This window comes from Rickettsia endosymbiont of Urophora cardui (genome assembly GCF_964030725.1).
In the GTDB taxonomy this organism is placed as follows: domain Bacteria; phylum Pseudomonadota; class Alphaproteobacteria; order Rickettsiales; family Rickettsiaceae; genus Rickettsia.
In genome coordinates this window covers 752,843-983,528 of record NZ_CAXIPY010000006.1, presented here as the reverse complement: position 1 = coordinate 983,528, position 230,686 = coordinate 752,843, and the positions used below count along the sequence as shown (strand labels likewise).

The window sequence follows — 230,686 nt, the reverse complement described above, 5'->3', positions numbered from 1 at the left end:
ACTTTCCGGTGATATCATCTGATCATTTACATATTTTAGTATCGATACCTCCTAGTATAGCAGTAAGTGAATTTGTACAAAGAGCGAAAGGTAGGACTTCACGTAGAATACAACAAGAATTTCCTGAATTAAAGAAGAGATATTGGGGGAAGCATTTTTGGGGAAGAGGTTATTTTGTCTATCCGCCAAAAACACTTCAAATCCTGATCATTTGTAATGGGATAGAGTTTTGACAACAAATTGCTAAGATTTTCAATAAAAATTAATAAGTTATGTTAATTTTTACTGATACATTTCTGTGTTGGTCTAATTTTGATATGGAGCTATTGTTAACGATTTTTTATCGTTCATCTAGTTTTTGCATGATGATATTTTTGATTTATGTGGAGTTAGACACGATTTGTAAATGATTTGCAATGCATCGTAAATTCAAACCAATAGCAGAGATTATTGGATTGATAATATCTCCTATCATACCTTTCAAGAAGTTTCTACCCATCCGACCATATTGCTTTAAGTGACCTATTATTGGTTCTATGGCACTGCGTCTCTTGATCATAGACTTGTCCTCTTGTAACAACTTCTTCCGCGTTTTTGGGGTATATACCTTACTCTTCTCCTTTACATTGCTACCACTATACCCAAGATCAACAAATGATTTCTTTATCTTGATTCCAGTGACACTCTCTACTGCTTCAAAGCTCTGATGCAATGTATGACCATCATAAGGATTATTATGAAACGATTTTGCGGATAAAACAAAATTTCTACGACCACTTACTACTACCGCTACTTTATTGCCAAACTCATATGGCTTGTTGCGTTTTCCCTTTCCTATACACTCTACTTCAGGGGCATGAAAACTATATAATACTTTGTTATCTTCTTTATATTGCTTTTTAGCTTCTCTTTTTAAAACAGATTGGTTATGTATAGCTAACACGGAAATGTTTCTACCACAGATTAGGAAAAACTTAGGCATTGATCAATAATTTTACGTAAACAGTTTTTAAAGTTAGTCCAGCAATGTTTAATAGGATTTAGATCTGGTGAATATGTGAGTAAATACAAAAACTATGGTAAAAACCTTTCCGCGTTAGCTATATTTGTTTTATTTTTTGCAATACTTCTTGATTTTTGAGAGACAAGTTTAATTGCTTATTTTTGATCTCACGCTCACATACTCTAATCAAACGACCCAGTAATATTTTTAAATGCTTCATTATTTTCCAACGCTTCTTGGCTTTACTATGTTCTTTATATTTCCATAGCTTTACTATATCGCGTTTATAGGTTCTAGCGTATGTTTCATTCAAATGTATACCCAAACTGTTGCAAAGCTTTACTATGCTAAGCCTAGCTTTATCCATTAAATAAACATCGTGTGGGTGTTTGATATTCTTAATTTGTACAGTCGTATCAGCGATGATTAATTCCAAATCTTTTTTTTTAATTGTGTTAGTTTTTATCCCAACCCTGATCAACTCCGATAATATCTCATTATATCCAGCTTCACCTAATACACTACGAAACCGTCGTATACTAGTTTCCGAGATAGCTATGTCTTTTTCTATATATTCCCACCCGCAGAAATACTGCCAATACATATTCTCTTTTAGCTCTTCCTCTGATAATGAATCTGAAAAATTATACATTGCTTGTAGCATCGTTATGCCAAGCATCACTCTATGACATTTTCTATTTCTACCAAATTTCTTAATACAAACATTTTTTGATAACCACTCTTCGAGCCTAGACCAATTTATTAATTCTCTTAATTTATATAGCTTATTATTTGGGTTTAATTCTTCTTTTAATTTATAACCAAACAGTTTCCCTTGTTCTTGCGATTTGATAATGTTGTCTATTGGCATTGACTGAAATCCATAAGGTTTATGACCATATTTTATCATTTTCTTACGGATTGTTGTATTACTTCTTGTCTTAAAACCATATTATCTATAAGGCTTGTAGAGTTTTGGCGGACGGACTATTTTAGTACAACAAGTGGTCATATTACAGATGAAGTAATTAATGAGTCAGGAGTTTCGCACTTAGCAAAAAGTATGTTAATCTAGAGAAAAATAGTTTTAGATAAAAATGACAAGAACAAAATGTAGCAAGGACTTATATAAATCATTTTTACAAGCAAGTAGTGTCAGATATACTAGCAAGGCATTATCTGAAGTGAGTCCAGTAGATCTATCTCACGATAGTGCAAGTCGATGGTTAAAGAGTAAGGATTTTCGTCCTAGCGAAATCTATAAGGAAGTGTCAAAATATATAGATTGGGAAGCACCGTGTTTATTAGTGGGGGATGACACCTTATTATCAAAGCAATACAGTCAGAAGATTGAGCTTGTACGTTATCAATATTCTGGAGCTGTACATGATGTTATACCTGGTATAGGAATGGTAAACTTACTACATTACAATACTAAAATTGCTCAATCTACTCCCGTAGATTATAGAATATATGATAAAGACACTGATGGTAAAACAAAGAATGAGCATTTTTGTGATATGCTTACTTTAGCTAAAGAAAGAGGTCTCAATCCTGATGCCATAGTCATGGATGCTTGGTATAGCGGGTTGGAGAATTTAAAACATATACGTAATTTAGGCTGGCTATGGGTTACCACCCTAAGGAAAAATAGAAAAGTTAATCATAATGTTAGCTTGGAAAGTTTAGAGATACCCGATGAGGGGCTAAAAATTCACCTACGTGGATACGGTTGGGTTACGGTATTTAAGTTTGTGGCAAAGAATGGTCGCATTGATTACATAACAACGAACTTGGAAAATCCCACACGTGAGCAAATAGAGAAAATTGTTAAGGCACGTTGGTCTATAGAGGTTTATCATCGAGAATTAAAACAAACTTGTGGTATTGAACGCTGTCAGGCACGCACGGGCCGAGCTCAAAGAAATCATATTTGCCTTGCAGTATTTGCCTGGCTTGATATGAATAAAAGGAGGATAAATGAAAACATTACTTTATATCAACAAACTTGGGAAGTTATAAAAACATCAATTCAAAACAATATCAGATGGCTTTTAACTGATTCGCAACTTTGCTAAGTGCGAAACTCCTGTGAGTATATAAATAACCATACAGAAGCTCATAAACCAACTGCTATTTCTAACATTAGATTGGAATAAGCTTTAGCTTAAATTCTAAGGCACTTCCAGTGCCTACCATCAACCTACCGGCTCTCAGCCGGTAGTGGTTGAGATTAGATGATTCAATAGAAGAGAAGCCTTATACGGATGAAAATGAGATAGTAGCATGGCATCACTCTCATGCTAAAGGAAAGCATGTCAAAGGAATAAACATTTTATCGTGCTTAGTTTCGTATGGTGATGTAGTTTTTCCATTTTGGTACGAAATTATTCATAAAGATGTTAGTTTTTCTGATATTGATACACGCAAAGTAAAGCGTAAATCTAGCATGAGCAAAAACCAACATTTTCGCAATCTCATAAAACAATCAACAGAGAACAAAGTGTTGTTTGAGTACATTTTAGCCGACAATTGGTTTGGTTCTAAAGAGAATATGGAATTCATAGAGTTACTTGGTAAAAAGTTTATTATTGGTATTAAATCCAATAGAATTGTTGCATTATCAGGTAAAGATAAAAAAATTGGTCAGTTTCAACAAATCTCATCATTAGATATGCAGGATGGAGAATCAAAGAAGGTATGGTTGAAAGGCGTATCTTTTGAAGTATTACTAATCAAAAAAGTTTTCATAAACGAAGACGGATCGACTGGTACTCTATACCTTGCTTCTAATGATACAGAAAATGATACTGCCTATTTATATCAAATCTATCAAAAACGATGGAGAATTGAGGAATATCACAAATCTATCAAAGAAAATGCAAGCTTGGCAAAATCTCCAACCAAGAAGATGCGATCTCAAGCAAACCATATATTTGCTTCAATTGTAGCATTTTGTAAGTTAGAAATTATAAAGTCCGTCCGCCAAAACTCTACAAGCCTTATAGATAATATGGTTTTAAGACAAGAAGTAATACAACAATCCGTAAGAAAATGATAAAATATGGTCATAAACCTTATGGATTTCAGTCAATGCCAATAGACAACATTATCAAATCGCAAGAACAAGGGAAACTGTTTGGTTATAAATTAAAAGAAGAATTAAACCCAAATAATAAGCTATATAAATTAAGAGAATTAATAAATTGGTCTAGGCTCGAAGAGTGGTTATCAAAAAATGTTTGTATTAAGAAATTTGGTAGAAATAGAAAATGTCATAGAGTGATGCTTGGCATAACGATGCTACAAGCAATGTATAATTTTTCAGATTCATTATCAGAGGAAGAGCTAAAAGAGAATATGTATTGGCAGTATTTCTGCGGGTGGGAATATATAGAAAAAGACATAGCTATCTCGGAAACTAGTATACGACGGTTTCGTAGTGTATTAGGTGAAGCTGGATATAATGAGATATTATCGGAGTTGATCAGGGTTGGGATAAAAACTAACACAATTAAAAAAAAAGATTTGGAATTAATCATCGCTGATACGACTGTACAAATTAAGAATATCAAACACCCACACGATGTTTATTTAATGGATAAAGCTAGGCTTAGCATAGTAAAGCTTTGCAACAGTTTGGGTATACATTTGAATGAAACATACGCTAGAACCTATAAACGCGATATAGTAAAGCTATGGAAATATAAAGAACATAGTAAAGCCAAGAAGCGTTGGAAAATAATGAAGCATTTAAAAATATTACTGGGTCGTTTGATTAGAGTATGTGAGCGTGAGATCAAAAATAAGCAATTAAACTTGTCTCTCAAAAATCAAGAAGTATTGCAAAAAATAAAACAAATACATAACCAATCTGTTTTAAAAAGAGAAGCTAAAAAGCAATATAAAGAAGATAACAAAGTATTATATAGTTTTCATGCCCCTGAAGTATAGCTAACACGGAAATGTTTCTACCACAGATTAGGAAAAACTTAGGCATTGATCAATAATTTTACGTAAACAGTTTTTAAAGTTAGTCCAGCAATGTTTAATAGGATTGAGATCTGGTGAATATGTGAGTAAATACAAAAACTATGGTAAAAACCTTTCCGCGTTAGCTATAGAGTGTATAGGAAAGGGAAAACGCAACAAGCCATATGAGTTTGGCAATAAAGTAGCGGTAGTAGTAAGTGGTCGTAGAAATTTTGTTTTATCCGCAAAATCGTTTCATAATAATCCTTATGATGGTCATACATTGCATCAGAGCTTTGAAGCAGTAGAGAGTGTCACTGGAATCAAGATAAAGAAATCATTTGTTGATCTTGGGTATAGTGGTAGCAATGTAAAGGAGAAGAGTAAGGTATATACCCCAAAAACGCGGAAGAAGTTGTTACAAGAGGACAAGTCTATGATCAAGAGACGCAGTGCCATAGAACCAATAATAGGTCACTTAAAGCAATATGGTCGGATGGGTAGAAACTTCTTGAAAGGTATGATAGGAGATATTATCAATCCAATAATCTCTGCTATTGGTTTGAATTTACGATGCATTGCAAATCATTTACAAATCGTGTCTAACTCCACATAAATCAAAAATATCATCATGCAAAAACTAGATGAACGATAAAAAATCGTTAACAATAGCTCCATATCAAAATTAGACCAACACAGAAATGTATCAGTAAAAATTAACATAACTTATTAATTTTTATTGAAAATCTTAGCAATTTGTTGTCAAAACTCTATCCCATTACAAATGATCAGGATTTGAAGTGTTTTTGGCGGATAGACTATAAAGGTTGCGACTGCGGCTCTGTCTCATCAATTGTGTAAATTTCGTGAACCATTAAATTCTACCATCAAATTTGATCATAAAATGAGCCATAGCTTCATTCCAATTGGGGATAGGCATAGACCATTTTTTGGTAATATAATCAATTGTCAGATATAAAACTTTAAATACTGCGTCATCATTTGGAAAGATGCGTTTATTCTTAGTAACTTTTCTCAATTGGCTATTCAGCGATTCTATCGCATTTGTAGTGTAAATAATCTTACGAATCTCCTTTGGATATTGCAAGAAAATTATCAAATTATCCCAATTATTATACCAAGATTTAGCTATATGCGGATATTGCTTACTCCATTTTTGATCAAATGACTCAAGAGCTAATTCTGCTTCTTTTTCAGTAGCAGAAGTATAGATTAGTTTCAAATCCGCTGCTAATTGCTTTCTATCTTTATATGATACATATTTGAGGCTATTCCTGATCTGATGGACAATACAAATTTGATGTTCAGTTTTCGGATATACTGATGCAATAGCATCAGACATACCAGTTAGATTATCACTACAAGCAATTAAGATATCTTTTACTCCTCGATTCTTCATTTCAGTAAAATTACCAAGCCAAAATTTAGCTCCTTCATTCTCACTTATCCATAAGCCTAAAATATCCTTTCTGCCAGATAAATCTATTCCTAAAGCTACATATACTGATTTATTAATAATAAGTTTAGCTTGTCTTACTTTCACTACTAAACAGTCAAAATATACTATAGGGTATACTGACTCAAGAGGTCTACTCTGCCAAATCTTGACCTCATCTATTACTTCATCTGTAATCCTGCTGATTAGGCTCTCACTGATCTCAGCTCCATATAATTCTTGCAATTGTGTTTTAATATCAGACACACTCATACCCTTCGCATATAAGGATATTATCTTTTGGTCTAAGCCATCTATTCTTGTTTGTTTCTTTGAGACTATTATAGGTTCAAATTTACCTTGTCTGTCTCTTGGAACATTTATCTCTATAGTACCATTCTCACTAATCAGATTCTTACTAAAACTACCATTCCTCGCATTCTCAGTTTCAGCTCTATCATACTTGCTATAACCTAAATGTTCTGACATCTCAGCATGCAGTGCTCGCTCTAAAATACCCTTGGTTAATTCCTTAATTAATCCATTCTGACTTAGTACTGTTTTTAAATCTACTCCGCCTTCTATCAGCAAATCTATTGCTTCATTTATTTTTTTATTCTTCTCTATTTGCATTTCTGTTACCTATATTTTTAATTACTTCTAATATAGGCTCAACAAAAATTTACACAATCATTGCAAAAGACTCGCGACTGCAACCAATCATTTTGCCATTAAATATAAATTGCTAGTAGCGGCGAATATAGCATCTATGAATGAATTGGCAAATTTGCGTCAAAATAACTCGTTTGCGTAAGGTGAGTAACTTATTGCGGAAACACACTCCTTCATTTTTTTGTCCAATTTTTTCATGTATGGACCTCCTGTAGAATGCAAGAAAAAAATAACATCAATAATAAAAACAAACAAATGCAGTCATGTATCCGGCTTATAGCTGATAAATCAACCTAATTTATTCTACAGCCCTGATGGAATTCGCTGGCTTACAAACTATATACTTATCAGTCCATCGGCTTCTAAAAGAGCCACTGAAAAACGCAGTTTTTTTGTAAGCTAAGGTTTGTCTTATTTACCATCAATATTAATTATCTCAAGCATATTTCGGGTTGGAATCTCTTACATATTGTTTTGCTTTTACCTATTCATTATATAAATCACCATTTATTTTACTTATAAGTGCTATGCTACACACTCTTTAGCTACAAACTTTACTCTCTACATAATCATCTCCTGATCTTAGTACAGCAAACACCACTCTTGCCAACTTATTAGCTATGGCAACTGTCGTTTTATTATGGCTACTTCGCTCAGATAAATTAAACATCCATTTCGTAAATTGGCTAAAATCTTTTTTAGATTTCTGTTCTTCCGATGTAAATCTTATCTTGGCATTTAGTACAGCTCTAGCCCCTTGAATTAATAAAGTGCGTAAGTATACATCACCTCGCTTGCTAATTCCCAGCAGCTTATCCTTCCCACCACTTGAATGTTGTCTTGGCACTAATCCTAGCCATGCCGATAATTGCCTGCCATTCTCAAAACTTGTAGCATTACCTATTGATGCTATTAAAGCAGTAGCAGTAATTAAACCAAGACCAGGTATAGCTCTTAATCGTTGATATTGAGTTAGGTTACTTGCTATCATTGTTAATCGTTTTTCTATCTCTTTTATTTTTCTGTTATTATCTAAGAATTCTTCTTTTAGTTCACTAAATGTTTGATAACTTAACTGGCTTAATTTCCCTGCATCTAAAATCTCAATTAATTTTGTGATAACCTTATTAATGCCTTGAGGAACAATAAAACCAAACTCATGTAGTAGCCCCCTAATTTCATTAGCAAGTGCTGTACGATTTTTTACCAATCTCTCTCTTACCCTATGTATTGATAAAATTTCTTGTTGCTCTATAGTTTTAATTGCAACAAATCTCATATTAGGTCTTGTCACGGCTTCACATATCGCTTCAGCATCTGCTTGATCATTTTTATTAGTTTTAACATATGGTTTGACAAATTGCGGTGCCATTAGTTTTACTTCATGCCCTAATTTAGTTATTTCTCTTGCCCAATAACTAGAACCACCACAAGCTTCCATCCCTACTAAACATTGTGGTAAATTAGCCATAAATGTCAAAACCTGATCTCTCATCAATTTTTTCTTTAATACTGTCTTGCCATTTTTATCTACACCATGAATTTGAAAAATTCTTTTTGCAATATCTATACCAATTGTAGTAACCTCCATATGGACCTCCTTAATTGTTGTTTTAATATGTTAAATATTAACCCTAGAAGATTAGCAACTGCTTTTCATTCTCTATATCAGGAGGTCCATACCATTAGTCCATTATAAACATGGTGTATTTATCCAGTCGCTATACATCATTAATTTGACTAAATCTACATTCTAAACAAGTTGATTCCAAGCGTAACAAGCCATAGTGACGATATCTTCATATACACCATGTTAATTATTACAATTGGTATAAGAAATTAGCTGTTGAAAAGAATAATGAAATCTTGTATCTTGAATATGTATCTGACAGTCAAAATTTAACTGACAATCAGGTGCGAAATTTATAGTGTCTGTAAGATCAAATCTTGACTTCTACATTAATGTTACCTTCTGGTGTACAGACAATTTTAGTGCGTATAATATCTTACCCAATCAAAAGCACATTGTTGGCAAAATATACACTCAGCGTATTGAAAGAGAGAATTTAACTCTGCGTAATAGGCTAAAAGATTAAATCGTAAAACACTAGGTTACTCAAAATATCCTGAAATGCATGACAAAGTTATCGGAACATTTATTGAGAGACAATACTATATTTAATGGTGCATCAATAAATTGAATACACGACCCAATTCAACAGAAGCCATAATATGCCGGAATATATTAGACACGATGAGGGTACATTTGTATCTCTGACAAAACAACAAAAGGAAGCTATAGGGTTACTTTCTATTGGTACTTTCTTAGAGTATTTTGATCTTATGCTCTATGTGCATATGGCAGTACTTCTTAATGAATTGTTTTTTCCAAAAACTAATGATATAACCACTGCCTCATTCTTATCTGCTGCTGCATTTTGTTCTGCTTATGTTTTAAGACCTTTTGGAGCATTAATTTTTGGTTGGTTAGGAGATAATATAGGACGCAAAACAACTGTCATTATTACAACTTTTTTAATGTCCATCTCTTGTATGGTTGTGGCCAATTTACCAACTTATGATCAAATTGGTATAAAAGCTATTATTATAGTTACTATATGTAGAATGATACAAGGTATTTCGTCTATGGGTGAAAGAGTGGGAGCTGGAATCTATATTAGCGAAATGACAAAACCTCCTATACAATATGCAGCTGTAACAATGATAGGATTTTTGTCTGCATTAGGTGGCACTTTTGCCTTATTTATTGCTTCTTTAGTAACTTCTTATGGTTTTAATTGGCGTCTTGCTTTTTGGATTGGTGCAGGTGTAGCAATAATAGGTTTTTTTGCAAGAACAGCATTACGTGAAACACCAGAATTTGCCAACGCAAGATACTACCTCCAAAATGTTTATTCTAGTACTAACCATCATAATCCTATTCTTAGTACTAATCCTTTAATCCAAACAAAAATTCAAAAATCAACTATTATTGCTAATTTCTTTAGTTCATGTGGTGGATCTATAAGCTTATATTTTTCTTATATATACTGTGCTAACATTCTCAAGTATTCTCTTAATTATAACTCATCACAAGTTATTCATCATAATTTTATTGTTTCCATGATTGGCCTAGCTTGTTACTTTATACAAGTATATTTAAGTTATATAATATATCCATTAAAAATTCTTAAAGTAAAATTAACAATATTCTCGATATCAGTATTTGCTTTTCCGTATTTACTAAATCATATCACTTCTTCCACATCATTATTCTTTGTACAGTTAATATCTCTAGTATTTAGTCCTTCACAAACTCCAGCTATGCCAATATTTTTTAAACATTTTCCTATTTTTAAACGTTTTACTTATGTTAGCATGACTTATGCCATATCACATACCTGTATGTAGTCCGTCCGCCAAAACTCTACAAGCCTTATAGATAATATGGTTTTAAGACAAGAAGTAATACAACAATCCGTAAGAAAATGATAAAATATGGTCATAAACCTTATGGATTTCAGTCAATGCCAATAGACAACATTATCAAATCGCAAGAACAAGGGAAACTGTTTGGTTATAAATTAAAAGAAGAATTAAACCCAAATAATAAGCTATATAAATTAAGAGAATTAATAAATTGGTCTAGGCTCGAAGAGTGGTTATCAAAAAATGTTTGTATTAAGAAATTTGGTAGAAATAGAAAATGTCATAGAGTGATGCTTGGCATAACGATGCTACAAGCAATGTATAATTTTTCAGATTCATTATCAGAGGAAGAGCTAAAAGAGAATATGTATTGGCAGTATTTCTGCGGGTGGGAATATATAGAAAAAGACATAGCTATCTCGGAAACTAGTATACGACGGTTTCGTAGTGTATTAGGTGAAGCTGGATATAATGAGATATTATCGGAGTTGATCAGGGTTGGGATAAAAACTAACACAATTAAAAAAAAAGATTTGGAATTAATCATCGCTGATACGACTGTACAAATTAAGAATATCAAACACCCACACGATGTTTATTTAATGGATAAAGCTAGGCTTAGCATAGTAAAGCTTTGCAACAGTTTGGGTATACATTTGAATGAAACATACGCTAGAACCTATAAACGCGATATAGTAAAGCTATGGAAATATAAAGAACATAGTAAAGCCAAGAAGCGTTGGAAAATAATGAAGCATTTAAAAATATTACTGGGTCGTTTGATTAGAGTATGTGAGCGTGAGATCAAAAATAAGCAATTAAACTTGTCTCTCAAAAATCAAGAAGTATTGCAAAAAATAAAACAAATACATAACCAATCTGTTTTAAAAAGAGAAGCTAAAAAGCAATATAAAGAAGATAACAAAGTATTATATAGTTTTCATGCCCCTGAAGTAGAGTGTATAGGAAAGGGAAAACGCAACAAGCCATATGAGTTTGGCAATAAAGTAGCGGTAGTAGTAAGTGGTCGTAGAAATTTTGTTTTATCCGCAAAATCGTTTCATAATAATCCTTATGATGGTCATACATTGCATCAGAGCTTTGAAGCAGTAGAGAGTGTCACTGGAATCAAGATAAAGAAATCATTTGTTGATCTTGGGTATAGTGGTAGCAATGTAAAGGAGAAGAGTAAGGTATATACCCCAAAAACGCGGAAGAAGTTGTTACAAGAGGACAAGTCTATGATCAAGAGACGCAGTGCCATAGAACCAATAATAGGTCACTTAAAGCAATATGGTCGGATGGGTAGAAACTTCTTGAAAGGTATGATAGGAGATATTATCAATCCAATAATCTCTGCTATTGGTTTGAATTTACGATGCATTGCAAATCATTTACAAATCGTGTCTAACTCCACATAAATCAAAAATATCATCATGCAAAAACTAGATGAACGATAAAAAATCGTTAACAATAGCTCCATATCAAAATTAGACCAACACAGAAATGTATCAGTAAAAATTAACATAACTTATTAATTTTTATTGAAAATCTTAGCAATTTGTTGTCAAAACTCTATCCCATTACAAATGATCAGGATTTGAAGTGTTTTTGGCGGATAGACTATGTAGTCCGTCCGCCAAAACTCTACAAGCCTTATAGATAATATGGTTTTAAGACAAGAAGTAATACAACAATCCGTAAGAAAATGATAAAATATGGTCATAAACCTTATGGATTTCAGTCAATGCCAATAGACAACATTATCAAATCGCAAGAACAAGGGAAACTGTTTGGTTATAAATTAAAAGAAGAATTAAACCCAAATAATAAGCTATATAAATTAAGAGAATTAATAAATTGGTCTAGGCTCGAAGAGTGGTTATCAAAAAATGTTTGTATTAAGAAATTTGGTAGAAATAGAAAATGTCATAGAGTGATGCTTGGCATAACGATGCTACAAGCAATGTATAATTTTTCAGATTCATTATCAGAGGAAGAGCTAAAAGAGAATATGTATTGGCAGTATTTCTGCGGGTGGGAATATATAGAAAAAGACATAGCTATCTCGGAAACTAGTATACGACGGTTTCGTAGTGTATTAGGTGAAGCTGGATATAATGAGATATTATCGGAGTTGATCAGGGTTGGGATAAAAACTAACACAATTAAAAAAAAAGATTTGGAATTAATCATCGCTGATACGACTGTACAAATTAAGAATATCAAACACCCACACGATGTTTATTTAATGGATAAAGCTAGGCTTAGCATAGTAAAGCTTTGCAACAGTTTGGGTATACATTTGAATGAAACATACGCTAGAACCTATAAACGCGATATAGTAAAGCTATGGAAATATAAAGAACATAGTAAAGCCAAGAAGCGTTGGAAAATAATGAAGCATTTAAAAATATTACTGGGTCGTTTGATTAGAGTATGTGAGCGTGAGATCAAAAATAAGCAATTAAACTTGTCTCTCAAAAATCAAGAAGTATTGCAAAAAATAAAACAAATACATAACCAATCTGTTTTAAAAAGAGAAGCTAAAAAGCAATATAAAGAAGATAACAAAGTATTATATAGTTTTCATGCCCCTGAAGTAGAGTGTATAGGAAAGGGAAAACGCAACAAGCCATATGAGTTTGGCAATAAAGTAGCGGTAGTAGTAAGTGGTCGTAGAAATTTTGTTTTATCCGCAAAATCGTTTCATAATAATCCTTATGATGGTCATACATTGCATCAGAGCTTTGAAGCAGTAGAGAGTGTCACTGGAATCAAGATAAAGAAATCATTTGTTGATCTTGGGTATAGTGGTAGCAATGTAAAGGAGAAGAGTAAGGTATATACCCCAAAAACGCGGAAGAAGTTGTTACAAGAGGACAAGTCTATGATCAAGAGACGCAGTGCCATAGAACCAATAATAGGTCACTTAAAGCAATATGGTCGGATGGGTAGAAACTTCTTGAAAGGTATGATAGGAGATATTATCAATCCAATAATCTCTGCTATTGGTTTGAATTTACGATGCATTGCAAATCATTTACAAATCGTGTCTAACTCCACATAAATCAAAAATATCATCATGCAAAAACTAGATGAACGATAAAAAATCGTTAACAATAGCTCCATATCAAAATTAGACCAACACAGAAATGTATCAGTAAAAATTAACATAACTTATTAATTTTTATTGAAAATCTTAGCAATTTGTTGTCAAAACTCTATCCCATTACAAATGATCAGGATTTGAAGTGTTTTTGGCGGATAGACTATGTACTTAATAACCTCTTTTGGTATGGCGTATTTCATAAGATCTTTTAGTCATTATGGTTTATTATTTATAATGATTCCTCTTATTATAGGATATACCTTCAGCCTAAATCATTTTGAAAAGTTAGAAAAGGAAGCTGGAAACTATCCAAATTAAATAATACATAACGATCTAATAAATAATTGTCAATCTTGATGTTATAGCTAACGCGGAAAGGTTTTTACCATAGTTTTTGTATTTACTCACATATTCACCAGATCTAAATCCTATTAAACATTGCTGGACTAACTTTAAAAACTGTTTACGTAAAATTATTGATCAATGCCTAAGTTTTTCCTAATCTGTGGTAGAAACATTTCCGTGTTAGCTATATTAGCACATTTTGTTAAAAGACTGAATTTTATGTCTGCTAGTTCTAAATAACTAGATAATATTAGGAAATGTTCTATAGTTTCTTCTACAATTTTCTTAGCTTTTTCAGGAGATTTAGCACCTATTGTTTGTATATTATGTAATCTATCAAAGAGTTTTATTAACAGTACATCATGTTTCTTTTCTTTGTATAACAGCTCTACCATTTCAGCAGCACTAATCTTTACTCCATCCTCCTTAATTCTTGTTAGATCCATAACCTGATTTGCTACTTTCCAGCCAAATTCTTCAGCTACTTTCTCCTTTGTAAGTTCTGTATCTTCTATAGTATCATGCAATATAGACGTTACTATCACATCTGTTCTAAATAAGTAATCTGATATAATATACGCTACCTCTATCGGATGTGAGTAAAATGGTTCTCCTGATTGACGCATTTGACTTCCATGATATTTCCGGGCGTAATAGATTGCTTTCTTTACTTCTAAAACATCTACCGGAGGTACTTTTACTATGCTATTTAAATATATTACTTTATCTAGTAATCTCTTAGCATAAATACAATCTCCAAAATCTTTTTCCCAATTTTTAAACTCTTCCATAAAATACTTACTTAAATTATTTAGTTCTATCGCATCTATGTTAGCAACGGAAGTAAAATGATACAGAGCAACGGATAAAAATTGATACAGTATTAAAATAGTATCTTCTGGATAAGGAGGTAATGAATAATGATAATACTGGAGCAAATAATGGAAATAAAAATATTGGATAAACATGGTAAAAGGGAAAGTTCTATAATTAATTAAGCCAGATATAATCAATTTTTAATCTCTCAGGGTTTAATTCCCCGAAGCTCTGCTTCGTGATATCATAAGAAACAACTAAAACTTTTTTAGATACCTCGTAGCTCTGCTGCGAGGAGCATCATTTGAATCAGTATTTAATATACTAAAAAATAGAATGAACCTAGAGCATACAAGCCATAGATCTCCTGTTAATTTCTTGGTGCATATTCTAGCTTGTGTTACTTCTTATGCTATCACTAAATCTCGTATAAAACTTGATGCTTTAGCTCCAGAACAACTTCTCTTATCCTAAATTGGCGTTATTACCCAAAACTTATCAATATCAGGGTTATAATATACTAGACTCACTACTCCTATACCGGTAGTAACTCCACCTGTAGCTCCACTGTACTGAGTTCTTGCCACCTCTATTTTCTTCGTATTCCTTTTATTTAACACCGTATCATCAAATATTGTATATCCATTAGATGCAAAAACAACATCATTCTTAATGTGTTCCCATAATAAAGAAGGGGTATATTTTTCATCTCCTAAAAATCTATTAATAACATCATGGCTACATTTCTTCGCATGTTCAGCGTAGTAGGTTAAACTATAATTCTTTTGGCTAACTGTTAAAAATTGACAATAATCTGTCCTATGAATTGGTATTGCTTGCAATCTTATCCTCTTTGACGTGTTTGATTATGTTTACAATAATTTATCACTTTTTTACTCATAGCGTAAGTTTTGCAGTTAAAGCTTTTTGGATAGATACCTCGTAGCTCTACTGCGAGGAGCATCATTTAAAAATTACTTGCAATATTAAATCTTGTATCTTAGTATTGTCTTTAGTAAACAACTATAAGATACTTAAGGGCACTTAAGTAAGAAGACTAATATGCCGTATTAAATCTTAGGGCTATGTAACCCTGTAGTTGAGATCAAACAATTAGTCTTCACATACTCATTAAAGATCGGACGGTATTCTTAGGTCTTGAAATTAATCAATGAACCTGTATTTACAAGGTTGATCTTTGGGTATTCTACTTATTATTAACATAGAAGGTCAAATATGAGTAGCATTATTTTGGGTATAGATATTTCTAAAGCAACATTTGACGTAGCTTTATTAAATGATAATAAAATCAAAACCAAAAAGTTTAATAATACTGCAAAAGGCTTTGCTGCACTAAAACAATGGTTAGAAAAAAAGGGAATAGATACTGCTCACGCTTGTATGGAATCAACAGGTGGTTACGAAGTTAGGTTAGCTCAATATCTTTATGATAATACATTTAAAGTTAGTGTCGTAAATCCAGCTCGCATCAAGGGCTTTGCAATGAGCAAGCTTTCAAGAGTTAAAACTGACAAATCTGATTGTGAATTGATAGCTTCTTTTTGCAAGGCTATGCAACCTGATCTTTGGCAACCAACCCCTATACATATTAAAGAATTACAACAATGGGTAAGACGCTTGGATAGTTTGATTGCTAATAAAAATCAAGAAAATAATAGATTGAGCGGAGCAAGTAAAGCAGTTGCCATTAACATTATGATTCATATTGAATTTCTGGATAAGCAAATTAAGGAAGTAGAAGAACTTATCTCTAATCATATTAAAGGACACAAAGACTTACATGATAAAAGTAAACTTCTTGATTCAATCCCTGGTATAGGAGAAAAAACAATAGGAGTGATACTTGCTTTTCTTGTTGTAGAAAATTTTAATTCTGCAAAACAACTAGCTGCGTTTGTTGGTCTTAACCCAAAGCCAAAACAATCAGGCACTTCTGTCCATGGAATAGGAAAAATATCAAAAACAGGAGATGCTAATTTACGTAAAGCTTTTTATATGCCTGCCATAGTTGCTATAAAACATAATCCGATTATTAAGGATTTTAGTCAACGTTTGAGCAATGTTGGAAAATCTAAAATGGTTATAGTGATTGCTGCTATGCGTAAGTTGCTTCACATAATTTATGGTGTTCTTAATAACAAAACATCTTTTAGTGCAAATATAAAAACCCTGTAAAATAAAATTGAGGTAAAATAATGAAAAAGTTGTTGACACTCAAGACGGTATCTCAACTATTACAAGTAATATTACCTGAACTCACTGCCATATATCCTCTAGCCCAAAAATGATTACCCCAAAATTGTTTCCTTAAATGAGCAAATTCTTGCAATAATATTCTTGAGCTACTCCCTTTTAGATATTGTACAAGCTTACTTAAAGCCACTTGAGGACGGTATGAAATAAATATATGAACATGATCACAAGATACTTTACCTGAAATTATATATGCTTCATGTTCCATGCAAATTTGTCTTAATAAATCCCTGACTCTCTCAGCTACTTTTCCTACCAATGCTCTTTTTCTATACTTTGGTATCCATATAATACGTACTTTTAAATCATACTGGCTATGACTATTTTTTCTATAACTTCTCATATCTTTTTATAAATTCGTTGCTAAAGCAACTTCATTATATCTTCCCTTCGCCTGAAGGCGAGGGATTTTTTATCCCCGTAGGGGGGCATTAAAATTACCTATAAAAAAGAAGTAACTATGGACAGTAAAATCGAATAAAAATTTATTTTTAAATATTTAAATATTATTCGAGAATTACTGATGACATGTACAAATAACCAAGTAGGTATTTTAATGCAAAAGATCAAAAAATATAATCAGATAATTTCTGCTGCAAAAGCAGGTATGAGTGTAAAAACGGCACGTAAGTATTTACGTATTAGATAGTGGACTAATGGTATGGACCTCCTGATATAGAGAATGAAAAGCAGTTGCTAATCTTCTAGGGTTAATATTTAACATATTAAAACAACAATTAAGGAGGTCCATATGGAGGTTACTACAATTGGTATAGATATTGCAAAAAGAATTTTTCAAATTCATGGTGTAGATAAAAATGGCAAGACAGTATTAAAGAAAAAATTGATGAGAGATCAGGTTTTGACATTTATGGCTAATTTACCACAATGTTTAGTAGGGATGGAAGCTTGTGGTGGTTCTAGTTATTGGGCAAGAGAAATAACTAAATTAGGGCATGAAGTAAAACTAATGGCACCGCAATTTGTCAAACCATATGTTAAAACTAATAAAAATGATCAAGCAGATGCTGAAGCGATATGTGAAGCCGTGACAAGACCTAATATGAGATTTGTTGCAATTAAAACTATAGAGCAACAAGAAATTTTATCAATACATAGGGTAAGAGAGAGATTGGTAAAAAATCGTACAGCACTTGCTAATGAAATTAGGGGGCTACTACATGAGTTTGGTTTTATTGTTCCTCAAGGCATTAATAAGGTTATCACAAAATTAATTGAGATTTTAGATGCAGGGAAATTAAGCCAGTTAAGTTATCAAACATTTAGTGAACTAAAAGAAGAATTCTTAGATAATAACAGAAAAATAAAAGAGATAGAAAAACGATTAACAATGATAGCAAGTAACCTAACTCAATATCAACGATTAAGAGCTATACCTGGTCTTGGTTTAATTACTGCTACTGCTTTAATAGCATCAATAGGTAATGCTACAAGTTTTGAGAATGGCAGGCAATTATCGGCATGGCTAGGATTAGTGCCAAGACAACATTCAAGTGGTGGGAAGGATAAGCTGCTGGGAATTAGCAAGCGAGGTGATGTATACTTACGCACTTTATTAATTCAAGGGGCTAGAGCTGTACTAAATGCCAAGATAAGATTTACATCGGAAGAACAGAAATCTAAAAAAGATTTTAGCCAATTTACGAAATGGATGTTTAATTTATCTGAGCGAAGTAGCCATAATAAAACGACAGTTGCCATAGCTAATAAGTTGGCAAGAGTGGTGTTTGCTGTACTAAGATCAGGAGATGATTATGTAGAGAGTAAAGTTTGTAGCTAAAGAGTGTGTAGCATAGCACTTATAAGTAAAATAAATGGTGATTTATATAATGAATAGGTAAAAGCAAAACAATATGTAAGAGATTCCAACCCGAAATATGCTTGAGATAATTAATATTGATGGTAAATAAGACAAACCTTAGCTTACAAAAAAACTGCGTTTTTCAGTGGCTCTTTTAGAAGCCGATGGACTGATAAGTATATAGTTTGTAAGCCAGCGAATTCCATCAGGGCTGTAGAATAAATTAGGTTGATTTATCAGCTATAAGCCGGATACATGACTGCATTTGTTTGTTTTTATTATTGATGTTATTTTTTTCTTGCATTCTACAGGAGGTCCATACATGAAAAATCAAGACAAAAAAATGAGTAGTATGTTTTCCTAATTTTTCGATTATCAGGCAGCAATTTGCTGATAATTTTGCATATAATTCAGATATACATTCATAGGCTTTTTATAACCAATACTTGAATGAAATCTGTGATAATTATATTTATTCAGATAATGATCAATCCCATCTTTTAACTCTTTAACATTGTTAAAATCATTAATAAAGATACAATTATATTTTAAAGTTCTAAAAAACCTTTCTATTACTATATTATCAATACTTCTACCTTTGCCATTCATTGAAATTTGGATATCATGCTCCTTGAGAATATTTATGTGGTCATAACTGGTATATTGGCTACCTTGATCACTATTAAATATCTGTGGAGCGTTATACTTACTGAGAGCTTGTTTCAAGACATCAGTTACAAGAGATGCATCCATAGAATTTGACAGTTTATAGCTCAATATGGCCTTGCTATGCCAATCTATAATAGCTGCCATATACATAAAGCCACCATTAGTTCTAATGTAAGTAATGTCACCACTCCAAACCTCATTCACATTAGGCACATACACTTGCTTTGTTGAGCCAGATTTAGTCCAATATTGATCAAGTAAGTAGCTATAGATCTTATGCTCACTATCGTTTCGAGAAGTAGATTTTTTCTTATGTGGGTAAATAGCTTCTATACCCATCATCCTCATATATTTCAGTACTCGATCTTTACCGACAATAAAACCATCTTCTAGTAACTGTTGATGAATATAGCGATAACCAAATTCAGGATTATCTGTATATATTTCATCTATTCTATTTAAAATACTTAATTTATTTATACTCATCTCCTTGGATTTATAGTAGGCTGTAGATCGACTAATCTTTAATAGTTCACACTGTCTTGATTTTGAGAGTTGATTTAGCTTGGAGTGTACAAGACTCTTTTTATTTGATAAATCCAAGCTTTTGAGCTTTCCCACGGCCCAGTCCCTCTCAACTGTGATTCTACCAAGAGCTTTAGCAAGTTCATCATTTTGCTCTTGTAAATGATTTATTTGTTCTTGATATTCACTCAAAACTTTAGCTGGTTCAAAAGCTAATGCCGCATTACCTAAAAACTGTTTTTTCCAATTTTGAATTGTTTTAACACTTATTGCATATTTTGAAGCTAACTGACCAAGTGTCGACTCCTCTTTTATTAATTCTAATACTATCCCCGTTTTTTCTGAAGCACTGAAAATTTTTACTTTATTTTTCTTCATCTTTCCTCTTAAGTTTATTGCTATTTATTCTAACTTATTGCGGAAACACACTCCTTCATTTTTTTGTCCAATTTTTTCAGTCCATTATATATGGTAAATTCCAGTATTAATTAAGCCAGATTTATATTTTCTTCCCATACCTCATTGGGTGTTTTATAACCGAGCACTTTTCTTGGTAAATTATTTAAAAAATCCTCAATTTCTTGTAATTGCTTTATTGTTAATTTTTTTATATCTAAAGATTTAGAGTATACTCTGTGCACCATTGAGTTAATCTTCTCTATCAATGGTTTTTGCCATGGAGAATAAGGATTGCAAAAATATACTTTTCGTTCAGATTTTGGCAATAGTTGTTCATGATTGGTAAATTCTTTGCCATTATCTAACGTTATGCTTTTGATTATATGCGACAATTGTTTAAGTTTTTTATTCATGTTACCAATCACATCTTGTGTTCTTTTTGAACGGTTTAAAGTGAGAAACACTTTTTGTGTTCTGATATCCACAAGAGCGCCTATATTACGACTTTGATTACCTTTGTTAAAAGTTAAATCACCTTCTAAATGACCTATTGCTGCTATCTTTCTATTTATCTCTGGTCTTTCAGTAATGGAAACTCGATTTGGTATTGTAATTCTTTTGTTTCTGATTCTTGTACCATGATGCAACCTATTTTTCCTTTTTCTTGCTAAAGATAAATATAATTTTTGCCTTTGTGCTATAGGAGATGTATAAATAAACTGGTATATACTCTCTGTAGAAATATTGACAGTATCTCGTGATAGTTTACGTCTACCTGAAATTATATCTGGTGAAATACCCTGTGTTAACTGCTTTATTATTTCTGCTCGTAAATTATTATCAATATCTAATTTTCTTTTTCTCTTACCTTGCCTTAAACTGCAAGCAAGTGTGTTAGCCCTATCTGGTCTATAATTATGGGTAAATTCCAGTATTAATTAAGCCAGATTTATATTTTCTTCCCATACCTCATTGGGTGTTTTATAACCGAGCACTTTTCTTGGTAAATTATTTAAAAAATCCTCAATTTCTTGTAATTGCTTTATTGTTAATTTTTTTATATCTAAAGATTTAGAGTATACTCTGTGCACCATTGAGTTAATCTTCTCTATCAATGGTTTTTGCCATGGAGAATAAGGATTGCAAAAATATACTTTTCGTTCAGATTTTGGCAATAGTTGTTCATGATTGGTAAATTCTTTGCCATTATCTAACGTTATGCTTTTGATTATATGTGACAATTGTTTAAGTTTTTTATTCATGTTACCAATCACATCTTGTGTTCTTTTTGAACGGTTTAAAGTGAGAAACACTTTTTGTGTTCTGATATCCACAAGAGCGCCTATATTACGACTTTGATTACCTTTGTTAAAAGTTAAATCACCTTCTAAATGACCTATTGCTGCTATCTTTCTATTTATCTCTGGTCTTTCAGTAATGGAAACTCGATTTGGTATTGTAATTCTTTTGTTTCTGATTCTTGTACCATGATGCAACCTATTTTTCCTTTTTCTTGCTAAAGATAAATATAATTTTTGCCTTTGTGCTATAGGAGATGTATAAATAAACTGGTATATACTCTCTGTAGAAATATTGACAGTATCTCGTGATAGTTTACGTCTACCTGAAATTATATCTGGTGAAATACCCTGTGTTAACTGCTTTATTATTTCTGCTCGTAAATTATTATCAATATCTAATTTTCTTTTTCTCTTACCTTGCCTTAAACTGCAAGCAAGTGTGTTAGCCCTATCTGGTCTATAATTATGCCTCATTCTCTTGAGTTCATAACATATAGTGCTTTTATCACGGCCAATCTTTGTCCCTATATATCGCGAGCTATAACCACTCTTATTCATTTCGTATATTTTAAATCTTTCATCTATCGTTAAATGAGCCATGATATATCTATATTTAAATGATGCTCCTCGCAGCAGAGCTACGAGGTATCTAAAAAAGTTTTAGTTGTTTCTTATGATATCACGAAGCAGAGCTTTGGGGAATTAAACCCTGAGAGATTAAAAATTGATTATATCTGGCTTAATTAATTATAGAACTTTCCACCAAATGTAATTTTAGACCAAAAAACCAACTTTTTGTTGTTTTACCCAAAGCAGCAATACCGGCAAAGACTTTATTACGAGAGATTCTTTTTCGATGACAAACCTCTAAAGATGTGGCGTCAATATAAGAAACTCCCGTAGATTGAGCTGCCTGCATATACCATTCAAGTAATAAAACTAAATAACACAGAACTCTTGGTTTTAGAGCTATAAAACGAGTATATGATGGAAGAGTTACAAAGTCTGATTTATATAATTGTAGATAGGACATATAAAAATATTTAAAGTTTTTACAAGGTGATTGATGGTATAAAAGCACTATTGTTAACAGCTCAGAATAGCTTATTTCAGGCTTTCTTGTAGGGTTTTTATTAATTAATGGTAGAAATGATTTATTAATCCACTGCTCGCTAATTTTACAAAAATCATCGACAAAACAAAATAATGCAGTAATATCTTTCTTCATGGGGATACTCTTGTTTTTTTGCTAAAAATTATATAGAGTACCTTCTATCCCTTGTAAATACTTACTTCCAAACCTAGATTAATCCAGAATTCAGGTTAGTGATAGCATAAGAAGTAACACAAGCTAGAATATGCACCAAGAAATTAACAGGAGATCTATGCCTTGTATGCTCTAGGTTCATTCTATTTTTTAGTATATTAAATACTGATTCAATTAATGATCGTTTACGTAACATAGCTTTATCTTCTAATTCTAGTAAATAATTCTTCATATCCTTGCGAATATTAGTTATCATTCTTAAATTTCTAGAATAGAGTTTAAACCATAACTCTTTACAAATATATGCTTTATCACCAAATACCTTACCTGTTATCTTCTGAGTTATAGATTCAAGAACAGATAAATCAGCTCTATTTGCTTTTGTTATTTTAACAGCTATAATCTCTGCTTTATGATTAAATATAACCATGATAAATTCAACACCATTGAAATTTTCCCAATAAAAAAGTATAGAAATAGAACTCAACAACAAACTCAATATTATAATACAAATTCCACTTCTTTAGCACCTTCTTTAACACCGAATTATACTCCTAAAAATAAAGCACATATACGATACCAATAGTCAAAAATTATTGTATTAGATTATTTTAAACTTTGAGCATAAAGCAATAGATTTAAACTCTTGCTATTTCCATTATCTGATTTGTCAAAACTTCAGTTTATAGTAAAAATATCGCACCACAAAAAGAAATTTTTATATTTTGATAAAATAGATTTGAAAACTATAAACTATTAGTAGTTATATTTTAATATGGTTAAATTTATTTAGGATATTTATTATGGGTATAATACAAGATATAACAAACATATTTAAAACAAAACCTAAAAAGGAGCAAGATAAAGCAGCTGTAGATAGACGAGAAAAACAAGATGCTCTACATAAGGCTTTTAGTGATATTCAACAACAGAGATTACATGGCATAATTTCCACACTTAAGGAACTATCAACGAATGAAGAAATAAAAGCTAATTTAAAGCAAACTAGACATTATAAAGAATTTGAAGAAAAAGTAACTGATATTATTGAAACTTACAACAGGAAATTAGATCATATAGATCCTAGTATAAAAGAATCTCAAAAATTAACTGTTGTGCCTATAGTAGAAGCAAAGCTAAAAGAACTAGATAAATGGTGTGAAGAACCTACAAAAACAGATAAAACTCTTATTTGGAAAAATATTGCTAATGTTATAAAGCACAGTTTAAAAGCTATCAAAAATATAGGTAATAAAGGATATACTGACGAAATTGAGAAAATGCGTTATTATATGAAAGCAGTAAAAAATGCTAAACAAAATACCAAAGAAGCTAAAGAAGAAGTACGAGGTGCTACCAAACCTTTAACAGCTAAATCTACAACAAAAAAACTTCTAGAAAGTAAGCTCCAACCTAAAAAAACTAAGTCTAAAAGCAAAACTAAACTGTATTAGTTGACATTTGATCTTACATTTAATAAAAATGATGCTCCTCGCAGCAGAGCTACGAGGTATCTAAAAAAGTTTTAGTTGTTTCTTATGATATCACGAAGCAGAGCTTCGGGGAATTAAACCCTGAGAGATTAAAAATACAGATAAAAAAATGGAAGGTCACAATGCACTTAAATCAAAAAATAATAAAGCCAAAATTAGGTTTACTAGAATTAGCTAAGAGTCTTGGTAGTATATCATCAGCATGTAAAGCGATGGGATATAGTAGAGATAGTTATTACAGATTTAAAGAACTATATGAAACAGGAGGTGAAGAAGCGTTGTATGAAATTAGTCGCAGGAAGCCAATAATAGCGAATAGAGTTGATCCAGCGATAGAGAAGGCAGTAATGGATATGGCAATAGAATATCCAGCATATGGTCAGATGCGAGTATCAAATGAGCTTAAGAAGAGCGGTATACTTAGGAGTAAGATCAATTTGGCTACGTAATGATTTAAACTGAAGTTTTGACAAAAAGATAGCCAAACTTATAAGTTATGATATAAATACGCTCAAATACAAAAGACCTGAATTCTGGATTAGCTAATTTTGAGATATAGCAGGTTTGTTAGGTTTCATACAGGGTAAATTCCAGTATTAATCTCTCAGGGTTTAATTCCCCGAAGCTCTGCTTCGTGATATCATAAGAAACAACTAAAACTTTTTTAGATACCTCGTAGCTCTGCTGCGAGGAGCATCATTAATCTCAGCTACTCTTCCTGCTTCATCTAAAGGTGGATAGCTATACTCTTCTAATTTCGTTACAGACTCATCAAACATTCTTGCTATTTTCAGCTCAACCAGTTTTTTTACAAAAATTTTGTGCTTGGAGGAGTTAAAATTTGATGGGCAGAATATGTAAAGAGGTTTGCCGCTTGAAGCTGCTTCGCTGCACATTGATATAGAATCGGCTGTAGAGATTATATATTTAGCACTTGCAAGCATAGCGATATATGGGTTAAATCCTGTATCAGTAGTGGGGTCATAAATAATTGTCGAAGCCGGCATGTTATTTTTAATAATTGATTTTACTGTGTCAGGTGTTCGTCTGCTAAAACTAATGAAAAAAGGAATTTTGTGATTATCATATATTCTTTTTAATAATGAAGAAAAATGAATAGCTTCTTTTTCGGTAAAATTAAATTTTTTATTATTCCCGCCAATTATTATGGCAATAAATTCTTTAAGCTTAGGGTAGTGTTTTTGTAGTTCTGCCTCTGCTGTGGCAAATTTAGCAGTTACGTTATTGATAGCTCCGTTTATTGGGATGATGTTGTCATTGCGAGGAAATGCATAGCATTGACGAAGCAATCTAGTGAAAAAGTCCTGAGATTGCCACAGCCACTTCGTGGCTTCGCAATGACGTTGATCATGATAAGGCAAGATCACAGCTTCAAACGCTTTATAAGATAAATTAGGTTGCATTATTTGAATCAGTTTAATTTTTTTTTCCAAATTCTTTTTTAAATAAAATGCTAAAGCTGCCGTTCTTCTTCCAGCAGTAATAATTATATCAGGTAGAGGCTTATCTAAAATATCCCGTAATATCTCTTTTTTTATATGCACAGGATAATATTTAAGTAAAAAGTTTGGCAGCTTAGCTAAGCAATTATATTCAAGTCTAATGACTGTATATTCTTCTGCTAATTTTTCAGCAAGTGCGATTGCTTGGTGGTTATTTCCTGTTCTACTATCTGTAAACACCCAGATCATAAATATTCCTTTAAAGATAATGTTAGTAAGTCACTGAAGTTTTGACAAAATCCTTTCCATAAGGAGAAATGTATTCCAATTTTTTTATACTTTTTTAGTAATAACAAAATTTATTTATTCTATTTGGGTACATAATGTATCAAAAACTGTAGCAATTTTGTCTACTGAAGTTTTGACAAAAAATTTTTATTAAAAAAAGTGGCGAGTGTATCAATCTATAATTTGTATTATATATCAAATAATTTACTTTAAATTGTAGAAATATCGCTTTTAAGCTGATAAAAGCACTAAATATTTAACTTTAAATATAAATTTTTACTTTAGTCAGCAAAATTAGAATTTTTGTCAAAACTTCAGTTATTTGGATCATTTGTTTGAAATTTATCCATCAATAATTTTGACTTCCCAAATTTAAAAAAATGCTCAATATCAAACCTTTGTCTATAGTATTCATATACTTCTTTACCACTGATTTTATCTTTTTGTTGACCAGAAACACATAACCATAAATCTCTGTTATATTTCCCATTTCCTGATGCATCTAACACCTTAACCTGAATAAAATTTAGCGGTTTATCAGACATGATATGCTGTTTCTTACCCTTGATTAGATAATTCTTAAATAGTGAAATACTAATTGATATGTTACCATTTTTTGTAGCTTTTACTACAGTTTCTTCTGTATCTGGAATCAGTAAATTATCAGAACTACTACAAGAAATCTTAGCTCCATAAAATCTTTTACGCCCTCTTGTTTTTTGCTTCTCTGTATATATTTTGTAAATACTGCGATTAATCCCTGTTGGGTTAAATTCCCCGTGGCTTGCCACGATTATTTGGCGGGTTATTGTCACCGTATTTGCTTCATTGTGCAGCGGGTGAATGAAAGATAGAGCGCTATAACCTGCATCACCTACTGTTATATTTAGAGCCTTTTGTGGTATTTGCTTAACAATTTTTATTATTTGTTTGCTACCTTTGCTATACTTATTCTCATCTGATTTTACTCTATTTATAACCTGCATTCTGGATTAATCTAGGTTTGGAAGTAAGTATTTACAAGGGATAGAAGATACTCTATATAATTTTTAGCAAAAAAACAAGAGTATCCCCATGAAGAAAGATATTACTGCATTATTTTGTTTTGTCGATGATTTTTGTAAAATTAGCGAGCAGTGGATTAATCTCTCAGGGTTTAATTCCCCGAAGCTCTGCTTCGTGATATCATAAGAAACCACTAAAACTTTTTTAGATACCTCGTAGCTCTGCTGCGAGGAGCATCATTCACCAAATGTAATTTTAGACCAAAAAACCAACTTTTTGTTGTTTTACCCAAAGCAGCAATACCGGCAAAGACTTTATTACGAGAGATTCTTTTTCGATGACAAACCTCTAAAGATGTGGCGTCAATATAAGAAACTCCCGTAGATTGAGCTGCCTGCATATACCATTCAAGTAATAAAACTAAATAACTCAGAACTCTTGGTTTTAGAGCTATAAAACGAGTATATGATGGAAGAGTTACAAAGTCTGATTTATATAATTGTAGATAGGACATATAAAAATATTTAAAGTTTTTACAAGGTGATTGATGGTATAAAAGGGTAAATTCCAGTATTAATTAAGCCAGATTTATATTTTCTTCCCATACCTCATTGGGTGTTTTATAACCGAGCACTTTTCTTGGTAAATTATTTAAAAAATCCTCAATTTCTTGTAATTGCTTTATTGTTAATTTTTTTATATCTAAAGATTTAGAGTATACTCTGTGCACCATTGAGTTAATCTTCTCTATCAATGGTTTTTGCCATGGAGAATAAGGATTGCAAAAATATACTTTTCGTTCAGATTTTGGCAATAGTTGTTCATGATTGGTAAATTCTTTGCCATTATCTAACGTTATGCTTTTGATTATATGCGACAATTGTTTAAGTTTTTTATTCATGTTACCAATCACATCTTGTGTTCTTTTTGAACGGTTTAAAGTGAGAAACACTTTTTGTGTTCTGATATCCACAAGAGCGCCTATATTACGACTTTGATTACCTTTGTTAAAAGTTAAATCACCTTCTAAATGACCTATTGCTGCTATCTTTCTATTTATCTCTGGTCTTTCAGTAATGGAAACTCGATTTGGTATTGTAATTCTTTTGTTTCTGATTCTTGTACCATGATGCAACCTATTTTTCCTTTTTCTTGCTAAAGATAAATATAATTTTTGCCTTTGTGCTATAGGAGATGTATAAATAAACTGGTATATACTCTCTGTAGAAATATTGACAGTATCTCGTGATAGTTTACGTCTACCTGAAATTATATCTGGTGAAATACCCTGTGTTAACTGCTTTATTATTTCTGCTCGTAAATTATTATCAATATCTAATTTTCTTTTTCTCTTACCTTGCCTTAAACTGCAAGCAAGTGTGTTAGCCCTATCTGGTCTATAATTATGCCTCATTCTCTTGAGTTCATAACATATAGTGCTTTTATCACGGCCAATCTTTGTCCCTATATATCGCGAGCTATAACCACTCTTATTCATTTCGTATATTTTAAATCTTTCATCTATCGTTAAATGAGCCATGATATATCTATATTTAAATGATGCTCCTCGCAGCAGAGCTACGAGGTATCTAAAAAAGTTTTAGTTGTTTCTTATGATATCACGAAGCAGAGCTTCGGGGAATTAAACCCTGAGAGATTAAAAATTGATTATATCTGGCTTAATTAATTATAGAACTTTCCCTAATTTTGGTTTTATTATTTTTTGATTTAAGTTCATTCTTTATCTCCATTTAATAATTAATTTATTTTACTAAATGTAAGATATAATCTTGTATCTTAGTATTGTCTTTAGTAAACAACTATAAGATACTTAAGGGCACTTAAGTAAGAAGACTAATATGCCGTATTAAATCTTAGGGCTATGTAACCCTGTAGTTGAGATCAAACAATTAGTCTTCACATACTCATTAAAGATCGGACGGTATTCTTAGGTCTTGAAATTAATCAATGAACCTGTATTTACAAGGTTGATCTTTGGGTATTCTACTTATTATTAACATAGAAGGTCAAATATGAGTAGCATTATTTTGGGTATAGATATTTCTAAAGCAACATTTGACGTAGCTTTATTAAATGATAATAAAATCAAAACCAAAAAGTTTAATAATACTGCAAAAGGCTTTGCTGCACTAAAACAATGGTTAGAAAAAAAGGGAATAGATACTGCTCACGCTTGTATGGAATCAACAGGTGGTTACGAAGTTAGGTTAGCTCAATATCTTTATGATAATACATTTAAAGTTAGTGTCGTAAATCCAGCTCGCATCAAGGGCTTTGCAATGAGCAAGCTTTCAAGAGTTAAAACTGACAAATCTGATTGTGAATTGATAGCTTCTTTTTGCAAGGCTATGCAACCTGATCTTTGGCAACCAACCCCTATACATATTAAAGAATTACAACAATGGGTAAGACGCTTGGATAGTTTGATTGCTAATAAAAATCAAGAAAATAATAGATTGAGCGGAGCAAGTAAAGCAGTTGCCATTAACATTATGATTCATATTGAATTTCTGGATAAGCAAATTAAGGAAGTAGAAGAACTTATCTCTAATCATATTAAAGGACACAAAGACTTACATGATAAAAGTAAACTTCTTGATTCAATCCCTGGTATAGGAGAAAAAACAATAGGAGTGATACTTGCTTTTCTTGTTGTAGAAAATTTTAATTCTGCAAAACAACTAGCTGCGTTTGTTGGTCTTAACCCAAAGCCAAAACAATCAGGCACTTCTGTCCATGGAATAGGAAAAATATCAAAAACAGGAGATGCTAATTTACGTAAAGCTTTTTATATGCCTGCCATAGTTGCTATAAAACATAATCCGATTATTAAGGATTTTAGTCAACGTTTGAGCAATGTTGGAAAATCTAAAATGGTTATAGTGATTGCTGCTATGCGTAAGTTGCTTCACATAATTTATGGTGTTCTTAATAACAAAACATCTTTTAGTGCAAATATAAAAACCCTGTAAAATAAAATTGAGGTAAAATAATGAAAAAGTTGTTGACACTCAAGACGGTATCTCAACTATTACAAGTAATATTACCTGAACTCACTGCCATATATCCTCTAGCCCAAAAATGATTACCCCAAAATTGTTTCCTTAAATGAGCAAATTCTTGCAATAATATTCTTGAGCTACTCCCTTTTAGATATTGTACAAGCTTACTTAAAGCCACTTGAGGACGGTATGAAATAAATATATGAACATGATCACAAGATACTTTACCTGAAATTATATATGCTTCATGTTCCATGCAAATTTGTCTTAATAAATCCCTGACTCTCTCAGCTACTTTTCCTACCAATGCTCTTTTTCTATACTTTGGTATCCATATAATACGTACTTTTAAATCATACTGGCTATGACTATTTTTTCTATAACTTCTCATATCTTTTTATAAATTCGTTGCTAAAGCAACTTCATTATATCTTCCCTTCGCCTGAAGGCTAGGGATTTTTTATCCCCGTAGGGGGGCATTAAAATTACCTATAAAAAAGAAGTAACTATGGACAGTAAAATCGAATAAAAATTTATTTTTAAATATTTAAATATTATTCGAGAATTACTGATGACATGTACAAATAACCAAGTAGGTATTTTAATGCAAAAGATCAAAAAATATAATCAGATAATTTCTGCTGCAAAAGCAGGTATGAGTGTAAAAACGGCACGTAAGTATTTACGTATTAGATAGTGGACTAATGGTATGGACCTCCTGATATAGAGAATGAAAAGCAGTTGCTAATCTTCTAGGGTTAATATTTAACATATTAAAACAACAATTAAGGAGGTCCATATGGAGGTTACTACAATTGGTATAGATATTGCAAAAAGAATTTTTCAAATTCATGGTGTAGATAAAAATGGCAAGACAGTATTAAAGAAAAAATTGATGAGAGATCAGGTTTTGACATTTATGGCTAATTTACCACAATGTTTAGTAGGGATGGAAGCTTGTGGTGGTTCTAGTTATTGGGCAAGAGAAATAACTAAATTAGGGCATGAAGTAAAACTAATGGCACCGCAATTTGTCAAACCATATGTTAAAACTAATAAAAATGATCAAGCAGATGCTGAAGCGATATGTGAAGCCGTGACAAGACCTAATATGAGATTTGTTGCAATTAAAACTATAGAGCAACAAGAAATTTTATCAATACCAGGAGTTTCGCACTTAGCAAAGTTGCGAATCAGTTAAAAGCCATCTGATATTGTTTTGAATTGATGTTTTTATAACTTCCCAAGTTTGTTGATATAAAGTAATGTTTTCATTTATCCTCCTTTTATTCATATCAAGCCAGGCAAATACTGCAAGGCAAATATGATTTCTTTGACTCGGCCCGTGCGTGCCTGACAGCGTTCAATACCACAAGTTTGTTTTAATTCTCGATGATAAACCTCTATAGACCAACGTGCCTTAACAATTTTCTCTATTTGCTCACGTGTGGGATTTTCCAAGTTCGTTGTTATGTAATCAATGCGACCATTCTTTGCCACAAACTTAAATACCGTAACCCAACCGTATCCACGTAGGTGAATTTTTAGCCCCTCATCGGGTATCTCTAAACTTTCCAAGCTAACATTATGATTAACTTTTCTATTTTTCCTTAGGGTGGTAACCCATAGCCAGCCTAAATTACGTATATGTTTTAAATTCTCCAACCCGCTATACCAAGCATCCATGACTATGGCATCAGGATTGAGACCTCTTTCTTTAGCTAAAGTAAGCATATCACAAAAATGCTCATTCTTTGTTTTACCATCAGTGTCTTTATCATATATTCTATAATCTACGGGAGTAGATTGAGCAATTTTAGTATTGTAATGTAGTAAGTTTACCATTCCTATACCAGGTATAACATCATGTACAGCTCCAGAATATTGATAACGTACAAGCTCAATCTTCTGACTGTATTGCTTTGATAATAAGGTGTCATCCCCCACTAATAAACACGGTGCTTCCCAATCTATATATTTTGACACTTCCTTATAGATTTCGCTAGGACGAAAATCCTTACTCTTTAACCATCGACTTGCACTATCGTGAGATAGATCTACTGGACTCACTTCAGATAATGCCTTGCTAGTATATCTGACACTACTTGCTTGTAAAAATGATTTATATAAGTCCTTGCTACATTTTGTTCTTGTCATTTTTATCTAAAACTATTTTTCTCTAGATTAACATACTTTTTGCTAAGTGCGAAACTCCTGAATACATAGGGTAAGAGAGAGATTGGTAAAAAATCGTACAGCACTTGCTAATGAAATTAGGGGGCTACTACATGAGTTTGGTTTTATTGTTCCTCAAGGCATTAATAAGGTTATCACAAAATTAATTGAGATTTTAGATGCAGGGAAATTAAGCCAGTTAAGTTATCAAACATTTAGTGAACTAAAAGAAGAATTCTTAGATAATAACAGAAAAATAAAAGAGATAGAAAAACGATTAACAATGATAGCAAGTAACCTAACTCAATATCAACGATTAAGAGCTATACCTGGTCTTGGTTTAATTACTGCTACTGCTTTAATAGCATCAATAGGTAATGCTACAAGTTTTGAGAATGGCAGGCAATTATCGGCATGGCTAGGATTAGTGCCAAGACAACATTCAAGTGGTGGGAAGGATAAGCTGCTGGGAATTAGCAAGCGAGGTGATGTATACTTACGCACTTTATTAATTCAAGGGGCTAGAGCTGTACTAAATGCCAAGATAAGATTTACATCGGAAGAACAGAAATCTAAAAAAGATTTTAGCCAATTTACGAAATGGATGTTTAATTTATCTGAGCGAAGTAGCCATAATAAAACGACAGTTGCCATAGCTAATAAGTTGGCAAGAGTGGTGTTTGCTGTACTAAGATCAGGAGATGATTATGTAGAGAGTAAAGTTTGTAGCTAAAGAGTGTGTAGCATAGCACTTATAAGTAAAATAAATGGTGATTTATATAATGAATAGGTAAAAGCAAAACAATATGTAAGAGATTCCAACCCGAAATATGCTTGAGATAATTAATATTGATGGTAAATAAGACAAACCTTAGCTTACAAAAAAACTGCGTTTTTCAGTGGCTCTTTTAGAAGCCGATGGACTGATAAGTATATAGTTTGTAAGCCAGCGAATTCCATCAGGGCTGTAGAATAAATTAGGTTGATTTATCAGCTATAAGCCGGATACATGACTGCATTTGTTTGTTTTTATTATTGATGTTATTTTTTTCTTGCATTCTACAGGAGGTCCATACATGAAAAATCAAGACAAAAAAATGAGTAGTATGTTTTCCTAATTTTTCGATTATCAGGCAGCAATTTGCTGATAATTTTGCATATAATTCAGATATACATTCATAGGCTTTTTATAACCAATACTTGAATGAAATCTGTGATAATTATATTTATTCAGATAATGATCAATCCCATCTTTTAACTCTTTAACATTGTTAAAATCATTAATAAAGATACAATTATATTTTAAAGTTCTAAAAAACCTTTCTATTACTATATTATCAATACTTCTACCTTTGCCATTCATTGAAATTTGGATATCATGCTCCTTGAGAATATTTATGTGGTCATAACTGGTATATTGGCTACCTTGATCACTATTAAATATCTGTGGAGCGTTATACTTACTGAGAGCTTGTTTCAAGACATCAGTTACAAGAGATGCATCCATAGAATTTGACAGTTTATAGCTCAATATGGCCTTGCTATGCCAATCTATAATAGCTGCCATATACATAAAGCCACCATTAGTTCTAATGTAAGTAATGTCACCACTCCAAACCTCATTCACATTAGGCACATACACTTGCTTTGTTGAGCCAGATTTAGTCCAATATTGATCAAGTAAGTAGCTATAGATCTTATGCTCACTATCGTTTCGAGAAGTAGATTTTTTCTTATGTGGGTAAATAGCTTCTATACCCATCATCCTCATATATTTCAGTACTCGATCTTTACCGACAATAAAACCATCTTCTAGTAACTGTTGATGAATATAGCGATAACCAAATTCAGGATTATCTGTATATATTTCATCTATTCTATTTAAAATACTTAATTTATTTATACTCATCTCCTTGGATTTATAGTAGGCTGTAGATCGACTAATCTTTAATAGTTCACACTGTCTTGATTTTGAGAGTTGATTTAGCTTGGAGTGTACAAGACTCTTTTTATTTGATAAATCCAAGCTTTTGAGCTTTCCCACGGCCCAGTCCCTCTCAACTGTGATTCTACCAAGAGCTTTAGCAAGTTCATCATTTTGCTCTTGTAAATGATTTATTTGTTCTTGATATTCACTCAAAACTTTAGCTGGTTCAAAAGCTAATGCCGCATTACCTAAAAACTGTTTTTTCCAATTTTGAATTGTTTTAACACTTATTGCATATTTTGAAGCTAACTGACCAAGTGTCGACTCCTCTTTTATTAATTCTAATACTATCCCCGTTTTTTCTGAAGCACTGAAAATTTTTACTTTATTTTTCTTCATCTTTCCTCTTAAGTTTATTGCTATTTATTCTAACTTATTGCGGAAACACACTCCTTCATTTTTTTGTCCAATTTTTTCATGTATGGACCTCCTGTAGAATGCAAGAAAAAAATAACATCAATAATAAAAACAAACAAATGCAGTCATGTATCCGGCTTATAGCTGATAAATCAACCTAATTTATTCTACAGCCCTGATGGAATTCGCTGGCTTACAAACTATATACTTATCAGTCCATCGGCTTCTAAAAGAGCCACTGAAAAACGCAGTTTTTTTGTAAGCTAAGGTTTGTCTTATTTACCATCAATATTAATTATCTCAAGCATATTTCGGGTTGGAATCTCTTACATATTGTTTTGCTTTTACCTATTCATTATATAAATCACCATTTATTTTACTTATAAGTGCTATGCTACACACTCTTTAGCTACAAACTTTACTCTCTACATAATCATCTCCTGATCTTAGTACAGCAAACACCACTCTTGCCAACTTATTAGCTATGGCAACTGTCGTTTTATTATGGCTACTTCGCTCAGATAAATTAAACATCCATTTCGTAAATTGGCTAAAATCTTTTTTAGATTTCTGTTCTTCCGATGTAAATCTTATCTTGGCATTTAGTACAGCTCTAGCCCCTTGAATTAATAAAGTGCGTAAGTATACATCACCTCGCTTGCTAATTCCCAGCAGCTTATCCTTCCCACCACTTGAATGTTGTCTTGGCACTAATCCTAGCCATGCCGATAATTGCCTGCCATTCTCAAAACTTGTAGCATTACCTATTGATGCTATTAAAGCAGTAGCAGTAATTAAACCAAGACCAGGTATAGCTCTTAATCGTTGATATTGAGTTAGGTTACTTGCTATCATTGTTAATCGTTTTTCTATCTCTTTTATTTTTCTGTTATTATCTAAGAATTCTTCTTTTAGTTCACTAAATGTTTGATAACTTAACTGGCTTAATTTCCCTGCATCTAAAATCTCAATTAATTTTGTGATAACCTTATTAATGCCTTGAGGAACAATAAAACCAAACTCATGTAGTAGCCCCCTAATTTCATTAGCAAGTGCTGTACGATTTTTTACCAATCTCTCTCTTACCCTATGTATTGATAAAATTTCTTGTTGCTCTATAGTTTTAATTGCAACAAATCTCATATTAGGTCTTGTCACGGCTTCACATATCGCTTCAGCATCTGCTTGATCATTTTTATTAGTTTTAACATATGGTTTGACAAATTGCGGTGCCATTAGTTTTACTTCATGCCCTAATTTAGTTATTTCTCTTGCCCAATAACTAGAACCACCACAAGCTTCCATCCCTACTAAACATTGTGGTAAATTAGCCATAAATGTCAAAACCTGATCTCTCATCAATTTTTTCTTTAATACTGTCTTGCCATTTTTATCTACACCATGAATTTGAAAAATTCTTTTTGCAATATCTATACCAATTGTAGTAACCTCCATATGGACCTCCTTAATTGTTGTTTTAATATGTTAAATATTAACCCTAGAAGATTAGCAACTGCTTTTCATTCTCTATATCAGGAGGTCCATACCATTAGTCCATTATATGTTTGTTCAGTAAAAATTAATCAACCAATACTGTCTGAATATGATCAATTACATTGCTTTAAAACAATGGAGGTTGCATGAGTAAACAGATAATAACTCCGCAACCGCTAAATAATTTACTCAAGAACCTTTGCTTACCTACTTTTGCATCGTGCTATAAATCAGTTGCAGAAAGCTTTGAGCAAGAAAAGAAAACATATATAGATTATCTACAGGAGTTAGCCATACGTGAGTTAGAACATAGACAACAACAACGTATTGCCAGATTGCTGAAGCAAGCAAAACTCTCTCGAGATAAGTTATTAAGCAACTTTGATATTAAGCGTATCCCAGGATTATCGCCAACTAAGATCCAATATCTTGCACAAGGAGAATTTATGGATCGCTATGAAAATATACTTATTTTTGGTAATCCTGGCACTGGCCAAAGTCATCTTAGTATAGGTTTAGCACGTGAGTGGTGTCTTGCTGGTAGACGTGTATTATATACAACAGCAGCTAATTTGGTTCAACAATTACTAGAAGCAAAGCTTAGTTTAAAACTTAAGCAAATTATTAAAAAATTCGATTATTTTGAAATATTGATAATTGATGATATATCATATGTACCATATAATCGTGAAGAAACTGATGTTTTATTTACCTTATTAGCTGAACGTTATGAAATGCGTAGTGTATTAATTACTAGCAATTTAGTTTTTGCAAAATGGAATACTATTTTTAAAGATGAAATGACTACGTCAGCAGTTATTGACAGATTGGTTCACCATTCTTCAATTCTTGAACTCAATACTGAAAGTTATAGAATCGCTACAGCTAAAGGCAAAAAATTAACTATAAAATCGGAGGATAATAATGTAACACTTTAGACAATATTTTTTACTCAAAAATGGGTAATTTTAATATTCGTCATGGGTAATTCTAATGTTCGTTCATCAAAAGTATAAAAAAATTGGAATACATTTCTCCTTATGGAAAGGATTTTGTCAAAACTTCAGTATTTAGTAAGTGGGAGAAAAGTGCTTGATTTGCGATATGGAAAGTTCTATAATTAATTAAGCCAGATATAATCAATTTTTAATCTCTCAGGGTTTAATTCCCCGAAGCTCTGCTTCGTGATATCATAAGAAACAACTAAAACTTTTTTAGATACCTCGTAGCTCTGCTGCGAGGAGCATCATTTAAATATAGATATATCATGGCTCATTTAACGATAGATGAAAGATTTAAAATATACGAAATGAATAAGAGTGGTTATAGCTCGCGATATATAGGGACAAAGATTGGCCGTGATAAAAGCACTATATGTTATGAACTCAAGAGAATGAGGCATAATTATAGACCAGATAGGGCTAACACACTTGCTTGCAGTTTAAGGCAAGGTAAGAGAAAAAGAAAATTAGATATTGATAATAATTTACGAGCAGAAATAATAAAGCAGTTAACACAGGGTATTTCACCAGATATAATTTCAGGTAGACGTAAACTATCACGAGATACTGTCAATATTTCTACAGAGAGTATATACCAGTTTATTTATACATCTCCTATAGCACAAAGGCAAAAATTATATTTATCTTTAGCAAGAAAAAGGAAAAATAGGTTGCATCATGGTACAAGAATCAGAAACAAAAGAATTACAATACCAAATCGAGTTTCCATTACTGAAAGACCAGAGATAAATAGAAAGATAGCAGCAATAGGTCATTTAGAAGGTGATTTAACTTTTAACAAAGGTAATCAAAGTCGTAATATAGGCGCTCTTGTGGATATCAGAACACAAAAAGTGTTTCTCACTTTAAACCGTTCAAAAAGAACACAAGATGTGATTGGTAACATGAATAAAAAACTTAAACAATTGTCGCATATAATCAAAAGCATAACGTTAGATAATGGCAAAGAATTTACCAATCATGAACAACTATTGCCAAAATCTGAACGAAAAGTATATTTTTGCAATCCTTATTCTCCATGGCAAAAACCATTGATAGAGAAGATTAACTCAATGGTGCACAGAGTATACTCTAAATCTTTAGATATAAAAAAATTAACAATAAAGCAATTACAAGAAATTGAGGATTTTTTAAATAATTTACCAAGAAAAGTGCTCGGTTATAAAACACCCAATGAGGTATGGGAAGAAAATATAAATCTGGCTTAATTAATACTGGAATTTACCATGTTATGAACTCAAGAGAATGAGGCATAATTATAGACCAGATAGGGCTAACACACTTGCTTGCAGTTTAAGGCAAGGTAAGAGAAAAAGAAAATTAGATATTGATAATAATTTACGAGCAGAAATAATAAAGCAGTTAACACAGGGTATTTCACCAGATATAATTTCAGGTAGACGTAAACTATCACGAGATACTGTCAATATTTCTACAGAGAGTATATACCAGTTTATTTATACATCTCCTATAGCACAAAGGCAAAAATTATATTTATCTTTAGCAAGAAAAAGGAAAAATAGGTTGCATCATGGTACAAGAATCAGAAACAAAAGAATTACAATACCAAATCGAGTTTCCATTACTGAAAGACCAGAGATAAATAGAAAGATAGCAGCAATAGGTCATTTAGAAGGTGATTTAACTTTTAACAAAGGTAATCAAAGTCGTAATATAGGCGCTCTTGTGGATATCAGAACACAAAAAGTGTTTCTCACTTTAAACCGTTCAAAAAGAACACAAGATGTGATTGGTAACATGAATAAAAAACTTAAACAATTGTCGCATATAATCAAAAGCATAACGTTAGATAATGGCAAAGAATTTACCAATCATGAACAACTATTGCCAAAATCTGAACGAAAAGTATATTTTTGCAATCCTTATTCTCCATGGCAAAAACCATTGATAGAGAAGATTAACTCAATGGTGCACAGAGTATACTCTAAATCTTTAGATATAAAAAAATTAACAATAAAGCAATTACAAGAAATTGAGGATTTTTTAAATAATTTACCAAGAAAAGTGCTCGGTTATAAAACACCCAATGAGGTATGGGAAGAAAATATAAATCTGGCTTAATTAATACTGGAATTTACCTATAATGAATATAATTAAAGAGGACTTGCATAAAGCCGATATAGAGAACAAGATATTTATGCGTCTTAAAGAACCTTACTCTGTTCTTAAAAAAATGCAAAGAAAAGAGGTGGCGGTCCATGAATTGAAAGATTTAATTGCATGCAGAATTATTGTTAAGTCTAAGGATCAATGCTATAACACTCTTGATATAATAAAGGATTCCCCGCATCTATCATTATTGCATACCAAAGATTATATTTGTAGACCGAAAAATAATGGTTATCAATCTATTCATAGTATAATGCAGCTTCAATACTCTAAACGTAACTTCGAAATACAAATAAGAAGCGAAGAAATGGATAGAGATGCCGAACTTGGTAGAGCAGCCCATCTAAATTATAAAGCAGAACAAGATAAGCATTTGAAAAAAGTTTTTGATATTGCTAATGATACAATATTATATAGAGCTAGACAAATGGTAGAAAGTTTTAAAGGTCTAGAAGAGCAAATTATAGAATATGAAAAAGAAATTATGCGTGTTTGGCATACTAGATATGATGAAATGCTAAAATGGGAAAGTGGGGCTAAGTTATTAATATTTAGCCAAGAATAAATCTGAAGTTTTGACAAAAAATTTTTATTAAAAAAAGTGGCGAGTGTATCAATCTATAATTTGTATTATATATCAAATAATTTACTTTAAATTGTAGAAATATCGCTTTTAAGCTGATAAAAGCACTAAATATTTAACTTTAAATATAAATTTTTACTTTAGTCAGAAAAATTAGAATTTTTGTCAAAACTTCAGTTAATGATGCTCCTCGCAGCAGAGCTACGAGGTATCTAAAAAAGTTTTAGTTGTTTCTTATGATATCACGAAGCAGAGCTTCGGGGAATTAAACCCTGAGAGATTAAAACAACAATTAAGGAGGTCCATATGGAGGTTACTACAATTGGTATAGATATTGCAAAAAGAATTTTTCAAATTCATGGTGTAGATAAAAATGGCAAGACAGTATTAAAGAAAAAATTGATGAGAGATCAGGTTTTGACATTTATGGCTAATTTACCACAATGTTTAGTAGGGATGGAAGCTTGTGGTGGTTCTAGTTATTGGGCAAGAGAAATAACTAAATTAGGGCATGAAGTAAAACTAATGGCACCGCAATTTGTCAAACCATATGTTAAAACTAATAAAAATGATCAAGCAGATGCTGAAGCGATATGTGAAGCCGTGACAAGACCTAATATGAGATTTGTTGCAATTAAAACTATAGAGCAACAAGAAATTTTATCAATACATAGGGTAAGAGAGAGATTGGTAAAAAATCGTACAGCACTTGCTAATGAAATTAGGGGGCTACTACATGAGTTTGGTTTTATTGTTCCTCAAGGCATTAATAAGGTTATCACAAAATTAATTGAGATTTTAGATGCAGGGAAATTAAGCCAGTTAAGTTATCAAACATTTAGTGAACTAAAAGAAGAATTCTTAGATAATAACAGAAAAATAAAAGAGATAGAAAAACGATTAACAATGATAGCAAGTAACCTAACTCAATATCAACGATTAAGAGCTATACCTGGTCTTGGTTTAATTACTGCTACTGCTTTAATAGCATCAATAGGTAATGCTACAAGTTTTGAGAATGGCAGGCAATTATCGGCATGGCTAGGATTAGTGCCAAGACAACATTCAAGTGGTGGGAAGGATAAGCTGCTGGGAATTAGCAAGCGAGGTGATGTATACTTACGCACTTTATTAATTCAAGGGGCTAGAGCTGTACTAAATGCCAAGATAAGATTTACATCGGAAGAACAGAAATCTAAAAAAGATTTTAGCCAATTTACGAAATGGATGTTTAATTTATCTGAGCGAAGTAGCCATAATAAAACGACAGTTGCCATAGCTAATAAGTTGGCAAGAGTGGTGTTTGCTGTACTAAGATCAGGAGATGATTATGTAGAGAGTAAAGTTTGTAGCTAAAGAGTGTGTAGCATAGCACTTATAAGTAAAATAAATGGTGATTTATATAATGAATAGGTAAAAGCAAAACAATATGTAAGAGATTCCAACCCGAAATATGCTTGAGATAATTAATATTGATGGTAAATAAGACAAACCTTAGCTTACAAAAAAACTGCGTTTTTCAGTGGCTCTTTTAGAAGCCGATGGACTGATAAGTATATAGTTTGTAAGCCAGCGAATTCCATCAGGGCTGTAGAATAAATTAGGTTGATTTATCAGCTATAAGCCGGATACATGACTGCATTTGTTTGTTTTTATTATTGATGTTATTTTTTTCTTGCATTCTACAGGAGGTCCATACATGAAAAAATTGGACAAAAAAATGAAGGAGTGTGTTTCCGCAATAAGTTAGAATAAATAGCAATAAACTTAAGAGGAAAGATGAAGAAAAATAAAGTAAAAATTTTCAGTGCTTCAGAAAAAACGGGGATAGTATTAGAATTAATAAAAGAGGAGTCGACACTTGGTCAGTTAGCTTCAAAATATGCAATAAGTGTTAAAACAATTCAAAATTGGAAAAAACAGTTTTTAGGTAATGCGGCATTAGCTTTTGAACCAGCTAAAGTTTTGAGTGAATATCAAGAACAAATAAATCATTTACAAGAGCAAAATGATGAACTTGCTAAAGCTCTTGGTAGAATGGTAAATTCCAGTATTAATTAAGCCAGATTTATATTTTCTTCCCATACCTCATTGGGTGTTTTATAACCGAGCACTTTTCTTGGTAAATTATTTAAAAAATCCTCAATTTCTTGTAATTGCTTTATTGTTAATTTTTTTATATCTAAAGATTTAGAGTATACTCTGTGCACCATTGAGTTAATCTTCTCTATCAATGGTTTTTGCCATGGAGAATAAGGATTGCAAAAATATACTTTTCGTTCAGATTTTGGCAATAGTTGTTCATGATTGGTAAATTCTTTGCCATTATCTAACGTTATGCTTTTGATTATATGCGACAATTGTTTAAGTTTTTTATTCATGTTACCAATCACATCTTGTGTTCTTTTTGAACGGTTTAAAGTGAGAAACACTTTTTGTGTTCTGATATCCACAAGAGCGCCTATATTACGACTTTGATTACCTTTGTTAAAAGTTAAATCACCTTCTAAATGACCTATTGCTGCTATCTTTCTATTTATCTCTGGTCTTTCAGTAATGGAAACTCGATTTGGTATTGTAATTCTTTTGTTTCTGATTCTTGTACCATGATGCAACCTATTTTTCCTTTTTCTTGCTAAAGATAAATATAATTTTTGCCTTTGTGCTATAGGAGATGTATAAATAAACTGGTATATACTCTCTGTAGAAATATTGACAGTATCTCGTGATAGTTTACGTCTACCTGAAATTATATCTGGTGAAATACCCTGTGTTAACTGCTTTATTATTTCTGCTCGTAAATTATTATCAATATCTAATTTTCTTTTTCTCTTACCTTGCCTTAAACTGCAAGCAAGTGTGTGAGCCCTATCTGGTCTATAATTATGCCTCATTCTCTTGAGTTCATAACATATAGTGCTTTTATCACGGCCAATCTTTGTCCCTATATATCGCGAGCTATAACCACTCTTATTCATTTCGTATATTTTAAATCTTTCATCTATCGTTAAATGAGCCATGATATATCTATATTTAATGATGCTCCTCGCAGCAGAGCTACGAGGTATCTAAAAAAGTTTTAGTTGTTTCTTATGATATCACGAAGCAGAGCTTCGGGGAATTAAACCCTGAGAGATTAAAAATTGATTATATCTGGCTTAATTAATTATAGAACTTTCCCTCCTTATGGAAAGGATTTTGTCAAAACTTCAGTTTTATTAACTTAGAGTTATTGTTATGCAGATAAAAGTACTTATAAATACTCCTACATCTCAGTATATATATGAGATACTTTTATAATGGAAAAAGACAATTTACAATATACTACTACTAGCTTTTATTAGCTCTTTGAATAGAATTAGGTCTATGCCATTATCATTGACATATTCAGGATGCCACTGTACGCCGATAAGAAATTTATGGTTTGTTGATTCTATTGCTTCTATAATACCGTCTTCTGCTTTTGCTGATATAATAAGATTATTACCAATTTGTTTAATGGCTTGATGGTGAGTTGAGTTAACCATTGTGCTCAGCTTATTATTTGCCATTTTAGCAAGCTTAGTATTTGGCTTTATACTAATTGCATGCGAGACTATATTTTTAGGATGAGGCTGTGTATGGTTTATGATTATAGGCTGTTTTGTCTCTTCAATATAATCTGGAATATGCTTAATAAGAGTGCCGCCTAGAACAACATTTATTAGTTGCATTCCTCGGCATATTCCTAAAACAGGTATATTTTTTTCTAACGATTTCTTTAAAATTAATATTTCAAAATTATCACGCTCTTCATTAGAAATTACTACATCTTCAGCATATTCAGGCTCATAAAATTTAGGGTGTATATCTTCATCACCGCCAGGTAATATAACACCATCAATAAAATCCATGAGATGATCTATTGTTTCAGCTTGGTATGGCAGTAACATAGGGACGCCGCCAGCTTCAATTATTGCATCGGTATAATTCTTACGTAATGCATACCAAGGAAAGGCGGCATAAGTATATTTTTCACAATTTTGAGCTAAATCAGGAGTAATTCCTATTATAGGTTTTCTATTCATGTTTTTCATATAGCAATAATAAAATTAAGTTTCTGATCATGTAATTCAACAGGAAAGTTATCTATAACTTGTTTTTTTAAACAAACACCGACAGTTAATATATCTTTATTATTATTTAGGTATCGATCAAAATGTCCTTTACCGTAACCAAGTCTATAGCCATCTTTACTAAATGCCAGACCTGGAACAATTATCAATTCTGGTTTATAGAAATCATTATTTATCGGTTCTAAAGTTTTAAAACTCCCTAAAACTAATTCATCATTATAATTATAAGCACAATATTTTATTTCATGATGAATATTTAATATTTCAAGGAGGTTAATTTCATATTTTAGTGGATAATATATTCCCACATGCTTTACTTTTAACTGTTTTAATCACATAAAAAGTGATAAATCTAATAAATGCTTCACTACCTTTAAGAGTAGTTCCATTTTGATGAACTACTTTTAAATCTAGTAATTTTTTCCCAATAGAGGCTTGTATTTTTGAAGATTCTAGGTAAGAAAAATAAAATCCTGAAATAATAAAAAATAAAGCAATTTCTATTATAGTGTCTTTTACAAATGCTATAGTCAATGATAGCAATATTCCAATTATAATTTTATCAATCAGGAAAACAAAAAATCTTCTGAGAATCATAAATTATTCCTCAATATGCGGTGGTGTTTCAAATGTATGAAATGGAGGAGGGGAGGTAAGTGTCCACTCAAGCGTATCAGCTCCATCACCCCAAGGGTTATTTAGACAGTCTTTGCCATATTTCAACGTATAGAAAACGATAAACACGAAATATAAAGCAGCTGCCATAGAAATCCCTGCCCCTATCGATGAAACCATATTCCAACCGGCAAAAGCTGCAGGGTAGTCTGGTATTCTTCTTGGCATACCTGCAAGCCCTAAGAAATGTTGCGGAAAGAAAGTTAGATTAACACCGACAAAAGTAATCCAGAAATGGATTTTGCCTAAGATCTCAGGATATTGCTTGCCTGATATTTTACCGAACCAATAGTAAAAGCCAGCAAATGCCGTAAATAAAGCACCGAGCGACATCGTATAATGGAAATGTGCCACAACATAATATGTATCGTGTAGAACTCTATCAAGTGCCGAGTTTGATAAGATTATGCCAGTTACACCACCAATCGTGAATAATATAATAAATCCTATAGAGAATAGCATAGGTGTTGGGAAAGTAATTGAACCACCCCACATAGTTGCGATCCAGCTAAATATTTTGATACCTGTTGGAATTGCGATAATCATTGTGCCGGCAGTGAAATATATAAGTGCGTTGTAAGAAAGTCCAACTGTAAACATATGGTGAGCCCATACAATAAACCCGACAAAGCCGATTATTACCATAGCTCCGACCATGCCTTGATAGCCAAATATTGGTTTACGTGAGAAAGTAGAGATAACTTGGCTTACAATACCAAAACCTGGAAGTATTACGATATATACTTCAGGGTGACCAAAAAACCAAAATAAGTGCTGAAATAATACTGGATCACCACCACCATCAGTTTTAAAGAAAGTAGTACCGAAATTACGATCGGTAAGTAACATAGTAATAGCTCCGCCAAGCACTGGCATAGCTAAAATTATCAAGAATGCAGTAACTAAAATAGACCAGACAAATAATGGCATTTTGAATAGTCCCATCCCGGGTGCTCTCATATTAAAGATAGTAACGATTAAGTTGATTGAGCCAAGTATTGATGAAAGTCCTGTTAAATGCAGACTGAAAATAGCCATATCAACCGCTGCTCCTGGATGTCCGCTTATACTACTTAAAGGAGGGTAGAGCGTCCAGCCTGTTCCTGGTCCGCCATCAACAAAAGCTGACCCCATAAGTAGGATGAAAGCTGGAACTAGCAGCCAGAAACTGATATTGTTGAGGCGTGGGAATGCCATATCGGGAGCACCTATTAGTAAAGGTACAAAGTAATTACCGAAACCACCGAACAAAGCCGGCATAATCATGAAAAACACCATAATCACCGCATGGGCAGTAATCAGCACATTATATAGCTGGAAATCATGATTTAGGAAAGTACCACCTGGCATTGCAAGTTCTAGCCTAAACAGCAGCGAAAACAACCCGCCGACAATTCCGGCAAATATGGCAAATATGATATACATAATGCCGATATCCTTGTGATTAGTAGAAAACAGCCACCTCTTCCAGCCGTGCGGAGTGTGATGGTCATCGTGGTTTAAATCCTCAGTAGTTATATCCATAATTATTATTCTGTTTGTGTTAATTTTTATATTTATTTTTTAAGTTAGTTACCATGATTCATTACCTAGGGCATCATCACTATTTAGTATTTCTTGATGCTTGTTAGAATCAGTTATATCATTTAATAGCTTATTCAATTTAGATATTTTTGTATCAACAATTTTTTGAGTGTGAATTTCCATAAAATTTTTAAATGTAATTATTTGTCATTTTGGCTTTGTTGCATGGCTTTGATGTCATTCCCGCGTAGGCGGGAATCCAGTAACTAAAAGTTTTAAAAACGATAAATTTTTAAAGCTAAAAGCTCGATTTATCTCGCTTTACTCTGGATTCCCGCCTACGCGGGAATGACATAATAAGGTGTTTTTCGATCCATACAACAAAGCCGGACAAGCTACGGTATGACATCAGGATAAAAACATAATTAATCTCTCAGGGTTTAATTCCCCGAAGCTCTGCTTCGTGATATCATATAGCTAACGCGAAAAGGTTTTTACCATAGTTTTTGTATTTACTCACATATTCACCAGATCTAAATCCGGTAAATTCCAGTATTAATCTCTCAGGGTTTAATTCCCCGAAGCTCTGCTTCGTGATATCATAAGAAACAACTAAAACTTTTTTAGATACCTCGTAGCTCTGCTGCGAGGAGCATCATTTAGCTGCCAATTTTGAATTCTCACCATTTGTGGCGACTTTATTCTTACTCGCAATCCAATTATCAAAATCCTCTTTGCTTACTACCTCTATAGCAATCGGCATGAAGCCGTGATTAATGCCGCAAAGCTCGGAACACTGCCCGTAATATACACCTTTTTTAGCGACTCTTGTCCATGTTTCATTTACTCTTCCTGGTACGGCATCTATTTTAAAACCAAGAGACGGAACAGCAAAGCTATGTATTACGTCACCGGCTGTAATTAAAAATCTAACTGTAGCATTCTCGGGTATTACTATTCTATTATCAACATCTAATAATCTTTTTTGGTCAGGTTTTAGATTTTCATCTGAGATCATAACACTATCAAATTCTATATCATTATGATCAGGATATATATAATGCCAATACCATTGGTAGCCTACTACCTTAATAGTTAAATCCGCTTCCGGTATTTTCTCGGCATGACGCAATATTCTAAAAGATGGCACGGCAATAATCACTAAAATTATTATAGGTATTACAGTCCAAATTATTTCTATCAAAATATTATGCGAAAATTTTGCCGGTACTGGATTATTTCTTGCGTTAAATTTAATACATACAAAAACTAATAATCCTGCAACAAACAAAACTATAGCAGTAGAGATATAAAGTAAGAAATCGTGGAATTTATGCAACTCTTCCATAATCGGGCTTGCAGGTGGCTGAAATCCCATTTGCCAAGGCCAAGGCTCAGAAGCAAAGCAAAAGCTACTAAATAAAACTAAGCCAATTAAAGTAATAACATTCTTCATAAAGTACATAATACAAGTTATTTTTATATTAATATAAATGGATATGTATTTTAATTAAAGCAAAAATCGATAAATAAAATAAATTTTATATGCTATTAATAAAAATTTTTTGTCAAAACTTCAGTTTAAATAAAACGATTTAAAACTAAATTATTTTATAATTTTTTATTGTAATTTGTATTTATATAGTTCATATTAATAATAACGAAACCAAGATAACTTCTAAGTAATAATGAAAAACGACACGCTATCTTACGATTTTGATGATGTATTATTAGTGCCTTATCTTAGTGCACGATTCAAAAAAGTTCTTAGCTCTGTTTCCCTATTACTATTTATAGCATTAGTGATGTTTGTATCATTTGCGGTTAATGACTATGTAAATGATACCTTATCTATAACATTAGTACATCCTGAAGCTGAAGAAATTCAAGAAGCAATTTCATTTAAAGAAGTAACAGTTAAGAAAGGTGATACTATAAATTCTATTCTGAGTGGTCAAAATATCCCAAGAAATGATATAGAAAAAATATTAAGCTTAATAAAAGAAAATAAATTATTGCCATCGCTTAAAATAGGGCAGCAAATTACTTTTGAATATGAAACAAAAATTACCGAAAATGATGATGAGGATTTAACTTCTGAAACAGTATTTCTTAATAAGATTATTTTAGCTATAGATAAACTTAAGACTATTGAAATAATAAGAGAGAATGATAATTTTAAAATTACAGAAATTATCGTGCCTTTAACAAAAACAGTGGCTAAGTCATCGGTAAATATTGAGTCAAACTTTATGTCTGCTCTTAAGAAGCTTGGTTTGTCAAACAATAATATAATAGAGCTGATTAATGCTTATGCTTATCAAATTGATTTTCAGCGTCAAATAAAAATTGGTGATACTGCGACTGTTATAACAGAAAAATACGTAACGGAAGATGGTAAATTTTCTCATCACGGTAAGATTTTATATGTCTCGTTAAATCTTTCAGGAAAAGAATATAATATTTATCGTTATTCACATGATAATAATGTAAATAATCATGCATTTTTTTCTGAAGATGGTAAAAGTGTAAAAAGAAGTTTGCTTAGAACTCCTTTAAAAGTTATAAAAGTTTCTTCACAATATGGTATTAGGAAGCACCCTGTACTTGGTTATACCAAAATGCATAAAGGGGTTGATTTTGCAGCACCGACTGGAACACCTATATATTCGGCGGGTAATGGTGTTATTACTGAAATAGGTTGGAAATCAGGTTATGGGAAATTTATCCAGATAAAACATAGCGGTACATTATCTACTGCCTATGCTCACGCATCAAATTTTGCTAAAGGCTTAAAAGTAGGAAGCCTAGTAAAACAAGGTGATATCATAGCATATGTCGGAAGTACTGGTAGAGCTACGGGACCGCATTTACATTATGAAGTTAAAATTGATGGTAAACATGTTAATCCTATGTCCGTTAAAACAACACCAGGTGTAGAATTAAGCGGAAAAAAATTAGAAAAATTCAAGCAGTTTAAGAAAGAAGTTAAAACCTTGAATGTTAAGCTTGATAAAGATTTGCAGGCTAATAAAGTAGCTGAAGTTTCGGTGTAATGTGTTAGGCGTGTGTCATTTCGTGGTAGTTGTCATTGCGAGGAGCATAGCGACGAAGCAATTTCAGGAGTTATATTCTATTTCATGAGATTGCCACGTCGATGCTATGCATCTCCTCGCAATGATGCCCTCCTTTGTTCCCTTATAAAAATCCCTAAATAATTATGATTCTATCATTTAAAAAACTATATCTAACATTTGCTCGTAGTAGCCGTATTATAATAACATTAGTGATTATTGATCAATTGACTAAATGGTGGTTTATCAATAATCTAAGATGGAAGCCTGGCTTGACCTTAAAGGTCACTTATTTTTTAAATATGGTTTATACTTGGAATTATGGCATTAGCTTTGGTTTAATGCGTGATTATTACCAATATAGTAATATTGTGTTTTTAATAACAAATACGATTATTGTTTGTTATTTATATTATTTAATGATGAGTTCTAAAACCATAGGAGGTTTTGCTGGTTATAGCTTTGTACTTGGTGGTGCTATCGGTAATTTAATTGATAGATCCTTTCGAGGAGCAGTTTTTGATTTTATACATTTCCATTATCAAGATTATAGCTTTCCAGTATTTAATCTAGCTGACTGTTTTATTACACTTGGAGTAATTATCTTAGTAGAAGATTATTATAGTGCTAAAAAAAATATTGAAGAAAAAGCTAAAGAGAATTATGATAAAGCCCAAATTGAGGCTATGGCTGAAAAGATTCGTAATGCTCCACAAGGCGATAACGATAAAATATAATCTAAATAATCTATAAGGTATTAAAGTGAGAAAAGTTTTTTTATTATTTACTGTTTTATTAATTACTTCTGCATGTAATAAAAAATTAAAAGAAACTGTAGGGATATCAACAGCTGGTCCTAATGAGTATCAAGTTCAGCGTAGTAAGGCTTTAGAAGTACCGCCTCATTATTATTTACCTGTTCCAACTCACAATCAAGCAGTTTATAATAATGTTAATGATCAGGTCAACCTTAATGAGGGTGAGCAAGCATTGATGCAGGACATTAAATAGGTATACTCGTTTTATTTGAAAAATTGGCTACGTCGTCTTGTAAGTCCTCCGGTCCTCACGTATTAAGTATACGCGTTGGTCCTCGGCTTACAGCCTCCTTGTTCTTTTCCAAATAAAACTTCGTCTACCGTTTCTTCATTAAAATACATTCAAGCTGCAAAATTAACTCATGACTATTCATAAAATACAAAATATAGGTGTTGTTGGGCTTGGTAAAACCGGTATTTCGGTTTATGAAGAGCTGCAAAGCAAATGCAATATAATTGTATATGATGATCTAGAAGTAAATAGGAATAAGTTTGAGGAATTATTCAGTAAAAATTATATTATTCCTATATCTGATATAAAATGGCAAAATTTAGATAAAATTGTATTAAGTCCTGGGATTCCTCTAACACACGAGATAGTCAAAATCGCAAAAAATTTTAATATCCCGATCACTTCCGACATAGATTTATTTTTCGAAAAATCTAAAGATTTAAACCTCCTAGCTGTGACCGGTACAAACGGCAAAAGTACTACCACCGCTTTAATTAGTCATATCTTAAGTGATAATGGTTTAGATTATCCGGTAGCTGGTAATATCGGCGTTCCAGTTTTGCAAGCTAAAGCAAGTAAGGATGGATATGTGCTTGAGTTATCTTCCTTTCAGCTAGATTTAGTGAAAACTTTTGCTGCTAAAATAGCAGTGCTTCTTAATATTACTTCTGATCATTTAGATAGGCATGAAAATATGGAAGGTTATATTACAGCAAAATCTAAAATTTTTGATCGAATGGATAAAGATAGTTACGGGATAATTAATATTGATAATGATTATTGCCATGAAATTTTTACAAATCTACAGCAAAAACATCATATTAAATTAATCCCTTTTTCAGTGACTAAAATTCTTGAAAAAGGTATATCAATAGTTCATGATATAATTACCGATAATTTCTTTGAGCATATTAGTTTTAAACTAATATCTAATAAGAGTCTGCAAGGAATTCATAACCGCGAGAATATTGCAGCAAGCTATGCAGTTGCTAGAATAATAGGTCTTGAGCCTGTAAAAATTATCGAATCTATAAGTAGTTTTCAAGGACTGCCGCATAGGATGCAATATCTAGGCAATATAGATGGTATAAATTTCTATAATGATAGTAAAGCAACGAATGCTATAGCTGCCGTGCAATCAATTAAAGCTCTTGATAATATTTATTGGCTTGCGGGCGGTATTGCTAAAGAGGGTGGTATTGAGGAAATAAAACCTTATTTTAGTAAAATCAAAAAAGCTTATTTTTATGGGCAAGCTAAAGAAATGTTTGCAAATACTGCTAAAGATATAATAGATTTTGTTATATGTGATGATCTTAAACGGGCTTTTGAACTTGCTTATAAAGATGCTTGCAAGGATAACGAGAAAGAAAAGAATATTTTACTTGCACCTTGTTGCAGTTCATACGATCAGTTTAAAAATTTTGAAGAACGTGGTGAATTGTTTGTTAGATTGTATAATACTCTTATTTGTGCCTATGACAAAAATGCCTTATTAATTCCCCGAAGCTCTGCTTCGTGATATCATAAGAAACAACTAAAACTTTTTTAGATACCTCGTAGCTCTGCTGCGAGGAGCATCATTAGCTTGTGATCTTAAAAGAACTATTTAAAAATTAAAAAAGAGGTTTTTTATGTTAGGATGTATTCAGCATTTTTTACGATTGAGAGTAGTAATACAAAAAATGATAAATCAATAAAAGGGAAAATAAAAAATGATGAAGCAATAGTAGACACATTCTTAAACATGAGTCTAGAAAGTATAGAAAAGACTTTCCAAAAGCCTTTCTCTTCTAGTACGCATGTAGAAAAAAAAGTAAATGTTGATGAAAATGATAACGGTATTTTTGCAACATTTTATAATACGGCAGTAAAATATGTATTGGATTTAGTAGCTCCAGTAGTACAATCGGTAGTACAATATGCTCGTGATTATATTGAAGGTGATTATAACAAATATACTCAAGATCGTAGTGTGCAAGGATGTTATAAACAAAATCATGTGTAATAGTTGAGATTATATCTTACATTTAGTAAAATAAATTAATTATTAAATGGAGATAAAGAATGAACTTAAATCAAAAAATAATAAAACCAAAATTAGGTTTACTTGAATTAGCTAAGAGCCTTGGTAGTATATCATCAGCATGTAAAGCGATGGGATATAGTAGAGATAGTTATTACAGATTTAAAGAACTGTATGAAACTGGTGGCGAAGAAGCGTTGTATGAAATTAGTCGAAGAAAGCCAATAATAGCGAATAGAGTTGATCCTGCTGTAGAGAAAGCAGTACTAGATATGGCAATAGAATATCCAGCATATGGTCAGCTAAGAGTATCAAATGAGCTTAAAAAGACAGGTGTACTTGTATCACCTGGGGGAGTAAGATCAATTTGGTTACGTAATGATTTAAACAACATCAGTAAAAGACTTAAAGCATTAGAAGCAAAAATGGCTCAAGATGGTATTGTGCTTACTGAGGCACAATTACAAGTGCTAGAGAAGCGTCGTAATGAAAAAGAAGCTCATGGAGAAATTGAGACACAGCATCCAGGGTATCTAGGATGCCAAGATACATATTATGTAGGCAACTTTAAGGGTATAGGTAAGGTTTATTCTCAGGTATTTATTGATAGCTACAGCAGAGTAGCTGATGTTAAACTATATACTGATAAAACAGCTTTAACTGCTGCTGATATGCTTAATGACCGAGTGTTACCATGGTATGAGACTCAAGGGATACCAATACTTCGTATTCTGACAGATCGTGGGTCAGAATATAAGGGGAATATAGAGCATCATGCTTTTGAATTATTTCTAAGTATCGAAGGTATAGAGCATACTACTACTAAAGCATATTCTCCTCAAACAAACGGTATGTGTGAGCGTTTTAATAAAACCATGAAACAAGAATTCTTTGATACAGCTATGCGGAAAAAGATTTATACAGCTCTTGATGACCTACAATTAGATCTTGATATCTGGCTAGAGTATTTCAATAATGAAAGACCTCATTCTGGTAAATATTGTTATGGAAAAACTCCTATGCAAACTTTTAAGGATAGTAAGAAATTAGCTGTTGAAAAGAATAATGAAATCTTGTATCTTGAATATGTATCTGACAGTCAAAATTTAACTGACAATCAGGGGCAAAATTTATAGTGTCTGTAAGATCAAATCTTAACTTCTACAAATCATGACTCTGAAAACTATTATGCTGAATTGACAGGCACTACAATAATTCCTATGCACAATAACTAAATTGTTCTACAAAAGCATTGTTTTATGCGGATACCTAATCGTCATTGCGAGGATAGGTCTCGATAATCTTATGAAAATGTCTTATAAGATTGCTGAATCGCTATGTTCTTGGCAATGACGTTTTATTATTTAACTGGATTACTCCGTAATTTTCTAGTAATGATGTTAAAACCTGAAGTTTTGACAAAAAATTTTTATTAAAAAAAGTGGCGAGTGTATCAATCTATAATTTGTATTATATATCAAATAATTTACTTTCAATTGTAGAAATATCGCTTTTAAGCTGATAAAAGCACTAAATATTTAACTTTAAATATAAATTTTTACTTTAGTCAGAAAAATTAGAATTTTTGTCAAAATTTCAGTAAAACTGATCGATGCAACAGCATAAATAGAAATTACATAACTACAATATGAATAACGAAATATCAAATAATTTTATAAAATTATGGTGGCGTAGTACCGATCGCCAAATAGTTATTTCTTTAGTTATTTTATTTGCTTTTAGCTTGATGCTTGTGACTACTTCAGGTTCAGCAGTAGCAAGTAGAATAGGGCTTGAAGAAAATTATTTTGCATCTAGACAAGTATTTTATTTAACAGCTGCCTCAGTTCTTATATTGTTATTTTCATGCTTTAATAAGAAATTGTTAAAGCGTTTTGCCATATTGGGTTTTATAGCTAGTGTAATTTTATTGATCGCTGTTAAATTCTTTGGTTACGAAGTGAAAGGAGCAACTAGGTGGATTAATATTGCTGGCTTATCTATTCAGCCGTCAGAGTTTATTAAGCCATTTTTTGCTGTCGTTACGGGCTGGATATTATCGTTAAAATTTAATGATGATTTCCCAAGCTTTACAGTTTGCTCTATACTGTATTTTATTGTTGCTATTCTCTTAATCATTCAACCGGATTTTGGAATGCTTGTTATGATTACGGCAGTTTTTGGTATTCAGCTTTTTATTGCTGGTATGCCGATATTTTGGATTGTTCTAGCGGATTTTTTAGGAATGATAGGAGTAACTATTGCATATTTTTGGTTACCGCACGTTACGCAAAGGATTAACTCATTCTTAGATCCTGATAGTAGTGAGAATTATCAAGTTAGCAAGTCTCTGAAAGCTTTTGAGCATGGTGGTTTATATGGTAAAGGACCAGGTGAGGGGGCAGTAAAGCAGGTATTACCTGATTCACATACTGATTTTATTTTTGCCGTTGCTGGAGAAGAATTTGGGGCTATTATTTGCCTTATTGTTATAGGTATATTTGCGTTTATAGTGCTTAGAAGTCTTGCTAAGCTATTAAATGAGCAGGATAAATTTGTCCAATTTGCTGCTAGCGGTATTATTGCCCAATTAGGGCTTCAGGCAATAATTAATATGGGTGTGACTTTGCATTTATTGCCTACTAAGGGTATGACGTTGCCTTTTATTAGCTATGGTGGCTCTTCAACGCTTGCAATCGCTATAGCTACCGGTATGCTTCTTGGCTTTACTAAATACCGAACGCCGCTTGATTCGTACAAGATAAATAAAATAGAAATATGAAAAAAATAGTTTTAGTGGCAGGTGGAACAGGCGGTCATTTTTTTCCAGCAGTTGCTTTAGGGGAGGAGTTAATAAAAAGAAAATATGAAGTTCATTTTATTACTGATTTAAGGTGTGAGAAGTATATAAATCATGATGCAGGATTAATTTTTCATGTTATAGATTTAAAACGACCAAAAAATATTTTATTATTCTTGCCGTTATTATCGCTTGCTATTTTTAAAGCTATTAAATTGTTATTTAGCCTTTCTCCCTCGGCTGTAGTAGGATTTGGTGGTTATCCGGTTGTTGCTTCAATGTTTGCAGCAATTTTTCTAAAAGTGCCGATTGTAATTCATGAGCAGAATTCTTATCTTGGAAAGGTTAATAAATTTTTTGCAAATTTTGCTAAGAAAATAGTAATTTCTTATAAAAATACTAAAAACTTGCCTGTAGTTGTAAAGAATAGAACAGTAGTTACTGGCGGGATAGTTAGAAAGAATATTAGAGGCTTGGATTCGGTGGTCAAGCGACGGAATGACAAAGACCGTACCTTTAAAATTTTTATCTTTGGCGGCAGTCAAGGAGCTAAATTATTTTCAGAGTTAATACCTGAAAGCATCAAAGCTTTAATGCAAAAGCAGCCAAATCTTAAACTGCATATAACTCAGCAAGCAGCACTTGACGATCAAGTAAAAATAAAAAATATATACTCAAATTTAAATATTAATTACGAATTAGCTGAATTTTTTGATAATATGGCAAATCAGTATAAAAATACTGATTTAGTAATTTCAAGAGCAGGAGCATCTACTATAGAAGAGCTAACTTATATAGGGTTGCCAGCAATTTTTATTCCACTGCCAAGTGCTGCCAATAATCACCAATATCATAATGCAAAATTATTAGAGGATGAAAAATGTGGTTGGTGTATGAAGCAAGATGATATATCAAGCGAAAAATTAGCTGAGAAAATATTCGAGCTAATAAGTAATCCGAAGATATTAGAAAATACCTCGAAAAATCTATTAAAAAGAAGAAAAGAGGGGCATAAGTTGCTAAGTAACCTAATAGAAGAGCTAATTTAAACAATATAAGCTCTTTATTCTTGCAAGTTTGATTATTATGTGGCATTAATCATAATAGACTTTTTCATATGGCTTGTTTTTAAAGATAATTTGTCAAGTTATATAAATAAATCTAATTGAAGTTTTGGAATAATATATGTTGAAAAAAATTATAATATTATTTTTAGGTGTTTTTGTACTATCGGGTTGTACTGATAGCTTTAGAGGTTACTTCCAAAAATCCGCAAATAATAGGTTAGTTGATAGTAAAGGGTTTAAAGGTGGTAAAAGAAAACCTTTATATAATAATAAATATATTAGTTTAGCTAAAAAGAATATAGTTGAAGATAATCTTGACGATCCAGAGGATGACGATGATGATTATGATAATCCTTTAAGAGGGGAGCAAATTGATCCCGTCAAAAGAAATCGTGAGATATATCTTAAAATGATTAGACGAGATATGGAAAAATATAAAGCTGAATCAGGTGAATCTTCAGACGATGATGATATGACTTTAAGTAAAGCTAATAAAAAAGTTAGAAAGGATAATACCGATAAAGAAAGAAAAATGCAAGAAGAGCTAGACCAGATAAAGGCAATGCTAAGAGAAACTAAGCGTGATATATCAAAATATACTTGCCCAAATGCAACAACAAATCAAAATTATGTGCCTCCAGTTTCAAACTATGAACCTGTAGCACCAGTTAAAAATAATAAACCTTATAATAATAACTCTAAGGTAAAGCAAAAATTTATCCGTGAGGATGATGATTATAGTAGCAACGCTTGCTCTATTTAACTTTTCATCTCTGTCACCTCGTGGTGGCATTGCCTGCGTGGATAAGTTTTTCCGTCATTGCGAGAAGAAACTGAAAGTTTCGACGAAGCAATTTTAGGGTTCTTAGTACTATTGCATGAGATTGCCACGCTCATTTCATTCGCTCGCAATGATGGACAAGATCTCTATTTCACAAATACTAAATCACTATTTGATGAATCTTTAGAGCTATATTTATAATCTAGATATGAAAATTCTTTAAGTAATTCAGGGGAGTTGATTAGGTTATTGGCCATAACATTTACCATATTTCCACGAGCTTTTTTAGTCTATCCGCCAAAAACACTTCAAATCCTGATCATTTGTAATGGGATAGAGTTTGGCTCTGTCTCATCAATTGTGTAAATTTCGTGAACCATTAAATTCTACCATCAAATTTGATCATAAAATGAGCCATAGCTTCATTCCAATTGGGGATAGGCATAGACCATTTTTTGGTAATATAATCAATTGTCAGATATAAAACCTTAAATACTGCGTCATCATTTGGAAAGATGCGTTTATTCTTAGTAACTTTTCTCAATTGGCTATTCAGCGATTCTATCGCATTTGTAGTGTAAATAATCTTACGAATCTCCTTTGGATATTGCAAGAAAATTATCAAATTATCCCAATTATTATACCAAGATTTAGCTATATGCGGATATTGCTTACTCCATTTTTGATCAAATGACTCAAGAGCTAATTCTGCTTCTTTTTCAGTAGCAGAAGTATAGATTAGTTTCAAATCCGCTGCTAATTGCTTTCTATCTTTATATGATACATATTTGAGGCTATTCCTGATCTGATGGACAATACAAATTTGATGTTCAGTTTTCGGATATACTGATGCAATAGCATCAGACATACCAGTTAGATTATCACTACAAGCAATTAAGATATCTTTTACTCCTCGATTCTTCATTTCAGTAAAATTACCAAGCCAAAATTTAGCTCCTTCATTCTCACTTATCCATAAGCCTAAAATATCCTTTCTGCCAGATAAATCTATTCCTAAAGCTACATATACTGATTTATTAATCTCTCAGGGTTTAATTCCCCGAAGCTCTGCTTCGTGATATCATAAGAAAACAACTAAAACTTTTTTAGATACCTCGTAGCTCTGCTGCGAGGAGCATCATTCCATTCTGACTTAGTACTGTTTTTAAATCTACTCCGCCTTCTATCAGCAAATCTATTGCTTCATTTATTTTTTTATTCTTCTCTATTTGCATTTCTGTTACCTATATTTTTAATTACCAGGAGTTTCGCACTTAGCAAATAATATGCTAATCTAGAGAAAAATAGTTTTAGATAAAAATGACAAGATCAAAATGTAGCAAAGATTTATATAAATCATTCTTACAAGCAAGTAGTGTAAGATATACTAGCAAAGCATTATCTGAAGTAAGTCCATTAGATCTATCGCACGATAGTGCAAGTCGATGGTTAAAGAGTAAGGATTTTCGCCCTAGCGAAATCTATAGCAAAGTGTCAAAATATATTGATCTGGAAGATCCTTGTTTATTAGTGGGAGATGACACCTTATTGTCAAAGCAATACAGTAAGAGGATCGAGCTTGTAAATTATCAATATTCTGGGGCTGTACATGATGTTATACCTGGTATAGGAATGGTAAACTTACTGCATTACAATACTCAAATTGATCAATCTACTCCTGTAGATTATAGAATATATGATAAAGAAACTGATGGTAAAACAAAGAACGAGCATTTTCGTGATATGCTTACTTTAGCTAAAGAAAGAGGTATCAAGCCTGATGCTATAGTTATGGATGCTTGGTATAGTGGTTTGGATAATTTAAAACATATACGTAATTTAGGTTGGATATGGGTTACCAACCTAAGAAAAAATAGAAAAGTTAATCGTAATGTTAGCTTGGAAACTTTAGAGATTCCCGATGAAGGGCTAAAAATTCACCTACGTGGATACGGTTGGGTTACGGTATTTAAGTTTGTGGCAAAAAATGGTCGCATTGATTACATAACAACTAATTTAGAGAATCCTACACGTGAGCAAATAGAGAAAATTGTTAAGGCGCGTTGGTCTATAGAAGTTTATCATCGAGAATTGAAACAAACTTGTGGTATTGAATGCTGTCAGGCACGCACGGGTCGAGCTCAAAGAAATCATATTTGCCTTGCTGTATTGGCCTGGCTTGATATGAACAAAAGGAGGATAAATGAAAACATTACTTTATATCAACAAACTTGGGAAGTTATAAAAACATCAATTCAGAACAACATTAAATGGCTTCTAACTAATACACAATTTTGCTAAGTGCGAAACTCCTGATTACTTCTAATATAGGCTCAACAAAAATTTACACAATCATTGCAAAAGACTCTTTCTTCCCATACCTCATTGGGTGTTTTATAACCGAGCACTTTTCTTGGTAAATTATTTAAAAAATCCTCAATTTCTTGTAATTGCTTTATTGTTAATTTTTTTATATCTAAAGATTTAGAGTATACTCTGTGCACCATTGAGTTAATCTTCTCTATCAATGGTTTTTGCCATGGAGAATAAGGATTGCAAAAATATACTTTTCGTTCAGATTTTGGCAATAGTTGTTCATGATTGGTAAATTCTTTGCCATTATCTAGTCCGTCCGCCAAAACTCTACAAGCCTTATAGATAATATGGTTTTAAGACAAGAAGTAATACAACAATCCGTAAGAAAATGATAAAATATGGTCATAAACCTTATGGATTTCAGTCAATGCCAATAGACAACATTATCAAATCGCAAGAACAAGGGAAACTGTTTGGTTATAAATTAAAAGAAGAATTAAACCCAAATAATAAGCTATATAAATTAAGAGAATTAATAAATTGGTCTAGGCTCGAAGAGTGGTTATCAAAAAATGTTTGTATTAAGAAATTTGGTAGAAATAGAAAATGTCATAGAGTGATGCTTGGCATAACGATGCTACAAGCAATGTATAATTTTTCAGATTCATTATCAGAGGAAGAGCTAAAAGAGAATATGTATTGGCAGTATTTCTGCGGGTGGGAATATATAGAAAAAGACATAGCTATCTCGGAAACTAGTATACGACGGTTTCGTAGTGTATTAGGTGAAGCTGGATATAATGAGATATTATCGGAGTTGATCAGGGTTGGGATAAAAACTAACACAATTAAAAAAAAAGATTTGGAATTAATCATCGCTGATACGACTGTACAAATTAAGAATATCAAACACCCACACGATGTTTATTTAATGGATAAAGCTAGGCTTAGCATAGTAAAGCTTTGCAACAGTTTGGGTATACATTTGAATGAAACATACGCTAGAACCTATAAACGCGATATAGTAAAGCTATGGAAATATAAAGAACATAGTAAAGCCAAGAAGCGTTGGAAAATAATGAAGCATTTAAAAATATTACTGGGTCGTTTGATTAGAGTATGTGAGCGTGAGATCAAAAATAAGCAATTAAACTTGTCTCTCAAAAATCAAGAAGTATTGCAAAAAATAAAACAAATACATAACCAATCTGTTTTAAAAAGAGAAGCTAAAAACTGAAGTTTTGACAAAATCCTTTCCATAAGGAGAAATGTATTCCAATTTTTTTATACTTTTTTAGTAATAACAAAATTTATTTATTCTATTTGGGTACATAATGTGTCAAAAACTGTAGCAATTTTGTCTAATATTGCTGGTTTATACTTACTAATATTATTTGGTAATTCTAGCTTTTTATTAAATGAGGTTTTGGTAATTTGGTTACTTCCATCAAAACTTGATTTTATTGTAATTTCCAACTTACCGTGTTTATTACTTTTGCGTATTACTGGTGCAAATGGTTTGACCTGATGATTATTTCTAATATTTCTATGATCTGGTATCCCTCTGGATATAGACTTTTCTAATATTTCTTCAAGGGCAATTTGTGGCATAGATCTATAAACTTCACTTGGAGACAACATATTGCTATTGATTTTTTTATCCCATGCCCTTACTTTTCTTGCCTTAACTGAAGATTGTGCATGATACAATATGTTGTACGCTAGCATTACGAATAACATATAATCCTCATCTTTATTTGGATCATTCGTTTGAAATTTATCCATCAATAATTTTGACTTACCAAATTTAAAAAAATGCTCAATATCAAACCTTTGTCTATAGTATTCATATACTTCTTTACCACTGATTTTATCTTTTTGTTGGCCAGAAACACATAACCATAAATCTCTGTTATATTTCCTATTTCCTGATGCATCTAACACCTTAACCTGAATAAAATTCAGCGGTTTATCAGACATGATATGCTGTTTCTTGCCCTTGATTAGATAATTCTTAAATAGTGAAATACTAATTGATATGTCACCATTTTTTGTAGCCTTTACTACAGTTTCTTCTGTATCTGGAATCAGTAAATTATCAGAACTACTACAAGAAATCTTAGCTCCATAAGATCTTTTACGACCTCTTGTTTTTTGCTCCTCTATATATATTTTGTAAATACTGCGATTAATTCTTTGGCGGGTTATTGTTACCGTATTTGCTTCATTGTGCAGCGGGTGAATGAAAGATAGAGCGCTATAACCTGCATCACCTACTGTTATATTTAGAGCCTTTTGTGGTATTTGCTTAACAATTTTCATTATTTGTTTGCTACCTTTGCTATACTTATTCTCATCTGATTTTACTCTATTTATAGATATTGGTACAGACCATTTAGGCTGAGCACCGATGCAAACTACACTATATTCATAACCCGCAACTGGTCGGTTATTAGCATTCTGTCTAATATATGTACGATCAATTGCTTTCTTGGAATCTTTCTTGCTACTCACTGTAGTATCTATTTGCAGTAAGTTTTTACCCTCATTAATCAGTTTACTTATTAAGTATTTTTCTATATCTTCTCGAGTCTTAAAACGTTGCTCATCTCTTATATTTAATGATTCATCACGAGCACAGTAAAAATTCTCTATAGCTCTGTATACACTTGACCAACTACGCTGAAAATATTTATTAGTTGTTAATTCAACAACAGATCTTGCTTTAACGCTATCATTAGTTACTAGTGATAGTATTAATTCTAAAACCACATCTTGATTATAGGGGAAAATTTTTTATTTCTTGCAACATTTCTTGCATAATCATACACACTAAAAACCATTTTGTATTTGAGCGTATTTATATCATACTTTATAAGTTTGGTTATCTTTTTGTCAAAACTTCAGTAAAAAGCAATATAAAGAAGATAACAAAGTATTATATAGTTTTCATGCCCCTGAAGTAGAGTGTATAGGAAAGGGAAAACGCAACAAGCCATATGAGTTTGGCAATAAAGTAGCGGTAGTAGTAAGTGGTCGTAGAAATTTTGTTTTATCCGCAAAATCGTTTCATAATAATCCTTATGATGGTCATACATTGCATCAGAGCTTTGAAGCAGTAGAGAGTGTCACTGGAATCAAGATAAAGAAATCATTTGTTGATCTTGGGTATAGTGGTAGCAATGTAAAGGAGAAGAGTAAGGTATATACCCCAAAAACGCGGAAGAAGTTGTTACAAGAGGACAAGTCTATGATCAAGAGACGCAGTGCCATAGAACCAATAATAGGTCACTTAAAGCAATATGGTCGGATGGGTAGAAACTTCTTGAAAGGTATGATAGGAGATATTATCAATCCAATAATCTCTGCTATTGGTTTGAATTTACGATGCATTGCAAATCATTTACAAATCGTGTCTAACTCCACATAAATCAAAAATATCATCATGCAAAAACTAGATGAACGATAAAAAATCGTTAACAATAGCTCCATATCAAAATTAGACCAACACAGAAATGTATCAGTAAAAATTAACATAACTTATTAATTTTTATTGAAAATCTTAGCAATTTGTTGTCAAAACTCTATCCCATTACAAATGATCGGCTCTGTCTCATCAATTGTGTAAATTTCGTGAACCATTAAATTCTACCATCAAATTTGATCATAAAATGAGCCATAGCTTCATTCCAATTGGGGATAGGCATAGACCATTTTTTGGTAATATAATCAATTGTCAGATATAAAACTTTAAATACTGCGTCATCATTTGGAAAGATGCGTTTATTCTTAGTAACTTTTCTCAATTGGCTATTCAGCGATTCTATCGCATTTGTAGTGTAAATAATCTTACGAATCTCCTTTGGATATTGCAAGAAAATTATCAAATTATCCCAATTATTATAACAAGATTTAGCTATATGCGGATATTGCTTACTCCATTTTTGATCAAATGACTCAAGAGCTAATTCTGCTTCTTTTTCAGTAGCAGAAGTATAGATTAGTTTCAAATCCGCTGCTAATTGCTTTCTATCTTTATATGATACATATTTGAGGCTATTCCTGATCTGATGGACAATACAAATTTGATGTTCAGTTTTCGGATATACTGATGCAATAGCATCAGACATACCAGTTAGATTATCACTACAAGCAATTAAGATATCTTTTACTCCTCGATTCTTCATTTCAGTAAAATTACCAAGCCAAAATTTAGCTCCTTCATTCTCACTTATCCATAAGCCTAAAATATCCTTTCTGCCAGATAAATCTATTCCTAAAGCTACATATACTGATTTATTAATAATAAGTTTATCTTGTCTTACTTTCACTACTAAACAGTCAAAATATACTATAGGGTATAATGATTCAAGAGGGCTACTCTGCCAAATCTTGACCTCATCTATTACTTCATCTGTAATCCTGCTGATTAGGCTCTCACTGATCTCAGCTCCATATAATTCTTGCAATTGTGTTTTAATATCAGACACACTCATACCCTTCGCATATAAGGATATTATCTTTTGGTCTAAGCCATCTATTCTTGTTTGTTTCTTTGAGACTATTATAGGTTCAAATTTACCTTGTCTGTCTCTTGGAACATTTATCTCTATAGTACCATTCTCACTAATCAGATTCTTACTAAAACTACCATTCCTCGCATTCTCAGTTTCAGCTCTATCATACTTGCTATAACCTAAATGTTCTGACATCTCAGCATGCAGTGCTCGCTCTAAAATACCCTTGCAGGAGTTTCGCACTTAGCAAAATTGTGTATTAGTTAGAAGCCATTTAATGTTGTTCTGAATTGATGTTTTTATAACTTCCCAAGTTTGTTGATATAAAGTAATGTTTTCATTTATCCTCCTTTTGTTCATATCAAGCCAGGCCAATACAGCAAGGCAAATATGATTTCTTTGAGCTCGACCCGTGCGTGCCTGACAGCATTCAATACCACAAGTTTGTTTCAATTCTCGATGATAAACTTCTATAGACCAACGCGCCTTAACAATTTTCTCTATTTGCTCACGTGTAGGATTCTCTAAATTAGTTGTTATGTAATCAATGCGACCATTTTTTGCCACAAACTTAAATACCGTAACCCAACCGTATCCACGTAGGTGAATTTTTAGCCCTTCATCGGGAATCTCTAAAGTTTCCAAGCTAACATTACGATTAACTTTTCTATTTTTTCTTAGGTTGGTAACCCATATCCAACCTAAATTACGTATATGTTTTAAATTATCCAAACCACTATACCAAGCATCCATAACTATAGCATCAGGCTTGATACCTCTTTCTTTAGCTAGTCCGTCCGCCAAAACTCTAAAAGCCTTATAGGCAATAGGGTTTTAAGGCAAAAATGCATAGTAAAATCCATAAGAAAATGAAAGGTTTTATATCAAAAGCTTATGGAAATACAAAAAAATGACAATAAAAAAATGAATGCATTTTGGGAAATAGTGTGGTTTTTAATACAAAAATTTAAAATCAGCCCTCAAAATTAGAGTAATTTGCTCTAAAATCGCACTATTTTTGGAAATTAGTGACACAAGTGATATTTTTTAGAGTTTTGGCGGAGGGACTAGCTAAAGTAAGCATATCACAAAAATGCTCGTTCTTTGTTTTACCATCAGTTTCTTTATCATATATTCTATAATCTACAGGAGTAGATTGATCAATTTGAGTATTGTAATGCAGTAAGTTTACCATTCCTATACCAGGTATAACATCATGTACAGCCCCAGAATATTGATAATTTACAAGCTCGATCCTCTTACTGTATTGCTTTGACAATAAGGTGTCATCTCCCACTAATAAACAAGGATCTTCCAGATCAATATATTTTGACACTTTGCTATAGATTTCGCTAGGGCGAAAATCCTTACTCTTTAACCATCGACTTGCACTATCGTGCGATAGATCTAATGGACTTACTTCAGATAATGCTTTGCTAGTATATCTTACACTACTTGCTTGTAAGAATGATTTATATAAATCTTTGCTACATTTTGATCTTGTCATTTTTATCTAAAACTATTTTTCTCTAGATTAGCATATTATTTGCTAAGTGCGAAACTCCTGCCTTGGTTAATTCCTTAATTAATCCATTCTGACTTAGTACTGTTTTTAAATCTACTCCGCCTTCTATCAGCAAATCTATTGCTTCATTTATTTTTTTATTCTTCTCTATTTGCATTTCTGTTACCTATATTTTTAATTACTTCTAATATACAGGAGTTTCGCACTTAGCAAAATTGTGTATTAGTTAGAAGCCATTTAATGTTGTTCTGAATTGATGTTTTTATAACTTCCCAAGTTTGTTGATATAAAGTAATGTTTTCATTTATCCTCCTTTTGTTCATATCAAGCCAGGCCAATACAGCAAGGCAAATATGATTTCTTTGAGCTCGACCCGTGCGTGCCTGACAGCATTCAATACCACAAGTTTGTTTCAATTCTCGATGATAAACTTCTATAGACCAACGCGCCTTAACAATTTTCTCTATTTGCTCACGTGTAGGATTCTCTAAATTAGTTGTTATGTAATCAATGCGACCATTTTTTGCCACAAACTTAAATACCGTAACCCAACCGTATCCACGTAGGTGAATTTTTAGCCCTTCATCGGGAATCTCTAAAGTTTCCAAGCTAACATTACGATTAACTTTTCTATTTTTTCTTAGGTTGGTAACCCATATCCAACCTAAATTACGTATATGTTTTAAATTATCCAAACCACTATACCAAGCATCCATAACTATAGCATCAGGCTTGATACCTCTTTCTTTAGCTAAAGTAAGCATATCACAAAAATGCTCGTTCTTTGTTTTACCATCAGTTTCTTTATCATATATTCTATAATCTACAGGAGTAGATTGATCAATTTGAGTATTGTAATGCAGTAAGTTTACCATTCCTATACCAGGTATAACATCATGTACAGCCCCAGAATATTGATAATTTACAAGCTCGATCCTCTTACTGTATTGCTTTGACAATAAGGTGTCATCTCCCACTAATAAACAAGGATCTTCCAGATCAATATATTTTGACACTTTGCTATAGATTTCGCTAGGGCGAAAATCCTTACTCTTTAACCATCGACTTGCACTATCGTGCGATAGATCTAATGGACTTACTTCAGATAATGCTTTGCTAGTATATCTTACACTACTTGCTTGTAAGAATGATTTATATAAATCTTTGCTACATTTTGATCTTGTCATTTTTATCTAAAACTATTTTTCTCTAGATTAGCATATTATTTGCTAAGTGCGAAACTCCTGATATAGGCTCAACAAAAATTTACACAATCATTGCAAAAGACTCGAAGCTTTATTCCCACGTGCTATATTTCGTCAGGTATATGACCAGCTTATCTCTATATATCCATATAAAGGGCATAAAATATATCTTAAAATATTACAATTAGCAAAAATGTATGGAGAATTGAAATGTAGTTACTGCATTAGAAGTGCTATTAGAAAAGAAGATTGAGCCAATAATTGATCATATTACAGATTTACTAAATAGCCAGACTCAAACTGTTTGTTCAGTAAAAATTAATCAACCAATACTGTCTGAATATGATCAATTACATTGCTTTAAAACAATGGAGGTTGCATGAGTAAACAGATAATAACTCCGCAACCGCTAAATAATTTACTCAAGAACCTTTGCTTACCTACTTTTGCATCGTGCTATAAATTAGTTGCAGAAAGCTTTGAGCAAGAAAAGAAAACATATATAGATTATCTACAGGAGTTAGCCATACGTGAGTTAGAACATAGACAACAACAACGTATTGCCAGATTGCTGAAGCAAGCAAAACTCTCTCGAGATAAGTTATTAAGCAACTTTGATATTAAGCGTATCCCAGGATTATCGCCAACTAAGATCCAATATCTTGCACAAGGAGAATTTATGGATCGCTATGAAAATATACTTATTTTTGGTAATCCTGGCACTGGCAAAAGTCATCTTAGTATAGGTTTAGCACGTGAGTGGTGTCTTGCTGGTAGACGTGTATTATATACAACAGCAGCTAATTTGGTTCAACAATTACTAGAAGCAAAGCTTAGTTTAAAACTTAAGCAAATTATTAAAAAATTCGATTATTTTGAAATATTGATAATTGATGATATATCATATAGCTAACGCGAAAAGGTTTTTACCATAGTTTTTGTATTTACTCACATATTCACCAGATCTAAATCCTATTAAACATTGCTGGACTAACTTTAAAAACTGTTTACATAAAATTATTGATCAATGCCTAAGTTTTTCCTAATCTATGGTAGAAACATTTCCGTGTTAGCTATATGTACCATATAATCGTGAAGAAACTGATGTTTTATTTACCTTATTAGCTGAACGTTATGAAATGCGTAGTGTATTAATTACTAGCAATTTAGTTTTTGCAAAATGGAATACTATTTTTAAAGATGAAATGACTACGTCAGCAGTTATTGACAGATTGGTTCACCATTCTTCAATTCTTGAACTCAATACTGAAAGTTATAGAATCGCTACAGCTAAAGGCAAAAAATTAACTATAAAATCGGAGGATAATAATGTAACACTTTAGACAATATTTTTTACTCAAAAATGGGTAATTTTAATATTCGTCATGGGTAATTCTAATGTTCGTTCATCACGCTCTAAAATACCCTTGGTTAATCTCTCAGGGTTTAATTCCCCGAAGCTCTGCTTCGTGATATCATAAGAAACAACTAAAACTTTTTTAGATACCTCGTAGCTCTGCTGCGAGGAGCATCATTTAAAAAGTAACTATTTTGTGATTAGGTTTGTCAAGGTAGTTTAAAACTATGTCTGACAAAAATCTAAAAATACAAATATAAAGAACAAATAAAATATAGAATAAGCAAAAAATCTTTTTGCCTGCTTATTATCAGCATTATCATAAAATAATGATATAGAATAATATAAAAACACTAAACCAAGTACCGCAGCAATTACTAAATATATAACATTACTCATACCTACAAAAAAAGGCATAAGAGAAGTCAAAAATAAAAGTATGCTGTAAATTAGAATTTGCTTCTTAGTATATAACGCTCCTTTTATTACAGGCATCATAGGCACTTTACAGTTTTTATAATCATCGTTACAAAATAAAGCCAAAGCCCACGAATGAGGCGGCGTCCAAATAAAGATAATGAGGAACAATATAATAGAATCCAAGGACACGCCGCCACTTACAGAAGCATAACCTATTACAGGAGGGAGAGCTCCAGCAGCTCCACCAATAACAATATTTTGGATAGAACTACGCTTTAACCACATAGTATAAATGCATATATAATAAAAAATAGTAAATAATAATAATAATGCTGATAGGAAATTTACGCATAATGCCATAAAAAATACTGAAAAGAATGCCATTATCAATCCGAATGATAACGCTTCGTCAGCTTCTATAGCACCTCTTATTATCGGTCTTTTTTGTGTACGTTTCATCAAGGCATCAATATCCCTATCATACCACATATTAATCGCTCCAGCACTACCTGCACCTATCGCTATACAGATTAAAGCAATTACACTAATGAAAGGATGCAGAGAATTAGGAGCAAGCCACATTCCAGAAAAGCCAGTAAAAACAACCAATGACATTACACGTGGTTTCATTAGTAAAATATAGTCTTTAACTGTACTTTGAGGGTAACTAACTTTATCTAAATTTATTGATTTTGTTAAAGAATTCATATAACAGTTTTTTTACTAAATATAAAAAGTTTTAAGGTAAAAATCAACGATTGACTTTAATGTAAGAAATGTATATATCTTTTTGTAATTATAATTTAAAAGTTAAGGATATTTTCAGTGACAAAAATCGTACGTTCTAAATATAAAGCTAGTAGAAGACTTGGTGTTAGCTTATGGGGTGATGGTAAAGATGCATTTAATACCCGAAATTATCGCCCAGGTCAACATGGACGCAATACCATGGTTAAAACCTCCGATTATGGGTTACATTTAAAAGCTAAACAAAGAATAAAATGCCATTACGGTCGTATCACTGAAAAGCAATTTAGAAATATCTTTGGATTTGCTCAAAAAATGAAAGGTAATACTGGTGAAAACTTCATTGGATTACTTGAAAGTAGACTTGACTCTATAGTTTACAGAATGAATATTGCACCAACTATTTTCTCTTCTAGACAATTAATATCACACGGTCATATTAAAGTAAACGGTAAGAAAGCTGATATAGCAAGTATGCGTCTTAAAGAAGGTGATGTTATAGAGATTAAAGAAGCTTCAAGACAAATGGGCATCATTCAAGAATCAGTTTCAAAGCAAGGTCAAACAACACCTGATTATGTATCATTTGATGTAGATTCACTAAGTGGTAAATATCTAAGAGTCCCAACAATTTCCGACGTTAGATATCCTTTTACTCCTGAAGTTCATTTAGTAGTCGAGCTATATTCTCGTTAATAATATACTCGTTTAATGGAAAGTTCTATAATTAATTAAGCCAGATATAATCAATTTTTAATCTCTCAGGGTTTAATTCCCCGAAGCTCTGCTTCGTGATATCATAAGAAACAACTAAAACTTTTTTAGATACCTCGTAGCTCTGCTGCGAGGAGCATCATTTAAATATAGATATATCATGGCTCATTTAACGATAGATGAAAGATTTAAAATATACGAAATGAATAAGAGTGGTTATAGCTCGCGATATATAGGGACAAAGATTGGCCGTGATAAAAGCACTATATGTTATGAACTCAAGAGAATGAGGCATAATTATAGACCAGATAGGGCTAACACACTTGCTTGCAGTTTAAGGCAAGGTAAGAGAAAAAGAAAATTAGATATTGATAATAATTTACGAGCAGAAATAATAAAGCAGTTAACACAGGGTGTTTCACCAGATATAATTTCAGGTAGACGTAAACTATCACGAGATACTGTCAATATTTCTACAGAGAGTATATACCAGTTTATTTATACATCTCCTATAGCACAAAGGCAAAAATTATATTTATCTTTAGCAAGAAAAAGGAAAAATAGGTTGCATCATGGTACAAGAATCAGAAACAAAAGAATTACAATACCAAATCGAGTTTCCATTACTGAAAGACCAGAGATAAATAGAAAGATAGCAGCAATAGGTCATTTAGAAGGTGATTTAACTTTTAACAAAGGTAATCAAAGTCGTAATATAGGCGCTCTTGTGGATATCAGAACACAAAAAGTGTTTCTCACTTTAAACCGTTCAAAAAGAACACAAGATGTGATTGGTAACATGAATAAAAAACTTAAACAATTGTCGCATATAATCAAAAGCATAACGTTAGATAATGGCAAAGAATTTACCAATCATGAACAACTATTGCCAAAATCTGAACGAAAAGTATATTTTTGCAATCCTTATTCTCCATGGCAAAAACCATTGATAGAGAAGATTAACTCAATGGTGCACAGAGTATACTCTAAATCTTTAGATATAAAAAAATTAACAATAAAGCAATTACAAGAAATTGAGGATTTTTTAAATAATTTACCAAGAAAAGTGCTCGGTTATAAAACACCCAATGAGGTATGGGAAGAAAATATAAATCTGGCTTAATTAATACTGGAATTTACCAATTTGAAAAATTGGCTATAGTACAATGATGCTCCTCGCAGCAGAGCTACGGGCTCTGTTTCATCAATTGTGTAAATTTCGTGAACCATTAAATTCTACCATCAAATTTGATCATAAAATGAGCCATAGCTTCATTCCAATTGGGGATAGGCATAGACCATTTTTTGGTAATATAATCAATTGTCAGATATAAAACCTTAAATACTGCGTCATCATTTGGAAAGATGCGTTTATTCTTAGTAACTTTTCTCAATTGGCTATTCAGCGATTCTATCGCATTTGTAGTGTAAATAATCTTACGAATCTCCTTTGGATATTGCAAGAAAATTATCAAATTATCCCAATTATTATACCAAGATTTAGCTATATGCGGATATTGCTTACTCCATTTTTGATCAAATGACTCAAGAGCTAATTCTGCTTCTTTTTCAGTAGCAGAAGTATAGATTAGTTTCAAATCCGCTGCTAATTGCTTTCTATCTTTATATGATACATATTTGAGGCTATTCCTGATCTGATGGACAATACAAATTTGATGTTCAGTTTTCGGGTATACTGATGCAATAGCATCAGACATACCAGTTAGATTATCACTACAAGCAATTAAGATATCTTTTACTCCTCTATTTTTCATCTCAGTAAAATTACCAAGCCAAAATTTAGCTCCTTCATTCTCACTTATCCATAAGCCTAAAATATCCTTTCTGCCAGATAAATCTATTCCTAAAGCTACATATACTGATTTAATGATGCTCCTCGCAGCAGAGCTACGAGGTATCTAAAAAAGTTTTAGTTGTTTCTTATGATATCACGAAGCAGAGCTTCGGGGAATTAAACCCTGAGAGATTAATAATAAGTTTATCTTGTCTTACTTTCACTACTAAACAGTCAAAATATACTATAGGGTATACTGATTCAAGAGGTCTACTCTGCCAAATCTTGACCCCATCTATTACTTCATCTGTAATCCTGCTGATTAGGCTCTCACTGATCTCAGCTCCATATAATTCTTGCAATTGTGTTTTAATATCAGACACACTCATACCCTTCGCATATAAGGATATTATCTTTTGGTCTAAGCCATCTATTCTTGTTGGTTTCTTTGAGACTATTATAGGTTCAAATTTACCTTGTCTGTCTCTTGGAACATTTAGCTCTATAGTACCATTCTCACTAATCAGATTCTTACTAAAACTACCATTCCTCGCATTCTCAGTTTCAGCTCTATCATACTTGCTATAACCTAAATGTTCTGACATCTCAGCATGCAGTGCTCGCTCTAAAATACCCTTGGTTAATCCCTGTTGGGTTAAATTCCCCGTGGCTTGCCACGATTATTTACTTCTAATATAGGCTCAACAAAAATTTACACAATCATTGCAAAAGACTCATGTGGCGTCAATATAAGAAACTCCCGTAGATTGAGCTGCCTGCATATACCATTCAAGTAATAAAACTAAATAACTCAGAACTCTTGGTTTTAGAGCTATAAAACGAGTATATGATGGAAGAGTTACAAAGTCTGATTTATATAATTGTAGATAGGACATATAAAAATATTTAAAGTTTTTACAAGGTGATTGATGGTATAAAAGCACTATTGTTAACAGCTCAGAATAGCTTATTTCAGGCTTTCTTGTAGGGTTTTTATTAATTAATGGTAGAAATGATTTATTAATCCACTGCTCGCTAATTTTACAAAAATCATCGACAAAACAAAATAATGCAGTAATATCTTTCTTCATGGGGATACTCTTGTTTTTTTGCTAAAAATTATATAGAGTATCTTCTATCCCTTGTAAATACTTACTTCCAAACCTAGATTAATCCAGAATTCAGGTAAGTAGTATATCACGAAGCAGAGCGTCGGGGCATTAAACCCTGAGAGATTAACTTGACCTGGAATAATAAGCTTATCGCCTATCTTAACTGAAATTTTTGCTGAGTTTTTAGTAATTTGAATATTGTCTTGATCTCAAATTAACAAACTTTGCATTTGTTTTCTAAGGCTAAACAACTTGCCATCAACCATTAAAGTAAGGCTTGGTCTGCCGTCATCACTCCCTGCAATCTCAAAGAAGCCTGCATTAATAGCAGCAATAGCATTATACGCAGTGCTATTTCTTCTACTGTTTCTCTGCCTATAACCTGATTGTGAGCTTTTAACTAGCTTTAAATTAAAACGTTTAGGATCAATAGTTAATATATGAATTATATGATTATCTTTCTCAGAAAATCTATAATTACATCCTGAATCTTGATTAGCATAAGTTTTGAAATTGAGCAACATTAGAGATAGTAGGGAGAGTAATAATTTGTTCATGTGATACTCGTTTATCAGATATATACGCTATTCCAGGGCGTAGATCAAGAGGTGTTTTTAATGTCATTCCCAGCAATGGCAGGAATGACATATTAGTCGTCATAACACAGTCAGAAAACTACTTCTCTCTAAATGCCTTAAATGCTGTATCGATTACAGGATCAAGGATATATCTAAGCAATGTTCTAGTGCCAGTAACGATCTGTACTTCGGCTTGCATACCAGGATGTAATTCTAGATTTTTTATTTTGGCAATTCTATTGAATTCATCCATGTCAATCTCTACTCTAGCAACATAGTAATTATCTTGCTGCCCGGGATGCTGTCTTTCATCTTGAACAATATCTGGTGATACACTGACTACTTTACCGGTAAATGTTGGAGTAGTACGTGATTTAAAAGCACTAAAGCGTATTTTTGCAACTAGTCCTTCATGCACTGAATCTATATTTTTTTGTGATACCTTTGCTTCTATAATTAGTGGATCGTTAGTAGGTGAAATCTCCATAATAGGTTGTCCGGTACCTATATAACCACCAATTGTATGATATTTTAGATTATTAATTATACCATCAACAGGTGATTTGATTACTATCCGATTAAGGGAATCAGTTAAAGAATTATATTTTTCTCTTAAACTTGCTGTTTGTACTTGGGCCTCACGAAGTTCGGTTAAAGTTCTCTCAGTATATTTATTTTGTTGAGTTATAATACTGATTTGAGCTTCAGTAATAGAGTGGTGTGTTCCTGCTATTTCCGTGTCAGTGGTTGCAACTTCACTTTTTGCACTAGCAACTCGTGCTTCTTGTTCTAATAAAGCAGCTTTCTGCACGAACCCCTTTTCTTTTAAGGTTTTTAAAGCATTTAAGCGATCTTGGTAAACTTCGGCTGTTTTAGTTGCAGCTACTTTTTTTGCTTCTAAGCCTTCAACTCTCTTTTCAAGTTGAGAAATACGTTGTTGCAACGCATCTTTTTCTGAATTAAATACTTCTTTTCTTGCTCTAAATAAATTTTCCTGAGTGTGTATTATTTTAGCGACTTCTGGTAGATTTATATCTTGCATTAAAAAATCAGAAAATTCGATTTGCTCTAGATTATCACGCTCAGCAATTAAACGATTTTCAGTAGCTAGAGCAGTACGATATTGGCTTAAAGTACTCTCATGCTCACTTTTTATTCTGGTTTCTTCAAGCTCTATTAGCTTATCATCAGCTTTAACTTTATCACCTGGTTTCACGTAAATAGCTTTGATTATTCCACCTTCATTGTGCTGGATTGTCTTTTTATTAGTGCTTGGCATTAATATTCCAACTGCTACAGCTCCACTATCAAGCGGTGCAACAGCCATCCAAACACCACCGATTAATACTAAAAAAACGATAACATAAATACCGAAAAGTATAGGAGACCTTGCAGCTTGTGCGACATTATTATGATCTTTATCAGTTTTTTTAGTAGTAAAATTAACAAATCTATCAAGTTTAAGCAGTAAAAATTCTATTACTTGTGAAGTCTTTTTTAATGTGCTATTGATTAAAGCTTTACGTTTAGAGCTTTGACCTTGAAGGCTTAGTGAATTTTCTCTCAAGGACAGTAATTGCTTTAACTGTTCCGGCGTAATTTGAGGTTTATTATTTTTTAAGTCCTGCATAATATTCAATCATTCATTATTATTTTTTGTCATTGCGAGAAGCGTAGCGACGTGGCAACCTCGTTAAGATAAACTCCTGAGGTTGCGTAGTACAAAACTTACAATTTTTCCTCGCAATGACGATTTTGCACTATTTGTTATTAATATGAATTGTGCCGCCCTTTAGAGTTTTAAAGTGGTTTTGAATTTCATCCGGCGTTCCATGAACTGCAACAGCACCATCCTGTAATATTAAGATCTTATCAACAACTGATAATACGGACGGTCTATGTGAAATTACAACGACTGATATCCCTTTTAGTTTTGCTTGCTTTAAAGCACTCGCAAGTGCTACTTCACCAGCTTCATCTAAATTAGCATTAGGCTCGTCTAAAATTACTAGCTTTGGATCACCATAAAATGCTCTAGCAAGTCCTATACGTTGTCTTTGTCCTCCTGATAAATTAGAGCCGGCAGGACCTATATCTGAATCATAACCGTCAGGAAATCTTAATATCATTTCATGAGCACCAGCTAATTTAGCTGCTTCGATAACTTTTTGAGGGTTAGCATTTTCTTCCATCTTAGCGATATTTTGCTTGATGCTACCACTGAAAAGCTCTATTCCTTGAGGTAAGTAGCCGACATGTCTGCCAAAATCTTCTCTATTCCAACGATAAATTTCAGCCTCATCTAAACGTACCGAGCCTGAGGATTCTCGCCATACACCAACTATGATTTTAGCTAAAGTTGACTTTCCGGTTGCTGATGGTCCGATAATTGCTAAAATTTCACCTGGTTGCACCGCAAAACTAACACCTTTTAAAATATATTTTGGTGTAGGTGGTTGTGGCATATGTTTTGGAATAGGATGAGCATAATAAATATTTTCTACAGTTAAAGGTCCCTCAACATTTGGAATCGGCATTGCTTCGTCACGAGAAGCATAAGTATTAAATAGGTTGTTGATATTTTTGAATGATTTAATAGCACCGCTCATGCTTTTCCATAACTCAATAGCGTTATCAAAAGGAGCAAGTGCTCTACCAACTATTATAGAGCTCATAATCATATTACCAGGCGTCATTGATGCCCCATGAGTTTCTACAACAAGATAAGCACCAACGCCAGTAACTGCCATTTGCATTATGTTACGGATAAACCTTGAAAAGTTAGAAATAACGCCATTACGATAGCTAGCGGTTGATTGTTTATCAAGTGCTGCTAAGTTAAATTTATGCCAGTTTTTTGTAACATTTTTCATCATCCCCATTGCTTCAACTACTTCGGCATTTCTATTAGCAATATCGGCTTGCGTCATACCTTTAATCGAGAATTCTGTAGCTTCACCTAAGGTTTTGTTAGTAGCTGCCGCATTAAAGAAAGCGGTTGAAACTATTACAATTGCACCAAAAACCGTAATAAAACCGATATAAGGATGAATCGAAAAAATAACCGCAATATAGATCAAACTCCAAGGTGCATCGAATAAGGTATTAATTCCGGTACTTGTTAGGAATGTTTTAACGGATTGAAAATCACGTAATAGCTGGCTAGATCCCATATTTACACGTGTTGCTGCCGCTGAAATCGAAGAGGCAAAAATTACAGGTGCTACCGTTCGATCAAGCCATTCTCCCACTTTTATAAGAGTAAAAGAACGAGCAATTTGCAGTAACCCGTAAACAAAATAAATATAAGCAATTATTATCGATAAATATAATAATGTATATAAATTACCGCTGCCAAGTACTCTATCTAAAACTTGTAGTGAATAAAGGGGAGTAATTAACATTAGTAAATTAATTACAAAGGCAAACCCAAAAACTATCCAGAAAGCTGTTCGGCACTCTCCTAGTGCTATCATCAAAGGATTTTTTTTATTTAAGGCAGTATTTTTATTATCCATATTAATTATTTTATAAATAAATTTTAATTAATTCTTCAGCGATTTGCACGCTATTTAAAGCAGCTCCTTTACGTAAATTATCGCATGTAATCCATAAATTTATGGCGTTCTCTTTACTTGCATCATCCCTAATGCGTGAAACATATACAGCGTCTTCGCCCACTACTTCAGTAGGTGAAATATAGGCTAAATCTTTAGTCTGCGAAATCATAACAACCCCGTCAGCATCTTCTAGTATTTCCTCAACTTCTTTAGCATCCACTTTACTACTAAATTCTATATTAACGGATATAGAATGACCAACAAATACAGGTACTCGTACAGAAGTTACGCTAACTTTAAGATGATCACCAATAATCTTCTGTAGCTCTAAAGCAATTTTTGATTCTTCGCTTGTATAACCATCTTTATTTAAATCACCTATGTGAGGAAATAAATTGAATGCAATTTGTTTTGGAAATATGTTGGGGCTTTTTTCTTCAAAGATATACTTAGATTTTGTTTGATCATAAAGTTCATCCATTCCTGCTTTACCTGCTCCGGATACTGATTGATAAGTAGATATTACAACTCTTTTTATACTTATTTCATTATCTAGCGGTTTAAGTATAACTGCAAGAGGAATCGCAATACAGTTAGGATTCGATATAATATTTTTAATGGCAAAGTCTTTAAGTGTTGATAAATTAGCCTCAGGTACAATTAAAGGTATATCTTCACTTAGTCTAAAAAAAGAAGATTTATCAATAACCACACAGTTTCTAGCAATAGCAATTGGTATAAACTTTTTTGATACTTCCGAACCTGCTGAAAAAAATGCAATATCTATTTCTTCAAAATCTAGATCATCTAAGCTACTTATTTGTAATACTTGCTCGCCAAAACTAACTTTTTTTCCAATAGAATTATTTGAAGCAACAGCATAAATTTTGTTAATAGGAAAATTGCGTTCTGCTAGAATATTTAAGGTTTCACGACCGACATTTCCGGTAGCACCGATAACAGCAATATTATATTTCTTAGTCATTTTTATTTAATTAATCCAATAAGTTTTTCACCACCAATAATATGAAAATGGAAATGAAAAATAGTTTGTCCGGACTTCTCGCCTTTATTGGTGATTAAGCGATATCCGTCTTTATCTAGTCCTGCTTTATTTGCTATATCAGAAATCTTAGCAAAAAAATGTTTTATTTCTTCCACTGAAGCTTTAGAAATAAAATCGGCGTAATCGATATATTCATTTTTAGGTATAACAATAATATGTACTGGTGCAACAGGTGCTATATCTTTAAATGCTAAAACCTGCTCATCTTCATAAATTACTTCTGCCGGTAAATTTTTATTGATAATTTTTGCAAAAATATTTTCTTTATTGTACATAATTATTACGCTCCAAAAATTTTAATTCAGCTTCTACTTGCGAACCCGCAACTACTATATCTTTAAGCGTAAAATCATTTCTGTTTAAATGATTTTCTCTAATATCGGCAGCAAAAAAACCGAATGCTAACATGACAATTAGCTTTAATGCAAGTGTTAACTCAGATATATTAATTGCCATTGCTATTAAATTTATCGTTACAGCTATAATAACAGGTAACCACATTTTATGGTATAATGCCCAAAATACACTTAAAAGTGCTGCTGTCCATGAAAAACTTTCTTTAATGACAATAAAATTATTATTTTTTTGTGCAGGGTTAATGTATATTGCGTATATATTCATTATTTAAACCTTGAAAATTCAAAAAAAGATAATTAACTATAACTGGATTACTCAAGTAATAATTAACATTATTTAATTATTGTAAATAATGAATATATTACTTAATCAGCAAATTAATATCAATAAATTTTACATTATGTCAGATAATTTAGCCTTACATGGCACTACAATACTTTGTTTAAAAAAGAACGAAGAAATAATTATAGCAGCAGATGGACAAGTTTCACATGGCAATACAGTATTAAAATCTACTGCTCGAAAATTACGAACTATAGCAAATAATAAAATTATTGCAGGTTTTGCTGGTTCTACTGCTGACGGGCTAGCTTTATTTGAAAAGTTAGAAGTAAAAATAGAGCAACATAAGCATAATTTGCTTAGAAGTGCGGTTGAGCTTGCCAAAGATTGGCGTAGCGACAAATATTTACGTCGTTTAGAAGCAATGATGATTGTGGCTGATCGCAATCATATACTAATTTTAACTGGTAACGGTGATGTTGTTGAGCCAGAGAATAATGTTGCAGCAATAGGCTCAGGTGGTCTATTCGCCTTATCCGCAGCACGTGCTTTAATGTCTTACGATAATCCTCTAACTGCTGAAGAAATTGCTTTAAAATCTATGAATATAGCAGCAGATCTTTGCGTATTTTCTAACCATAATATTATAACGGAAAAAGTTGTATGAAATCTACTAAAACTACTAATACTAATAAAAAAGACCCTATGGGGCTTACACCTTCTCAAATAGTTAACGAGCTTAACAGATTTATCGTAGGTCAAGAAAAGGCTAAAAAAGCCGTTGCTATTGCCCTTAGAAATCGTGGTCGTCGTAAAAGAGTAGAGGGAAACTTACGTAATGAAATAGTACCAAAAAATATCTTAATGATAGGTTCAACTGGAGTCGGTAAAACAGAAATTGCAAGAAGACTCGCTAAACTTACTAATTCTCCTTTTTATAAAATAGAAGCAACAAAGTTCACCGAGGTTGGCTATGTAGGGCGTGATGTAGAATCAATAATTCGTGATTTAGTAGAAATAGCTGTTAATAATCAAAAAACGATAGCTAAAACGGAAGTAGATATTAATGCACGTGAGAAAGCAATCGAGAGAGTATTAGATAGTTTAGTAGGTAAGACTTCAAGTAGTGAGACAAGAGAAAAGTTTCAAGAAAAAATCTTAAGCGGTGAGCTTGATGATACGGAAATTGAAATTAGTGTAGCTGATACAGTACCTGTAGGCGGAGGTAGCTTTGAAATACCTGGCATGCCTGGGGCATCTATGGGAGTGCTTAATCTTGGTGATATGATAGGAAGAGCTTTTGGAACGACTAAAACAAAGAAAATGTTAGTTAAAGACGCGATGAGTATAATTTTATCAGAAGAGTCTGAAAAATTAATTGATCAAGAAAAAATAATCCAGCAGGCAATTAATTTAGTTGAAAATGATGGAATAGTCTTTATTGATGAAATTGATAAGATTGCCTCAGTAGCTAATTCTGGAGCAAAGAATTCAGAAATAAGTAGAGAGGGTGTGCAGAGGGATTTACTACCTTTGATTGAGGGGACAACAGTTAATACAAAATATGGTCCTGTTAAAACAGATCACATATTATTTATTGCTTCAGGAGCTTTCCATATAGCAAAACCCTCAGATTTATTACCTGAATTGCAAGGAAGATTACCTATTAGAGTAGAGCTGAATTCATTCACTAAAGAGGATATGATAAAGATACTACTTGAGCCTGAAACTAGCTTAATAAAGCAATATTCGGCTTTAATAGGTACTGAGACAGTAGAACTTGAATTTACGAATTCCGCTATAGAGAAAATTGCAGATTACGCTACTACAGTTAATCTAGAAATCGAAGATATAGGAGCAAGAAGATTGCATACTATACTTGAGAATTTACTTGAAGATATAAGCTTTAGAGCTAGTGAAATGCAAGGTGAAAAAATATCTATAGATGATAAATTTGTAGAGAATCAATTATCAAAAATACTAACTAATCTTGACTTAGTAAAGTTTGTTCTGTAGTATGCTTTTCCAACTAAAAGTATTACTATTAAAAGATGATAATTCATTATAGCAAGTCTTACATTCAACGGGATTGATATCACTGATATTGATGTGCAGGTACAAATATCGCCTGGTATACCTGCTTTTACCATAGTAGGGCTTGCTGATAAAACTATTGCTGAGTCAAAAGAGAGAGTTAAAGCAGCTTTATCTTCTATAGGGCTTGCATTACCCACCAAAAAATTTTGATAAGGCTCTGTCTCATCAATTGTGTAAATTTCGTGAGCCATTAAATTCTACCATCAAATTTGATCATAAAATGAGCCATAGCTTCATTCCAATTTGGGATAGGCATAGACCATTTTTTGGTAATATAATCAATTGTCAGATATAAAACCTTAAATACTGCGTCATCATTTGGAAAGATGCGTTTATTCTTAGTAACTTTTCTCAATTGGCTATTCAGCGATTCTATCGCATTTGTAACGCTAATTTAGGATAAGGGATAGATAGAAAGCTTATAGATAAAGGGTTTAAAGGAGATTAATGTTGAGTTATGATAGATTTTTTTAATAAAAGATCAGTAACTCAACATCTGAAGTTTTGACAAAATCCTTTCCATAAGGAGAAATGTATTCCAATTTTTTTATACTTTTTTAGTAATAACAAAATTTATTTATTCTATTTGGGTACATAATGTGTCAAAAACTGTAGCAATTTTGTCTAATATTGCTGGTTTATACTTACTAATATTATTTGGTAATTCTAGCTTTTTATTAAATGAGGTTTTGGTAATTTGGTTACTTCCATCAAAACTTGATTTTATTGTAATTTCCAACTTACCGTGTTTATTACTTTTGCGTATTACTGGTGCAAATGGTTTGACCTGATGATTATTTCTAATATTTCTATGATCTGGTATCCCTCTGGATATAGACTTTTCTAATATTTCTTCAAGGGCAATTTGTGGCATAGATCTATAAACTTCACTTGGAGACAACATATTGCTATTGATTTTTTTATCCCATGCCCTTACTTTTCTTGCCTTAACTGAAGATTGTGCATGATACAATATGTTGTACGCTAGCATTACGAATAACATATAATCCTCATCTTTATTTGGATCATTCGTTTGAAATTTATCCATCAATAATTTTGACTTACCAAATTTAAAAAAATGCTCAATATCAAACCTTTGTCTATAGTATTCATATACTTCTTTACCACTGATTTTATCTTTTTGTTGGCCAGAAACACATAACCATAAATCTCTGTTATATTTCCTATTTCCTGATGCATCTAACACCTTAACCTGAATAAAATTCAGCGGTTTATCAGACATGATATGCTGTTTCTTGCCCTTGATTAGATAATTCTTAAATAGTGAAATACTAATTGATATGTCACCATTTTTTGTAGCCTTTACTACAGTTTCTTCTGTATCTGGAATCAGTAAATTATCAGAACTACTACAAGAAATCTTAGCTCCATAAGATCTTTTACGACCTCTTGTTTTTTGCTCCTCTATATATATTTTGTAAATACTGCGATTAATTCTTTGGCGGGTTATTGTTACCGTATTTGCTTCATTGTGCAGCGGGTGAATGAAAGATAGAGCGCTATAACCTGCATCACCTACTGTTATATTTAGAGCCTTTTGTGGTATTTGCTTAACAATTTTCATTATTTGTTTGCTACCTTTGCTATACTTATTCTCATCTGATTTTACTCTATTTATAGATATTGGTACAGACCATTTAGGCTGAGCACCGATGCAAACTACACTATATTCATAACCCGCAACTGGTCGGTTATTAGCATTCTGTCTAATATATGTACGATCAATTGCTTTCTTGGAATCTTTCTTGCTACTCACTGTAGTATCTATTTGCAGTAAGTTTTTACCCTCATTAATCAGTTTACTTATTAAGTATTTTTCTATATCTTCTCGAGTCTTAAAACGTTGCTCATCTCTTATATTTAATGATTCATCACGAGCACAGTAAAAATTCTCTATAGCTCTGTATACACTTGACCAACTACGCTGAAAATATTTATTAGTTGTTAATTCAACAACAGATCTTGCTTTAACGCTATCATTAGTTACTAGTGATAGTATTAATTCTAAAACCACATCTTGATTATAGGGGAAAATTTTTTATTTCTTGCAACATTTCTTGCATAATCATACACACTAAAAACCATTTTGTATTTGAGCGTATTTATATCATACTTTATAAGTTTGGTTATCTTTTTGTCAAAACTTCAGCAACATGAAAAGATGTATCATAACTGTATATTATTTAGTAGATAATTTTTGTAAAATATATGAAGAATGGATCTGAAGTTTTGACAAAAATTCTAATTTTTCTGACTAAAGTAAAAATTTATATTTAAAGTGAAATATTTAGTGCTTTTATCAGCTTAAAAGCGATATTTCTACAATTTAAAGTAAATTATTTGATATATAATACAAATTATAGATTGATACACTCGCCACTTTTTTTAATAAAAATTTTTTGTCCAAACTTCAGATGGATAGAACACCGTCTATTATCAACAAATCAGCAAAGGCATAGAATAGGAAAATTAAGTCTTGCAGAATTGATGACAATAGTCATATATTTTTATCTATCGCCTTGCAAGGACTTTAAAAACTATTATTTATACTACTTACCGCATAAATATAAGGGTTACTTTAATTTACCATGTTATAGTAGAATAGTGCAATTATGGCCAAGGTTAATATTGCCATTGTCAATAATGTTGCAATTACTACGAGGTGAAGATACAGGAATATATTTTATTGATTCAACAAAACTATCTATTTGTCATGCTAAGCGCACTTCTAGTAATAACCTGAATTCTGGATTAATCTAGGTTTGGAAGTAAGTATTTACAAGGGATAGAAGATACTCTATATAATTTTTAGCAAAAAAACAAGAGTATCCCCATGAAGAAAGATATTACTGCATTATTTTGTTTTGTCGATGATTTTTGTAAAATTAGCGAGCAGTGGAATGATGCTCCTCGCAGCAGAGCTACGAGGTATCTATCCAAAAAGCTTTAACTGTTTTTGTTGAAATGCTTTATAAGAAGGTTTGCCTGAACCTTGATTCTGTACATAATTACGTAATTTCTGCTCATCACCATGTTTACCTACTGTGCTCATAAAATATCCTTTACTCCAAAACTCACTTCCCCATAATTTTTCTTTAAGATTTGGATATTTCTTAAACATTTTCTTAGAAGTAATACTTTTTATGATTTGAGTTATTTTTGTTGGGCTATACATTGGTATTGACTGTAACAGGAGTTTCGCACTTAGCAAAAAGTATGTTAATCTAGAGAAAAATAGTTTTAGATAAAAATGACAAGAACAAAATGTAGCAAGGACTTATATAAATCATTTTTACAAGCAAGTAGTGTCAGATATACTAGCAAGGCATTATCTGAAGTGAGTCCAGTAGATCTATCTCACGATAGTGCAAGTCGATGGTTAAAGAGTAAGGATTTTCGTCCTAGCGAAATCTATAAGGAAGTGTCAAAATATATAGATTGGGAAGCACCGTGTTTATTAGTGGGGGATGACACCTTATTATCAAAGCAATACAGTCAGAAGATTGAGCTTGTACGTTATCAATATTCTGGAGCTGTACATGATGTTATACCTGGTATAGGAATGGTAAACTTACTACATTACAATACTAAAATTGCTCAATCTACTCCCGTAGATTATAGAATATATGATAAAGACACTGATGGTAAAACAAAGAATGAGCATTTTTGTGATATGCTTACTTTAGCTAAAGAAAGAGGTCTCAATCCTGATGCCATAGTCATGGATGCTTGGTATAGCGGGTTGGAGAATTTAAAACATATACGTAATTTAGGCTGGCTATGGGTTACCACCCTAAGGAAAAATAGAAAAGTTAATCATAATGTTAGCTTGGAAAGTTTAGAGATACCCGATGAGGGGCTAAAAATTCACCTACGTGGATACGGTTGGGTTACGGTATTTAAGTTTGTGGCAAAGAATGGTCGCATTGATTACATAACAACGAACTTGGAAAATCCCACACGTGAGCAAATAGAGAAAATTGTTAAGGCACGTTGGTCTATAGAGGTTTATCATCGAGAATTAAAACAAACTTGTGGTATTGAACGCTGTCAGGCACGCACGGGCCGAGCTCAAAGAAATCATATTTGCCTTGCAGTATTTGCCTGGCTTGATATGAATAAAAGGAGGATAAATGAAAACATTACTTTATATCAACAAACTTGGGAAGTTATAAAAACATCAATTCAAAACAATATCAGATGGCTTTTAACTGATTCGCAACTTTGCTAAGTGCGAAACTCCTGTGTAATAAAAAATGTACGTGATCTTTATCTACTCCTATTTCTAAAAATCTAATTTCATAACGATCTTCTATGTGCTCACAAATTTTACACAAATAATCATCTAGATATTACTCTTCTATACTTTGCCGGCGTTACTAAATGATATATTAGTACTGTGACATTATGACTCTTATGTATATAACTGCTTTCTTCCATTCAAGTAGTATATCACGAAGCAGAGCTTCGGGGAATTAAACCCTGAGAGATTAATTACTAGCAATTTAGTTTTTGCAAAATGGAATACTATTTTTAAAGATGAAATGACTACGTCAGCAGTTATTGACAGATTGGTTCACCATTCTTCAATTCTTGAACTCAATACTGAAAGTTATAGAATCGCTACAGCTAAAGGCAAAAAATTAACTATAAAATCGGAGGATAATAATGTAACACTTTAGACAATATTTTTTACTCAAAAATGGGTAATTTTAATATTCGTCATGGGTAATTCTAATGTTCGTTCATCACTATTTAAAATACTTAATTTATTTATACTCATCTCCTTGGATTTATAGTAGGCTGTAGATCGACTAATCTTTAATACCTGAATTCTGGATTAGCTAATTTTGAGATATAGCAGGTTTGTTAGGTTTCATACAGTATGCAATTAGGGCGGATAAGATATGTACAAAGGCATTCCAAATTGATCTATGTCTTGTATGTTCGATCTCGAAAGCACCCTTCAGCACACTAAATACTGTTTCGATAATTGAGCGTTTGCGTAATAATATTTTTTCAAATAATGGCATAAGTTTATTCTTCATTTTCTTCTTTATGCCAGTTACTAACTTGATTCCTTTGCTGTATAGATCATCAAAGAGCTCCTGTTTGATATAACCCTTATCGCCAAACAATAATCCCGTGATATGTTTGGTGATTATCGAAACCGGCGCTCTATCATCTACATTACCAGGCGTTAGTTTTAGACCTTGAATCTCACCTTTTTCGTTAATAACCAAATGTAATTTTAGACCAAAAAACCAACTTTTTGTTGTTTTACCCAAAGCAGCAATACCGGCAAAGACTTTATTACGAGAGATTCTTTTTCGATGACAAACCTCTAAAGATGTGGCGTCAATATAAGAAACTCCCGTAGATTGAGCTGCCTGCATATACCATTCAAGTAATAAAACTAAATAACTCAGAACTCTTGGTTTTAGAGCTATAAAACGAGTATATGATGGAAGAGTTACAAAGTCTGATTTATATAATTGTAGATAGGACATATAAAAATATTTAAAGTTTTTACAAGGTGATTGATGGTATAAAAGCACTATTGTTAACAGCTCAGAATAGCTTATTTCAGGCTTTCTTGTAGGGTTTTTATTAATTAATGGTAGAAATGATTGATTAATCCACTGCTCGCTAATTTTACAAAAATCATCGACAAAACAAAATAATGCAGTAATATCTTTCTTCATGGGGATACTCTTGTTTTTTTGCTAAAAATTATATAGAGTATCTTCTATCCCTTGTAAATACTTACTTCCAAACCTAGATTAATCCAGAATTCAGGTTTAATAGTTCACACTGTCTTGATTTTGAGAGTTGATTTAGCTTGGAGTGTACAAGACTCTTTTTATTTGATAAATCCAAGCTTTTGAGCTTTCCCACGGCCCAGTCCCTCTCAACTGTGATTCTACCAAGAGCTTTAGCAAGTTCATCATTTTGCTCTTGTAAATGATTTATTTGTTCTTGATATTCACTCAAAACTTTAGCTGGTTCAAAAGCTAATGCCGCATTACCTAAAAACTGTTTTTTCCAATTTTGAATTGTTTTAACACTTATTGCATATTTTGAAGCTAACTGACCAAGTGTCGACTCCTCTTTTATTAATCTCTCAGGGTTTAATTCCCCGAAGCTCTGCTTCGTGATATCATAAGAAACAACTAAAACTTTTTTAGATACCTCGTAGCTCTGCTGCGAGGAGCATCATTTTTCATAAAAGTACAAAAGTGAAAACGTTAATTGAATCTGTTGGTTGCAGTATTTTATTTTTACCAACTTATTCTCATGATTTAAATCCTATTGAGCATTACTGGTTTAAAATCAAGAATGAAATTAGGAAAGTTGCAGGAGATTTTGAAACATTCTATGATGCTGTTTACTATGTTCTTAAAAAAGTCACTACCTTATCGCATTAAGCTATATATAGCTAACGCGGAAAGATTTTTACCATAGTTTTTGTATTTACTCACATATTCACCAGATCTAAATCCTATTAAACATTGCTGGACTAACTTTAAAAAATGTTTACGTAAAATTATTGATCAATGCCTAAGTTTTTCCTAATCTGTGGTAGAAACATTTCCATGTTAGCTATATCAAATAATTTACTTTAAATTGTAGAAATATCGCTTTTAAGCTGATAAAAGCACTAAATATTTAACTTTAAATATAAATTTTTACTTTAGTCAGAAAAATTAGAATTTTTGTCAAAACTTCAGTAAATTAGCGTTATGACTCTTATGTATATAACTGCTTTCTTCCATTCAAGTAGTATAGCTAACACGGAAATGTTTCTACCACAGATTAGGAAAAACTTAGGCATTGATCAATAATTTTATGTAAACAGTTTTTAAAGTTAGTCCAGCAATGTTTAATAGGATTTAGATCTGGTGAATATGTGAGTAAATACAAAAACTATGGTAAAAACCTTTTCGCGTTAGCTATATATCACGAAGCAGAGCTTCGGGGAATTAAACCCTGAGAGATTAATTTTCATAAAAGGGTAAATTCCAGTATTAATTAAGCCAGATTTATATTTTCTTCCCATACCTCATTGGGTGTTTTATAACCGAGCACTTTTCTTGGTAAATTATTTAAAAAATCCTCAATTTCTTGTAATTGCTTTATTGTTAATTTTTTTATATCTAAAGATTTAGAGTATACTCTGTGCACCATTGAGTTAATCTTCTCTATCAATGGTTTTTGCCATGGAAAATAAGGATTGCAAAAATATACTTTTCGTTCAGATTTTGGCAATAGTTGTTCATGATTGGTAAATTCTTTGCCATTATCTAACGTTATGCTTTTGATTATATGCGACAATTGTTTAAGTTTTTTATTCATGTTACCAATCACATCTTGTGTTCTTTTTGAACGGTTTAAAGTTAGAAACACTTTTTGTGTTCTGATATCCACAAGAGCGCCTATATTACGACTTTGATTACCTTTGTTAAAAGTTAAATCACCTTCTAAATGACCTATTGCTGCTATCTTTCTATTTATCTCTGGTCTTTCAGTAATGGAAACTCGATTTGGTATTGTAATTCTTTTGTTTCTGATTCTTGTACCATGATGCAACCTATTTTTCCTTTTTCTTGCTAAAGATAAATATAATTTTTGCCTTTGTGCTATAGGAGATGTATAAATAAACTGGTATATACTCTCTGTAGAAATATTGACAGTATCAGGAGTTTCGCACTTAGCAAATAATATGCTAATCTAGAGAAAAATAGTTTTAGATAAAAATGACAAGATCAAAATGTAGCAAAGATTTATATAAATCATTCTTACAAGCAAGTAGTGTAAGATATACTAGCAAAGCATTATCTGAAGTAAGTCCATTAGATCTATCGCACGATAGTGCAAGTCGATGGTTAAAGAGTAAGGATTTTCGCCCTAGCGAAATCTATAGCAAAGTGTCAAAATATATTGATCTGGAAGATCCTTGTTTATTAGTGGGAGATGACACCTTATTGTCAAAGCAATACAGTAAGAGGATCGAGCTTGTAAATTATCAATATTCTGGGGCTGTACATGATGTTATACCTGGTATAGGAATGGTAAACTTACTGCATTACAATACTCAAATTGATCAATCTACTCCTGTAGATTATAGAATATATGATAAAGAAACTGATGGTAAAACAAAGAACGAGCATTTTTGTGATATGCTTACTTTAGCTAAAGAAAGAGGTATCAAGCCTGATGCTATAGTTATGGATGCTTGGTATAGTGGTTTGGATAATTTAAAACATATACGTAATTTAGGTTGGATATGGGTTACCAACCTAAGAAAAAATAGAAAAGTTAATCGTAATGTTAGCTTGGAAACTTTAGAGATTCCCGATGAAGGGCTAAAAATTCACCTACGTGGATACGGTTGGGTTACGGTATTTAAGTTTGTGGCAAAAAATGGTCGCATTGATTACATAACAACTAATTTAGAGAATCCTACACGTGAGCAAATAGAGAAAATTGTTAAGGCGCGTTGGTCTATAGAAGTTTATCATCGAGAATTGAAACAAACTTGTGGTATTGAATGCTGTCAGGCACGCACGGGTCGAGCTCAAAGAAATCATATTTGCCTTGCTGTATTGGCCTGGCTTGATATGAACAAAAGGAGGATAAATGAAAACATTACTTTATATCAACAAACTTGGGAAGTTATAAAAACATCAATTCAGAACAACATTAAATGGCTTCTAACTAATACACAATTTTGCTAAGTGCGAAACTCCTGTTAGTAAGAATCTGATTAGTGAGAATGGTACTATAGAGATAAATGTTCCAAGAGACAGACAAGGTAAATTTGAACCTATAATAGGAAAGTTCTATAATTAATTAAGCCAGATATAATCAATTTTTAATCTCTCAGGGTTTAATTCCCCGAAGCTCTGCTTCGTGATATCATAAGAAACAACTAAAACTTTTTTAGATACCTCGTAGCTCTGCTGCGAGGAGCATCATTTAAATATAGATATATCATGGCTCATTTAACGATAGATGAAAGATTTAAAATATACGAAATGAATAAGAGTGGTTATAGCTCGCGATATATAGGGACAAAGATTGGCCGTGATAAAAGCACTATATGTTATGAACTCAAGAGAATGAGGCATAATTATAGACCAGATAGGGCTAACACACTTGCTTGCAGTTTAAGGCAAGGTAAGAGAAAAAGAAAATTAGATATTGATAATAATTTACGAGCAGAAATAATAAAGCAGTTAACACAGGGTATTTCACCAGATATAATTTCAGGTAGACGTAAACTATCACGAGATACTGTCAATATTTCTACAGAGAGTATATACCAGTTTATTTATACATCTCCTATAGCACAAAGGCAAAAATTATATTTATCTTTAGCAAGAAAAAGGAAAAATAGGTTGCATCATGGTACAAGAATCAGAAACAAAAGAATTACAATACCAAATCGAGTTTCCATTACTGAAAGACCAGAGATAAATAGAAAGATAGCAGCAATAGGTCATTTAGAAGGTGATTTAACTTTTAACAAAGGTAATCAAAGTCGTAATATAGGCGCTCTTGTGGATATCAGAACACAAAAAGTGTTTCTCACTTTAAACCGTTCAAAAAGAACACAAGATGTGATTGGTAACATGAATAAAAAACTTAAACAATTGTCGCATATAATCAAAAGCATAACGTTAGATAATGGCAAAGAATTTACCAATCATGAACAACTATTGCCAAAATCTGAACGAAAAGTATATTTTTGCAATCCTTATTCTCCATGGCAAAAACCATTGATAGAGAAGATTAACTCAATGGTGCACAGAGTATACTCTAAATCTTTAGATATAAAAAAATTAACAATAAAGCAATTACAAGAAATTGAGGATTTTTTAAATAATTTACCAAGAAAAGTGCTCGGTTATAAAACACCCAATGAGGTATGGGAAGAAAATATAAATCTGGCTTAATTAATACTGGAATTTACCATAGTCTCAAAGAAACAAACAAGAATAGATGGCTTAGACCAAAAGATAATATCCTTATATGCGAAGGGTATGAGTGTGTCTGATATTAAAACACAATTGCAAGAATTATATGGAGCTGAGATCAGTGAGAGCCTAATCAGCAGGATTACAGATGAAGTAATAGATGAGGTCAAGATTTGGCAGAGTAGACCTCTTGAGTCAGTATACCCTATAGTATATTTTGACTGTTTAGTAGTGAAAGTAAGACAAGCTAAACTTATTATTAAGGAAAGTTCTATAATTAATCTCTCAGGGTTTAATTCCCCAAAGCTCTGCTTCGTGATATCATAAGAAACAACTAAAACTTTTTTAGATACCTCGTAGCTCTGCTGCGAGGAGCATCATTTAAATATAGATATATCATGGCTCATTTAACGATAGATGAAAGATTTAAAATATACGAAATGAATAAGAGTGGTTATAGCTCGCGATATATAGGGACAAAGATTGGCCGTGATAAAAGCACTATATGTTATGAACTCAAGAGAATGAGGCATAATTATAGACCAGATAGGGCTAACACACTTGCTTGCAGTTTAAGGCAAGGTAAGAGAAAAAGAAAATTAGATATTGATAATAATTTACGAGCAGAAATAATAAAGCAGTTAACACAGGGTATTTCACCAGATATAATTTCAGGTAGACGTAAACTATCACGAGATACTGTCAATATTTCTACAGAGAGTATATACCAGTTTATTTATACATCTCCTATAGCACAAAGGCAAAAATTATATTTATCTTTAGCAAGAAAAAGGAAAAATAGGTTGCATCATGGTACAAGAATCAGAAACAAAAGAATTACAATACCAAATCGAGTTGCCATTACTGAAAGACCAGAGATAAATAGAAAGATAGCAGCAATAGGTCATTTAGAAGGTGATTTAACTTTTAACAAAGGTAATCAAAGTCGTAATATAGGCGCTCTTGTGGATATCAGAACACAAAAAGTGTTTCTCACTTTAAACCGTTCAAAAAGAACACAAGATGTGATTAGTAACATGAATAAAAAACTTAAACAATTGTCGCATATAATCAAAAGCATAACGTTAGATAATGGCAAAGAATTTACCAATCATGAACAACTATTGCCAAAATCTGAACGAAAAGTATATTTTTGCAATCCTTATTCTCCATGGCAAAAACCATTGATAGAGAAGATTAACTCAATGGTGCACAGAGTATACTCTAAATCTTTAGATATAAAAAAATTAACAAGTCCGTCCGCCAAAACTCTACAAGCCTTATAGATAATATGGTTTTAAGACAAGAAGTAATACAACAATCCGTAAGAAAATGATAAAATATGGTCATAAACCTTATGGATTTCAGTCAATGCCAATAGACAACATTATCAAATCGCAAGAACAAGGGAAACTGTTTGGTTATAAATTAAAAGAAGAATTAAACCCAAATAATAAGCTATATAAATTAAGAGAATTAATAAATTGGTCTAGGCTCGAAGAGTGGTTATCAAAAAATGTTTGTATTAAGAAATTTGGTAGAAATAGAAAATGTCATAGAGTGATGCTTGGCATAACGATGCTACAAGCAATGTATAATTTTTCAGATTCATTATCAGAGGAAGAGCTAAAAGAGAATATGTATTGGCAGTATTTCTGCGGGTGGGAATATATAGAAAAAGACATAGCTATCTCGGAAACTAGTATACGACGGTTTCGTAGTGTATTAGGTGAAGCTGGATATAATGAGATATTATCGGAGTTGATCAGGGTTGGGATAAAAACTAACACAATTAAAAAAAAAGATTTGGAATTAATCATCGCTGATACGACTGTACAAATTAAGAATATCAAACACCCACACGATGTTTATTTAATGGATAAAGCTAGGCTTAGCATAGTAAAGCTTTGCAACAGTTTGGGTATACATTTGAATGAAACATACGCTAGAACCTATAAACGCGATATAGTAAAGCTATGGAAATATAAAGAACATAGTAAAGCCAAGAAGCGTTGGAAAATAATGAAGCATTTAAAAATATTACTGGGTCGTTTGATTAGAGTATGTGAGCGTGAGATCAAAAATAAGCAATTAAACTTGTCTCTCAAAAATCAAGAAGTATTGCAAAAAATAAAACAAATACATAACCAATCTGTTTTAAAAAGAGAAGCTAAAAAGCAATATAAAGAAGATAACAAAGTATTATATAGTTTTCATGCCCCTGAAGTAGAGTGTATAGGAAAGGGAAAACGCAACAAGCCATATGAGTTTGGCAATAAAGTAGCGGTAGTAGTAAGTGGTCGTAGAAATTTTGTTTTATCCGCAAAATCGTTTCATAATAATCCTTATGATGGTCATACATTGCATCAGAGCTTTGAAGCAGTAGAGAGTGTCACTGGAATCAAGATAAAGAAATCATTTGTTGATCTTGGGTATAGTGGTAGCAATGTAAAGGAGAAGAGTAAGGTATATACCCCAAAAACGCGGCAGAAGTTGTTACAAGAGGACAAGTCTATGATCAAGAGACGCAGTGCCATAGAACCAATAATAGGTCACTTAAAGCAATATGGTCGGATGGGTAGAAACTTCTTGAAAGGTATGATAGGAGATATTATCAATCCAATAATCTCTGCTATTGGTTTGAATTTACGATGCATTGCAAATCATTTACAAATCGTGTCTAACTCCACATAAATCAAAAATATCATCATGCAAAAACTAGATGAACGATAAAAAATCGTTAACAATAGCTCCATATCAAAATTAGACCAACACAGAAATGTATCAGTAAAAATTAACATAACTTATTAATTTTTATTGAAAATCTTAGCAATTTGTTGTCAAAACTCTATCCCATTACAAATGATCAGGATTTGAAGTGTTTTTGGCGGATAGACTAACAATAAAGCAATTACAAGAAATTGAGGATTTTTTAAATAATTTACCAAGAAAAGTGCTCGGTTATAAAACACCCAATGAGGTATGGGAAGAAAATATAAATCTGGCTTAATTAATACTGGAATTTACCTATGTTCTATAGCTAACACGGAAATGTTTCTACCACAGATTAGGAAAAACTTAGGCATTGATCAATAATTTTACGTAAACAGTTTTTAAAGTTAGTCCAGCAATGTTTAATAGGATTTAGATCTGGTGAATATGTGAGTAAATACAAAAACTATGGTAAAAACCTTTCCGCGTTAGCTATAACTCACGTATGGCTAACTCCTGTAGATAATCTATATATGTTTTCTTTTCTTGCTCAAAGCTTTCTGCAACTGATTTATAGCACGATGCAAAAGTAGGTAAGCAAAGGTTCTTGAGTAAATTATTTAGCGGTTGCGGAGTTATTATCTGTTTACTCATGCAACCTCCATTGTTTTAAAGCAATGTAATTGATCATATTCAGACCTGAAGTTTTGACAAAATCCTTTCCATAAGGAGAAATGTATTCCAATTTTTTTATACTTTTTTAGTAATAACAAAATTTATTTATTCTATTTGGGTACATAATGTGTCAAAAACTGTAGCAATTTTGTCTAATATTGCTGGTTTATACTTACTAATATTATTTGGTAATTCTAGCTTTTTATTAAATGAGGTTTTGGTAATTTGGTTACTTCCATCAAAACTTGATTTTATTGTAATTTCCAACTTACCGTGTTTATTACTTTTGCGTATTACTGGTGCAAATGGTTTGACCTGATGATTATTTCTAATATTTCTATGATCTGGTATCCCTCTGGATATAGACTTTTCTAATATTTCTTCAAGGGCAATTTGTGGCATAGATCTATAAACTTCACTTGGAGACAACATATTGCTATTGATTTTTTTATCCCATGCCCTTACTTTTCTTGCCTTAACTGAAGATTGTGCATGATACAATATGTTGTACGCTAGCATTACGAATAACATATAATCCTCATCTTTATTTGGATCATTCGTTTGAAATTTATCCATCAATAATTTTGACTTACCAAATTTAAAAAAATGCTCAATATCAAACCTTTGTCTATAGTATTCATATACTTCTTTACCACTGATTTTATCTTTTTGTTGGCCAGAAACACATAACCATAAATCTCTGTTATATTTCCTATTTCCTGATGCATCTAACACCTTAACCTGAATAAAATTCAGCGGTTTATCAGACATGATATGCTGTTTCTTGCCCTTGATTAGATAATTCTTAAATAGTGAAATACTAATTGATATGTCACCATTTTTTGTAGCCTTTACTACAGTTTCTTCTGTATCTGGAATCAGTAAATTATCAGAACTACTACAAGAAATCTTAGCTCCATAAGATCTTTTACGACCTCTTGTTTTTTGCTCCTCTATATATATTTTGTAAATACTGCGATTAATTCTTTGGCGGGTTATTGTTACCGTATTTGCTTCATTGTGCAGCGGGTGAATGAAAGATAGAGCGCTATAACCTGCATCACCTACTGTTATATTTAGAGCCTTTTGTGGTATTTGCTTAACAATTTTCATTATTTGTTTGCTACCTTTGCTATACTTATTCTCATCTGATTTTACTCTATTTATAGATATTGGTACAGACCATTTAGGCTGAGCACCGATGCAAACTACACTATATTCATAACCCGCAACTGGTCGGTTATTAGCATTCTGTCTAATATATGTACGATCAATTGCTTTCTTGGAATCTTTCTTGCTACTCACTGTAGTATCTATTTGCAGTAAGTTTTTACCCTCATTAATCAGTTTACTTATTAAGTATTTTTCTATATCTTCTCGAGTCTTAAAACGTTGCTCATCTCTTATATTTAATGATTCATCACGAGCACAGTAAAAATTCTCTATAGCTCTGTATACACTTGACCAACTACGCTGAAAATATTTATTAGTTGTTAATTCAACAACAGATCTTGCTTTAACGCTATCATTAGTTACTAGTGATAGTATTAATTCTAAAACCACATCTTGATTATAGGGGAAAATTTTTTATTTCTTGCAACATTTCTTGCATAATCATACACACTAAAAACCATTTTGTATTTGAGCGTATTTATATCATACTTTATAAGTTTGGTTATCTTTTTGTCAAAACTTCAGTTTTTATCTAAAACTATTTTTCTCTAGATTAACATACTTTTTGCTAAGTGCGAAACTCCTGAAATAGATAGTTTTGTTGAATCAATAAAATATATTCCTGTATCTTCACCTCGTAGTAATTGCAACATTATTGACAATGGCAATATTAACCTTGGCCATAATTGTACTATTCTACTATAACATGGTAAATTAAAGTAACCCTTATATTTATGCGGTAAGTAGTATAAATAATAGTTTTTAAAGTCCTTGCAAGGCGATAGATAAAAATATATGACTATTGTCATCAATTCTGCAAGACTTAATTTTCCTATTCTATGCCTTTGCTGATTTGTTGATAATAGACGGTGTTCTATCCATTCTTCATATATTTTACAAAAATTATCTACTAAATAATATACAGTTATGATACATCTTTTCATGTTGAGTTACTGATCTTTTATTAAAAAAATCTATCATAACTCAACATTAATCTCCTTTAAACCCTTTATCTATAAGCTTTCTATCTATCCCTTATCCTAAATTAGCGTTTATAGCGATATTTAGTCACCCATACTATATGATAAGTGCAATCGTAAACTGTGTGGCTTAGCTTCTTGTAATACTGCATCTCTTCATTCTATATGTTAAAACGACGCACTGCAAGTGCGGGGTTTTTCTCCCAAATTTGGGACAATAAAATTTGTTTTGGATTTTAAATATGCTATATTCAATATCTGAAGTTTTGACAAAAAATTTTTATTAAAAAAAGTGGCGAGTGTATCAATCTATAATTTGTATTATATATCAAATAATTTACTTTAAATTGTAGAAATATCGCTTTTAAGCTGATAAAAGCGCCAAATATTTAACTTTAAATATAAATTTTTACTTTAGTCAGAAAAATTAGAATTTTTGTCAAAACTTCAGTCAATATAAAAACGATATTTATGATTTCTAATATTCCTTTTTTACAGGATTTTGCTGAGTTTATTGTAAGTAAATTTGGTAAGGAAAATTTGCGTAAAGAACTCAAAATAATATTACCGAATAGTCGTTCTTGCATCGAATTAAAGGAGCTTTTGACTGGCAATTATAATGTAAAGAATTTACCTATTATTATCCCATTCAATGCTATTATTTCACAAAAAGATTCTTCTGAAGATTACATGTCTAAAATGGAAGAATTATTTACCCTATCAAAAATAATTACCGAATATAAAAAATTCGATTTTACTCCTGAGGAAGCATTAAAAGCTGCTGGAATTTTAAATAAGCTATTTGCTGATTTAGTAAATCATAATGTCGATATAAAATTAATTGAGACTTACAATAATTCAGAATATTGGCAGAATATTTATAAATTCTTAGAAGATAGTTTTTTAAAATGGCAAAAAAACGAAAAGCAAAGCAGTAATAATTATAAATTAAAATTGCTTTTGGAAGAGATAGCAAGAACCAAAAACAGCCATAAACAGGTAATATTAGCCGGCATATTTAAGCCTGATTCTTTCTTAAAGAAATATGAGCAAAAACTGCAAATAATTAAATATGATGAAATAAAACTAGTTCGCAATAACATATATTATTACGAAGCAGCAGATATCTATGAAGAGGCTGACCAGATAGCTCATATATGCCAGCAAAATGCAGATAAAAAAATAGCTATTGTTATAAATAATGACAAATTGAAAAGGATATATTGTAACTATTTAGATAAATATGGGCTAGTATTTGAAGATTTAATAGGTAATGATCTCAAGCTGACAAATGTAAGTAGCTTACTAATATCTATTATCAATATATTATGTAATAATTTTGATTTAAAACTTTTATTTTTATTACTTAAAAACCCTTTAATAAACTGCACTAATGTTCAAGAACTTGAGTTATTATTATCAGGTAAAAATCGTTTTATATCTTCACCAAAATATTTACTACAATTACAATTTGATAGTGAGGAACTAAAAATTTATTGCCATAATTTAGTAGATATTTTATTTGCTACAAAACCTTATACTATCAAGGATATATTAGTGCTTTCTAAAGAAATTTCTGAGAAGATTTTACCGGATATTTGGGAAAAAGAGGGAGGAGCTGAGCTATTAGAGTGCTTAAATAATTTAGCAGAGTTTAGCGGTAGTATAAACGTCAGTAAAAAAGACTTTCCTAAAATTTTTGCTTTATTACTTTCTAACGTTAAATATTATAAAAATATTGAATCTAAGATAGTTATTGGCTCACCTGAAGAACTTGTTTTATCTCGTTTCGATTTAGTTATATTACCACATTTTAATAGCGATAATTGGAGTACTACTACCACTACTCATCCTTATTTAAGTAAAGAAGCAAAGCAAATATTGAATATAGATTATGATGAAATTACTCCCAAACTATATTCAGATTATTTTGATTTGTTATTACAAAATGAAAAAGTAATCATATTAAATGCAAAAAAATATGCCGGAAAATTATCCACTCCTTGTAATTTATTTTTAAAGTTATCAAACAAAAATGTCATCCCGAATAAAAGTGTCATACTGCGACTTGATCGCGGTATCTCTGGAGTTATATTTCTGGATTCCACTACAAGCACGCAAGATGACATAGAACAGGCGGCACATAGTACTTTTTTCCCAAGCATATTATCCGTAACTGATATAGAAACTTTAATCAGGAATCCATATGGTTTTTATGCTAAGAAAATTCTAAAGCTACGGACTCAAGATAAGATATGGGAAGAGCCAAAAATATCAGATTTCGGAAACTTTATTCATAAGGTTCTAGAAGAATACTCAAAAAACTACGACCAGCAAAATATGCTTGATCAACAGCAAGCTCTGCTGAATATTGGCAATAATATTTTACATAGCACTATTCTACCGACATATACAAAGAAAACTTGGCAAACAAAACTAACACTACTTAGCAAAGCTTTTATTTTATTTGATATGGAACGCAGAAAAAATTGCAGCAATATTTATTTTGAAATTAAAGGAGAACTGAACTTAAACATAGCAGGACAGGATATAAAAATCGTCGGTATAGCTGACCGAATTGAAATCAGTAAATCAAACCGCATAACTATATTAGATTATAAAACTGGTACTATCCCAACTAAAAAGGAAATAGAGCTAGGGCTTTCACCTCAGCTTATTATAGAAAGTTTGATGATACTCGAAAACGGCTTTAATGTAATATGTCATTCCCACGAAAGCGGTAAGTCAATTGAAGACATTACCATTGCCTATGTAAAAATAACTAGCACCGAGCCTTATGTACAAACAACAGAAATAAGTTTAAGCATGGAAACACTAGAAAAACATAAACAAGGATTAATAAGACTGCTTGAATATTATGTTAAAAACAAGTCCTTTGTTTATGACTTAGATTTATCAAAATATAATGATTATTTGCATTTGAGGGGGTAGTATTTGTTATTATGATGAAAGCGTTATTACATAAATCAAACTCTGTCATCCCGCGACTTGATCGCGGGATCCAGTTAAAAATATCAATTTTATGAGTCTTTTGCAATGATTGTGTAAATTTTTGTTGAGCCTATATTAGAAGTAATGATGCTCCTCGCAGCAGAGCTACGAGGTATCTAAAAAAGTTTTAGTTGTTTCTTATGATATCACGAAGCAGAGCTTCGGGGAATTAAACCCTGAGAGATTAATCTAGGTTTGGAAGTAAGTATTTACAAGGGATATAAGATACTCTATATAGTCCGTCCGCCAAAACTCTACAAGCCTTATAGATAATATGGTTTTAAGACAAGAAGTAATACAACAATCCGTAAGAAAATGATAAAATATGGTCATAAACCTTATGGATTTCAGTCAATGCCAATAGACAACATTATCAAATCGCAAGAACAAGGGAAACTGTTTGGTTATAAATTAAAAGAAGAATTAAACCCAAATAATAAGCTATATAAATTAAGAGAATTAATAAATTGGTCTAGGCTCGAAGAGTGGTTATCAAAAAATGTTTGTATTAAGAAATTTGGTAGAAATAGAAAATGTCATAGAGTGATGCTTGGCATAACGATGCTACAAGCAATGTATAATTTTTCAGATTCATTATCAGAGGAAGAGCTAAAAGAGAATATGTATTGGCAGTATTTCTGCGGGTGGGAATATATAGAAAAAGACATAGCTATCTCGGAAACTAGTATACGACGGTTTCGTAGTGTATTAGGTGAAGCTGGATATAATGAGATATTATCGGAGTTGATCAGGGTTGGGATAAAAACTAACACAATTAAAAAAAAAGATTTGGAATTAATCATCGCTGATACGACTGTACAAATTAAGAATATCAAACACCCACACGATGTTTATTTAATGGATAAAGCTAGGCTTAGCATAGTAAAGCTTTGCAACAGTTTGGGTATACATTTGAATGAAACATACGCTAGAACCTATAAACGCGATATAGTAAAGCTATGGAAATATAAAGAACATAGTAAAGCCAAGAAGCGTTGGAAAATAATGAAGCATTTAAAAATATTACTGGGTCGTTTGATTAGAGTATGTGAGCGTGAGATCAAAAATAAGCAATTAAACTTGTCTCTCAAAAATCAAGAAGTATTGCAAAAAATAAAACAAATACATAACCAATCTGTTTTAAAAAGAGAAGCTAAAAAGCAATATAAAGAAGATAACAAAGTATTATATAGTTTTCATGCCCCTGAAGTAGAGTGTATAGGAAAGGGAAAACGCAACAAGCCATATGAGTTTGGCAATAAAGTAGCGGTAGTAGTAAGTGGTCGTAGAAATTTTGTTTTATCCGCAAAATCGTTTCATAATAATCCTTATGATGGTCATACATTGCATCAGAGCTTTGAAGCAGTAGAGAGTGTCACGGGAATCAAGATAAAGAAATCATTTGTTGATCTTGGGTATAGTGGTAGCAATGTAAAGGAGAAGAGTAAGGTATATACCCCAAAAACGCGGAAGAAGTTGTTACAAGAGGACAAGTCTATGATCAAGAGACGCAGTGCCATAGAACCAATAATAGGTCACTTAAAGCAATATGGTCGGATGGGTAGAAACTTCTTGAAAGGTATGATAGGAGATATTATCAATCCAATAATCTCTGCTATTGGTTTGAATTTACGATGCATTGCAAATCATTTACAAATCGTGTCTAACTCCACATAAATCAAAAATATCATCATGCAAAAACTAGATGGTCCGTCCGCCAAAACTCTAAAAGCCTTATAGGCAATAGGGTTTTAAGGCAAAAATGCATAGTAAAATCCATAAGAAAATGAAAGGTTTTATATCAAAAGCTTATGGAAATACAAAAAAATGACAATAAAAAAATGAATGCATTTTGGGAAATAGTGTGGTTTTTAATACAAAAATTTAAAATCAGCCCTCAAAATTAGAGTAATTTGCTCTAAAATCGCACTATTTTTGGAAATTAGTGACACAAGTGATATTTTTTAGAGTTTTGGCGGAGGGACTAGATGAACGATAAAAAATCGTTAACAATAGCTCCATATCAAAATTAGACCAACACAGAAATGTATCAGTAAAAATTAACATAACTTATTAATTTTTATTGAAAATCTTAGCAATTTGTTGTCAAAACTCTATCCCATTACAAATGATCAGGATTTGAAGTGTTTTTGGCGGATAGACTATATAGTCCCTCCGCCAAAACTCTAAAAAATATCACTTGTGTCACTAATTTCCAAAAATAGTGCGATTTTAGAGCAAATTACTCTAATTTTGAGGGCTGATTTTAAATTTTTGTATTAAAAACCACACTATTTCCCAAAATGCATTCATTTTTTTATTGTCATTTTTTTGTATTTCCATAAGCTTTTGATATAAAACCTTTCATTTTCTTATGGATTTTACTATGCATTTTTGCCTTAAAACCCTATTGCCTATAAGGCTTTTAGAGTTTTGGCGGACGGACTATATAATTTTTAGCAAAAAAACAAGAGTATCCCCATGAAGAAAGATATTACTGCATTATTTTGTTTTGTCGATGATTTTTGTAAAATTAGCGAGCAGTGGATTAATAAATCATTTCTACCATTAATTGGCTCTGTTTCATCAATTGTGTAAATTTCGTGAGCCATTAAATCCTACCATCAAATTTGATCATAAAATGAGCCATAGCTTCATTCCAATTGGGGATAGGCATAGACCATTTTTTGGTGTAGAAGTTAAGATTTGATCTTACAGACACTATAAATTTTGCCCCTGATTGTCAGTTAAATTTTGACTGTCAGATACATATTCAAGATACAAGATTTCATTATTCTTTTCAACAGCTAATTTCTTACTATCCTTAAAAGTTTGCATAGGAGTTTTTCCATAACAATATTTACCAGAATGAGGTCTTTCATTATTGAAATACTCTAGCCAGATATCAAGATCTAATTGTAGGTCATCAAGATCTGTATAAATCTTTTTCCGCATAGCTGTATCAAAGAATTCTTGTTTCATGGTTTTATTAAAACGCTCACACATACCGTTTGTTTGAGGAGAATATGCTTTAGTAGTAGTATGCTCTATACCTTCGATACTTAGAAATAATTCAAAAGCATGATGCTCTATATTCCCCTTATATTCTGACCCACGATCTGTCAGAATACGAAGTATTGGTATCCCTTGAGTCTCATACCATGGTAACACTCGGTCATTAAGCATATCAGCAGCAGTTAAAGCTGTTTTATCAGTATATAGTTTAACATCAGCTACTCTGCTGTAGCTATCAATAAATACCTGAGAATAAACCTTACCTATACCCTTAAAGTTGCCTACATAATATGTATCTTGGCATCCTAGATACCCTGGATGCTGTGTCTCAATTTCTCCATGAGCTTCTTTTTCATTACGACGCTTCTCTAGCACTTGTAATTGTGCCTCAGTAAGCACAATACCATCTTGAGCCATTTTTGCTTCTAATGCTTTAAGTCTTTTACTGATGTTGTTTAAATCATTACGTAACCAAATTGATCTTACTCCCCCAGGTGATACAAGTACACCTGTCTTTTTAAGCTCATTTGATACTCTTAGCTGACCATATGCTGGATATTCTATTGCCATATCTAGTACTGCTTTCTCTACAGCAGGATCAACTCTATTCGCTATTATTGGCTTTCTTCGACTAATTTCATACAACGCTTCTTCGCCACCAGTTTCATACAGTTCTTTAAATCTGTAATAACTATCTCTACTATATCCCATCGCTTTACATGCTGATGATATACTACCAAGGCTCTTAGCTAATTCAAGTAAACCTAATTTTGGTTTTATTATTTTTTGATTTAAGTTCATTCTTTATCTCCATTTAATAATTAATTTATTTTACTAAATGTAAGATATAATCTCAACTATTACATATAATCAATTGTCAGATATAAAACCTTAAATACTGCGTCATCATTTGGAAAGATGCGTTTATTCTTAGTAACTTTTCTCAATTGGCTATTCAGCGATTCTATCGCATTTGTAGTGTAAATAATCTTACGAATCTCCTTTGGATATTGCAAGAAAATTATCAAATTATCCCAATTATTATACCAAGATTTAGCTATATGCGGATATTGCTTACTCCATTTTTGATCAAATGACTCAAGAGCTAATTCTGCTTCTTTTTCAGTAGCAGAAGTATAGATTAGTTTCAAATCCGCTGCTAATTGCTTTCTATCTTTATATGATACATATTTGAGGCTATTCCTGATCTGATGGACAATACAAATTTGATGTTCAGTTTTCGGGTATACTGATGCAATAGCATCAGACATCCCAGTTAGATTATCACTACAAGCAATTAAGATATCTTTTACTCCTCTATTTTTCATCTCAGTAAAATTACCAAGCCAAAATTTAGCTCCTTCATTCTCACTTATCCATAAGCCTAAAATATCCTTTCTGCCAGATAAATCTATTCCTAAAGCTACATATACTGATTTATTAATAATAAGTTTATCTTGTCTTACTTTCACTACTAAACAGTCAAAATATACTATAAGGTATACTGATTCAAGAGGTCTACTCTGCCAAATCTTGACCTCATCTATTACTTCATCTGTAATCCTGCTGATTAGGCTCTCACTGATCTCAGCTCCATATAATTCTTGCAATTGTGTTTTAATATCAGACACACTCATACCCTTCGCATATAAGGATATTATCTTTTGGTCTAAGCCATCTATTCTTGTTTGTTTCTTTGAGACTATTATAGGTTCAAATTTACCTTGTCTGTCTCTTGGAACATTTAGCTCTATAGTACCATTCTCACTAATCAGATTCTTACTAAAACTACCATTCCTCGCATTCTCAGTTTCAGCTCTATCATACTTGCTATAACCTAAATGTTCTGACATCTCAGCATGCAGTGCTCGCTCTAAAATACCCTTGGTTAATTCCTTAATTAATCCATTCTGACTTAGTACTGTTTTTAAATCTACTCCGCCTTTTATCAGCAAATCTATTGCTTCATTTATTTTTTTATTCTTCTCTATTTGCATTTCTGTTACCTATATTTTTAATTACTTCTAATATAGGCTCAACAAAAATTTACACAATCATTGCAAAAGACTCCATTAATTAATAAAAACCCTACAAGAAAGCCTGCAATAAGCTATTCTGAGCTGTTAACAATAGTGCTTTTATACCATCAATCACCTTGTAAAAACTTTAAATATTTTTATATGTCCTATCTACAATTATATGGAAAGTTCTATAATTAATTAAGCCAGATATAATCAATTTTTAATCTCTCAGGGTTTAATTCCCCGAAGCTCTGCTTCGTGATATCATAAGAAACAACTAAAACTTTTTTAGATACCTCGTAGCTCTGCTGCGAGGAGCATCATTTAAATATAGATATATCATGGCTCATTTAACGATAGATGAAAGATTTAAAATATACGAAATGAATAAGAGTGGTTATAGCTCGCGATATATAGGGACAAAGATTGGCCGTGATAAAAGCACTATATGTTATGAACTCAAGAGAATGAGGCATAATTATAGACCAGATAGGGCTAACACACTTGCTTGCAGTTTAAGGCAAGGTAAGAGAAAAAGAAAATTAGATATTGATAATAATTTACGAGCAGAAATAATAAAGCAGTTAACACAGGGTATTTCACCAGATATAATTTCAGGTAGACGTAAACTATCACGAGATACTGTCAATATTTCTACAGAGAGTATATACCAGTTTATTTATACATCTCCTATAGCACAAAGGCAAAAATTATATTTATCTTTAGCAAGAAAAAGGAAAAATAGGTTGCATCATGGTACAAGAATCAGAAACAAAAGAATTACAATACCAAATCGAGTTTCCATTACTGAAAGACCAGAGATAAATAGAAAGATAGCAACAATAGGTCATTTAGAAGGTGATTTAACTTTTAACAAAGGTAATCAAAGTCGTAATATAGGCGCTCTTGTGGATATCAGAACACAAAAAGTGTTTCTCACTTTAAACCGTTCAAAAAGAACACAAGATGTGATTGGTAACATGAATAAAAAACTTAAACAATTGTCGCATATAATCAAAAGCATAACGTTAGATAATGGCAAAGAATTTACCAATCATGAACAACTATTGCCAAAATCTGAACGAAAAGTATATTTTTGCAATCCTTATTCTCCATGGCAAAAACCATTGATAGAGAAGATTAACTCAATGGTGCACAGAGTATACTCTAAATCTTTAGATATAAAAAAATTAACAATAAAGCAATTACAAGAAATTGAGGATTTTTTAAATAATTTACCAAGAAAAGTGCTCGGTTATAAAACACCCAATGAGGTATGGGAAGAAAATATAAATCTGGCTTAATTAATACTGGAATTTACCTATAAATCAGACTTTGTAACTCTTCCATCATATACTCGTTTTATAGCTCTAAAACCAAGAGTATAATGGACTAATGGTATGGACCTCCTGATATAGAGAATGAAAAGCAGTTGCTAATCTTCTAGGGTTAATATTTAACATATTAAAACAACAATTAAGGAGGTCCATATGGAGGTTACTACAATTGGTATAGATATTGCAAAAAGAATTTTTCAAATTCATGGTGTAGATAAAAATGGCAAGACAGTATTAAAGAAAAAATTGATGAGAGATCAGGTTTTGACATTTATGGCTAATTTACCACAATGTTTAGTAGGGATGGAAGCTTGTGGTGGTTCTAGTTATTGGGCAAGAGAAATAACTAAATTAGGGCATGAAGTAAAACTAATGGCACCGCAATTTGTCAAACCATATGTTAAAACTAATAAAAATGATCAAGCAGATGCTGAAGCGATATGTGAAGCCGTGACAAGACCTAATATGAGATTTGTTGCAATTAAAACTATAGAGCAACAAGAAATTTTATCAATACATAGGGTAAGAGAGAGATTGGTAAAAAATCGTACAGCACTTGCTAATGAAATTAGGGGGCTACTACATGAGTTTGGTTTTATTGTTCCTCAAGGCATTAATAAGGTTATCACAAAATTAATTGAGATTTTAGATGCAGGGAAATTAAGCCAGTTAAGTTATCAAACATTTAGTGAACTAAAAGAAGAATTCTTAGATAATAACAGAAAAATAAAAGAGATAGAAAAACGATTAACAATGATAGCAAGTAACCTAACTCAATATCAACGATTAAGAGCTATACCTGGTCTTGGTTTAATTACTGCTACTGCTTTAATAGCATCAATAGGTAATGCTACAAGTTTTGAGAATGGCAGGCAATTATCGGCATGGCTAGGATTAGTGCCAAGACAACATTCAAGTGGTGGGAAGGATAAGCTGCTGGGAATTAGCAAGCGAGGTGATGTATACTTACGCACTTTATTAATTCAAGGGGCTAGAGCTGTACTAAATGCCAAGATAAGATTTACATCGGAAGAACAGAAATCTAAAAAAGATTTTAGCCAATTTACGAAATGGATGTTTAATTTATCTGAGCGAAGTAGCCATAATAAAACGACAGTTGCCATAGCTAATAAGTTGGCAAGAGTGGTGTTTGCTGTACTAAGATCAGGAGATGATTATGTAGAGAGTAAAGTTTGTAGCTAAAGAGTGTGTAGCATAGCACTTATAAGTAAAATAAATGGTGATTTATATAATGAATAGGTAAAAGCAAAACAATATGTAAGAGATTCCAACCCGAAATATGCTTGAGATAATTAATATTGATGGTAAATAAGACAAACCTTAGCTTACAAAAAAACTGCGTTTTTCAGTGGCTCTTTTAGAAGCCGATGGACTGATAAGTATATAGTTTGTAAGCCAGCGAATTCCATCAGGGCTGTAGAATAAATTAGGTTGATTTATCAGCTATAAGCCGGATACATGACTGCATTTGTTTGTTTTTATTATTGATGTTATTTTTTTCTTGCATTCTACAGGAGGTCCATACATGAAAAAATTGGACAAAAAAATGAAGGAGTGTGTTTCCGCAATAAGTTAGAATAAATAGCAATAAACTTAAGACTGAAGTTTTGACAAAATCCTTTCCATAAGGAGAAATGTATTCCAATTTTTTTATACTTTTTTAGTAATAACAAAATTTATTTATTCTATTTGGGTACATAATGTGTCAAAAACTGTAGCAATTTTGTCTAATATTGCTGGTTTATACTTACTAATATTATTTGGTAATTCTAGCTTTTTATTAAATGAGGTTTTGGTAATTTGGTTACTTCCATCAAAACTTGATTTTATTGTAATTTCCAACTTACCGTGTTTATTACTTTTGCGTATTACTGGTGCAAATGGTTTGACCTGATGATTATTTCTAATATTTCTATGATCTGGTATCCCTCTGGATATAGACTTTTCTAATATTTCTTCAAGGGCAATTTGTGGCATAGATCTATAAACTTCACTTGGAGACAACATATTGCTATTGATTTTTTTATCCCATGCCCTTACTTTTCTTGCCTTAACTGAAGATTGTGCATGATACAATATGTTGTACGCTAGCATTACGAATAACATATAATCCTCATCTTTATTTGGATCATTCGTTTGAAATTTATCCATCAATAATTTTGACTTACCAAATTTAAAAAAATGCTCAATATCAAACCTTTGTCTATAGTATTCATATACTTCTTTACCACTGATTTTATCTTTTTGTTGGCCAGAAACACATAACCATAAATCTCTGTTATATTTCCTATTTCCTGATGCATCTAACACCTTAACCTGAATAAAATTCAGCGGTTTATCAGACATGATATGCTGTTTCTTGCCCTTGATTAGATAATTCTTAAATAGTGAAATACTAATTGATATGTCACCATTTTTTGTAGCCTTTACTACAGTTTCTTCTGTATCTGGAATCAGTAAATTATCAGAACTACTACAAGAAATCTTAGCTCCATAAGATCTTTTACGACCTCTTGTTTTTTGCTCCTCTATATATATTTTGTAAATACTGCGATTAATTCTTTGGCGGGTTATTGTTACCGTATTTGCTTCATTGTGCAGCGGGTGAATGAAAGATAGAGCGCTATAACCTGCATCACCTACTGTTATATTTAGAGCCTTTTGTGGTATTTGCTTAACAATTTTCATTATTTGTTTGCTACCTTTGCTATACTTATTCTCATCTGATTTTACTCTATTTATAGATATTGGTACAGACCATTTAGGCTGAGCACCGATGCAAACTACACTATATTCATAACCCGCAACTGGTCGGTTATTAGCATTCTGTCTAATATATGTACGATCAATTGCTTTCTTGGAATCTTTCTTGCTACTCACTGTAGTATCTATTTGCAGTAAGTTTTTACCCTCATTAATCAGTTTACTTATTAAGTATTTTTCTATATAGCTAACACGGAAATGTTTCTACCATAGATTAGGAAAAACTTAGGCATTGATCAATAATTTTATGTAAACAGTTTTTAAAGTTAGTCCAGCAATGTTTAATAGGATTTAGATCTGGTGAATATGTGAGTAAATACAAAAACTATGGTAAAAACCTTTTCGCGTTAGCTATATCTTCTCGAGTCTTAAAACGTTGCTCATCTCTTATATTTAATGATTCATCACGAGCACAGTAAAAATTCTCTATAGCTCTGTATACACTTGACCAACTACGCTGAAAATATTTATTAGTTGTTAATTCAACAACAGATCTTGCTTTAACGCTATCATTAGTTACTAGTGATAGTATTAATTCTAAAACCACATCTTGATTATAGGGGAAAATTTTTTATTTCTTGCAACATTTCTTGCATAATCATACACACTAAAAACCATTTTGTATTTGAGCGTATTTATATCATACTTTATAAGTTTGGTTATCTTTTTGTCAAAACTTCAGTTAAGAGGAAAGATGAAGAAAAATAAAGTAAAAATTTTCAGTGCTTCAGAAAAAACGGGGATAGTATTAGAATTAATAAAAGAGGAGTCGACACTTGGTCAGTTAGCTTCAAAATATGCAATAAGTGTTAAAACAATTCAAAATTGGAAAAAACAGTTTTTAGGTAATGCGGCATTAGCTTTTGAACCAGCTAAAGTTTTGAGTGAATATCAAGCACAAATAAATCATTTACAAGAGCAAAATGATGAACTTGCTAAAGCTCTTGGTAGAATCACAGTTGAGAGGGACTGGGCCGTGGGAAAGCTCAAAAGCTTGGATTTATCAAATAAAAAGAGTCTTGTACACTCCAAGCTAAATCAACTCTCAAAATCAAGACAGTGTGAACTATTAAAGATTAGTCGATCTACAGCCTACTATAAATCCAAGGAGATGAGTATAAATAAATTAAGTATTTTAAATAGAATAGATGAAATATATACAGATAATCCTGAATTTGGTTATCGCTATATTCATCAACAGTTACTAGAAGATGGTTTTATTGTCGGTAAAGATCGAGTACTGAAATATATGAGGATGATGGGTATAGAAGCTATTTACCCACATAAGAAAAAATCTACTTCTCGAAACGATAGTGAGCATAAGATCTATAGCTACTTACTTGATCAATATTGGACTAAATCTGGCTCAACAAAGCAAGTGTATGTGCCTAATGTGAATGAGGTTTGGAGTGGTGACATTACTTACATTAGAACTAATGGTGGCTTTATGTATATGGCAGCTATTATAGATTGGCATAGCAAGGCCATATTGAGCTATAAACTGTCAAATTCTATGGATGCATCTCTTGTAACTGATGTCTTGAAACAAGCTCTCAGTAAGTATAACGCTCCACAGATATTTAATAGTGATCAAGGTAGCCAATATACCAGTTATGACCACATAAATATTCTCAAGGAGCATGATATCCAAATTTCAATGAATGGCAAAGGTAGAAGTATTGATAATATAGTAATAGAAAGGTTTTTTAGAACTTTAAAATATAATTGTATCTTTATTAATGATTTTAACAATGTTAAAGAGTTAAAAGAGGGGATTGATCATTATCTGAATAAATATAATTATCACAGATTTCATTCAAGTATTGGTTATAAAAAGCCTATGAATGTATATCTGAATTATATGCAAAATTATCAGCAAATTGCTGCCTGATAATCGAAAAATTAGGAAAACATACTACTCATTTTTTTGTCTTGATTTTTCATGTATGGACCTCCTGTAGAATGCAAGAAAAAAATAACATCAATAATAAAAACAAACAAATGCAGTCATGTATCCGGCTTATAGCTGATAAATCAACCTAATTTATTCTACAGCCCTGATGGAATTCGCTGGCTTACAAACTATATACTTATCAGTCCATCGGCTTCTAAAAGAGCCACTGAAAAACGCAGTTTTTTTGTAAGCTAAGGTTTGTCTTATTTACCATCAATATTAATTATCTCAAGCATATTTCGGGTTGGAATCTCTTACATATTGTTTTGCTTTTACCTATTCATCAGGAGTTTCGCACTTAGCAAATAATATGCTAATCTAGAGAAAAATAGTTTTAGATAAAAATGACAAGATCAAAATGTAGCAAAGATTTATATAAATCATTCTTACAAGCAAGTAGTGTAAGATATACTAGCAAAGCATTATCTGAAGTAAGTCCATTAGATCTATCGCACGATAGTGCAAGTCGATGGTTAAAGAGTAAGGATTTTCGCCCTAGCGAAATCTATAGCAAAGTGTCAAAATATATTGATCTGGAAGATCCTTGTTTATTAGTGGGAGATGACACCTTATTGTCAAAGCAATACAGTAAGAGGATCGAGCTTGTAAATTATCAATATTCTGGGGCTGTACATGATGTTATACCTGGTATAGGAATGGTAAACTTACTGCATTACAATACTCAAATTGATCAATCTACTCCTGTAGATTATAGAATATATGATAAAGAAACTGATGGTAAAACAAAGAACGAGCATTTTTGTGATATGCTTACTTTAGCTAAAGAAAGAGGTATCAAGCCTGATGCTATAGTTATGGATGCTTGGTATAGTGGTTTGGATAATTTAAAACATATACGTAATTTAGGTTGGATATGGGTTACCAACCTAAGAAAAAATAGAAAAGTTAATCGTAATGTTAGCTTGGAAACTTTAGAGATTCCCGATGAAGGGCTAAAAATTCACCTACGTGGATACGGTTGGGTTACGGTATTTAAGTTTGTGGCAAAAAATGGTCGCATTGATTACATAACAACTAATTTAGAGAATCCTACACGTGAGCAAATAGAGAAAATTGTTAAGGCGCGTTGGTCTATAGAAGTTTATCATCGAGAATTGAAACAAACTTGTGGTATTGAATGCTGTCAGGCACGCACTGGTCGAGCTCAAAGAAATCATATTTGCCTTGCTGTATTGGCCTGGCTTGATATGAACAAAAGGAGGATAAATGAAAACATTACTTTATATCAACAAACTTGGGAAGTTATAAAAACATCAATTCAGAACAACATTAAATGGCTTCTAACTAATACACAATTTTGCTAAGTGCGAAACTCCTGTTCATTATATAAATCACCATTTATTTTACTTATAAGTGCTATGCTACACACTCTTTAGCTACAAACTTTACTCTCTACATAATCATCTCCTGATCTTAGTACAGCAAACACCACTCTTGCCAACTTATTAGCTATGGCAACTGTCGTTTTATTATGGCTACTTCGCTCAGATAAATTAAACATCCATTTCGTAAATTGGCTAAAATCTTTTTTAGATTTCTGTTCTTCCGATGTAAATCTTATCTTGGCATTTAGTACAGCTCTAGCCCCTTGAATTAATAAAGTGCGTAAGTATACATCACCTCGCTTGCTAATTCCCAGCAGCTTATCCTTCCCACCACTTGAATGTTGTCTTGGCACTAATCCTAGCCATGCCGATAATTGCCTGCCATTCTCAAAACTTGTAGCATTACCTATTGATGCTATTAAAGCAGTAGCAGTAATTAAACCAAGACCAGGTATAGCTCTTAATCGTTGATATTGAGTTAGGTTACTTGCTATCATTGTTAATCGTTTTTCTATCTCTTTTATTTTTCTGTTATTATCTAAGAATTCTTCTTTTAGTTCACTAAATGTTTGATAACTTAACTGGCTTAATTTCCCTGCATCTAAAATCTCAATTAATTTTGTGATAACCTTATTAATGCCTTGAGGAACAATAAAACCAAACTCATGTAGTAGCCCCCTAATTTCATTAGCAAGTGCTGTACGATTTTTTACCAATCTCTCTCTTACCCTATGTATTGATAAAATTTCTTGTTGCTCTATAGTTTTAATTGCAACAAATCTCATATTAGGTCTTGTCACGGCTTCACATATCGCTTCAGCATCTGCTTGATCATTTTTATTAGTTTTAACATATGGTTTGACAAATTGCGGTGCCATTAGTTTTACTTCATGCCCTAATTTAGTTATTTCTCTTGCCCAATAACTAGAACCACCACAAGCTTCCATCCCTACTAAACATTGTGGTAAATTAGCCATAAATGTCAAAACCTGATCTCTCATCAATTTTTTCTTTAATACTGTCTTGCCATTTTTATCTACACCATGAATTTGAAAAATTCTTTTTGCAATATCTATACCAATTGTAGTAACCTCCATATGGACCTCCTTAATTGTTGTTTTAATATGTTAAATATTAACCCTAGAAGATTAGCAACTGCTTTTCATTCTCTATATCAGGAGGTCCATACCATTAGTCCACTATCGTTTACAAAAAATGTCTAGAATCAGCAATGGCTATGTTATTGATTATAGACATATTATTGATAGTTTAGTACGTAAACCTGGAGCATTTGTTCAATATCAATATTATGAAGCTTTATTCCCACGTGCTATATTTCGTCAGGTATATGACCAGCTTATCTCTATATATCCATATAAAGGGCATAAAATATATCTTAAAATATTACAATTAGCAAAAATGTATGGAGAATTGAATGTAGTTACTGCATTAGAAGTGCTATTAGAAAAGAAGATTGAGCCAATAATTGATCATATTACAGATTTACTAAATAGCCAGACTCAAACTGTTTGTTCAGTAAAAATTAATCAACCAATACTGTCTGACTGAAGTTTTGACAAAAATTCTAATTTTTCTGACTAAAGTAAAAATTTATATTTAAAGTTAAATATTTAGTGCTTTGATCAGCTTAAAAGCGATATTTCTACAATTTAAAGTAAATTATTTGATATATAATACAAATTATAGATTGATACACTCGCCACTTTTTTTAATCTCTCAGGGTTTAATTCCCCGAAGCTCTGCTTCGTGATATCATATAGCTAACGCGAAAAGGTTTTTACCATAGTTTTTGTATTTACTCACATATTCACCAGATCTAAATCCTATTAAACATTGCTGGACTAACTTTAAAAACTGTTTACATAAAATTATTGATCAATGCCTAAGTTTTTCCTAATCTATGGTAGAAACATTTCCGTGTTAGCTATAAGAAACAACTAAAACTTTTTTAGATACCTCGTAGCTCTGCTGCGAGGAGCATCATTTAGAAAAATTTTAAAATAACAATAATTTAAAAAGTTATACACTTTTTAAGAAACAATAAGTTTTTTTTGTAATATAATAAATTAATATATATAATAATTATTATTAATCCCTGTTGGGTTAAATTCCCCGTGGCTTGCCACGATTATTTGAATCAAAGCAGGACGGTCCGCAGGAAAATTTGCCGTAAATACCCCGTAGGCTTGCCTCGGGGATAGGCGAATTTATTGATGAGATATATTATGTACCCACTTATTAGACTTAGAAGAAATAGAAAAGCTGCTTGGCTTCGTGATTTAGTTGCTGAAACTACTCTTAGAGTAGAAGATTTGGTATTACCTTTATTTGTTGTGGAAGGGCATAATCAGCGGCAAGAAATTAAAACTTTGCCAGATATATATCGCTTGTCTATAGATCAGGTGATAGAAACGGCAAGAAAAGCAGCGGATCTCGGTATTAAAGCTATAGCACTATTTCCCTGTATTGATCAAAGTTTAAAAAACAAGAATGGTGACGAAGCTTATAATCTAGATAATTTAATGTGCCGTACTATAAGAAGCATTAAAAATGCTGGTATCGATATTGGAATAATATGTGATGTTGCACTTGATCCTTATACTACGCACGGGCATGATGGCGTAATACATAACGGCGAAGTGGATAATGATAAATCAGTAAAAGCCTTATGCAACCAGGCTTTAACTCTTGCAAAAGCTGGTGTTGATATTGTTGCTCCTTCTGATATGATGGACGGTAGGATTATGGCTATAAGAGAATATCTTGATGAAGAAAGTTTTGTTAATGTAGGGATACTTGCTTATGCCGCAAAATATGCTTCAAGTTTTTACGGTTTATATCGTGATGCAGTCGGTAGTACTAAGAAAATTTATTTAGATAAGGCAAGTTATCAATTGGACATACGAAATATTAAAGAAGCAATGCTTGAGATTGAACATGATATAGCAGAAGGAGCTGATATGGTCATGGTTAAGCCCGGTATGATGTTTTTAGATGTTATCCGTGAAGCAGCTAATAACTTTAATACTAAAATCTTTGCTTATCAAATTACTGCGGAATATGCCATGTTAAAATTTGCAGCAAATGCCGGAGCTATAGATTTCGAAAAAGGTTTATTAGAATCATTCATTAGTTTTAAAAGAGCAGGGGCAAGCGGCATATTTACTTATGCAGCTCTTGAAGCAGCTGAACTATACCTTTAATATTTCAAGATTTGGCAAGCCAAATTGTGGGATTTGTCTTTGCTCACGTAGTGTATCTACGTTCCGCAGACTCACCGCTTATTTGACTTACCAACTTTTGAAGTATCTGCGGTATACTTAAGAAATAAAATGATGCTCCTCGCAGCAGAGCTACGAGGTATCTATCCAAAAAGCTTTAACTGTTTTTGTTGAAATGCTTTATACTGAAGTTTTGACAAAAATTCTAATTTTTCTGACTAAAGTAAAAATTTATATTTAAAGTTAAATATTTAGTGCCTTTATCAGCTTAAAAGCGATATTTCTACAATTTAAAGTAAATTATTTGATATATAATACAAATTATAGATTAATACACTCGCCACTTTTTTTAATCCCTGTTGGGTTAAATTCCCCGTGGCTTGCCACGATTATTTGAATCAAAGCAGGACGGTCCGCAGGAAAATTTGCCGTAAATACCCCGTAGGCTTGCCTCGGGGATAGGCAAATTTAGTTCTGCGAATTTATTAACAATTTTTTGTCAAAACTTCAGATTAATAGATAGTTTAGCTAAAAATGATAATATACCCATTAATTGGTGGTATCCTGATGGAATCCCTTTTGAATCTAGTAAATACTGTAAATTATTAGGAGAAGACTTTTATGCTTAAAAAACTATACAAATGAAAAAATAACTCTGGAAATTCTTTTAATTAACTGATATAAAATAGTTCTGCATAAATGGAGAGATGGCCGAGTGGCCGAAGGCGGCGGTTTGCTAAACCGTTATACGGGTCATACCGTATCGAGGGTTCGAATCCCTCTCTCTCCGCCAACTTAGCTATTTATTATAATGCTCAGTATATTTGTCTAGCAAAGCATAAAATGCTTTCTGAAGCAAAATAAGAATATACAAATACTATTTGAATTGTCTGGTATATTCTAAAGTGCTTAAACCTCAACAATTAGAGTAGTCTTTATTCTTAAGCAAAACAGCTACAGAAGTAGTTATTAGCTCTGCCTAAAATACTTTCTAGGCTCTGTTTCATCAATTGTGTAAATTTCGTGAGCCATTAAATCCCACCATCAAATTTGATCATAAAATGAGCCATAGCTTCATTCCAATTGGGGATAGGCATAGACCATTTTTTGGTAATATAATCAATTGTCAGATATAAAACCTTAAATACTGCGTCATCATTTGGAAAGATGCGTTTATTCTTAGTAACTTTTCTCAATTGAGTCTTTTGCAATGATTGTGACTAACGAATATTAGAATTACCCTCAACGAACATTAAAATTACCTATAAAAAAGAAGTAACTATGGACAGTAAAATCGAATAAAAATTTATTTTTAAATATTTAAATATTATTCGAGAATTACTGATGACATGTACAAAGAACCAAGTAGGTATTTTAATGCAAAAGATCAAAAAATATAATCAGATAATTTCTGCTGCAAAAGCAGGTATGAGTGTAAAAACGGCACGTAAGTATTTACGTATTAATAAGTATCCAAGCGAATTACGCACAATACGTAAATATAGGACACGTAAGGATCCATTTGTGAAGCACTGGGATGAAATAGAATCAATGCTAGAATCAGCACCGGAGTTGCAAGCAACTACCATATTAGCATATTTGACAGAAAAGTATCATGGGAATTATAATGGGAAGCAATTACGCTGTTTGCAGAAAAGGTTGAAACAATGGAGAGCTGCACATGGTAAGGATAAGACAGTAATCTTTTTACAAAATATTCTTCCTGGCAAACAGAGTCAGTCTGATTAGACCAATATGAATCAATTGGGTATTTGTATTGGTGGGCAACCATATCCTCACTTACTATTTCATTTTATGTTGCCTTATTCATGTTGGGAAACTTTTAGCATATGCCATAGTGAAAGTTTTGATACATTAGCATCAGGGTTTGAAAAAGCTGTATGGGAGTTAGGTGGAGTTTTACCAGAGCATCGTACAGATAATTTAAGGGCAGCTACCAAGCAATGTGGTAATAGTAGACAATTTACAGAAAGATGGCAAGAATTGCTTGGTTATTACAATGTTGCACCATCGCGAAATAATCCAGGCGTCAGTCATGAAAATGGTTCTGTTGAAAAAAGTCATGATACATTTAAGCAAGCAGTGAATCAACATCTGCTATTACGTGGATCACGTAATTTTGTTGATTTAAAAGCTTATGAATTATTCCTTACACAAATTAAAGAAAAGCGAAATAGCTGTAGAAAAGAAAAATTAGCTGAAGAATTAGTTCATTTCAAAGAGTTACCAATCAGGAAATGGAATGCACCTACAATATTATCAGTACGTGTTAATCCAAGCAGTACAGTTAGTATTTTATCTGTAGCTTATTCTGTGCCTAGTCGCTTAATACTGAAGTTTTGACAAAAAGATAACCAAACTTATAAAGTATGACAGGAGTTTCGCACTTAGCAAATAATATGCTAATCTAGAGAAAAATAGTTTTAGATAAAAATGACAAGATCAAAATGTAGCAAAGATTTATATAAATCATTCTTACAAGCAAGTAGTGTAAGATATACTAGCAAAGCATTATCTGAAGTAAGTCCATTAGATCTATCGCACGATAGTGCAAGTCGATGGTTAAAGAGTAAGGATTTTCGCCCTAGCGAAATCTATAGCAAAGTGTCAAAATATATTGATCTGGAAGATCCTTGTTTATTAGTGGGAGATGACACCTTATTGTCAAAGCAATACAGTAAGAGGATCGAGCTTGTAAATTATCAATATTCTGGGGCTGTACATGATGTTATACCTGGTATAGGAATGGTAAACTTACTGCATTACAATACTCAAATTGATCAATCTACTCCTGTAGATTATAGAATATATGATAAAGAAACTGATGGTAAAACAAAGAACGAGCATTTTTGTGATATGCTTACTTTAGCTAAAGAAAGAGGTATCAAGCCTGATGCTATAGTTATGGATGCTTGGTATAGTGGTTTGGATAATTTAAAACATATACGTAATTTAGGTTGGATATGGGTTACCAACCTAAGAAAAAATAGAAAAGTTAATCGTAATGTTAGCTTGGAAACTTTAGAGATTCCCGATGAAGGGCTAAAAATTCACCTACGTGGATACGGTTGGGTTACGGTATTTAAGTTTGTGGCAAAAAATGGTCGCATTGATTACATAACAACTAATTTAGAGAATCCTACACGTGAGCAAATAGAGAAAATTGTTAAGGCGCGTTGGTCTATAGAAGTTTATCATCGAGAATTGAAACAAACTTGTGGTATTGAATGCTGTCAGGCACGCACGGGTCGAGCTCAAAGAAATCATATTTGCCTTGCTGTATTGGCCTGGCTTGATATGAACAAAAGGAGGATAAATGAAAACATTACTTTATATCAACAAACTTGGGAAGTTATAAAAACATCAATTCAGAACAACATTAAATGGCTTCTAACTAATACACAATTTTGCTAAGTGCGAAACTCCTGTATGATATAAATACGCTCAAATACAAAATGGTTTTTAGTGTGTATGATTATGCAAGAAATGTTGCAAGAAATAAAAAATTTTCCCCTATAATCAAGATGTGGTTTTAGAATTAATACTATCACTAGTAACTAATGATAGCGTTAAAGCAAGATCTGTTGTTGAATTAACAACTAATAGATATTTTCAGCGTAGTTGGTCAAGTGTATACAGAGCTATAGAGAATTTTTACTGTGCTCGTGATGAATCATTAAATATAAGAGATGAGCAACGTTTTAAGACTCGAGAAGATATAGAAAAATACTTAATAAGTAAACTGATTAATGAGGGTAAAAACTTACTGCAAATAGATACTACAGTGAGTAGCAAGAAAGATTCCAAGAAAGCAATTGATCGTACATATATTAGACAGAATGCTAATAACCGACCAGTTGCGGGTTATGAATATAGTGTAGTTTGCATCGGTGCTCAGCCTAAATGGTCTGTACCAATATCTATAAATAGAGTAAAATCAGATGAGAATAAGTATAGCAAAGGTAGCAAACAAATAATGAAAATTGTTAAGCAAATACCACAAAAGGCTCTAAATATAACAGTAGGTGATGCAGGTTATAGCGCTCTATCTTTCATTCACCCGCTGCACAATGAAGCAAATACGGTAACAATAACCCGCCAAAGAATTAATCGCAGTATTTACAAAATATATATAGAGGAGCAAAAAACAAGAGGTCGTAAAAGATCTTATGGAGCTAAGATTTCTTGTAGTAGTTCTGATAATTTACTGATTCCAGATACAGAAGAAACTGTAGTAAAGGCTACAAAAAATGGTGACATATCAATTAGTATTTCACTATTTAAGAATTATCTAATCAAGGGCAAGAAACAGCATATCATGTCTGATAAACCGCTGAATTTTATTCAGGTTAAGGTGTTAGATGCATCAGGAAATAGGAAATATAACAGAGATTTATGGTTATGTGTTTCTGGCCAACAAAAAGATAAAATCAGTGGTAAAGAAGTATATGAATACTATAGACAAAGGTTTGATATTGAGCATTTTTTTAAATTTGGTAAGTCAAAATTATTGATGGATAAATTTCAAACGAATGATCCAAATAAAGATGAGGATTATATGTTATTCGTAATGCTAGCGTACAACATATTGTATCATGCACAATCTTCAGTTAAGGCAAGAAAAGTAAGGGCATGGGATAAAAAAATCAATAGCAATATGTTGTCTCCAAGTGAAGTTTATAGATCTATGCCACAAATTGCCCTTGAAGAAATATTAGAAAAGTCTATATCCAGAGGGATACCAGATCATAGAAATATTAGAAATAATCATCAGGTCAAACCATTTGCACCAGTAATACGCAAAAGTAATAAACACGGTAAGTTGGAAATTACAATAAAATCAAGTTTTGATGGAAGTAACCAAATTACCAAAACCTCATTTAATAAAAAGCTAGAATTACCAAATAATATTAGTAAGTATAAACCAGCAATATTAGACAAAATTGCTACAGTTTTTGACACATTATGTACCCAAATAGAATAAATAAATTTTGTTATTACTAAAAAAGTATAAAAAAATTGGAATACATTTCTCCTTATGGAAAGGATTTTGTCAAAACTTCAGTTAATAGGTTATACTTTAAAAGCTTATATTTATTCTGAAGAAATAGAGCTTTACTATGGTAACAAATGTTTACAAAAAATGTCTAGAATCAGCAATGGCTATGTTATTGATTATAGACATATTATTGATAGTTTAGTACGTAAACCTGGAGCATTTGTTCAATATCAATATTATGAAGCTTTATTCCCACGTGCTATATTTCGTCAGGTATATGACCAGCTTATCTCTATATATCCATATAAAGGGCATAAAATATATCTTAAAATATTACAATTAGCAAAAATGTATGGAGAATTGAATGTAGTTACTGCATTAGAAGTGCTATTAGAAAAGAAGATTGAGCCAATAATTGATCATATTACAGATTTACTAAATAGCCAGACTCAAACTGTTTGTTCAGTAAAAATTAATCAACCAATACTGTCTGAATATGATCAATTACATTGCTTTAAAACAATGGAGGTTGCATGAGTAAACAGATAATAACTCCGCAACCGCTAAATAATTTACTCAAGAACCTTTGCTTACCTACTTTTGCATCGTGCTATAAATCAGTTGCAGAAAGCTTTGAGCAAGAAAAGAAAACATATATAGATTATCTACAGGAGTTAGCCATACGTGAGTTAGAACATAGACAACAACAACGTATTGCCAGATTGCTGAAGCAAGCAAAACTCTCTCGAGATAAGTTATTAAGCAACTTTGATATTAAGCGTATCCCAGGATTATCGCCAACTAAGATCCAATATCTTGCACAAGGAGAATTTATGGATCGCTATGAAAATATACTTATTTTTGGTAATCCTGGCACTGGCAAAAGTCATCTTAGTATAGGTTTAGCACGTGAGTGGTGTCTTGCTGGTAGACGTGTATTATATACAACAGCAGCTAATTTGGTTCAACAATTACTAGAAGCAAAGCTTAGTTTAAAACTTAAGCAAATTATTAAAAAATTCGATTATTTTGAAATATTGATAATTGATGATATATCATATGTACCATATAATCGTGAAGAAACTGATGTTTTATTTACCTTATTAGCTGAACGTTATGAAATGCGTAGTGTATTAATTACTAGCAATTTAGTTTTTGCAAAATGGAATACTATTTTTAAAGATGAAATGACTACGTCAGCAGTTATTGACAGATTGGTTCACCATTCTTCAATTCTTGAACTCAATACTGAAAGTTATAGAATCGCTACAGCTAAAGGCAAAAAATTAACTATAAAATCGGAGGATAATAATGTAACACTTTAGACAATATTTTTTACTCAAAAATGGGTAATTTTAATATTCGTCATGGGTAATTCTAATGTTCGTTCATCACCTAACAAACCTGCTATATCTCAAAATTAGCTAATCCAGAATGCAGGTTATGAGGATGATGGGTATAGAAGCTATTTACCCACATAAGAAAAAATCTACTTCTCGAAACGATAGTGAGCATAAGATCTATAGCTACTTACTTGATCAATATTGGACTAAATCTGGCTCAACAAAGCAAGTGTATGTGCCTAATGTGAATGAGGTTTGGAGTGGTGACATTACTTACATTAGAACTAATGGTGGCTTTATGTATATGGCAGCTATTATAGATTGGCATAGCAAGGCCATATTGAGCTATAAACTGTCAAATTCTATGGATGCATCTCTTGTAACTGATGTCTTGAAACAAGCTCTCAGTAAGTATAACGCTCCACAGATATTTAATTCTCTCAGGGTTTAATTCCCCGAAGCTCTGCTTCGTGATATACTACTTGAATGGAAGAAAGCAGTTATATACATAAGAGTCATAATGTCACAGTACTAATATATCATTTAGTAACGCCGGCAAAGTATAGAAGAGTAATATTCAATCAAGAACTAGATGATTATTTGTGTAAAATTTGTGAGCACATAGAAGATCGTTATGAAATTAGATTTTTAGAAATAGGAGTAGATAAAGATCACGTACATTTTTTATTACAGTCAATACCAATGTATAGCCCAACAAAAATAACTCAAATCATAAAAAGTATTACTTCTAAGAAAATGTTTGAGAAATATCCAAATCTTAAAGAAAAATTATGGGGAAGTGAGTTTTGGAGTAAAGGATATTTTATGAGCACAGTAGGTAAACATGGTGATGAGCAGAAATTACGTAATTATGTACAGAATCAAGGTTCAGGCAAACCTTCTTATAAAGCATTTCAACAAAAACAGTTAAAGCTTTTTGGATAGATACCTCGTAGCTCTGCTGCGAGGAGCATCATAAAGCAGAGATTATAGCTGTTAAAATAACAAAAGCAAATAGAGCTGATTTATCTGTTCTTGAATCTATAACTCAGAAGATAACAGGTAAGGTATTTGGTGATAAAGCATATATTTGTAAAGAGTTATGGTTTAAACTCTATTCTAGAAATTTAAGAATGATAACTAATATTCGCAAGGATATGAAGAATTATTTAGTCTATCCGCCAAAAACACTTCAAATCCTGATCATTTGTAATGGGATAGAGTTTTGACAACAAATTGCTAAGATTTTCAATAAAAATTAATAAGTTATGTTAATTTTTACTGATACATTTCTGTGTTGGTCTAATTTTGATATGGAGCTATTGTTAACGATTTTTTATCGTTCATCTAGTTTTTGCATGATGATATTTTTGATTTATGTGGAGTTAGACACGATTTGTAAATGATTTGCAATGCATCGTAAATTCAAACCAATAGCAGAGATTATTGGATTGATAATATCTCCTATCATACCTTTCAAGAAGTTTCTACCCATCCGACCATATTGCTTTAAGTGACCTATTATTGGTTCTATGGCACTGCGTCTCTTGATCATAGACTTGTCCTCTTGTAACAACTTCTTCCGCGTTTTTGGGGTATATACCTTACTCTTCTCCTTTACATTGCTACCACTATACCCAAGATCAACAAATGATTTCTTTATCTTGATTCCAGTGACACTCTCTACTGCTTCAAAGCTCTGATGCAATGTATGACCATCATAAGGATTATTATGAAACGATTTTGCGGATAAAACAAAATTTCTACGACCACTTACTACTACCGCTACTTTATTGCCAAACTCATATGGCTTGTTGCGTTTTCCCTTTCCTATACACTCTACTTCAGGGGCATGAAAACTATATAATACTTTGTTATCTTCTTTATATTGCTTTTTAGCTTCTCTTTTTAAAACAGATTGGTTATGTATTTGTTTTATTTTTTGCAATACTTCTTGATTTTTGAGAGACAAGTTTAATTGCTTATTTTTGATCTCACGCTCACATACTCTAATCAAACGACCCAGTAATATTTTTAAATGCTTCATTATTTTCCAACGCTTCTTGGCTTTACTATGTTCTTTATATTTCCATAGCTTTACTATATCGCGTTTATAGGTTCTAGCGTATGTTTCATTCAAATGTATACCCAAACTGTTGCAAAGCTTTACTATGCTAAGCCTAGCTTTATCCATTAAATAAACATCGTGTGGGTGTTTGATATTCTTAATTTGTACAGTCGTATCAGCGATGATTAATTCCAAATCTTTTTTTTTAATTGTGTTAGTTTTTATCCCAACCCTGATCAACTCCGATAATATCTCATTATATCCAGCTTCACCTAATACACTACGAAACCGTCGTATACTAGTTTCCGAGATAGCTATGTCTTTTTCTATATATTCCCACCCGCAGAAATACTGCCAATACATATTCTCTTTTAGCTCTTCCTCTGATAATGAATCTGAAAAATTATACATTGCTTGTAGCATCGTTATGCCAAGCATCACTCTATGACATTTTCTATTTCTACCAAATTTCTTAATACAAACATTTTTTGATAACCACTCTTCGAGCCTAGACCAATTTATTAATTCTCTTAATTTATATAGCTTATTATTTGGGTTTAATTCTTCTTTTAATTTATAACCAAACAGTTTCCCTTGTTCTTGCGATTTGATAATGTTGTCTATTGGCATTGACTGAAATCCATAAGGTTTATGACCATATTTTATCATTTTCTTACGGATTGTTGTATTACTTCTTGTCTTAAAACCATATTATCTATAAGGCTTGTAGAGTGTAGAAGTCAAGATTTGATCTTACAGACACTATAAATTTCGTACCTGATTGTCAGTTAAATTTTGACTGTCAGATACATATTCAAGATACAAGATTTCATTATTCTTTTCAACAGCTAATTTCTTACTATCCTTAAAAGTTTGCATAGGAGTTTTACCATAACAATATTTACCAGAATGAGGTCTTTCATTATTGAAATACTCTAGCCAGATATCAAGATCTAATTGTAGGTCATCAAGATTTGTATAAATCTTTTTCCGCATAGCTGTATCAAAGAATTCTTGTTTCATTGTTTTATTAAAACGCTCACACATACCGTTTGTTTGAGGAGAATATGCTTTAGTAGTAGTATGCTCTATACCTTCGATACTTAGAAATAATTCAAAAGCATGATGCTCTATATTCCCCTTATATTCTGACCCACGATCTGTAAGAATACGAAGTATTGGTATCCCTTGAGTCTCATACCATGGTAACACTCGGTCATTAAGCATATCAGCAGCAGTTAAAGCTGTTTTATCAGTATATAGTTTAACATCAGCTACTCTGCTGTAGCTATCAATAAATACCTGAGAATAAACCTTACCTATACCCTTAAAGTTGCCTACATAATATGTATCTTGGCATCCTAGATACCCTGGATGCTGTGTCTCAATTTCTCCATGAGCTTCTTTTTCATTACGACGCTTCTCTAGCACTTGTAATTGTGCCTCAGTAAGCACAATACCATCTTGAGCCATTTTTGCTTCTAATGCTTTAAGTCTTTTACTGATGTTGTTTAAATCATTACGTAACCAAATTGATCTTACTCCCCCAGGTGATACAAGTACACCAGTTTTTTTAAGCTCATTTGATACTCTTAGCTGACCATATGCTGGATATTCTATTGCCATATCTAGTACTGCTTTCTCTACAGCAGGATCAACTCTATTCGCTATTATTGGCTTTCTTCGACTAATTTCATACAACGCTTCTTCGCCACCAGTTTCATACAGTTCTTTAAATCTGTAATAACTATCTCTACTATATCCCATCGCTTTACATGCTGATGATATACTACCAAGGCTCTTAGCTAATTCAAGTAAACCTAATTTTGGTTTTATTATTTTTTGATTTAAGTTCATTCTTTATCTCCATTTAATAATTAATTTATTTTACTAAATGTAAGATATAATCTCAACTATTACAGATAAAGCTATGTTACGTAAACGATCATTAATTGAATCAGTATTTAATATACTAAAGGCTCTGTCTCATCAATTGTGTAAATTTCGTGAACCATTAAATTCTACCATCAAATTTGATCATAAAATGAGCCATAGCTTCATTCCAATTGGGGATAGGCATAGACCATTTTTTGGCTCTGTCTCATCAATTGTGTAAATTTCGTGAACCATTAAATTCTACCATCAAATTTGATCATAAAATGAGCCATAGCTCCATTTCAATTGGGGATAGGCATAGACCATTTTTTGGTAATATAATCAATTGTCAGATATAAAACCTTAAATACTGCGTCATCATTTGGAAAGATGCGTTTATTCTTAGTAACTTTTCTCAATTGGCTATTCAGCGATTCTATCGCATTTGTAGTGTAAATAATCTTACGAATCTCCTTTGGATATTGCAAGAAAATTATCAAATTATCCCAATTATTATACCAAGATTTAGCTATATGCGGATATTGCTTACTCCATTTTTGATCAAATGACTCAAGAGCTAATTCTGCTTCTTTTTCAGTAGCAGAAGTATAGATTAGTTTCAAATCCGCTGCTAATTGCTTTCTATCTTTATATGATACATATTTGAGGCTATTCCTGATCTGCTGGACAATACAAATTTGATGTTCAGTTTTCGGATATACTGATGCAATAGCATCAGACATACCAGTTAGATTATCACTACAAGCAATTAAGATATCTTTTACTCCTCGATTCTTCATTTCAGTAAAATTACCAAGCCAAAATTTAGCTCCTTCATTCTCACTTATCCATAAGCCTAAAATATCCTTTCTGCCAGATAAATCTATTCCTAAAGCTACATATACTGATTTAATAAATTCGCAGAACTAAATTTGCCTATCCCCGAGGCAAGCCTACGGGGTATTTACGGCAAATTTTCCTGCGGACCGTCCTGCTTTGATTCAAATAATCGTGGCAAGCCACGGGGAATTTAACCCAACAGAGATTAATCCATTCTGACTTAGTACTGTTTTTAAATCTACTCCGCCTTTTATCAGCAAATCTATTGCTTCATTTATTTTTTTATTCTTCTCTATTTGTATTTCTGTTACCTATATTTTTAATTACTTCTAATATAGGCTCAACAAAAATTTACACAATCATTGCAAAAGACTCGAACCTAGAGCATACAAGGCATAGATCTCCTGTTAATTTCTTGGTGCATATTCTAGCTTGTGTTACTTCTTATGCTATCACTCAATCTCGTATAAAACTTGATGCTTTAGCTCCAGAACAACTGCTCTTATCCTAAATTGGCGTTCTCAAGGAGCATGATATCCAAATTTCAATGAATGGCAAAGGTAGAAGTATTGATAATATAGTAATAGAAAGGTTTTTTAGAACTTTAAAATATAATTGTATCTTTGTATAATAATTGGGATAATTTGATAATTTTCTTGCAATATCCAAAGGAGATTCGTAAGATTATTTACACTACAAATGCGATAGAATCGCTGAATAGCCAATTGAGAAAAGTTACTAAGAATAAACGCATCTTTCCAAATGATGACGCAGTATTTAAGGTTTTATATCTGACAATTGATTATATTACCATTACACAATTGATGGAAACAGCGCCAATTTGATGGTAGAGATGAAACAGAGCCCTTGTATCTTGAATATGTATCTGACAGTCAAAATTTAACTGACAATCAGGTGCGAAATTTATAGTGTCTGTAAGATCAAATCTTGACTTCTACACATAAATATGCATTCGTAGCTCAGCTGGATAGAGTATTGCCCTCCGAAGGCAAAGGTCGTTGGTTCGAATCCAATCGAATGCACCAATAGGATGGTCATAGGTTTGATAAATTCTTATTATCTCCAAAGCTCCTTATACTGATTGTGATTTCCGTTATTGCTTCTATTATTTGCATTGGCACGCTTAATGCTTGGGTACTAACTAACTAGTGGGCAGATTGCTTTAGGGCTTGCCGAAGATGGTTTATTACCGAAATATAGCTTATTTCACTAAGGTCCTTACATCTGAAGTTTTGGCTCTGTCTCATCAATTGTGTAAATTTCGTGAACCATTAAATTCTACCATCAAATTTGATCATAAAATGAGCCATAGCTCCATTTCAATTGGGGATAGGCATAGACCATTTTTTGGTAATATAATCAATTGTCAGATATAAAACCTTAAATACTGCGTCATCATTTGGAAAGATGCGTTTATTCTTAGTAACTTTTCTCAATTGGCTATTCAGCGATTCTATCGCATTTGTAGTGTAAATAATCTTACGAATCTCCTTTGGATATTGCAAGAAAATTATCAAATTATCCCAATTATTATACCAAGATTTAGCTATATGCGGATATTGCTTACTCCATTTTTGATCAAATGACTCAAGAGCTAATTCTGCTTCTTTTTCAGTAGCAGAAGTATAGATTAGTTTCAAATCCGCTGCTAATTGCTTTCTATCTTTATATGATACATATTTGAGGCTATTCCTGATCTGCTGGACAATACAAATTTGATGTTCAGTTTTCGGATATACTGATGCAATAGCATCAGACATACCAGTTAGATTATCACTACAAGCAATTAAGATATCTTTTACTCCTCGATTCTTCATTTCAGTAAAATTACCAAGCCAAAATTTAGCTCCTTCATTCTCACTTATCCATAAGCCTAAAATATCCTTTCTGCCAGATAAATCTATTCCTAAAGCTACATATACTGATTTAATAAATTCGCAGAACTAAATTTGCCTATCCCCGAGGCAAGCCTACGGGGTATTTACGGCAAATTTTCCTGCGGACCGTCCTGCTTTGATTCAAATAATCGTGGCAAGCCACGGGGAATTTAACCCAACAGAGATTAATCCATTCTGACTTAGTACTGTTTTTAAATCTACTCCGCCTTTTATCAGCAAATCTATTGCTTCATTTATTTTTTTATTCTTCTCTATTTGTATTTCTGTTACCTATATTTTTAATTACTTCTAATATAGGCTCAACAAAAATTTACACAATCATTGCAAAAGACTCGAACCTAGAGCATACAAGGCATAGATCTCCTGTTAATTTCTTGGTGCATATTCTAGCTTGTGTTACTTCTTATGCTATCACTCAATCTCGTATAAAACTTGATGCTTTAGCTCCAGAACAACTGCTCTTATCCTAAATTGGCGTTCTCAAGGAGCATGATATCCAAATTTCAATGAATGGCAAAGGTAGAAGTATTGATAATATAGTAATAGAAAGGTTTTTTAGAACTTTAAAATATAATTGTATCTTTGTATAATAATTGGGATAATTTGATAATTTTCTTGCAATATCCAAAGGAGATTCGTAAGATTATTTACACTACAAATGCGATAGAATCGCTGAATAGCCAATTGAGAAAAGTTACTAAGAATAAACGCATCTTTCCAAATGATGACGCAGTATTTAAGGTTTTATATCTGACAATTGATTATATTACCATTACACAATTGATGGAAACAGCGCCAATTTGATGGTAGAGATGAAACAGAGCCCTTGTATCTTGAATATGTATCTGACAGTCAAAATTTAACTGACAATCAGGTGCGAAATTTATAGTGTCTGTAAGATCAAATCTTGACTTCTACACATAAATATGCATTCGTAGCTCAGCTGGATAGAGTATTGCCCTCCGAAGGCAAAGGTCGTTGGTTCGAATCCAATCGAATGCACCAATAGGATGGTCATAGGTTTGATAAATTCTTATTATCTCCAAAGCTCCTTATACTGATTGTGATTTCCGTTATTGCTTCTATTATTTGCATTGGCACGCTTAATGCTTGGGTACTAACTAACTAGTGGGCAGATTGCTTTAGGGCTTGCCGAAGATGGTTTATTACCGAAATATAGCTTATTTCACTAAGGTCCTTACATCTGAAGTTTTGGCTCTGTCTCATCAATTGTGTAAATTTCGTGAACCATTAAATTCTACCATCAAATTTGATCATAAAATGAGCCATAGCTTCATTCCAATTGGGGATAGGCATAGACCATTTTTTGGTAATATAATCAATTGTCAGATATAAAACCTTAAATACTGCGTCATCATTTGGAAAGATGCGTTTATTCTTAGTAACTTTTCTCAATTGGCTATTCAGCGATTCTATCGCATTTGTAGTGTAAATAATCTTACGAATCTCCTTTGGATATTGCAAGAAAATTATCAAATTATCCCAATTATTATACCAAGATTTAGCTATATGCGGATATTGCTTACTCCATTTTTGATCAAATGACTCAAGAGCTAATTCTGCTTCTTTTTCAGTAGCAGAAGTATAGATTAGTTTCAAATCCGCTGCTAATTGCTTTCTATCTTTATATGATACATATTTGAGGCTATTCCTGATCTGCTGGACAATACAAATTTGATGTTCAGTTTTCGGATATACTGATGCAATAGCATCAGACATACCAGTTAGATTATCACTACAAGCGAGTCTTTTGCAATGATTGTGTAAATTTTTGTTGAGCCTATATTAGAAGTAATTAAAAATATAGGTAACAGAAATGCAAATAGAGAAGAATAAAAAAATAAATGAAGCAATAGATTTGCTGATAGAAGGCGGAGTAGATTTAAAAACAGTACTAAGTCAGAATGGATTAATTAAGGAATTAACCAAGGGTATTTTAGAGCGAGCACTGCATGCTGAGATGTCAGAACATTTAGGTTATAGCAAGTATGATAGAGCTGAAACTGAGAATGCGAGGAATGGTAGTTTTAGTAAGAATCTGATTAGTGAGAATGGTACTATAGAGATAAATGTTCCAAGAGACAGACAAGGTAAATTTGAACCTATAATAGTCTCAAAGAAACAAACAAGAATAGATGGCTTAGACCAAAAGATAATATCCTTTATATGCGAAGGGTATGAGTGTGTCTGATATTAAAACACGGAAAGTTCTATAATTAATTAAGCCAGATATAATCAATTTTTAATCTCTCAGGGTTTAATTCCCCGAAGCTCTGCTTCGTGATATCATAAGAAACAACTAAAACTTTTTTAGATACCTCGTAGCTCTGCTGCGAGGAGCATCATTTAAATATAGATATATCATGGCTCATTTAACGATAGATGAAAGATTTAAAATATACGAAATGAATAAGAGTGGTTATAGCTCGCGATATATAGGGACAAAGATTGGCCGTGATAAAAGCACTATATGTTATGAACTCAAGAGAATGAGGCATAATTATAGACCAGATAGGGCTAACACACTTGCTTGCAGTTTAAGGCAAGGTAAGAGAAAAAGAAAATTAGATATTGATAATAATTTACGAGCAGAAATAATAAAGCAGTTAACACAGGGTATTTCACCAGATATAATTTCAGGTAGACGTAAACTATCACGAGATACTGTCAATATTTCTACAGAGAGTATATACCAGTTTATTTATACATCTCCTATAGCACAAAGGCAAAAATTATATTTATCTTTAGCAAGAAAAAGGAAAAATAGGTTGCATCATGGTACAAGAATCAGAAACAAAAGAATTACAATACCAAATCGAGTTTCCATTACTGAAAGACCAGAGATAAATAGAAAGATAGCAGCAATAGGTCATTTAGAAGGTGATTTAACTTTTAACAAAGGTAATCAAAGTCGTAATATAGGCGCTCTTGTGGATATCAGAACACAAAAAGTGTTTCTCACTTTAAACCGTTCAAAAAGAACACAAGATGTGATTGGTAACATGAATAAAAAACTTAAACAATTGTCGCATATAATCAAAAGCATAACGTTAGATAATGGCAAAGAATTTACCAATCATGAACAACTATTGCCAAAATCTGAACGAAAAGTATATTTTTGCAATCCTTATTCTCCATGGCAAAAACCATTGATAGAGAAGATTAACTCAATGGTGCACAGAGTATACTCTAAATCTTTAGATATAAAAAAATTAACAATAAAGCAATTACAAGAAATTGAGGATTTTTTAAATAATTTACCAAGAAAAGTGCTCGGTTATAAAACACCCAATGAGGTATGGGAAGAAAATATAAATCTGGCTTAATTAATACTGGAATTTACCCACAATTGCAAGAATTATATGGAGCTGAGATCAGTGAGAGCCTAATCAGCAGGATTACAGATGAAGTAATAGATGAGGTCAAGATTTGGCAGAGTAGACCTCTTGAATCAGTATACCCTATAGTATATTTTGACTGTTTAGTAGTGAAAGTGAGACAAGATAAACTTATTATTAATAAATCAGTATATGTAGCTTTAGGAATAGATTTATCTGGCAGAAAGGATATTTTAGGCTTATGGATAAGTGAGAATGAAGGAGCTAAATTTTGGCTTGGTCATTTTACTGAAATGAAGAATCGAGGAGTAAAAGATATCTTAATTGCTTGTAGTGATAATCTAACTGGTATGTCTGATGCTATTGCATCAGTATATCCGAAAACTGAACATCAAATTTGTATTGTCCACCAGATCAGGAATAGCCTCAAATATGTATCATATAAAGATAGAAAGCAATTAGCAGCGGATTTGAAACTAATCTATACTTCTGCTACTGAAAAAGAAGCAGAATTAGCTCTTGAGTCATTTGATCAAAAATGGAGTAAGCAATATCCGCATATAGCTAAATCTTGGTATAATAATTGGGATAATTTGATAATTTTCTTGCAATATCCAAAGGAGATTCGTAAGATTATTTACACTACAAATGCGATAGAATCGCTGAATAGCCAATTGAGAAAAGTTACTAAGAATAAACGCATCTTTCCAAATGATGACGCAGTATTTAAGGTTTTATATCTGACAATTGATTATATTACCAAAAAATGGTCTATGCCTATCCCCAATTGGAATGAAGCTATGGCTCATTTTATGATCAAATTTGATGGTAGAATTTAATGGTTCACGAAATTTACACAATTGATGAGACAGAGCCCTACAAGCAATTAAGATATCTTTTACTCCTCGATTCTTCATTTCAGTAAAATTACCAAGCCAAAATTTAGCTCCTTCATTCTCACTTATCCATAAGCCTAAAATATCCTTTCTGCCAGATAAATCTATTCCTAAAGCTACATATACTGATTTATTAATCTCTCAGGGTTTAATTCCCCGAAGCTCTGCTTCGTGATATCATAAGAAACAACTAAAACTTTTTTAGATACCTCGTAGCTCTGCTGCGAGGAGCATCATTAATAAGTTTATCTTGTCTTACTTTCACTACTAAACAGTCAAAATATACTATAGGGTATACTGATTCAAGAGGTCTACTCTGCCAAATCTTGACCTCATCTATTACTTCATCTGTAATCCTGCTGATTAGGCTCTCACTGATCTCAGCTCCATATAATTCTTGCAATTGTGTTTTAATATCAGACACACTCATACCCTTCGCATATAAGGATATTATCTTTTGGTCTAAGCCATCTATTCTTGTTTGTTTCTTTGAGACTATTATAGGTTCAAATTTACCTTGTCTGTCTCTTGGAACATTTAGCTCTATAGTACCATTCTCACTAATCAGATTCTTACTAAAACCTCGCATTCTCAGTTTCAGCTCTATCATACTTGCTATAACCTAAATGTTCTGACATCTCAGCATGCAGTGCTCGCTCTAAAATACCCTTGGTTAATTCCTTAATTAATCCATTCTGACTTAGTACTGTTTTTAAATCTACTCCACCTTCTATCAGCAAATCTATTGCTTCATTTATTTTTTTATTCTTCTCTATTTGCATTTCTGTTACCTATATTTTTAATCTCTCAGGGTTTAATTCCCCGAAGCTCTGCTTCGTGATATCATAAGAAACAACTAAAACTTTTTTAGATACCTCGCAGCAGAGCTACGAGGTATCTATCCAAAAAGCTTTAACTGTTTTTGTTGAAATGCTTTATAAGAAGGTTTGCCTGAACCTTGATTCTGTACATAATTACGTAATTTCTGCTCATCACCATGTTTACCTACTGTGCTCATAAAATATCCTTTACTCCAAAACTCACTTCCCCATAATTTTTCTTTAAGATTTGGATATTTCTCAAACATTTTCTTAGAAGTAATACTTTTTATGATTTGAGTTATTTTTGTTGGGCTATACATTGGCATTGACTGTAATAAAAAATGGGTAAATTCCAGTATTAATTAAGCCAGATTTATATTTTCTTCCCATACCTCATTGGGTGTTTTATAACCGAGCACTTTTCTTGGTAAATTATTTAAAAAATCCTCAATTTCTTGTAATTGCTTTATTGTTAATTTTTTTATATCTAAAGATTTAGAGTATACTCTGTGCACCATTGAGTTAATCTTCTCTATCAATGGTTTTTGCCATGGAGAATAAGGATTGCAAAAATATACTTTTCGTTCAGATTTTGGCAATAGTTGTTCATGATTGGTAAATTCTTTGCCATTATCTAACGTTATGCTTTTGATTATATGCGACAATTGTTTAAGTTTTTTATTCATGTTACCAATCACATCTTGTGTTCTTTTTGAACGGTTTAAAGTGAGAAACACTTTTTGTGTTCTGATATCCACAAGAGCGCCTATATTACGACTTTGATTACCTTTGTTAAAAGTTAAATCACCTTCTAAATGACCTATTGCTGCTATCTTTCTATTTATCTCTGGTCTTTCAGTAATGGAAACTCGATTTGGTATTGTAATTCTTTTGTTTCTGATTCTTGTACCATGATGCAACCTATTTTTCCTTTTTCTTGCTAAAGATAAATATAATTTTTGCCTTTGTGCTATAGGAGATGTATAAATAAACTGGTATATACTCTCTGTAGAAATATTGACAGTATCTCGTGATAGTTTACGTCTACCTGAAATTATATCTGGTGAAATACCCTGTGTTAACTGCTTTATTATTTCTGCTCGTAAATTATTATCAATATCTAATTTTCTTTTTCTCTTACCTTGCCTTAAACTGCAAGCAAGTGTGTTAGCCCTATCTGGTCTATAATTATGCCTCATTCTCTTGAGTTCATAACATATAGTGCTTTTATCACGGCCAATCTTTGTCCCTATATATCGCGAGCTATAACCACTCTTATTCATTTCGTATATTTTAAATCTTTCATCTATCGTTAAATGAGCCATGATATATCTATATTTAAATGATGCTCCTCGCAGCAGAGCTACGAGGTATCTAAAAAAGTTTTAGTTGTTTCTTATGATATCACGAAGCAGAGCTTCGGGGAATTAAACCCTGAGAGATTAAAAATTGATTATATCTGGCTTAATTAATTATAGAACTTTCCATGTACGTGATCTTTATCTACTCCTATTTCTAAAAATCTAATTTCATAACGATCTTCTATGTGCTCACAAATTTTACACAAATAATCATCTAGTTCTTGATTGAATATTACTCTTCTATACTTTGCCGGCGTTACTAAATGATATATTCGTACTGTGACATTATGACTCTTATGTATATAACTGCTTTCTTCCATTCAAGTAGTATATCACGAAGCAGAGCTTCGGGGAATTAAACCCTGAGAGATTAATAAAAACCCTACAAGAAAGCCTGAAATAAGCTATTCTGAGCTGTTAACAATAGTGCTTTTATACCATCAATCACCTTGTAAAAACTTTAAATATTTTTATATGTCCTATCTACAATTATATAAATCAGACTTTGTAACTCTTCCATCATATACTCGTTTTATAGCTCTAAAACCAAGAGTTCTGAGTTATTTAGTTTTATTACTTGAATGGTATATGCAGGCAGCTCAATCTACGGGAGTTTCTTATATTGACGCCACATCTTTAGAGGTTTGTCATCGAAAAAGAATCTCTCGTAATAAAGTCTTTGCCGGTATTGCTGCTTTGGGTAAAACAACAAAAAGTTGGTTTTTTGGTCTAAAATTACATTTGGTTATTAACGAAAAAGGTGAGATTCAAGGTCTAAAACTAACGCCTGGTAATGTAGATGATAGAGCGCCGGTTTCGATAATCACCAAACATATCACGGGATTATTGTTTGGCGATAAGGGTTATATCAAACAGGAGCTCTTTGATGATCTATACAGCAAAGGAATCAAGTTAGTAACTGGCATAAAGAAGAAAATGAAGAATAAACTTATGCCATTATTGGAAAAAATATTATTACGCAAACGCTCAATTATCGAAACAGTATTTAGTGTGCTGAAGGGTGCTTTCGAGATCGAACATACAAGACATAGATCAATTTGGAATGCCTTTGTACATATCTTATCCGCCCTAATTGCATACTGTATGAAACCTAACAAACCTGCTATATCTCAAAATTAGCTAATCCAGAATTCAGGTAATAAGTCTGATATTGCTTTTATTCTATATTTAGAGGTTTTGTGAAGACTGATTACCCTATCTCTTAAATCCTGACTGTATGCTTTCATCTCTACCGTAGTTAAAATCATTATCTTACATTATTCTAAGGAATAATTCTAGTCGCGTTAGCTATAGATGCATCAGGAAATAGGAAATATAACAGAGATTTATGGTTATGTGTTTCTGGTCAACAAAAAGATAAAATTAGTGGTAAAGAAGTATATGAATACTATAGACAAAGGTTTGATGAATAAGTTAATCACCCTGCATTGTAAATGCAGGGCTTAAGATTACGGCATAAATGCCTTAGCTATAGCTAGTTTTCAACTTGAAAGTTTCCAAACTTATCATCTCTCGATTCATGTTTATCAATATAATCCTTAATCATTTTGTCAGTCACATTGCCTGTGGTTCTGACAAAATATCCAACAGCCCATAAGTGTTTACCCCAATACTGTTGCCGTAATTCTGGAAATTCATGCTGAATCTTCCTTGCACTCTTTCCTTTTAGATACTGTACCCCCTTACTAATACTTTGATAAGATGGCACAGATACATAGATATGTACGTGATTTGAAGCTATCTTCCCTCTTAATATCTCTACACCATTATTCTTACAGATCTCTTGGATTAGGTCCTTGACTCTCCTACCAATATCACCAACCAATATATTATAGCGATATTTAGTCACCCATACTATATGATAAGTGCAATCGTAAACTGTGTGGCTTAGCTTCTTGTAATACTGCATCTCTTCATTCTATATGTTAAAACGACGCACTGCAAGTGCGGGGTTTTTCTCCCAAATTTGGGACAATAAATTTTGTTATTACTAAAAAAGTATAAAAAAATTGGAATACATTTCTCCTTATGGAAAGGATTTTGTCAAAACTTCAGTTTAACACTTATTGCATAGGCGCTGTTTCATCAATTGTGTAAATTTCGTGAGCCATTAAATCCTACCATCAAATTTGATCATAAAATGAGCCATAGCTTCATTCCAATTGGGGATAGGCATAGACCATTTTTTGGTAATATAATCAATTGTCAGATATAAAACCTTAAATACTGCGTCATCATTTGGAAAGATGCGTTTATTCTTAGTAACTTTTTTCAATTGGCTATTCAGCGATTCTATCGCATTTGTAGTGTAAATAATCTTACGAATCTCCTTTGGATATTGCAAGAAAATTATCAAATTATCCCAATTATTATACCAAGATTTAGCTATATGCGGATATTGCTTACTCCATTTTTGATCAAATGACTCAAGAGCTAATTCTGCTTCTTTTTCAGTAGCAGAAGTATAGATTAGTTTCAAATCCGCTGCTAATTGCTTTCTATCTTTATATGATACATATTTGAGGCTATTCCTGATCTGATGGACAATACAGATTTGATGTTCAGTTTTCGGATATACTGATGCAATAGCATCAGACATACCAGTTAGATTATCACTACAAGCAATTAAGATATCTTTTACTCCTCGATTCTTCATTTCAGTAAAATTACCAAGCCAAAATTTAGCTCCTTCATTCTCACTTATCCATAAGCCTAAAATATCCTTTCTGCCAGATAAATCTATTCCTAAAGCTACATATACTGATTTATTAATAATAAGTTTATCTTGTCTTACTTTCACTACTAAACAGTCAAAATATACTATAGGGTATACTGATTCAAGAGGTCTACTCTGCCAAATCTTGACCTCATCTATTACTTCATCTGTAATCCTGCTGATTAGGCTCTCACTGATCTCAGCTCCATATAATTCTTGCAATTGTGTTTTAATATCAGACACACTCATACCCTTCGCATATAAGGATATTATCTTTTGGTCTAAGCCATCTATTCTTGTTTGTTTCTTTGAGACTATTATAGGTTCAAATTTACCTTGTCTGTCTCTTGGAACATTTATCTCTATAGTACCATTCTCACTAATCAGATTCTTACTAAAACTACCATTCCTCGCATTCTCAGTTTCAGCTCTATCATACTTGCTATAACCTAAATGTTCTGACATCTCAGCATGCAGTGCTCGTTCTAAAATACCCTTGGTTAATTCCTTAAATGATGCTCCTCGCAGCAGAGCTACGAGGTATCTAAAAAAGTTTTAGTTGTTTCTTATGATATCACGAAGCAGAGCTTCGGGGAATTAAACCCTGAGAGATTAATCCATTCTGACTTAGTACTGTTTTTAAATCTACTCCGCCTTCTATCAGCAAATCTATTGCTTCATTTATTTTTTTATTCTTCTCTATTTGCATTTCTGTTACCTATATTTTTAATTACTTCTAATATAGGCTCAACAAAAATTTACACAATCATTGCAAAAGACTCATTGCATATTTTGAAGCTAACTGACCAAGTGTCGACTCCTCTTTTATTAATCTCTCAGGGTTTAATTCCCCGAAGCTCTGCTTCGTGATATCATAAGAAACAACTAAAACTTTTTTAGATACCTCGTAGCTCTGCTGCGAGGAGCATCATTTCTAATACTATCCCCGTTTTTTCTGAAGCACTGAAAATTTTTACTTTATTTTTCTTCATCTTTCCTCCTAAGTTTATTGCTATTTATTCTAACCTATTGCGGAAACACACTCCTTCATTTTTTGGTCCAATTTTTTCATGTATGGACCTCCTGTAGAATGCAAGAAAAAAATAACATCAATAATAAAAACAAACAAATGCAGTCATGTATCCGGCTTATAGCTGATAAATCAACCTAATTTATTCTACAGCCCTGATGGAATTCGCTGGCTTACAAACTATATACTTATCAGTCCATCGGCTTCTAAAAGAGCCACTGAAAAACGCAGTTTTTTTGTAAGCTAAGGTTTGTCTTATTTACCATCAATATTAATTATCTCAAGCATATTTCGGGTTGGAATCTCTTACATATTGTTTTGCTTTTACCTATTCATTATATAAATCACCATTTATTTTACTTATAAGTGCTATGCTACACACTCTTTAGCTACAAACTTTACTCTCTACATAATCATCTCCTGATCTTAGTACAGCAAACACCACTCTTGCCAACTTATTAGCTATGGCAACTGTCGTTTTATTATGGCTACTTCGCTCAGATAAATTAAACATCCATTTCGTAAATTGGCTAAAATCTTTTTTAGATTTCTGTTCTTCCGATGTAAATCTTATCTTGGCATTTAGTACAGCTCTAGCCCCTTGAATTAATAAAGTGCGTAAGTATACATCACCTCGCTTGCTAATTCCCAGCAGCTTATCCTTCCCACCACTTGAATGTTGTCTTGGCACTAATCCTAGCCATGCCGATAATTGCCTGCCATTCTCAAAACTTGTAGCATTACCTATTGATGCTATTAAAGCAGTAGCAGTAATTAAACCAAGACCAGGTATAGCTCTTAATCGTTGATATTGAGTTAGGTTACTTGCTATCATTGTTAATCGTTTTTCTATCTCTTTTATTTTTCTGTTATTATCTAAGAATTCTTCTTTTAGTTCACTAAATGTTTGATAACTTAACTGGCTTAATTTCCCTGCATCTAAAATCTCAATTAATTTTGTGATAACCTTATTAATGCCTTGAGGAACAATAAAACCAAACTCATGTAGTAGCCCCCTAATTTCATTAGCAAGTGCTGTACGATTTTTTACCAATCTCTCTCTTACCCTATGTATTGATAAAATTTCTTGTTGCTCTATAGTTTTAATTGCAACAAATCTCATATTAGGTCTTGTCACGGCTTCACATATCGCTTCAGCATCTGCTTGATCATTTTTATTAGTTTTAACATATGGTTTGACAAATTGCGGTGCCATTAGTTTTACTTCATGCCCTAATTTAGTTATTTCTCTTGCCCAATAACTAGAACCACCACAAGCTTCCATCCCTACTAAACATTGTGGTAAATTAGCCATAAATGTCAAAACCTGATCTCTCATCAATTTTTTCTTTAATACTGTCTTGCCATTTTTATCTACACCATGAATTTGAAAAATTCTTTTTGCAATATCTATACCAATTGTAGTAACCTCCATATGGACCTCCTTAATTGTTGTTTTAATATGTTAAATATTAACCCTAGAAGATTAGCAACTGCTTTTCATTCTCTATATCAGGAGGTCCATACCATTAGTCCATTATAGTACTAGTTTTTAATTTATCTTTTCCAGCTAAACATTTTACTAGATTATTAACAGCTTGTTGCTCATCTGTACTTTGAATTTTCATGAAATTTCTTGAAACTTCAATACACATACGTTGATGTTGAGTATGCACAGGTTGTGGCTTATTTGCCTCTTCTAATCCTTCAAAGAAATAATCAATGTTTCTATCTAATGCTTCAGCAATTAATACAAGTCTTCCTACGGAAATTCTATTAATCGCTCTTTCATATTTTTGTAATTGCTGATGGGTAACGTCAATTACTTCTGCAAGTTGTTGACGAGATAATCCTTTTGCTAGCCTTAAGGAATAGATTTTCTTTCCTATAAAACTATCGATTTTTTGTATTATATCATTTTTTCTAGCCATTCTATTCTCCTTGGTTATTTTATATATTTATAATTATTTCAATATACAATTATTAGTGGAAATAATAACGCATTTCAATATCATATACAACTAAAAAATAACATTTTTTAAGTTTTTTGTAATTTTTTAGTAAATGATGCTCCTCGCAGCAGAGCTACGAGGTATCTAAAAAAGTTTTAGTTGTTTCTTATGATATCACGAAGCAGAGCTTCGGGGAATTAAACCCTGAGAGATTAATTGCTCCGTTAGAGCATTCCGGTTATATTGATAAGCAATTATTTAATCAGTGGGTAGGTGAGCTATTATGCCCATCACTAAAACCTGGACAATGTGATTGACTAACGAATATTAGAATTACCCTCAACGAACATTAAAATTACCTATAAAAAAGAAGTAACTATGGACAGTAAAATCGAATAAAAATTTATTTTTAAATATTTAAATATTATTCGAGAATTACTGATGACATGTACAAAGAACCAAGTAGGTATTTTAATGCAAAAGATCAAAAAATATAATCAGATAATTTCTGCTGCAAAAGCAGGTATGAGTGTAAAAACGGCACGTAAGTATTTACGTATTAATAAGTATCCAAGCGAATTACGCACAATACGTAAATATAGGACACGTAAGGATCCATTTGTGAAGCACTGGGATGAAATAGAATCAATGCTAGAATCAGCACCGGAGTTGCAAGCAACTACCATATTAGCATATTTGACAGAAAAGTATCATGGGAATTATAATGGGAAGCAATTACGCTGTTTGCAGAAAAGGTTGAAACAATGGAGAGCTGCACATGGTAAGGATAAGACAGTAATCTTTTTACAAAATATTCTTCCTGGCAAACAGAGTCAGTCTGATTGGACCAATATGAATCAATTGGGTATTTGTATTGGTGGGCAACCATATCCTCACTTACTCAGGAGTTTCGCACTTAGCAAAGTTGCGAATCAGTTAAAAGCCATCTGATATTGTTTTGAATTGATGTTTTTATAACTTCCCAAGTTTGTTGATATAAAGTAATGTTGAGTCTTTTGCAATGATTGTGTAAATTTTTGTTGAGCCTATATTAGAAGTAATTAAAAATATAGGTAACAGAAATGCAAATAGAGAAGAATAAAAAAATAAATGAAGCAATAGATTTGCTGATAGAAGGCGGAGTAGATTTAAAAACAGTACTAAGTCAGAATGGATTAATTAAGGAATTAACCAAGGGTATTTTAGAGCGAGCACTGCATGCTGAGATGTCAGAACATTTAGGTTATAGCAAGTATGATAGAGCTGAAACTGAGAATGCGAGGAATGGTAGTTTTAGTAAGAATCTGATTAGTGAGAATGGTACTATAGAGCTAAATGTTCCAAGAGACAGACAAGGTAAATTTGAACCTATAATAGTCTCAAAGAAACAAACAAGAATAGATGGCTTAGACCAAAAGATAATATCCTTATATGCGAAGGGTATGAGTGTGTCTGATATTAAAACACAATTGCAAGAATTATATGGAGCTGAGATCAGTGAGAGCCTAATCAGCAGGATTACAGATGAAGTAATAGATGAGGTCAAGATTTGGCAGAGTAGACCTCTTGAATCAGTATACCCTATAGTATATTTTGACTGTTTAGTAGTGAAAGTAAGACAAGATAAACTTATTATTAATAAATCAGTATATGTAGCTTTAGGAATAGATTTATCTGGCAGAAAGGATATTTTAGGCTTATGGATAAGTGAGAATGAAGGAGCTAAATTTTGGCTTGGTAATTTTACTGAAATGAAGAATCGAGGAGTAAAAGATATCTTAATTGCTTGTAGTGATAATCTAACTGGTATGTCTGATGCTATTGCATCAGTATATCCGAAAACTGAACATCAAATTTGTATTGTCCATCAGATCAGGAATAGCCTCAAATATGTATCATATAAAGATAGAAAGCAATTAGCAGCGGATTTGAAACTAATCTATACTTCTGCTACTGAAAAAGAAGCAGAATTAGCTCTTGAGTCATTTGATCAAAAATGGAGTAAGCAATATCCGCATATAGCTAAATCTTGGTATAATAATTGGGATAATTTGATAATTTTCTTGCAATATCCAAAGGAGATTCGTAAGATTATTTACACTACAAATGCGATAGAATCGCTGAATAGCCAATTGAGAAAAGTTACTAAGAATAAACGCATCTTTCCAAATGATGACGCAGTATTTAAAGTTTTATATCTGACAATTGATTATATTACCAAAAAATGGTCTATGCCTATCCCCAATTGGAATGAAGCTATGGCTCATTTTATGATCAAATTTGATGGTAGAATTTAATGGTTCACGAAATTTACACAATTGATGAGACAGAGCCGTAATGTTTTCATTTATCCTCCTTTTATTCATATCAAGCCAGGCAAATACTGCAAGGCAAATATGATTTCTTTGAGCTCGGCCCGTGCGTGCCTGACAGCGTTCAATACCACAAGTTTGTTTTAATTCTCGATGATAAACCTCTATAGACCAACGTGCCTTAACAATTTTCTCTATTTGCTCACGTGTGGGATTTTCCAAGTTCGTTGTTATGTAATCAATGCGACCATTCTTTGCCACAAACTTAAATACCGTAACCCAACCGTATCCATGTAGGTGAATTTTTAGCCCCTCATCGGGTATCTCTAAACTTTCCAAGCTAACATTATGATTAACTTTTCTATTTTTCCTTAGGGTGGTAACCCATAGCCAGCCTAAATTACGTATATGTTTTAAATTCTCCAACCCGCTATACCAAGCATCCATGACTATGGCATCAGGATTGAGACCTCTTTCTTTAGCTAAAGTAAGCATATCACAAAAATGCTCATTCTTTGTTTTACCATCAGTGTCTTTATCATATATTCTATAATCTACGGGAGTAGATTGAGCAATTTTAGTATTGTAATGTAGTAAGTTTACCATTCCTATACCAGGTATAACATCATGTACAGCTCCAGAATATTGATAACGTACAAGCTCAATCTTCTGACTGTATTGCTTTGATAATAAGGTGTCATCCCCCACTAATAAACACGGTGCTTCCCAATCTATATATTTTGACACTTCCTTATAGATTTCGCTAGGACGAAAATCCTTACTCTTTAACCATCGACTTGCACTATCGTGAGATAGATCTACTGGACTCACTTCAGATAATGCCTTGCTAGTATATCTGACACTACTTGCTTGTAAAAATGATTTATATAAGTCCTTGCTACATTTTGTTCTTGTCATTTTTATCTAAAACTATTTTTCTCTAGATTAACATACTTTTTGCTAAGTGCGAAACTCCTGTTACTATTTCATTTTATGTTGTCTTATTCATGTTGGAAAACTTTTAGCATATGCCATAGTGAAAGTTTTGATACATTAGCATCAGGGTTTGAAAAAGCTGTATGGGAGTTAGGTGGAGTTTTACCAGAGCATCGTACAGATAATTTAAGTGCAGCTACCAAGCAATGTGGTAATAGTAGACAATTTAGAGAAAGATGGCAAGAATTGCTTGGTTATTACAATGTTGCACCATCGCGAAATAATCCAGGCGTCAGTCATGAAAATGGTTCTGTTGAAAAAAGTCATGATACATTTAAGCAAGCAGTGAATCAACATCTGCTATTACGTGGATCACGTAATTTTGTTGATTTAAAAGCTTATGAATTATTCCTTACATAAATTAAAGAAAAGCGAAATAGCTGTAGAAAAGAAAAATTAGCTGAAGAATTGGCTCTGTCTCATCAATTGTGTAAATTGCGTGAACCATTAAATTCTACCATCAAATTTGATCATAAAATGAGCCATAGCTTCATTCCAATTGGGGATAGGCATAGACCATTTTTTGGTAATATAATCAATTGTCAGATATAAAACTTTAAATACTGCGTCATCATTTGGCAAGATGCGTTTATTCTTAGTAACTTTTCTCAATTGGCTATTCAGCGATTCTATCGCATTTGTAGTGTAAATAATCTTACGAATCTCCTTTGGATATTGCAAGAAAATTATCAAATTATCCCAATTATTATACCAAGATTTAGCTATATGCGGATATTGCTTACTCCATTTTTGATCAAATGACTCAAGAGCTAATTCTGCTTCTTTTTCAGTAGCAGAAGTATAGATTAGTTTCAAATCCGCTGCTAATTGCTTTCTATCTTTATATGATACATATTTGAGGCTATTCCTGATCTGATGGACAATACAAATTTGATGTTCAGTTTTCGGATATACTGATGCAATAGCATCAGACATACCAGTTAGATTATCACTACAAGCAATTAAGATATCTTTTACTCCCCGATTCTTCATTTCAGTAAAATTACCAAGCCAAAATTTAGCTCCTTCATTCTCACTTATCCATAAGCCTAAAATATCCTTTCTGCCAGATAAATCTATTCCTAAAGCTACATATACTGATTTATTAATAATAAGTTTATCTTGTCTTACTTTCACTACTAAACAGTCAAAATATACTATAGGGTATACTGATTCAAGAGGTCTACTCTGCCAAATCTTGACCTCATCTATTACTTCATCTGTAATCCTGCTGATTAGGCTCTCACTGATCTCAGCTCCATATAATTCTTGCAATTGTGTTTTAATATCAGACACACTCATACCCTTCGCATATAAGGATATTATCTTTTGGTCTAAGCCATCTATTCTTGTTTGTTTCTTTGAGACTATTATAGGTTCAAATTTACCTTGTCTGTCTCTTGGAACATTTATCTCTATAGTACCATTCTCACTAATCAGATTCTTACTAAAACTACCATTCCTCGCATTCTCAGTTTCAGCTCTATCATACTTGCTATAACCTAAATGTTCTGACATCTCAGCATGCAGTGCTCGCTCTAAAATACCCTTGGTTAATTCCTTAATTAATCCATTCTGACTTAGTACTGTTTTTAAATCTACTCCGCCTTCTATCAGCAAATCTATTGCTTCATTTATTTTTTTATTCTTCTCTATTTGCATTTCTGTTCCCTATATTTTTAATTACTTCTAATATAGGCTCAACAAAAATTTACACAATCATTGCAAAAGACTCGAAGAATTAGTTCATTTAAAAGAGTTACCAATCAGGAAATGGAATGCACCTACAATATTATCAGTACGTGTTAATCCAAGCAGTACAGTTAGTATTTTATCTGTAGCTTATTCTGTGCCTAGTCGCTTAATAGGTTATACTTTAAAAGGTAAATTCCAGTATTAATTAAGCCAGATTTATATTTTCTTCCCATACCTCATTGGGTGTTTTATAACCGAGCACTTTTCTTGGTAAATTATTTAAAAAATCCTCAATTTCTTGTAATTGCTTTATTGTTAATTTTTTTATATCTAAAGATTTAGAGTATACTCTGTGCACCATTGAGTTAATCTTCTCTATCAATGGTTTTTGCCATGGAGCATAAGGATTGCAAAAATATACTTTTCGTTCAGATTTTGGCAATAGTTGTTCATGATTGGTAAATTCTTTGCCATTATCTAACGTTATGCTTTTGATTATATGCGACAATTGTTTAAGTTTTTTATTCATGTTACCAATCACATCTTGTGTTCTTTTTGAACGGTTTAAAGTGAGAAACACTTTTTGTGTTCTGATATCCACAAGAGCGCCTATATTACGACTTTGATTACCTTTGTTAAAAGTTAAATCACCTTCTAAATGACCTATTGCTGCTATCTTTCTATTTATCTCTGGTCTTTCAGTAATGGAAACTCGATTTGGTATTGTAATTCTTTTGTTTCTGATTCTTGTACCATGATGCAACCTATTTTTCCTTTTTCTTGCTAAAGATAAATATAATTTTTGCCTTTGTGCTATAGGAGATGTATAAATAAACTGGTATATACTCTCTGTAGAAATATTGACAGTATCTCGTGATAGTTTACGTCTACCTGAAATTATATCTGGTGAAATACCCTGTGTTAACTGCTTTATTATTTCTGCTCGTAAATTATTATCAATATCTAATTTTCTTTTTCTCTTACCTTGCCTTAAACTGCAAGCAAGTGTGTTAGCCCTATCTGGTCTATAATTATGCCTCATTCTCTTGAGTTCATAACATATAGTGCTTTTATCACGGCCAATCTTTGTCCCTATATAGCTAACACGGAAATGTTTCTACCACAGATTAGGAAAAACTTAGGCATTGATCAATAATTTTACGTAAACAGTTTTTAAAGTTAGTCCAGCAATGTTTAATAGGATTTAGATCTGGTGAATATGTGACAAAAACTATGGTAAAAACCTTTCCGCGTTAGCTATATATCGCGAGCTATAACCACTCTTATTCATTTCGTATATTTTAAATCTTTCATCTATCGTTAAATGAGCCATGATATATCTATATTTAAATTATGCTCCTCGCAGCAGAGCTACGAGGTATCTAAAAAAGTTTTAGTTGTTTCTTATGATATCACGAAGCAGAGCTTCGGGGAATTAAACCCTGAGAGATTAAAAATTGATTATATCTGGCTTAATTAATTATAGAACTTTCCTACTATAACATGGTAAATTAAAGTAACCCTTATATTTATGCGGTAAGTAGTATAAATAATAGTTTTTAAAGTCCTTGCAAGGCGATAGATAAAAATATATGACTATTGTCATCAATGCTGCAAGACTTAATTTTCCTATTCTATGCCTTTGCTGATTTGTTGATAATAGACGGTGTTCTATCCATTCTTCATATATTTTACAAAAATTATCTACTAAATAATATACAGTTATGATACATCTTTTCATGTTGAGTTACTGATCTTTTATTAAAAAAATCTATCATAACTCAACATTAATCTCCTTTAAACCCTTTATCTATAAGCTTTCTATCTATCCCTTATCCTAAATTAGCGTTCTTAGTAACTTTTTTCAATTGGCTATTCAGCGATTCTATCGCATTTGTAGTGTAAATAATCTTACGAATCTCCTTTGGATATTGCAAGACAATTATCAAATTATCCCAATTATTATACCACTGAAGTTTTGACAAAAAATTTTTATTAAAAAAAGTGGCGAGTGTATCAATCTATAATTTGTATTATATATCAAATAATTTACTTTAAATTGTAGAAATATCGCTTTTAAGCTGATAAAAGCACTAAATATTTAACCGCATAGCGAAAATCTAGGGAGCTTGCTCCCTAGATGGATAGCGTTATAATATAAGCGTTGGCATATTATAATTTAGTAGAATGGAATTGAGGCGTAATAGTCATCATGTTTTTAGAATAATGTATCACTTTGTGTGGATACCAAAATCAACTAAACGCAATGGATAAAATTGAAAAAGAAACAAAGCAGTTTAACCTGTTTTGAAACTCGGTCGCTTGCGGCCGAGTTCTTCATCTTTAAATATAAATTTTTACTTCAGTCAGAAAAATTAGAATTTTTGTCAAAACTTCAGTAATACATTATTTTTATTAAATGTAAGATCAAATGTCAACTAATACAGCTTAAGTTACTCTAATTATATGATTACTTTTCATCAATCCTTTTCTTAACTATGTTATAATTCTTCATTAGATAATTAAATTCTGCACCATAAATAAATATCATATTAATAATATAGAAAAATATTAGTGTAACTATTATACTACCAAGAGATCCATACATGAAATTTAGCTGGTTATAATAAACTATATAAGTTGACAGTAAGTAACCGCTTATTACCCATAATATTACTGTTAATAAAGCTCCTGGAAATACATCTATAAAGTTTAGTTTTACATTAGGTAGTATATAGTATAAAGAGGAGGCTCCTAGAAATAGTAAAACTAAGATTAAAACATATCTTATAAAATTTAAAATATTTTTATATTGTCCTATAGTTTCTAATAATACTGGAATTTTTGTAAAAACTATTGGAATAAATACTAAAAGAAACATAGTGAAAGTAATTAAAATACTAATTACAAGGAATTGTAAAATACTAAGTAATCGTCTTCTTATATAAGGGGGAGGGGACTTAATCTCATATACACGATTTAGAATAGTTCTTAAGCATTCTACAAAGGAAGAAGCGGTCCAAACACTACCTACAACAGCAAGATTCATTAAACTCTGCGGCGGTACACTTAATAATTCTTTTATTCTTTTTTCGATCGATTCCGTTGCTCGCTCTGGCATACTTTCTAAAAAAATTTGTATAAAATTTTGCCCAAGTTCTGAAGCCCCTAAAAAGCTTGTTAGAGCTAGTAAAAATACTAAGAATGGAAAAATAGATAAAAGTACCATGAATGACATATATCCGGAATGTTCGACTCCATCATGCTCTATTGTTTTAAATAATGCAACATAAAGACAATTAAATATTTTTTTCATTAAAATTAATTTCCCAAATTAGTTAAAATATTACTTGTATAAAAAAAGATTAGAAATATTGCAATAGAAATTAAATTTATCATTGCATTTATTTTATATTTTTCTATAATACCCCAGAACTTTATTTTTTTTATTAGGTTACAATCTTATAAAGATTTAAATCTAAAAAAACACATTTTACTTTATATATAATACTTCTATTACAAATTTAATATAATAATTTAGTATATTAATCTCTCAGGGTTTAATTCCCCGAAGCTCTGCTTCGTGATATCATAAGAAACAACTAAAACTTTTTTAGATACCTCGTAGCTCTGCTGCGAGGAGCATCATTATATAAATTAAATTGGTCTTTAACTGAAGTTGATAGTGGACTAATGGTATGGACCTCCTGATATAGAGAATGAAAAGCAGTTGCTAATCTTCTAGGGTTAATATTTAACATATTAAAACAACAATTAAGGAGGTCCATATGGAGGTTACTACAATTGGTATAGATATTGCAAAAAGAATTTTTCAAATTCATGGTGTAGATAAAAATGGCAAGACAGTATTAAAGAAAAAATTGATGAGAGATCAGGTTTTGACATTTATGGCTAATTTACCACAATGTTTAGTAGGGATGGAAGCTTGTGGTGGTTCTAGTTATTGGGCAAGAGAAATAACTAAATTAGGGCATGAAGTAAAACTAATGGCACCGCAATTTGTCAAACCATATGTTAAAACTAATAAAAATGATCAAGCAGATGCTGAAGCGATATGTGAAGCCGTGACAAGACCTAATATGAGATTTGTTGCAATTAAAACTATAGAGCAACAAGAAATTTTATCAATACATAGGGTAAGAGAGAGATTGGTAAAAAATCGTACAGCACTTGCTAATGAAATTAGGGGGCTACTACATGAGTTTGGTTTTATTGTTCCTCAAGGCATTAATAAGGTTATCACAAAATTAATTGAGATTTTAGATGCAGGGAAATTAAGCCAGTTAAGTTATCAAACATTTAGTGAACTAAAAGAAGAATTCTTAGATAATAACAGAAAAATAAAAGAGATAGAAAAACGATTAACAATGATAGCAAGTAACCTAACTCAATATCAACGATTAAGAGCTATACCTGGTCTTGGTTTAATTACTGCTACTGCTTTAATAGCATCAATAGGTAATGCTACAAGTTTTGAGAATGGCAGGCAATTATCGGCATGGCTAGGATTAGTGCCAAGACAACATTCAAGTGGTGGGAAGGATAAGCTGCTGGGAATTAGCAAGCGAGGTGATGTATACTTACGCACTTTATTAATTCAAGGGGCTAGAGCTGTACTAAATGCCAAGATAAGATTTACATCGGAAGAACAGAAATCTAAAAAAGATTTTAGCCAATTTACGAAATGGATGTTTAATTTATCTGAGCGAAGTAGCCATAATAAAACGACAGTTGCCATAGCTAATAAGTTGGCAAGAGTGGTGTTTGCTGTACTAAGATCAGGAGATGATTATGTAGAGAGTAAAGTTTGTAGCTAAAGAGTGTGTAGCATAGCACTTATAAGTAAAATAAATGGTGATTTATATAATGAATAGGTAAAAGCAAAACAATATGTAAGAGATTCCAACCCGAAATATGCTTGAGATAATTAATATTGATGGTAAATAAGACAAACCTTAGCTTACAAAAAAACTGCGTTTTTCAGTGGCTCTTTTAGAAGCCGATGGACTGATAAGTATATAGTTTGTAAGCCAGCGAATTCCATCAGGGCTGTAGAATAAATTAGGTTGATTTATCAGCTATAAGCCGGATACATGACTGCATTTGTTTGTTTTTATTATTGATGTTATTTTTTTCTTGCATTCTACAGGAGGTCCATACATGAAAAATCAAGACAAAAAAATGAGTAGTATGTTTTCCTAATTTTTCGATTATCAGGCAGCAATTTGCTGATAATTTTGCATATAATTCAGATATACATTCATAGGCTTTTTATAACCAATACTTGAATGAAATCTGTGATAATTATATTTATTCAGATAATGATCAATCTCCTCTTTTAACTCTTTAACATTGTTAAAATCATTAATCTCTCAGGGTTTAATTCCCCGAAGCTCTGCTTCGTGATATACTACTTGAATGGAAGAAAGCAGTTATATACATAAGAGTCATAATGTCACAGTACTAATATATCATTTAGTAACGCCGGCAAAGTATAGAAGAGTAATATTCAATCAACTGAATTTTTGTCAAAACTTCAGATAAAGATCACGTACATTTTTTATTACAGTCAATACCAATGTACTGAAGTTTTGACAAAAATTCTAATTTTTCTGACTAAAGTAAAAATTTATATTTAAAGTTAAATATTTAGTGCTTTTATCAGCTTAAAAGCGATATTTCTACAATTTAAAGTAAATTATTTGATATATAATACAAATTATAGATTGATACACTCGCCACTTTTTTTAATAAAAATTTTTTGTCAAAACTTCAGAATGTATAGCCCAACAAAAATAACTCAAATCATAAAAAGTATTACTTCTAAGAAAATGTTTGAGAAATATCCAAATCTTAAAACCTGAATTCTGGATTAATCTAGGTTTGGAAGTAAGTATTTACAAGGGATAGAAGATACTCTATATAATTTTTAGCAAAAAAACAAGAGTATCCCCATGAAGAAAGATATTACTGCATTATTTTGTTTTGTCGATGATTTTTGTAAAATTAGCGAGCAGTGGATTAATAAATCATTTCTACCATTAATTAATAAAAACCCTACAAGAAAGCCTGAAATAAGCTATTCTGAGCTGTTAACAATAGTGCTTTTATACCATCAATCACCTTGTAAAAACTTTAAATATTTTTATATGTCCTATCTACAATTATATAAATCAGACTTTGTAACTCTTCCATCATATACTCGTTTTATAGCTCTAAAACCAAGAGTTCTGAGTTATTTAGTTTTATTACTTGAATGGTATATGCAGGCAGCTCAATCTACGGGAGTTTCTTATATTGACGCCACATCTTTAGAGGTTTGTCATCGAAAAAGAATCTCTCGTAATAAAGTCTTTGCCGGTATTGCTGCTTTGGGTAAAACAACAAAAAGTTGGTTTTTTGGTCTAAAATTACATTTGGTTATTAACGAAAAAGGTGAGATTCAAGGTCTAAAACTAACGCCTGGTAATGTAGATGATAGAGCGCCGGTTTCGATAATCACCAAACATATCACGGGATTATTGTTTGGCGATAAGGGTTATATCAAACAGGAGCTCTTTGATGATCTATACAGCAAAGGAATCAAGTTAGTAACTGGCATAAAGAAGAAAATGAAGAATAAACTTATGCCATTATTTGAAAAAATATTATTACGCAAACGCTCAATTATCGAAACAGTATTTAGTGTGCTGAAGGGTGCTTTCGAGATCGAACATACAAGACATAGATCAATTTGGAATGCCTTTGTACATATCTTATCCGCCCTAATTGCATACTGTATGAAACCTAACAAACCTGCTATATCTCAAAATTAGCTAATCCAGAATTCAGGTTAGAAGCAAAGCTTAGTTTAAAACTTAAGCAAATTATTAAAAAATTCGATTATTTTGAAATATTGATAATTGATGATATATCATATGTACCATATAATCGTGAAGAAACTGATGTTTTATTTACCTTATTAGCTGAACGTTATGAAATGCGTAGTGTATTAATTACTAGCAATTTAGTTTTTGCAAAATGGAATACTATTTTTAAAGATGAAATGACTACGTCAGCAGTTATTGACAGATTGGTTCACCATTCTTCAATTCTTGAACTCAATACTGAAAGTTATAGAATCGCTACAGCTAAAGGCAAAAAATTAACTATAAAATCGGAGGATAATAATGTAACACTTTAGACAATATTTTTTACTCAAAAATGGGTAATTTTAATATTTGTCATGGGTAATTCTAATGTTCGTTCATCAGCTATAATCTCTGCTTTATGATTAAATGTAATTTAAATCCCATAAACCAACCATAACTACTCATCCCAACTTTGGCAATTTTACCAAAAACTCTATTACTAGAAGTGCGCTTAGCATGACAAATAGATAGTTTTGTTGAATCAATAAAATATATTCCTGTATCTTCACCTCGTAGTAATTGCAACATTATTGACAATGGCAATATTAACCTTGGCCATAATTGTACTATTCTACTATAACATGGTAAATTAAAGTAACCCTTATATTTATGCGGTAAGTAGTATAAATAATAGTTTTAAGTCCTTGCAAGGCGATAGATAAAAATATATGACTATTGTCATCAATTCTGCAAGACTTAATTTTCCTATTCTATGCCTTTGCTGATTTGTTGATAATAGACGGTGTTCTATCCATTCTTCATATATTTTACAAACATTATCTACTAAATAATATACAGTTATGATACATCTTTTCATGTTGAGTTACTGATCTTTTATTAAAAAAATCTATCATAACTCAACATTAATCTCCTTTAAACCCTTTCTCTATAAGCTTTCTATCTATCCCTTATCCTAAATTAGCGTTATCAATCTATAATTTGTATTATATATCAAATAATTTACTTTAAATTGTAGAAATATCGCTTTTAAGCTGATAAAAGCACTAAATATTTAACTTTAAATATAAATTTTTACTTTAGTCAGAAAAATTAGAATTTTTGTCAAAACTTCAGTTAAAACTAATATAACAAAACTTGACAAAAGCCTTACTTAAGTCTAATTTATACTCATGGGAAATTCATATAATATATCATTTAGTAACGCCGGCAAAGTATAGAAGAGTAATATTCAATCAAGAACTAGATGATTATTTGTGTAAAATTTGTGAGCACATAGAAGATCGTTATGAAATTAGATTTTTAGAAATAGGAGTAGATGAAGATCACGTACATTTTTTATTACAGTCAATACCAATGTATAGCCCAACAAAAATAACTCAAATCATAAAAAGTATTACTTACTAAGAAAATGTTTGAGAAATATCCAAATCTTAAAGAAAAATTATGGGGAAGTGAGTTTTGGAGTAAAGGATATTTTATGAGCACAGTAGGTAAACATGGTGATGAGCAGAAATTACGTAATTATGTACAGAATCAAGGTTCAGGCAAACCTTCTTATAAAGCATTTCAACAAAAACAGTTAAAGCTTTTTGGATAGATACCTCGTAGCTCTGCTGCGAGGAGCATCATTCAAGACCATTAGCTATTTAAATATCTTTTGATATATTGTATGAGTACAATATAAAATCTCATCAAGTGATAACATTAGACATAAAACACACTACCTTATTAGAAGAATTAAGCCAAATAGCAATAGAGCTTAATAAACCTAAGAGCTTACTTAAATTCTTTAACAAAACTAACCTTAAAAGTGGAATTTATTTATTTGGTCCGGTTGGCACAGGGAAAACTATGTTGATGAATTCTTTTTTTGAAAAGCTTAACGTGCCAAAAATAATTATTCATTATCAAAATTTTATGCAGGATATTCACAAAACAATGCATAAATTACAACTGGAAAATCAAAAAGATATCGTCCCCAAAATTGCTAAAGATTATGCTAAAAAAACTAGAGTATTTGGGATAGATGAATTTGAAATTAAAGATATAACCGATGCAATGATAATCGGTAGATTATTTGATGAGCTAATAAAACAAAATGTTTTCATTTTCATAACTTCTAACACCCAGCCTAATAATTTATATAAGGATGGGCTGCAAAGAAATTCATTTGTGCCGTTTATCGATAAAATAAATAACGAATTTTACATTAAATATCTTGATAACCACCATGACTACAGATTTGATAAAGCTTTAAATGTTAAAGGCGATAGGATTATTTATCCTCTAACACCTAAAAATCAAGATAAGTTCCAAAAAATTATTGCAGATATTAGTGATAATAATTTTATTCCGCAAGCTATTGAAGTTTTAGGCAGAGAAATATCCTTGCAAAAAGTTCATAAAAGAATATTAATCACTGATTTTAATGAATTATTTACAAGAAATCTTAGCTATATTGATTATGTCAATATTTGCCAGAAATTTAATATTATTATTGTACAGAATATGCAAATTATTCCACCTGATAATACTAATTTAGCAGTCAGGTTTATCAACTTTATTGATAACGCTTATTTTTATAAAATTCTACTCTTTATGAGTTTAGAAGATAACCCTAATAAAATATATCAGGGGTCAGCAAGAGCCGAAGAATTCAAACGTACCGTCTCAAGACTAAACGAAATGAATAGCGAGGCTTACTTATTACTGAAGTTTTGACAAAAATTCTAATTTTTCTGACTAAAGTAAAAATTTATATTTAAAGTTAAATATTTAGTGCTTTTATCAGCTTAAAAGCGATATTTCTACAATTTAAAGTAAATTATTTGATATATAATACAAATTATAGATTGATACACTCGCCACTTTTTTTAATAAAAGATCAGTAACTCAACATGACAAGATGTATCATAACTGTATATTATTTAGTAGATAATTTTTGTAAAATATATGAAGAATGGATAGAACACCGTCTATTATCAACAAATCAGCAAAGGCATAGAATAGGAAAATTAAGTCTTGCAGAATTGATGACAATAGTCATATATTTTTATCTCTCGCCTTGCAAGGACTTTAAAAACTATTATTTACCTGAATTCTGGATTAATCTAGGTTTGGAAGTAAGTATTTACAAGGGACAGAAGATACTCTATATAATTTTTAGCAAAAAAACAAGAGTATCCCCATGAAGAAAGATATTACTGCATTATTTTGTTTTGTCGATGATTTTTGTAAAATTAGCGAGCAGTGGAATGATGCTCCTCGCAGCAGAGCTACGAGGTATCTATCCAAAAAGCTTTAACTGTTTTTGTTGAAATGCTTTATAACCTGAATTCTGGATTAATCTAGGTTTGGAAGTAAGTATTTACAAGGGATAGAAGATACTCTATATAATTTTTAGCAAAAAAACAAGAGTATCCCCATGAAGAAAGATATTACTGCATTATTTTGTTTTGTCGATGATTTTTGTAAAATTAGCGAGCAGTGGATTAATAAATCATTTCTACCATTAATGGTAAATTCCAGTATTAATTAAGCCAGATTTATATTTTCTTCCCATACCTCATTGGGTGTTTTATAACCGAGCACTTTTCTTGGTAAATTATTTAAAAAATCCTCAATTTCTTGTAATTGCTTTATTGTTAATTTTTTTATATCTAAAGATTTAGAGTATACTCTGTGCACCATTGAGTTAATCTTCTCTATCAATGGTTTTTGCCATGGAGAATAAGGATTGCAAAAATATACTTTTCGTTCAGATTTTGGCAATAGTTGTTCATGATTGGTAAATTCTTTGCCATTATCTAACGTTATGCTTTTGATTATATGCGACAATTGTTTAAGTTTTTTATTCATGTTACCAATCACATCTTGTGTTCTTTTTGAACGGTTTAAAGTGAGAAACACTTTTTGTGTTCTGATATCCACAAGAGCGCCTATATTACGACTTTGATTACCTTTGTTAAAAGTTAAATCACCTTCTAAATGACCTATTGCTGCTATCTTTCTATTTATCTCTGGTCTTTCAGTAATGGAAACTCGATTTGGTATTGTAATTCTTTTGTTTCTGATTCTTGTACCATGATGCAACCTATTTTTCCTTTTTCTTGCTAAAGATAAATATAATTTTTGCCTTTGTGCTATAGGAGATGTATAAATAAACTGGTATATACTCTCTGTAGAAATATTGACAGTATCTCGTGATAGTTTACGTCTACCTGAAATTATATCTGGTGAAATACCCTGTGTTAACTGCTTTATTATTTCGTCCCTCCGCCAAAACTCTAAAAAATATCACTTGTGTCACTAATTTCCAAAAATAGTGCGATTTTAGAGCAAATTACTCTAATTTTGAGGGCTGATTTTAAATTTTTGTATTAAAAACCACACTATTTCCCAAAATGCATTCATTTTTTTATTGTCATTTTTTTGTATTTCCATAAGCTTTTGATATAAAACCTTTCATTTTCTTATGGATTTTACTATGCATTTTTGCCTTAAAACCCTATTGCCTATAAGGCTTTTAGAGTTTTGGCGGACGGACTATTTCTGCTCGTAAATTATTATCAATATCTAATTTTCTTTTTCTCTTACCTTGCCTTAAACTGCAAGCAAGTGTGTTAGCCCTATCTGGTCTATAATTATGCCTCATTCTCTTGAGTTCATAACATATAGTGCTTTTATCACGGCCAATCTTTGTCCCTATATATCGCGAGCTATAACCACTCTTATTCATTTCGTATATTTTAAATCTTTCATCTATCGTTAAATGAGCCATGATATATCTATATTTAAATGATGCTCCTCGCAGCAGAGCTACGAGGTATCTAAAAAAGTTTTAGTTGTTTCTTATGATATCACGAAGCAGAGCTTCGGGGAATTAAACCCTGAGAGATTAAAAATTGATTATATCTGGCTTAATTAATTATAGAACTTTCCCTTGAATGGTATAGCTAACACGGAAATGTTTCTACCACAGATTAGGAAAAACTTAGGCATTGATCAATAATTTTACGTAAACAGTTTTTAAAGTTAGTCCAGCAATGTTTAATAGGATTTAGATCTGGTGAATATGTGAGTAAATACAAAAACTATGGTAAAAACCTTTCCGCGTTAGCTATATATCGGAATTATATGCAAAATTATCAGCAAATTGCTGCCTGATAATCGAAAAATTAGGAAAACATATTACTCATTTTTTTGTCTTGATTTTTCATGTATGGACCTCCTGTAGAATGCAAGAAAAAAATAACATCAATAATAAAAACAAACAAATGCAGTCATGTATCCGGCTTATAGCTGATAAATCAACCTAATTTATTCTACAGCCCTGATGGAATTCGCTGGCTTACAAACTATATACTTATCAGTCCATCGGCTTCTAAAAGAGCCACTGAAAAACGCAGTTTTTTTGTAAGCTAAGGTTTGTCTTATTTACCATCAATATTAATTATCTCAAGCATATTTCGGGTTGGAATCTCTTACATATTGTTTTGCTTTTACCTATTCATTATATAAATCACCATTTATTTTACTTATAAGTGCTATGCTACACACTCTTTAGCTACAAACTTTACTCTCTACATAATCATCTCCTGATCTTAGTACAGCAAACACCACTCTTGCCAACTTATTAGCTATGGCAACTGTCGTTTTATTATGGCTACTTCGCTCAGATAAATTAAACATCCATTTCGTAAATTGGCTAAAATCTTTTTTAGATTTCTGTTCTTCCGATGTAAATCTTATCTTGGCATTTAGTACAGCTCTAGCCCCTTGAATTAATAAAGTGCGTAAGTATACATCACCTCGCTTGCTAATTCCCAGCAGCTTATCCTTCCCACCACTTGAATGTTGTCTTGGCACTAATCCTAGCCATGCCGATAATTGCCTGCCATTCTCAAAACTTGTAGCATTACCTATTGATGCTATTAAAGCAGTAGCAGTAATTAAACCAAGACCAGGTATAGCTCTTAATCGTTGATATTGAGTTAGGTTACTTGCTATCATTGTTAATCGTTTTTCTATCTCTTTTATTTTTCTGTTATTATCTAAGAATTCTTCTTTTAGTTCACTAAATGTTTGATAACTTAACTGGCTTAATTTCCCTGCATCTAAAATCTCAATTAATTTTGTGATAACCTTATTAATGCCTTGAGGAACAATAAAACCAAACTCATGTAGTAGCCCCCTAATTTCATTAGCAAGTGCTGTACGATTTTTTACCAATCTCTCTCTTACCCTATGTATTGATAAAATTTCTTGTTGCTCTATAGTTTTAATTGCAACAAATCTCATATTAGGTCTTGTCACGGCTTCACATATCGCTTCAGCATCTGCTTGATCATTTTTATTAGTTTTAACATATGGTTTGACAAATTGCGGTGCCATTAGTTTTACTTCATGCCCTAATTTAGTTATTTCTCTTGCCCAATAACTAGAACCACCACAAGCTTCCATCCCTACTAAACATTGTGGTAAATTAGCCATAAATGTCAAAACCTGATCTCTCATCAATTTTTTCTTTAATACTGTCTTGCCATTTTTATCTACACCATGAATTTGAAAAATTCTTTTTGCAATATCTATACCAATTGTAGTAACCTCCATATGGACCTCCTTAATTGTTGTTTTAATCTCTCAGGGTTTAATTCCCCGAAGCTCTGCTTCGTGATATCATAAGAAACAACTAAAACTTTTTTAGATACCTCGTAGCTCTGCTGCGAGGAGCATCATTATGTTAAATATTAACCCTAGAAGATTAGCAACTGCTTTTCATTCTCTATATCAGGAGGTCCATACCATTAGTCCACTATCCTTCTAATATATAGGCTCAACAAAAATTTACACAATCATTGCAAAAGACTCCACGAAATTTACACAATTGATGAAACAGAGCCATCTATCCAAAAAGCTTTAACTGTTTTTGTTGAAATGCTTTATAAGCAGGTTTGCCTGAACCTTGATTCTGTACATAATTACGTAATTTCTGCTCATCACCATGTTTACCTACTCTTCTATACTTTGCCGGCGTTACTAAATGATATATTAGTACTGTGACATTATGACTCTTATGTATATAACTGCTTTCTTCCATTCAAGTAGTATATCACGAAGCAGAGCTTCGGGGAATTAAACCCTGAGAGATTAATATTTTTTATTATTTTCTGGATGCCGCAGGTACAAGCAACTAGACGACACCGATGGCGTTTTCCGATCCACGCAACAATGCCGCCACGGGAATAACATAGAATAAAAAATGCACTTAGCTATATATCTTAAATGCCTGTACTGTATTTTTAAGTAAGAAAGCAATAGTCATAGGTCCGATGCCACCTGGAACGGGGGTAATATATTTGACTTTAGATTTAACATTTTCAAAATCAACGTCACCAACGATTTTATTACCGCCGATTCTATTAATTCCTACGTCAATTACTATCGCATTTGGTTTAAAATATTCAGAAGTTAGTTTTAAAGGTGAGCCGATAGCTGCAACAACAATATCGGCTTTGGATGTAATAGAACTTAAATTCTGTGATTTAGAGTGACAAATAGTTACGCTGCAATCTTCTTTTAAGAGTAATGCACTCAAAGGTTTGCCAACAATATTTGAGCGTCCAACAATTACGGCATTTTTACCGCTTAAATTTGGTTCATGTTTCTTAATTACTTCAAGGCAGCCAAGAGCAGTGCAGGGTACAAATCCGTTATCAATCCCGCTATATAAATAACCAACATTTAAAGGATGAAAACCATCAACATCTTTAGAAGGCAAGATAGCAGATAAGATTTTATTTTTATCTATAGAGTCTGGTAAAGGAAGCTGAACTATGATTCCTGAAACATTTTGATCAAGATTTAATTCACTGATTTTTGCTATTAAATCTTCTGTTTTTATAGTAATAGGAAGATTTAATAACAGCGTATCAATACCTATTTTATTGGCATGTTTTATTTTATTTTTGACATAAATAATACTTGCAGGATTGTCACCAACTAAGACTATTGCTAGTTTTGGTGATTCTCTTGTTTTGTCTTTAAGTTTTTGAATTTCATGCTTTAACTCATTTAATATTTCATTTGCTAAAGCTTTGCCGTCAATTACGTTATTCACTTTTATTTTTCTCTCTAAAACTTATTTATAACCTGAATTCTGGATTAATCTAGGTTTGGAAGTAAGTATTTACAAGGGATAGAAGATACTCTATATAATTTTTATAGCTAACACGGGAAGGTTTTTACCATTGCTGCCGTTATTGCATCACGAAAATCTTTAAAGTTTTTAATAATTGGTAAATTCCAGTATTAATTAAGCCAGATTTATGTTTTCTTCCCATACCTCATTGGGTGTTTTATAACCGAGCACTTTTCTTGGTAAATTATTTAAAAAATCCTCAATTTCTTGTAATTGCTTTATTGTTAATTTTTTTATATCTAAAGATTTAGAGTATACTCTGTGCACCATTGAGTTAATCTTCTCTATCAATGGTTTTTGTCATGGAGAATAAGGATTGCAAAAATATACTTTTCGTTCAGATTTTGGCAATAGTTGTTCATGATTGGTAAATTCTTTGCCATTATCTAACGTTATGCTTTTGATTATATGCGACAATTGTTTAAGTTTTTTATTCATGTTACCAATCACATCTTGTGTTCTTTTTGAACGGTTTAAAGTGAGAAACACTTTTTGTGTTCTGATATCCACAAGAGCGCCTATATTACGACTTTGATTACCTTTGTTAAAAGTTAAATCACCTTCTAAATGACCTATTGCTGCTATCTTTCTATTTATCTCTGGTCTTTCAGTAATGGAAACTCGATTTGGTATTGTAATTCTTTTGTTTCTGATTCTTGTACCATGATGCAACCTATTTTTCCTTTTTCTTGCTAAAGATAAATATAATTTTTGCCTTTGTGCTATAGGAGATGTATAAATAAACTGGTATATACTCTCTGTAGAAATATTGACAGTATCTCGTGATAGTTTACGTCTACCTGAAATTATATCTGGTGAAATACCCTGTGTTAACTGCTTTATTATTTCTGCTCGTAAATTATTATCAATCTCTAATTTTCTTTTTCTCTTACCTTGCCTTAAACTGCAAGCAAGTGTGTTAGCCCTATCTGGTCTATAATTATGCCTCATTCTCTTGAGTTCATAACATATAGTGCTTTTATCACGGCCAATCTTTGTCCCTATATATCGCGAGCTATAACCACTCTTATTCATTTCGTATATTTTAAATCTTTCATCTATCGTTAAATGAGCCATGATATATCTATATTTAAATGATGCTCCTCGCAGCAGAGCTACGAGGTATCTAAAAAAGTTTTAGTTGTTTCTTATGATATCACGAAGCAGAGCTTCGGGGAATTAAACCCTGAGAGATTAATTCCTTTACCAACGGTGACTTATGAATACTCGCATTATCCATTATTACACATTGTCCAGGTTTTAGTGATGGGCATAATAGCTCACCTACCCACTGATTAAATAATTGCTTATCAATATAACCGGAATGCTCTAACGGAGCAATTAATTCTTTGGTGCCCTTATTATAACCAGCAACTATATTTACTCGCTCAGTAGCAAAACCTGCTTGCTCTGAGTAAGCTCTTGTTCCTCTTTCTGACCATCCGTACAACATGGTTATATTATTACTTACCCCCATTTCGTCACAATACACAAGTTTATCAGATGCTATTTGATCAATATATTCCACAAATTGTTTTCTAGCTTCTTCATCCCTGCCTTTGTATTTTGGCTCTTTTTTTATCTGTAATTTTCATTCTATGAAGCGTGTCATAAAATGTGCTCATTGGCAGCTCGGGCGCTACTGCATCTCTTATATCTATAGCTCGGCTATCAGGATTATTTGCTAAAAATTCAATTATATTCTCCTTATTAGTAAACCTAGCATCACGTCCACTTTGCAGATGTTGTCTTGAGCTGTAGTCTCCATTTTCTTTATAACGTCTAATCCAATTTGATATCGTATGACGCTCTATACCTAATAAGTCTGATATTGCTTTTATTCTTATATTTAGAGGTTTTGTGAAGACTGATTACCCTATCTCTTAAATCCTGACTGTATGCTTTCATCTCTACCGTAGTTAAAATCATTATCTTACATTATTCTAAGGAATAATTCTAGTCGCGTTAGCTATAGCAAAAAAACAAGAGTATCCCCATGAAGAAAGATATTACTGCATTATTTTGTTTTGTCGATGATTTTTGTAAAATTAGCGAGCAGTGGATTAATAAATCATTTCTACCATTAACCAAGGGTATTTTAGAGCGAGCACTGCATGCTGAGATGTCAGAACATTTAGGTTATAGCAAGTATGATAGAGCTGAAACTGAGAATGCGAGGAATGGTAGTTTTAGTAAGAATCTGATTAGTGAGAATGGTACTATAGAGATAAATGTTCCAAGAGACAGACAAGGTAAATTTGAACCTATAATAGTCTCAAAGAAACAAACAAGAATAGATGGCTTAGACCAAAAGATAATATCCTTATATGCGAAGGGTATGAGTGTGTCTGATATTAAAACACAATTGCAAGAATTATATGGAGCTGAGATCAGTGAGAGCCTAATCAGCAGGATTACAGATGAAGTAATAGATGAGGTCAAGATTTGGCAGAGTAGACCTCTTGAATCAGTATACCCTATAGTATATTTTGACTGTTTAGTAGTGAAAGTAAGACAAGATAAACTTATTATTAATAAATCAGTATATGTAGCTTTAGGAATAGATTTATCTGGCAGAAAGGATATTTTAGGCTTATGGATAAGTGAGAATGAAGGAGCTAAATTTTGGCTTGGTAATTTTACTGAAATGAAGAATCGAGGAGTAAAAGATATCTTAATTGCTTGTAGTGATAATCTAACTGGTATGTCTGATGCTATTGCATCAGTATATCCGAAAACTGAACATCAAATTTGTATTGTCCATCAGATCAGGAATAGCCTCAAATATGTATCATATAAAGATAGAAAGCAATTAGCAGCGGATTTGAAACTAATCTATACTTCTGCTACTGAAAAAGAAGCAGAATTAGCTCTTGAGTCATTTGCAGGAGTTTCGCACTTAGCAAATAATATGCTAATCTAGAGAAAAATAGTTTTAGATAAAAATGACAAGATCAAAATGTAGCAAAGATTTATATAAATCATTCTTACAAGCAAGTAGTGTAAGATATACTAGCAAAGCATTATCTGAAGTAAGTCCATTAGATCTATCGCACGATAGTGCAAGTCGATGGTTAAAGAGTAAGGATTTTCGCCCTAGCGAAATCTATAGCAAAGTGTCAAAATATATTGATCTGGAAGATCCTTGTTTATTAGTGGGAGATGACACCTTATTGTCAAAGCAATACAGTAAGAGGATCGAGCTTGTAAATTATCAATATTCTGGGGCTGTACATGATGTTATACCTGGTATAGGAATGGTAAACTTACTGCATTACAATACTCAAATTGATCAATCTACTCCTGTAGATTATAGAATATATGATAAAGAAACTGATGGTAAAACAAAGAACGAGCATTTTTGTGATATGCTTACTTTAGCTAAAGAAAGAGGTATCAAGCCTGATGCTATAGTTATGGATGCTTGGTATAGTGGTTTGGATAATTTAAAACATATACGTAATTTAGGTTGGATATGGGTTACCAACCTAAGAAAAAATAGAAAAGTTAATCGTAATGTTAGCTTGGAAACTTTAGAGATTCCCGATGAAGGGCTAAAAATTCACCTACGTGGATACGGTTGGGTTACGGTATTTAAGTTTGTGGCAAAAAATGGTCGCATTGATTACATAACAACTAATTTAGAGAATCCTACACGTGAGCAAATAGAGAAAATTGTTAAGGCGCGTTGGTCTATAGAAGTTTATCATCGAGAATTGAAACAAACTTGTGGTATTGAATGCTGTCAGGCACGCACGGGTCGAGCTCAAAGAAATCATATTTGCCTTGCTGTATTGGCCTGGCTTGATATGAACAAAAGGAGGATAAATGAAAACATTACTTTATATCAACAAACTTGGGAAGTTATAAAAACATCAATTCAGAACAACATTAAATGGCTTCTAACTAATACACAATTTTGCTAAGTGCGAAACTCCTGATTTGATCAAAAATGGAGTAAGCAATATCCGCATATAGCTAAATCTTGGTATAATAATTGGGATAATTTGATAATTTTCTTGCAATATCCAAAGGAGATTCGTAAGATTATTTACACTACAAATGCGATAGAATCGCTGAATAGCCAATTGAGAAAAGTTACTAAGAATAAACGCATCTTTCCAAATGATGACGCAGTATTTAAAGTTTTATATCTGACAATTGATTATATTACCAAAAAATGGTCTATGCCTATCCCCAATTGGAATGAAGCTATGGCTCATTTTATGATCAAATTTGATGGTAGAATTTAATGGTTCACGAAATTTACACAATTGATGAGACAGAGCCACAAAAACAGTTAAAGCTTTTTGGATAGATACCTCGTAGCTCTGCTGCGAGGAGCATCATTAAAAAGCTAGAATTACCCAATAATATTAGTGAGTATAAACCAGCAATATTAGACAAAATTGCTACAGTTTTTGATACATTATGTACCCAAATAGAATAAATAAATTTTGTTATTACTAAAAAAGTATAAAAAAATTGGAATACATTTCTCCTTATGGAAAGGATTTTGTCAAAACTTCAGTTAAATCAATATCTATTTAAACATTATAATTAATAATAATTGATTATTTCGCCAATATTCAATAAAATCCTGTTTTAAAATCAAATATAAAAAATAATGCATAATACCGATGTTTTAATAATAGGGGCAGGGCCTAGTGGATTATTTGCCATTTTTCAAGCAGGAATGTTAGGAATGAAGTGTCATGTAATCGATGCACAAGAGGTTATAGGTGGTCAGTGTATTACACTTTACCCTGAAAAGCCTATTTACGATATACCCGCCTACCCTAAAATTGCCGCAGCAGAACTAATAAAACAATTAGAATTGCAAGCAGCTCCGTTTAATCCGGTTTATCACTTAAACCAACAAGCGGTAGAATTAAAAAAAGAAGGTGAATTTTTTGAAGTAAAAACCTCAAAAGATATTGTTATTAAAAGCAAAGTCATCATTATTGCAGCTGGAGCTGGCTCATTTGGTCCTAATAAGCCTCCTCTTGCAAATATTGAAGAATTTGAGAATGAATCAGTTTTTTACTTTATTAATAATCGCAGTAAGTTTACAGGTAAAAATATAGTTATAGCAGGTGGCGGTGATTCTGCTGTTGATTGGGCTATTTCTCTTTCTGAAATTGCTAATAAAATATATTTGGTTCATAGGCGGGATAAATTTAGAGCAGCAAATGAGAGTTTGAGACAATTAAAAGATATAGCAGAAAGTGGAAAAATTGAGTTAGTTACCGGCTATCAACTAGATTCATTAGATGGAAATAATAGCACACTTCAAAATGTTATAGTTAGAGACTTACAAAATAACAAACGAAAGCTAGATGCTAATATATTATTACCGTTTTTTGGTTTAAAGCAGGAGCTAGGTAATTTAGTAAATTGGGACCTTGATATAAAACTTCATCATATTGAAGTTGATCCTGTACATTACCAAACTAACATTCCAGGTATATATGCTATTGGTGACGTTGCTCATTATAGCGGTAAGCTTAAACTAATTCTTACTGGTTTTGCTGAAGCAGCAAGCAGCCTTCATCACGCTTATAGTAAAGTATTTGATGGCAAAGCTTTACATTTTGAATATTCTACTACTAAGTATACTCAATAATAAATATTGTATGACTTAGAAAACATTCTAAATATCACTCTAGTGTTATGTAGCGTTATGTTTGCTTGCATGGAACGAAAAGCATCTTATATGTCATTCCTGCGAAAGCAGGAATCCAGAAAAAAGTACAAATATAGCAAGTTTCTAAAATTAAAAGCTCGCTTTATCTCGCTTTATATTGGATTCCTGCTTTCGCAGGAATGACATATAACCCATATAACAACACTATAAACCTGAATTCTGGATTAATCTAGGTTTGGAAGTAAGTATTTACAAGGGATAGAAGATACTCTATATAATTTTTAGCAAAAAAACAAGAGTATCCCCATGAAGAAAGATATTACTGCATTATTTTGTTTTGTCGATGATTTTTGTAAAATTAGCGAGCAGTGGATTAATAAATCATTTCTACCATTAATGTCCCCCTACGGGGATAAAAAATCCCTCGCCTTCAGGCGAAGGGAAGATATAATGAAGTTGCTTTAGCAACGAATTTATAAAAAGATATGAGAAGTTATAGAAAAAATAGTCATAGCCAGTATGATTTAAAAGTACATATTATATGGATACCAAAGTATAGAAAAAGAGCATTGGTAGGAAAAGTAGCTGAGAGAGTCAGGGATTTATTAAGGCAAATTTGCATGGAACATGAAGCATATATAATTTCAGGTAAAGTATCTTGTGATCATGTTCATATATTTATTTCATACCGTCCTCAAGTGGCTTTAAGTAAGCTTGTACAATATCTAAAAGGGAGTAGCTCAAGAATATTATTGCAAGAATTTGCTCATTTAAGGAAACAATTTTGGGGTAATCATTTTTGGGCTAGAGGATATATGGCGGTGAGTTCAGGTAATATTACTGACGAAATGATACAGCAGTATATTGATGAACAAGAAGGTGAGCCAGTAAATGATGATCGATTTCTAATCGATTCCACTTTATAACCCCTCAGCTTATAGCTGAGGGTTGTTTAGTTAATAAAAACCCTACAAGAAAGCCTGAAATAAGCTATTCTGAGCTGTTAACAATAGTGCTTTTATACCATCAATCACCTTGTAAAAACTTTAAATATTTTTATATGTCCTATCTACAATTATATAAATCAGACTTTGTAACTCTTCCATCATATACTCGTTTTATAGCTCTAAAACCAAGAGTTCTGAGTTATTTAGTTTTATTACTTGAATGGTATATGCAGGCAGCTCAATCTACGGGAGTTTCTTATATTGACGCCACATCTTTAGAGGTTTGTCATCGAAAAAGAATCTCTCGTAATAAAGTCTTTGCCGGTATTGCTGCTTTGGGTAAAACAACAAAAAGTTGGTTTTTTGGTCTAAAATTACATTTGGTTAATGATGCTCCTCGCAGCAGAGCTACGAGGTATCTAAAAAAGTTTTAGTTGTTTCTTATGATCAGGAGTTTCGCACTTAGCAAAAAGTATGTTAATCTAGAGAAAAATAGTTTTAGATAAAAATGACAAGAACACAATGTAGCAAGGACTTATATAAATCATTTTTACAAGCAAGTAGTGTCAGATATACTAGCAAGGCATTATCTGAAGTGAGTCCAGTAGATCTATCTCACGATAGTGCAAGTCGATGGTTAAAGAGTAAGGATTTTCGTCCTAGCGAAATCTATAAGGAAGTGTCAAAATATATAGATTGGGAAGCACCGTGTTTATTAGTGGGGGATGACACCTTATTATCAAAGCAATACAGTCAGAAGATTGAGCTTGTACGTTATCAATATTCTGGAGCTGTACATGATGTTATACCTGGTATAGGAATGGTAAACTTACTACATTACAATACTAAAATTGCTCAATCTACTCCCGTAGATTATAGAATATATGATAAAGACACTGATGGTAAAACAAAGAATGAGCATTTTTGTGATATGCTTACTTTAGCTAAAGAAAGAGGTCTCAATCCTGATGCCATAGTCATGGATGCTTGGTATAGCGGGTTGGAGAATTTAAAACATATACGTAATTTAGGCTGGCTATGGGTTACCACCCTAAGGAAAAATAGAAAAGTTAATCATAATGTTAGCTTGGAAAGTTTAGAGATACCCGATGAGGGGCTAAAAATTCACCTACGTGGATACGGTTGGGTTACGGTATTTAAGTTTGTGGCAAAGAATGGTCGCATTGATTACATAACAACGAACTTGGAAAATCCCACACGTGAGCAAATAGAGAAAATTGTTAAGGCACGTTGGTCTATAGAGGTTTATCATCGAGAATTAAAACAAACTTGTGGTATTGAACGCTGTCAGGCACGCACGGGCCGAGCTCAAAGAAATCATATTTGCCTTGCAGTATTTGCCTGGCTTGATATGAATAAAAGGAGGATAAATGAAAACATTACTTTATATCAACACACTTGGGAAGTTATAAAAACATCAATTCAAAACAATATCAGATGGCTTTTAACTGATTCGCAACTTTGCTAAGTGCGAAACTCCTGATGATATCACGAAGCAGAGCTTCGGGGAATTAAACCCTGAGAGATTAACGAAAAAGGTGAGATTCAAGGTCTAAAACTAACGCCTGGTAATGTAGATGATAGAGCGCCGGTTTCGATAATCACCAAACATATCACGGGATTATTGTTTGGCGATAAGGGTTATATCAAACAGGAGCTCTTTGATGATCTATACAGCAAAGGAATCAAGTTAGTAACCGGCATAAAGAAGAAAATGAAGAATAAACTTATGCCATTATTTGAAAAAATATTATTACGCAAACGCTCAATTATCGAAACAGTATTTAGTGTGCTGAAGGGGTGCTTTCGAGATCGAACATACAAGACATAGATCAATTTGGAATGCCTTTGTACATATCTTATCCGCCCTAATTGCATACTGTATGAAACCTAACAAACCTGCTATATCTCAAAATTAGCTAATCCAGAATTCAGGTTACGAGGTGAAGATACAGGAATATATTTTATTGATTCACTGAAGTTTTGACAAAATCCTTTCCATAAGGAGAAATGTATTCCAATTTTTTTATACTTTTTTAGTAATAACAAAATTTATTTATTCTATTTGGGTACATAATGTATCAAAAACTGTAGCAATTTTGTCTAATATTGCTGGTTTACTAATATTATTGGGTAATGCTAGCTTTTTAATGATGCTCCTCGCAGCAGAGCTACGAGGTATCTAAAAAAGTTTTAGTTGTTTCTTATGATATCACGAAGCAGAGCTTCGGGGAATTAAACCCTGAGAGATTAATCTAGGTTTGGAAGTAAGTATTTACAAGGGATAGATGATACTCTATATAATTTTTAGCAAAAAAACAAGAGTATCCCCATGAAGAAAGATATTACTGCATTATTTTGTTTTGTCGATGATTTTTGTAAAATTAGCGAGCAGTGGATTAATAAATCATTTCTACCATTAATCTCTCAGGGTTTAATTCCCCGAAGCTCTGCTTCGTGATATACTACTTGAATGGAAGAAAGCAGTTATATACATAAGAGTCATAATGTCACAGTACTAATATATCATTTAGTAACGCCGGCAAAGTATAGAAGAGTAATATTCAATCAAGAACTAGATGATTATTTGTGTAAAATTTGTGAGCACATAGAAGATCGTTATGAAATTAGATTTTTAGAAATAGGAGTAGATAAAGATCACGTACATTTTTTATTACAGTCAATACCAATGTATATAGCTAACGCGAAAAGGTTTTTACCATAGTTTTTGTATTTACTCACATATTCACCAGATCTAAATCCTATTAAACATTGCTGGACTAACTTTAAAAACTGTTTACATAAAATTATTGATCAATGCCTAAGTTTTTCCTAATCTGTGGTAGAAACATTTCCGTGTTAGCTATAGCCCAACAAAAATAACTCAAATCATAAAAAGTATTACTTCTAAGAAAATGTTTGAGAAATATCCAAATCTTAAAGAAAAATTATGGGGAAGTGAGTTTTGGAGTAAAGGATATTTTATGAGCACAGTAGGTAAACATGGTGATGAGCAGAAATTACGTAATTATGTAGTCCGTCCGCCAAAACTCTACAAGCCTTATAGATAATATGGTTTTAAGACAAGAAGTAATACAACAATCCGTAAGAAAATGATAAAATATGGTCATAAACCTTATGGATTTCAGTCAATGCCAATAGACAACATTATCAAATCGCAAGAACAAGGGAAACTGTTTGGTTATAAATTAAAAGAAGAATTAAACCCAAATAATAAGCTATATAAATTAAGAGAATTAATAAATTGGTCTAGGCTCGAAGAGTGGTTATCAAAAAATGTTTGTATTAAGAAATTTGGTAGAAATAGAAAATGTCATAGAGTGATGCTTGGCATAACGATGCTACAAGCAATGTATAATTTTTCAGATTCATTATCAGAGGAAGAGCTAAAAGAGAATATGTATTGGCAGTATTTCTGCGGGTGGGAATATATAGAAAAAGACATAGCTATCTCGGAAACTAGTATACGACGGTTTCGTAGTGTATTAGGTGAAGCTGGATATAATGAGATATTATCGGAGTTGATCAGGGTTGGGATAAAAACTAACACAATTAAAAAAAAAGATTTGGAATTAATCATCGCTGATACGACTGTACAAATTAAGAATATCAAACACCCACACGATGTTTATTTAATGGATAAAGCTAGGCTTAGCATAGTAAAGCTTTGCAACAGTTTGGGTATACATTTGAATGAAACATACGCTAGAACCTATAAACGCGATATAGTAAAGCTATGGAAATATAAAGAACATAGTAAAGCCAAGAAGCGTTGGAAAATAATGAAGCATTTAAAAATATTACTGGGTCGTTTGATTAGAGTATGTGAGCGTGAGATCAAAAATAAGCAATTAAACTTGTCTCTCAAAAATCAAGAAGTATTGCAAAAAATAAAACAAATACATAACCAATCTGTTTTAAAAAGAGAAGCTAAAAAGCAATATAAAGAAGATAACAAAGTATTATATAGTTTTCATGCCCCTGAAGTAGAGTGTATAGGAAAGGGAAAACGCAACAAGCCATATGAGTTTGGCAATAAAGTAGCGGTAGTAGTAAGTGGTCGTAGAAATTTTGTTTTATCCGCAAAATCGTTTCATAATAATCCTTATGATGGTCATACATTGCATCAGAGCTTTGAAGCAGTAGAGAGTGTCACTGGAATCAAGATAAAGAAATCATTTGTTGATCTTGGGTATAGTGGTAGCAATGTAAAGGAGAAGAGTAAGGTATATACCCCAAAAACGCGGAAGAAGTTGTTACAAGAGGACAAGTCTATGATCAAGAGACGCAGTGCCATAGAACCAATAATAGGTCACTTAAAGCAATATGGTCGGATGGGTAGAAACTTCTTGAAAGGTATGATAGGAGATATTATCAATCCAATAATCTCTGCTATTGGTTTGAATTTACGATGCATTGCAAATCATTTACAAATCGTGTCTAACTCCACATAAATCAAAAATATCATCATGCAAAAACTAGATGAACGATAAAAAATCGTTAACAATAGCTCCATATCAAAATTAGACCAACACAGAAATGTATCAGTAAAAATTAACATAACTTATTAATTTTTATTGAAAATCTTAGCAATTTGTTGTCAAAACTCTATCCCATTACAAATGATCAGGATTTGAAGTGTTTTTGGCGGATAGACTATGTACAGAATCAAGGTTCAGGCAAACCTTCTTATAAAGCATTTCAACAAAAACAGTTAAAGCTTTTTGGATAGATACCTCGTAGCTCTGCTGCGAGGAGCATCATTATAATAAAAAATAGAATGAACCTAGAGCATACAAGGCATAGATCTCTTGTTAATTTCTTGGTGCATATTCTAGCTTGTGTTACTTCTTATGCTATCACTAAATCTCGTATAAAACTTGATGCTTTAGCTCCAGAACAACTTCTCTTATCCTAAATTGGCGTTTTAAAAAACCAAAATAACTTTTTTTATTATCTTTATTACTGTCTTGTAAAAGCACTACCTTAGCTAGTCTCTCCGCCAAAACTCTAAAAGCCTTATAGGCAATAGGGTTTTAAGGCAAAAATGCATAGTAAAATCCATAAGAAAATGAAAGGTTTTATATGAAAAGCTTATGGAAATACGAAAAAATGGCAATGAGAACATTGAGTACATTTTGAGAAATAGTGTGTTTTTTCATAGAAAAATTTAAAATTAGCCCTCAAAATTAGAGTAATTTGCTCTAAAATCGCACTATTTTTGGAAATTAGTGACACAAGTGATATTTTTTAGAGTTTTGGCGGACGGACTAGCTATTGGTAAATTTCTTTTTGTTATAATAAAAGAGTCATGTTTATTTTTTACTTGGTCAACTAAGTTTAAAAAGTGTTTTTTAAACTCACTAGCAGATATTTGGATATTATTATTTTTCATATAGATATATAACTGAAGTTTTGACAAAAAATTTTTAATGATGCTCCTCGCAGCAGAGCTACGAGGTATCTAAAAAAGTTTTAGTTGTTTCTTATGATATCACGAAGCAGAGCTTCGGGGAATTAAACCCTGAGAGATTAAAAAAAGTGGCGAGTGTATCAATCTATAATTTATATTATATATCAAATAATTTACTTTAAATTGTAGAAATATCGCTTTTAAGCTGATAAAAGCACTAAATATTTAACTTTAAATATAAATTTTTACTTTAGTCAGAAAAATTAGAATTTTTGTCAAAACTTCAGATATAATCATATTCAATATAACCATGGTAATATATTATAGTCATAATATCAACTATTTATTTACTATAGAAGAAATAACATTAAAATTTAAATTTTTCATAAATAATTGGTTGTAATTTATCGTAAATCTAGTATAATTTGCTGTTTGTTTAGAAGTTCTTATGATTAACTCAAACGATAGACAGTCTACTTTAGTCGTTGCGATGTCTGGCGGCGTTGATAGTTCAGTGGTTGCTGGGATATTGTGCGAACAAGGCTATAATGTAATAGGTATTACACTGCAATTATACGATCATGGTATGGCTACGGCTAAGAAAAATGCTTGTTGTGCAGGTCGGGATATTTATGATGCTAAAATGGTAGCAAATAAGCTTGGCATGCCTCATTATGTGCTTGATTATGAAAGTAAATTTAAAGAATCAGTAATAGATAATTTTATTGATAGCTATTTGCGAGGTGAGACGCCTCTGCCATGCGTACAATGCAATAAATCAGTAAAATTCAGGGACTTAATCAAAACTGCTAAAGAACTTGGAGCTGATAAACTTGTTACAGGTCATTACGTACGAAAAATAAATGGTGATAATGGTCCAGAACTTCATATGGGACTTGACCCTTTAAAGGATCAAAGTTATTTTTTATTTGTAACTACTAAAGAACAGCTTGAATATTTAGATTTTCCGCTGGGAGGTCTTACTAAAGATGAGACAAGAAAGCTTGCTAGTAAATTTGGGCTTGAGGTGGCAGATAAGCCTGACAGTCAAGATATTTGCTTTGTACCTGATGGGAATTATAAGAACGTAATAAATAAAATACGTCCTAACGCAAGCGAAAGCGGTAAAATTCTGCATATAAATGGTTTTGAGTTAGGAACTCATAGCGGCATAATTAACTATACTATAGGACAACGACGTGGTCTTGGCATATCTTACCACGAGCCTTTATATGTGATAAAGATTGATCCTAATAGTAATATAGTATATGTAGGTCCAGAATCTGCGTTAAACGTGCAGGAATTCGTAATTAAGGACGTAAATTGGCTAGCCGGTAGCCTAAAAGATGGCGAGAAGCTGGAAGTAAGAGTTAAAGTCCGCTCAACAAGACCGCCTCGTTTAGCTGAAATAAGTAAGCTTGAGGGTGACAGAATGAAAGTAAAGTTTTTGTCTGAAGAAAAGGCTGTTGCCCCTGGACAAGCATGCGTTATGTATGACGGCACAAGAGTACTTGGCGGCGGCTGGATTACTAGGGATGTCATTCCCGCGTAGGCGGGAATCCAGTCAACTAAAAAATACGTAGTATTTTTAATTGTTTTTCTGGACCTAGTTCCCAAGCCACGGGGTGACATTAAGTATGACACATAATTCATAAAAAAATAAGCTCACTAAAAACAGGAGAAACTAATGAGTTTTTTAAGAAAGAAAAGTTTTGAATCAGTAAAAGAAATAGGTAGCTCGAGCGGTCTTAGTAAGACCCTTGGAGCATTTGACCTAATACTACTTGGACTTGGTGCTATGATCGGTACTGGCGTGTTCGTTGTCACTGGAATTATTGCCGCTAAATATGCAGGTCCTGCTGTTATGATATCTTATGCGATTGCCGGTATTACCTGTATTTTTGTAGCTTTTGTTTACACTGAGCTTGCTGCTATGCTTCCGACATCCGGTAGTATTTATACTTATTCCTATGTTGCATTTGGTGAAGTATTTGCTTGGATGATCGGTAGCGTTATAATATTAGAGCTAGGAGTTGCTTCAGGAATAGTTGCTGCCGGTTGGTCTGGTTACGTACAAGGGATACTCGTAGCTGGTGGAATTGAATTGCCAAAAGCTTTAACCACAGTGCCGACAAATGGCGGTATAGTAAATTTACCTGCATTTTTAATTTCGGTATTTATTGGGTTTATTCTATTTTTAGGTACTAAAGACAGTAAAAAATTAAATGCTATTTTAGTATTTATTAAAATGGCGGCGATATTCGTCTTTATCATTGCTGCTGCTCCACATTTTGATGCAGCTAACTGGAGCAATTTTATGCCGTTTGGTTTTAGTAACGTTTTAGTCGGTGCATCTATTTTATTCTTAGCATTTACAGGATTTGGAACAATTGCAACCGCTGCCGAAGAGTGTAAAAACCCAAAGCGTGATATAATGATCGGTATTATTGGCTCGCTCGTTTTAACTACTATTGTATATGTTGCGATGGCAGGACTTGTTACCGGCATAGCACCTTTTGATCAGTTAAATAATGATCAGCCGCTTGCTTATGCTTTAACTATCAACAACAGTAAAATCGGCTCAGCTATTGTTGCAACCGGTGCTGTTTGCGGTATGATGACAGTGCTAATGATGAATATTTATGGTACTTCACGCATTTTTTATGCTATCGCACGTGATGGGTTACTACCAAAAAGCTTTGCAAAATTACATCCTAAGTACGATAGCCCATGCATTACAATTATAATATTTGCATCTTTAGCTGCTATTCTTGGAGGATTTTGTTCAACGGAATTATTGACCCAATTAACTTCGATGGGCGCAATTATTGACTACATAACTGTTGCAACAATAGTGTTGTTGTTTAGAACAAGACTACCTAATGCTCAAAGACCTTTTAAATGTCCTTTGGTATATATTATTGCTCCTTTTATTATATGTGCATGTGTATATTTGTTATTTATTCAAGTATTTGATGGTGAATTTAATTTACATACTGCAGGACGTGCTTTATTAATTTGGTTTGTTACGATATTTGTTTTATATATTGTTAGATCATTTTTTATGAAGAAAGAAATATAGCTTCAATTATTAGGATATATACATCAAATTTTAAGAGACTCGCTTATGCTCACGTACTAAATGTACGCCTAGTTTAGCTCGCTCTAAAATTTAAAGTCTATATCCTAATACTTTTCGCTATATAATATAAATGATGCTCCTCGCAGCAGAGCTACGAGGTATCTAAAAAAGTTTTAGTTGTTTCTTATGATATCACGAAGCAGAGCTTCGGGGAATTAAACCCTGAGAGATTAATCCCTGTTGGGTTAAATTCCCCGTGGCTTGCCACGATTATTAAAATAGCATTAAATAAATCAAAATGACTGATAAACTCCAACCACTTCGAGGAATGAAAGATCTTTTGCCGGATGATTATAAAGTTCATGACTATATAATCAAAAAAGCAAAAGAGGTTGGGGAATTATATGGCTATAAGCAAATGAGTACTCCAATACTCGAATATACCAAAGTCTTTAATCGTTCAATGGGTGAAAGCTCTGACGTAATTAGTAAAGAAATCTACAGCTTTTTAGATAAAAGTGACGAATCGGTAGCTCTACGTCCTGAATTTACAGCAGGGATTGTAAGAGCTTTTATCTCAAACGGCTTGCAGCATAAACTACCTCTCAAATTATTTTCTACTGGTCCTGTTTTTCGTTATGATAGACCGCAAGCAGGGCGTCAAAGACAATTCCACCAGCTAAATTATGAATATTTAGGGGCTAAAGGAGCAATATCTGATGCTGAAACTTTAAAACTAGCAGTAGATATACTGGAAAGTTTAGAGGTTTTAGCCGATACTACTTTAGAGCTAAACTCTCTTGGTTGCAGTCAATCGCGTTCTACTTATCAGCAAAAATTAGTAGAATATCTAAACGATTTTAAAGATGAATTATCAGAAGATAGCAAAATAAGGCTAACTAAAAATCCGATGCGAATTCTTGATTCTAAAAGTGAAGTTGATCAAAAGATAGTAGCAAATGCCCCTGTTTTATCGGAGTATTATACTGAGGGATCAAAAAAATATTTCGAAGAATTATTAAAATATCTCGATATTTTAGGCGTAAAATATACCATAAATGCACGTCTGGTTAGAGGACTTGATTATTACTGCCATACTGCTTTTGAATTCACGACTACAAAGCTAGGAAGCCAATCCACTATTCTTGCCGGCGGGCGTTATGACGGGCTTAGTCGCATCATGGTCAATAACGATGAAGTGCCAGCAATAGGTTTTGCGGTAGGAATTGAGCGAATAGCCTTGATGCGGGAATATAATATAAATTCGGTAACTCCGATATTTGTATTGCCAATAGGCGAAAATAATATTTCACATTCTTTAAAAATAGTTGATCAATTACGCTTACATAACATACCTGTTTTAATAGAAGTAAGTGGTAAAATGGCAAAAAGAATGCAAAGAGCTTTAAATGAAAACGCCAAATTTATTGTCTTTATCGGTGACGAAGAACAAGCAAGTAACAACCTCAAAATTAAAGATTTAGAGAAGCAAGAAGAGTATATATTAGATTTTTTGAAAACAATTGAGTTGCTAAAAAAGTCTTAGACTTCTTTTATATATTATTGTACAAAGGGGCTTTGTTGCATGGTCGAAAAATATCCATAATGTCATTCTTAGCAACGGCGGGGATTCAGAAGCCTTTAAAGGTCATACCGTGGCTTGGGAACTAGATCCAGAAAAATAATAAAAAATACTAATTTTATTAGTATTTTTTAACTAGATTGCACACGTACAAAACTTGTAGTTTTTCCTCGCAACGACGCTAAATAAATTTTAAAAAATAATATATGAAAAAAAAATTATATGAAGGTTCAAGTAAAACCCTATATTCTTCTGAAGAGGAGTTTTTACTTGTGATGGCTTTTTCTGATAAAGCTACTTTAGAAAATGGTGAAATTATTGATGTATCAGGCAAAGGAGTGCTTAATAATAATATCTCTTCCTTTGTAATGAATAAGCTTGAAATGATTGGCATTGAAAATCATTTTATTGAAAAGCTGAATATGAGAGAGCAGTTAATTCAATATGTTGAGATGTTTCCTCTGCAAGTAGTTGTATCTTCTGTTGCGTGTGGTAGGTTTGTAAAAGAATTTGGTATGGATGAAGGCTTTGTATTTGATAAGCCAATAATTGACTTTAAAGTAAAAAGTCGAGAGTTTAAATATCCGATAGTTAATGAGCATCAAATATTAAATTTTGGTTGGTTAACTAAAGATGAAATCAATACAGTTAAAAAGCAAGCTTTGCGTATATATGATTTCCTAAGCGGTTTATTCATCGGCATCGGTATTCGGCTTGTTGAATGCAATCTTGAATTCGGACGGGTATTGACCGGTGATGAAGAATCTTTGGTAATGTTAACTGATGAAATTAGTCCTGATACTTGTAAATTATGGCATATTAATAGTAATGAAAGACTAGGATTTGAATTGCTAGAAAAAGATCCAGCTAAAGTTTATGAATCATATAAATTAATAGCTGATCGTTTAAAAGAAAAATAAGTTAGAATAAAAAATGATAAATATTTCTTTCCCTGATGGGAGTGTAAAACAGTTTGAAAAAAATATTACAGCGTTTGAAATAGCTGAGTCTATTTCAACATCGCTTGCTAAAGCAGCAATGATTGCTGAGATTAATGGTGAGCTTAAGGATTTAAATACTCAAATTGATAGTGATTGTAAATTGCGTATTTTGACTGTTAAAGATCCTGAATGTCTTGAAGTTATAAGGCATGATGCTGCACATTTAACAGCGGAAGCAGTAAAAGAATTATTTCCTGAAACACAAGTAACAATTGGTCCTGCTATTGAAAATGGTTATTACTATGATTTTGCCCGTAATAAACCTTTTACTACTGATGATTTAGCAGTTATAGAAGCTAAGATGCATGAGCTTGCTAAAAAGAATGAGAAAGTAATAAGAGAATTGTGGGATAGGGAAAAGGCTGTAGAGTTTTTTAAATCGATAGGTGAGCATTACAAAGCTGAAATTATTGCCTCCATCCCGTCAAATGAGCCTATTAGTTTATACAGGCAAGGTAACTTTATTGATTTATGCCGAGGTCCGCACGCTCCATCTACCGGCTTTGTTAAACATTTCAAACTGATGAAAGTTGCGGGAGCTTATTGGCGTGGTGATAGCCGAAATGAGGTGTTGCAGCGTATATATGGTACGGCTTGGGCTACTAAAGAGCAGCTAGAGAGCTATTTATTCATGCTTGAGGAAGCTGAAAAGCGTGACCATAGAAAATTAGGAAAAGAGCTTGATTTATTCCATTTTCAGGAAGAAGCTCACGGAATGGTATTTTGGCATGATAAGGGTTGGAGTGTATATAATACTATTGAGCAGTATATTAGAAGAAAGATTCGTAAGAACGGTTATATTGAGGTTAAAACCCCTGTTTTAGTTGATAAGAGTCTTTGGGAGCTTTCGGGGCATTGGGAAAAATTCCGTGATGATATGTTCGCTTTAGAAACAGATGACAAGACACTTGCTTTAAAGCCAATGAACTGTCCTTGTCACGTACAGATTTTTAAACAAGGTATTAAAAGCTATCGAGATTTGCCGCTTCGTATGTCAGAATTTGGCTTGTGCCATCGTAATGAGGCGTCAGGTGCTTTACACGGGTTAATGAGAGTGCGAAGTTTAGTGCAAGATGATGCACATATATTTTGTGACGAAGATCAAATTACCGATGAAACAGTTAGCTTTTGTAGGTTACTAACCGCGGTTTATAAGGATTTCGGCTTTACTGATATAAAGGTAAAATTCTCTGATCGTCCGGAGGTTAGAGCAGGGAGTAGCGAGACTTGGGATAAGGCTGAGAATGCTCTAAAAGAAGCGGTGGAGAAAGCTGGTTATAGCTATACATTAAACCCGGGTGAGGGTGCTTTTTACGGTCCTAAGCTTGAATTTGTGTTAACCGATGCAATAGGGCGTCAATGGCAATGTGGAACTCTGCAAATGGATTTTGTTTTGCCTGAGCGTTTAGACGCTAGCTATGTTGCAGCAAGCGGTGAGAAAAAAAGACCTATAATGTTACATAGAGCAATACTTGGTTCGCTTGAGCGTTTTATCGGGATATTAATCGAGGAATATGCTGGGCGTTTTCCTTTATGGCTTGCTCCTGTACAGGTTGCAATAGCTACCATTACAAGTGATTTAAACGATTACGCTTTAGAAGTACAAAAAGCTTTAATTGAAAGTGGCGTGCGAGTTGATATTAATATATCACCCGATAAAATTAACTATAAAATTCGTGAATTTTCTAACCAGAAAGTACCAATGATTGCGGTAATCGGAAAACAAGAAAAAGAGAATAAACAAGTAACTATTCGAAGACTCGGAAATACTGAACAGAAAGTTTTATCGATTGAGCAGTTAATAGAGTATATTAGGGAAGAGAATAGTAAGTATATTTAGAAACGCTAATTTAGGATAAGGGATAGATAGAAAGCTTATAGATAAAGGGTTTAAATGAGATTAATCTCTCAGGGTTTTAATTCCCCGAAGCTCTGCTTCGTGATATACTACTTGAATGGAAGAAAGCAGTTATATACATAAGAGTCATAATGTCACAGTACTAATATATCATTTAGTAACGCCGGCAAAGTATAGAAGAGTAATATTCAATCAAGAACTAGATGATTATTTGTGTAAAATTTGTGAGCACATAGAAGATCGTTATGAAATTAGATTTTTAGAAATAGGAGTAGATAAAGATCACGTACATTTTTTATTACAGTCAATACCAATGTATAGCCCAACAAAAATAACTCAAATCATAAAAAGTATTACTTCTAAGAAAATGTTTGAGAAATATCCAAATCTTAAAGAAAAATTATGGGGAAGTGAGTTTTGGAGTAAAGGATATTTTATGAGCACAGTAGGTAAACATGGTGATGAGCAGAAATTACGTAATTATGTACAGAATCAAGGTTCAGGCAAACTATAATGGACTAATGGTATGGACCTCCTGATATAGAGAATGAAAAGCAGTTGCTAATCTTCTAGGGTTAATATTTAACATATTAAAACAACAATTAAGGAGGTCCATATGGAGGTTACTACAATTGGTATAGATATTGCAAAAAGAATTTTTCAAATTCATGGTGTAGATAAAAATGGCAAGACAGTATTAAAGAAAAAATTGATGAGAGATCAGGTTTTGACATTTATGGCTAATTTACCACAATGTTTAGTAGGGATGGAAGCTTGTGGTGGTTCTAGTTATTGGGCAAGAGAAATAACTAAATTAGGGCATGAAGTAAAACTAATGGCACCGCAATTTGTCAAACCATATGTTAAAACTAATAAAAATGATCAAGCAGATGCTGAAGCGATATGTGAAGCCGTGACAAGACCTAATATGAGATTTGTTGCAATTAAAACTATAGAGCAACAAGAAATTTTATCAATACATAGGGTAAGAGAGAGATTGGTAAAAAATCGTACAGCACTTGCTAATGAAATTAGGGGGCTACTACATGAGTTTGGTTTTATTGTTCCTCAAGGCATTAATAAGGTTATCACAAAATTAATTGAGATTTTAGATGCAGGGAAATTAAGCCAGTTAAGTTATCAAACATTTAGTGAACTAAAAGAAGAATTCTTAGATAATAACAGAAAAATAAAAGAGATAGAAAAACGATTAACAATGATAGCAAGTAACCTAACTCAATATCAACGATTAAGAGCTATACCTGGTCTTGGTTTAATTACTGCTACTGCTTTAATAGCATCAATAGGTAATGCTACAAGTTTTGAGAATGGCAGGCAATTATCGGCATGGCTAGGATTAGTGCCAAGACAACATTCAAGTGGTGGGAAGGATAAGCTGCTGGGAATTAGCAAGCGAGGTGATGTATACTTACGCACTTTATTAATTCAAGGGGCTAGAGCTGTACTAAATGCCAAGATAAGATTTACATCGGAAGAACAGAAATCTAAAAAAGATTTTAGCCAATTTACGAAATGGATGTTTAATTTATCTGAGCGAAGTAGCCATAATAAAACGACAGTTGCCATAGCTAATAAGTTGGCAAGAGTGGTGTTTGCTGTACTAAGATCAGGAGATGATTATGTAGAGAGTAAAGTTTGTAGCTAAAGAGTGTGTAGCATAGCACTTATAAGTAAAATAAATGGTGATTTATATAATGAATAGGTAAAAGCAAAACAATATGTAAGAGATTCCAACCCGAAATATGCTTGAGATAATTAATATTGATGGTAAATAAGACAAACCTTAGCTTACAAAAAAACTGCGTTTTTCAGTGGCTCTTTTAGAAGCCGATGGACTGATAAGTATATAGTTTGTAAGCCAGCGAATTCCATCAGGGCTGTAGAATAAATTAGGTTGATTTATCAGCTATAAGCCGGATACATGACTGCATTTGTTTGTTTTTATTATTGATGTTATTTTTTTCTTGCATTCTACAGGAGGTCCATACATGAAAAAATTGGACAAAAAAATGAAGGAGTGTGTTTCCGCAATAAGTTAGAATAAATAGCAATAAACTTAAGAGGAAAGATGAAGAAAAATAAAGTAAAAATTTTCAGTGCTTCAGAAAAAACGGGGATAGTATTAGAAATGATGCTCCTCGCAGCAGAGCTACGAGGTATCTAAAAAAGTTTTAGTTGTTTCTTATGATATCACGAAGCAGAGCTTCGGGGAATTAAACCCTGAGAGATTAATAAAAGAGGAGTCGACACTTGGTCAGTTAGCTTCAAAATATGCAATAAGTGTTAAAACAATTCAAAATTGGAAAAAACAGTTTTTAGGTAATGCGGCATTAGCTTTTGAACCAGCTAAAGTTTTTAGTGAATATCAAGAACAAATAAATCATTTACAAGAGCAAAATGATGAACTTGCTAAAGCTCTTGGTAGAATCACAGTTGAGAGGGACTGGGCCGTGGGAAAGCTCAAAAGCTTGGATTTATCAAATAAAAAGAGTCTTGTACACTCCAAGCTAAATCAACTCTCAAAATCAAGACAGTGTGAACTATTAAAGATTAGTCGATCTACAGCCTACTATAAATCCAAGGAGATGAGTATAAATAAATTAAGTATTTTAAATAGAATAGATGAAATATATACAGATAATCCTGAATTTGGTTATCGCTATATTCATCAACAGTTACTAGAAGATGGTTTTATTGTCGGTAAAGATCGAGTACTGAAATATATGAGGATGATGGGTATAGAAGCTATGTACCCACATAAGAAAAAATCTACTTCTCGCAACGATAGTGAGCATAAGATCTATAGCTACTTACTTGATCAATATTGGACTAAATCTGGCTCAACAAAGCAAGTGTATGTGCCTAATGTGAATGAGGTTTGGAGTGGTGACATTACTTACATTAGAACTAATGGTGGCGTTATGTATATGGCAGCTATTATAGATTGGCATAGCAAGGCCATATTGAGCTATAAAGTCCCTCCGCCAAAACTCTAAAAAATATCACTTGTGTCACTAATTTCCAAAAATAGTGCGATTTTAGAGCAAATTACTCTAATTTTGAGGGCTGATTTTAAATTTTTGTATTAAAAACCACACTATTTCCCAAAATGCATTCATTTTTTTATTGTCATTTTTTTGTATTTCCATAAGCTTTTGATATAAAACCTTTCATTTTCTTATGGATTTTACTATGCATTTTTGCCTTAAAACCCTATTGCCTATAAGGCTTTTAGAGTTTTGGCGGACGGACTATAAACTGTCAAATTCTATGGATGCATCTCTTGTAACTGATGTCTTGAAACAAGCTCTCAGTAAGTATAACGCTCCACAGATATTTAATAGTGATCAAGGTAGCCAATATACCAGTTATGACCACATAAATATTCTCAAGGAGCATGATATCCAAATTTCAATGAATGGCAAAGGTAGAAGTATTGATAATATAGTAATAGAAAGGTTTTTTAGAACTTTAAAATATAATTGTATCTTTATTAATGATTTTAACAATGTTAAAGAGTTAAAAGAGGGGATTGATCATTATCTGAACAAATATAATTATCACAGATTTCATTCAAGTATTGGTTATAAAAAGCCTATGAATGTATATCTGAATTATATGCAAAATTATCAGCAAATTGCTGCCTAATAATCGAAAAATTAGGAAAACATACTACTCATTTTTTTGTCTTGATTTTTCAGTCCACTATCCTTCGTCAAGACTTAAATCTTTCCTCGCAATGACGTTAAAAAATTTTATAAATGCAATATATATTTCCTTTTAATAATTCTTCAAAATATCATCCTGAGGAATTTATTGTTTCTGAGTCTAACGCTTTAGCTTATAATGCTTTGCAAAATTGGCAGAATAGCTTTGGCGTTAATCCTTATAAATTCACTTTACTAATAAAAGGTCCTGCGTCTTCAGGTAAAACTTATCTAACCAAAATATGGCAAAATTTAAGCAATGCTTATATAATCAAAGATATTTTTTTTGATGATAAGATTTTAGCAAATCATAACGCTTTCATTATTGAGGATATAGAAAATTGGCAGGAAACAGCATTGCTTCATCTATTTAATCTTATTAATGAAAAGCAAAAATATCTTTTACTTACATCTAATAATAAAGGTAAAAATTTTACCTTACCTGATCTATCATCACGTATTAATTCTGTATTAAACGTTCTGCTTTATCCTCCTGACGATGAATTAATTAAAATTTTAATATTTAAACATTTTGCTACATCTTCTGTAACAATATTACAAATAGTAATAGATTTTTTATTAGTGAATTTACCTAGAGAATATAACAGAATTTTAGAAATATTAGAGTATATCAATAACTTTGCGTTAACTTCTAAGAGAAAAATAACTATTCCATTAGTTAAAGAAGCTTTAAGTTTTATAAATATTTCTTACTAATGCTTTACTTTTTTGTTGACTTAACATATAAAAAAATATAACTCTTTTTTGCAGTTTATTTTTTTATAAACTGAAGTTTTGACAAAAAATTTTTATTAAAAAAAAGTGGCGAGTGTATCAATCTATAATTTGTATTATATATCAAACTGAAGTTTTGACAAAAATTCTAATTTTTCTGACTAAAGTAAAAATTTATATTTAAAGTTAAATATTTAGTGCTTTTATCAGCTTAAAAGCGATATTTCTACAATTTAAAGTAAATTATTTGATATATAATACAAATTATAGATTGATACACTCGCCACTTTTTTTAATCTCTCAGGGTTTAATTCCCCGAAGCTCTGCTTCGTGATATCATAAGAAACAACTAAAACTTTTTTAGATAGTCTATCCGCCAAAAACACTTCAAATCCTGATCATTTGTAATGGGATAGAGTTTTGACAACAAATTGCTAAGATTTTCAATAAAAATTAATAAGTTATGTTAATTTTTACTGATACATTTCTGTGTTGGTCTAATTTTGATATGGAGCTAGTCCGTCCGCCAAAACTCTAAAAGCCTTATAGGCAATAGGGTTTTAAGGCAAAAATGCATAGTAAAATCCATAAGAAAATGAAAGGTTTTATATCAAAAGCTTATGGAAATACAAAAAAATGACAATAAAAAAATGAATGCATTTTGGGAAATAGTGTGGTTTTTAATACAAAAATTTAAAATCAGCCCTCAAAATTAGAGTAATTTGCTCTAAAATCGCACTATTTTTGGAAATTAGTGACACAAGTGATATTTTTTAGTCCGTCCGCCAAAACTCTACAAGCCTTATAGATAATATGGTTTTAAGACAAGAAGTAATACAACAATCCGTAAGAAAATGATAAAATATGGTCATAAACCTTATGGATTTCAGTCAATGCCAATAGACAACATTATCAAATCGCAAGAACAAGGGAAACTGTTTGGTTATAAATTAAAAGAAGAATTAAACCCAAATAATAAGCTATATAAATTAAGAGAATTAATAAATTGGTCTAGGCTCGAAGAGTGGTTATCAAAAAATGTTTGTATTAAGAAATTTGGTAGAAATAGAAAATGTCATAGAGTGATGCTTGGCATAACGATGCTACAAGCAATGTATAATTTTTCAGATTCATTATCAGAGGAAGAGCTAAAAGAGAATATGTATTGGCAGTATTTCTGCGGGTGGGAATATATAGAAAAAGACATAGCTATCTCGGAAACTAGTATACGACGGTTTCGTAGTGTATTAGGTGAAGCTGGATATAATGAGATATTATCGGAGTTGATCAGGGTTGGGATAAAAACTAACACAATTAAAAAAAAAGATTTGGAATTAATCATCGCTGATACGACTGTACAAATTAAGAATATCAAACACCCACACGATGTTTATTTAATGGATAAAGCTAGGCTTAGCATAGTAAAGCTTTGCAACAGTTTGGGTATACATTTGAATGAAACATACGCTAGAACCTATAAACGCGATATAGTAAAGCTATGGAAATATAAAGAACATAGTAAAGCCAAGAAGCGTTGGAAAATAATGAAGCATTTAAAAATATTACTGGGTCGTTTGATTAGAGTATGTGAGCGTGAGATCAAAAATAAGCAATTAAACTTGTCTCTCAAAAATCAAGAAGTATTGCAAAAAATAAAACAAATACATAACCAATCTGTTTTAAAAAGAGAAGCTAAAAAGCAATATAAAGAAGATAACAAAGTATTATATAGTTTTCATGCCCCTGAAGTAGAGTGTATAGGAAAGGGAAAACGCAACAAGCCATATGAGTTTGGCAATAAAGTAGCGGTAGTAGTAAGTGGTCGTAGAAATTTTGTTTTATCCGCAAAATCGTTTCATAATAATCCTTATGATGGTCATACATTGCATCAGAGCTTTGAAGCAGTAGAGAGTGTCACTGGAATCAAGATAAAGAAATCATTTGTTGATCTTGGGTATAGTGGTAGCAATGTAAAGGAGAAGAGTAAGGTATATACCCCAAAAACGCGGAAGAAGTTGTTACAAGAGGACAAGTCTATGATCAAGAGACGCAGTGCCATAGAACCAATAATAGGTCACTTAAAGCAATATGGTCGGATGGGTAGAAACTTCTTGAAAGGTATGATAGGAGATATTATCAATCCAATAATCTCTGCTATTGGTTTGAATTTACGATGCATTGCAAATCATTTACAAATCGTGTCTAACTCCACATAAATCAAAAATATCATCATGCAAAAACTAGATGAACGATAAAAAATCGTTAACAATAGCTCCATATCAAAATTAGACCAACACAGAAATGTATCAGTAAAAATTAACATAACTTATTAATTTTTATTGAAAATCTTAGCAATTTGTTGTCAAAACTCTATCCCATTACAAATGATCAGGATTTGAAGTGTTTTTGGCGGATAGACTTTTTAGAGTTTTGGCGGAGGGACGAGCTATTGTTAACGATTTTTTATCGTTCATCTAGTTTTTGCATGATGATATTTTTGATTTATGTGGAGTTAGACACGATTTGTAAATGATTTGCAATGCATCGTAAATTCAAACCAATAGCAGAGATTATTGGATTGATAATATCTCCTATCATACCTTTCAAGAAGTTTCTACCCATCCGACCATATTGCTTTAAGTGACCTATTATTGGTTCTATGGCACTGCGTCTCTTGATCATAGACTTGTCCTCTTGTAACAACTTCTTCCGCGTTTTTGGGGTATATACCTTACTCTTCTCCTTTACATTGCTACCACTATACCCAAGATCAACAAATGATTTCTTTATCTTGATTCCAGTGACACTCTCTACTGCTTCAAAGCTCTGATGCAATGTATGACCATCATAAGGATTATTATGAAACGATTTTGCGGATAAAACAAAATTTCTACGACCACTTACTACTACCGCTACTTTATTGCCAAACTCATATGGCTTGTTGCGTTTTCCCTTTCCTATACACTCTACTTCAGGGGCATGAAAACTATATAATACTTTGTTATCTTCTTTATATTGCTTTTTAGCTTCTCTTTTTAAAACAGATTGGTTATGTATTTGTTTTATTTTTTGCAATACTTCTTGATTTTTGAGAGACAAGTTTAATTGCTTATTTTTGATCTCACGCTCACATACTCTAATCAAACGACCCAGTAATATTTTTAAATGCTTCATTATTTTCCAACGCTTCTTGGCTTTACTATGTTCTTTATATTTCCATAGCTTTACTATATCGCGTTTATAGGTTCTAGCGTATGTTTCATTCAAATGTATACCCAAACTGTTGCAAAGCTTTACTATGCTAAGCCTAGCTTTATCCATTAAATAAACATCGTGTGGGTGTTTGATATTCTTAATTTGTACAGTCGTATCAGCGATGATTAATTCCAAATCTTTTTTTTTAATTGTGTTAGTTTTTATCCCAACCCTGATCAACTCCGATAATATCTCATTATATCCAGCTTCACCTAATACACTACGAAACCGTCGTATACTAGTTTCCGAGATAGCTATGTCTTTTTCTATATATTCCCACCCGCAGAAATACTGCCAATACATATTCTCTTTTAGCTCTTCCTCTGATAATGAATCTGAAAAATTATACATTGCTTGTAGCATCGTTATGCCAAGCATCACTCTATGACATTTTCTATTTCTACCAAATTTCTTAATACAAACATTTTTTGATAACCACTCTTCGAGCCTAGACCAATTTATTAATTCTCTTAATTTATATAGCTTATTATTTGGGTTTAATTCTTCTTTTAATTTATAACCAAACAGTTTCCCTTGTTCTTGCGATTTGATAATGTTGTCTATTGGCATTGACTGAAATCCATAAGGTTTATGACCATATTTTATCATTTTCTTACGGATTGTTGTATTACTTCTTGTCTTAAAACCATATTATCTATAAGGCTTGTAGAGTTTTGGCGGACGGACTAGATACCTCGTAGCTCTGCTGCGAGGAGCATCATTTTACTTCTAATATAGGCTCAACAAAAATTTACACAATCATTGCAAAAGACTCATTAACTTTATAAAAATATATTATAAATAACAGTAATACCGCAACTGCCTGAAAAAAAACTCTCATAGTCATAAGCTTTGAGCTAAATTTTCTATCAAATTTACCACCAATAGCCATCGATACTACCCCTATAATCAAAACTAAGCCGGTTAAACAAAGTGCTATTAACAACCACATCATAATTTATATCTTATTTACTTACAGGAATTTATACCTTACCATTTTTAAAGTAAGCAGTCTATCTATATCGAGCTGGAAATTACGAATTTTATATATTTAACTTTAAATATAAATTTTTACTTTAGTCAGAAAAATTAGAATTTTTGTCAAAACTTCAGATTTATAGATGAGTCTGGGATAGAAGATAATAGCTGTAGACCTGAATTCTGGATTAGCTAATTTTGAGATATAGCAGGTTTGTTAGGTTTCATACAGTATGCAATTAGGGCGGATAAGATATGTACAAAGGCATTCCAAATTGATCTATGTCTTGTATGTTCGATCTCGAAAGCACCCTTCAGCACACTAAATACTGTTTCGATAATTGAGCGTTTGCGTAATAATATTTTTTCAAATAATGGCATAAGTTTATTCTTCATTTTCTTCTTTATGCCAGTTACTAACTTGATTCCTTTGCTGTATAGATCATCAAAGAGCTCCTGTTTGATATAACCCTTATCGCCAAACAATAATCCCGTGATATGTTTGGTGATTATCGAAACCGGCGCTCTATCATCTACATTACCAGGCGTTAGTTTTAGACCTTGAATCTCACCTTTTTCGTTAATAACCAAATGTAATTTTAGACCAAAAAACCAACTTTTTGTTGTTTTACCCAAAGCAGCAATACCGGCAAAGACTTTATTACGAGAGATTCTTTTTCGATGACAAACCTCTAAAACCTGAATTCTGGATTAATCTAGGTTTGGAAGTAAGTATTTACAAGGGATAGGAAAGTTCTATAATTAATTAAGCCAGATATAATCAATTTTTAATCTCTCAGGGTTTAATAAATCAGTATATGTAGCTTTAGGAATAGATTTATCTGGCAGAAAGGATATTTTAGGCTTATGGATAAGTGAGAATGAAGGAGCTAAATTTTGGCTTGGTAATTTTACTGAAATGAAGAATCGAGGAGTAAAAGATATCTTAATTGCTTGTAGTGATAATCTAACTGGTATGTCTGATGCTATTGCATCAGTATATCCGAAAACTGAACATCAAATTTGTATTGTCCATCAGATCAGGAATAGCCTCAAATATGTATCATATAAAGATAGAAAGCAATTAGCAGCGGATTTGAAACTAATCTATACTTCTGCTACTGAAAAAGAAGCAGCATTAGCTCTTGAGTCATTTGATCAAAAATGGAGTAAGCAATATCCGCATATAGCTAAATCTTGGTATAATAATTGGGATAATTTGATAATTTTCTTGCAATATCCAAAGGAGATTCGTAAGATTATTTACACTACAAATGCGATAGAATCGCTGAATAGCCAATTGAGAAAAGTTACTAAGAATAAACGCATCTTTCCAAATGATGACGCAGTATTTAGTCTATCCGCCAAAAACACTTCAAATCCTGATCATTTGTAATGGGATAGAGTTTTGACAACAAATTGCTAAGATTTTCAATAAAAATTAATAAGTTATGTTAATTTTTACTGATACATTTCTGTGTTGGTCTAATTTTGATATGGAGCTATTGTTAACGATTTTTTATCGTTCATCTAGTTTTTGCATGATGATATTTTTGATTTATGTGGAGTTAGACACGATTTGTAAATGATTTGCAATGCATCGTAAATTCAAACCAATAGCAGAGATTATTGGATTGATAATATCTCCTATCATACCTTTCAAGAAGTTTCTACCCATCCGACCATATTGCTTTAAGTGACCTATTATTGGTTCTATGGCACTGCGTCTCTTGATCATAGACTTGTCCTCTTGTAACAACTTCTTCCGCGTTTTTGGGGTATATACCTTACTCTTCTCCTTTACATTGCTACCACTATACCCAAGATCAACAAATGATTTCTTTATCTTGATTCCAGTGACACTCTCTACTGCTTCAAAGCTCTGATGCAATGTATGACCATCATAAGGATTATTATGAAACGATTTTGCGGATAAAACAAAATTTCTACGACCACTTACTACTACCGCTACTTTATTGCCAAACTCATATGGCTTGTTGCGTTTTCCCTTTCCTATACACTCTACTTCAGGGGCATGAAAACTATATAATACTTTGTTATCTTCTTTATATTGCTTTTTAGCTTCTCTTTTTAAAACAGATTGGTTATGTATTTGTTTTATTTTTTGCAATACTTCTTGATTTTTGAGAGACAAGTTTAATTGCTTATTTTTGATCTCACGCTCACATACTCTAATCAAACGACCCAGTAATATTTTTAAATGCTTCATTATTTTCCAACGCTTCTTGGCTTTACTATGTTCTTTATATTTCCATAGCTTTACTATATCGCGTTTATAGGTTCTAGCGTATGTTTCATTCAAATGTATACCCAAACTGTTGCAAAGCTTTACTATGCTAAGCCTAGCTTTATCCATTAAATAAACATCGTGTGGGTGTTTGATATTCTTAATTTGTACAGTCGTATCAGCGATGATTAATTCCAAATCTTTTTTTTTAATTGTGTTAGTTTTTATCCCAACCCTGATCAACTCCGATAATATCTCATTATATCCAGCTTCACCTAATACACTACGAAACCGTCGTATACTAGTTTCCGAGATAGCTATGTCTTTTTCTATATATTCCCACCCGCAGAAATACTGCCAATACATATTCTCTTTTAGCTCTTCCTCTGATAATGAATCTGAAAAATTATACATTGCTTGTAGCATCGTTATGCCAAGCATCACTCTATGACATTTTCTATTTCTACCAAATTTCTTAATACAAACATTTTTTGATAACCACTCTTCGAGCCTAGACCAATTTATTAATTCTCTTAATTTATATAGCTTATTATTTGGGTTTAATTCTTCTTTTAATTTATAACCAAACAGTTTCCCTTGTTCTTGCGATTTGATAATGTTGTCTATTGGCATTGACTGAAATCCATAAGGTTTATGACCATATTTTATCATTTTCTTACGGATTGTTGTATTACTTCTTGTCTTAAAACCATATTATCTATAAGGCTTGTAGAGTTTTGGCGGACGGACTATTTAAGGTTTTATATCTGACAATTGATTATATTACCAAAAAATGGTCTATGCCTATCCCCAATTGGAATGAAGCTATGGCTCATTTTATGATCAAATTTGATGGTAGAATTTAATGGTTCACGAAATTTACACAATTGATGAGACAGAGCCGACAATTGATTATATTACCAAAAAATGGTCTATGCCTATCCCCAATTGGAATGAAGCTATGGCTCATTTTATGATCAAATTTGATGGTAGGATTTAATGGCTCACGAAATTTACACAATTGCAGGAGTTTCGCACTTAGCAAAGTTGCGAATCAGTTAAAAGCCATCTGATATTGTTTTGAATTGATGTTTTTATAACTTCCCAAGTTTGTTGATATAAAGTAATGTTTTCATTTATCCTCCTTTTATTCATATCAAGCCAGGCAAATACTGCAAGGCAAATATGATTTCTTTGAGCTCGGCCCGTGCGTGCCTGACAGCGTTCAATACCACAAGTTTGTTTTAATTCTCGATGATAAACCTCTATAGACCAACGTGCCTTAACAATTTTCTCTATTTGCTCACGTGTGGGATTGTCCAAGTTCGTTGTTATGTAATCAATGCGACCATTCTTTGCCACAAACTTAAATACCGTAACCCAACCGTATCCACGTAGGTGAATTTTTAGCCCCTCATCGGGTATCTCTAAACTTTCCAAGCTAACATTATGATTAACTTTTCTATTTTTCCTTAGGGTGGTAACCCATAGCCAGCCTAAATTACGTATATGTTTTAAATTCTTCAACCCGCTATACCAAGCATCCATGACTATGGCATCAGGATTGAGACCTCTTTCTTTAGCTAAAGTAAGCATATCACAAAAATGCTCATTCTTTGTTTTACCATCAGTGTCTTTATCATATATTCTATAATCTACGGGAGTAGATTGAGCAATTTTAGTATTGTAATGTAGTAAGTTTACCATTCCTATACCAGGTATAACATCATGTACAGCTCCAGAATATTGATAACGTACAAGCTCAATCTTCTGACTGTATTGCTTTGATAATAAGGTGTCATCCCCCACTAATAAACACGGTGCTTCCCAATCTATATATTTTGACACTTCCTTATAGATTTCGCTAGGACGAAAATCCTTACTCTTTAACCATCGACTTGCACTATCGTGAGATAGATCTACTGGACTCACTTCAGATAATGCCTTGCTAGTATATCTGACACTACTTGCTTGTAAAAATGATTTATATAAGTCCTTGCTACATTTTGTTCTTGTCATTTTTATCTAAAACTATTTTTCTCTAGATTAACATACTTTTTGCTAAGTGCGAAACTCCTGAATTGATGAAACAGAGCCGAATCAGTATTTAATATACTAAAAAATCGAATGAACCTAGAGCATACAAGGCATAGATCTCCTGTTAATTTCTTGGTGCATATTCTAGCTTGTGTTACTTCTTATGCTATCACTAAATCTCGTATAAAACTTGATGCTTTAGCTCCAGAACAACTTCTCTTATCCTAAATTGGCGTTGATAAGGTGGCACAGATACATAGATATGTACGTGATTTGAAGCTATCTTCCCTCTTAATATCTCTACACCATTATTCTTACATATCTCTTGGATTAGGTCCTTGACTCTCCTACCAATATATTATAGCGATATTTAGTCACCCATACTATATGATAAGTGCAATCGTAAACTGTGTGGCTTAGCTTCTTGTAATACTGCATCTCTTCATTCTATATGTTAAAACGACGCACTGCAAGTGCGGGGTTTTTCTCCCAAATTTGGGACAATAAAATTTAAAGAAAGAATCTAGTCCTTTGGAAAAATTTACACACTTAATTGTGAAGACTCTTTTACATTTCATACACACGGATCCAATTATCTAAATCACATACTCCCATTACATCAGATAATTGCATATTATTTGTTATATTCATTATCATCTCTGGAGGTAAAGCCTCAATACTGTGATATAAAGTATGTAATTTTGCTTTATGGTTCAGAGTACTTACTTGTGTTAGGTTAAAATAATTTACAATGATGCTCCTCGCAGCAGAGCTACGAGGTATCTAAAAAAGTTTTAGTTGTTTCTTATGATATCACGAAGCAGAGCTTCGGGGAATTAAACCCTGAGAGATTAATATAATTAACCACCTTCTTGTCAAAGCACGATATGTCATTTGCTGACATCATCTCTTTTAACACTGACTGTACTAAATTATCTTTGGCATGACACTGATAAAAATTAAGCAGTTTTGCAGCATCAAGCGAATCATACTTCGAATCATCTTCACATAAGGACGAAATATTATGCATCACTTCTTTTACTTTATCATAACAAAGCATATTATGTTGTATTGCATTGTTAATACGGTATCTTATCCCTGGTTCTATCTTATGAGAACTTAAGTCTATTACTATTGACCTTATTAATCGATTTGATTCTATAGCAATTGTTAATTCCTCTAAGCCATAAGAAATAATAATATTGCCGTCAATATTAATAGAAGTAAGGCTAGTATGATCTTGAATAAATTCTGATAACTCTGCTGCTCCTTCATCGTCCAAACCGCACCGCGATAAATCAAGATGTGTTAGAGATTGATTCTTTTTTAATGCAGCTAATAAGTTTAATAATTCGCCGGGACGTATATAATTACCAGATAAATTAAGATGTTGGAAAGTTCTATAATTAATTAAGCCAGATATAATCAATTTTTAATCTCTCAGGGTTTAATTCCCCGAAGCTCTGCTTCGTGATATCATAAGAAACAACTAAAACTTTTTTAGATACCTCGTAGCTCTGCTGCGAGGAGCATCATTTAAATATAGATATATCATGGCTCATTTAACGATAGATGAAAGATTTAAAATATACGAAATGAATAAGAGTGGTTATAGCTCGCGATATATAGGGACAAAGATTGGCCGTGATAAAAGCACTATATGTTATGAACTCAAGAGAATGAGGCATAATTATAGACCAGATAGGGCTAACACACTTGCTTGCAGTTTAAGGCAAGGTAAGAGAAAAAGAAAATTAGATATTGATAATAATTTACGAGCAGAAATAATAAAGCAGTTAACACAGGGTATTTCACCAGATATAATTTCAGGTAGACGTAAACTATCACGAGATACTGTCAATATTTCTACAGAGAGTATATACCAGTTTATTTATAGAGTCTTTTGCAATGATTGTGTAAATTTTTGTTGAGCCTATATTAGAAGTAATTAAAAATATAGGTAACAGAAATGCAAATAGAGAAGAATAAAAAAATAAATGAAGCAATAGATTTGCTGATAGAAGGCGGAGTAGATTTAAAAACAGTACTAAGTCAGAATGGATTAATTAAGGAATTAACCAAGGGTATTTTAGAGCGAGCACTGCATGCTGAGATGTCAGAACATTTAGGTTATAGCAAGTATGATAGAGCTGAAACTGAGAATGCGAGGAATGGTAGTTTTAGTAAGAATCTGATTAGTGAGAATGGTACTATAGAGATAAATGTTCCAAGAGACAGACAAGGTAAATTTGAACCTATAATAGTCTCAAAGAAACAAACAAGAATAGATGGCTTAGACCAAAAGATAATATCCTTATATGCGAAGGGTATGAGTGTGTCTGATATTAAAACACAATTGCAAGAATTATATGGAGCTGAGATCAGTGAGAGCCTAATCAGCAGGATTACAGATGAAGTAATAGATGAGGTCAAGATTTGGCAGAGTAGACCTCTTGAATCAGTATACCCTATAGTATATTTTGACTGTTTAGTAGTGAAAGTAAGACAAGATAAACTTATTATTAATAAATCAGTATATGTAGCTTTAGGAATAGATTTATCTGGCAGAAAGGATATTTTAGGCTTATGGATAAGTGAGAATGAAGGAGCTAAATTTTGGCTTGGTAATTTTACTGAAATGAAGAATCGAGGAGTAAAAGATATCTTAATTGCTTGTAGTGATAATCTAACTGGTATGTCTGATGCTATTGCATCAGTATATCCGAAAACTGAACATCAAATTTGTATTGTCCATCAGATCAGGAATAGCCTCAAATATGTATCATATAAAGATAGAAAGCAATTAGCAGCGGATTTGAAACTAATCTATACTTCTGCTACTGAAAAAGAAGCAGAATTAGCTCTTGAGTCATTTGATCAAAAATGGAGTAAGCAATATCCGCATATAGCTAAATCTTGGTATAATAATTGGGATAATTTGATAATTTTCTTGCAATATCCAAAGGAGATTCGTAAGATTATTTACACTACAAATGCGATAGAATCGCTGAATAGCCAATTGAGAAAAGTTACTAAGAATAAACGCATCTTTCCAAATGATGACGCAGTATTTAAAGTTTTATATCTGACAATTGATTATATTACCAAAAAATGGTCTATGCCTATCCCCAATTGGAATGAAGCTATGGCTCATTTTATGATCAAATTTGATGGTAGAATTTAATGGTTCACGAAATTTACACAATTGATGAGACAGAGCCGAATTTTTAGCCCTTCATCGGGAATCTCTAAAGTTTCCAAGCTAACATTACGATTAACTTTTCTATTTTTTCTTAGGTTGGTAACCCATATCCAACCTAAATTACGTATATGTTTTAAATTATCCAAACCACTATACCAAGCATCCATAACTATAGCATCAGGCTTGATACCTCTTTCTTTAGCTAAAGTAAGCATATCACAAAAATGCTCGTTCTTTGTTTTACCATCAGTTTCTTTATCATATATTCTATAATCTACAGGAGTAGATTGATCAATTTGAGTATTGTAATGCAGTAAGTTTACCATTCCTATACCAGGTATAACATCATGTACAGCCCCAGAATATTGATAATTTACAAGCTCGATCCTCTTACTGTATTGCTTTGACAATAAGGTGTCATCTCCCACTAATAAACAAGGATCTTCCAGATCAATATAGCTAACGCGAAAAGGTTTTTACCATAGTTTTTGTATTTACTCACATATTCACCAGATCTAAATCCTATTAAACATTGCTGGACTAACTTTAAAAACTGTTTACATAAAATTATTGATCAATGCCTAAGTTTTTCCTAATCTGTGGTAGAAACATTTCCGTGTTAGCTATATATTTTGACACTTTGCTATAGATTTCGCTAGGGCGAAAATCCTTACTCTTTAACCATCGACTTGCACTATCGTGCGATAGATCTAATGGACTTACTTCAGATAATGCTTTGCTAGTATATCTTACACTACTTGCTTGTAAGAATGATTTATATAAATCTTTGCTACATTTTGATCTTGTCATTTTTATCTAAAACTATTTTTCTCTAGATTAGCATATTATTTGCTAAGTGCGAAACTCCTGCAATCTACTCCTGTAGATTATAGAATATATGATAAAGAAACTGATGGTAAAACAAAGAACGAGCATTTTTGTGATATGCTTACTTTAGCTAAAGAAAGAGGTATCAAGCCTGATGCTATAGTTATGGATGCTTGGTATAGTGGTTTGGATAATTTAAAACATATACGTAATTTAGGTTGGATATGGGTTACCAACCTAAGAAAAAATAGAAAAGTTAATCGTAATGTTAGCTTGGAAACTTTAGAGATTCCCGATGAAGGGCTAAAAATTCACCTACGTGGATACGGTTGGGTTACGGTATTTAAGTTTGTGGCAAAAAATGGTCGCATTGATTACATAACAACTAATTTAGAGAATCCTACACGTGAGCAAATAGAGAAAATTGTTAAGGCGCGTTGGTCTATAGAAGTTTATCATCGAGAATTGAAACAAACTTGTGGTATTGAATGCTGTCAGGCACGCACGGGTCGAGCTCAAAGAAATCATATTTGCCTTGCTGTATTGGCCTGGCTTGATATGAACAAAAGGAGGATAAATGAAAACATTACTTTATATCAACAAACTTGGGAAGTTATAAAAACATCAATTCAGAACAACATTAAATGGCTTCTAACTAATACACAATTTTGCTAAGTGCGAAACTCCTGCCTTATTCTCCATGGCAAAAACCATTGATAGAGAAGATTAACTCAATGGTGCACAGAGTATACTCTAAATCTTTAGATATAAAAAAATTAACAATAAAGCAATTACAAGAAATTGAGGATTTTTTAAATAATTTACCAAGAAAAGTGCTCGGTTATAAAACACCCAATGAGGTATGGGAAGAAAATATAAATCTGGCTTAATTAATACTGGAATTTACCGTTTTTAAAGTTAGTCCAGCAATGTTTAATAGGATTTAGATCTGGTGAATATGTGAGTAAATACAAAAACTATGGTAAAAACCTTTCCGCGTTAGCTATATATCGCGAGCTATGGCTTTGTTGCATAAATAAAATTTGTAGAGCAAGAGTGGTGATAATCTGGTAAGATGTCCTGAATTAAAAAATAATCCAGATTATATGAGATCTCGGAAGAAAGCCCCTTTTAGTAAATCACGCAAGTATTCTAAATATAAAATAACGAATTGGTCAGAATATAATAATTTTTTACGCAATAGGGGTCGCATAGATTTTATGATTGCCAGTGATTTGGCGATTGGCTGGTATGCTGATTACAGAGAGGAAATGAAACGAGGAAGACCTAGACGCTATAGTGATCACGCTATATTACAGTGTTTGAAGATCAGATGCTTATTCGGTCTTAAGTTACGCCAAACCCAAGGCTTTATAAACTGGCTCTTTGAAATATCGGGTTTATCTATTAGATGTCCAGACTATACAACATTAAGTAAGCGTATGAAGTCATTAGATCTTAGGTATTTACATGGAAATCAAGATAAAGAATTTAGTTGTATTTCAATGGATAGTACAGGGATACAAGCCTACACAGGGAACGAATGGCTAGAAAATAAGCATGGTAAGCAATATAAGCGTCGCATATGGAAAAAGCTACATATCGTTATAGAAGATCAAGGTATGATACTTGCCGATAGTACCACAGAGCATACTATAGATGATAGATCACAGATTGGACTACTAATAGCTAATGTCAGAGCCAAGGATTTTCTGGGAGATCGAGGGTATGACGGTGAATCTACATATCAATTGTTGAGAAAGAAGAAGATAAAACCAGTTATTAGACCCCCAAACTCTTCAGTAAAAGTTCAATCGCTTAGGGATAAAACTGAGAGAGATGCAGCTGTTATATATCAACAAAACAAAGGATACCAAGCATGGAGGGTAAAGAATAATTATGGTAGAAGGGAGCGTGTAGAGAACACGTTCTTTCGATTTAAAACTTCTTTTGGTAGTAAGTTTCTATCAAGACATGATCAAAATATGACAAAAGAAATGTCTATTAAATGCCACTTATTAAACAAAATGTTTGAAATTGGTAAACCTATCTCTGTGCCTGTTGGCTAGGCTAGTCCGTCCGCCAAAACTCTACAAGCCTTATAGATAATATGGTTTTAAGACAAGAAGTAATACAACAATCCGTAAGAAAATGATAAAATATGGTCATAAACCTTATGGATTTCAGTCAATGCCAATAGACAACATTATCAAATCGCAAGAACAAGGGAAACTGTTTGGTTATAAATTAAAAGAAGAATTAAACCCAAATAATAAGCTATATAAATTAAGAGAATTAATAAATTGGTCTAGGCTCGAAGAGTGGTTATCAAAAAATGTTTGTATTAAGAAATTTGGTAGAAATAGAAAATGTCATAGAGTGATGCTTGGCATAACGATGCTACAAGCAATGTATAATTTTTCAGATTCATTATCAGAGGAAGAGCTAAAAGAGAATATGTATTGGCAGTATTTCTGCGGGTGGGAATATATAGAAAAAGACATAGCTATCTCGGAAACTAGTATACGACGGTTTCGTAGTGTATTAGGTGAAGCTGGATATAATGAGATATTATCGGAGTTGATCAGGGTTGGGATAAAAACTAACACAATTAAAAAAAAAGATTTGGAATTAATCATCGCTGATACGACTGTACAAATTAAGAATATCAAACACCCACACGATGTTTATTTAATGGATAAAGCTAGGCTTAGCATAGTAAAGCTTTGCAACAGTTTGGGTATACATTTGAATGAAACATACGCTAGAACCTATAAACGCGATATAGTAAAGCTATGGAAATATAAAGAACATAGTAAAGCCAAGAAGCGTTGGAAAATAATGAAGCATTTAAAAATATTACTGGGTCGTTTGATTAGAGTATGTGAGCGTGAGATCAAAAATAAGCAATTAAACTTGTCTCTCAAAAATCAAGAAGTATTGCAAAAAATAAAACAAATACATAACCAATCTGTTTTAAAAAGAGAAGCTAAAAAGCAATATAAAGAAGATAACAAAGTATTATATAGTTTTCATGCCCCTGAAGTAGAGTGTATAGGAAAGGGAAAACGCAACAAGCCATATGAGTTTGGCAATAAAGTAGCGGTAGTAGTAAGTGGTCGTAGAAATTTTGTTTTATCCGCAAAATCGTTTCATAATAATCCTTATGATGGTCATACATTGCATCAGAGCTTTGAAGCAGTAGAGAGTGTCACTGGAATCAAGATAAAGAAATCATTTGTTGATCTTGGGTATAGTGGTAGCAATGTAAAGGAGAAGAGTAAGGTATATACCCCAAAAACGCGGAAGAAGTTGTTACAAGAGGACAAGTCTATGATCAAGAGACGCAGTGCCATAGAACCAATAATAGGTCACTTAAAGCAATATGGTCGGATGGGTAGAAACTTCTTGAAAGGTATGATAGGAGATATTATCAATCCAATAATCTCTGCTATTGGTTTGAATTTACGATGCATTGCAAATCATTTACAAATCGTGTCTAACTCCACATAAATCAAAAATATCATCATGCAAAAACTAGATGAACGATAAAAAATCGTTAACAATAGCTCCATATCAAAATTAGACCAACACAGAAATGTATCAGTAAAAATTAACATAACTTATTAATTTTTATTGAAAATCTTAGCAATTTGTTGTCAAAACTCTATCCCATTACAAATGATCAGGATTTGAAGTGTTTTTGGCGGATAGACTAGGCTAGCATTGCGGGGTTAGGGGCAGTATATTCAAAAGCTTATTTATGCAACAAAGCCATGGATAGAGAAGATTAACTCAATGGTGCACAGAGTATACTCTAAATCTTTAGATATAAAAAAATTAACAATAAAGCAATTACAAGAAATTGAGGATTTTTTAAATAATTTACCAAGAAAAGTGCTCGGTTATAAAACACCCAATGAGGTATGGGAAGAAAATATAAATCTGGCTTAATTAATACTGGAATTTACCATAGAACTTTCCCTTTCACTGATCTCTGCACCATATAGCTCATGAATCTGAATCTTAATGTCAGAGAGGCTCATCCCTTTAGCATATAAGGATAATATCTTCTGATCTAATCCATCAATCCTAGTCTGACGTTTTGGTACTAGTACAGGAGCAAATTCAGCATTTCTATCACGTGGTACTTCAAGTTCCAATACTCCCCCTTCAGTAATGAGGCTTTTTTTGCCTACACCATTTCTGCTGTTTTCAGTCTCTAGCCTACCATATTTGCTATAACCAAGATGCTCATCCATCTCAGCTTTTAAGGCTCTTTCAAATATATTCTTTGTTAACTGCTTTAACATCCCGTCTTTGGCAAAAAAACTCGTTAAATCAGTATCTTTATCTACTAGCAAATCTACTGTTTGTTTTATCTTCTCTTGGTTAGTGTTACTCATGTTATTCCTGATAAATTATATTATTGTTAATATAACATATCCTAGAAATTTACACACTTAGTGAGACAGCACCTGCTGAGATTTTAAATAACATGCCAAGCAAGATTTTTGGTTATAAAACACCCAATGAAATTTGAGCAGAAAATTTATAGGTTCTGTTCTACTTAGTCCTTGAATTTTCAAAAAGAGGCATCTCTACTATAATCATTGACTTTACGGTTTGAGCTATAATCATGATAGAACTGTTGTTGCGATGTCTGCGTTGATATCGCCGATCACTGCAGATTCATTATCTTCAAAAAATATTCTACAATCTCCCGGTATGTCCTCAGCACCACCAGGGAAAAGCGTAGCATATTTTTGATCAATACGATATAGTAACTCGTTTAACGAGCAAGATTCATGCAACGGTTCTACATTAGGACGCAAAATATAAATACCATCCTTTAGTCTATGCACCTTATCAAGTAGGTTGTAATCATACGTCCCACCGCCTAATATTTTATTTTCTACTGAGTCTATATCTCTATTAAATTGTAAAGTAGTAATATTACTCTTATTATCAGGATTTGATGCAATAATAGCTGTATGGCCTCGCACAAGGTAAATATCACCAGGTTGGATTAATTTTAATTGTTCATCTTTGATATCACCTCTTAAAAAAGTAACGGGATTATAATGATATTCATTGCCTGGGTTAGAATATGCTGCCTTCATAGTGATAGTACTTATACTTTCAACTTGTTCGGTAGTAAGGTATGTTGCTTTACCTACAGATGTCGAACAATCTTCAGCACCAAATAATAATTGCTTTTTAAAATCACGTTGAGCACCATATTGATAATCTCCAAACAGCATCATGCTCTGTGTAGAAGAGAAAGGATAAGAGTACGGTATCAAGTCATCCGGTAAGTGATAGCTAGTATTACGACAAGAGAATGATGTAGCCGCACCAACCATACTGTCTTGCTTTTTATTACAAGTGGCAGCAAGACTCGCAAGCAATACTGAACTGACAGAAGGATTCTCATTACCCCAATATGTCTGTTCACTTGGCGATTGTAAAGTTGGGAGCTCACAAGGGTCAATAGTATTAGTTAATTTATGATAAAATTTACCATCATTTATTTGGCTAACTAACGTCTCCTCTTGACTCTCTGCCCAGTGTTTAGCCATATTAAGTTGTAAGTGAGTTTTATTAGTCTTTATAGGATATCCTATATTACTTAAGTCTTGATCTTTTAAATAGTTATTAATTACTATACTAGTACCATTAAATTCTTTTAAGCTTTGTGTAAACAGTGTGACTAATTCTGCATCTGATATATCAGTATGTTGTTCACGATATTCAAGAATAATCTTTTGTATTTTATCTTGACTATCTTTTGTGTAGAAGTTAAGATTTGATCTTACAGACACTATAAATTTTGCCCCTGATTGTCAGTTAAATTTTGACTGTCAGATACATATTCAAGATACAAGATTTCATTATTCTTTTCAACAGCTAATTTCTTACTATCCTTAAAAGTTTGCATAGGAGTTTTTCCATAACAATATTTACCAGAATGAGGTCTTTCATTATTGAAATACTCTAGCCAGATATCAAGATCTAATTGTAGGTCATCAAGAGCTGTATAAATCTTTTTCCGCATAGCTGTATCAAAGAATTCTTGTTTCATGGTTTTATTAAAACGCTCACACATACCGTTTGTTTGAGGAGAATATGCTTTAGTAGTAGTATGCTCTATACCTTCGATACTTAGAAATAATTCAAAAGCATGATGCTCTATATTCCCCTTATATTCTGACCCACGATCTGTCAGAATACGAAGTATTGGTATCCCTTGAGTCTCATACCATGGTAACACTCGGTCATTAAGCATATCAGCAGCAGTTAAAGCTGTTTTATCAGTATATAGTTTAACATCAGCTACTCTGCTGTAGCTATCAATAAATACCTGAGAATAAACCTTACCTATACCCTTAAAGTTGCCTACATAATATGTATCTTGGCATCCTAGATACCCTGGATGCTGTGTCTCAATTTCTCCATGAGCTTCTTTTTCATTACGACGCTTCTCTAGCACTTGTAATTGTGCCTCAGTAAGCACAATACCATCTTGAGCCATTTTTGCTTCTAATGCTTTAAGTCTTTTACTGATGTTGTTTAAATCATTACGTAACCAAATTGATCTTACTCCCCCAGGTGATACAAGTACACCTGTCTTTTTAAGCTCATTTGATACTCTTAGCTGACCATATGCTGGATATTCTATTGCCATATCTAGTACTGCTTTCTCTACAGCAGGATCAACTCTATTCGCTATTATTGGCTTTCTTCGACTAATTTCATACAACGCTTCTTCGCCACCAGTTTCATACAGTTCTTTAAATCTGTAATAACTATCTCTACTATATCCCATCGCTTTACATGCTGATGATATACTACCAAGGCTCTTAGCTAATTCAAGTAAACCTAATTTTGGTTTTATTATTTTTTGATTTAAGTTCATTCTTTATCTCCATTTAATAATTAATTTATTTTACTAAATGTAAGATATAATCTCAACTATTACAGATTAACACGTACTGATAATATTGTAGGTGCATTCCATTTCCTGATTGGTAACTCTTGTAAATGAACTAATTCTTCAGCTAATTTTTCTTTTCTACAGCTATTGCGCTTTTCTTTAATTTGTGTAAGGAATAATTCATAAGCTTTTAAATCAACAAAATTACGTGATCCACGTAATAGCAGATGTTGATTCACTGCTTGCTTAAATGTATCATGACTTTTTTCAACAGAACCATTTTCATGACTGACGCCTGGATTATTTCGCGATGGTGCAAAATTGTAATAACCAAGCAATTCTTGCCATCTTTCTGTAAATTGTCTACTATTACCACATTGCTTGGTAGCTGCACTTAAATTATCTGTACGATGCTCTGGTAAAACTCCACCTAACTCCCATACAGCTTTTTCAAACCCTGATGCTAATATATCAAAACTTTCACTATGGCATATGCTAAAAGTTTCCCAACATGAATAAGGCAACATAAAATGAAATAGTAAGTGAGGATATGGTTGCCCACCAATACAAATACCCAATTGATTCATATTGGTCCAATCAGACTGACTCTGTTTGCCAGGAAGAATATTTTGTAAAAAGATTACTGTCTTATCCTTACCATGTGCAGCTCTCCATTGTTTTAACCTTTTCTGCAAACAGCGTAATTGCTTCCCATTATAATTCCCATGATACTTTTCTGTCAAATATGCTAATATGGTAGTTGCTTGCAACTCCGGTGCTGATTCTAGCATTGATTCTATTTCATCCCAGTGCTTCACAAATGGATCCTTACGTGTCCTATATTTACGTATTGTGCGTAATTCGCTTGGATACTTATTAATACGTAAATACTTACGTGCCGTTTTTACACTCATACCTGCTTTTGCAGCAGAAATTATCTGATTATATTTTTTGATCTTTTGCATTAAAATACCTACTTGGTTATTTGTACATGTTATCAGTAATTCTCGAATAATATTTAAATATTTAAAAATAAATTTTTATTCGATTTTACTGTCCATAGTTACTTCTTTTTTATAGGTAATTTTAATGTTCGTTGAGGGTAATTCTAATATTCGTTAGTCAATTATCAAAAAAGTTTTAATTATACAATACTTACGCTATGTTATTATAAATAAGCTTAAAAACCCTTGATGTCAAGGTACGTTTTTATAGTGCATCACTTCATAAGATCCCTGAATGCATGGGAATTATGCGACACATAGAGTAAGTCTTGTTATATTCTCTTTACTGCACAGGTATTTCCTTACCATTTTGGTCTTTGAGTTCAATTCTAGGCAAAATAATGGTCAAGATGCCATTTTTTAGCTTAGAAGAAATGGCATTTTGATCAATATCATCATACAGAGAGATAACATAATTAAATTTTTTATTTAAATGATCAGTAGCACTATTTGCTTTAGTATCGTCAATGTTAGCTTCAATAAAAAGCTTATAATTATTTACTTTAAGTTTAATGTTGTCCTTATCATATCCTGGTATTTCTAGGACTAGGATATATTGTTTATCTTGAGTAATTAATTTACTTTTTATAGAACTTGAGTCATAGATAGATAATCTATCATCAAATATGCTATTCCAGTAATAATCAAAGGCAGAGAAAGGACGATTAATAAAATCTAATGGATGACGTAAATAAATAGTATTAGTATAATGATTACTATTTGATGTTTTTTTATCCTCAGCCGCAATGGTTGGATTAGCCAATAAAATAACAGTAATGCAAGTTATTAAAAATTTAATATTGTTGTATAACATAATTACCTTCTTTTACTTCAATTTGACTATATAACATATAAGGTTAATTTATAGAATTGTAACATAATTATATATCTAAACTAGATATAGTTTTAGAATAGAAAAATTCAAGTAATTATTCATGACGCTTATATCCTCCTAGGAATCTAATAAGGTATAAAAATAGGTTAATAAAGTCTAGATATAAGTTAAAAGCAGCTACAATAGACATTTTTTGTGCTAAATGATTGTCAGTATTAGTGAAGTAAAAAGATTTAATTTTTTGAGTATCCCAAGCTATTAGCCCAATGAAGATGATTACTCCTAGAAAAGAAGAAGCAAAATACACAGCAGGACTTTGCAAGAAAAGGTTAACCAGTGCAGTAAGCAGTAATCCAACAAGTCCCATTACAAAGAAAGAACCCCAAGAAGTAAGATCCTTATTAGTGCTATATCCATATAAGCTCATTATACCAAAAACAGCAGCACAAATAAAGAAAGTTCTAGCAATAGAGATAGTAGTGTAAATAAGAAATAGGTACGATAAAGACATGCCTACTAGAGCTGCATATATCCAAAATAAAGTTTGAGCTGATTGGATAGATGGTAAATTCCAGTATTAATTAAGTGTAATAGTTGAGATTATATCTTACATTTAGTAAAATAAATTAATTATTAAATGGAGATAAAGAATGAACTTAAATCAAAAAATAATAAAACCAAAATTAGGTTTACTTGAATTAGCTAAGAGCCTTGGTAGTATATCATCAGCATGTAAAGCGATGGGATATAGTAGAGATAGTTATTACAGATTTAAAGAACTGTATGAAACTGGTGGCGAAGAAGCGTTGTATGAAATTAGTCGAAGAAAGCCAATAATAGCGAATAGAGTTGATCCTGCTGTAGAGAAAGCAGTACTAGATATGGCAATAGAATATCCAGCATATGGTCAGCTAAGAGTATCAAATGAGCTTAAAAAGACAGGTGTACTTGTATCACCTGGGGGAGTAAGATCAATTTGGTTACGTAATGATTTAAACAACATCAGTAAAAGACTTAAAGCATTAGAAGCAAAAATGGCTCAAGATGGTATTGTGCTTACTGAGGCACAATTACAAGTGCTAGAGAAGCGTCGTAATGAAAAAGAAGCTCATGGAGAAATTGAGACACAGCATCCAGGGTATCTAGGATGCCAAGATACATATTATGTAGGCAACTTTAAGGGTATAGGTAAGGTTTATTCTCAGGTATTTATTGATAGCTACAGCAGAGTAGCTGATGTTAAACTATATACTGATAAAACAGCTTTAACTGCTGCTGATATGCTTAATGACCGAGTGTTACCATGGTATGAGACTCAAGGGATACCAATACTTCGTATTCTGACAGATCGTGGGTCAGAATATAAGGGGAATATAGAGCATCATGCTTTTGAATTATTTCTAAGTATCGAAGGTATAGAGCATACTACTACTAAAGCATATTCTCCTCAAACAAACGGTATGTGTGAGCGTTTTAATAAAACCATGAAACAAGAATTCTTTGATACAGCTATGCGGAAAAAGATTTATACAGCTCTTGATGACCTACAATTAGATCTTGATATCTGGCTAGAGTATTTCAATAATGAAAGACCTCATTCTGGTAAATATTGTTATGGAAAAACTCCTATGCAAACTTTTAAGGATAGTAAGAAATTAGCTGTTGAAAAGAATAATGAAATCTTGTATCTTGAATATGTATCTGACAGTCAAAATTTAACTGACAATCAGGGGCAAAATTTATAGTGTCTGTAAGATCAAATCTTAACTTCTACAAATTAAGCCAGATTTATATTTTCTTCCCATACCTCATTGGGTGTTTTATAACCGAGCACTTTTCTTGGTAAATTATTTAAAAAATCCTCAATTTCTTGTAATTGCTTTATTGTTAATTTTTTTATATCTAAAGATTTAGAGTATACTCTGTGCACCATTGAGTTAATCTTCTCTATCAATGGTTTTTGCCATGGAGAATAAGGATTGCAAAAATATACTTTTCGTTCAGATTTTGGCAATAGTTGTTCATGATTGGTAAATTCTTTGCCATTATCTAACGTTATGCTTTTGATTATATGCGACAATTGTTTAAGTTTTTTATTCATGTTACCAATCACATCTTGTGTTCTTTTTGAACGGTTTAAAGTGAGAAACACTTTTTGTGTTCTGATATCCACAAGAGCGCCTATATTACGACTTTGATTACCTTTGTTAAAAGTTAAATCACCTTCTAAATGACCTATTGCTGCTATCTTTCTATTTATCTCTGGTCTTTCAGTAATGGAAACTCGATTTGGTATTGTAATTCTTTTGTTTCTGATTCTTGTACCATGATGCAACCTATTTTTCCTTTTTCTTGCTAAAGATAAATATAATTTTTGCCTTTGTGCTATAGGAGATGTATAAATAAACTGGTATATACTCTCTGTAGAAATATTGACAGTATCTCGTGATAGTTTACGTCTACCTGAAATTATATCTGGTGAAATACCCTGTGTTAACTGCTTTATTATTTCTGCTCGTAAATTATTATCAATATCTAATTTTCTTTTTCTCTTACCTTGCCTTAAACTGCAAGCAAGTGTGTTAGCCCTATCTGGTCTATAATTATGCCTCATTCTCTTGAGTTCATAACATATAGTGCTTTTATCACGGCCAATCTTTGTCCCTATATATCGCGAGCTATAACCACTCTTATTCATTTCGTATATTTTAAATCTTTCATCTATCGTTAAATGAGCCATGATATATCTATATTTAAATGATGCTCCTCGCAGCAGAGCTAAGAGGTATCTAAAAAAGTTTTAGTTGTTTCTTATCAGGAGTTTCGCACTTAGCAAAATTGTGTATTAGTTAGAAGCCATTTAATGTTGTTCTGAATTGATGTTTTTATAACTTCCCAAGTTTGTTGATATAAAGTAATGTTTTCATTTATCCTCCTTTTGTTCATATCAAGCCAGGCCAATACAGCAAGGCAAATATGATTTCTTTGAGCTCGACCCGTGCGTGCCTGACAGCATTCAATACCACAAGTTTGTTTCAATTCTCGATGATAAACTTCTATAGACCAACGCGCCTTAACAATTTTCTCTATTTGCTCACGTGTAGGATTCTCTAAATTAGTTGTTATGTAATCAATGCGACCATTTTTTGCCACAAACTTAAATACCGTAACCCAACCGTATCCACGTAGGTGAATTTTTAGCCCTTCATCGGGAATCTCTAAAGTTTCCAAGCTAACATTACGATTAACTTTTCTATTTTTTCTTAGGTTGGTAACCCATATCCAACCTAAATTACGTATATGTTTTAAATTATCCAAACCACTATACCAAGCATCCATAACTATAGCATCAGGCTTGATACCTCTTTCTTTAGCTAAAGTAAGCATATCACAAAAATGCTCGTTCTTTGTTTTACCATCAGTTTCTTTATCATATATTCTATAATCTACAGGAGTAGATTGATCAATTTGAGTATTGTAATGCAGTAAGTTTACCATTCCTATACCAGGTATAACATCATGTACAGCCCCAGAATATTGATAATTTACAAGCTCGATCCTCTTACTGTATTGCTTTGACAATAAGGTGTCATCTCCTACTAATAAACAAGGATCTTCCAGATCAATATATTTTGACACTTTGCTATAGATTTCGCTAGGGCGAAAATCCTTACTCTTTAACCATCGACTTGCACTATCGTGCGATAGATCTAATGGACTTACTTCAGATAATGCTTTGCTAGTATATCTTACACTACTTGCTTGTAAGAATGATTTATATAAATCTTTGCTACATTTTGATCTTGTCATTTTTATCTAAAACTATTTTTCTCTAGATTAGCATATTATTTGCTAAGTGCGAAACTCCTGCTTATGATATCACGAAGCAGAGCTTCGGGGAATTAAACCCTGAGAGATTAAAAATTGATTATATCTGGCTTAATTAATTATAGAACTTTCCGATGAAGTAATAGATGAGGTCAAGATTTGGCAGAGTAGACCTCTTGAATCAGTATACCCTATAGTATATTTTGACTGTTTAGTAGTGAAAGTAAGACAAGATAAACTTATTATTAATAAATCAGTATATGTAGCTTTAGGAATAGATTTATCTGGTAGAAAGGATATTTTAGGCTTATGGATAAGTGAGAATGAAGGAGCTAAATTTTGGCTTGGTAATTTTACTGAGATGAAAAATAGAGGAGTAAAAGATATCTTAATTGCTTGTAGTGATAATCTAACTGGTATGTCTGATGCTATTGCATCAGTATACCCGAAAACTGAACATCAAATTTGTATTGTCCATCAGATCAGGAATAGCCTCAAATATGTATCATATAAAGATAGAAAGCAATTAGCAGCGGATTTGAAACTAATCTATACTTCTGCTACTGAAAAAGAAGCAGAATTAGCTCTTGAGTCATTTGATCAAAAATGGAGTAAGCAATGAGTCTTTTGCAATGATTGTGTAAATTTTTGTTGAGCCTATATTAGAAGTAATTAAAAATATAGGTAACAGAAATGCAAATAGAGAAGAATAAAAAAATAAATGAAGCAATAGATTTGCTGATAGAAGGCGGAGTAGATTTAAAAACAGTACTAAGTCAGAATGGATTAATTAAGGAATTAACCAAGGGTATTTTAGAGCGAGCACTGCATGCTGAGATGTCAGAACATTTAGGTTATAGCAAGTATGATAGAGCTGAAACTGAGAATGCGAGGAATGGTAGTTTTAGTAAGAATCTGATTAGTGAGAATGGTACTATAGAGCTAAATGTTCCAAGAGACAGACAAGGTAAATTTGAACCTATAATAGTCTCAAAGAAACAAACAAGAATAGATGGCTTAGACCAAAAGATAATATCCTTATATGCGAAGGGTATGAGTGTGTCTGATATTAAAACACAATTGCAAGAATTATATGGAGCTGAGATCAGTGAGAGCCTAATCAGCAGGATTACAGATGAAGTAATAGATGAGGTCAAGATTTGGCAGAGTAGACCTCTTGAATCAGTATACCCTATAGTATATTTTGACTGTTTAGTAGTGAAAGTAAGACAAGATAAACTTATTATTAATAAATCAGTATATGTAGCTTTAGGAATAGATTTATCTGGCAGAAAGGATATTTTAGGCTTATGGATAAGTGAGAATGAAGGAGCTAAATTTTGGCTTGGTAATTTTACTGAAATGAAGAATCGAGGAGTAAAAGATATCTTAATTGCTTGTAGTGATAATCTAACTGGTATGTCTGATGCTATTGCATCAGTATATCCGAAAACTGAACATCAAATTTGTATTGTCCATCAGATCAGGAATAGCCTCAAATATGTATCATATAAAGATAGAAAGCAATTAGCAGCGGATTTGAAACTAATCTATACTTCTGCTACTGAAAAAGAAGCAGAATTAGCTCTTGAGTCATTTGATCAAAAATGGAGTAAGCAATATCCGCATATAGCTAAATCTTGGTATAATAATTGGGATAATTTGATAATTTTCTTGCAATATCCAAAGGAGATTCGTAAGATTATTTACACTACAAATGCGATAGAATCGCTGAATAGCCAATTGAGAAAAGTTACTAAGAATAAACGCATCTTTCCAAATGATGACGCAGTATTTAAAGTTTTATATCTGACAATTGATTATATTACCAAAAAATGGTCTATGCCTATCCCCAATTGGAATGAAGCTATGGCTCATTTTATGATCAAATTTGATGGTAGAATTTAATGGTTCACGAAATTTACACAATTGATGAGACAGAGCCTAAGCAATATCCGCATATAGCTAAATCTTGGTATAATAATTGGGATAATTTGATAATTTTCTTGCAATATCCAAAGGAGATTCGTAAGATTATTTACACTACAAATGCGATAGAATCGCTGAATAGCCAATTGAGAAAAGTTACTAAGAATAAACGCATCTTTCCAAATGATGACGCAGTATTTAAGGTTTTATATCTGACAATTGATTATATTACCAAAAAATGGTCTATGCCTATCCCCAATTGGAATGAAGCTATGGCTCATTTTATGATCAAATTTGATGGTAGGATTTAATGGCTCACGAAATTTACACAATTGATGAAACAGAGCCTACAAATCAAAACAGTTTCTTTAATCCTTTTTGCAGCAGTTTATTAACAGGATCGGTAGGTTGTTGGTTTTGTGGTTGCTCTGTATTATTCTGTTCATTACTACTATCTTCCTTTTTCTTTCTTAAACCTAAAGCATCTTTTATAATATTTTCAGGTTTCTTTTCACCGCTTTTTAGGTCTTTAATGACGCTGCTAAATACCTTTTTTATTAAATATGTTTGAAGAGCTTCCATATCTAATGTATGTTGTGGATTATTTATAGAACCGTAAAGTTTGACCCCTAGAGGAGGAAAATTATTGATAGTGATACTTGCTCCGATATCCATCATATATTGCGGTAGGTTGATTTGACCATGAGCATTGGCTTTAGCCGGGCTAGCATCCAAATGACATTCAGTTAGTCGTACCATGCCACGCTCTATATTACCGGTTACTACTAAATTATTAAAGGATGTAGTACCGCCACTAAACGAGCCATTTATAAGGCGTAGAACTCCTTCCGTATTTTTAGCATTATTTATCGCATCCACAATGCGGTTTAAATCAAATCCGCTAATTTTTCCATTACTACTATTTACGTTAAATTGTCCATTTAAATTATTAACATAAGTATAAACGCTATTACCAGTAGAATTGAGTTCGGTGGTAAAATTTAATCGTCCATCGGTTATTTTTATTTTACCACTTTGCGGAGTTAAGCTTTTAACATAAGCATTTTTTAAATCAATTTTAATCGCTGCATTTTGATCTTTTCCTGAGCTTACGTAACCGTTTGCGTTAAGATCGCCACCATAAATATTTGCACTAACTGAAGTAATATTTAGCTTACCTCCGGTGATAGCTAATTTTGCTTTAAAATTATTTATTACCAATGAATCATTGGTTAGTTTATCTATATTTGCTGATAGCTGTCCCTCGATTGTATTTAAAAAGCGTAAATCAATAGGACTATTTGACCAAGGAGTGCTACTTTTAGGAGCATTAGCAGACGCTTGAGCTGTATTATTTGCAACAGGATTAGAAGCAGATGTAGGAGCGGGAGCAGAGCTGCCTGAGGTAATTTTTTCTAAGTTAATTAATGGGCTGTATATATTAAGGTTAAAATTAGTTTTTTGAAAAGCTAAATTAACATCGCCTTTAATTGCTATATTAGTATTAAAGGCTGATATTTTATCATTTATCTGTAATGTATCTTTAGTTTTTTGCACTTCCCCATTTAATTGTAATGTGCCAATACGATTTAGATTATTGACTCCAAGCAAAGCCATAAATGACTCAAAATTATTAATTTTTAAATTATGAATAGCAGATATGTCTTGCTTCAGATTTTTCAGGGTTACATCGCCTGATAAATTACTATTCCCAGCAATTAAATTGATATTATGTAAAATTAGGGCTTGTGAATTATAGACTACATTGGAAATAAGAGAAATTTTTTGGTTAATGATAGGAGGTAATTTATCAGTTTTTATTTTCAGAGCGTTAAGTAAAGGTTTTAGATTATCTGCTGCTATTTTAATATTACCATTGAAAATACTCGCCTTATCTAAATTAGAGCTAATATCACCAATGATATTACCCGGATTTGCAATAATATTTGCCTTTAAACTATTATGTTCTATATCATAATTTGCATTTGCCAGTAATTCTATATTAGTATAGTTAAGCCTTGCATCTTTTAAATTCAGATTTTTGCTATCTGCAATTATGGATGCTGTTAACTCATAATCATTTTGTAAATCACTTGGCAGCCCTAAAGTTTTAGTATTACCTTTAATATTTGCAAGACCTATGAAAGAATTATTTTCACTATCGAGCTTTCCCTCAATTTTAATTTTTTCGTCCGCAATATTGATATTTGCACTTAATGGTATTACTTTTCCAATTTCTTCAATATTACCATCTATATAAATTTTTTGCTCTAGAGCCTCTAATGCTAAAGTAAAATCTATTGGACCTTTAGTACTTTTAACGTGAGTATCTAAATTAATATTGTTAAATATTTTTTCATTACCATTCTCTTTATGTATAATTTTACCATCTGAAATTTTAAAATGATTGATAAGAATAGGGAGTTCTAACTTAGTTTTGGCATTAGAAGCTGTGGATATAGAAGCATCTTGATTTATTTCAGTTTTATTTTTAGGTGTGAAAAAATCCCAATTTTTTTGTCCGTTATTTAAAACTTCAAGATTTATCACCGGTTTTTGTAGCTCTACAGATGCTACTTCAATTGCCCCTCTAAAAAGTGGTAGAAGCTTAAGTGAAGCTTTAGCGTTTTCAACAGATACTAAATAAGGTTCTTTTGTTTTATCTATTGAGGATAATTTAACTTCCGGTAAGGATATTGCAGGATTTGGTAGTAAAGATAATTTTATATCGCCATTAATAGTTAAATCTCTATTTATCGTTTCTTTGACTTTACTTATTATTATCCCTTTATAATTGTTCAAAGGGATAAAGAAAGGAATAATAATTAACAATAATATTATACTGATAAATATAATAAGTGAGTATTTCAAAGTTTTATTCATATGATTTAACCTTTCTTAAAGCTATATTTAATTAATCGGTATTTCTTTTGCGTCCTGCTCTTTAACCTCTATGCGTGGCAAGGTAATAGTAAGTATACCGTTTTTTAGACTTGAAGAAATATTTTTTTGATCTACATCCTCATATAAAGATATTACATAATTAAAGTTCTTATTCATATAATTATCTGAATCATCGGCTTTATTTTCGTCTTCAATGTTTCCTTTAACGAATAATTTATTACCATTTACTTTAATCTCTCAGGGTTTAATTCCCCGAAGCTCTGCTTCGTGATATCATAAGAAACAACTAAAAACCTGAATTCTGGATTAGCTAATTTTGAGATATAGCAGGTTTGTTAGGTTTCATACAGTATGCAATTAGGGCGGATAAGATATGTACAAAGGCATTCCAAATTGATCTATGTCTTGTATGTTCGATCTCGAAAGCACCCTTCAGCACACTAAATACTGTTTCAATAATTGAGCGTTTGCGTAATAATATTTTTTCAAATAATGGCATAAGTTTATTCTTCATTTTCTTCTTTATGCCAGTTACTAACTTGATTCCTTTGCTGTATAGATCATCAAAGAGCTCCTGTTTGATATAACCCTTATCGCCAAACAATAATCCCGTGATATGTTTGGTGATTATCGAAACCGGCGCTCTATCATCTACATTACCAGGCGTTAGTTTTAGACCTTGAATCTCACCTTTTTCGTTAATAACCAAATGTAATTTTAGACCAAAAAACCAACTTTTTGTTGTTTTACCCAAAGCAGCAATACCGGCAAAGACTTTATTACGAGAGATTCTTTTTCGATGACAAACCTCTAAAGATGTGGCGTCAATATAAGAAACTCCCGTAGATTGAGCTGCCTGCATATACCATTCAAGTAATAAAACTAAATAACACAGAACTCTTGGTTTTAGAGCTATAAAACGAGTATATGATGGAAGAGTTACAAAGTCTGATTTATATAATTGTAGATAGGACATATAAAAATATTTAAAGTTTTTACAAGGTGATTGATGGTATAAAAGCACTATTGTTAACAGCTCAGAATAGCTTATTTCAGGCTTTCTTGTAGGGTTTTTATTAATTAATGGTAGAAATGATTTATTAATCTCTCAGGGTTTAATTCCCCGAAGCTCTGCTTCGTGATATCATAAGAAACAACTAAAACTTTTTTAGATACCTCGTAGCTCTGCTGCGAGGAGCATCATTTTTAATATGATCTTTATCAAAACCAGGTACTTCCATAATAATAATATAGCTAACGCGAAAAGGTTTTTACCATAGTTTTTGTATTTACTCACATATTCACCAGATCTAAATCCTATTAAACATTGCTGGACTAACTTTAAAAACTGTTTACATAAAATTATTGATCAATGCCTAAGTTTTTCCTAATCTGTGGTAGAAACATTTCCGTGTTAGCTATAGAAGTAACTAAACAACCCTCAGCTATAAGCTGAGGGGTTATGAAGTGGAATCGATTAGAAATCGATCATCATTGACTGGCTCACCTTCTTGTTCATCAATATACTGCTGTATCATTTCGTCAGTAATATTACCTGAACTCACTGCCATATATCCTCTAGCCCAAAAATGATTACCCCAAAATTGTTTCCTTAAATGAGCAAATTCTTGCAATAATATTCTTGAGCTACTCCCTTTTAGATATTGTACAAGCTTACTTAAAGCCACTTGAGGACGGTATGAAATAAATATATGAACATGATCACAAGATACTATAATGGACTAATGGTATGGACCTCCTGATATAGAGAATGAAAAGCAGTTGCTAATCTTCTAGGGTTAATATTTAACATATTAAAACAACAATTAAGGAGGTCCATATGGAGGTTACTACAATTGGTATAGATATTGCAAAAAGAATTTTTCAAATTCATGGTGTAGATAAAAATGGCAAGACAGTATTAAAGAAAAAATTGATGAGAGATCAGGTTTTGACATTTATGGCTAATTTACCACAATGTTTAGTAGGGATGGAAGCTTGTGGTGGTTCTAGTTATTGGGCAAGAGAAATAACTAAATTAGGGCATGAAGTAAAACTAATGGCACCGCAATTTGTCAAACCATATGTTAAAACTAATAAAAATGATCAAGCAGATGCTGAAGCGATATGTGAAGCCGTGACAAGACCTAATATGAGATTTGTTGCAATTAAAACTATAGAGCAACAAGAAATTTTATCAATACATAGGGTAAGAGAGAGATTGGTAAAAAATCGTACAGCACTTGCTAATGAAATTAGGGGGCTACTACATGAGTTTGGTTTTATTGTTCCTCAAGGCATTAATAAGGTTATCACAAAATTAATTGAGATTTTAGATGCAGGGAAATTAAGCCAGTTAAGTTATCAAACATTTAGTGAACTAAAAGAAGAATTCTTAGATAATAACAGAAAAATAAAAGAGATACAGGAGTTTCGCACTTAGCAAAATTGTGTATTAGTTAGAAGCCATTTAATGTTGTTCTGAACTGATGTTTTTATAACTTCCCAAGTTTGTTGATATAAAGTAATGTTTTCATTTATCCTCCTTTTGTTCATATCAAGCCAGGCCAATACAGCAAGGCAAATATGATTTCTTTGAGCTCGACCCGTGCGTGCCTGACAGCATTCAATACCACAAGTTTGTTTCAATTCTCGATGATAAACTTCTATAGACCAACGCGCCTTAACAATTTTCTCTATTTGCTCACGTGTAGGATTCTCTAAATTAGTTGTTATGTAATCAATGCGACCATTTTTTGCCACAAACTTAAATACCGTAACCCAACCGTATCCACGTAGGTGAATTTTTAGCCCTTCATCGGGAATCTCTAAAGTTTCCAAGCTAACATTACGATTAACTTTTCTATTTTTTCTTAGGTTGGTAACCCATATCCAACCTAAATTACGTATATGTTTTAAATTATCCAAACCACTATACCAAGCATCCATAACTATAGCATCAGGCTTGATACCTCTTTCTTTAGCTAAAGTAAGCATATCACAAAAATGCTCGTTCTTTGTTTTACCATCAGTTTCTTTATCATATATTCTATAATCTACAGGAGTAGATTGATCAATTTGAGTATTGTAATGCAGTAAGTTTACCATTCCTATACCAGGTATAACATCATGTACAGCCCCAGAATATTGATAATTTACAAGCTCGATCCTCTTACTGTATTGCTTTGACAATAAGGTGTCATCTCCTACTAATAAACAAGGATCTTCCAGATCAATATATTTTGACACTTTGCTATAGATTTCGCTAGGGCGAAAATCCTTACTCTTTAACCATCGACTTGCACTATAGTGCGATAGATCTAATGGACTTACTTCAGATAATGCTTTGCTAGTATATCTTACACTACTTGCTTGTAAGAATGATTTATATAAATCTTTGCTACATTTTGATCTTGTCATTTTTATCTAAAACTATTTTTCTCTAGATTAGCATATTATTTGCTAAGTGCGAAACTCCTGAGATAGAAAAACGATTAACAATGATAGCAAGTAACCTAACTCAATATCAACGATTAAGAGCTATACCTGGTCTTGGTTTAATTACTGCTACTGCTTTAATAGCATCAATAGGTAATGCTACAAGTTTTGAGAATGGCAGGCAATTATCGGCATGGCTAGGATTAGTGCCAAGACAACATTCAAGTGGTGGGAAGGATAAGCTGCTGGGAATTAGCAAGCGAGGTGATATATACTTACGCACTTTATTAATTCAAGGGGCTAGAGCTGTACTAAATGCCAAGATAAGATTTACATCGGAAGAACAGAAATCTAAAAAAGATTTTAGCCAATTTACGAAATGGATGTTTAATTTATCTGAGCGAAGCAGCCATAATAAAACGACAGTTGCCATAGCTAATAAGTTGGCAAGAGTGGTGTTTGCTGTACTAAGATCAGGAGATGATTATGTAGAGAGTAAAGTTTGTAGCTAAAGAGTGTGTAGCATAGCACTTATAAGTAAAATAAATGGTGATTTATATAATGAATAGGTAAAAGCAAAACAATATGTAAGAGATTCCAACCCGAAATATGCTTGAGATAATTAATATTGATGGTAAATAAGACAAACCTTAGCTTACAAAAAAACTGCGTTTTTCAGTGGCTCTTTTAGAAGCCGATGGACTGATAAGTATATAGTTTGTAAGCCAGCGAATTCCATCAGGGCTGTAGAATAAATTAGGTTGATTTATCAGCTATAAGCCGGATACATGACTGCATTTGTTTGTTTTTATTATTGATGTTATTTTTTTCTTGCATTCTACAGGAGGTCCATACATGAAAAAATTGGACAAAAAAATGAAGGAGTGTGTTTCCGCAATAAGTTAGAATAAATAGCAATAAACTTAAGAGGAAAGATGAAGAAAAATAAAGTAAAAATTTTCAGTGCTTCAGAAACAACGGGGATAGTATTAGAATTAATAAAAGAGGAGTCGACACTTGGTCAGTTAGCTTCAAAATATGCAATAAGTGTTAAAACAATTCAAAATTGGAAAAAACAGTTTTTAGGTAATGCGGCATTAGCTTTTGAACCAGCTAAAGTTTTGAGTGAATATCAAGAACAAATAAATCATTTACAAGAGCAAAATGATGAACTTGCTAAAGCTCTTGGTAGAATCACAGTTGAGAGGGACTGGGCCGTGGGAAAGCTCAAAAGCTTGGATTTATCAAATAAAAAGAGTCTTGTACACTCCAAGCTAAATCAACTCTCAAAATCAAGACAGTGTGAACTATTAAAGATTAGTCGATCTACAGCCTACTATAAATCCAAGGAGATGAGTATAAATAAATTAAGTATTTTAAATAGGGAAAGTTCTATAATTAATTAAGCCAGATATAATCAATTTTTAATCTCTCAGGGTTTAATTCCCCGAAGCTCTGCTTCGTGATATCATAAGAAACAACTAAAACTTTTTTAGATACCTCGTAGCTCTGCTGCGAGGAGCATCATTTAAATATAGATATATCATGGCTCATTTAACGATAGATGAAAGATTTAAAATATACGAAATGAATAAGAGTGGTTATAGCTCGCGATATATAGGGACAAAGATTGGCCGTGATAAAAGCACTATATGTTATGAACTCAAGAGAATGAGGCATAATTATAGACCAGATAGGGCTAACACACTTGCTTGCAGTTTAAGGCAAGGTAAGAGAAAAAGAAAATTAGATATTGATAATAATTTACGAGCAGAAATAATAAAGCAGTTAACACAGGGTATTTCACCAGATATAATTTCAGGTAGACGTAAACTATCACGAGATACTGTCAATATTTCTACAGAGAGTATATACCAGTTTATTTATACATCTCCTATAGCACAAAGGCAAAAATTATATTTATCTTTAGCAAGAAAAAGGAAAAATAGGTTGCATCATGGTACAAGAATCAGAAACAAAAGAATTACAATACCAAATCGAGTTTCCATTACTGAAAGACCAGAGATAAATAGAAAGATAGCAGCAATAGGTCATTTAGAAGGTGATTTAACTTTTAACAAAGGTAATCAAAGTCGTAATATAGGCGCTCTTGTGGATATCAGAACACAAAAAGTGTTTCTCACTTTAAACCGTTCAAAAAGAACACAAGATGTGATTGGTAACATGAATAAAAAACTTAAACAATTGTCGCATATAATCAAAAGCATAACGTTAGATAATGGCAAAGAATTTACCAATCATGAACAACTATTGCCAAAATCTGAACGAAAAGTATATTTTTGCAATCCTTACAGGAGTTTCGCACTTAGCAAAATTGTGTATTAGTTAGAAGCCATTGGCTCTGTCTCATCAATTGTGTAAATTTCGTGAACCATTAAATTCTACCATCAAATTTGATCATAAAATGAGCCATAGCTTCATTCCAATTGGGGATAGGCATAGACCATTTTTTGGTAATATAATCAATTGTCAGATATAAAACTTTAAATACTGCGTCATCATTTGGAAAGATGCGTTTATTCTTAGTAACTTTTCTCAATTGGCTATTCAGCGATTCTATCGCATTTGTAGTGTAAATAATCTTACGAATCTCCTTTGGATATTGCAAGAAAATTATCAAATTATCCCAATTATTATACCAAGATTTAGCTATATGCGGATATTGCTTACTCCATTTTTGATCAAATGACTCAAGAGCTAATTCTGCTTCTTTTTCAGTAGCAGAAGTATAGATTAGTTTCAAATCCGCTGCTAATTGCTTTCTATCTTTATATGATACATATTTGAGGCTATTCCTGATCTGATGGACAATACAAATTTGATGTTCAGTTTTCGGATATACTGATGCAATAGCATCAGACATACCAGTTAGATTATCACTACAAGCAATTAAGATATCTTTTACTCCTCGATTCTTCATTTCAGTAAAATTACCAAGCCAAAATTTAGCTCCTTCATTCTCACTTATCCATAAGCCTAAAATATCCTTTCTGCCAGATAAATCTATTCCTAAAGCTACATATACTGATTTATTAATAATAAGTTTATCTTGTCTTACTTTCACTACTAAACAGTCAAAATATACTATAGGGTATACTGATTCAAGAGGTCTACTCTGCCAAATCTTGACCTCATCTATTACTTCATCTGTAATCCTGCTGATTAGGCTCTCACTGATCTCAGCTCCATATAATTCTTGCAATTGTGTTTTAATATCAGACACACTCATACCCTTCGCATATAAGGATATTATCTTTTGGTCTAAGCCATCTATTCTTGTTTGTTTCTTTGAGACTATTATAGGTTCAAATTTACCTTGTCTGTCTCTTGGAACATTTATCTCTATAGTACCATTCTCACTAATCAGATTCTTACTAAAACTACCATTCCTCGCATTCTCAGTTTCAGCTCTATCATACTTGCTATAACCTAAATGTTCTGACATCTCAGCATGCAGTGCTCGCTCTAAAATACCCTTGGTTAATTCCTTAATTAATCCATTCTGACTTAGTACTGTTTTTAAATCTACTCCGCCTTCTATCAGCAAATCTATTGCTTCATTTATTTTTTTATTCTTCTCTATTTGCATTTCTGTTACCTATATTTTTAATTACTTCTAATATAGGCTCAACAAAAATTTACACAATCATTGCAAAAGACTCAAGCCATTTAATGTTGTTCTGAATTGATGTTTTTATAACTTCCCAAGTTTGTTGATATAAAGTAATGTTTTCATTTATCCTCCTTTTGTTCATATCAAGCCAGGCCAATACAGCAAGGCAAATATGATTTCTTTGAGCTCGACCCGTGCGTGCCTGACAGCATTCAATACCACAAGTTTGTTTCAATTCTCGATGATAAACTTCTATAGACCAACGCGCCTTAACAATTTTCTCTATTTGCTCACGTGTAGGATTCTCTAAATTAGTTGTTATGTAATCAATGCGACCATTTTTTGCCACAAACTTAAATACCGTAACCCAACCGTATCCACGTAGGTGAATTTTTAGCCCTTCATCGGGAATCTCTAAAGTTTCCAAGCTAACATTACGATTAACTTTTCTATTTTTTCTTAGGTTGGTAACCCATATCCAACCTAAATTACGTATATGTTTTAAATTATCCAAACCACTATACCAAGCATCCATAACTATAGCATCAGGCTTGATACCTCTTTCTTTAGCTAAAGTAAGCATATCACAAAAATGCTCGTTCTTTGTTTTACCATCAGTTTCTTTATCATATATTCTATAATCTACAGGAGTAGATTGATCAATTTGAGTATTGTAATGCAGTAAGTTTACCATTCCTATACCAGGTATAACATCATGTACAGCCCCAGAATATTGATAATTTACAAGCTCGATCCTCTTACTGTATTGCTTTGACAATAAGGTGTCATCTCCCACTAATAAACAAGGATCTTCCAGATCAATATATTTTGACACTTTGCTATAGATTTCGCTAGGGCGAAAATCCTTACTCTTTAACCATCGACTTGCACTATCGTGCGATAGATCTAATGGACTTACTTCAGATAATGCTTTGCTAGTATATCTTACACTACTTGCTTGTAAGAATGATTTATATAAATCTTTGCTACATTTTGATCTTGTCATTTTTATCTAAAACTATTTTTCTCTAGATTAGCATATTATTTGCTAAGTGCGAAACTCCTGCCTTATTCTCCATGGCAAAAACCATTGATAGAGAAGATTAACTCAATGGTGCACAGAGTATACTCTAAATCTTTAGATATAAAAAAATTAACAATAAAGCAATTACAAGAAATTGAGGATTTTTTAAATAATTTACCAAGAAAAGTGCTCGGTTATAAAACACCCAATGAGGTATGGGAAGAAAATATAAATCTGGCTTAATTAATACTGGAATTTACCATTAATAATAAGTTTATCTTGTCTTACTTTCACTACTAAACAGTCAAAATATACTATAGGGTATACTGATTCAAGAGGTCTACTCTGCCAAATCTTGACCTCATCTATTACTTCATCTGTAATCCTGCTGATTAGGCTCTCACTGATCTCAGCTCCATATAATTCTTGCAATTGTGTTTTAATATCAGACACACTCATACCCTTCGCATATAAGGATATTATCTTTTGGTCTAAGCCATCTATTCTTGTTTGTTTCTTTGAGACTATTATAGGTTCAAATTTACCTTGTCTGTCTCTTGGAACATTTAGCTCTATAGTACCATTCTCACTAATCAGATTCTTACTAAAACTACCATTCCTCGCATTCTCAGTTTCAGCTCTATCATACTTGCTATAACCTAAATGTTCTGACATCTCAGCATGCAGTGCTCGCTCTAAAATACCCTTGGTTAATTCCTTAATTAATCCATTCTGACTTAGTACTGTTTTTAAATCTACTCCACCTTCTATCAGCAAATCTATTGCTTCATTTATTTTTTTATTCTTCTCTATTTGCATTTCTGTTACCTATATTTTTAATTACTTCTAATATAGGCTCAACAAAAATTTACACAATCATTGCAAAAGACTCTGGAATGCCTTTGTACATATCTTATCCGCCCTAATTGCATACTGTATGAAACCTAACAAACCTGCTATATCTCAAAATTAGCTAATCCAGAATTCAGGTTATTAGTATTTTTAACTGGCTCTAGTTCATAAATCATGGGATGACAGGGGAAAATGATCCACGCAAGCAAACCTCATGCAGGAATGACATGCTACCTTGTTCTAGTTCAATAGAATGACGCCTTACTATTCATCCCCTATTTTTAATGCTGCGATGAATGCAGATTGTGGGATTTCAATATTGCCGTACTGCCTCATTCTCTTCTTACCGGCTTTTTGCTTCTCAAGCAGCTTACGCTTACGGGTTATATCACCGCCATAACATTTGGATAAAACATCTTTACGCAATGCCTTAATAGTTTCACGGGCAATAATACGGCTGCCGATACTTGCTTGAATTGCAATATCGATCTGCTGTCTTGGTATCAAATCCTTTAGCCTTACGCATAACGCCCTCCCCCGCTGCTCAGCACGTGAGCGATGTACGATTGTCGATAACGCATCAACTACCTCGCTGTTAACTAAAATCCCAAGCTTCACAAGTTCAGACGGCTCGTATGTATCCATTTGCCACTCAAAACTTGCATAACCTTTAGAACAACTTTTTAACCGATCGTAAAAATCATATACTATCTCATTTAGTGGCAATTTATATACTACTTTTGCCCTGTTTGCTATATAGTTGTGATCTAACTGAATTCCTCTTTTTTCAGTGCAAAGCGATAATACCGCACCTAAAAACTCATCAGGTACCATTATAGTTGCTTTAATCCAAGGTTCTTCCATTGAGTCGATTTTTTGCAAATCAGGTAAATCGGCAGGATTGTGAATCTCTAGCACTTCACCCTCACGCATATGCATTTTATACACTACACTTGGAGCGGTAGTAATTAAATTTAGATCAAACTCTCTACTTAAACGTTCCTGTATGATCTCTAAATGTAGCAACCCTAAAAAACCACACCTAAAACCAACTCCTAAAGCTGATGAGCTTTCCATTTCATACTTAAAGCTAGCATCATTAAGACGTAATTTTGCCAATGAATCCTTTAAATGCTCAAACTCGCTACTATCTGTCGGATAAAGTCCACAAAATACAACCGGCAAGTTTGGTTTAAATCCGGGTAGAGCTTGCTCACAAGGTTTTTTCTCATCGGTAATAGTATCTCCAACCTTACAATCTGCTACCTGCTTTATAGAAGCAGTGAAAAAGCCGATTTCCCCTGCATGCAGAACATCCGAAATATGTTTTTTAGGAGTGAAATATCCAACATTCTCGATTGTATAAACCGAATTCGTTGCCATCATTTTGACTTTCATATTCTTACGTAATGATCCGTCAATAACTCTTACTAAAATAACAACACCAAGATAAGGGTCATACCAACTATCAACAAGCAATGCTTTTAAAATATCCGTACTACTCTCTTTTGGTGGAGGCAATTTATTTACTATTACTTCTAAAACTAAATCAATACCTATACCACTTTTGGCAGAAATCAATACTGCCTCACTCGCATCAATCCCGATTATATCCTCTATTTGCTGCTTTACCTGGTCAGGTTCTGAAGCCGGAAGGTCAATCTTATTAAGTACCGGTACTATTTCGTGATCATTCTCGATTGCCTGATAAACATTGGCAAGAGTTTGAGCCTCTACCCCTTGCGTACTATCAACTACTAATAATGAACCCTCACAGGCTGCAAGCGATCTACTAACCTCATAAGCGAAATCGACATGCCCAGGGGTATCCATCAAATTTAAATAATATGTGTTGCCGTCTTTAGCCTTATATACAAGCCGTACAGTTTGGGCTTTAATCGTTATACCACGCTCCTTTTCAATATCCATCGAATCTAGTACTTGCTGGCTCATTTCTCTAGCCTGCAGACCGCCGCAATACTCAATTAACCGATCAGCTAAAGTAGATTTACCGTGATCAATATGAGCTATTATTGAGAAGTTCCTTATATATTTTTGATTATTCATAATTATTGTGATATAATTTGCGTTTGTTTGTTACCTGTCACCCCGTGACGGCATTGTTGCGTGGATCAATTTTTCCTCTGTCATCCCGCGACTTGATCGTGGGATCCAGCTTAAAATACTAAAATTATTAGTATTAAAAGTTGCTTTTCTGGATCCCGTGGACAAGCCACGGGATGACAGAGCTGATCCATGTAATAACACTTTTGCGGGAATGACATGTAATATATAACAAAATAAAAATATATAACAGGAAAAAATAATGCGCGCGGAAATAGAGAATTACGTTAAGAAAATTGAGCAGTCTTTAGAATTGCTTCGGAGGTCACTTTGACGTCGAAACGTCAGCAGCTAGACTAGCAGAGTTAGAGGAGTTAGCGGCTAGTCCCGATCTATGGAATGATCAAGCTAATGCTCAAAAATTACTACGAGAAAAAAGCAATCTAGAAGAACAATTAGGAGCTTATAATAAAATTAGATCTAATCTAAAAGATGCATTAGAGCTTGAAGAAATGGCTGAAGCTGAAAATGATCTAGAGATAATGCAGCAAGTCGAGAAAGATTTACAATCCTTAAGCACTATTGCCGCAAAATTTGAAACTGAGTGTTTGTTTTCAGGTGAAGCAGATAGTAATAACTGCTTTTTAGAAATAAATGCCGGAGCGGGAGGAACAGAAAGTCACGATTGGGCTTCTATCATGATGCGTATGTATTTACGTTTTGCTGAAAGATTAGGCTTCAAAACTGAGATCATTAATATGATTAACGGCGAAGAAGCAGGCATAAAATCATGCACGATTAGGATAATCGGCAGACGTGCTTATGGTTGGCTTAAAACTGAAGCAGGCGTGCATAGGCTGGTACGTATTTCGCCATTTAATGCTGTAGGCAAACGCATGACCAGCTTTGCAAGTAGTTGGGTATATCCAGAAATTGACGACAATATAGCAATTACCATTGAGGATAAAGATTTAAGGATTGATACTTTTAGAGCATCAGGAGCGGGAGGACAACACGTTAATACCACCGATTCAGCGGTACGCATCACTCATATACCTACAGGCACGGTTACACAATGTCAAAGCGACAGATCGCAACATAAAAATAAAGCTCAGGCTATGAAAATGCTGCACGCTAAACTCTATGAGCTTGAAATGCAAAAATGCACCGATAGTGTTAACGAGCAGAATGCCGCCAAGACGGATAATAGTTGGGGACATCAGATTAGATCGTATGTTTTACAGCCATATCAAATGGTAAAAGATTTACGTACCGATTACGAGACTTCCGATACAAAGGGTGTACTTGATGGCGATCTCGAAAAATTCGTCTCGGCAAGTCTATCTATGAATGCTGGCGGTAAGAAATAATGAGCAATATTTTAAGTAATACTTTGTCACCCCGTGGCGGCATTGCCCGCGTGGATCGAAAAACGCCCTCGTTGTCATCCCGTGGCTTGTCCACGGGATCCAGTAATTAAAAATACGAATAAAAAAAGCTCGATTTCTCTCGCTTTATGCTGGATCTAGTTCCCAAGCTACGGGATGACATCAAGACCCTATAGTATAACTTAATGCGATAAGGTAGTGACTTTTTTAAGAACATAGTAAACAGCATCATAGAATGTTTCAAAATCTCCTGCAACTTTCCTAATTTCATTCTTGATTTTAAACCAGTAATGCTCAATAGGATTTAAATCAGGAGAATAAGTTGGTAAAAATAAAATACTGCAACCAGCAGATTCAATTAACGTTTTCACTTTTGTACTTGGAAAGTTATATAATTAATTAAGCCAGATATAATCAATTTTTAATCTCTCAGGGTTTAATTCCCCGAAGCTCTGCTTCGTGATATCATAAGAAACAACTAAAACTTTTTTAGATACCTCGTAGCTCTGCTGCGAGGAGCATCATTTAAATATAGATATATCATGGCTCATTTAACGATAGATGAAAGATTTAAAATATACGAAATGAATAAGAGTGGTTATAGCTCGCGATATATAGGGACAAAGATTGGCCGTGATAAAAGCACTATATGTTATGAACTCAAGAGAATGAGGCATAATTATAGACCAGATAGGGCTAACACACTTGCTTGCAGTTTAAGGCAAGGTAAGAGAAAAAGAAAATTAGATATTGATAATAATTTACGAGCAGAAATAATAAAGCAGTTAACACAGGGTATTTCACCAGATATAATTTCAGGTAGACGTAAACTATCACGAGATACTCAGGAGTTTCGCACTTAGCAAAGTTGCGAATCAGTTAAAAGCCATCTGATATTGTTTTGAATTGATGTTTTTATAACTTCCCAAGTTTGTTGATATAAAGTAATGTTTTCATTTATCCTCCTTTTATTCATATCAAGCCAGGCAAATACTGCAAGGCAAATATGATTTCTTTGAGCTCGGCCCGTGCGTGCCTGACAGCGTTCAATACCACAAGTTTGTTTTAATTCTCGATGATAAACCTCTATAGACCAACGTGCCTTAACAATTTTCTCTATTTGCTCACGTGTGGGATTTTCCAAGTTCGTTGTTATGTAATCAATGCGACCGTTCTTTGCCACAAACTTAAATACCGTAACCCAACCGTATCCACGTAGGTGAATTTTTAGCCCCTCATCGGGTATCTCTAAACTTTCCAAGCTAACATTATGATTAACTTTTCTATTTTTCCTTAGGGTGGTAACCCATAGCCAGCCTAAATTACGTATATGTTTTAAATTCTCCAACCCGCTATACCAAGCATCCATGACTATGGCATCAGGATTGAGACCTCTTGCTTTAGCTAAAGTAAGCATATCACAAAAATGCTCATTCTTTGTTTTACCATCAGTGTCTTTATCATATATTCTATAATCTACGGGAGTAGATTGAGCAATTTTAGTATTGTAATGTAGTAAGTTTACCATTCCTATACCAGGTATAACATCATGTACAGCTCCAGAATATTGATAACGTACAAGCTCAATCTTCTGACTGTATTGCTTTGATAATAAGGTGTCATCCCCCACTAATAAACACGGTGCTTCCCAATCTATATATTTTGACACTTCCTTATAGATTTCGCTAGGACGAAAATCCTTACTCTTTAACCATCGACTTGCACTATCGTGAGATAGATCTACTGGACTCACTTCAGATAATGCCTTGCTAGTATATCTGACACTACTTGCTTGTAAAAATGATTTATATAAGTCCTTGCTACATTTTGTTCTTGTCATTTTTATCTAAAACTATTTTTCTCTAGATTAACATACTTTTTGCTAAGTGCGAAACTCCTGTCTTGTTTTTTTGCTAAAAATTATATAGAGTATCTTCTATCCCTTGTAAATACTTACTTCCAAACCTAGATTAATCCAGAATTCAGGTTTAAAGAAAAATTATGGGGAAGTGAGTTTTGGAGTAAAGGATATTTTATGAGCACAGTAGGTAAACATGGTGATGAGCAGAAATTACGTAATTATGTACAGAATCAAAGTTCAGGCAAACCTTCTTATAAAGCATTTCAACAAAAACAGTTAAAGCTTTTTGGATAGATACCTCGTAGCTCTGCTGCGAGGAGCATCATTTCAATAAAAAACATATCTAAAAACAACAATGGCACGTAATAAAACAAACAACGATAAAAATATAGCGAACGATGAAGCAAGTACTGTATTAGCAAGAGTTTTACCTTCAAATGTTCAAGCAGAACAAATGTTGCTTGGAGCAATTTTAACTAACAATGAATTGCTAAATTATGTATCAGAATTTTTACGCAGTGAACATTTTTTTGAGCCTATTCACCAAAAAATCTATAACGGAATTGAAGTAATTACCGAGAAAGGTTTAATAGCTACCCCTATAACATTACGTAGTATGCTAGCAAATGATGAGCTTTTTCATGAAATGGAGGGAGCTGAATATTTAGCAAAATTAGTCACTATGTCAATGATGGTAATTAATCCTATTGACTATGGTAAAATAATATATGATTTAGCAATAAAACGTTATTTAATAAATATCGGTGAAGAAGTAGTAAACGACGCATATAATTCTTCTTTAGAGTTTGAAGCAAAAGAACAAATTGAACGAGCCGAATCTAAGCTTTATGATTTAGCTAGTGAAGGGATAAATGAAAAAAGCTTTACCAAAATTGCTATACCTATTTCAGAGTCGATTGCCAGCATAAATAGAGCAATGAAAAATAACGATCACGTGATAGGCATATCTACTGGCTTAATTGATTTAGATAGTAAATTATTTGGTTTTCATAATTCTGATCTTGTAATTCTGGCAGGACGTCCTGCGATGGGTAAAACGGCATTTGCTTTAAATTTAGCTTTAAATGCTTGCAATAATATGCTTATTAAAAATAAGCGGGATAATCAAGAAGTGCAATCTGTGGGATTTTTCTCTCTAGAAATGTCCTCCGAGCAGCTTACAACACGTTTGCTTTCAATGAGTGCAGGCATTGACTCTACTACTCTTCGCACAGGAATGATTAATGAAGCGAATTATAATCGTCTTCGCAAAGAAGCCATAGCTTTATCAGAATTATCATTTTTTATTGATGATACTCCTGCCTTAACTATTTCAGCTATAAGAACACGTGCTAGAAGAATGAAACGCAAGCATAATTTAGGTATATTATTTGTCGATTATTTACAATTAATTAGAGGTGTAAGTAAATCCGATAATAGGGTTAATGAAGTTTCAGAAATCACCCAAGGTTTAAAAGCTATAGCAAAAGAATTAAATATTCCTGTCATTGCATTATCTCAGCTATCAAGAGCCGTAGAGCTTCGTGAGGATAAAAGACCTATGCTATCCGATCTTAGAGAATCAGGAAGTATTGAACAAGATGCCGATATAGTTATGTTTATTTACCGAGAAGAATATTATCTAAGCAGAAAAGAGCCAGCAGTAAGCGATCCTAAACATGCCGAAAAATATGCTGAATGGCAAGATAATATGAGTAAAGCACATAATATTACCGATATTATAATTGCAAAACACCGTAGTGGTCCTGTTGGTAATGTTCAACTTTTCTATGACAGTCAATATTCTAAATTTGTTAATCTACTGAAGTTTTGACAAAAATTCTAATTTTTCTGACTAAAGTAAAAATTTATATTTAAAGTTAAATATTTAGTGCTTTTATCAGCTTAAAAGCGATATTTCTACAATTTAAAGTAAATTATTTGATATATAATACAAATTATAGATTGATACACTCGCCACTTTTTTTAATAAA

Annotated in this window: 171 protein-coding genes, 3 tRNA genes and 91 pseudogenes; 142 read left to right on the top strand and 123 right to left on the bottom strand. The window is 32.4% G+C overall.

What is annotated here, in order from left to right:
- Positions 1-8 precede the first annotated feature (8 nt).
- Positions 9-197, top strand: a pseudogene (tnpA, locus tag AAHI98_RS13315) (IS200/IS605 family transposase); the annotation flags it as partial.
- Positions 198-379: 182 nt separating this feature from the next.
- On the opposite strand, the gene AAHI98_RS13310 reads toward tnpA (AAHI98_RS13315), so the two are convergent.
- Both AAHI98_RS13310 and AAHI98_RS13305 read right to left on the bottom strand, forming a co-directional pair.
- Positions 380-982, bottom strand: coding sequence for a transposase (locus AAHI98_RS13310; protein WP_342226068.1), 603 nt, complete (start codon positions 980-982; stop codon positions 380-382).
- 118 nt (positions 983-1,100) lie between these two features.
- Positions 1,101-1,913 (bottom strand): transposase, encoded by an 813-nt coding sequence (locus tag AAHI98_RS13305; protein ID WP_342226067.1) that lies wholly within the window; start codon positions 1,911-1,913, stop codon positions 1,101-1,103.
- A gap of 187 nt (positions 1,914-2,100) precedes the next feature.
- Between AAHI98_RS13305 and AAHI98_RS13300 the strand changes: the two genes are divergently transcribed.
- The 5 genes and pseudogenes from AAHI98_RS13300 to AAHI98_RS13285 all read left to right on the top strand — a co-directional run bounded on the left by AAHI98_RS13300 (position 2,101) and on the right by AAHI98_RS13285 (position 5,591).
- On the top strand, positions 2,101-3,081 hold the full coding sequence (locus AAHI98_RS13300) for an IS701 family transposase (RefSeq protein ID WP_342224659.1): 981 nt from the start codon (positions 2,101-2,103) through the stop codon (positions 3,079-3,081).
- Positions 3,082-3,096: 15 nt separating this feature from the next.
- Positions 3,097-3,162, top strand: a pseudogene (locus tag AAHI98_RS18780) (IS200/IS605 family transposase); the annotation flags it as partial.
- Between the two features lie 68 nt (positions 3,163-3,230).
- Positions 3,231-4,061: pseudogene (locus AAHI98_RS13295) on the top strand (transposase); the annotation flags it as partial.
- Complete coding sequence (locus tag AAHI98_RS13290; protein ID WP_342226065.1) at positions 4,058-4,957, top strand: transposase; 900 nt, start codon at positions 4,058-4,060, stop codon at positions 4,955-4,957. The pseudogene AAHI98_RS13295 and the gene AAHI98_RS13290, both read left to right, overlap by 4 nt.
- 121 nt (positions 4,958-5,078) lie before the next feature.
- The gene (locus tag AAHI98_RS13285) at positions 5,079-5,591 is read left to right on the top strand and encodes a transposase (protein ID WP_342226064.1); all 513 of its coding nucleotides are present in this window, start codon (positions 5,079-5,081) and stop codon (positions 5,589-5,591) included.
- A gap of 258 nt (positions 5,592-5,849) precedes the next feature.
- Here the strand turns inward: AAHI98_RS13285 and AAHI98_RS13280 are convergent, their stop codons facing one another.
- Positions 5,850-7,064, bottom strand: a complete 1,215-nt coding sequence (locus AAHI98_RS13280; RefSeq protein WP_342225690.1) for an IS256 family transposase — start codon at positions 7,062-7,064, stop codon at positions 5,850-5,852.
- A gap of 67 nt (positions 7,065-7,131) precedes the next feature.
- Between AAHI98_RS13280 and AAHI98_RS18775 the strand changes: the two are divergent.
- Positions 7,132-7,245: pseudogene (locus tag AAHI98_RS18775) on the top strand (IS701 family transposase); the annotation flags it as partial.
- 399 nt (positions 7,246-7,644) lie between these two features.
- Here AAHI98_RS18775 and AAHI98_RS13275 read toward each other — a convergent pair.
- Positions 7,645-8,694: an IS110 family RNA-guided transposase gene (locus AAHI98_RS13275; protein ID WP_342224642.1), complete on the bottom strand. Its 1,050-nt coding sequence runs from the start codon at positions 8,692-8,694 to the stop codon at positions 7,645-7,647.
- A 370-nt stretch (positions 8,695-9,064) separates the two neighbouring features.
- On the opposite strand from AAHI98_RS13275, the pseudogene AAHI98_RS13270 reads away from it, so the two are divergent.
- From AAHI98_RS13270 to AAHI98_RS13255, 4 genes and pseudogenes are all read left to right on the top strand, one after another.
- Positions 9,065-9,285, top strand: a pseudogene (locus AAHI98_RS13270) (IS1 family transposase); the annotation flags it as partial.
- A 50-nt stretch (positions 9,286-9,335) separates the two neighbouring features.
- On the top strand, positions 9,336-10,514 hold the full coding sequence (locus AAHI98_RS13265; RefSeq protein ID WP_342226063.1) for an MFS transporter: 1,179 nt from the start codon (positions 9,336-9,338) through the stop codon (positions 10,512-10,514).
- A 77-nt stretch (positions 10,515-10,591) separates the two neighbouring features.
- Positions 10,592-11,953: an IS5 family transposase gene (locus AAHI98_RS13260; RefSeq protein ID WP_342224717.1), complete on the top strand. Its 1,362-nt coding sequence runs from the start codon at positions 10,592-10,594 to the stop codon at positions 11,951-11,953.
- A gap of 287 nt (positions 11,954-12,240) precedes the next feature.
- Positions 12,241-13,602 (top strand): IS5 family transposase, encoded by a 1,362-nt coding sequence (locus AAHI98_RS13255; RefSeq protein ID WP_342224717.1) that lies wholly within the window; start codon positions 12,241-12,243, stop codon positions 13,600-13,602.
- Between the two features lie 515 nt (positions 13,603-14,117).
- Here AAHI98_RS13255 and AAHI98_RS13250 read toward each other — a convergent pair.
- Both AAHI98_RS13250 and AAHI98_RS13245 read right to left on the bottom strand, forming a co-directional pair.
- On the bottom strand, positions 14,118-14,780 hold the full coding sequence (locus tag AAHI98_RS13250; RefSeq protein WP_342226222.1) for an HD domain-containing protein: 663 nt from the start codon (positions 14,778-14,780) through the stop codon (positions 14,118-14,120).
- A 507-nt stretch (positions 14,781-15,287) separates the two neighbouring features.
- Positions 15,288-15,647 (bottom strand): annotated as a pseudogene (locus AAHI98_RS13245) (IS701 family transposase); the annotation flags it as partial.
- Between the two features lie 394 nt (positions 15,648-16,041).
- On the opposite strand from AAHI98_RS13245, the gene AAHI98_RS13240 reads away from it, so the two are divergent.
- The gene (locus AAHI98_RS13240) at positions 16,042-17,001 is read left to right on the top strand and encodes a transposase (protein ID WP_342224639.1); all 960 of its coding nucleotides are present in this window, start codon (positions 16,042-16,044) and stop codon (positions 16,999-17,001) included.
- Positions 17,002-17,065: 64 nt separating this feature from the next.
- Here AAHI98_RS13240 and tnpA (AAHI98_RS13235) read toward each other — a convergent pair.
- A pseudogene (gene tnpA, locus AAHI98_RS13235) lies at positions 17,066-17,422 on the bottom strand (IS200/IS605 family transposase); the annotation flags it as partial.
- 180 nt (positions 17,423-17,602) lie between these two features.
- Between tnpA (AAHI98_RS13235) and AAHI98_RS13230 the strand changes: the two are divergent.
- Both AAHI98_RS13230 and AAHI98_RS13225 read left to right on the top strand, forming a co-directional pair.
- On the top strand, positions 17,603-17,728 hold the full coding sequence (locus tag AAHI98_RS13230; RefSeq protein WP_342224641.1) for a hypothetical protein: 126 nt from the start codon (positions 17,603-17,605) through the stop codon (positions 17,726-17,728).
- Between the two features lie 102 nt (positions 17,729-17,830).
- Entirely contained in the window at positions 17,831-18,880 is a 1,050-nt protein-coding gene (locus AAHI98_RS13225; RefSeq protein ID WP_342224642.1) for an IS110 family RNA-guided transposase, read from the top strand.
- A gap of 396 nt (positions 18,881-19,276) precedes the next feature.
- Here the strand turns inward: AAHI98_RS13225 and AAHI98_RS13220 are convergent, their stop codons facing one another.
- The 5 genes and pseudogenes from AAHI98_RS13220 to AAHI98_RS13200 form a co-directional block, all read right to left on the bottom strand.
- A complete protein-coding gene (locus AAHI98_RS13220; RefSeq protein ID WP_342224643.1) occupies positions 19,277-20,473 on the bottom strand; it encodes an IS3 family transposase in 1,197 nt (398 codons plus the stop codon).
- Between the two features lie 110 nt (positions 20,474-20,583).
- Positions 20,584-21,414 (bottom strand): annotated as a pseudogene (locus AAHI98_RS13215) (IS30 family transposase); the annotation flags it as partial.
- An 18-nt stretch (positions 21,415-21,432) separates the two neighbouring features.
- On the bottom strand, positions 21,433-22,395 hold the full coding sequence (locus tag AAHI98_RS13210) for an IS30 family transposase (RefSeq protein ID WP_342224646.1): 963 nt from the start codon (positions 22,393-22,395) through the stop codon (positions 21,433-21,435).
- Between the two features lie 160 nt (positions 22,396-22,555).
- Positions 22,556-23,023 (bottom strand): annotated as a pseudogene (locus tag AAHI98_RS13205) (transposase); the annotation flags it as partial.
- 73 nt (positions 23,024-23,096) lie between these two features.
- Positions 23,097-23,489 (bottom strand): annotated as a pseudogene (locus tag AAHI98_RS13200) (transposase); the annotation flags it as partial.
- A 376-nt stretch (positions 23,490-23,865) separates the two neighbouring features.
- Here AAHI98_RS13200 and AAHI98_RS13195 point away from each other — a divergent pair.
- Both AAHI98_RS13195 and AAHI98_RS13190 read left to right on the top strand, forming a co-directional pair.
- On the top strand, positions 23,866-24,516 hold the full coding sequence (locus AAHI98_RS13195; RefSeq protein ID WP_342226061.1) for a hypothetical protein: 651 nt from the start codon (positions 23,866-23,868) through the stop codon (positions 24,514-24,516).
- Between the two features lie 161 nt (positions 24,517-24,677).
- Positions 24,678-25,014 (top strand): annotated as a pseudogene (locus AAHI98_RS13190) (helix-turn-helix domain-containing protein); the annotation flags it as partial.
- A gap of 194 nt (positions 25,015-25,208) precedes the next feature.
- Here AAHI98_RS13190 and AAHI98_RS13185 read toward each other — a convergent pair.
- The 4 genes and pseudogenes from AAHI98_RS13185 to AAHI98_RS13170 all read right to left on the bottom strand — a co-directional run bounded on the left by AAHI98_RS13185 (position 25,209) and on the right by AAHI98_RS13170 (position 28,851).
- Positions 25,209-26,267, bottom strand: a complete 1,059-nt coding sequence (locus AAHI98_RS13185; protein WP_342226060.1) for a mitochondrial fission ELM1 family protein — start codon at positions 26,265-26,267, stop codon at positions 25,209-25,211.
- A gap of 353 nt (positions 26,268-26,620) precedes the next feature.
- Positions 26,621-27,292: a transposase gene (locus tag AAHI98_RS13180; protein ID WP_342226059.1), complete on the bottom strand. Its 672-nt coding sequence runs from the start codon at positions 27,290-27,292 to the stop codon at positions 26,621-26,623.
- 260 nt (positions 27,293-27,552) lie between these two features.
- Positions 27,553-27,885: pseudogene (locus AAHI98_RS13175) on the bottom strand (transposase); the annotation flags it as partial.
- A gap of 3 nt (positions 27,886-27,888) precedes the next feature.
- Positions 27,889-28,851, bottom strand: a complete 963-nt coding sequence (locus AAHI98_RS13170) for an IS30 family transposase (protein WP_342224646.1) — start codon at positions 28,849-28,851, stop codon at positions 27,889-27,891.
- Positions 28,852-29,344: 493 nt separating this feature from the next.
- Here AAHI98_RS13170 and AAHI98_RS13165 point away from each other — a divergent pair, with 493 nt between their 5' ends.
- The gene (locus tag AAHI98_RS13165; RefSeq protein ID WP_342224639.1) at positions 29,345-30,304 is read left to right on the top strand and encodes a transposase; all 960 of its coding nucleotides are present in this window, start codon (positions 29,345-29,347) and stop codon (positions 30,302-30,304) included.
- A 64-nt stretch (positions 30,305-30,368) separates the two neighbouring features.
- Here the strand turns inward: AAHI98_RS13165 and tnpA (AAHI98_RS13160) are convergent.
- A pseudogene (gene tnpA, locus AAHI98_RS13160) lies at positions 30,369-30,725 on the bottom strand (IS200/IS605 family transposase); the annotation flags it as partial.
- Positions 30,726-30,905: 180 nt separating this feature from the next.
- Between tnpA (AAHI98_RS13160) and AAHI98_RS13155 the strand changes: the two are divergent.
- On the top strand, positions 30,906-31,031 hold the full coding sequence (locus AAHI98_RS13155) for a hypothetical protein (protein ID WP_342224641.1): 126 nt from the start codon (positions 30,906-30,908) through the stop codon (positions 31,029-31,031).
- Positions 31,032-31,133: 102 nt separating this feature from the next.
- A pseudogene (locus AAHI98_RS13150) lies at positions 31,134-31,496 on the top strand (IS110 family transposase); the annotation flags it as partial.
- A 15-nt stretch (positions 31,497-31,511) separates the two neighbouring features.
- On the opposite strand, the pseudogene AAHI98_RS13145 reads toward AAHI98_RS13150, so the two are convergent.
- Positions 31,512-32,491: pseudogene (locus AAHI98_RS13145) on the bottom strand (IS701 family transposase).
- Positions 32,492-32,552: 61 nt separating this feature from the next.
- Here AAHI98_RS13145 and AAHI98_RS13140 point away from each other — a divergent pair.
- Entirely contained in the window at positions 32,553-33,242 is a 690-nt protein-coding gene (locus AAHI98_RS13140) for an IS110 family RNA-guided transposase (RefSeq protein ID WP_342226220.1), read from the top strand.
- Positions 33,243-33,638: 396 nt separating this feature from the next.
- Here AAHI98_RS13140 and AAHI98_RS13135 read toward each other — a convergent pair whose 3' ends face one another.
- Both AAHI98_RS13135 and AAHI98_RS13130 read right to left on the bottom strand, forming a co-directional pair.
- The gene (locus tag AAHI98_RS13135) at positions 33,639-34,835 is read right to left on the bottom strand and encodes an IS3 family transposase (RefSeq protein ID WP_342224643.1); all 1,197 of its coding nucleotides are present in this window, start codon (positions 34,833-34,835) and stop codon (positions 33,639-33,641) included.
- A 423-nt stretch (positions 34,836-35,258) separates the two neighbouring features.
- Complete coding sequence (locus AAHI98_RS13130) at positions 35,259-36,308, bottom strand: IS110 family RNA-guided transposase (RefSeq protein WP_342224642.1); 1,050 nt, start codon at positions 36,306-36,308, stop codon at positions 35,259-35,261.
- A 185-nt stretch (positions 36,309-36,493) separates the two neighbouring features.
- On the opposite strand from AAHI98_RS13130, the gene istB (AAHI98_RS13125) reads away from it, so the two are divergent.
- The 6 genes and pseudogenes from istB (AAHI98_RS13125) to AAHI98_RS13100 all read left to right on the top strand — a co-directional run bounded on the left by istB (AAHI98_RS13125) (position 36,494) and on the right by AAHI98_RS13100 (position 42,143).
- Entirely contained in the window at positions 36,494-37,285 is a 792-nt protein-coding gene (gene istB, locus AAHI98_RS13125; protein WP_342226058.1) for an IS21-like element helper ATPase IstB, read from the top strand.
- A 329-nt stretch (positions 37,286-37,614) separates the two neighbouring features.
- Positions 37,615-38,577: an IS30 family transposase gene (locus AAHI98_RS13120; RefSeq protein WP_342224646.1), complete on the top strand. Its 963-nt coding sequence runs from the start codon at positions 37,615-37,617 to the stop codon at positions 38,575-38,577.
- A 19-nt stretch (positions 38,578-38,596) separates the two neighbouring features.
- Positions 38,597-39,451, top strand: a pseudogene (locus AAHI98_RS13115) (IS30 family transposase); the annotation flags it as partial.
- A gap of 22 nt (positions 39,452-39,473) precedes the next feature.
- Positions 39,474-40,064 carry a nucleotidyltransferase family protein gene (locus tag AAHI98_RS13110; RefSeq protein WP_342226057.1) on the top strand — a complete coding sequence of 197 codons (591 nt, stop codon included), beginning with the start codon at positions 39,474-39,476 and terminating at the stop codon, positions 40,062-40,064.
- 324 nt (positions 40,065-40,388) lie between these two features.
- Entirely contained in the window at positions 40,389-41,438 is a 1,050-nt protein-coding gene (locus AAHI98_RS13105; protein WP_342224642.1) for an IS110 family RNA-guided transposase, read from the top strand.
- 423 nt (positions 41,439-41,861) lie between these two features.
- Positions 41,862-42,143, top strand: coding sequence for a helix-turn-helix domain-containing protein (locus tag AAHI98_RS13100; RefSeq protein WP_342226056.1), 282 nt, complete (start codon positions 41,862-41,864; stop codon positions 42,141-42,143).
- Here AAHI98_RS13100 and AAHI98_RS13095 read toward each other — a convergent pair.
- The 6 genes and pseudogenes from AAHI98_RS13095 to coxB all read right to left on the bottom strand — a co-directional run bounded on the left by AAHI98_RS13095 (position 42,140) and on the right by coxB (position 47,861).
- Positions 42,140-43,102, bottom strand: a complete 963-nt coding sequence (locus tag AAHI98_RS13095) for an IS30 family transposase (protein WP_342225116.1) — start codon at positions 43,100-43,102, stop codon at positions 42,140-42,142. The two genes, AAHI98_RS13100 and AAHI98_RS13095, sit on opposite strands and share 4 nt — an antisense overlap.
- A 294-nt stretch (positions 43,103-43,396) precedes the next feature.
- Positions 43,397-44,149 (bottom strand): gamma-glutamyl-gamma-aminobutyrate hydrolase family protein, encoded by a 753-nt coding sequence (locus tag AAHI98_RS13090; RefSeq protein ID WP_342226219.1) that lies wholly within the window; start codon positions 44,147-44,149, stop codon positions 43,397-43,399.
- 5 nt (positions 44,150-44,154) lie between these two features.
- Positions 44,155-44,529 (bottom strand): annotated as a pseudogene (locus AAHI98_RS13085) (5-formyltetrahydrofolate cyclo-ligase); the annotation flags it as partial.
- Positions 44,477-44,794, bottom strand: a complete 318-nt coding sequence (locus AAHI98_RS13080; protein ID WP_342226055.1) for an RDD family protein — start codon at positions 44,792-44,794, stop codon at positions 44,477-44,479. The gene AAHI98_RS13080 and the pseudogene AAHI98_RS13085, both read right to left, overlap by 53 nt.
- Before the next feature lie 3 nt (positions 44,795-44,797).
- The gene (gene ctaD / locus AAHI98_RS13075) at positions 44,798-46,396 is read right to left on the bottom strand and encodes a cytochrome c oxidase subunit I (RefSeq protein ID WP_342224918.1); all 1,599 of its coding nucleotides are present in this window, start codon (positions 46,394-46,396) and stop codon (positions 44,798-44,800) included.
- Positions 46,397-47,051: 655 nt separating this feature from the next.
- Positions 47,052-47,861, bottom strand: coding sequence for a cytochrome c oxidase subunit II (gene coxB / locus AAHI98_RS13070; RefSeq protein WP_342226054.1), 810 nt, complete (start codon positions 47,859-47,861; stop codon positions 47,052-47,054).
- A 223-nt stretch (positions 47,862-48,084) separates the two neighbouring features.
- Here coxB and AAHI98_RS13065 point away from each other — a divergent pair, with 223 nt between their 5' ends.
- From AAHI98_RS13065 to AAHI98_RS13025, 9 genes are all read left to right on the top strand, one after another.
- Positions 48,085-49,452, top strand: coding sequence for a M23 family metallopeptidase (locus AAHI98_RS13065; protein WP_342226053.1), 1,368 nt, complete (start codon positions 48,085-48,087; stop codon positions 49,450-49,452).
- Between the two features lie 164 nt (positions 49,453-49,616).
- Positions 49,617-50,207: a signal peptidase II gene (lspA, locus tag AAHI98_RS13060; protein ID WP_342226052.1), complete on the top strand. Its 591-nt coding sequence runs from the start codon at positions 49,617-49,619 to the stop codon at positions 50,205-50,207.
- A gap of 25 nt (positions 50,208-50,232) precedes the next feature.
- Positions 50,233-50,481 carry a DUF3035 domain-containing protein gene (locus tag AAHI98_RS13055; protein ID WP_342226051.1) on the top strand — a complete coding sequence of 83 codons (249 nt, stop codon included), beginning with the start codon at positions 50,233-50,235 and terminating at the stop codon, positions 50,479-50,481.
- Between the two features lie 169 nt (positions 50,482-50,650).
- Positions 50,651-52,042 (top strand): UDP-N-acetylmuramoyl-L-alanine--D-glutamate ligase, encoded by a 1,392-nt coding sequence (gene murD / locus AAHI98_RS13050; RefSeq protein WP_342226050.1) that lies wholly within the window; start codon positions 50,651-50,653, stop codon positions 52,040-52,042.
- A 120-nt stretch (positions 52,043-52,162) separates the two neighbouring features.
- Complete coding sequence (locus AAHI98_RS13045) at positions 52,163-52,528, top strand: hypothetical protein (RefSeq protein ID WP_342226049.1); 366 nt, start codon at positions 52,163-52,165, stop codon at positions 52,526-52,528.
- Between the two features lie 59 nt (positions 52,529-52,587).
- Positions 52,588-53,682: an IS481 family transposase gene (locus tag AAHI98_RS13040; RefSeq protein WP_342224693.1), complete on the top strand. Its 1,095-nt coding sequence runs from the start codon at positions 52,588-52,590 to the stop codon at positions 53,680-53,682.
- A 512-nt stretch (positions 53,683-54,194) separates the two neighbouring features.
- Complete coding sequence (ftsW, locus tag AAHI98_RS13035; RefSeq protein WP_342226048.1) at positions 54,195-55,328, top strand: putative lipid II flippase FtsW; 1,134 nt, start codon at positions 54,195-54,197, stop codon at positions 55,326-55,328.
- Complete coding sequence (gene murG, locus AAHI98_RS13030; RefSeq protein WP_342226047.1) at positions 55,325-56,395, top strand: undecaprenyldiphospho-muramoylpentapeptide beta-N-acetylglucosaminyltransferase; 1,071 nt, start codon at positions 55,325-55,327, stop codon at positions 56,393-56,395. Before ftsW ends, murG begins: the two co-directional genes overlap by 4 nt.
- 136 nt (positions 56,396-56,531) lie before the next feature.
- Positions 56,532-57,176, top strand: a complete 645-nt coding sequence (locus AAHI98_RS13025; protein WP_342226046.1) for a hypothetical protein — start codon at positions 56,532-56,534, stop codon at positions 57,174-57,176.
- A 164-nt stretch (positions 57,177-57,340) separates the two neighbouring features.
- Here the strand turns inward: AAHI98_RS13025 and AAHI98_RS13020 are convergent.
- From AAHI98_RS13020 to AAHI98_RS13010, 3 genes and pseudogenes are all read right to left on the bottom strand, one after another.
- Positions 57,341-57,481: pseudogene (locus AAHI98_RS13020) on the bottom strand (YaaA family protein); the annotation flags it as partial.
- Positions 57,482-57,573: 92 nt separating this feature from the next.
- Positions 57,574-58,233 (bottom strand): annotated as a pseudogene (locus tag AAHI98_RS13015) (IS256 family transposase); the annotation flags it as partial.
- Between the two features lie 67 nt (positions 58,234-58,300).
- Complete coding sequence (locus tag AAHI98_RS13010) at positions 58,301-58,429, bottom strand: hypothetical protein (RefSeq protein WP_342224793.1); 129 nt, start codon at positions 58,427-58,429, stop codon at positions 58,301-58,303.
- 85 nt (positions 58,430-58,514) lie between these two features.
- Here AAHI98_RS13010 and AAHI98_RS13005 point away from each other — a divergent pair, with 85 nt between their 5' ends.
- On the top strand, positions 58,515-59,495 hold the full coding sequence (locus AAHI98_RS13005; RefSeq protein ID WP_342224689.1) for an IS701 family transposase: 981 nt from the start codon (positions 58,515-58,517) through the stop codon (positions 59,493-59,495).
- Positions 59,496-59,527: 32 nt separating this feature from the next.
- Here the strand turns inward: AAHI98_RS13005 and AAHI98_RS13000 are convergent.
- Positions 59,528-59,821: pseudogene (locus AAHI98_RS13000) on the bottom strand (transposase); the annotation flags it as partial.
- A 77-nt stretch (positions 59,822-59,898) separates the two neighbouring features.
- On the opposite strand from AAHI98_RS13000, the gene AAHI98_RS12995 reads away from it, so the two are divergent.
- A complete protein-coding gene (locus tag AAHI98_RS12995) occupies positions 59,899-60,747 on the top strand; it encodes a transposase (protein WP_342226044.1) in 849 nt (282 codons plus the stop codon).
- Between the two features lie 77 nt (positions 60,748-60,824).
- On the opposite strand, the gene AAHI98_RS12990 is transcribed toward AAHI98_RS12995, so the two are convergent.
- Positions 60,825-62,282, bottom strand: coding sequence for a transposase (locus tag AAHI98_RS12990; protein WP_342224664.1), 1,458 nt, complete (start codon positions 62,280-62,282; stop codon positions 60,825-60,827).
- A gap of 199 nt (positions 62,283-62,481) precedes the next feature.
- Between AAHI98_RS12990 and AAHI98_RS12985 the strand changes: the two genes are divergently transcribed.
- Positions 62,482-62,940, top strand: coding sequence for a transposase (locus tag AAHI98_RS12985; protein WP_342224960.1), 459 nt, complete (start codon positions 62,482-62,484; stop codon positions 62,938-62,940).
- A 211-nt stretch (positions 62,941-63,151) separates the two neighbouring features.
- Here AAHI98_RS12985 and AAHI98_RS12980 read toward each other — a convergent pair.
- The 5 genes and pseudogenes from AAHI98_RS12980 to AAHI98_RS12960 form a co-directional block, all read right to left on the bottom strand.
- Positions 63,152-64,255 (bottom strand): annotated as a pseudogene (locus AAHI98_RS12980) (IS256 family transposase); the annotation flags it as partial.
- A gap of 15 nt (positions 64,256-64,270) precedes the next feature.
- The gene (locus AAHI98_RS12975; RefSeq protein ID WP_342226218.1) at positions 64,271-64,855 is read right to left on the bottom strand and encodes a transposase; all 585 of its coding nucleotides are present in this window, start codon (positions 64,853-64,855) and stop codon (positions 64,271-64,273) included.
- A gap of 247 nt (positions 64,856-65,102) precedes the next feature.
- Positions 65,103-65,534 (bottom strand): annotated as a pseudogene (locus AAHI98_RS12970) (IS701 family transposase); the annotation flags it as partial.
- Positions 65,535-65,556: 22 nt separating this feature from the next.
- Positions 65,557-65,709, bottom strand: coding sequence for a hypothetical protein (locus tag AAHI98_RS12965; RefSeq protein ID WP_342225674.1), 153 nt, complete (start codon positions 65,707-65,709; stop codon positions 65,557-65,559).
- Positions 65,710-65,758: 49 nt separating this feature from the next.
- Positions 65,759-66,739: an IS701 family transposase gene (locus AAHI98_RS12960; RefSeq protein ID WP_342224656.1), complete on the bottom strand. Its 981-nt coding sequence runs from the start codon at positions 66,737-66,739 to the stop codon at positions 65,759-65,761.
- Between the two features lie 397 nt (positions 66,740-67,136).
- On the opposite strand from AAHI98_RS12960, the gene AAHI98_RS12955 reads away from it, so the two are divergent.
- The gene (locus tag AAHI98_RS12955; RefSeq protein WP_342226041.1) at positions 67,137-67,670 is read left to right on the top strand and encodes an ATP-binding protein; all 534 of its coding nucleotides are present in this window, start codon (positions 67,137-67,139) and stop codon (positions 67,668-67,670) included.
- 178 nt (positions 67,671-67,848) lie between these two features.
- Positions 67,849-68,100 (top strand): annotated as a pseudogene (locus AAHI98_RS12950) (ATP-binding protein); the annotation flags it as partial.
- A gap of 239 nt (positions 68,101-68,339) precedes the next feature.
- Here the strand turns inward: AAHI98_RS12950 and cyoE are convergent.
- On the bottom strand, positions 68,340-69,242 hold the full coding sequence (gene cyoE, locus AAHI98_RS12945) for a heme o synthase (RefSeq protein WP_342226040.1): 903 nt from the start codon (positions 69,240-69,242) through the stop codon (positions 68,340-68,342).
- 117 nt (positions 69,243-69,359) lie between these two features.
- On the opposite strand from cyoE, the gene rpsD reads away from it, so the two are divergent.
- Together rpsD and AAHI98_RS12935 are read left to right on the top strand one after the other, a co-directional pair.
- Complete coding sequence (gene rpsD / locus AAHI98_RS12940) at positions 69,360-69,977, top strand: 30S ribosomal protein S4 (RefSeq protein ID WP_011477507.1); 618 nt, start codon at positions 69,360-69,362, stop codon at positions 69,975-69,977.
- A gap of 178 nt (positions 69,978-70,155) precedes the next feature.
- Positions 70,156-71,118 (top strand): IS30 family transposase, encoded by a 963-nt coding sequence (locus AAHI98_RS12935; RefSeq protein WP_342226039.1) that lies wholly within the window; start codon positions 70,156-70,158, stop codon positions 71,116-71,118.
- A gap of 106 nt (positions 71,119-71,224) precedes the next feature.
- Here the strand turns inward: AAHI98_RS12935 and AAHI98_RS18770 are convergent.
- From AAHI98_RS18770 to AAHI98_RS12890, 8 genes and pseudogenes are all read right to left on the bottom strand, one after another.
- A pseudogene (locus tag AAHI98_RS18770) lies at positions 71,225-72,434 on the bottom strand (IS256 family transposase); the annotation flags it as partial.
- 93 nt (positions 72,435-72,527) lie between these two features.
- A pseudogene (locus AAHI98_RS12920) lies at positions 72,528-72,881 on the bottom strand (IS982 family transposase); the annotation flags it as partial.
- A 230-nt stretch (positions 72,882-73,111) separates the two neighbouring features.
- A complete protein-coding gene (locus AAHI98_RS12915) occupies positions 73,112-73,459 on the bottom strand; it encodes a hypothetical protein (protein ID WP_342226038.1) in 348 nt (115 codons plus the stop codon).
- Positions 73,460-73,577: 118 nt separating this feature from the next.
- A complete protein-coding gene (locus tag AAHI98_RS12910) occupies positions 73,578-75,110 on the bottom strand; it encodes an HlyD family type I secretion periplasmic adaptor subunit (protein WP_342226037.1) in 1,533 nt (510 codons plus the stop codon).
- A 130-nt stretch (positions 75,111-75,240) separates the two neighbouring features.
- Positions 75,241-76,998, bottom strand: a complete 1,758-nt coding sequence (locus AAHI98_RS12905; protein ID WP_342226036.1) for a type I secretion system permease/ATPase — start codon at positions 76,996-76,998, stop codon at positions 75,241-75,243.
- A gap of 10 nt (positions 76,999-77,008) precedes the next feature.
- The gene (gene asd / locus AAHI98_RS12900) at positions 77,009-78,025 is read right to left on the bottom strand and encodes an aspartate-semialdehyde dehydrogenase (RefSeq protein ID WP_342226035.1); all 1,017 of its coding nucleotides are present in this window, start codon (positions 78,023-78,025) and stop codon (positions 77,009-77,011) included.
- Positions 78,026-78,027: 2 nt separating this feature from the next.
- Positions 78,028-78,381 carry an HIT domain-containing protein gene (locus AAHI98_RS12895; protein WP_012152003.1) on the bottom strand — a complete coding sequence of 118 codons (354 nt, stop codon included), beginning with the start codon at positions 78,379-78,381 and terminating at the stop codon, positions 78,028-78,030.
- A complete protein-coding gene (locus AAHI98_RS12890; RefSeq protein WP_342226034.1) occupies positions 78,371-78,727 on the bottom strand; it encodes a DUF2628 domain-containing protein in 357 nt (118 codons plus the stop codon). The genes AAHI98_RS12895 and AAHI98_RS12890 overlap by 11 nt, the downstream gene beginning before the upstream one ends.
- A gap of 136 nt (positions 78,728-78,863) precedes the next feature.
- Here AAHI98_RS12890 and hslV point away from each other — a divergent pair, with 136 nt between their 5' ends.
- The 3 genes and pseudogenes from hslV to AAHI98_RS12875 all read left to right on the top strand — a co-directional run.
- On the top strand, positions 78,864-79,412 hold the full coding sequence (gene hslV, locus AAHI98_RS12885) for an ATP-dependent protease subunit HslV (RefSeq protein ID WP_011477485.1): 549 nt from the start codon (positions 78,864-78,866) through the stop codon (positions 79,410-79,412).
- Positions 79,409-80,761 carry an ATP-dependent protease ATPase subunit HslU gene (gene hslU / locus AAHI98_RS12880; protein WP_342226033.1) on the top strand — a complete coding sequence of 451 codons (1,353 nt, stop codon included), beginning with the start codon at positions 79,409-79,411 and terminating at the stop codon, positions 80,759-80,761. Before hslV ends, hslU begins: the two co-directional genes overlap by 4 nt.
- A gap of 35 nt (positions 80,762-80,796) precedes the next feature.
- Positions 80,797-80,986 (top strand): annotated as a pseudogene (locus AAHI98_RS12875) (magnesium chelatase domain-containing protein); the annotation flags it as partial.
- 46 nt (positions 80,987-81,032) lie between these two features.
- On the opposite strand, the pseudogene AAHI98_RS12870 reads toward AAHI98_RS12875, so the two are convergent.
- Positions 81,033-81,236: pseudogene (locus AAHI98_RS12870) on the bottom strand (transposase); the annotation flags it as partial.
- Between the two features lie 183 nt (positions 81,237-81,419).
- Positions 81,420-82,877 carry a transposase gene (locus AAHI98_RS12865; protein WP_342224664.1) on the bottom strand — a complete coding sequence of 486 codons (1,458 nt, stop codon included), beginning with the start codon at positions 82,875-82,877 and terminating at the stop codon, positions 81,420-81,422.
- A 350-nt stretch (positions 82,878-83,227) separates the two neighbouring features.
- On the opposite strand from AAHI98_RS12865, the pseudogene AAHI98_RS18765 reads away from it, so the two are divergent.
- Positions 83,228-83,605, top strand: a pseudogene (locus AAHI98_RS18765) (transposase family protein); the annotation flags it as partial.
- Positions 83,606-83,795: 190 nt separating this feature from the next.
- Here the strand turns inward: AAHI98_RS18765 and tnpA (AAHI98_RS12860) are convergent.
- Positions 83,796-84,074, bottom strand: a complete 279-nt coding sequence (tnpA, locus tag AAHI98_RS12860) for an IS200/IS605 family transposase (RefSeq protein WP_342226031.1) — start codon at positions 84,072-84,074, stop codon at positions 83,796-83,798.
- Between the two features lie 39 nt (positions 84,075-84,113).
- Here tnpA (AAHI98_RS12860) and AAHI98_RS12855 point away from each other — a divergent pair, with 39 nt between their 5' ends.
- Positions 84,114-85,094 (top strand): IS701 family transposase, encoded by a 981-nt coding sequence (locus AAHI98_RS12855; protein WP_342224659.1) that lies wholly within the window; start codon positions 84,114-84,116, stop codon positions 85,092-85,094.
- On the opposite strand, the gene AAHI98_RS18260 is transcribed toward AAHI98_RS12855, so the two are convergent.
- Positions 85,060-85,200 (bottom strand): transposase, encoded by a 141-nt coding sequence (locus AAHI98_RS18260; RefSeq protein ID WP_410526238.1) that lies wholly within the window; start codon positions 85,198-85,200, stop codon positions 85,060-85,062. The two genes, AAHI98_RS12855 and AAHI98_RS18260, sit on opposite strands and share 35 nt — an antisense overlap.
- Before the next feature lie 114 nt (positions 85,201-85,314).
- On the opposite strand from AAHI98_RS18260, the gene AAHI98_RS12845 reads away from it, so the two are divergent.
- Positions 85,315-85,545 (top strand): ATP-binding protein, encoded by a 231-nt coding sequence (locus AAHI98_RS12845; protein ID WP_342224966.1) that lies wholly within the window; start codon positions 85,315-85,317, stop codon positions 85,543-85,545.
- 162 nt (positions 85,546-85,707) lie between these two features.
- Here the strand turns inward: AAHI98_RS12845 and AAHI98_RS12840 are convergent, their stop codons facing one another.
- Positions 85,708-86,568, bottom strand: coding sequence for an IS982 family transposase (locus tag AAHI98_RS12840; protein ID WP_342226030.1), 861 nt, complete (start codon positions 86,566-86,568; stop codon positions 85,708-85,710).
- 73 nt (positions 86,569-86,641) lie between these two features.
- Positions 86,642-86,857, bottom strand: coding sequence for a hypothetical protein (locus AAHI98_RS12835; protein ID WP_342226029.1), 216 nt, complete (start codon positions 86,855-86,857; stop codon positions 86,642-86,644).
- A gap of 218 nt (positions 86,858-87,075) precedes the next feature.
- Here AAHI98_RS12835 and AAHI98_RS12830 point away from each other — a divergent pair.
- Positions 87,076-87,291, top strand: a pseudogene (locus AAHI98_RS12830) (transposase); the annotation flags it as partial.
- 604 nt (positions 87,292-87,895) lie between these two features.
- On the opposite strand, the pseudogene AAHI98_RS12825 reads toward AAHI98_RS12830, so the two are convergent.
- A pseudogene (locus tag AAHI98_RS12825) lies at positions 87,896-88,561 on the bottom strand (IS30 family transposase); the annotation flags it as partial.
- A 59-nt stretch (positions 88,562-88,620) separates the two neighbouring features.
- Between AAHI98_RS12825 and AAHI98_RS12820 the strand changes: the two are divergent.
- The 7 genes and pseudogenes from AAHI98_RS12820 to AAHI98_RS12795 all read left to right on the top strand — a co-directional run.
- Positions 88,621-89,601, top strand: coding sequence for an IS701 family transposase (locus AAHI98_RS12820; protein ID WP_342224656.1), 981 nt, complete (start codon positions 88,621-88,623; stop codon positions 89,599-89,601).
- A gap of 16 nt (positions 89,602-89,617) precedes the next feature.
- Positions 89,618-89,698, top strand: a pseudogene (locus AAHI98_RS18760) (transposase); the annotation flags it as partial.
- A 161-nt stretch (positions 89,699-89,859) separates the two neighbouring features.
- Positions 89,860-90,822: an IS30 family transposase gene (locus AAHI98_RS12815; protein WP_342224646.1), complete on the top strand. Its 963-nt coding sequence runs from the start codon at positions 89,860-89,862 to the stop codon at positions 90,820-90,822.
- Between the two features lie 18 nt (positions 90,823-90,840).
- Positions 90,841-91,128: pseudogene (locus tag AAHI98_RS12810) on the top strand (transposase); the annotation flags it as partial.
- A 113-nt stretch (positions 91,129-91,241) separates the two neighbouring features.
- Positions 91,242-92,096 (top strand): annotated as a pseudogene (locus AAHI98_RS12805) (IS30 family transposase); the annotation flags it as partial.
- 79 nt (positions 92,097-92,175) lie between these two features.
- The gene (locus tag AAHI98_RS12800) at positions 92,176-93,537 is read left to right on the top strand and encodes an IS5 family transposase (protein ID WP_342226027.1); all 1,362 of its coding nucleotides are present in this window, start codon (positions 92,176-92,178) and stop codon (positions 93,535-93,537) included.
- A gap of 199 nt (positions 93,538-93,736) precedes the next feature.
- Positions 93,737-93,853, top strand: a pseudogene (locus AAHI98_RS12795) (IS30 family transposase); the annotation flags it as partial.
- A 194-nt stretch (positions 93,854-94,047) separates the two neighbouring features.
- Here the strand turns inward: AAHI98_RS12795 and AAHI98_RS12790 are convergent.
- The 4 genes and pseudogenes from AAHI98_RS12790 to AAHI98_RS12775 form a co-directional block, all read right to left on the bottom strand.
- The gene (locus tag AAHI98_RS12790; protein ID WP_342226025.1) at positions 94,048-94,209 is read right to left on the bottom strand and encodes a hypothetical protein; all 162 of its coding nucleotides are present in this window, start codon (positions 94,207-94,209) and stop codon (positions 94,048-94,050) included.
- Positions 94,210-94,335: 126 nt separating this feature from the next.
- Positions 94,336-95,793, bottom strand: a complete 1,458-nt coding sequence (locus tag AAHI98_RS12785; RefSeq protein WP_342224664.1) for a transposase — start codon at positions 95,791-95,793, stop codon at positions 94,336-94,338.
- A gap of 197 nt (positions 95,794-95,990) precedes the next feature.
- A pseudogene (locus tag AAHI98_RS12780) lies at positions 95,991-96,347 on the bottom strand (IS982 family transposase); the annotation flags it as partial.
- 110 nt (positions 96,348-96,457) lie between these two features.
- Positions 96,458-96,535, bottom strand: a pseudogene (locus AAHI98_RS12775) (IS200/IS605-like element ISW1 family transposase); the annotation flags it as partial.
- Between the two features lie 319 nt (positions 96,536-96,854).
- Here AAHI98_RS12775 and AAHI98_RS12770 point away from each other — a divergent pair.
- The 3 genes and pseudogenes from AAHI98_RS12770 to AAHI98_RS18755 form a co-directional block, all read left to right on the top strand.
- A complete protein-coding gene (locus tag AAHI98_RS12770) occupies positions 96,855-99,335 on the top strand; it encodes a RecB family exonuclease (RefSeq protein ID WP_342226024.1) in 2,481 nt (826 codons plus the stop codon).
- Between the two features lie 375 nt (positions 99,336-99,710).
- Positions 99,711-101,072 (top strand): IS5 family transposase, encoded by a 1,362-nt coding sequence (locus AAHI98_RS12765; protein ID WP_342224717.1) that lies wholly within the window; start codon positions 99,711-99,713, stop codon positions 101,070-101,072.
- An 804-nt stretch (positions 101,073-101,876) separates the two neighbouring features.
- A pseudogene (locus tag AAHI98_RS18755) lies at positions 101,877-101,969 on the top strand (IS982 family transposase); the annotation flags it as partial.
- A gap of 147 nt (positions 101,970-102,116) precedes the next feature.
- Here AAHI98_RS18755 and AAHI98_RS12755 read toward each other — a convergent pair.
- Positions 102,117-103,211, bottom strand: a complete 1,095-nt coding sequence (locus AAHI98_RS12755; RefSeq protein WP_342225135.1) for an IS481 family transposase — start codon at positions 103,209-103,211, stop codon at positions 102,117-102,119.
- 62 nt (positions 103,212-103,273) lie between these two features.
- Positions 103,274-104,407, bottom strand: a pseudogene (locus AAHI98_RS12750) (IS256 family transposase); the annotation flags it as partial.
- An 84-nt stretch (positions 104,408-104,491) separates the two neighbouring features.
- Here AAHI98_RS12750 and AAHI98_RS18750 point away from each other — a divergent pair.
- The 3 genes and pseudogenes from AAHI98_RS18750 to AAHI98_RS12740 form a co-directional block, all read left to right on the top strand.
- Positions 104,492-104,611, top strand: a pseudogene (locus AAHI98_RS18750) (IS982 family transposase); the annotation flags it as partial.
- A 161-nt stretch (positions 104,612-104,772) separates the two neighbouring features.
- Positions 104,773-105,735, top strand: a complete 963-nt coding sequence (locus AAHI98_RS12745; protein ID WP_342226021.1) for an IS30 family transposase — start codon at positions 104,773-104,775, stop codon at positions 105,733-105,735.
- A gap of 186 nt (positions 105,736-105,921) precedes the next feature.
- A complete protein-coding gene (locus AAHI98_RS12740; RefSeq protein WP_342224642.1) occupies positions 105,922-106,971 on the top strand; it encodes an IS110 family RNA-guided transposase in 1,050 nt (349 codons plus the stop codon).
- Between the two features lie 498 nt (positions 106,972-107,469).
- On the opposite strand, the gene AAHI98_RS12735 is transcribed toward AAHI98_RS12740, so the two are convergent.
- Entirely contained in the window at positions 107,470-108,669 is a 1,200-nt protein-coding gene (locus AAHI98_RS12735) for a transposase (protein ID WP_342226020.1), read from the bottom strand.
- Between the two features lie 208 nt (positions 108,670-108,877).
- Complete coding sequence (locus tag AAHI98_RS12730) at positions 108,878-109,099, bottom strand: hypothetical protein (RefSeq protein ID WP_342226019.1); 222 nt, start codon at positions 109,097-109,099, stop codon at positions 108,878-108,880.
- Positions 109,100-109,246: 147 nt separating this feature from the next.
- Between AAHI98_RS12730 and AAHI98_RS12725 the strand changes: the two genes are divergently transcribed.
- Positions 109,247-110,443, top strand: coding sequence for an IS3 family transposase (locus tag AAHI98_RS12725; protein ID WP_342224870.1), 1,197 nt, complete (start codon positions 109,247-109,249; stop codon positions 110,441-110,443).
- A gap of 407 nt (positions 110,444-110,850) precedes the next feature.
- Positions 110,851-111,831 (top strand): IS701 family transposase, encoded by a 981-nt coding sequence (locus AAHI98_RS12720; protein WP_342224656.1) that lies wholly within the window; start codon positions 110,851-110,853, stop codon positions 111,829-111,831.
- 68 nt (positions 111,832-111,899) lie between these two features.
- On the opposite strand, the gene AAHI98_RS12715 is transcribed toward AAHI98_RS12720, so the two are convergent.
- Entirely contained in the window at positions 111,900-112,949 is a 1,050-nt protein-coding gene (locus AAHI98_RS12715; protein ID WP_342224642.1) for an IS110 family RNA-guided transposase, read from the bottom strand.
- Positions 112,950-113,067: 118 nt separating this feature from the next.
- Between AAHI98_RS12715 and AAHI98_RS12710 the strand changes: the two genes are divergently transcribed.
- The 3 genes from AAHI98_RS12710 (at position 113,068) to AAHI98_RS12700 (ending at position 115,887) form a co-directional block, all read left to right on the top strand.
- Positions 113,068-113,421: an integrase gene (locus AAHI98_RS12710; protein ID WP_342226018.1), complete on the top strand. Its 354-nt coding sequence runs from the start codon at positions 113,068-113,070 to the stop codon at positions 113,419-113,421.
- 677 nt (positions 113,422-114,098) lie between these two features.
- Entirely contained in the window at positions 114,099-115,076 is a 978-nt protein-coding gene (gene hemB, locus AAHI98_RS12705; RefSeq protein ID WP_342226214.1) for a porphobilinogen synthase, read from the top strand.
- 719 nt (positions 115,077-115,795) lie between these two features.
- A tRNA-Ser gene (locus AAHI98_RS12700) sits at positions 115,796-115,887 on the top strand.
- A 238-nt stretch (positions 115,888-116,125) separates the two neighbouring features.
- Here the strand turns inward: AAHI98_RS12700 and AAHI98_RS12695 are convergent.
- Positions 116,126-116,296 (bottom strand): annotated as a pseudogene (locus AAHI98_RS12695) (IS256 family transposase); the annotation flags it as partial.
- 142 nt (positions 116,297-116,438) lie between these two features.
- On the opposite strand from AAHI98_RS12695, the gene AAHI98_RS12690 reads away from it, so the two are divergent.
- The 9 genes from AAHI98_RS12690 (at position 116,439) to AAHI98_RS18250 (ending at position 122,686) form a co-directional block, all read left to right on the top strand.
- Positions 116,439-116,843 (top strand): hypothetical protein, encoded by a 405-nt coding sequence (locus AAHI98_RS12690; RefSeq protein ID WP_342226016.1) that lies wholly within the window; start codon positions 116,439-116,441, stop codon positions 116,841-116,843.
- Between the two features lie 6 nt (positions 116,844-116,849).
- Entirely contained in the window at positions 116,850-117,458 is a 609-nt protein-coding gene (locus tag AAHI98_RS12685; protein WP_342226015.1) for a hypothetical protein, read from the top strand.
- A 90-nt stretch (positions 117,459-117,548) separates the two neighbouring features.
- On the top strand, positions 117,549-118,529 hold the full coding sequence (locus tag AAHI98_RS12680; protein ID WP_342224656.1) for an IS701 family transposase: 981 nt from the start codon (positions 117,549-117,551) through the stop codon (positions 118,527-118,529).
- 112 nt (positions 118,530-118,641) lie between these two features.
- On the top strand, positions 118,642-120,099 hold the full coding sequence (locus tag AAHI98_RS12675; RefSeq protein ID WP_342226014.1) for a transposase: 1,458 nt from the start codon (positions 118,642-118,644) through the stop codon (positions 120,097-120,099).
- Between the two features lie 66 nt (positions 120,100-120,165).
- On the top strand, positions 120,166-120,651 hold the full coding sequence (locus AAHI98_RS12670; RefSeq protein ID WP_342226013.1) for an integrase: 486 nt from the start codon (positions 120,166-120,168) through the stop codon (positions 120,649-120,651).
- A complete protein-coding gene (gene istB / locus AAHI98_RS12665; RefSeq protein ID WP_342225796.1) occupies positions 120,648-121,439 on the top strand; it encodes an IS21-like element helper ATPase IstB in 792 nt (263 codons plus the stop codon). Before AAHI98_RS12670 ends, istB (AAHI98_RS12665) begins: the two co-directional genes overlap by 4 nt.
- Before the next feature lie 109 nt (positions 121,440-121,548).
- The gene (locus tag AAHI98_RS12660; protein WP_342226012.1) at positions 121,549-121,908 is read left to right on the top strand and encodes a DDE-type integrase/transposase/recombinase; all 360 of its coding nucleotides are present in this window, start codon (positions 121,549-121,551) and stop codon (positions 121,906-121,908) included.
- Positions 121,909-121,943: 35 nt separating this feature from the next.
- Positions 121,944-122,402 carry an IS200/IS605 family transposase gene (gene tnpA / locus AAHI98_RS12655; RefSeq protein ID WP_342224823.1) on the top strand — a complete coding sequence of 153 codons (459 nt, stop codon included), beginning with the start codon at positions 121,944-121,946 and terminating at the stop codon, positions 122,400-122,402.
- A gap of 41 nt (positions 122,403-122,443) precedes the next feature.
- The gene (locus AAHI98_RS18250) at positions 122,444-122,686 is read left to right on the top strand and encodes a transposase (RefSeq protein WP_410526258.1); all 243 of its coding nucleotides are present in this window, start codon (positions 122,444-122,446) and stop codon (positions 122,684-122,686) included.
- A gap of 146 nt (positions 122,687-122,832) precedes the next feature.
- On the opposite strand, the gene AAHI98_RS12650 is transcribed toward AAHI98_RS18250, so the two are convergent.
- The 3 genes and pseudogenes from AAHI98_RS12650 to AAHI98_RS12640 form a co-directional block, all read right to left on the bottom strand.
- Positions 122,833-124,194, bottom strand: a complete 1,362-nt coding sequence (locus AAHI98_RS12650; RefSeq protein ID WP_342224717.1) for an IS5 family transposase — start codon at positions 124,192-124,194, stop codon at positions 122,833-122,835.
- Positions 124,195-124,287: 93 nt separating this feature from the next.
- Complete coding sequence (locus tag AAHI98_RS12645) at positions 124,288-125,382, bottom strand: IS481 family transposase (RefSeq protein ID WP_342225236.1); 1,095 nt, start codon at positions 125,380-125,382, stop codon at positions 124,288-124,290.
- A gap of 320 nt (positions 125,383-125,702) precedes the next feature.
- A pseudogene (locus AAHI98_RS12640) lies at positions 125,703-126,311 on the bottom strand (IS256 family transposase); the annotation flags it as partial.
- Between the two features lie 543 nt (positions 126,312-126,854).
- Between AAHI98_RS12640 and AAHI98_RS12635 the strand changes: the two are divergent.
- Positions 126,855-127,052 (top strand): annotated as a pseudogene (locus AAHI98_RS12635) (transposase); the annotation flags it as partial.
- A gap of 157 nt (positions 127,053-127,209) precedes the next feature.
- Positions 127,210-127,286 (top strand) — tRNA-Arg (locus tag AAHI98_RS12630).
- A 294-nt stretch (positions 127,287-127,580) separates the two neighbouring features.
- Here AAHI98_RS12630 and AAHI98_RS12625 read toward each other — a convergent pair.
- Positions 127,581-128,189, bottom strand: a pseudogene (locus tag AAHI98_RS12625) (IS256 family transposase); the annotation flags it as partial.
- A gap of 543 nt (positions 128,190-128,732) precedes the next feature.
- Here AAHI98_RS12625 and AAHI98_RS12620 point away from each other — a divergent pair.
- Together AAHI98_RS12620 and AAHI98_RS12615 are read left to right on the top strand one after the other, a co-directional pair.
- Positions 128,733-128,930, top strand: a pseudogene (locus AAHI98_RS12620) (transposase); the annotation flags it as partial.
- A gap of 157 nt (positions 128,931-129,087) precedes the next feature.
- Positions 129,088-129,164, top strand: a tRNA-Arg gene (locus tag AAHI98_RS12615).
- A 246-nt stretch (positions 129,165-129,410) separates the two neighbouring features.
- Here the strand turns inward: AAHI98_RS12615 and AAHI98_RS12610 are convergent.
- Positions 129,411-129,935 (bottom strand): annotated as a pseudogene (locus AAHI98_RS12610) (IS256 family transposase); the annotation flags it as partial.
- A 67-nt stretch (positions 129,936-130,002) separates the two neighbouring features.
- Between AAHI98_RS12610 and AAHI98_RS12605 the strand changes: the two are divergent.
- The 3 genes and pseudogenes from AAHI98_RS12605 to AAHI98_RS12595 form a co-directional block, all read left to right on the top strand.
- Positions 130,003-130,384 (top strand): annotated as a pseudogene (locus AAHI98_RS12605) (transposase); the annotation flags it as partial.
- Positions 130,385-130,543: 159 nt separating this feature from the next.
- Positions 130,544-131,506: an IS30 family transposase gene (locus AAHI98_RS12600; protein WP_342224646.1), complete on the top strand. Its 963-nt coding sequence runs from the start codon at positions 130,544-130,546 to the stop codon at positions 131,504-131,506.
- Between the two features lie 29 nt (positions 131,507-131,535).
- Positions 131,536-132,357: pseudogene (locus AAHI98_RS12595) on the top strand (IS256 family transposase); the annotation flags it as partial.
- A 39-nt stretch (positions 132,358-132,396) separates the two neighbouring features.
- Here the strand turns inward: AAHI98_RS12595 and AAHI98_RS12585 are convergent.
- From AAHI98_RS12585 to AAHI98_RS12565, 4 genes and pseudogenes are all read right to left on the bottom strand, one after another.
- A pseudogene (locus tag AAHI98_RS12585) lies at positions 132,397-133,196 on the bottom strand (transposase); the annotation flags it as partial.
- Between the two features lie 116 nt (positions 133,197-133,312).
- A complete protein-coding gene (gene tnpA, locus AAHI98_RS12575) occupies positions 133,313-133,591 on the bottom strand; it encodes an IS200/IS605 family transposase (RefSeq protein ID WP_342226213.1) in 279 nt (92 codons plus the stop codon).
- A 6-nt stretch (positions 133,592-133,597) separates the two neighbouring features.
- Positions 133,598-134,560, bottom strand: a complete 963-nt coding sequence (locus tag AAHI98_RS12570; RefSeq protein ID WP_342224646.1) for an IS30 family transposase — start codon at positions 134,558-134,560, stop codon at positions 133,598-133,600.
- Positions 134,561-134,721: 161 nt separating this feature from the next.
- Positions 134,722-134,916 (bottom strand): annotated as a pseudogene (locus AAHI98_RS12565) (transposase); the annotation flags it as partial.
- Between the two features lie 52 nt (positions 134,917-134,968).
- Between AAHI98_RS12565 and AAHI98_RS12560 the strand changes: the two are divergent.
- Positions 134,969-135,736, top strand: a pseudogene (locus tag AAHI98_RS12560) (IS982 family transposase); the annotation flags it as partial.
- On the opposite strand, the gene AAHI98_RS12555 reads toward AAHI98_RS12560, so the two are convergent.
- The 6 genes and pseudogenes from AAHI98_RS12555 to AAHI98_RS12530 form a co-directional block, all read right to left on the bottom strand.
- The gene (locus AAHI98_RS12555) at positions 135,733-135,864 is read right to left on the bottom strand and encodes a hypothetical protein (protein WP_342226007.1); all 132 of its coding nucleotides are present in this window, start codon (positions 135,862-135,864) and stop codon (positions 135,733-135,735) included. The pseudogene AAHI98_RS12560 and the gene AAHI98_RS12555 sit on opposite strands and share 4 nt — an antisense overlap.
- 227 nt (positions 135,865-136,091) lie before the next feature.
- Entirely contained in the window at positions 136,092-136,526 is a 435-nt protein-coding gene (gene tnpA / locus AAHI98_RS12550) for an IS200/IS605 family transposase (RefSeq protein WP_342226006.1), read from the bottom strand.
- Positions 136,527-136,727: 201 nt separating this feature from the next.
- A pseudogene (locus tag AAHI98_RS12545) lies at positions 136,728-137,843 on the bottom strand (IS256 family transposase); the annotation flags it as partial.
- Positions 137,844-137,907: 64 nt separating this feature from the next.
- Entirely contained in the window at positions 137,908-138,042 is a 135-nt protein-coding gene (locus tag AAHI98_RS12540; protein WP_342224770.1) for a hypothetical protein, read from the bottom strand.
- 706 nt (positions 138,043-138,748) lie between these two features.
- Positions 138,749-139,798 (bottom strand): IS110 family RNA-guided transposase, encoded by a 1,050-nt coding sequence (locus tag AAHI98_RS12535; protein WP_342224642.1) that lies wholly within the window; start codon positions 139,796-139,798, stop codon positions 138,749-138,751.
- A 94-nt stretch (positions 139,799-139,892) separates the two neighbouring features.
- Complete coding sequence (locus AAHI98_RS12530; RefSeq protein WP_342226005.1) at positions 139,893-140,294, bottom strand: helix-turn-helix domain-containing protein; 402 nt, start codon at positions 140,292-140,294, stop codon at positions 139,893-139,895.
- A gap of 462 nt (positions 140,295-140,756) precedes the next feature.
- Between AAHI98_RS12530 and AAHI98_RS12520 the strand changes: the two genes are divergently transcribed.
- On the top strand, positions 140,757-141,266 hold the full coding sequence (locus AAHI98_RS12520; protein WP_342226004.1) for a hypothetical protein: 510 nt from the start codon (positions 140,757-140,759) through the stop codon (positions 141,264-141,266).
- A 131-nt stretch (positions 141,267-141,397) separates the two neighbouring features.
- Positions 141,398-142,612, top strand: a complete 1,215-nt coding sequence (locus tag AAHI98_RS12515; RefSeq protein WP_342224662.1) for an IS256 family transposase — start codon at positions 141,398-141,400, stop codon at positions 142,610-142,612.
- Positions 142,613-142,648: 36 nt separating this feature from the next.
- Here AAHI98_RS12515 and AAHI98_RS12510 read toward each other — a convergent pair.
- Positions 142,649-143,545 (bottom strand): annotated as a pseudogene (locus tag AAHI98_RS12510) (IS701 family transposase); the annotation flags it as partial.
- 39 nt (positions 143,546-143,584) lie between these two features.
- Here AAHI98_RS12510 and AAHI98_RS12505 point away from each other — a divergent pair.
- The gene (locus tag AAHI98_RS12505; protein ID WP_342226002.1) at positions 143,585-143,983 is read left to right on the top strand and encodes a hypothetical protein; all 399 of its coding nucleotides are present in this window, start codon (positions 143,585-143,587) and stop codon (positions 143,981-143,983) included.
- 87 nt (positions 143,984-144,070) lie between these two features.
- Here the strand turns inward: AAHI98_RS12505 and AAHI98_RS12500 are convergent, their stop codons facing one another.
- The 5 genes and pseudogenes from AAHI98_RS12500 to AAHI98_RS12480 all read right to left on the bottom strand — a co-directional run bounded on the left by AAHI98_RS12500 (position 144,071) and on the right by AAHI98_RS12480 (position 148,634).
- Entirely contained in the window at positions 144,071-145,285 is a 1,215-nt protein-coding gene (locus tag AAHI98_RS12500) for an IS256 family transposase (protein WP_342226001.1), read from the bottom strand.
- Positions 145,286-145,523: 238 nt separating this feature from the next.
- Positions 145,524-146,417 (bottom strand): annotated as a pseudogene (locus AAHI98_RS12495) (IS30 family transposase); the annotation flags it as partial.
- A gap of 393 nt (positions 146,418-146,810) precedes the next feature.
- Positions 146,811-147,059: pseudogene (locus AAHI98_RS12490) on the bottom strand (IS982 family transposase); the annotation flags it as partial.
- A 106-nt stretch (positions 147,060-147,165) separates the two neighbouring features.
- A pseudogene (locus tag AAHI98_RS12485) lies at positions 147,166-147,288 on the bottom strand (transposase); the annotation flags it as partial.
- A 500-nt stretch (positions 147,289-147,788) separates the two neighbouring features.
- The gene (locus AAHI98_RS12480) at positions 147,789-148,634 is read right to left on the bottom strand and encodes a YihY/virulence factor BrkB family protein (RefSeq protein ID WP_342226000.1); all 846 of its coding nucleotides are present in this window, start codon (positions 148,632-148,634) and stop codon (positions 147,789-147,791) included.
- Positions 148,635-149,106: 472 nt separating this feature from the next.
- Here AAHI98_RS12480 and AAHI98_RS12475 point away from each other — a divergent pair, with 472 nt between their 5' ends.
- Positions 149,107-150,156 carry an IS110 family RNA-guided transposase gene (locus AAHI98_RS12475; protein ID WP_342224642.1) on the top strand — a complete coding sequence of 350 codons (1,050 nt, stop codon included), beginning with the start codon at positions 149,107-149,109 and terminating at the stop codon, positions 150,154-150,156.
- 396 nt (positions 150,157-150,552) lie between these two features.
- Here the strand turns inward: AAHI98_RS12475 and AAHI98_RS18245 are convergent, their stop codons facing one another.
- Positions 150,553-150,708 (bottom strand): IS3 family transposase, encoded by a 156-nt coding sequence (locus tag AAHI98_RS18245; RefSeq protein ID WP_410526257.1) that lies wholly within the window; start codon positions 150,706-150,708, stop codon positions 150,553-150,555.
- Positions 150,709-150,757: 49 nt separating this feature from the next.
- Here AAHI98_RS18245 and AAHI98_RS18240 point away from each other — a divergent pair.
- The 3 genes and pseudogenes from AAHI98_RS18240 to AAHI98_RS12460 all read left to right on the top strand — a co-directional run.
- A pseudogene (locus AAHI98_RS18240) lies at positions 150,758-150,850 on the top strand (IS200/IS605 family transposase); the annotation flags it as partial.
- 443 nt (positions 150,851-151,293) lie between these two features.
- The gene (locus AAHI98_RS12465; RefSeq protein WP_342225178.1) at positions 151,294-152,154 is read left to right on the top strand and encodes an IS982 family transposase; all 861 of its coding nucleotides are present in this window, start codon (positions 151,294-151,296) and stop codon (positions 152,152-152,154) included.
- Positions 152,142-152,522, top strand: coding sequence for an ATP-binding protein (locus AAHI98_RS12460; RefSeq protein ID WP_342226210.1), 381 nt, complete (start codon positions 152,142-152,144; stop codon positions 152,520-152,522). The genes AAHI98_RS12465 and AAHI98_RS12460 overlap by 13 nt, the downstream gene beginning before the upstream one ends.
- A 76-nt stretch (positions 152,523-152,598) precedes the next feature.
- Here the strand turns inward: AAHI98_RS12460 and AAHI98_RS12455 are convergent.
- Positions 152,599-153,067 (bottom strand): annotated as a pseudogene (locus AAHI98_RS12455) (transposase); the annotation flags it as partial.
- 320 nt (positions 153,068-153,387) lie between these two features.
- Between AAHI98_RS12455 and tnpA (AAHI98_RS12450) the strand changes: the two are divergent.
- The 4 genes and pseudogenes from tnpA (AAHI98_RS12450) to AAHI98_RS18745 all read left to right on the top strand — a co-directional run.
- Positions 153,388-153,808 (top strand): annotated as a pseudogene (gene tnpA, locus AAHI98_RS12450) (IS200/IS605 family transposase).
- Between the two features lie 83 nt (positions 153,809-153,891).
- Positions 153,892-154,932 carry a cell division protein ZapE gene (gene zapE / locus AAHI98_RS12445; protein WP_342226209.1) on the top strand — a complete coding sequence of 347 codons (1,041 nt, stop codon included), beginning with the start codon at positions 153,892-153,894 and terminating at the stop codon, positions 154,930-154,932.
- 176 nt (positions 154,933-155,108) lie between these two features.
- Positions 155,109-155,303, top strand: a pseudogene (locus tag AAHI98_RS18235) (IS982 family transposase); the annotation flags it as partial.
- Between the two features lie 332 nt (positions 155,304-155,635).
- Positions 155,636-155,728, top strand: a pseudogene (locus AAHI98_RS18745) (IS982 family transposase); the annotation flags it as partial.
- A gap of 17 nt (positions 155,729-155,745) precedes the next feature.
- On the opposite strand, the pseudogene AAHI98_RS12440 reads toward AAHI98_RS18745, so the two are convergent.
- The 8 genes and pseudogenes from AAHI98_RS12440 to AAHI98_RS18230 all read right to left on the bottom strand — a co-directional run.
- Positions 155,746-156,486 (bottom strand): annotated as a pseudogene (locus AAHI98_RS12440) (IS30 family transposase); the annotation flags it as partial.
- A gap of 250 nt (positions 156,487-156,736) precedes the next feature.
- Positions 156,737-156,991, bottom strand: coding sequence for a helix-turn-helix domain-containing protein (locus tag AAHI98_RS12435; protein ID WP_342225999.1), 255 nt, complete (start codon positions 156,989-156,991; stop codon positions 156,737-156,739).
- Between the two features lie 782 nt (positions 156,992-157,773).
- Positions 157,774-158,823, bottom strand: coding sequence for an IS110 family RNA-guided transposase (locus tag AAHI98_RS12430; protein ID WP_342224642.1), 1,050 nt, complete (start codon positions 158,821-158,823; stop codon positions 157,774-157,776).
- Positions 158,824-159,115: 292 nt separating this feature from the next.
- Positions 159,116-159,310, bottom strand: coding sequence for a hypothetical protein (locus AAHI98_RS12425; protein WP_342226229.1), 195 nt, complete (start codon positions 159,308-159,310; stop codon positions 159,116-159,118).
- A 168-nt stretch (positions 159,311-159,478) separates the two neighbouring features.
- A complete protein-coding gene (folD, locus tag AAHI98_RS12420; protein ID WP_342225998.1) occupies positions 159,479-160,330 on the bottom strand; it encodes a bifunctional methylenetetrahydrofolate dehydrogenase/methenyltetrahydrofolate cyclohydrolase FolD in 852 nt (283 codons plus the stop codon).
- 195 nt (positions 160,331-160,525) lie between these two features.
- A pseudogene (locus AAHI98_RS12410) lies at positions 160,526-161,488 on the bottom strand (IS30 family transposase).
- A gap of 79 nt (positions 161,489-161,567) precedes the next feature.
- Positions 161,568-161,903, bottom strand: a complete 336-nt coding sequence (locus AAHI98_RS12405) for a transposase (protein WP_342226207.1) — start codon at positions 161,901-161,903, stop codon at positions 161,568-161,570.
- 55 nt (positions 161,904-161,958) lie between these two features.
- Positions 161,959-162,252, bottom strand: a complete 294-nt coding sequence (locus AAHI98_RS18230; RefSeq protein WP_410526256.1) for a helix-turn-helix domain-containing protein — start codon at positions 162,250-162,252, stop codon at positions 161,959-161,961.
- Between the two features lie 155 nt (positions 162,253-162,407).
- Here AAHI98_RS18230 and AAHI98_RS12400 point away from each other — a divergent pair.
- The 12 genes and pseudogenes from AAHI98_RS12400 to AAHI98_RS12350 form a co-directional block, all read left to right on the top strand.
- Positions 162,408-163,295 (top strand): annotated as a pseudogene (locus tag AAHI98_RS12400) (IS256 family transposase); the annotation flags it as partial.
- Positions 163,296-163,356: 61 nt separating this feature from the next.
- Positions 163,357-164,337: an IS701 family transposase gene (locus AAHI98_RS12395; protein ID WP_342224656.1), complete on the top strand. Its 981-nt coding sequence runs from the start codon at positions 163,357-163,359 to the stop codon at positions 164,335-164,337.
- A gap of 15 nt (positions 164,338-164,352) precedes the next feature.
- A pseudogene (locus AAHI98_RS12390) lies at positions 164,353-164,664 on the top strand (transposase); the annotation flags it as partial.
- A gap of 374 nt (positions 164,665-165,038) precedes the next feature.
- Positions 165,039-166,037, top strand: coding sequence for an NAD(P)/FAD-dependent oxidoreductase (locus AAHI98_RS12385; protein ID WP_342225995.1), 999 nt, complete (start codon positions 165,039-165,041; stop codon positions 166,035-166,037).
- A gap of 506 nt (positions 166,038-166,543) precedes the next feature.
- A complete protein-coding gene (tnpA, locus tag AAHI98_RS12380) occupies positions 166,544-166,984 on the top strand; it encodes an IS200/IS605 family transposase (protein WP_342225002.1) in 441 nt (146 codons plus the stop codon).
- 35 nt (positions 166,985-167,019) lie between these two features.
- A pseudogene (locus AAHI98_RS12375) lies at positions 167,020-167,391 on the top strand (transposase); the annotation flags it as partial.
- Positions 167,392-167,513: 122 nt separating this feature from the next.
- Positions 167,514-168,494 (top strand): IS701 family transposase, encoded by a 981-nt coding sequence (locus tag AAHI98_RS12370; RefSeq protein WP_342224856.1) that lies wholly within the window; start codon positions 167,514-167,516, stop codon positions 168,492-168,494.
- Between the two features lie 57 nt (positions 168,495-168,551).
- Positions 168,552-168,945, top strand: a pseudogene (locus AAHI98_RS12365) (IS982 family transposase); the annotation flags it as partial.
- 413 nt (positions 168,946-169,358) lie between these two features.
- Positions 169,359-169,457, top strand: a pseudogene (locus AAHI98_RS18740) (IS982 family transposase); the annotation flags it as partial.
- 42 nt (positions 169,458-169,499) lie between these two features.
- Positions 169,500-169,721, top strand: a pseudogene (tnpA, locus tag AAHI98_RS12360) (IS200/IS605 family transposase); the annotation flags it as partial.
- A 181-nt stretch (positions 169,722-169,902) separates the two neighbouring features.
- Positions 169,903-170,097, top strand: a pseudogene (locus AAHI98_RS12355) (transposase); the annotation flags it as partial.
- 42 nt (positions 170,098-170,139) lie between these two features.
- Positions 170,140-171,501, top strand: a complete 1,362-nt coding sequence (locus AAHI98_RS12350) for an IS5 family transposase (protein WP_342224717.1) — start codon at positions 170,140-170,142, stop codon at positions 171,499-171,501.
- A 408-nt stretch (positions 171,502-171,909) separates the two neighbouring features.
- On the opposite strand, the gene AAHI98_RS12345 is transcribed toward AAHI98_RS12350, so the two are convergent.
- Positions 171,910-172,053 carry a hypothetical protein gene (locus tag AAHI98_RS12345; protein WP_342225994.1) on the bottom strand — a complete coding sequence of 48 codons (144 nt, stop codon included), beginning with the start codon at positions 172,051-172,053 and terminating at the stop codon, positions 171,910-171,912.
- A 209-nt stretch (positions 172,054-172,262) separates the two neighbouring features.
- Positions 172,263-172,442, bottom strand: coding sequence for a type II toxin-antitoxin system Phd/YefM family antitoxin (locus tag AAHI98_RS12340; protein WP_342226206.1), 180 nt, complete (start codon positions 172,440-172,442; stop codon positions 172,263-172,265).
- A 466-nt stretch (positions 172,443-172,908) separates the two neighbouring features.
- Here AAHI98_RS12340 and mnmA point away from each other — a divergent pair, with 466 nt between their 5' ends.
- The 11 genes from mnmA to AAHI98_RS12285 all read left to right on the top strand — a co-directional run bounded on the left by mnmA (position 172,909) and on the right by AAHI98_RS12285 (position 186,662).
- Entirely contained in the window at positions 172,909-174,012 is a 1,104-nt protein-coding gene (mnmA, locus tag AAHI98_RS12335; protein WP_342225993.1) for a tRNA 2-thiouridine(34) synthase MnmA, read from the top strand.
- A gap of 135 nt (positions 174,013-174,147) precedes the next feature.
- Positions 174,148-175,542, top strand: coding sequence for an amino acid permease (locus AAHI98_RS12330; RefSeq protein ID WP_342225992.1), 1,395 nt, complete (start codon positions 174,148-174,150; stop codon positions 175,540-175,542).
- Between the two features lie 298 nt (positions 175,543-175,840).
- Positions 175,841-177,088, top strand: a complete 1,248-nt coding sequence (gene hisS, locus AAHI98_RS12325; RefSeq protein WP_342225991.1) for a histidine--tRNA ligase — start codon at positions 175,841-175,843, stop codon at positions 177,086-177,088.
- A gap of 242 nt (positions 177,089-177,330) precedes the next feature.
- Complete coding sequence (locus tag AAHI98_RS12320; protein ID WP_342225990.1) at positions 177,331-178,044, top strand: phosphoribosylaminoimidazolesuccinocarboxamide synthase; 714 nt, start codon at positions 177,331-177,333, stop codon at positions 178,042-178,044.
- 13 nt (positions 178,045-178,057) lie between these two features.
- A complete protein-coding gene (gene thrS / locus AAHI98_RS12315) occupies positions 178,058-179,965 on the top strand; it encodes a threonine--tRNA ligase (RefSeq protein ID WP_342225989.1) in 1,908 nt (635 codons plus the stop codon).
- A gap of 115 nt (positions 179,966-180,080) precedes the next feature.
- Positions 180,081-180,497 carry an IS200/IS605 family transposase gene (gene tnpA / locus AAHI98_RS12310; RefSeq protein ID WP_342225988.1) on the top strand — a complete coding sequence of 139 codons (417 nt, stop codon included), beginning with the start codon at positions 180,081-180,083 and terminating at the stop codon, positions 180,495-180,497.
- A gap of 102 nt (positions 180,498-180,599) precedes the next feature.
- A complete protein-coding gene (locus AAHI98_RS12305; protein ID WP_342224642.1) occupies positions 180,600-181,649 on the top strand; it encodes an IS110 family RNA-guided transposase in 1,050 nt (349 codons plus the stop codon).
- A gap of 823 nt (positions 181,650-182,472) precedes the next feature.
- The gene (locus AAHI98_RS12300; RefSeq protein ID WP_342225987.1) at positions 182,473-183,000 is read left to right on the top strand and encodes an IS3 family transposase; all 528 of its coding nucleotides are present in this window, start codon (positions 182,473-182,475) and stop codon (positions 182,998-183,000) included.
- A 184-nt stretch (positions 183,001-183,184) separates the two neighbouring features.
- Positions 183,185-183,652 carry a transposase gene (locus tag AAHI98_RS12295; protein ID WP_410526237.1) on the top strand — a complete coding sequence of 156 codons (468 nt, stop codon included), beginning with the start codon at positions 183,185-183,187 and terminating at the stop codon, positions 183,650-183,652.
- Positions 183,653-183,765: 113 nt separating this feature from the next.
- A complete protein-coding gene (locus AAHI98_RS12290) occupies positions 183,766-184,428 on the top strand; it encodes an HdaA/DnaA family protein (protein ID WP_342225986.1) in 663 nt (220 codons plus the stop codon).
- 872 nt (positions 184,429-185,300) lie between these two features.
- On the top strand, positions 185,301-186,662 hold the full coding sequence (locus AAHI98_RS12285; protein WP_342224717.1) for an IS5 family transposase: 1,362 nt from the start codon (positions 185,301-185,303) through the stop codon (positions 186,660-186,662).
- A gap of 286 nt (positions 186,663-186,948) precedes the next feature.
- Here the strand turns inward: AAHI98_RS12285 and AAHI98_RS12280 are convergent, their stop codons facing one another.
- The 3 genes and pseudogenes from AAHI98_RS12280 to AAHI98_RS12270 all read right to left on the bottom strand — a co-directional run.
- Complete coding sequence (locus AAHI98_RS12280; RefSeq protein ID WP_342224717.1) at positions 186,949-188,310, bottom strand: IS5 family transposase; 1,362 nt, start codon at positions 188,308-188,310, stop codon at positions 186,949-186,951.
- 142 nt (positions 188,311-188,452) lie between these two features.
- Positions 188,453-188,656 (bottom strand): twin transmembrane helix small protein, encoded by a 204-nt coding sequence (locus tag AAHI98_RS12275; RefSeq protein ID WP_342225985.1) that lies wholly within the window; start codon positions 188,654-188,656, stop codon positions 188,453-188,455.
- A gap of 215 nt (positions 188,657-188,871) precedes the next feature.
- Positions 188,872-189,375 (bottom strand): annotated as a pseudogene (locus AAHI98_RS12270) (IS982 family transposase); the annotation flags it as partial.
- An 88-nt stretch (positions 189,376-189,463) separates the two neighbouring features.
- Here AAHI98_RS12270 and AAHI98_RS12265 point away from each other — a divergent pair.
- Positions 189,464-190,039 (top strand): annotated as a pseudogene (locus AAHI98_RS12265) (IS256 family transposase); the annotation flags it as partial.
- 198 nt (positions 190,040-190,237) lie between these two features.
- On the opposite strand, the gene AAHI98_RS12260 reads toward AAHI98_RS12265, so the two are convergent.
- Positions 190,238-191,599 (bottom strand): IS5 family transposase, encoded by a 1,362-nt coding sequence (locus tag AAHI98_RS12260; protein ID WP_342224717.1) that lies wholly within the window; start codon positions 191,597-191,599, stop codon positions 190,238-190,240.
- A gap of 71 nt (positions 191,600-191,670) precedes the next feature.
- Between AAHI98_RS12260 and AAHI98_RS12255 the strand changes: the two are divergent.
- Both AAHI98_RS12255 and AAHI98_RS12250 read left to right on the top strand, forming a co-directional pair.
- A pseudogene (locus AAHI98_RS12255) lies at positions 191,671-191,793 on the top strand (IS256 family transposase); the annotation flags it as partial.
- Positions 191,793-191,927 carry a hypothetical protein gene (locus tag AAHI98_RS12250; protein WP_342225984.1) on the top strand — a complete coding sequence of 45 codons (135 nt, stop codon included), beginning with the start codon at positions 191,793-191,795 and terminating at the stop codon, positions 191,925-191,927. The pseudogene AAHI98_RS12255 and the gene AAHI98_RS12250, both read left to right, overlap by 1 nt.
- A gap of 38 nt (positions 191,928-191,965) precedes the next feature.
- On the opposite strand, the gene AAHI98_RS12245 is transcribed toward AAHI98_RS12250, so the two are convergent.
- Positions 191,966-192,946 carry an IS701 family transposase gene (locus tag AAHI98_RS12245; protein WP_342224818.1) on the bottom strand — a complete coding sequence of 327 codons (981 nt, stop codon included), beginning with the start codon at positions 192,944-192,946 and terminating at the stop codon, positions 191,966-191,968.
- Positions 192,947-193,024: 78 nt separating this feature from the next.
- On the opposite strand from AAHI98_RS12245, the pseudogene AAHI98_RS18735 reads away from it, so the two are divergent.
- Positions 193,025-193,192, top strand: a pseudogene (locus tag AAHI98_RS18735) (IS982 family transposase); the annotation flags it as partial.
- A gap of 10 nt (positions 193,193-193,202) precedes the next feature.
- Here the strand turns inward: AAHI98_RS18735 and tnpA (AAHI98_RS12240) are convergent.
- Together tnpA (AAHI98_RS12240) and AAHI98_RS12235 are read right to left on the bottom strand one after the other, a co-directional pair.
- Positions 193,203-193,402 (bottom strand): annotated as a pseudogene (tnpA, locus tag AAHI98_RS12240) (IS200/IS605 family transposase); the annotation flags it as partial.
- 367 nt (positions 193,403-193,769) lie between these two features.
- Positions 193,770-194,393, bottom strand: a complete 624-nt coding sequence (locus AAHI98_RS12235; RefSeq protein ID WP_342225983.1) for a leucine-rich repeat domain-containing protein — start codon at positions 194,391-194,393, stop codon at positions 193,770-193,772.
- 124 nt (positions 194,394-194,517) lie between these two features.
- On the opposite strand from AAHI98_RS12235, the pseudogene AAHI98_RS12230 reads away from it, so the two are divergent.
- Together AAHI98_RS12230 and AAHI98_RS12225 are read left to right on the top strand one after the other, a co-directional pair.
- Positions 194,518-194,859 (top strand): annotated as a pseudogene (locus AAHI98_RS12230) (transposase); the annotation flags it as partial.
- Between the two features lie 74 nt (positions 194,860-194,933).
- A complete protein-coding gene (locus AAHI98_RS12225) occupies positions 194,934-196,148 on the top strand; it encodes an IS256 family transposase (RefSeq protein ID WP_342224684.1) in 1,215 nt (404 codons plus the stop codon).
- A gap of 32 nt (positions 196,149-196,180) precedes the next feature.
- On the opposite strand, the pseudogene AAHI98_RS12220 reads toward AAHI98_RS12225, so the two are convergent.
- Together AAHI98_RS12220 and AAHI98_RS12215 are read right to left on the bottom strand one after the other, a co-directional pair.
- Positions 196,181-196,624, bottom strand: a pseudogene (locus AAHI98_RS12220) (transposase); the annotation flags it as partial.
- Positions 196,625-196,739: 115 nt separating this feature from the next.
- Positions 196,740-196,976: pseudogene (locus AAHI98_RS12215) on the bottom strand (hypothetical protein); the annotation flags it as partial.
- A 45-nt stretch (positions 196,977-197,021) separates the two neighbouring features.
- Between AAHI98_RS12215 and AAHI98_RS12210 the strand changes: the two are divergent.
- The 5 genes and pseudogenes from AAHI98_RS12210 to AAHI98_RS12190 form a co-directional block, all read left to right on the top strand.
- Positions 197,022-197,669, top strand: a pseudogene (locus AAHI98_RS12210) (transposase); the annotation flags it as partial.
- 14 nt (positions 197,670-197,683) lie between these two features.
- A pseudogene (locus tag AAHI98_RS12205) lies at positions 197,684-197,884 on the top strand (IS30 family transposase); the annotation flags it as partial.
- A gap of 216 nt (positions 197,885-198,100) precedes the next feature.
- Complete coding sequence (locus tag AAHI98_RS12200) at positions 198,101-199,063, top strand: IS5 family transposase (protein ID WP_342224734.1); 963 nt, start codon at positions 198,101-198,103, stop codon at positions 199,061-199,063.
- 82 nt (positions 199,064-199,145) lie between these two features.
- Positions 199,146-200,507: an IS5 family transposase gene (locus AAHI98_RS12195; RefSeq protein ID WP_342224717.1), complete on the top strand. Its 1,362-nt coding sequence runs from the start codon at positions 199,146-199,148 to the stop codon at positions 200,505-200,507.
- A gap of 258 nt (positions 200,508-200,765) precedes the next feature.
- Positions 200,766-200,948 (top strand): annotated as a pseudogene (locus tag AAHI98_RS12190) (IS30 family transposase); the annotation flags it as partial.
- On the opposite strand, the gene AAHI98_RS12185 reads toward AAHI98_RS12190, so the two are convergent.
- The 6 genes and pseudogenes from AAHI98_RS12185 to AAHI98_RS12160 form a co-directional block, all read right to left on the bottom strand.
- The gene (locus AAHI98_RS12185; RefSeq protein WP_342225980.1) at positions 200,945-201,400 is read right to left on the bottom strand and encodes a transposase; all 456 of its coding nucleotides are present in this window, start codon (positions 201,398-201,400) and stop codon (positions 200,945-200,947) included. The pseudogene AAHI98_RS12190 and the gene AAHI98_RS12185 sit on opposite strands and share 4 nt — an antisense overlap.
- Before the next feature lie 231 nt (positions 201,401-201,631).
- The gene (locus AAHI98_RS12180; protein ID WP_342225979.1) at positions 201,632-202,819 is read right to left on the bottom strand and encodes an RP439 family protein; all 1,188 of its coding nucleotides are present in this window, start codon (positions 202,817-202,819) and stop codon (positions 201,632-201,634) included.
- A complete protein-coding gene (locus tag AAHI98_RS12175) occupies positions 202,819-203,913 on the bottom strand; it encodes an IS481 family transposase (protein WP_342224693.1) in 1,095 nt (364 codons plus the stop codon). Before AAHI98_RS12175 ends, AAHI98_RS12180 begins: the two co-directional genes overlap by 1 nt.
- A 59-nt stretch (positions 203,914-203,972) precedes the next feature.
- Positions 203,973-204,896, bottom strand: coding sequence for an IS21 family transposase (gene istA, locus AAHI98_RS12170; RefSeq protein ID WP_342225978.1), 924 nt, complete (start codon positions 204,894-204,896; stop codon positions 203,973-203,975).
- A gap of 322 nt (positions 204,897-205,218) precedes the next feature.
- Positions 205,219-205,749 (bottom strand): Hsp20/alpha crystallin family protein, encoded by a 531-nt coding sequence (locus tag AAHI98_RS12165; RefSeq protein WP_342225551.1) that lies wholly within the window; start codon positions 205,747-205,749, stop codon positions 205,219-205,221.
- A gap of 115 nt (positions 205,750-205,864) precedes the next feature.
- Positions 205,865-206,320, bottom strand: a pseudogene (locus AAHI98_RS12160) (Bax inhibitor-1/YccA family protein); the annotation flags it as partial.
- A gap of 100 nt (positions 206,321-206,420) precedes the next feature.
- Here AAHI98_RS12160 and AAHI98_RS12155 point away from each other — a divergent pair.
- The gene (locus AAHI98_RS12155) at positions 206,421-207,515 is read left to right on the top strand and encodes an IS481 family transposase (protein WP_342224693.1); all 1,095 of its coding nucleotides are present in this window, start codon (positions 206,421-206,423) and stop codon (positions 207,513-207,515) included.
- Between the two features lie 32 nt (positions 207,516-207,547).
- Here AAHI98_RS12155 and AAHI98_RS12150 read toward each other — a convergent pair whose 3' ends face one another.
- Entirely contained in the window at positions 207,548-208,510 is a 963-nt protein-coding gene (locus AAHI98_RS12150; RefSeq protein ID WP_342224646.1) for an IS30 family transposase, read from the bottom strand.
- Positions 208,511-208,599: 89 nt separating this feature from the next.
- Entirely contained in the window at positions 208,600-209,580 is a 981-nt protein-coding gene (locus AAHI98_RS12145) for an IS701 family transposase (RefSeq protein ID WP_342224656.1), read from the bottom strand.
- Positions 209,581-209,716: 136 nt separating this feature from the next.
- Here AAHI98_RS12145 and AAHI98_RS12140 point away from each other — a divergent pair.
- The 3 genes and pseudogenes from AAHI98_RS12140 to AAHI98_RS12130 all read left to right on the top strand — a co-directional run.
- Positions 209,717-210,217 (top strand): annotated as a pseudogene (locus tag AAHI98_RS12140) (IS256 family transposase); the annotation flags it as partial.
- A 74-nt stretch (positions 210,218-210,291) separates the two neighbouring features.
- A complete protein-coding gene (locus AAHI98_RS12135) occupies positions 210,292-211,506 on the top strand; it encodes an IS256 family transposase (protein WP_342224662.1) in 1,215 nt (404 codons plus the stop codon).
- 32 nt (positions 211,507-211,538) lie between these two features.
- Positions 211,539-211,838: pseudogene (locus tag AAHI98_RS12130) on the top strand (transposase); the annotation flags it as partial.
- Positions 211,839-211,881: 43 nt separating this feature from the next.
- Here AAHI98_RS12130 and AAHI98_RS12125 read toward each other — a convergent pair.
- From AAHI98_RS12125 to tnpA (AAHI98_RS12110), 4 genes and pseudogenes are all read right to left on the bottom strand, one after another.
- Complete coding sequence (locus tag AAHI98_RS12125; RefSeq protein ID WP_342225976.1) at positions 211,882-214,410, bottom strand: AsmA family protein; 2,529 nt, start codon at positions 214,408-214,410, stop codon at positions 211,882-211,884.
- Between the two features lie 27 nt (positions 214,411-214,437).
- A pseudogene (locus AAHI98_RS12120) lies at positions 214,438-214,668 on the bottom strand (Hsp20/alpha crystallin family protein); the annotation flags it as partial.
- Between the two features lie 73 nt (positions 214,669-214,741).
- On the bottom strand, positions 214,742-215,536 hold the full coding sequence (locus AAHI98_RS12115) for an IS982 family transposase (RefSeq protein WP_458693699.1): 795 nt from the start codon (positions 215,534-215,536) through the stop codon (positions 214,742-214,744).
- A 355-nt stretch (positions 215,537-215,891) separates the two neighbouring features.
- Positions 215,892-216,164: pseudogene (gene tnpA / locus AAHI98_RS12110) on the bottom strand (IS200/IS605 family transposase); the annotation flags it as partial.
- 107 nt (positions 216,165-216,271) lie between these two features.
- Between tnpA (AAHI98_RS12110) and AAHI98_RS12105 the strand changes: the two are divergent.
- Positions 216,272-216,862: pseudogene (locus tag AAHI98_RS12105) on the top strand (IS110 family RNA-guided transposase); the annotation flags it as partial.
- 8 nt (positions 216,863-216,870) lie between these two features.
- Here AAHI98_RS12105 and AAHI98_RS12100 read toward each other — a convergent pair.
- The gene (locus AAHI98_RS12100; RefSeq protein ID WP_342225974.1) at positions 216,871-217,851 is read right to left on the bottom strand and encodes an IS701 family transposase; all 981 of its coding nucleotides are present in this window, start codon (positions 217,849-217,851) and stop codon (positions 216,871-216,873) included.
- A gap of 26 nt (positions 217,852-217,877) precedes the next feature.
- On the opposite strand from AAHI98_RS12100, the gene AAHI98_RS12095 reads away from it, so the two are divergent.
- The 3 genes and pseudogenes from AAHI98_RS12095 to AAHI98_RS12085 all read left to right on the top strand — a co-directional run.
- Positions 217,878-218,381, top strand: coding sequence for an IS110 family RNA-guided transposase (locus tag AAHI98_RS12095; RefSeq protein WP_410526254.1), 504 nt, complete (start codon positions 217,878-217,880; stop codon positions 218,379-218,381).
- A gap of 423 nt (positions 218,382-218,804) precedes the next feature.
- The gene (locus tag AAHI98_RS12090) at positions 218,805-219,275 is read left to right on the top strand and encodes a hypothetical protein (protein WP_342225973.1); all 471 of its coding nucleotides are present in this window, start codon (positions 218,805-218,807) and stop codon (positions 219,273-219,275) included.
- 139 nt (positions 219,276-219,414) lie between these two features.
- Positions 219,415-220,182 (top strand): annotated as a pseudogene (locus AAHI98_RS12085) (IS30 family transposase); the annotation flags it as partial.
- A gap of 82 nt (positions 220,183-220,264) precedes the next feature.
- Here the strand turns inward: AAHI98_RS12085 and AAHI98_RS12080 are convergent.
- Both AAHI98_RS12080 and AAHI98_RS12075 read right to left on the bottom strand, forming a co-directional pair.
- Complete coding sequence (locus AAHI98_RS12080) at positions 220,265-221,479, bottom strand: IS256 family transposase (protein WP_342224684.1); 1,215 nt, start codon at positions 221,477-221,479, stop codon at positions 220,265-220,267.
- A 49-nt stretch (positions 221,480-221,528) separates the two neighbouring features.
- On the bottom strand, positions 221,529-222,509 hold the full coding sequence (locus AAHI98_RS12075; protein WP_342225972.1) for an IS701 family transposase: 981 nt from the start codon (positions 222,507-222,509) through the stop codon (positions 221,529-221,531).
- A gap of 60 nt (positions 222,510-222,569) precedes the next feature.
- Here AAHI98_RS12075 and AAHI98_RS12070 point away from each other — a divergent pair.
- Positions 222,570-222,770: pseudogene (locus tag AAHI98_RS12070) on the top strand (IS30 family transposase); the annotation flags it as partial.
- A gap of 18 nt (positions 222,771-222,788) precedes the next feature.
- On the opposite strand, the pseudogene AAHI98_RS12065 reads toward AAHI98_RS12070, so the two are convergent.
- Both AAHI98_RS12065 and lepA read right to left on the bottom strand, forming a co-directional pair.
- A pseudogene (locus tag AAHI98_RS12065) lies at positions 222,789-223,346 on the bottom strand (IS256 family transposase); the annotation flags it as partial.
- A gap of 297 nt (positions 223,347-223,643) precedes the next feature.
- The gene (lepA, locus tag AAHI98_RS12060) at positions 223,644-225,446 is read right to left on the bottom strand and encodes a translation elongation factor 4 (protein WP_342225969.1); all 1,803 of its coding nucleotides are present in this window, start codon (positions 225,444-225,446) and stop codon (positions 223,644-223,646) included.
- 259 nt (positions 225,447-225,705) lie between these two features.
- On the opposite strand from lepA, the gene prfB reads away from it, so the two are divergent.
- Positions 225,706-226,813, top strand: a protein-coding gene (prfB, locus tag AAHI98_RS12055; RefSeq protein WP_342225968.1) for a peptide chain release factor 2 whose coding sequence is annotated in 2 segments (ribosomal slippage) — positions 225,706-225,774 and positions 225,776-226,813 — 1,107 coding nt in all. Because the reading frame shifts where the segments join, the coding sequence is not laid out codon by codon here.
- Positions 226,814-227,013: 200 nt separating this feature from the next.
- Here the strand turns inward: prfB and AAHI98_RS12050 are convergent.
- Positions 227,014-227,202: pseudogene (locus tag AAHI98_RS12050) on the bottom strand (transposase); the annotation flags it as partial.
- A 171-nt stretch (positions 227,203-227,373) separates the two neighbouring features.
- Between AAHI98_RS12050 and AAHI98_RS12045 the strand changes: the two are divergent.
- Positions 227,374-227,691: pseudogene (locus tag AAHI98_RS12045) on the top strand (helix-turn-helix domain-containing protein); the annotation flags it as partial.
- Here AAHI98_RS12045 and AAHI98_RS12040 read toward each other — a convergent pair.
- Positions 227,691-228,671: an IS701 family transposase gene (locus tag AAHI98_RS12040; RefSeq protein ID WP_342225548.1), complete on the bottom strand. Its 981-nt coding sequence runs from the start codon at positions 228,669-228,671 to the stop codon at positions 227,691-227,693. The pseudogene AAHI98_RS12045 and the gene AAHI98_RS12040 sit on opposite strands and share 1 nt — an antisense overlap.
- Positions 228,672-228,800: 129 nt before the next feature.
- On the opposite strand from AAHI98_RS12040, the gene AAHI98_RS12035 reads away from it, so the two are divergent.
- Both AAHI98_RS12035 and AAHI98_RS12030 read left to right on the top strand, forming a co-directional pair.
- Positions 228,801-228,986: a transposase gene (locus AAHI98_RS12035; protein ID WP_342226204.1), complete on the top strand. Its 186-nt coding sequence runs from the start codon at positions 228,801-228,803 to the stop codon at positions 228,984-228,986.
- Positions 228,987-229,047: 61 nt separating this feature from the next.
- Positions 229,048-230,526, top strand: coding sequence for a replicative DNA helicase (locus AAHI98_RS12030; protein ID WP_342225966.1), 1,479 nt, complete (start codon positions 229,048-229,050; stop codon positions 230,524-230,526).
- Positions 230,527-230,686: the final 160 nt, after the last annotated feature.

Bases quoted from the DNA above. Each gene is read 5' to 3' on its own strand.
- AAHI98_RS13310 (WP_342226068.1), bottom strand. From the start codon at position 982: ATGCCTAAGTTTTTCCTAATCTGTGGTAGAAACATTTCCGTGTTAGCT.
- AAHI98_RS13305 (WP_342226067.1), bottom strand. From the start codon at position 1,913: ATGATAAAATATGGTCATAAACCTTATGGATTTCAGTCAATGCCAATA.
- AAHI98_RS13300 (WP_342224659.1), top strand. From the start codon at position 2,101: ATGACAAGAACAAAATGTAGCAAGGACTTATATAAATCATTTTTACAA.
- AAHI98_RS13290 (WP_342226065.1), top strand. From the start codon at position 4,058: ATGATAAAATATGGTCATAAACCTTATGGATTTCAGTCAATGCCAATA.
- AAHI98_RS13280 (WP_342225690.1), bottom strand. From the start codon at position 7,064: ATGCAAATAGAGAAGAATAAAAAAATAAATGAAGCAATAGATTTGCTG.
- AAHI98_RS13275 (WP_342224642.1), bottom strand. From the start codon at position 8,694: ATGGAGGTTACTACAATTGGTATAGATATTGCAAAAAGAATTTTTCAA.
- AAHI98_RS13265 (WP_342226063.1), top strand. From the start codon at position 9,336: ATGCCGGAATATATTAGACACGATGAGGGTACATTTGTATCTCTGACA.
- AAHI98_RS13260 (WP_342224717.1), top strand. From the start codon at position 10,592: ATGATAAAATATGGTCATAAACCTTATGGATTTCAGTCAATGCCAATA.
- AAHI98_RS13255 (WP_342224717.1), top strand. From the start codon at position 12,241: ATGATAAAATATGGTCATAAACCTTATGGATTTCAGTCAATGCCAATA.
- AAHI98_RS13250 (WP_342226222.1), bottom strand. From the start codon at position 14,780: ATGGAAGAGTTTAAAAATTGGGAAAAAGATTTTGGAGATTGTATTTAT.
- AAHI98_RS13240 (WP_342224639.1), top strand. From the start codon at position 16,042: ATGAGTAGCATTATTTTGGGTATAGATATTTCTAAAGCAACATTTGAC.
- AAHI98_RS13230 (WP_342224641.1), top strand. From the start codon at position 17,603: ATGACATGTACAAATAACCAAGTAGGTATTTTAATGCAAAAGATCAAA.
- AAHI98_RS13225 (WP_342224642.1), top strand. From the start codon at position 17,831: ATGGAGGTTACTACAATTGGTATAGATATTGCAAAAAGAATTTTTCAA.
- AAHI98_RS13220 (WP_342224643.1), bottom strand. From the start codon at position 20,473: ATGAAGAAAAATAAAGTAAAAATTTTCAGTGCTTCAGAAAAAACGGGG.
- AAHI98_RS13210 (WP_342224646.1), bottom strand. From the start codon at position 22,395: ATGGCTCATTTAACGATAGATGAAAGATTTAAAATATACGAAATGAAT.
- AAHI98_RS13195 (WP_342226061.1), top strand. From the start codon at position 23,866: ATGGGTATAATACAAGATATAACAAACATATTTAAAACAAAACCTAAA.
- AAHI98_RS13185 (WP_342226060.1), bottom strand. From the start codon at position 26,267: ATGATCTGGGTGTTTACAGATAGTAGAACAGGAAATAACCACCAAGCA.
- AAHI98_RS13180 (WP_342226059.1), bottom strand. From the start codon at position 27,292: ATGCAGGTTATAAATAGAGTAAAATCAGATGAGAATAAGTATAGCAAA.
- AAHI98_RS13170 (WP_342224646.1), bottom strand. From the start codon at position 28,851: ATGGCTCATTTAACGATAGATGAAAGATTTAAAATATACGAAATGAAT.
- AAHI98_RS13165 (WP_342224639.1), top strand. From the start codon at position 29,345: ATGAGTAGCATTATTTTGGGTATAGATATTTCTAAAGCAACATTTGAC.
- AAHI98_RS13155 (WP_342224641.1), top strand. From the start codon at position 30,906: ATGACATGTACAAATAACCAAGTAGGTATTTTAATGCAAAAGATCAAA.
- AAHI98_RS13135 (WP_342224643.1), bottom strand. From the start codon at position 34,835: ATGAAGAAAAATAAAGTAAAAATTTTCAGTGCTTCAGAAAAAACGGGG.
- AAHI98_RS13130 (WP_342224642.1), bottom strand. From the start codon at position 36,308: ATGGAGGTTACTACAATTGGTATAGATATTGCAAAAAGAATTTTTCAA.
- istB (WP_342226058.1), top strand. From the start codon at position 36,494: ATGAGTAAACAGATAATAACTCCGCAACCGCTAAATAATTTACTCAAG.
- AAHI98_RS13120 (WP_342224646.1), top strand. From the start codon at position 37,615: ATGGCTCATTTAACGATAGATGAAAGATTTAAAATATACGAAATGAAT.
- AAHI98_RS13110 (WP_342226057.1), top strand. From the start codon at position 39,474: ATGAATATAATTAAAGAGGACTTGCATAAAGCCGATATAGAGAACAAG.
- AAHI98_RS13105 (WP_342224642.1), top strand. From the start codon at position 40,389: ATGGAGGTTACTACAATTGGTATAGATATTGCAAAAAGAATTTTTCAA.
- AAHI98_RS13100 (WP_342226056.1), top strand. From the start codon at position 41,862: ATGAAGAAAAATAAAGTAAAAATTTTCAGTGCTTCAGAAAAAACGGGG.
- AAHI98_RS13095 (WP_342225116.1), bottom strand. From the start codon at position 43,102: ATGGCTCATTTAACGATAGATGAAAGATTTAAAATATACGAAATGAAT.
- AAHI98_RS13090 (WP_342226219.1), bottom strand. From the start codon at position 44,149: ATGAATAGAAAACCTATAATAGGAATTACTCCTGATTTAGCTCAAAAT.
- AAHI98_RS13080 (WP_342226055.1), bottom strand. From the start codon at position 44,794: ATGATTCTCAGAAGATTTTTTGTTTTCCTGATTGATAAAATTATAATT.
- ctaD (WP_342224918.1), bottom strand. From the start codon at position 46,396: ATGGATATAACTACTGAGGATTTAAACCACGATGACCATCACACTCCG.
- coxB (WP_342226054.1), bottom strand. From the start codon at position 47,861: ATGTACTTTATGAAGAATGTTATTACTTTAATTGGCTTAGTTTTATTT.
- AAHI98_RS13065 (WP_342226053.1), top strand. From the start codon at position 48,085: ATGAAAAACGACACGCTATCTTACGATTTTGATGATGTATTATTAGTG.
- lspA (WP_342226052.1), top strand. From the start codon at position 49,617: ATGATTCTATCATTTAAAAAACTATATCTAACATTTGCTCGTAGTAGC.
- murD (WP_342226050.1), top strand. From the start codon at position 50,651: ATGACTATTCATAAAATACAAAATATAGGTGTTGTTGGGCTTGGTAAA.
- AAHI98_RS13045 (WP_342226049.1), top strand. From the start codon at position 52,163: ATGTATTCAGCATTTTTTACGATTGAGAGTAGTAATACAAAAAATGAT.
- AAHI98_RS13040 (WP_342224693.1), top strand. From the start codon at position 52,588: ATGAACTTAAATCAAAAAATAATAAAACCAAAATTAGGTTTACTTGAA.
- ftsW (WP_342226048.1), top strand. From the start codon at position 54,195: ATGAATAACGAAATATCAAATAATTTTATAAAATTATGGTGGCGTAGT.
- murG (WP_342226047.1), top strand. From the start codon at position 55,325: ATGAAAAAAATAGTTTTAGTGGCAGGTGGAACAGGCGGTCATTTTTTT.
- AAHI98_RS13025 (WP_342226046.1), top strand. From the start codon at position 56,532: ATGTTGAAAAAAATTATAATATTATTTTTAGGTGTTTTTGTACTATCG.
- AAHI98_RS13010 (WP_342224793.1), bottom strand. From the start codon at position 58,429: ATGCAAATAGAGAAGAATAAAAAAATAAATGAAGCAATAGATTTGCTG.
- AAHI98_RS13005 (WP_342224689.1), top strand. From the start codon at position 58,515: ATGACAAGATCAAAATGTAGCAAAGATTTATATAAATCATTCTTACAA.
- AAHI98_RS12995 (WP_342226044.1), top strand. From the start codon at position 59,899: ATGATAAAATATGGTCATAAACCTTATGGATTTCAGTCAATGCCAATA.
- AAHI98_RS12965 (WP_342225674.1), bottom strand. From the start codon at position 65,709: ATGCAAATAGAGAAGAATAAAAAAATAAATGAAGCAATAGATTTGCTG.
- AAHI98_RS12960 (WP_342224656.1), bottom strand. From the start codon at position 66,739: ATGACAAGATCAAAATGTAGCAAAGATTTATATAAATCATTCTTACAA.
- AAHI98_RS12955 (WP_342226041.1), top strand. From the start codon at position 67,137: ATGAGTAAACAGATAATAACTCCGCAACCGCTAAATAATTTACTCAAG.
- cyoE (WP_342226040.1), bottom strand. From the start codon at position 69,242: ATGAATTCTTTAACAAAATCAATAAATTTAGATAAAGTTAGTTACCCT.
- AAHI98_RS12935 (WP_342226039.1), top strand. From the start codon at position 70,156: ATGGCTCATTTAACGATAGATGAAAGATTTAAAATATACGAAATGAAT.
- AAHI98_RS12915 (WP_342226038.1), bottom strand. From the start codon at position 73,459: ATGAACAAATTATTACTCTCCCTACTATCTCTAATGTTGCTCAATTTC.
- AAHI98_RS12910 (WP_342226037.1), bottom strand. From the start codon at position 75,110: ATGCAGGACTTAAAAAATAATAAACCTCAAATTACGCCGGAACAGTTA.
- AAHI98_RS12905 (WP_342226036.1), bottom strand. From the start codon at position 76,998: ATGGATAATAAAAATACTGCCTTAAATAAAAAAAATCCTTTGATGATA.
- asd (WP_342226035.1), bottom strand. From the start codon at position 78,025: ATGACTAAGAAATATAATATTGCTGTTATCGGTGCTACCGGAAATGTC.
- AAHI98_RS12895 (WP_012152003.1), bottom strand. From the start codon at position 78,381: ATGTACAATAAAGAAAATATTTTTGCAAAAATTATCAATAAAAATTTA.
- AAHI98_RS12890 (WP_342226034.1), bottom strand. From the start codon at position 78,727: ATGAATATATACGCAATATACATTAACCCTGCACAAAAAAATAATAAT.
- hslV (WP_011477485.1), top strand. From the start codon at position 78,864: ATGTCAGATAATTTAGCCTTACATGGCACTACAATACTTTGTTTAAAA.
- hslU (WP_342226033.1), top strand. From the start codon at position 79,409: ATGAAATCTACTAAAACTACTAATACTAATAAAAAAGACCCTATGGGG.
- AAHI98_RS12855 (WP_342224659.1), top strand. From the start codon at position 84,114: ATGACAAGAACAAAATGTAGCAAGGACTTATATAAATCATTTTTACAA.
- AAHI98_RS12840 (WP_342226030.1), bottom strand. From the start codon at position 86,568: ATGAAGAAAGATATTACTGCATTATTTTGTTTTGTCGATGATTTTTGT.
- AAHI98_RS12820 (WP_342224656.1), top strand. From the start codon at position 88,621: ATGACAAGATCAAAATGTAGCAAAGATTTATATAAATCATTCTTACAA.
- AAHI98_RS12815 (WP_342224646.1), top strand. From the start codon at position 89,860: ATGGCTCATTTAACGATAGATGAAAGATTTAAAATATACGAAATGAAT.
- AAHI98_RS12800 (WP_342226027.1), top strand. From the start codon at position 92,176: ATGATAAAATATGGTCATAAACCTTATGGATTTCAGTCAATGCCAATA.
- AAHI98_RS12790 (WP_342226025.1), bottom strand. From the start codon at position 94,209: ATGAGTAAACAGATAATAACTCCGCAACCGCTAAATAATTTACTCAAG.
- AAHI98_RS12770 (WP_342226024.1), top strand. From the start codon at position 96,855: ATGATTTCTAATATTCCTTTTTTACAGGATTTTGCTGAGTTTATTGTA.
- AAHI98_RS12765 (WP_342224717.1), top strand. From the start codon at position 99,711: ATGATAAAATATGGTCATAAACCTTATGGATTTCAGTCAATGCCAATA.
- AAHI98_RS12755 (WP_342225135.1), bottom strand. From the start codon at position 103,211: ATGAACTTAAATCAAAAAATAATAAAACCAAAATTAGGTTTACTTGAA.
- AAHI98_RS12745 (WP_342226021.1), top strand. From the start codon at position 104,773: ATGGCTCATTTAACGATAGATGAAAGATTTAAAATATACGAAATGAAT.
- AAHI98_RS12740 (WP_342224642.1), top strand. From the start codon at position 105,922: ATGGAGGTTACTACAATTGGTATAGATATTGCAAAAAGAATTTTTCAA.
- AAHI98_RS12725 (WP_342224870.1), top strand. From the start codon at position 109,247: ATGAAGAAAAATAAAGTAAAAATTTTCAGTGCTTCAGAAAAAACGGGG.
- AAHI98_RS12720 (WP_342224656.1), top strand. From the start codon at position 110,851: ATGACAAGATCAAAATGTAGCAAAGATTTATATAAATCATTCTTACAA.
- AAHI98_RS12715 (WP_342224642.1), bottom strand. From the start codon at position 112,949: ATGGAGGTTACTACAATTGGTATAGATATTGCAAAAAGAATTTTTCAA.
- AAHI98_RS12710 (WP_342226018.1), top strand. From the start codon at position 113,068: ATGTCTAGAATCAGCAATGGCTATGTTATTGATTATAGACATATTATT.
- hemB (WP_342226214.1), top strand. From the start codon at position 114,099: ATGTACCCACTTATTAGACTTAGAAGAAATAGAAAAGCTGCTTGGCTT.
- AAHI98_RS12690 (WP_342226016.1), top strand. From the start codon at position 116,439: ATGACATGTACAAAGAACCAAGTAGGTATTTTAATGCAAAAGATCAAA.
- AAHI98_RS12685 (WP_342226015.1), top strand. From the start codon at position 116,850: ATGAATCAATTGGGTATTTGTATTGGTGGGCAACCATATCCTCACTTA.
- AAHI98_RS12680 (WP_342224656.1), top strand. From the start codon at position 117,549: ATGACAAGATCAAAATGTAGCAAAGATTTATATAAATCATTCTTACAA.
- istB (WP_342225796.1), top strand. From the start codon at position 120,648: ATGAGTAAACAGATAATAACTCCGCAACCGCTAAATAATTTACTCAAG.
- AAHI98_RS12660 (WP_342226012.1), top strand. From the start codon at position 121,549: ATGCAGGTTATGAGGATGATGGGTATAGAAGCTATTTACCCACATAAG.
- tnpA (WP_342224823.1), top strand. From the start codon at position 121,944: ATGGAAGAAAGCAGTTATATACATAAGAGTCATAATGTCACAGTACTA.
- AAHI98_RS12650 (WP_342224717.1), bottom strand. From the start codon at position 124,194: ATGATAAAATATGGTCATAAACCTTATGGATTTCAGTCAATGCCAATA.
- AAHI98_RS12645 (WP_342225236.1), bottom strand. From the start codon at position 125,382: ATGAACTTAAATCAAAAAATAATAAAACCAAAATTAGGTTTACTTGAA.
- AAHI98_RS12600 (WP_342224646.1), top strand. From the start codon at position 130,544: ATGGCTCATTTAACGATAGATGAAAGATTTAAAATATACGAAATGAAT.
- AAHI98_RS12570 (WP_342224646.1), bottom strand. From the start codon at position 134,560: ATGGCTCATTTAACGATAGATGAAAGATTTAAAATATACGAAATGAAT.
- AAHI98_RS12555 (WP_342226007.1), bottom strand. From the start codon at position 135,864: ATGATTTTAACTACGGTAGAGATGAAAGCATACAGTCAGGATTTAAGA.
- tnpA (WP_342226006.1), bottom strand. From the start codon at position 136,526: ATGCAGTATTACAAGAAGCTAAGCCACACAGTTTACGATTGCACTTAT.
- AAHI98_RS12540 (WP_342224770.1), bottom strand. From the start codon at position 138,042: ATGCAAATAGAGAAGAATAAAAAAATAAATGAAGCAATAGATTTGCTG.
- AAHI98_RS12535 (WP_342224642.1), bottom strand. From the start codon at position 139,798: ATGGAGGTTACTACAATTGGTATAGATATTGCAAAAAGAATTTTTCAA.
- AAHI98_RS12530 (WP_342226005.1), bottom strand. From the start codon at position 140,294: ATGGCTAGAAAAAATGATATAATACAAAAAATCGATAGTTTTATAGGA.
- AAHI98_RS12520 (WP_342226004.1), top strand. From the start codon at position 140,757: ATGACATGTACAAAGAACCAAGTAGGTATTTTAATGCAAAAGATCAAA.
- AAHI98_RS12515 (WP_342224662.1), top strand. From the start codon at position 141,398: ATGCAAATAGAGAAGAATAAAAAAATAAATGAAGCAATAGATTTGCTG.
- AAHI98_RS12500 (WP_342226001.1), bottom strand. From the start codon at position 145,285: ATGCAAATAGAGAAGAATAAAAAAATAAATGAAGCAATAGATTTGCTG.
- AAHI98_RS12480 (WP_342226000.1), bottom strand. From the start codon at position 148,634: ATGAAAAAAATATTTAATTGTCTTTATGTTGCATTATTTAAAACAATA.
- AAHI98_RS12475 (WP_342224642.1), top strand. From the start codon at position 149,107: ATGGAGGTTACTACAATTGGTATAGATATTGCAAAAAGAATTTTTCAA.
- AAHI98_RS12465 (WP_342225178.1), top strand. From the start codon at position 151,294: ATGAAGAAAGATATTACTGCATTATTTTGTTTTGTCGATGATTTTTGT.
- AAHI98_RS12435 (WP_342225999.1), bottom strand. From the start codon at position 156,991: ATGGCTCATTTAACGATAGATGAAAGATTTAAAATATACGAAATGAAT.
- AAHI98_RS12430 (WP_342224642.1), bottom strand. From the start codon at position 158,823: ATGGAGGTTACTACAATTGGTATAGATATTGCAAAAAGAATTTTTCAA.
- AAHI98_RS12425 (WP_342226229.1), bottom strand. From the start codon at position 159,310: ATGGAAGAAAGCAGTTATATACATAAGAGTCATAATGTCACAGTACTA.
- AAHI98_RS12395 (WP_342224656.1), top strand. From the start codon at position 163,357: ATGACAAGATCAAAATGTAGCAAAGATTTATATAAATCATTCTTACAA.
- AAHI98_RS12385 (WP_342225995.1), top strand. From the start codon at position 165,039: ATGCATAATACCGATGTTTTAATAATAGGGGCAGGGCCTAGTGGATTA.
- tnpA (WP_342225002.1), top strand. From the start codon at position 166,544: ATGAGAAGTTATAGAAAAAATAGTCATAGCCAGTATGATTTAAAAGTA.
- AAHI98_RS12370 (WP_342224856.1), top strand. From the start codon at position 167,514: ATGACAAGAACACAATGTAGCAAGGACTTATATAAATCATTTTTACAA.
- AAHI98_RS12350 (WP_342224717.1), top strand. From the start codon at position 170,140: ATGATAAAATATGGTCATAAACCTTATGGATTTCAGTCAATGCCAATA.
- AAHI98_RS12340 (WP_342226206.1), bottom strand. From the start codon at position 172,442: ATGAAAAATAATAATATCCAAATATCTGCTAGTGAGTTTAAAAAACAC.
- mnmA (WP_342225993.1), top strand. From the start codon at position 172,909: ATGATTAACTCAAACGATAGACAGTCTACTTTAGTCGTTGCGATGTCT.
- AAHI98_RS12330 (WP_342225992.1), top strand. From the start codon at position 174,148: ATGAGTTTTTTAAGAAAGAAAAGTTTTGAATCAGTAAAAGAAATAGGT.
- hisS (WP_342225991.1), top strand. From the start codon at position 175,841: ATGACTGATAAACTCCAACCACTTCGAGGAATGAAAGATCTTTTGCCG.
- AAHI98_RS12320 (WP_342225990.1), top strand. From the start codon at position 177,331: ATGAAAAAAAAATTATATGAAGGTTCAAGTAAAACCCTATATTCTTCT.
- thrS (WP_342225989.1), top strand. From the start codon at position 178,058: ATGATAAATATTTCTTTCCCTGATGGGAGTGTAAAACAGTTTGAAAAA.
- tnpA (WP_342225988.1), top strand. From the start codon at position 180,081: ATGGAAGAAAGCAGTTATATACATAAGAGTCATAATGTCACAGTACTA.
- AAHI98_RS12305 (WP_342224642.1), top strand. From the start codon at position 180,600: ATGGAGGTTACTACAATTGGTATAGATATTGCAAAAAGAATTTTTCAA.
- AAHI98_RS12295 (WP_410526237.1), top strand. From the start codon at position 183,185: ATGGATTTTACTATGCATTTTTGCCTTAAAACCCTATTGCCTATAAGG.
- AAHI98_RS12290 (WP_342225986.1), top strand. From the start codon at position 183,766: ATGCAATATATATTTCCTTTTAATAATTCTTCAAAATATCATCCTGAG.
- AAHI98_RS12285 (WP_342224717.1), top strand. From the start codon at position 185,301: ATGATAAAATATGGTCATAAACCTTATGGATTTCAGTCAATGCCAATA.
- AAHI98_RS12280 (WP_342224717.1), bottom strand. From the start codon at position 188,310: ATGATAAAATATGGTCATAAACCTTATGGATTTCAGTCAATGCCAATA.
- AAHI98_RS12275 (WP_342225985.1), bottom strand. From the start codon at position 188,656: ATGATGTGGTTGTTAATAGCACTTTGTTTAACCGGCTTAGTTTTGATT.
- AAHI98_RS12260 (WP_342224717.1), bottom strand. From the start codon at position 191,599: ATGATAAAATATGGTCATAAACCTTATGGATTTCAGTCAATGCCAATA.
- AAHI98_RS12250 (WP_342225984.1), top strand. From the start codon at position 191,793: ATGGTTCACGAAATTTACACAATTGATGAGACAGAGCCGACAATTGAT.
- AAHI98_RS12245 (WP_342224818.1), bottom strand. From the start codon at position 192,946: ATGACAAGAACAAAATGTAGCAAGGACTTATATAAATCATTTTTACAA.
- AAHI98_RS12225 (WP_342224684.1), top strand. From the start codon at position 194,934: ATGCAAATAGAGAAGAATAAAAAAATAAATGAAGCAATAGATTTGCTG.
- AAHI98_RS12200 (WP_342224734.1), top strand. From the start codon at position 198,101: ATGAGATCTCGGAAGAAAGCCCCTTTTAGTAAATCACGCAAGTATTCT.
- AAHI98_RS12195 (WP_342224717.1), top strand. From the start codon at position 199,146: ATGATAAAATATGGTCATAAACCTTATGGATTTCAGTCAATGCCAATA.
- AAHI98_RS12185 (WP_342225980.1), bottom strand. From the start codon at position 201,400: ATGAGTAACACTAACCAAGAGAAGATAAAACAAACAGTAGATTTGCTA.
- AAHI98_RS12175 (WP_342224693.1), bottom strand. From the start codon at position 203,913: ATGAACTTAAATCAAAAAATAATAAAACCAAAATTAGGTTTACTTGAA.
- istA (WP_342225978.1), bottom strand. From the start codon at position 204,896: ATGCAAAAGATCAAAAAATATAATCAGATAATTTCTGCTGCAAAAGCA.
- AAHI98_RS12165 (WP_342225551.1), bottom strand. From the start codon at position 205,749: ATGTTATACAACAATATTAAATTTTTAATAACTTGCATTACTGTTATT.
- AAHI98_RS12155 (WP_342224693.1), top strand. From the start codon at position 206,421: ATGAACTTAAATCAAAAAATAATAAAACCAAAATTAGGTTTACTTGAA.
- AAHI98_RS12150 (WP_342224646.1), bottom strand. From the start codon at position 208,510: ATGGCTCATTTAACGATAGATGAAAGATTTAAAATATACGAAATGAAT.
- AAHI98_RS12145 (WP_342224656.1), bottom strand. From the start codon at position 209,580: ATGACAAGATCAAAATGTAGCAAAGATTTATATAAATCATTCTTACAA.
- AAHI98_RS12135 (WP_342224662.1), top strand. From the start codon at position 210,292: ATGCAAATAGAGAAGAATAAAAAAATAAATGAAGCAATAGATTTGCTG.
- AAHI98_RS12125 (WP_342225976.1), bottom strand. From the start codon at position 214,410: ATGAATAAAACTTTGAAATACTCACTTATTATATTTATCAGTATAATA.
- AAHI98_RS12100 (WP_342225974.1), bottom strand. From the start codon at position 217,851: ATGACAAGATCAAAATGTAGCAAAGATTTATATAAATCATTCTTACAA.
- AAHI98_RS12090 (WP_342225973.1), top strand. From the start codon at position 218,805: ATGAAGAAAAATAAAGTAAAAATTTTCAGTGCTTCAGAAACAACGGGG.
- AAHI98_RS12080 (WP_342224684.1), bottom strand. From the start codon at position 221,479: ATGCAAATAGAGAAGAATAAAAAAATAAATGAAGCAATAGATTTGCTG.
- AAHI98_RS12075 (WP_342225972.1), bottom strand. From the start codon at position 222,509: ATGACAAGATCAAAATGTAGCAAAGATTTATATAAATCATTCTTACAA.
- lepA (WP_342225969.1), bottom strand. From the start codon at position 225,446: ATGAATAATCAAAAATATATAAGGAACTTCTCAATAATAGCTCATATT.
- AAHI98_RS12040 (WP_342225548.1), bottom strand. From the start codon at position 228,671: ATGACAAGAACAAAATGTAGCAAGGACTTATATAAATCATTTTTACAA.
- AAHI98_RS12030 (WP_342225966.1), top strand. From the start codon at position 229,048: ATGGCACGTAATAAAACAAACAACGATAAAAATATAGCGAACGATGAA.